The sequence below is a fragment of the Brevundimonas nasdae genome (assembly GCF_016654005.1).
Lineage (GTDB): Bacteria > Pseudomonadota > Alphaproteobacteria > Caulobacterales > Caulobacteraceae > Brevundimonas > Brevundimonas nasdae.
Genome location: NZ_JAEPWN010000004.1, coordinates 115,344 through 321,346, shown reverse-complemented (window position 1 = coordinate 321,346; position 206,003 = coordinate 115,344). Strand labels below are relative to the sequence as shown.

Below are 206,003 nucleotides of genomic sequence, written 5' to 3'. Positions count from 1 at the left end.
TCTGCTCTTCCGTGAATCTCGCTCGTTTCATTCCGTCCGTCCTTTCAAGGGCCGGACTCTAGCTCCGCGTGGAGGAAATTCTCAGGGGCACGTCACGCTTATTTGTCAAGAATTTCGAGGATGACATCGAAGATTGGCTTGATCTCGACTTCTCCGGCATGCCCCACGATAGCAGCCGTCCCTAGCCGAAAGCGGACACTTCCGAAATCCGCTTCGAGTCGAGGCCGTGTAAAAACGCACCAAGCTCGCTCGCCACCTATTTGCTCATTCCGGAGGCGTTTTCAAACAGCGTAAGTCAGTTGCAGTCATTAGAAGAGGGTATCGAGAGACAGAAATTCTAGTCAGCGACAGCAGCCGCACGGAGTTGAGCCAGCCTCGCCTTGCAGACGTCATCCGTTCGCGCGCGAAGCACATCCATCCGCGCTGACAGCCAAGCCAGTTCCTCACTGGTGATTTTGTAATGCTCAGAATAACGCGCCTTCACATACGCTTCGCGAAGTAGTTCGAAACAACGGCGTTCGAACTTGGTCTCGCGGGGCCAAGCCTCGGCGAGACGGGGACTTATGGCCTCGGCCTTCTTGCGAAGGAAGGCGAGGTTGTGGGCCTTGCCGCTGTAGAGCGTCACGACCAGCAGAAGGCAGTGATAGAGATGTTCTGCCGTCTGATGGAAGTTGAACGCGGCCAAGTTCGGCTCATTCTCGGCGATGCAGAATGCCGCCACCTTCCGGAAACTTGCGGCGCTCGCCGTCCATTGCTCGTAATGGCGCTCCGCCTCCGCCAGCGCCACGCGCGCCTTCAGGTCCGCCGGTGTGTGCAGCTTCGATCCCGGCGTGTCGTAGAGTAACACGCCCTCGCGCACGATGCCGGCGAAGAAATAGCGACCGCGATCCAGCTGCTCGTTCACGTCGTCGAGCGAATGGACGATCAGGCTGACCGGGGTGCGGATATCCGGACCGATCGGCATGGTCCGGTTTTCGGCCTCATGCCAGAATTCCCCGTCGGTCAGGTCTTCATGATCGACGATGATCAGCAGATCGAAATCCGAGAAGTAGCGCCCGACGGGGTCGTGCACCCAGTCGCCGCGCGCATAGCTTCCGTAGAGGATGATCTTGAGAATCTTGCCGTCTTTTAACCGCGCGGCGCGGCGAGTCGAGGTCGCCTCTTCGAAGGCCGCACGAACGGTCTCCACCACCTGACGGAGTTCAGCCTGCTTGCGCAGCGGCAGATGATCGAGGGTCTTCTTCATCGTCTCAGAGTCTCCCTGATGAGGCGTCAGACTGCAAGCGTCTAGGGCCTCGACCGGTCGCTCATCGGCCCCGGCCCTCGCGGCGCCAGGTTTCAGGCTCGGTGAAGCGCCCGGCCCAGACGCCCGCGCGGTCGCGCTTCGCGGCGGCCTCCTCGACCACATAGGCGCTTCCGGCGTAGCGGGCGTACCGGACCGCCTGACCCTGCCGGACCATCCAAGCGCCGATGTCCTTATCGCCGACTTGGCAGCGCGCAACCGATCGCCCATAGCGGTCGATGTCCTCCTCGAAACACGAGACGGGGCGGCCCTGGATATGCTGGTCGAGCCGGTTGGCCGACATGCGACCGCAGGCGTAGGGCTTCCCTTGCGCGTCATCGCAGGACTGCCGACCCTCGGGCGCGTCTACCCCCCAGAGCCGGATGCGCTGGTCGTGGATTTCGAGAGTGTCGCCATCGATGACCGAGGCGCGGCCGACCACCGTGGGCGGCTCAGGCGCGCAAGCCGCGAGGCAGACCAGAACGGGAATCAAGACACGCATGCTCAACCTGCATACCGCAAAGCTGGGTGAGGAGGGTCCCGGTTTTTGCGCGAGCGGCGACGAAGGCGGCGCGAGCGCCCGACCGCGCGCATCCGTACGGGCAGACCGAACAGACTGCGCGCCCGCAAGGGAGCGCAGTCTGTTCCAGCCGCTCACTCCGCTGCGAACGAATAGGCTTCGTCGTTGCCCGTCGGGGCGGGCGCCTCGCCCTCCCCGGCTCCTTCGATCTCCACGTCCCCGGACGCGTCCAGCGTCACCGCTGGCTTCGTCCGCAACAGCGGCGGCAGCCACCCCTTGCCCGCGACCAGCAACTCCGCCGCATCCCCCATATCCGCCTTCTTGAACCCGGCGATCCGCTCTGCGTCCGGCTTGCCGACCGCTTCCTCCACGGCCTCCAGCATTCGCGCCTTGGCGACGCGGGAGAAGTAGCTGGCGGTGGTGGCGATCCAGGTGGTGGTCATGTCGAGTGAGACCGCCGTAGCCAACACTTCGGCCTGAGCCCAAGCCCCGACACGCCGGTCGTGCGGATCGCGCACGGCGCTGACTGCCAGCGAGGCGCAATGAGCCATCAGGTCCAGCAGGTCCGATCCGGGAAGATCGAGCAAGGCCGACCACAGCTCCTGCACCTTGGCGGGCAAACGCGCCCGCCACTGCTCGCCCCGCTCATTGATGCGCAGACCCGCCGGGCTCTCGCTCACCCCCGGCGCCAGCCGCTCCAGCCCCAAGAAGCCGAGGCGAAGCGACATCGGCGAGGTTTGGTCATAGCCGGGATAGAAGGTTTGAAGCGCCATGGCGTGAACCACGACGGTGAGGGTCAGGGTCGCGTCGTGCGCCAGCGCATCGCGCAACCCCGCCGTCCGGTGGGCCGTCAAGTCGATGACCAGGCGCTCCGACAGGGGCGCCAGACCCTCGTCGGCCTCCGGCTCGTCGCCACCGGTTTCTTCTCCCCGCACCGCCTCGCCGCCGCCAGCGCCGCTGTCCGCGCCCGGCTCCTCTCCGGACGTCTCGTCCTGCGGCTCGACCACCACGTCCTCTGGCCGGACCAGGCCGCGCTCGAAGCGAGCGAGACCGTCATAGCCGAGGGTGACGATGACGCCGGATCGGGCCAGATCGTCCGCCGTAAAGGCGAAGTCCGGGCCGTAGGCCTGAAGGGCCGCGTCGATCTCCTCCAGCCGGGCGTCCCGCTCGGGCGAGGGCTCCTCGGCGTCCTCGATCTCGACGACCAGTTGGTCGTACTCTTCCGACAAGGCGATGATGGCGTTCGCCGCCTCCTCCGAACGCTCGACGGCTCGCGCATAGACCCGGCTGTAGGTCTCGCCATAAGGGAAGTCGAAATGGGCTGAGGCCCATTTCCAGCCCTCCCGCTCGCGGGCCTCCTCGGCCAGCCCGTCCAGCTTGTCCTGAACCAGCCGGTCCAGAAGACCGATATCGTCCAGCCAGCCCGCGCCGTCCTCGGTGAAGAGGTCGCGCAGCACCACGCCGCCCGCCGCCTCATAGGCCTCTACTCCGACGAACCGGGCGCGCCGCTCGTCGAGTTCGACCTTGGCCTCGGTCATGTAGCGCCGGACGGCGTAGCCCGGCGTGTTCTGGGCGATGCGGTCGAACACCTGACGCTGGCGGTCGTGGTCCTCGCTGACGGCGAAGCCCATCAACTGGTCCATGGTCAGTCCACCCGCCCGATAGGTCTCGATCAACTCGGGCGCCACCGACGCCAGCCGCAGACGCTGGCGCACCACATGGGCCGACACTCCGAACCGGGCGCCGATCTCCTCGGGGCCGTAGCCCTTTTCGACGGCCAGCCGCTGGAAGGCCTCGAACTGGTCGGCGGGGTGCATGGCCTCCCGGGTCATATTCTCGTCAAGGCTGATCTCGTGGGCATCGTTCTCGGTGTCGAGGATGACGCGCACCGGATGCGTCTTCTTGATCTGCTTGCGCTTGGCCAGCAGCCGAAGCCCCTGCCGACGCCCTTCGCCGATGGTGACGAGATAGTTGCCGGTCGCGGTCCCGTCTTCCTTCCGCTCGATCTCGACCACAGGCGGTTGCAAGACCCCCTTGGCCTTGATCGAGGCCGCGAAGGCCTCGATGGTCGCCGTCGCATGCGGCGTCTTCCTCGCGTTCTTCGGCGAGGCCTTGAGCTTGTTCAGCGGCACGATGATCTCGGCGCCGTGCACAAGTTCGTTGTCCGCCACACGGGACATATCAAGGGGCGCCGCGCTCGCGGCGACCGTCGCTGTCGTTTCGATGGATTGAGCAGTCATGTCTCTGCCTCCTTTGGGCATGGGTTGCAGGCACGCGAACTGCGCGCCTGAAACCCTGCCCCTCGGCGAGAGCGGGGTAGCAAAGGCCAGGGCGGACCGGCCGGAGGGGATCGCCCGGCCTGCACAAGCCTGACGCCCATTCCAGTCATGACGACCCTCGCCGGCGCGGAAGGTCGGGGAGACCGGCCGGTCCGGCGGCGAAGCCGCTTCACCCTGGCCTGCGCGGGGGCAGAGCCCCTAGCGCTTCACGTTGCTGCCGTCGCAAAGTCAGGCGGCGACATTCCAGACCTCGTTGAGAACCTTGGCCGCCAAAGCCGCCTTGTCCTGTGGCAGGAAGCGCCCGTAGTGGTCTGCGACCGTCTTGGGCGTGTCCTGGATCGCATAGCTCGCCTGCTCGTAGGATCCGGTGACCTTCAGGACGTGGGTCGCCAGAACGTCGCGAACGCTGTGTGGCCCGTGCGGCAACAGACCCTCGATCGCCCCGCGGCCGGTCCAGGGATTGCGGATGCCGTATCGCTGAATCATCAGCCGCCACGCCTCGTAGAAGGTCGTCTGGTTGTAGGCCGCGTCCCGACTCTTGGCCTTGACCGTCTTGATGAAGAAGGTCCCCGGATCGTTCGCGTTCGCCAGCAGCAGGGCCCGGTGCCGTTCAAGATAGGCGTCGATCATGGCGTAGAGACCGCCGAGATCGGGCAGTACGAGCCGGAAGGGCTTCTTGGAAAAGTAGGCGGAGCCGGCGTTCTTGAACGCCGCGCAGGGTATGAAGACCTCCCACCCGCCGTCGCGGTCGCTCCACCGCAGTTCGCCACGCTTCAACTGCTCCAGTTCGCGTTCGCGCCTCGGGGTCTTGCCCTTTGGACAGACGAGCATCTGTCGAAGGTTCTTTTGCCGGACACCGAGGTGGAGCCCTAACCGCAGCATGAGGAACCCGCGCACCGTCTCGGCCGCCGCGCGAGGATGGCGACGGGCATCCGGCATGTACCGCAGCACCTCCTCGGCGATCTTGAGATATTCGCCCACCGGGCTCGCGGCCTCGAGAATGGGAAGCAGCGGCTCGAACGGATCGCGGTGGACACGCGCGACGCGCTGCACCTCTCGCGCCCGGGACAACGCATGCCGGTTCATCCGTTCGCAGGCCACGTCCCAGTCGGCCTGGACGGTTTCGATATCGGCTTGCGTCAGCACCCCGGGGATCGGCCGGAGCCGTTCGGCCAGCCACGGGCATTGGCGCAGCCAACCGAACTCCACCCGGGTCAGGGCCGCCGCGAGCAGGAGCATCTCCGACTCCCAGCCGGTGAAGAAGCCTCGCCTCTGCTCACGCCACTGGATGTACCAGTCCCAGACCGGCGGGCAGACCAACAGGGCAAGCGACAGATCTTCAGGCACGGCCCCCGCCCCTTTCACCTCGCCGTCCGAACTGGCGGCCAAGGCTCCGAACAACAAGGCGAGATGCTCGCCCCGCTGGGCGGCCGTCTCCGGTCCCCAGACCCCCGAACGCTGAAAGCCCAGGTCTGTAAGGGTCGCGGATTTGAACTGGATGAGCGACCGCATCTCGGCCTGCAACTGTGGAGGCGCGGCCAGATTCGCCGATCCCGTCTGGCGTCCCTCCCTTGTCGGCACGCTGGCTTCGTCGAAGCGGAAGGCGAACCGGTGGCGCGCAGCCTTGGAGTGATAGAGACTGTAGGCCGTGCCGCCTGTCAGAATCCGCTTGCGGACCCAGGCGAGGATTTCGGCTTGCTCCTTGGCCGATCGCTGTCGAAAATCGTCCGGCAGATGCCAGGCCAGTCGACGCGCCTCGGCCGTGCCGACGCCGGTCGGCGCCTGGCCCTTTGTCGCGCGATGGGGTTTGAGTTTGCCACGTAGCCGACCCGGCTCCAGCCGATAACGGAACTCGATCAGATCGATCACCTTGAGGCTGGCCGGGGTCTGCGGCGACTTCATGCCGCGCCGCCATTCCGACAGGGTCTTGCGATCCGTGAGCCCGTCCTGAGATTTGACCGCTCGATGCAGACTGTGAGCCGTGTCGCCGTGGCGTTTCATCTGACCAGCCAGGGCCTCATGAAAGTCCTCGGGATCGTCGTCATCCGGCCACTGCGGGTCGGGATGAAGAACCACCGGCAAGGGCGGACGTCCCCGTTTACGGGCGGACGGGTTGGACAGGTCAGGCGACGCGCAGGCAGACATAGGGGCTCCATCGACGACCGCACGGAATGGCGGCGGATGAAGAGACGCTCCGAGATTGCGAGGCCCCTCAATCGGATCCCCTCAAACCTGGGGATGCTTCCGAAAGCTGGCGCCGGCGGCGTCGGGGCGGAGCCGCCGACCCCATTCCCGAACGCCCGTGGAATTCTTCGCTGAGGTCGTAGGACCCGAATGATCGATAGGCTGCACATTTATCGATCACAATTTCCTACTATTTGATCGATAAATCTCGTAGATATCGATCATGATGTGGAATTGGCAACAGGACGCCTGGCCGGAATTTAGCTGGGATCGGCACAGGCTCACGCGCGCGGAAGCCCTCTTTGCCGAGGGCGCGGGCGTAGTGATCGGCGCCTCCAAACACCTGAGCGTCGAAGAACGCAACAGCCTCACCATCGAACTCATGAGCCACGAAGCCGTGGATACCTCAGCGATCGAAGGCGAGCCGCTGGACCGGGACAGCGTCCAATCGTCCATCCGCCGACATCTTGGCCTTCAGACCGACCATCGCCGGGCCTCGCCCGCGGAGGCAGGGATCGCCGAGATGATGGTCGATCTCTACGAGCGGTCCGCCGCACCCCTGACCGAAGGCGTTCTCTTCCACTGGCACCGGCTCATCGCCAACGGCCGAACCGATCTGAAGGACATCGGCCGTTACCGGACCCACGTCGATCCAATGCAGATCGTTTCCGGCCCCCTGCATGCGCCAAAGGTGCATTTCGAGGCTCCGCCTTCCGACGAAGTCGCAAATGAGATGGCGCGGTTCTGGCAATGGATGGAGCGAAGCGGACCCGCCGGCGACGCAGCCTTGCCAGCCGTCACCCGCGCGGGTTTGGCGCATCTATGGTTTGAAAGCATCCACCCGTTCGAGGACGGCAATGGCCGCGTCGGCAGGGCCGTCAGCGAGAAGATACTGGCCCAGAGCCTGAGCGCCCCTGCGATTACAGGCATGGCCAGCACCCTGTTGAAGCATCGGAAAGCCTATTACGCGGAACTCGAGCGCGCGCATCGCGAGTTGGAAATCACCGATTGGCTGCTGTGGTTCGCGGCCAAGGCCATCGAGGCCCAACAGCACACCTTGCGACAGGTCGAGTTCGTGCTGGAGAAGGCGCGCCTGCTGGATCGGATTGGCAGCCAACTGAATGAGCGTCAGGAGAGGGCCTTGTTGCGTCTCTTCGCGGCAGGGCCGGACGGCTTCCTGGGCGGGATGAGCGCGGCCAACTACATGAAAATCACCACCGCTCCGCCTGCAACGGCGACTCGCGACCTGGCAGCCCTCGTTGGCATGGGAGCGGTGCGGAGGACAGGCGAGAACAAATCCACGCGCTACCATCTGAACATCGCGGTCCTGCCGGCCATTTCCGTGAAGGTTGTCGACATCCTCTAGGCCAGCCGTTGGGCACTGACTTAGAGTCCAGCCCTCGTGAACGGGTCAGGGCGCTAGCACGCCGCGAGACACGTCACCTGGCACGATGAGGAATGCTCATGCCCCCCAGCAGGAACAAGCCGCGCGTCTCTCCGGTGGAAGAGTTACATCCGCTTTCAATGGGCCGTCTGTCTTCCGGCGATTGGGAGAAGATGGACCCGCTTGACCGGCGCGCCCTTCAAATCGAGAGCGCCTTCTACAGAGAGGCGGAAGCACGGGGTCATCACGCCGAACCCGGCTCCCTGCACGTCGACGGCCATGCCTTCACTCTTGAAATCTACGAGGCCGGTCGCGCCGTACGGGAGCGCTTGACCCGTAAGGACCCGGGCTACCGCAAGGACGCCGTTCAATGGCGGCAGGCGTGGGAGCCATCCGGCCTTCTGACCCTCATCATCCAGATGGAAGGTTGGGGCGGAAAGCGCCGCTGGACGGACAGACCCGGCAAGCTTCTGGAGACACAAGCCAGCCGTCTCATCCTGCATTTTGAACGCCTGGCCCGGGAAAAAGCGTCTCACGACGCCAGGTACGAGGCTTACCAGCGCGAAGCGGAGATAGCCCGACGACAGACAGCGCATCGCGTGTTCAAGGAACAGGAGCGGAAACGACGGCCAGTGGTGGTCCGAACCTTGGCTGCTCAGTGGGAGGAAGCGGCACGGCTGCGCGCATTTCTGGACGTTCTTGAACGTTGCTTCGACCCGCCGACCCCGGCCATGAAGGCGTGGCTGACCGCGGCGCGAGACGACATCGACAAGCTCGATCCCGTGTCACCTTCGCGTCTTCACGCGCTTGAGTTCCATGCCGACGCCGTGGCGCCAGCACCGGAAGATGATGGGCCACGACATCCTGACGAGGCCTATTGGTTTGATGAGGGAGCGATGGACGAGCTGGTCGATGAAATGTTCGGCGATGTGCGTCTGTGCATCGGAGGCCGCCTCACCAGCTAACGGATCTAGTATCGCGAGCGTGGGCATTGAACCCGGTCGCGCCACTGCGATAGGATCACCGGCGGCGGGCTCCGGGACGATAGGCGCCAATCCAGAGCCAGGGGGCGCCCAGTGCGTCGGTAGCGGTTGGCGGTGAAACGCCGGGCTTCTACACAGAAGTTCCTGGCCCGCCCCCTCCTCCCTGGAAGCATGATTGAACGGCGATCCTCATCGCTGTGGGCCGCCACTCCAGGTCTTTGCCACTCAGGCTGTCTCCAAAGCTTGTCTGAGCAATCTCTCTGACCGCACGGAGCCGAAATCCCTTGCAGCCTTCAACAGTCGTGCAGGGTTCATTTGACGGGCACGCGCCAAAGCGCGCGGGAGTATTTCCAGTCTGGGCTCACCAAGGCGATCGAGATTTTGAAGCAGGTCGACGAGTAGCACCTCTTGCGTCAACCGCCGGGGAACAGAAGGTTTCTTCCGAAAGTCGTAAGTCTGGCCACCAAGATCAAAGCGTCCGTGACGCTTGAGGTTGTAGACGACAGACTCGTTGTAGAGCTGGGTCGTGCCAACGCCGAGACCATTGTAGGCGCTGGGAGAAACCAGGAGGAACCGATCATCCTTCAGGAACCTCTCGACCAGCTTCTCAGGTTTGGCCGGAGCCTTGCCAAATCGGGTCTCGCGCGGCGCCAGGTAGAGGCCGCCGGACACCTTTTCCAGCCGCCCTTCGTCCTGGAGCTGGCGGAGGTGCCGATCTACGGCATTGGACCATCTCTCGAAATCCTGGCGCCGATAGACCTGGCCAGGTCGAAGCCGTTTTTTCACATCACTGAGCGCGGACATCATCCATTCCTTCGCGACCTAGACGGGAAGCCATAACGAAACATGGAAACGATTTTGATTCAAAATCCATGCACGAACTCAGCTTGCATCCGCTTGCGGATTGCTATTGCAGCCCGCAGAACTTCAACCGGGACTTGTCGGGGTACAAGATCGGATGTGAGATAACAGGCGCAGCAAGCTGGCCAACTGGCCGCCACGGGAAGCTCAGGTGCCCAAGAAGCCGAACACCAGGGATGAGGAAGAGATCATGGCTGATCTCGCCGTTCGCGCGGGTATCGTCGCCAAGCGCCTGCTGGCCGCGCGAGGGCTGATCTACCTCAACGACCTCAACCCCGACGAATGCCGCGAGGTGCTAAAAGCGGCTTGGCGCGAGGCGGCGACCGATCGCTTCCCGAACCACGACGTCACCGAACTGCATGCTGAGATTGACGCGATGGTCGAGAGCCTCATCGATTTCCCGCAGCCGGACATACCCTGCTCGGCGCTCAACTGAGCCTACCCACGTCAGGATGATGTCGCCTCAGGCCTTCGGCTTGCGCGCGCGTTTGGCCACCGGGGCCGCCTTCTTCTTCTGACGGCCGCCCTGCCCCAGGCCCATCGACTTGGCCAGGGCCGACCGCGCTGCGGCATAGTCTGGATGAACCATCGGGAAGTCTGTCGGCAGACCGAAGTGAATGCGGTAGCTCTCGGGCGTATAGCCGTGGGTCGTGATGTGGCGTTTCATCGACTTAAATGGCTTTTGGGTGATCAGGCTGATGATCCCGGCCGGCGTCACGAGCTTGCGGATCTGCGCAGCAGTCAGTCTCTCCGGCTGCTCCGCCTGTCCGGCTTCAAGAGGCGCGTTCAAATCGTGGAGGCTTCCATGCACAGTCTGGATCAGGGTCGGCAGTGCACCCGGATCGATGCGGTTCGCCGCGACATAGGTGCCGACGATGCCGACGGTCATCGCCAGAAGGCCGTCATTGCTTGAGTCCGACACGCAGCTCTCCGTTACTGAACCTTTGCTATAACCCGTCGGGAGGGGCAGCGCCAAGTTCGTCCGTCGGTCTGCGTATTCCGACTTTGCCATGACGGATAGGGCAGCCATACAAGCCACATGAACGACGCCGAACGTATTGAAGCCCTGCTCGATCTTGTTGAACCCGCGCGACGCGGTTCCGTGAACAGGGGACGGGAGTTGGCCGTCCTGGGCCTGGCGGAAGCCACCACCAAGGGCGGATATCGCCCGACCAATGCCGGCTGGGTCCTTATGGGCGACCTCGGACGATCCTTCCAGCCAAACTAGTTCTCAATCCGTAGGCTCACGGTTGCGAAGCTCCCTAGGCAAGGATGCGGATTTCGTCGTCGCCAGCTTTCGGATTCCCTTGAGTCGTATCCAAGGGAGTTTTTCCGATGGCCCAGGCGAACGAACCGCTGCTGAAGCGCACGATCAAGAAGAACCAACTCCGCCAGATCATCCCGCTGGCTGACAGCACGATTTGGGAGATGGAACAGCGGGGTCAGTTCCCCAGGCGGTTCCTGCTATCGCCTCGCTGCGTGGTCTGGGACTTGGGAGAAGTGGAGGCTTGGTTGGCCCTGCGCAGGGCCAAGCCGATCGCACGGGCCGCGCCGCCGGATGTTCGCAAACGCATCAGCCGCCCCGTCAAATCCTCGGATCGAAGCGAGGGCCGCTCGTTTCTGGAACCGTGAGGACCGGCGTGAACGGCCTCCCCGCCTCCCAGGCGTCGACGGCGTCCGACCACTGTTGGGCCATGTGTCGCCTTTGGTTCTCGAACTCCGCCTTGTTGTAAACGCCCCGCGAAGACCGCTCCTCGTGGGCGAGACATTTCTCGATCCAGTCGGAGTTGAAGCCCATCTCATGAAGAAGGGTCGAACCCGTGCGACGCAAGTCGTGGACGGTGAAGGGCTCCAATGGCAATCCGTTCTTCTCGGCTCGCTCGGCGATCGCCGTGGTCACGCGGTTAAAGGTGGCGCGAGACATGGGCGCGTCGGCGTCATAGCGGGACGGCAGGATGTAGTGGGAGTTTCCGGCGCAGGTCTTGAGCGCGATCAGGATGTCCAGCATCTGGGTCGAGAGGTAGACGTTGTGCGGTCGCGAGCGCTTCATCCGCTCCTTGGGGATCGACCAGACCGCATTCTCGAAATCGACCTCGTCCCAGACGCCGTCCTGGAGCTCGCTCTTACGAACCATGCTGAGCAGGATGAACTTCAGGCCAAGGCGGATCGTCGGCAGCGTGGCCACATCCCCCAAGAGGCCAAGCATGATGCGGACCTCCGACGGCGACAGAGCGCGGTCGCGGGGTCGGAAAGTAGCGATCGACGACGGCCCGACGTCATCGGCGGGATTGGCGATCTTCTCGCCATGCAGGATCGCGTAGCCGTAGATCTGTTTGACGATGTCTCGGACGTGAATGGCCGTCGCCGGCGCACCGCGCTCCACGATCGACAGACAGTGCGCGCGCAGGTCATTAGGCGTGATTTCATTCAGGAGCCTGTTCCGCCATTGGGGCAAGACCTCCCGAACAAAAATGGACCTGCGCATCTGACGGGTGCTGTCCGCCATCGGGGCGTGATCCATCCACCGGTTGGCCACCTGCTCAAAGCTCTGCGCCTCCTTTAGCCGGCGCTTCACGCGCTGCTTGTCCAGCGCCGGCGATACGCCCTCAGCGATCTGGCGCTTGGCGTCGATCAGCTTCTCGCGCGCCTTAGCGAGTGACAGACCCGCCGGTCCGTAGGTGCCGAAGGTGACCGTCTCGCGCCGCCCGTTGAAGCGGTAGTCGTACTTGAAAGCGATGCCTCCTGACGGTGTTACGAGCACGTACAAACCGTCCCTGTCGGTCTTTTTGTACTGTTTTGATTTTCCTCGCGTATTTCGTAGTTCAGTGTCGGTTAGCATGCCATTTTCACTCCAAAAGACCGTCAGGCGCTTTCGGGGTCTCTGGGCAGCTTTTTCTTCAACCAAATCCATAGCTTGGATCGCGAAAAAGACCGTCAGGACACCCTCAGCCCTATGACGGTATGAATCGAAGCCATCGAAGGCAATGGGCGCATGACCGTCTGGCAAGCCGACAATTGCGTTCGCTGCCCCTCGATAGGTACCGAGAGGCAGCGAAGACATTTATCTTGTAAGTCAATGATTTAATGGTAGATTCGGAAGTGGCGTCGAAAGATGCCGAAAGCCCTGAATCATTCCCACTCGATCGTGCCCGGCGGCTTGGACGTAACGTCATAGACGACGCGGTTCACGCCGCGGACTTCGTTAATGATGCGGGTGGCGGTTTTGGCCAGGACGTCCCAGGGGAACTGGTAGAAGTCGGCGGTCATGCCGTCGGTTGAGGTGACGGCGCGCAGGGCCAGGACTTTTTCGTAGGTGCGAGCGTCGCCCATGACGCCGACGGTCTTGACCGGCAGCAGGACGGCGAAGGCTTGCCAGATGTCGTCATAGAGGCCGGCCTTGCGGATTTCCTCCAGATAGATGGCGTCGGCGTCTTGCAGCGTGGCGACGGCGTCGGGGGTGATCTCGCCGGGAATGCGGATGGCCAGACCCGGTCCGGGGAACGGGTGGCGGCCCACGAAGGCGTCGGTCAGGCCCAGTTCACGGCCCAGGGCGCGGACCTCGTCCTTGAACAGCTCGCGCAGCGGCTCGACCAGCTTCAGCTTCATATAGTCCGGCAGGCCGCCGACATTGTGGTGGCTCTTGATGACATGGGCCTTGCCGCTGGACGAGGACACGCTCTCGATCACGTCGGGATACAGGGTGCCCTGGGCCAGGAACTCGGCGCCGTCGATCTTGGCGGACTCACGATCGAAGATCTCGATGAAGACGCGGCCGATGGTCTTGCGCTTGGTCTCGGGGTCCGACTGACCGGCCAGTTCGCCGAGGAATTCCTTCGACGCATCCACGTGGATCAGGGGGATGTTGTAGTGCTCGCGGAACAGGGTGGTGACCTGTTTGGCCTCGTCTTTACGCAGCAGGCCGGTGTCGACGAAGACGCAGGTCAGCTGGTCGCCGATGGCCTCATGGATCAGCACGGCGGCGACCGACGAATCCACGCCGCCCGACAGACCGCAGATCACCTTGGCGTCGCCGACCTGTTCGCGAATCTGGGCGATCTTTTCGTCGCGATAGGCCGCCATGGTCCAGTCGCCCTTCAGCCCGGCGATGCCGTGGGTGAAGTTCTTCAGCATCTGATGGCCGCGCGGGGTGTGCATCACCTCGGGGTGAAACTGCACGCCATAGAAACGACGGGCCTCATCGGCGATCACCGCATAGGGCGAACCCTGCGACGAGGCGACGACGTCGAAGCCTTCGGGAATGGCGACGATCTTGTCGCCGTGGCTCATCCAGACGGTTTCCTCTTCGCCGACCGGGGCCAGGTCCGCCAGCAGGGGCGAGGCCTTCTGGACCGTGATCTCGGCGCGACCGAACTCGCGGGTGTGGCCGCCTTCGACCTTTCCGCCCAGTTGTTCGCACATGGTCATCTCGCCGTAGCAGATGCCCAGCACCGGCACGCCCGCCTCGAACACGGACTGGGGCGCGCGGGGGCTGCCTTCCTCGTGGACGCTTTCGGGGCCGCCGGACAGGATGATGGCTGCCGGGTTCATGGCCGCCAGCGCGGCCTCGGCCTTCTGGAACGGATGGATTTCGCAATAGACGCTGGCCTCGCGCAGGCGACGCGCGATCAGCTGAGTCACCTGGCTGCCGAAATCGACGATGAGGACCTTTTGGTGGTCTTTGGGTGCGGTCATGACGTGATCGAATCCGGGGCGGGAAGTTGCGCGGGGTCTTGGCCGGGTAAGGCCGAAAGTTCAAGGGCGGCGAGGCCGTCGGCCTCAAGCACTTCGATCAGCCGGTCCAACGTGATGGCCAGATTCTGATCGACGTGATGCAGGGTGGAGGTCCAGTCCTCCAGAGCCTTCAGCTCGGCGCGACCGTCCGACACGCCGCGAAGGGCGATCAGAGGCACGCCGAACGTCTGGGCGGCGCGGACCAGGGCCCAGGTCTCCATGTCCACCATCTCGGCGTCGATGGCGTCATAGGCGGCGCCGGACACGACGTTCCCGCCGGTCGACAGGCGCGCGACCGGCACGCCGGGAATGGGGCACGGCAGTGGCAGGACCGCAGGCTGGTTCAGCAGCGGCGTCACCCCCTTGGGAAAGCCCAACGGGCTGGCGTCCATGTCGCGATAGGCCACGGAGGAGGCCTGATAGACCACGGCGTGCTCCAGCACCCGCGATCCACACGACCCCAGCGACACGATCAGGTCCGGCAGGTCCCCCACCGCCTCCAGCCGCGCCAGGGCGGCGCTCAGCACCACCGCTCCCTCGACCGGACCGATGCCAGTCATCAGGGGCTGGATGCGGGCGCGCAGGTCTTCGCCGTACTCAGCCGGGGCCGCCATGACGCACAGGACCGAGACGTCGCCGTATCGCTCCTGGCGCCCAGCACTCACGCCGTGCGCTCGTAAACGGCGGCGAAGAAGCCGTCGGTGTCAGCCGAAAGGGGCGACAGCCGCAGACGCGCGCCGTCGGTCAGTTCGTTGAACCTGGCCCGCGCCGCGTCGGTCAGTTGCCCCGCCGACAGAAGCTCAGCGACGGCGACAGGCCGGAAATCGCTGTTGGCGGCCTCGAACGCGTCCACGCTGGCCTCGTTCTCACGCGCCAGCATCGAGCAGGTGACATAGACCAGACGCCCGCCCGGCTTCACCAGCTTGGCGGCCTGACCCAGGATGCGGACCTGCAGGCCGTGCAGCTTCTCAACCTCTTCCGCCGTCAGACGCCAGGCGTCCTCGGGGCGGCGACGCCAGGTGCCGGAGCCCGAGCAGGGCGCATCGACGAAGACCAGATCGGCCTGACCGTTCAGGTCCTCCAGACCGCCGCCGTTCTGACCGATCAAAACCAGATCCGCCTCGACGCCTGCGCGTTGCAGACGGGGGCGGATGTTCTCCAGACGCTTGTTCACCACGTCAGACGCGACCAGCTTGCCTTGCGCGCCCATGGCCTGGGCCAGACCCAGGGTCTTGCCGCCGCCGCCCGCGCAGTAGTCCACCACCGTCGTGCCGGGTTCAGCGCCCGCCAGCCAGCAGACGACCTGACTGCCTTCGTCCTGAATCTCGAACTTGCCGGCCTTGAAACCTTCCAGCGCCTGGATGTTGGGCGGCGGCTCGGACGGCACGCGCAGGCCCCATTCGGACCAGGGCGTCCGCGAAACGTCCAGACCGGCCTCGCGCAGTTCGACCTCGACCTCCTCCACCGTGGCGACCGCGCCGTTGACGCGCAGGTCGATGGGCGCGCGCGGCGCCATCAGGGCGTGGGCTTCGTCGGCCCAGCGCTCGCCGAAGGTGGCCTTGAAATCCTCGACCACGAACTCGGGCAGACCGGCGGCGACCCAGCCGGGCAGTTCGCCCTGCCCTGCCGTGATGCGGCTGCGCTCCTGTTTCGACAGCGGACGCGGGCCATAGCCGTCGCCTGCGTGCAGGACTTCGATCTCCTCCAGCGGCAGGCCGTCGATGGCGTGCAGCGAACCGATGACCAGGGCGCGGCCATCCTCGCGTCCACCCATGATCCATGACAGGCGGCCGCGCGCGCGCAGCACTTTGTAAACGCGGTCGGCGATGGCGCGCCGGTCCTTGGACCCGGCGTAGCGGTTTGCGCCGCCCCAGGCTTTCAGGACGGCTTCAGCCGGTTGGCGACCCTGGGCGATGGAGTCCAGGATGGAGGCGGCGGCGGCGAGACGGGCGGCTGGGGTCACTCAGATCTTTCAGACGAACAGGGCCGCAATGACCATCACCAGTCCCGCAAGCGAGACCAGCCAGACCAGCGACCGGACATAGGGCACGCCAAGGGCGTAGAGCGGCACATAGACGACGCGCGCCCAGAAATAGAGGGCCGTCCCCCACGCGGTCAGAACGCCGTGCGCTCCGGCCACATGGGCGATCAGCACTGCGCCGATGAACAGCGGCAGGGTTTCATACAGGTTGGCCTGCGCGCGCTCGAGGCGACCCGTCAGCGGTTTCCTCGCCTCCGGCGTCGTATCTCGTGCGCCCGCATTCCATTTCGAACCAAACTCGACCGTCCGCGCCGCTGCGGGCAGCATCACCTGAACCAGCGCCAGAAGCAGCGTCAGAGTCAGATAGGTCAGTTCGGTCGTCATGGCCTTATCCCTGTCTGTAGTTCGGCGCCTCACGCGTGATCATCACGTCGTGGACGTGGCTTTCCCGCAGGCCCGCGCCGGTGATGCGCACGAAGCGCGCCCGGTTCTGGAAGTCGAGGATGTTGGCGCCGCCGACATAGCCCATCGAGGCGCGCAGCCCCCCGACCAACTGGTGCAGCACCGGCGCGATCGGTCCCTTGTAGGCGGTCTGGCCCTCGATGCCTTCCGGCACCAGCTTCTCGGACGAGACTTCCTTCTGGAAGTAGCGGTCTGCAGATCCGCGCGCCATGGCGCCGACCGAACCCATGCCGCGATACGACTTGTAGGACCGGCCCTGGTACAGGAAGACCTCGCCGGGGCTTTCGTCGGTTCCGGCGAACATCGAACCCATCATGGCCACCGAGGCACCCGCTGCGATGGCCTTGGCCAGATCGCCCGAGTATTTGATGCCGCCGTCGGCGATGACCGGCGCACCGCTGTCGCGGGCCGCGCGGGCGGCGTCCATCACGGCGGTCAGCTGCGGCACGCCCACGCCCGCGACGATGCGGGTGGTGCAGATGCTGCCCGGACCGATGCCCACCTTCACCGCATCGGCGCCCGCGTCGATCAGGGCGCGCGTCGCGTCATAGGTGGCCACATTGCCGGCGATGATCTGGATGCGGTTGCTTTCGCGCTTGATGCGCTCGACCACCGCCGCCACCGAGGCGGAGTGTCCGTGGGCGGTGTCGATCACCACCACGTCCGCGCCCGCTTCGGCCAGGGCCATGGCGCGCTCGAACCCGGCGTCGCCGACGGTCGATGCGGCGCCGACCAGCAGGCGGCCCTGCTCGTCCTTGGCGGCGTTCGGGAAGGCCTGGGCCTTCTCGATGTCCTTCATGGTGATCAGGCCGACCGCGCGGTAGTCCTCGTCGACCACGATGACGCGTTCGATCTTGCGGGTGCGCAGCAGTTCGCGCGCCTCTTCACGGCTGGCGCCTTCGCGCACAGTGATCAGGTCGCCCGTCGTCATCAGCGAGGCCGCCGTGACGTTCAGGTCGTTCTCAAACCGCATGTCGCGGTGGGTCAGCATGCCGACCAGTTTGCCGGTGTCGGGATCGACGACGGGGAAGCCGGTGATCTTCTTGGCGGCGACGATCTGGCGGACCTCGCCCAGGGTGGTCTTGGGCCCGACCGTAACCGGATTGACCACCATCCCGCTTTCATAGCGTTTGACGGCGCGGACCTGATCGGCCTGCTCCTCGATGGTCATGTTGCGGTGCAGAACGCCCAGGCCGCCGGACTGGGCCATGGCGATGGCCAGGCGGCTTTCCGTCACCGTGTCCATGGCGGACGACAGCAGTGGGATGTTCAGTTTGATGTCGCGCGTCAGCTGGGTCGAGACATCGACTTCGGCTGGCATGAACTCGGACGGACCGGGTTCGAGCAAAACATCGTCGAAGGTGAGTCCTTCGCGTATCTCCATGGGGGAGTCTCCGTTTTGCGGGCCGCGTATAACGGTCTGCGGGGGGCGACCGCAAGGGCTGGCGGGCCACATCTTCCACCTTTCGCGATCACGCTTGGCGACAGATTGCTGAAACCGCGCGGGCGTCGGCATGGTCGTGCCTGTTTCCGCCGCCAAACCTCAGCCTATGGCGCGGATAGAAAAATCCGGTTTGCAACTCATTCGCAGGACCACCATTCTAACGCCATGGTCGGCGTCATCCTCAACACCGCGCGCAAACTGGCTCTGAAGATCGCCAGCTACGGCGTCATGCATCTGGTCGTGGCGATCCTGGTGGCCTTCGCCATCACCCGCGACTGGCGCCTGGCCCTGGCGGTCGGCGTGGTTGAGCCGATCTTCCAGACCATCGCCTATTCGATCCACGACCGGGTCTGGCACCGGGTCGAGCGCCGCCGACTGGCCTCCGGCATCGAAGAGGCGACCGAGGCCTTCACCGCCCGCCTCGACGTCATGTCGCCCGCGGAGCAGCAGCGGTCCCATGACGCCCATCGCGGTCACAGCCACGCCCTGCCCCGCTCGCTCAAACAGGTGGCGCTGAAGACCGTCACCTATGGCGTCATGCATTTCGCCGTCGCGGTGACGGTGGCCTTCGCCCTGACGCGCGACATCACCACGGCCCTGGCCATCGGCATGATCGAGCCCTTGGTGCAGACCGTCTTCTTCACCCTGCACGACCGGATCTGGACCCGCATCGAGGCCCGCCGCGCCCGCGAACAGGCGGCCGCCGCCTGATCGTCCTATGGCGTGCCCCTTGACGACTGGCGAAAGAGGCCTGAAAACTGACAACTGTTCAATTCAGCGAGCCATTCATGCGCAACCTGTCGATCGCCGCCCTCGTCCTGCTGACCGCAGCCGCCTGCAGCCAGTCTCCTGCCGAAAGCGCGCCGGTTGACGCCCCCGCTGCGGCCGTCCCCATCGAAGCCGCCCCCGCGCCTGCCCCGGCTCAACCGACGCCAAAGGCCGCCGCAAAACGGGCGGAGCCGATCGCCGTGTTCGAACGGTCCCAGCCCACCCGCGCCAGCATGGACCTGATCAGCGAAGGGGAACTTCTGCGCGTCATCTTCCGCGCCGCGCCGCCTCGCAACAGCGCCCTGACGCCCGGCGATTGCGAACTGCAGGCGGTCGGGCCTCAGGACGCGGACGATGTCATCACCGCGCGTCTCGTGCCGTTCAACGGCGATCAGAACGTGCTGACCGCCGCCAATATCGGCCCCAATCCCCCGATCATTCAGGTTCGCGTGGGGCCGGAAGGCATTTTCGTCACCGACAGCGACGCAGCCTCGCGCTTCTGCGGTCTGGGCTCGGACATCGACGGCTTCTACCGTCGCACCGGCGACGACTACTGATGCGCCTGCCCCAGGCCTAAAGCCGCCACGCGATATCCGCACCGTGCGGCTGGCTGATCGCCAGCCGCCGGGTTGCGCCGCCCGGCCAGACAGTCAGGTCCAGCGCAGGCCTGCGGTCCACGCTGCCCGACGCCGCCTCGAAGCTCAGCCAGGCCAGCGGCGCATCCTGCGTCGCCCGCGCGCCGACCTTGGCCAGATGATCACGGATGCGCGCCTGCGCCTGTGGCGGGAAATATTGATAGGCGATGGTGTGCATCACCACCCGGCACACGCCCGGCTCAGGTTCGACCGCCAGCGCCGCCTCCAACCAGTCGGCGGCATCGGCCTGCGCGATCGGCGCCGGGTCAGCCGCCGCCAGCTGCAACGCCGCCTCCAGCCGCGCCAGCCGCTCTCGCTGATCGGCCCAGACATAGGCGCTCAGCCGTTCACGCGTCGCCGGGTCGCGCACGTCCAGCGGATTGCGATCCACCGCCGCGCGCCGCACCACCCGCACCTCGGTCTGCGGCGGGGAAGCTCCCGTCCACACGGGCGTCAGGCGCACGGGCGAACCTGCCACGCCCGCTTCCGTCTGGCCCAGCCTGAAGGAATACCGATCCAGCACCGTGTTCAGTCCGGCGCTGGCCCCCATCTCATAAATCGCGAATGGCAGGCGGAACTGATCCGCCAGCACCAGCAAACCCGCCATAAGGGCCGCCGACCGCCCGACCTCATTGGTCTGCGGCGGTCCGTCCAGCCACGGCGACAGGAACCCGGCCTGTTCGACCAACGCCCGCGCCACGACAGTCCAGACAGTCTCGTCATCCGGCGCATCTTGCGGCGGATAGATCGTCGTCAACTCCGGCGCCCGGCCCGACCGCGCCAGCGCATGCAGCCCGCCCATCAGCCTCAACGGCAGAGCGTCGTCCTGATGCGACGGCGCACCGGGCCAGTTCAGCACCCGCCGCCCGATCTCGCCCTCGTCCGTCAGACGTTCTCCGACCAAGCGACAGAGCCGCCCCGTAAACGGCGCCCCCGCTGTGGTGCAGATCACCGCCTGATCCAGAAACGCCTGTCGGACGACAGCCTCAGTCATCGTTTATTCAGCGCCACCAGGAAGACTTCGGCGCTGTTCTTACGGCTCGATTCCGGCTTGACGTATTTCACCGTCTCGAACTCGTCGCGCAACCGCGCCAGAACCCCGCCCGCGTCGCCGCCCTGGAAGTTCTTGGAGACGAAGTTTCCGCCCGGACGCAGGGTCCGAATGGCGAAGTCAGCCGCGATCTCGATCAGGGCGATGATCTTCAGGTGGTCCGTCTGGCGGTGGCCGACGGTGTTGTGCGCCATGTCCGACAGCACCAGATCAGGCGGACCGCCGATGGCGTCCAGCAGTTGCTGGTCCACGCCCGGATGGGTGAAATCAGCCTGGATCACCGTGGCGCCCGGCACCGGCTCGATCATCAGCAGGTCCACGCCCGCCACCGCCGCTGCGCCGCGATCGACCGCGACCTGCAGCCAACCGCCCGGCGCCGCGCCCAGGTCGATGACCCGTGAACCGCGCTTGATCAGGTGGAACCGGTCGTCGATCTCGATCAGCTTGAAGGCCGCGCGCGAACGCCAGCCCTCCGCCCGCGCCCGCTCTGACCACTTGTCCGAAAGCTGGCGTTTGATCCACTGCTGGCTCGACATCGACTTGGTGTCGGCCGTCTTCATTTTCGTGCCCATGCTGCGTCCGGCGGCGGTCCCACCCGTGGGCGGCCGCACCATCCGTCTGCGTTCTTGAGGCTTTTCGTCTTCACTCATCGTTCCCACATAGCCCCGACACGCGTTGCGGGCTATGTCCCGCCTCAAATCAACCCCCAAAAGGACGACCGAAATGGCCGAAACCCTGACCTTCACCCTGGACACCGGCGACGGCGAAGCCCGCGATGTGGTCATCAAGCTGCGCCCCGACCTGGCCCCCGGCCACGTCGAACGCATCACCGAACTGGCCAAGGAAGGCTTCTACGACGGCGTTGTCTTCCACCGCGTGATCCCGGGCTTCATGGCCCAGGGCGGCGACCCCACCGGCACCGGCACCTCGGGCTCCAAGAAGCCGAACCTGAAGCAGGAATTCTCGGCCGAGCCCCACGTCCGCGGCGTCTGCTCGATGGCCCGCACCTCCGATCCGAACAGCGCCAACTCGCAGTTCTTCATCTGCTTCGACGACGCCCGTTTCCTGGACAAGCAATACACCGTCTGGGGTCAGGTCGAGTCGGGCATGGAGCACATCGACGCCCTGCCCAAGGGTGAGCCGCCGCGCGCACCGGGCAAGATCGTCAAGGCGACCGTCGCCTAAACACAATCTTGACGCCCTTCGCCGTTTCCTTTCAGTTGCATGCTGTAGAGGTGCGTCGGGGGGCGTCATTTGCGCGTACTACTGGTCATCGAACCTTCCGGCGGCGGCTCTGGCCGCCACGTCATCGACCTGGCCCGGGCCTTGGTTCAGCGCGGACACGAAGTCTCCCTGATCTATTCGCCGACGCGCGCTGAGCCGCGCTTCGAGGCCGAGGTCGCCGCCCTCCCCCTTCATGCCCTCCACCGCCTGCCGATGCGCCGGGCGTGCGGCTTGTGGGACATTGGGGCCTTTCTCAAGCTCCGCAGCCTGATCCTCAAGATCGGGCCGTTCGACCTCATTCATGGCCACAGCTCGAAGGCAGGCGCTCTGGCGCGCCTCGCCGCCCCCTTCGGCGCCGCGCGGGTCTATACGCCGCACGCCCTGGTCACCCTGAACCGCGAAAAACGATTCCGTCGCCTGTTCGGTCTGATCGAAAGCCTGCTGGCCCGCACCTCCAGCGACGCCGTGATCACCGTCTCGGCGGAGGAAGCCGCCACGGCCCGACGCTGGAAGTTTCCCGATAACCGCCTCTACATGATACCCAATGGCGTCGATCTGCCTGACCCAGCCGACCGCCAGGCCGTCCGCGCCACCCTGAACCTGCCGGATGATGCGGTCGTCGCGGGCTTCATCGGCCGCTTCGTCGATCAGAAGAACCCGGTGCGCTTCGCCGCCGCCGTCCGCATCGCCGCCGGGCGCGATCCCCGTATCCGGGGCCTGATGATCGGCGGCGGACCGTTGCTGGATCAGGCGCGCGCGGCGGGCGGCGACGCGGTTCGGCTGCTGACCGATCATGACGCCCGCGCCCTGCTGCCCGCGCTGGACATGCTGGTGACGCCAAGCCGTTTCGAGGCCCTGCCCTATGTCGTGCTGGAGGCGGCCCTGTCAGGCCTGCCCCTGCTCAGCACCGCCTACGGCGGCGCGAATGCTGTTCTTGAGGCCGGCGCCCAGGGCCAGGCCCTGCCCCTCGACGCCTCTGCGGAACAGTTCGCCGACGCCATCATCGACTGGGCCGACCGCCCGCGACAGCCCGTCAGCCCCGCCTTCGTCCAGGCCTTCTCGATCGGGCGGATGGCGGACGAAACAATCGCCGTCTATCGCAAGGCCTTCACCGTGCGCCACCTTGCCGGGGCCTGAGACGGTCTATCTGAACGGGCGCTTCCTGGCCCAACCAGTCAGCGGCGTACAGCGCTATGGGCGTGAGATCGTGCGCGCCCTGGATCGCCGCCCGAACGCCGCCGACTATATGCTTCTGACGCCCGACGACGCCGCTCCGTTTGACCTGATGTCCATCCCCATACGCCGCCTGCCCGGCTCGGGGCACATCTGGGAACAGACTGTGCTCGCCCATGCCGCCCGGCGCGGCCCGCTGATCAGTCTCGGCGGCGCAGGCCCACTGCTTCACCCGCGCCAGACGGTGGTGATCCACGACGCCGCCGTCTTTCGCCACCCTGAGCATTTCCACCCCGGATACGCCCGCCTTCATCGCCTGCTGGGTCGTGCGTTGGCCCGGCGCGCGAGATTGGCGACAGTCTCTCATTTCTCTCGCGCCGAGTTGTCCGCCGTGCTGGGCACGCCAGCCGACGCCATCGCCCTGGCCTCCAATGGCGCGGACCATTTCGCCCGCCTAACGCCGGACCTGCAGGCTCCGGCGCGGCTCGGGCTCGAAGGCCATCGCTTCTTCGTGGCCCTGGGCAATCTGGCGCCCAACAAGAACATTCCGGTGATGACCTGCGCTCTGGACCGCCTGGCCGATCCGGACGTGCGGCTGGTTCTGGTCGGGGGCCAGGACGACAAGGTATTCCGCCGCCTTCACGCCGACGATCCCCGCATCATCTTCGCCGGTCGGCTGGACGACGCCGCCGTCGCCGGTCTGCTGCGACAGGCCCGCGCCCTGATCTTCCCCAGCCTGTACGAAGGTTTCGGCATTCCCCCGCTGGAGGCCTTCGCACAGGGATGCCCGGTCCTTGCTTCAGACATTCCCGCCGTGCGCGAAGTCTGCGCTGGCGCCGCCCTGTATTTCGCCCCGCACGACGACGCAGCCCTGGCCGCCCTGATGAGCGCCAGCATGGCGCTTCCCCCCGATCCGCAATGGCGCGCCATCGCCCGCCAACGCGTCGCCGCCTACAGTTGGGACGCGTCCGCCGCCGTTCTGGACGCCCTGGTCAGAACCTCGCGATAGAGGGCCAGATGCGCCTCAATCACCGCTGCCTCAGTCCACCGCGGCGGCGTGCGGCTGTTGATCATCGCGCCGAACCGCCAGTCCTCGCGTCCATCCAGCGCCCGCTGCATCGCCTCGGCCAGACCCGCCACATCGCCAGGGTCGACCTGCATCACAAACGGCGCATCCCCCGCCGCTTCCGGCAGGCCGCCGATGTGTGAGACGATCAGCCCCCGCCCCTGCGCCACGGCCTCAGCCGCCGTCCGCCCGAACGGTTCACCCCACTGGGCAGGCGTCACAACCACATCGACTGATCGGTAAAACCCCTCCGCCTCGACCTGCCCCAGCCAGTCGATGCGCGGTTCATCGAACCGCTGCTTCAGGTCCGCGACATAGGCCGCAGCGCCACGCCCTGCGATCTTCAGCCGCCAGCCGTGGCCCAGCCGCATCGCCGCCTGCAACAGAATCTCGACACCCTTCTCTGGCTCGATCCGCCCGATGAAGCCGAACACCAGTTCCGGCGCCTGATCGAACCCCGGACGGGGCGACGCCTTCACCGTCGTTACGGCATTGCCGATCACCCGGCCCGGCACGCCCTTGAAATAGGCTTGCGCCTCATGCGCCCCGGCCAGACTGGCGCTGACGGCGACCCAAGCCTGCGCGCGTTGCGACGCCCGTTTCTTGTTTGTCGTCAGCAGCACGCAGTCATCGCAACGCCGACCGCACCTGCGTCCCTGTCGGAACATCGCCGCCCGCGCGCACATCAGCGAATAGTCTCGCACCGTCTGCACCACGGGCCGGCCTGCGCTTCTGGCCGCCCGCGTCACAGAGGTTCCAAACCCTGTCGTCACCTGGGCATGGACCAGGTCAGGCTGGGCCTGCCGGATCACCTCGGCCACTGCGCCGTCCATCGTCCGCCCGAACGCCTCTATGGCGTGCCAGCCCCGCCGCAAAACCGCCGACCGCGCGGCGCCGTCATAGGGCCAGTACAGGTTCCGCATCGGCGCGCGCCACACCGTCTCGGCGCCCTTACGCTCTATGCCGGCCGTCCCGTCCGCCTTCAGCGCCAGCACCATCACATCAACGCCTGCGACCGCCAGTCCATGCGCCAGCTGCGCCACGCTGCGTTCGGCCCCGCCCTCGTTGTCCGGCGGATACAGGGTGTTGACCAGCAGCACCCTCATGGCGCGCGCCGCCGAAACGCCAGCGCCGCCGTCAGACAGGCGACGAAAATGAAACTGGCCCCCTGCGTCAGATCCTCGCTGCTCATCATGACCAGAACGAACACAGCCAGGGGCGCGAACACATCCAGCTTCAGCGCCGAGCGGACATGCAGCGCCAGCAGGGCCGCAGCCGCGACCACGCCCACCGTCCTGGCCATGAACAGATAGCCGTTATGGCTGACCGTCAGCCCGCGAAACGGCCCCAACTCCTGCGGCGAGGACCAGCCCACGCCCAGCGGATGGTTGGCGATGAACCCCAATGCCCGCACCCAGGTCTCAACCCGCCCGCCGATGTTCTCATCCAGGGTCGACGCATCGAACCGCGCTGCAAACCGCGCGATATCAACCACCCCGCCTATGACCTGATCGACCAAAGCGGCGCCCGCCAGCAGACAGGTCAGGATCAAAAACTCCAACGGATTTCGCCCGTCGGCCCGTCTCGCCCGGATCAAAACCCAGACCAGCATCGCCAGCGCCGCCGCCAGCGTCCCGCCCCGCGACAGGGTGCAGACAAAGCCCGCCAGCACCATGCCGGCGCCGACATAGGCCAGCAACCGCCGCTCCATCGTTGTCGCCGAAGCCGCCAGGCAGGCCGGAACCGCCAGACCGATAAGGGCCATCGCGGCGTTTGGATGTTCGGCCACCGTCGTGATCCGCACCTGCGCCGCCGCCGTCGTCAGGGCTGCGCGCGGCGACGCCAGCCCGATCGCCTCCAGCCCGCCGCGCCCCATGATCTCCAGCAACCCATAGGTCGCCAGATGACAGGCCGCGCCCGCCGTCATCGCCAGAAAGAACAACCGCCTGCGTCGTCGGTCCGCGACCACCGCATGGGCCGCCGCCGTCGCCGCCACAGCCGCCGCAATCCAGCGGGACCAGAAGACGACATCGGGCAGATTCGGCGTCTGGCCGATCCTCACCATCTGCAGCATGGGGGTCAGCAGCAAGACCACGACGGACGCCGCACAGAACCCCCTCAGCCCCCGTCCCAACCGTCGCCATCGCGCCACGATCATCGGCAAGGCGAACACCAGACCCAGGTCCGACAGACGCGGCGAACTGAGATGGCCGGGCGCCAGGAAGACCGGCAGGGTCACGCCAAATCCCAACAGCGCCAGCGCCGCCCGCTCGTGCAGTCTGGACAGTTCCTCCACCGTCACGGGCGGAGCCAAGGCGCGGAACCGACCCTTGCGCAGCACCCTCACCGCGCCTCGCAAAACTCGACCTCCGGATCGAAGCCCAAGCCGTCGATCACCCCCGCCAACAGCACCCCCGCCTTGCGCCATTGCCCCCGCACAGCCAGCCCCGCCGCCATTCGGACCCGCGATGCGGCATAGCGCGCCGCCGACGCTCGCCCCTCGTGCCGCCGCTTGGTCAGGATCACATTGCGGGTCAGCAGGCGATGCAGCCTGATCCGCCCCGGCTCAGTCTCATGCGCAAGGCTCAGCGCCCCCGGCGCCGCCCGCACATGCACGGCCCGGCTGTCGCCCACGACAAACCCCGGCCGATCCTTCGACAGCCGCAACGTATATTCCGTGTCGTCGCCCCAGATGAACATGGGCGCCAGCGGCAGGCCATGCGCCAGCACCTGATCGCGCGACGCCAGCAACGACACGAACGTCGCCTGCCGCGTCGCCATCAGCCCCAGATCCAGATGCTCGCCCCAGGCCGCATACCCCAGATCATTCAGCCGCCCATCCACCTCGGCCACATTGGTCAGGGCTCCCTGCGGCGTCCGCACCGTCGAACACACGAAGGCCGCCTCGACGCCCCGCGCCGCCAACGCCTGCTCCGCCGCCAACAACCGCTCCAATGCCTGCGGATCGGGCAGGACATCGTCGTCCATCAGCCAGATCCGGTCCGCCCCGCCCTCCACCGCCGCGCGGACGCCCGCGCTGAAACCGCCCGCCCCGCCGGTGTTCCGATCCAGCCTCAGCACCGTGATCCGGGCGCCCCATGCGGCCAGCCGTTCGGCCGTTCCGTCGTCACTGGCGTTGTCCACCACCAGCACCCGGTCACAGGCCCGCGTCTGCGCCATCAAGGCCTGCAGACACTGTTCCAGCAGCAGCCGCCGGTTCCACGTCACGACAACGGCCCAAATCCCGCCGGTCATGCCGCCGTCCGTTCCAGCGCCGGAGCCAGCTCCTTGTCCACCAGGCTCATCGCCCGCCCGACCGCCTGATCCATGTTGTAATACCGATAATCGGCCAGCCTTCCGGCGAACCAGACTCGCCCCGCCAGCGCCTGCGCCATCTGCCTGTATGTCGCCGCCAGCACCCGGCTGTCTGGTGAGGGCACGGGGTAATAGGGCTCCGTCACGCCCGGCTGGTGCGCCATCGGATATTCGGTCAGCAGCGCGGTTGTCGCCGCCCGTTCGCCGCTCAGATGGCGGAAGTCGGTGATGCGGGTGAAGTCGAACTCGTTGGGATAGTTGACCGTCCCGACCGGGCGCCCATCCGCCGCCTCAACGACCTGATGCTCGAAACGCAGGCTTCGGTAGGGCAAGGCGCCCGCCGACGATCCGAAATACTCATCCAGCGGCCCGCAATAGATCATGCGTTCGAACCGCGCCGCCTCGACATCCGTGTGCTCGGTCTGCAGCGACACATGGATGTTCGGATGATCGACCATCCGCTGGAACAGGGCCGCATAGCCGTCGCGCGGCATGGCCTGATAGCGGTCGGCGAAATAGCGGTCGTCGCGGCTGACCACCACCGGCACCCGCGCGGTGACCGAGGCGTCCAGCGCGTCCGGCCCCACGCCCCACTGTTTTGTGGTGTAGTTAACGAACACCCGGTCATGGACATAGTCCGCCAGGAACTTCAGATCGGCGTCGTCCGCCTCATGTCGCAGCGTGTCGATGCTGGGCCGCGCGCCGAACCCGTACCGCTGGATCAGCTTCTCCGACAGCCGCTCGGCCATTCGCGCCGGGAAAAGGGCCGCCATCGAATCCAGATTGAACGGCACGGGAACCAGACGCCCGTCCACATGGGCCAGCACGCGGTGGAAGTACGGTCGCCACTCGGTGAACCGGCTCAAGAAGGCGAAGATGCGCGCACTGTTGGTGTGGAAGATGTGCGGCCCATAGGCGTGGACCAGATGGCCGCCCTCGTCGCGCCGGTCCCAGGCGTTGCCGCCCAGATGACTGCGCTGGTCGATCACCAGCACGGTCTGGCCGAAATCCTCCGCCAGACGCCGCGCCGCCGTCGCCCCGGTGAAGCCCGCGCCCACGATCAACCAGTCATACCGCTGCGGCATCATTCCCCCGCAGCCCAGGCTTCAGATGCGTCCAGTGCGCCCGCAGGCAGAGGATGCAGGCCGCGACCACCGCCGCCTCGCCGATCACCCGCGCCCAGGCCATGCCCATCGCGCCGGTTGTCGGCGCCAGCACGGCGGCGGCGATCAGGGTGACCCCGCACCCGATCCCGACCACTATGGCGAAGGCCCGATCCATTCGCAGCGGCGTCATCAACTGCGGCCCCAGCACCTGACTGACGGCGACCAACGGCAGGATCAGCGCCAGCACCCTCAACACCTCCGCCGCCGGGGCGAAGGCGACGCCGAACAGCAGACGGACCGCCAACGGCGCGCACAGGATGACGACCAAGACCCCCGCTCCCGCCACGCCCGGCGTCAGGATCAGACTCCATCGTGTGGTGCGATAGGCGGCGTCGGGATCATCGCGCATCAGGCCGCTGATCCTCGGCCCGACCAGTCCCGCCAAGGGCCGCAGGAAGGAGGTCGCCGCCAACACCAGACGGTCCGCCACGCCATAAAGAGCCGCCTGAGCCGCTCCCGCCAGCGCCGCCACCACATAGGCCGACGCCCCCGTATAGGCCACGATCAGCCCCCGGCTGACGAACAGGGCCAGATCGCCGCGCAGCACCACCACAACCTCTCGCCTCGTGGGCCAGACCGGGCGTGCCTGGCGGATCATCAGCACCGCCCCCGCCGCAATTCCGCCGCCCAGCCCCAGCGCCTGCACCCCCAGCGCCGCGCCGACCGACACGCCGGTCCAGCACAGGATCACCGCCATGGCCGCCCCCTGCCCCAGCATCTCCGCCGTCGCCGCCACGCCGGGCCTCCGCACGCCCTGGAAGAACCACAGCACGCTGGAACCCTGCGCCACGCCCAGCGCCAGCGCGCCAGCGATTGCGCCCGGATCGCCCCTCACCACCGGATTAATCAGGGCCAGCAGTCCGCCAAACAGCAGCCCGACCGGCGCCAGCCACAGCCGTGCGCCCAACACCCGACCGACCACGCGCCCGCAGTCAGTCACCTTCGCCTGCGCGATGTCGCGTGGTCCCGACAGGCCGAACCCGTATTCAACCACCGCCGAAACCATCAGGGCCAGCGACAGGCCCGCTGCATAATGGCCGAACCCCTCCAGCCCCAGCCGACGCGTCAGAACCGGGTATAGCAGCACGGGCGCGATCAGGCGAAAGACATGCGCGGCGTAAACCAGCGCCGCCTCCGTCAGCCCCCTCGCCGACAGCAGCCCATGCCGCCCGTCCCCCAACCTCGCCCCCACAAGATCAACCCAGGCGCGATGTTAAGCACGTTGGAATGGTCGCGAAAATAGCAAAGCTGGGAAGCCCAGGGTTGCGGACGATGACGATGGCGGTGAGCGCCCGTGCAAATTCTCACCCCCTGCAGCGCCTCAGGCGAACCGCCCCTCAGCCCAGCGTGCGGCGAAGTATCCGCCAGTCGCCGAAACAGCCGTCAGCACCGTGCCCCACGCCATGTCCACAAGCGTCAGCCTGGTGCTCCACGTCGCCAGCGTCGCCTGATTGGTCAGGTCGTAGGTCGCATAACAGACGAACCCCAGCACCGTCCCGGTGATGGCCGCCCGCGACCAGTTTCCATCCTTCAGCGCGGGCGCAATCGCCAGGAAGACCGTCCCCGCAATGGAGATCAGATAAAAGGCCGCCGCCGCCCCCATGTCCGGCTTGTCCGCCAGCATGGGCCCGATGATCGGGCGATAGAAGCGGTCGGTCATGGTGGTCAGCCACACCGCGTCCATCACCGCAAAGGTCAAGCCCGCGCCCAGATAGGCGGCGACATATTTGATCATGATGACCTCTCCCGACAGGCTGTGCGTCAAAAGACATACGGCCGAACGTCAGTTTCGGATGCATCGCAGTTGTCGCCATCAGCCCTTGCCCCTTAGATCGCTTCCAGACTAAGAGCGGTCCGACGCCGCAATATTCATCAGACGGTGAAAAGGGAGACCGATGGGAAAGATCTACGCTGACGTCACGTCCGCGCTCGAAGGAGTGACCTTCGACGGGATGATGGTCATGTCGGGGGGCTTCGGCCTGTGCGGCATTCCGGAGAACCTGATCGCGGGCCTGCGCGATTCCGGGGTGAAGGGCCTGACGGTCGTTTCGAACAATGCGGGCGTGGACGGTTTCGGCCTGGGCCAGCTGCTGGGCACCCGCCAGATCGCCAAGATGATCTCGTCCTACGTCGGCGAGAACAAGGAGTTCGAGCGCCAGTATCTGGCCGGCGAGCTGGAGCTGGAGTTCAACCCGCAGGGCACCCTGGCCGAGCGCATCCGCGCAGGCGGCGCAGGCATTCCGGCCTTCTTCACCGCCACCGGCGTCGGCACCCTGGTCGCCGAAGGCAAGGAAGTGCGCGAGTTCGACGGTCGCAAATACGTCATGGAGACCGGCTTGGTCGCCGACCTGTCGATCATCAAGGCCTGGAAGGCTGACGAGCGCGGCAATCTGGTCTTCCGCAAAACCGCCCGCAACTTCAACCCGATGATGGCCACGGCCGGCAAGGTCACCATCGTCGAGGTCGAGGAGATCGTCCCCGTTGGCTCCATCGACCCGGACCAGATCCATACGCCGGGCGTCTATGTCGACCGTCTGATCCAGACCGTATCTGAGAAGCGCATCGAACAGCGCACTGTCCGTCAGCGGGAGGCTTAATCTAATGGCTCGTACTCGCGAACAACTGGCTGAACGCGCCGCCAAGGAGCTTCAGGACGGCTTCTATGTGAACCTGGGCATCGGCATCCCGACCCTGGTGGCCAACTACATCCCGCAGGGCATGACCGTCACCCTGCAGTCGGAAAACGGCATGCTGGGCATGGGCCCCTTCCCCTATGAGGGCGAGGAAGACCCCGACCTGATCAACGCCGGCAAGCAGACGATCACGGAAATCCCTGAGTCGTCCTACTTCAGCAGCGCCGACAGCTTCGCCATGATCCGCGGCGGGCACATCAACCTGTCGATCCTGGGTGCGATGGAGGTGGCCGAAAACGGCGACATCGCCAACTGGATGATCCCCGGCAAGCTGGTGAAAGGCATGGGCGGCGCCATGGATCTGGTCGCGGGCGTCAAGCGCGTGGTCGTGGTCATGGAGCACGCCAACAAGCACGGCCAGTCCAAGGTGCTGAAATCCTGCAGCCTGCCGCTGACCGGCACGGGCGTCGTCAGCCGCATCATCACCGATCTGGCGACGTTTGACGTCAAGCCGGACGGCGGCGGTCTGGAGCTGATCGAACTGGCCGAAGGCGTCACCTTGGACGAGGTCGCGGCCAAGACCGAGGCGACCTATTCGGTGGCCGCCGGACTGCAATAGTCCGCACAGAAAATCGTCCCCTCAAGCCTGGCCTGAGGGGACGAAACTGTTCCGCCTATTTCGCCGACTGGATCGTCCAGTCGGCGATTTGCGTATTGATGTCCCGCGTCGCCACATCGAAGGCGTCGACGATGGCCGAGACGCGGTTCTCGGCGGCGGGTTGCGTCACGGTGAAGACCCGCTCGATGGTGCGTCCCTGCCCCTGCGTCGACCGCAGCAGGCCGCGCGCCGAGATCACCACGTCAGGCGCCGCGCCGGGCGCCGGATAGCGCGCCTCGAACGTCGAAATTGACACCTGCAGCACCAGAGGCGACGCCCCCGGCTCGCGGCGGTCCAGCACGCGGATGCGGTCCGCGCGCGTGGCGAAGGCCGCCTTCAGGCTTTCATCGAACAGGGTCGCGGCGGGCGACACCCAGCGCGCGCCGCCGATGTAGGCTGTCTCCGTGCCCGTCACGCCCAGGATGCGGTCGCTGCCGCTGGCCGTCGGGAACTCGATGCGACGGATAGCGACCGTGGTCGTGGACGGGTTGTCGCCCACGGCGGGCAGCTCCGCCGGCAGGCCGAAGCGATAGGTCTGGACCGGCGGCGGCGTCTTCAGCACCTGACACCCGGCCAGCGCCCCGACCACGCCGACGACGGCGCCCAGTTGAAGGATACGACGATGGATCACGGCTGTACCTCCAGCTCTTTGGATTGCGGGCGTCCGATGAAGTCACGCGGACTGGTGCGGACGTCGTCGATCAGCGACTGCAGCGAACGCGTCGCGTCCTGCAATTCCTCGATGGTGCCGCGCAGTTGCGGCAGGGTCGAGGTCGAGAAGTCGCCCAGCGGTTGCTCCAGACCCGAAATGGTCCTGTTGGCCGAGGCGATGGCGGTGCGCGCCTCGCCCGTCGCCTGATTGATGTTGGCGATGGCTTGCCGTCCGTCGGTGTTGATGATCTGGCGCGTATCGACCGCCAGGCCCTGATACTCCTTGACCGCGGCATTGGCGTTGGTCACCGCCTCTTCCAGTTGCTGGAAGATGGCCTTGCGGGCTTCAAGCTCGGTGGTCAGGGCCTCGACGTTCTTCACGCTGGTCGAGAAGCTGCGGATATTGTCGTCCGACATGACCCGGTTGATACGGTTCAGCGCATCCACCGTCTGGGCCAGCACCGTGCCCGACCCGCTCAGCAGTTCGGCGATCGGCGACGGCTGGCTTTGCAGCACCGGCACCACATTGTCCGGATACTGGTCTTTCAGCAGGGCGCTGTCGGGCGCGCCGGCGGTGATCTGGATGTAGTTCAGGCCCGTGATGCCCTGCGGCTCCAGTTGCGCGCGCGAGGTCACGCGCACCGGCGTCGTGGCGTCGACCCGCACGCGGGCCACCACCTGGTCGCCGCGCTTGGTGTCGATATGCAGGTCGGTGACCTCGCCGACGCGGATGCCGTTGAAATGCACCTCGCCGCCTTCGGACAGGCCGTTCACCGGCCCGTAGAAGACGATGTCATACAGGTCGTAGTCGCTGTTGAACTGCAGCCGGGCCAGCCAGATGGTGAACACCGCCAGCGCCGCCAACAGGGCGATGGTGGCGATGCCGACCGCCGCGTAATGTGCGTCTCGTTCCATAATCGGCTCTCCTCAGGCCGCCGTCTTGGTGGCTGCGCGACCGCGCGGCCCCAGGAAGTATTCCTTGATCCATGGGTGGTCAGAGCGTTCCAGCTCCTGCACCGTGGCCTTGGCCACGACCTTCTTGTCCGCCAGAACCGCCACCTTGTCGCAGATGGCGTACAGCGTATCGAGGTCGTGGGTGATCATGAACACCGACAGGCCCAGATCGTTCGCCAACTGACGGATCAGATCGTCGAACGCCGCAGCCCCGATGGGGTCCAGCCCCGCCGTCGGTTCATCCAGAAAGACCAGTTCCGGGTCCAGCGCCAGCGCCCGCGCCAGTCCTGCCCGCTTCTTCATCCCGCCCGACAGTTCGGCGGGTTTCAGGTGGTGGTGCTCAGGCTTCAGCCCCACCATGGCGATCTTCAGCTCAGCCAGTTCGTAAATGACCGACTTGGGCAGTTTGGTGTGCTCGACCAGCGGCGACGCCACATTCTCCAGCACGCTCAGCGACGAGAACAGGGCGCCCTGCTGGAACAGGATGCCGGTGCGCCGCTCGATGTCGGCCGCCTGTACGTCGGTCAGGGTCGCGCGGTCATAGCCCAGCACCTTGACCGTGCCGCCCTCGGGTTCTTTCAGGCCGATGATGGTGTTCAGCAGCACGGTCTTGCCCGCGCCCGAACCGCCCACCACGCCCAGCACCTCGCCCCGCACCAGGTCCAGGTCCAGGTTTTCGTGGATCACCCGCTCGCCGAATTGGCTCAGCAGGCCGCGCACCTCGATCAGGGTCTCGCGCTTGTCGGTCGAAGCCGCCGACATCTTGGTCACGTCGGTCATATGTTCAGCTCCAGGAAGATCAGGGCGAAGATGGCGTCCAGCAGGATGATGGCGAAGATCGCCTGCACCACCGCCGCCGTCACCCGCCGCCCCAGGCTTTCGACATCGCCCGCGACCGACATGCCCTGACGACAGCCGATGGCGGCGATCACCAGGGCGAACACCGGCGCCTTCACCAGCCCGACCATCATGTGCTGCGACATGCCGCCGACCTCGACCAGCCGCTGGAAGAAGAAGGCCGGACCCAGGTTCAGCGTGGACCAGCAGACGACCAGACCGCCCATCAGACCCCCGATCATGCCCAGGAAGGTCAGCAGCGGCAGCATCACCACCAGGGCCGCCAGACGCGGCACCACCAGCGCCTGGAACGGATTGACGCCCATCACCTGCATGGCGTCGACCTCCTGGTTCATCCGCATGGAGCCGATCTCTGCTGCAAAAGCGGAAGCCGACCGCCCCGCCAGCAGGACCGAGGCGATCACCACCGCGAATTCTCGGAACATGGCCACGCCGATCAACTGAACCGCAAACACCTGGGCGCCGAAGTCGGCCAGCAGGTCCACGCCGATGAAGGCCACAACAGCGCCGATGAAGAAGTTCGTCACCATGACGATGGGAATGGCGTCCAGCCCCGCCCGCTCGCCCTGACTGAACCAGGCCGGCCAGCGGATTGCGCCGGGGTGTTTGGCGGCCTCGACCACCGCCGTCATCAGCCGCCCCAGGAAGGCCAGCGACAGCATGGCCTCGGCGCCGAAATCATAGACCCCGCGTCCGACCTTGGCGAAGCCGCGGGTGAAGGCGTTGGGGCGCTGGGGCGCAGGCGCGCTCTTGCGTTCCAGCACCTCGATCATCTCATAGATGCGTCCGGCCTCGGGCCGTTCCTTCCAGACGCCCTTGGGCAGCCGCCCGCTGGACGCCTGCACCAGCGCCAGGGCGCCCGCCGTGTCGAACCGGCCCAGTTCGCTGGTGTCGATGCTCTTGATCGTGCGGCCGTCCAGATCGCGTCCCAGGTCGCGCGGCAGCTTGCCCAACGCCGTCGTGGTCCAGTCGCCCGTCAGACGCAGCTTCGCCCCGCCGTCGGCCGCATCCACGATTTCATATTGAGCCTGACTCATTTGGCCCCGGACGGCAGAACAACAGAAATATGGCTGGCCATAGCCGCCCCCCACGGACCGTAAGAAATTTCAGACGACAGTCCTGCGGCGCTAATGCGCATGCGCACAAGCTTAGTCAACGCGCGATGACATTCGCGTGGCGCTTTCACCGGAAACTGTGTCGGGACAACGCCCCTCATGCCGACCTCATACCGCCACGCTGGCGCTGAGCACAAACGCGGTCGGACGAATTTCGTTCTCTCATCAACCCATTCGACGTCGCACAGCCGTCAGGTCCTCAACGAAAATCCGTCGCGCCTCCGCTTTCGCCGCCTCATCCGGCAACCGCAGAAGATAGGACGGATGGACGGTCAGAACGGCCGTCGATTCATCGTCCAAAGCTATCGGCGCACCCCGCTCCTGCATCACAGCAGGTTTTCGCCCCAGCACGGCCAGACCCGCCGTCGCGCCCAGCGCCAGCACCACACGCGGCCGCACCAGCCGCCGCTCGGCGTCCAGCCACCAGCGGCAGGCCTGAACCTCGCCCGCGTTGGGCGTCTTGTGCAGCCGCAGCTTGCCGCGCGGCTCATGTTTGAAATGCTTCACTGCATTGGTCAGATAGACGTCGGCCCGGTCGATGCCCGCCTCCTCCAACGCCGCATCCAGCACCTGTCCCGCCGGGCCGACGAAGGGTCGTCCCGCCAGGTCCTCATGATCACCCGGCTGTTCGCCCACGATCATCAGCCGCGCCGCCCTCGGCCCCTCACCGCACACGCCCTGGGTGGCATCCCGGTGCAGCGGACAGCGGCGGCACGCCTGCACACCGCGCGCGACCGCCTCCAGGCTGTCAGGCGTGACATCGCCGGGTCGATCCAAATGCAGGTCGGGCGCAACGGCCTTTGCAAACCGCGCATTCGGCTGGGGCGCAGGCGCCGCCACCATCGCCTCGGTCCGCGCCCGCGACGCCGCCACCAGTTCGGGGATCAGCGCCGCCTCGGGCAGGTTCTTCCAGTAGGACTTGGCCATTTCCCCCTGCATCGTCTTCACGCTCAGACGCGCCGGGTTGAAGGTGGAGGCGTAATAGGTCTTCCAGAATTCCTCGATCTCGTCCTCGCGCGGCGCCATGTCGCGCGTCGCGGGCGGCCCGAACCGCAGATGCTCGCCGTCCCAGAAGACGCTGCCGTCCGGCGTCAGGATCGACCAGCGCATGGTTGTAAACCGCCGCTGGAAGAAGCCCGCCGTTTTCTCCACCACTCGGTGCGCCGGTTCGAACCAGGCCGCCCACGCCTCGCCCCGATCATCGTGAACCTGACGAAAGCGGACGAAGGCCTTCATCTTGTGCGCGGCCCGACTGACGTTCTTGGCCCGCTCCATCGCGTCGGCCACGTCCCGGTCCGAGATCACCTTCAGCAGGTCCGGCTCATCGCCCAGCCGCCACAGCAGCCGATACAGGAGGTCGAACCGGTCGGTCGAGCGATGCAGGATCACCTCCTTCGCCAAATCGACAAACGCCGCGGGAACGCGAAACTCGGCCTGCCTGCCCGTCCGCTGGCTGCGCGGTTCAGACTTCGCGGGCTCAGCTCGATCAAACAGCCCGCCCTGCGCCGCCGACGTCGCCCCCTGAACCACAAACCGCGCCGTCCCCGGCGCCACGCCCGCCAGCCGAAAGTCCCGCGCGGCCTTTCTCCACCCGTCGAAATCCGTCTCTGACGCCAGAACTGTGACCGCCATCAGAACAGACTCAACTGTTCCGGCGTGCGGCTGGTCACACGCGCCCGCAGGTCCGCTGCATCGGTCAGTCCGCCGGGCGTCCAGTCCAGCGTGGTGATGAAGGGCCGCACCTTGGCCACCGACCGCGTCAGCCGCCCCACGTCCTCCAATCGCAGCGTCCGATACCGCCTGACCGACACGATCCGGTCCACCGCCTTCACCCCCAGGCCAGGAACCCGCAGCAGCATCTCGCGCGGCGCCCGGTTCACATCGACGGGGAATTGCTCGCGCTTGTTCAACGCCCAAGCCAGTTTCGGATCGACCGCCAGATCCAGCATCCCGCCCGACGCCCCCTCGCCGATCTCCGGCGCGGAAAATCCATAGAACCGCATCAGCCAGTCGGCCTGATACAGCCGGTGCTCGCGCATCAACGGCGGCTTGGACAACGGCAAGATCGAGCTGGAATCCGGGATCGGGCTGAACGCTGAATAATAGACCCGTCGCAAGCCGTAACCGCCGTACAGGGACGCGCTGCGATCCAGGATTTCAGTGTCCGGCGCCCCATCGGCGCCCACGATCAACTGGGTGCTCTGGCCGCCCGGCGCGAACTTCGGCGGCTTGATCCTGTCGCGCCTGGCGGGCCTGGCCGCCTCGACGCCCAGCCGCACCTGGCCCATCGCCTTCTTGATGACCCCGACGTCCTTCTGCGGGGCCAGTCGGGCCAGCGCCTCGTCGCGCGGCAGTTCGATATTGGCAGACAGCCGGTCCGCATAAAGACCCGCCATCTCCACCAGTTTCGGGTCCGCCTCGGGGATCAGCTTCAGGTGAATATAGCCCCGGAAATCATGGACTTCGCGCAGGGTTTTGGCCACCAGGACCAGTTGCTCCATCGTATAGTCGCCCGACCGAATGATGCCGGAGGACAGGAACAACCCCTCGATATAGTTGCGTTTGTAAAAGTTCAGGGTCAGGTCCACGACCTCGTCCACATCGAACCGCGCCCGCTCCACATTCGACGACGCCCGGTTGATGCAGTAGGCGCAGTCGTAGATGCAGAAGTTGGTCAGCAGCACCTTCAACAGGCTGATGCACCGACCATCCGGCGTATAGGCGTGGCAGATGCCCATGCCCTCGGTCGAGCCGATGCCCTTGCCCCCGACCGAGTCCCGCTTAGACGTGCCCGACGACGAGCAGGAGGCGTCGTATTTCGCCGCATCGGCCAGAACAGACAGCTTGTGACGAAGATCGAGACGGGCCATTCGTTCACTATATGTTCTTAGCGCATCGCCCGTCCAGCGTAGCCGTAACGCCAGAGATCGGTGCTTAGCGCAGCAGGTCCAGCAGCGAGGTGTTGCGCAGCGAGTTCACCACCTGGGCCGAAGCCTGAATGGCGACCTGCGCCATCTGCAGATCGGTGATGGCCTGCGCCGGATCATAGCCCGACTTGTCCTGCATCAGCTTCTTCAGCGAGATTTCCTGGGCCTCGTGCGCATCCAGCGCCGCCTCGACGTGGTTCTGCATCAGGCCGTTCTTGGCGGTCTGGTTGGTCACGCCGATATTGGCCGCATCCAATTCCCTCATCGCCGCCTGCAGGAAGGCCTCAACCTCTCCGCTTGGCTTGCCCGCGATCGAACCGGCCCCGGCGGGGGTGTAGGTCACCCCGTTCATCGTGACGGGATCGCCGTTCTGATAGGCCTGGATGTTGCGGAACACGTCCGCCAGCGGTCCGCCCAGATCACTGGCCAAAAAGCCCGTCTCGATGGTGGTCGTTTCGTTGATGCGCGACTTCTGCTTCAGCGTGTCATTGGCGAAGGTCGCGGCGGACGAGGGCGCCGCCGCCAGATCCGCCATCGTCCTGGCTGTCGCGGGCGGCGCATCGCCCTGCCCGCCGCCGAACAGATAGGTCCCCTGATGCTGGGCGTTCAACCCGCCCTGCACCGTCTGATACTGCAGGCTGAGCTCCGCCATCAGATTGTCCACACTGCCCGCCGCCAGGCTGTTGGCGATGGCGTCGCGCGCGCCCTTGCCGCCATCGGCGATGCGGGTCATGGCCAGGTCCTGCGCGTCCAGCCGCGCCGACGCCGCCTTGCCCGCCGTGATGAAGCCAGTCAGCCGCTCCTGCGTCGAGGTCAGGCTGGTCAGAGACTCGGCGCCCCGGCCATAGCCGGACATGTCGGTGGCGATCTTCTCGCTGGCGATCCGCTCCTGCGCTTGCTGCGCACGGTTCTGGGCGCTCATCAGGTTCAGAAGCGCCGACTGATAGTTTCCGAAGGTTGCGACGCGGGTCATCTCAGGATTCCGATCAGAACATCATACATGTCCTTGCTCGCCTGAATCAGGCGGGCGGAGGCGTTATAGGCTTGCTGGAAGGTGGTCATATTGACCAGTTCCTCGTCCATGTTCACCCCTTCGGAGGCGTTGCGACGGCTGGTCGCCTCCTTGGACAGGGCGCTGGCGGTTTCGGCGCGGCTCTTGGCGGCGGACGCCCGCCCGCCGATGTCGCCTGCAAAGTCGGCGGCATAGGCCGACAGCGTCTTGCCCCCGCCGCCATTTCCGCCTGCGGCGCCAAAGTTCACATTGGTCTTACCCGCATCGGCCAGCAGCAGGCCGCCGCGACCGTCGCTCTTGCTCAGGGCGGGGGTTCCCGCCGCCGCTGACAGGTTCAACTGCGCCAGCGCCAGCTTATTGGGGTCCTGCTGAATGTCGCTGCGCACCGAATAGCCGGCCGCGCGCGTCGCCCCTGTCCCGCCCAGGCCGAACAGCTGCGACATCGACAGACCCGACGGGCTCTGGATCGTCCCGTCCTGCACCACGCTCATTGTCTGGGCGCCGGGGTTGTAGGGTTTGAAGGCCAGCGTCCCGCTCGCATCCAGGCTGAAGGCGCCATAACGGCCCACGCCATTGATCGGGTCGTTCAGCGCCGTCAGCATCTCGGCCATCGTGCCCGCGCCCGTCGGCACGGCGACGGTTACGTCGCGCAGGCGCGATCCGTTGTCGTCATTGAAGCGGAAGGTCAGGTTCTGGCCCGGCGTGAACCCGTGCTGAGAACTCAGCGTCAGCCCCGTCTCATAGAAGCTGGGCGCCGCCGACGTGACCAGATCATTCAGCCCGAACCAGTGCGAGAAGCCGCGCCCGCCCTTGTTGCTGGGCGCGCTGGCGTCATCGGCGATGGCGACGCCGTTGCCGCCCGCCCCTTGCAGCCGCAGCGCGCCGTCGGCGAAGCTGGCCGTGCCCGTCCCGCCCAGTTGGGCGTTCAGAACATTGAGGAAGGTCGTCGGGTCCGCCGCCTGACCATTGATCGTCATGGTCCCGCCCGAAAAGACGATCTCGGCCGAGGCCTGGACCACCCCCGCGCTGTCCACGGTCGAGATGGTGGTCCGTCCGGTGAAGCCCGCCAGCGCATTCTCCAGCGACTGGCCGGTGTTGCGCCCCGACAGGATGGCGGGCGCGGGCACGCTGGTGTTGGCGTTGTGCGCGCGGTTCAACTCGTCCGCCAGTTTCGCCGTCAACTCGCCCAGCCGGGCCGCCGCCGCTGGCGCGTCCTTGTCCCGCAACTCCACCAGACCGCGCAGTTCACCCGAGGTTACGCCGTCCAGCACCGGCCAGCGCGTGCCGCTGGGTTCGGTGATCATGATGTCGGAGAAGGCCGTGGTGGCGTCCACCGTGCCGGCCGCCTGATAGGACAGGGTCGCATAACCCTCTCCCACCAGCGTCATGCCCGTGCCGGTCCGCAGGGTCACGCCCCCGTTCGACCGCTGCTCGATCTTCACGTCCATATATTTGGACAGTTCGTTGATCAGGCTCTGCTGGGCGTTCTGGGCGCCGGTCACGTCCTGGTTGGTCACCGATCCGGCGGCGATGGTCTTGTTCAGCTTGTCGATCTGCTCCAGCAGCGGATTAATCGTCTCGACCACCGACTGGATGCGGCTGTCCGCCTCCTGCCGCGTCGCCTGGATCTGGCGGGCGATGTTGGCGGCGTCATCGAACATCGCCTGGGTTTTGTAGATCGTGTCCTGGCGCGCGGCGGAGGAGGTCGGGCTTTCCGCCAGATTGGCGTAGCTGGCGAACAGCTTGTCGATCTGGGCGAAGAAGTTGGTGTTGCTGCTGGGATCGCCGAACTGGTTCTGGATCTGGTTGAACAACTCCGAACGCACCCCGTGGCGCGCGGCGTCGGCGTTGGCGCTGAAGCTGGCCGCCTGCAGGAAGCGGTCGGTCGCCAGCCGCATCCGCGTGATGTCGACGCCGTCGCCATAGCCCTTGGTCACCGACGCGCTCTGGTCGGCGATCTTGCGGACGTATCCGACCGTGTTGACGTTGGCGATGTTGTCGGAAGTGACGCGCAACTGGGCCTGCGCGGTCTGCAGGCCGGACGTCGCGATGTTCATAATCGAATTCAGCGACATTGACGCACTTCCTCCTGCCGACCCGGCAAGCCCTGCCCTGCTGCGCGCATTTCTTGCCCGGCCACGCGCCATCCCCGCTCGGCTTGAGCGTTGAATTCAAACAAGATCGCTGAATGGACAGCTGTCATGACCGGATAGGCGCGCAAGCCTCGCGCCAAACTGGCGCCGCTGTCGTTCAAACGGTTTCGACCGGCGCCGGGCGAGACCGGGCAAAAAACGGCGAATGCGCGGCAATAAACGACCGTCAGATTCAGAACCCAGCGTAAAAGCCGACATCTTTTCATTGTTTTCATTGTTTTCATTGATCTATTCGGCATGGCCCAAGGCTTGCGAGGCTCGCGTCGAATAGTCAGGCGCAGCAGGCGCCGCCCCATTTTTGAAAAGCAGCCTGCACTTAAATGCCGACCGCCTCCGCCATGCTTGTCCCTGTCGCTCCGGCCTCCGCCGGTGTCGGCTCGGCCGCGCCCGGCGGCCAGGCTGAGGACGCGAGCCTGTTTTCCTCCAAGATCGCCGACATCCTGCAAGCGCCCGGCGTCGACGGTCGCGCGGCCCGGGTGATCAACGCCCCCATGCAGGCCTTGGCGCAGGTGCAGATGGCGGATGCCGACGCCGCCACACAGCCGCCCGCCATCCCCCTCCCTGAGGCGCCGCACGACCGTCTGGATGATGGCCAGAACGACGCCCCGACCGAACGCGTCGCCGCCGCCCCCCCCGTCGAAACCGACGCGCAGCCCTTCATCTTCATGGCGGCGGCGCCGATTCAACTGATCGCCACGCCTGCTCAAGTCCAGGCCGAGGCCGCTGCGAGGACCGCTGGTGCGCCGCCGACCCCGCAGCAGATCGCGGCCATCACCAGCGACGCCGCCAACGACATCCAGCCGACCGCCGAAAAAGCGCCCGCCGCTCTGGCCCTGCCCGCCGACCTTCTGGCCGCCTCTGCGGATCAGGCCGAAATCGCGCCGCCCGCCATCGCCAAGGCCTTGAAGGCGACCCAGGAGGCGACGACGGATCAGACTTCGGCGACCGACGACGAGGCCTCGTCCAGCGACCGGACAACCGCCGACACCCTGGCCGCCGCCCTCAAGGGCGAGCCTGCCCCGCCCCGTCCCTTGCGCCACAACGACGCCTCCGCCCCGCGCAACGCGGCTGTTTCTGACGCCTCCGCTTCGGCGAAGGACGACAGCCCCAACATCCAGAAGACGACGCTGGCCGACGCCGCGCCTGCGTCTTCCGGCGCCCGTGCGCCCGCTGTCGACAGCGCCCAACCGGCCGCCCCCGCCCAGACCGCCGCCGCTTCGGCTCAGCCCGCGGCGCCCGCCGCGCCCGACGCCCAACCGATGCAGCAGGCCGCCGCCGTCGAACGCAGCCTGTCCTTCTCGCGCCTGTCGCAGGCGACGATCGAAACGACGGCCCATCTCGCGGCCCAGATCGCCCGCAGCCTGGACGGCAAGTCGACCCGTTTCGACATGGTGCTGACGCCGGAAGACCTGGGCCGGGTCGATGTCAGTCTTGAAATCGGCGACGACGGCCAGTTGGCCGCCCGTCTGGCCTTCGACAATCCGGCCGCCGCCGCCGAACTGCGCGGCCGCGCCGACGAACTGCGCAGACAGCTGCAGGACGCCGGTTTCCAGCTGGCAGGCGACGCCTTGGACTTCAGTCACCGCGATCAGCCCCAGGGCGGCGACGCCTTTGAGCGCCAGCAACAGCGCAACGCCCTGTTCGGCGGCGGCTCACGCCTGGCTCTGGCCGCCGACGCCTCCTCCATCCTGACGCCCGACGTCTGGACCAATCTTTCACTGACGCCTGACCGCGTCGATATGAAGGTCTGACCCATGGTCACCGCCGTATCCGCCGACAACGCCGCCGGCCGCATCAACGGCAGCAACAAGATGCTGGCCTCGAACTTCGAGACCTTCCTCACGCTGCTGACCACCCAGATGAAGAACCAGGACCCGCTGTCGCCGCTGGATTCCAATCAGTTCACGGCCCAGCTGACCCAGATGGCCGGCGTCGAGCAGCAGCTGCTGACCAACGACCTGCTGACCAGTCTGCTGAAGGCCCAGGCTGCGGGCGGCCTGGACAACGCCTCCAACTATATCGGCAAGGAGGTCACCGCCGCCTGGACCGCGACCGAGTTCCGCGAAGGCAAGGCCAGCTGGGCCTATGAACTGGGCGCCAGCGCCGACAAGGTCAATCTGCAGATCGTGGACAGCAAGGGCGCCGTGGTCTGGGAAGGCCAGGGCCCGGACAAGGGCGCGGGCATCCACGACTTCACCTGGAACGGCGACCTCAAGGGCGGCGGCAAGGCCGACGACGGCGGCGTCTATACGCTGAAGGTGTCCGCCACCAATGAAAGCGGCGCCAAGGTCGACGCCCAGGCCCTGATCCGCGGCCGCGTGACCGGCGTGGAAATGTACAACGGCGAGCCCTTCCTTGTGATCGGCGACTCCATCCTTCCGCTCTCGACCGTGATCTCGCTGAACGAGATCAAGGCCAAGGCAGAGAACAAACCCGACGAACCGGAGAATCCGAACGTCCCAGACGAGGAGGCGGCCGCATGATGCGCTCCGCCGCCTTCCCGATGATATCTTTTTAAGGAGCGTTTCTCATGAGCCTCAACAGCGCCATGCTGGCCGGTGTGTCCGGCCTCGCCGCCAACTCTGCGGCCCTCGCCTCGATCTCGCAGAACATCGCCAATGTGAACACGGTCGGCTACAAGCGCACGGCCAGCGAGTTCCAGACCCTGGTCAACAGCCAGAGCGGCACCAGCGGCAGCTATTCGGCTGGCGGCGTGACCACCAACACCCGCCACTTCATCAGCCAGGAAGGCCAGCTTCAGCGCACGAACGAGAACACCGACCTGGCCATCGCCGGTCAGGGCTTTTTCGTGGTCACGGACAAGGCCGAGGGCGTCGCCTCCACCGACACCCATCTGTTCACCCGCGCCGGCGCCTTCCGCGTCGACAAGCAGGGCTATCTGAAAAACAGCGCCGGTCTGTACCTGCAGGGCTGGCCTGTCGACGCCAATGGCGAGATCTCTTCGGACCCGTCCGACCTGTCGCGCCTGCGCTCGATCAACATCGGCTCGGTCGGCGGCACCGCTGAGCCAACGACCCGCGTCCAGATCAACGCCAACCTGCGCTCCAGCCAGGAGCCTTCGGCGGCGGCCAGCGCCCAGCCGTACAAGAGCGTCGCCGACACGGCTGTGCCGCCAGGCAGCCATGACCTGTCGGTCCGCTACACCCGCACGGGCGCCGACGCCTATGATGTCGAGCTCAAGTCCGGCACGCAGCGGATCAACGCCCAGGCGACCTATGATCCCGCCACCGGCGCCCTGACCGGCCTGACCGTCAACGGTCAGAACTCGGGCTCCGCCGCCGTTCTGGGCGCGCCGCCCAGCCAGATCCAGTTCACCCCCGCCTCGGGCGCGCCCTACACCGTCAACCTGGCCGACATCGGCCTGTCGACCAATATCGCCGCCAAGTCCAAGTACGACCCGTCCGTCAACTCGATGGCCATGTACAACGCCGACGCCAACAACCCGGCGGGCGTCAAACCCGACTTCAAGATGAACATCCCGGTTTCGGACTCCAAGGGCGGCCAGCGCAATCTGGAGATCCGCTTCCTGAAGAGCGACGAGCCGAACATCTGGTACGCCGAAATCGTCTCGGTTCCGGCGGATGACGTCATCACCGGCGATCCCTACGCCAACGGCCAGATCAAGACGGGCAAGATCGCCTTCACGCCATCCGGCCGTCTGGACATCGACACCATGAAGAACTGGCCCGCCGGAACCGGCCTGTTCGACGACCCCAGCCAGGCGACGCTGGACTTCGGCAAGTCAGACCCCAACAACCTGTCGATGGCCCCCGGCCAGGTGGCCTGGGCCGACGGTCTGGGCATCGCCGCCCAAACGGTCACCCTGGACCTTAACACCTCGGCAGGCGGCCTCAGCCAGCTGAACACCGCCTCCGTGGTGCAGTCGACCATCACCAACGGCACGGCCTTCGGCAATCTGAGCGAAATCCGCATCGACGACAGCGGCTTCGTCACCGCCATCTTCGACAACGGCGTCATGCGCCGCATCGCCCAGGTCGCGGTCGCCACCTTCCCCAGCCCCGACAGCCTGCGCGAGGTTTCCGGCAACGCCTATGCTGTCAGCCTGCAGAGCGGCACCTTCAATCTGAAGAGCGCGGGCACCGGCGGCGCGGGCTCCATCGCCTCCCAGCAGCTGGAGTCTTCGACCGTTGATCTGTCAGCGGAATTCACCGGCCTGATCACCACCCAGCGGGCCTATTCCGCCTCGTCCAAAATCATCACCACGGCCGACGAAATGCTGGCCGAGCTCATCAACATCAAACGCTGATCCGCCAGTAACTAGTCGTTAGAGTCAATGAATCCCCACGTAAGCAAGGTTTACAGAGTCGTACGGGCGGGAACCGATTTTAGTCGTTCCTTCACCACGACCCTTAAATGGACCTTAGCCGGGCCGTTCTATCTTCGTGACAGTACGGTGTTGGTGAAAGAGGCATAAGCCCATGTTGCAAGAGCGACGCCTTAATAGCAAAGGCGAACAATACGTGGTCGGGCCGACGGGAACCCCCCTGACGCTTAAGGATCTGCCTCCGTCCAACACGGACCGGTGGGTGATCCGTCGCAAGGCCGAGGTCGTCGCCGCTGTCCGTGGCGGCCTGCTCAGCCTGGATGACGCCCTGGCGACCTATCGTTTGACGGCTGAAGAATTCCTGGCCTGGCAGAAGGCCATTGATAAATGGGGCATGCAGGGACTGCGCACGACGCGCATCCAGACCTACCGCTCCTGACCGCTTCTCCCCGAAGACCGATAAGGGCCGCACCTGGAAACGGGTGCGGCCCTTGTCATTTCCGGCATCGAATATGGTTCAGGCCTCGAAATCGCGCGGGTTCCACCCTAAATGGCGGCGATGACGCTCGTTGAAGACTTCTGCCCCGTTCCAGACATCGCCCGCACCGACATGGATGCGGCGATCGAGAGCGCGCGTGCGGCGGTTGGTTTGCCGCTGGGTTCGCGCGTGGTCGCGGCCATGTCGGGGGGGGTGGACTCCACCGTGGTCGCCGCCCTGTTGCACAAGGCGGGCTATGACGTGGTCGGCGTCACGCTTCAACTCTATGACCACGGTGCGGCGTTGAAGAAGAAGGGCGCCTGCTGCGCGGGTCAGGACATTCACGACGCGCGTCTGGCCGCCGACATGATCGGCATTCCTCACTATGTGCTGGATTACGAAAGCCGCTTCCGGGACGCCGTGATCGACCAGTTCGCCGACAGCTACCTTAAAGGTCAGACGCCGGTCCCCTGCATCCGCTGCAATCAGACGGTCAAGTTCCGCGACCTGCTGGATGTCGCCCGCGATCTGGGCGCCGAGGCGATGGCGACGGGCCACTATGTCCGCCGCGCCGAAATCGACGGGCGCAGCCAGATGCGCAAGGCCATCGACCATTCGCGCGATCAGTCCTACTTCCTATTCGCCACCACGCGCGACCAGCTGGACTACCTGCGCTTCCCACTGGCCGATCTGGAGAAGCCCCAGGTGCGCGGCGTCGCCGCCGAACTGGGCCTCAAGATCGCCGCGAAGCCGGACAGCCAGGACATCTGTTTTGTCCCCTCGGGCGACTATCGCACCCTGATCGACCGTCTGCGCCCGCAAGGCCGCGAGGCGGGCGAGATCGTGCATATGGACGGTCGCGTTCTGGGCAAGCACTCCGGCATCACCGACTACACCATCGGCCAACGCCGGGGCCTGAACGTCGCCGTGGGCGAGCCCCTGTTCGTCACCAAGCTTGAGCCTGAAACCCGCCGCGTCATCGTCGGCCCGCGCGAAGCTCTGCTGACCGCCTCACTGACGCTGGAAGAGCTGAACTGGCTGGGCGACCACGACACCATCCACGCCGCCGCCGAAGCGGGCGCGCCGGTGCTGGCCCGTGTGCGGTCGACGCGCCAGCCCTCCCCTGCCCGTCTGGCCCTGATCGACGGCGATGTCGCGGTCGTCTTCGATGAAGGCGAAGAAGGCGTAGCCCCCGGCCAGGCCTGCGCCCTCTATGATCCGATCGACACCGAGCGGGTTCTGGGCGGCGGCTTCATCCGCGACACGACGGCCGTCGCCGCCTGATCCGGCCCGCCGACTTGGACATTTTGTCCCAAGTCCGCATTTGCACGGCCAAATCCGTCCGACGGTAAGCAGACCATAACCATGCCGCGTCTAGGGCCATCCCCTCAGTTGGAGTGGAAATCGGATGTCGCGCGAAGATATCGAACGCCGTACAGGGTTCATGGACCTGGGCCCCCGTTCGCCCGGTTACGCCGCGCAGGAGCCTCTGCTGCGCATGGCCTTGCCCGACGCTCTCAACGCCTTCTACGACCGCATCCGCGCCACGCCGGAGACACGGAAATTCTTCCGGGACGAGGCCCATATCGGCGCGGCCAAGTCGGCGCAGGTCAGCCACTGGGACGCCATCGTCGAAGGCCGCGCCGACGAGGCCTATGGCCAGTCCGTCCGCGTCATCGGCAATGTCCACGCCCGCATCGGGCTGGAGCCGCGCTGGTACATCGGCGGCTACAGCCTGATCCTGAGCAAGCTTCTGACGGCCGTCACCACCCGCAAACGCAGGCTGTTCGACAAGCACCATGACCGCCGCACGGCCGAGGCGGCAGGCGAACTCAGCCGCCGCGTCATGCTGGACATGGATCTGGCCATCTCGACCTATCTTGAGGCGCTTCAGGCCGAACGCGACCGCGCCGAAGCCGCCAAGGCCGAGGCCGACGCCCAGCAGGCCCAGATCGTCTCCGTCCTCAGCCACGCCTTGAAGGGTCTGGCGGCAGGCGACCTGGGATCGACCATCACCATCCCGGTCGCGGATGACTATGTCGGGCTGAAGGACGACTTCAACGCCGCGGTCATCGCCCTGCGCGACGCCTTCACCGCCGTGACCGAAAGCGCCGCCTCCGTCAGCAGCGGCGCCACCGAACTGGCCAGCGCCTCCGACGACCTGGCCATGCGCACCGAGCGTCAGGCCGCCAGCGTCGAACGCACCTCGGCCAACACCGAACAGGTGGTGGATTCCGTCGAACAGACCGCCGTCGCCGCCAAACAGAGCGTCGAGGCCGTCGGCGCCGTCCGCCGCGATGTCGAAAGCGGCATCGCCGTCGTCGCCGAGGCCGCCCAGGCCATGTCGGCCATCAGCGAGTCCTCCAGCAATGTCGGCGGCTTCGTCACCCTGATCGACGAAATCGCCTTCCAGACCAATCTTCTGGCCCTGAACGCCGGGGTCGAGGCGGCGCGTGCGGGCGATTCCGGCCGCGGCTTCGCCGTCGTCGCCTCCGAGGTCCGCGCCCTGGCCCAGCGTTCCGCCGCCGCCGCAGGTGAAATCCGCGCCGTCATCCTCCAGTCGTCCGAAGAAGTCTCACGCGGGGTGGATCTGGTTCAGCGCACGGGCGCCGCCCTGACCCGCATCGGCGAGCGGGTCGCCGACGTCGATGCTCTGGCGGGCGGCATGGCCGTCTCGGCCCGCGAGCAGGCCGACCGCCTGTCCGACGTCAAGCGCGCCATCAGCCAGATCGACGAGATCACCCAGCAGAACGCCGCCATGACCGAAGAAGCCACCGCCGCCAGCCGCCAACTGGCGACCGAAGCCGACACCCTGATGCGCAGCGTGCGTCAGTTCCAGATCGCAGCATCGGCCGCGCGTTCAGGCCGCATCGCGGCCTGAACCTCAATCCGGAATAATCAGCGGGCGTTCTGCGTCTCTCCCGCGCGCCACAGGCGATAGCGCACCTCCACGTCCTGCGGCGCATAGACCACCAACGGCAGGCGGCTGTTGTAGCGGACCAGCGGCTGTTCCGGCGCGGCGACGAACAGCTCGCGCTCGCTGTTGGCCGGGCACCCCATCAGCGTCCCCGCCATCGCGCCCAGCGCGGGCAGGACATAATAGTCATAGCCCCAGCCTTCCGCCGTGCGCGTCTCGATCCGCCCGCCGAAGAAATGGTTGTTGCAGTCCACGCGGGCCGTCTTGCCCACGATAATCTCCACCTTCAGCCCATCCTCATTCGCCTGTTGCGGCAGACGGATGACGTGGCGCGTCTGGCCCGCCGTCGCCGCCGGGAAGGCTTTCAGATCGTCCGCGCCTTGCGGTCCGACGCCTGGCCCCACTTGAGCAGAAGTTGTGCCGCAGGCGGCCAGGGTCATGGCGGCGGCGCAGCTTAGGATGGTCAGCGGATATTTCATGACGGGCCTTTCAGACGTTGAAGCTTCACCATTCAAACGCGCCTTCCCGGCTCGCGTTCCTCACGCCAGAGCGAACACGCACAGCCGATGCCCGTCCGGGTCGTGCGCGACGAAGCCCCGCCCCTGCGCCATGTCCTCGGGCGGCGTCACGATCCGCGCCCCGCGATCCCACCAGTCGATGTGCAGATCATCCACCGCCGCCGCGCCCTCCAGTCGGAACCCGACCTGAACCGCCGCACCGGCCTGTCCATCCATCCGCCGCCACAGGCTCAGCCGCCGCCCTGACGCCAGCACGAACAGCGCCCGGTCCGCGCTGGCCTGCACTGGGCGGCTGGCCAGCAGCCGTTCATAGAACCGCGCGCTGACCTCGGGGTCCGCCACGTCCAGCAGAATGTCATCCGTCTCGGTCATCAGCCCCTCCCGTCATTTCGACAGGAACAAAACTAGACCACGCTGCTGCCAGTTTCCGTCAGCATCGTTCAGCCGCCCGCCGCTTTTCCAGGTCTTCGTGATAGGTCTTCATCAGCGCCTGACGCCGCGCGGGATAGCGGTCCTGCCCCACCTGCGCCTCGACGATCCGGTCCGTGCGGAAACTGCGGAAATCCTGTCGCAGCTCGCACCAGGCCAGCAGCAGCCGCACCCGGTCAAAGAAGGCCAGCGCGAACGGCCAGACCACCCGCTCCGACGCCGCCCCCGCCTCGTCGCGGTAACACAGGGTCAGCCGCCGCTCGGTGCGGATCGCTTTCCTCAGCAGGGCCGGATCGACCGTATCCGTCGGGAACGGCGCGCCCGGCACGACATACAGGGACGAACTGTCCATCTCGTCCTTCAGGTCCGGCGGCAGCACCGCCCCGATCCGCGCCACCGCGCTCAGCGCCGCCTCCTTCAGCCGCCCGTCGGCTCGCTCCGCCACCCAGCGCGAGCCCAGCACCAGGGCCTCGATCTCCTCGGGCGTGAACATCAGCGGCGGCAGCATGAAACCGGGCCGCAGCACATAGCCCACCCCCGGCTCGCCCTCGATCGTCGCCCCCTGCGCCTGCAGACTGGCGATGTCGCGATACAGGGTCCGCAGACTGACCCCCATCTCGTCCGCCAGCGCCCGCCCGCTGACCGGCCGCCTATGCCGCCGCAGGGCGTTCAACAGATCAAAAAGGCGCTCGGACCGGGACACATGGCGACATTAACAGACCTGCTGTCAGAAAGCGGCAGCAGCGCACCACCGCCCTTGCCTATCGCGCAAAGGTTGCGCCATCATCGCGCAAACGGAGGCTTGCCAATGTCGAAATTCGCAATCGTACCAGCCGTTCTGGCTTTGGCCGCCTGCGCTCATGCGCCATCCCCCCAGCCATGCCCACCGCCGCCCGTGCCCCCTTGCGAGGGGTATATCGCCCTCTATTTCCAACAAGAAGCTGAGACCTTCGCACGTCCGTTCACCGGCGGATTCGCCTGGCTGGCGCAGGTCGCAGATCGCTGCGATTTCACCTACATCGCCATTACGGGCCTGCCCGATCCCGCCAATCCTAGCGACGCTCCGCCCCTCGCCGTAAAACGCGCCGAACGTGTTCGTGACTTCCTGACCGCATTCGGCATCCCCATCACCGAGTTCGAATACGGCGACGCAGAACAACGAGCCAAGCCCGGCATCTCATACCACGGCCAACGCGCGCCAGGTCGCTAGCCCCCAATCGGCATCTCTGGGGTTGCCCTGCCGCGGCATATGGGTGTATCCGCCCGCCTCCGAAGACGATTAGAGACCCATGTTCACCCACTCTGTCACCATGAATGCGCCCAAGTGCTTGGACCGGCTGTCGGCCCAGGGCGAGGTCGTGTGCGTGGAGGGCGTGTAGGGAACAGTCGGTCAAACGACTTCGGTTTTCCAGCAACCCCTCCCGCCACCGGCCGGAGGGGTTTCTGGTATCTGCAAGCGACGCCTCCCCTGCCGGTCCGTGAGGATCAGAAACAGAAAAGGAGACGTCGGCCATGTCTGGCTATGACGTGATCGAAACCCCGGACCATGTGCCCATCAAGGCCTGGACCCGAGGCGTGCCCATCGAGGATGCGGCGCTGAAACAGCTGAAGAACGTGGCCTCGCTGCCGTTCATCCATAAACATGTCGCGGTCATGCCCGACGTGCACTGGGGCATGGGGGCGACGGTGGGTTCCGTGATCCCGACCGTGGGGGCGATCATTCCCGCCGCCGTGGGCGTGGACATCGGCTGCGGCATGATGGCGGTGCGGACCTCGATCCGGGCCGAGCACCTGCCTGACGACCTGTCGGCCATCCGCTCCGCCATCGAGGCCGCCGTTCCGCACGGCCGCACCGACAACGGCGGGCGCAACGACAAGGGCGCCTGGGCGGCGGAGCCTCCGGCTTCGGCGGTCACCCGCTGGGCTGACCTTAAGGCGGGCTATGACGCCGTGGTGGAGCGCCACCCCAAGGCGGCGCATCCGCGCGGCTTCGGCCATCTGGGCACCCTGGGCACCGGCAACCACTTCATCGAGCTGTGCCTTGATGAGGCGGGCGATGTCTGGGTGATGCTGCACTCCGGTTCGCGCGGTGTCGGCAATCGCTTCGGCACCTATTTCATCGAACGGGCCAAGCACGAGATGCGCCGCTGGCACATCAACCTGCCGGATCAGGACCTGGCCTATTTCCCGGAAGGGACGGACGGCTTCATCGACTATGTCCGGGCGGTGTCGTGGGCGCAGAAATATGCGCGCGCCAACCGCGAGGTGATGATGGATCAGGTGCTTGGGGTGCTGAAGGCCGTCTGGCCGGATCTGGAGACGACGCAGGAAGCGGTGAACTGCCACCACAACTACGTCTCGAAGGAAAAGCATTTCGGCAAGGATGTCTTCCTGACCCGAAAAGGCGCGGTGTCGGCCAAGGACGGCGAACTGGGCATCATCCCCGGCTCGATGGGGGCGAAGTCCTTCATCGTGCGCGGCAAGGGCAATGCGGAAAGCTTCTGCACCTGCTCGCACGGCGCCGGCCGGACCATGAGCCGGACCGAGGCCAAGCGCCGCTTCACGGTCGAGGACCACGTCCGCGCCACCGCTGGCGTCGAATGCCGCAAGGACGCCGAAGTGATCGACGAAACCCCGATGGCCTATAAGGACATCGACGCGGTCATCGCGGCCCAGACCGACCTGATCGAGGTCGTGCACACCCTGCGTCAGGTGGTGTGCGTCAAGGGATGACGGGAGCCGGTTGCGTGCAGACGCGGCCGGCTTTCGTCGTTTCAACTCGCGGCGTAAACGCCGTCTCCTGCCGCACAATACCGATAGGTGATGTCAAACAACGGTCCGTCCGGGCGGCACGGATAGCAAACGCCTGCACTGCTCCTACGCACCTCGACATCGGTTTCTGGATTGATCGAAGACTGCACGATCTGACAGTCACGTTCCCTCTTGAGAGTCCATGCTCCGGCGATTGCCCCAACGACTACGGCCGTTCCGATCAGCGCCCTCACGAACAAGCGGTTCACACCAAGAATCTCGCCCTGCTAAGCCGCTTCCTTCGGCATCACATCGCCCACCGTCGGGCGGTTCTCGGCTCTTGTCAGCTTGATGTCGCGGGGTTTGACGATTTCGCCGCAGCAGCCGCAGGCGATACGGGGTGTCAGGGTCTGGCCGCAGGTCTTGTGGACCATGTCGATGCCGCTGTCGGCCTCGCCATAGACGTGCTTGTTGCCCCACCCGTGCAGGGTCACCAGCACCCCGTACAGGTCCTTGCCCTTGGCGGTCAGGACGTATTCGTTGCGCGGCGGGCGTTCGGAATAGAGATGCGGCTCCAGCACCCCGTGCTGCACCAGGCTTTTCAGACGCGCGGCCAGAACGTTGCGCGCCACGCCCAGATTGTCCTGCCACTGTTCGAACCGGGTCACGCCGTTGAAGGCGTCGCGGATGACCAGCAACGTCCACGGGTCGCCGATCACCTCTAGCGTTGCGGCGATAGAGCAGCTCTGGCGGCTATAGTCTGCGGTGCGTCCCATAGGGGTGAAAGTGACCCCGCGTCAGGGTTTTTGCAAGGGTTGCCAATCTGAACCCAGTCAGTCAGTCTTGTTTGGCAACGGACGTAGACTCTCCCAGCACGGCGTCCTTGTTCCTTTGACTGGCGGAGGGTGCGGGTTCAAACCGCTCCTTCCGTTTTTTGTATTTGCCCGCTGTTTGCCTTGCCTGCTCAGGACTGCGCGATGACGCCTCCCCAATCCCTCGACGCCATTCTGGCCTTCCAGACCCTTGAAGACGGCGCCCTGTCAGTCGCCGTGCCCGGCCATTTCTCCAACGGCCCGAACAGCCTGCCGCCGGAAAAGGGCTTTCCCTTCGGCGGATTGCTGGCGGCCCTGTGCGCGCAGGGGATGCGTGAGGGGCTGTCGCTGACAGCGCCCTTGCGGTCTCTGTCGGTCCAATACCTGTCGGCGGCCAGGTTCGGAGAGCCCGTCGCCTTTCGTCCCCGTCTGCTGCGCGGCGGCCGCAACGTCCTCTATGCCGCCATTGAGGCGGATCAGGACGGCCGCATGACCCATCACGCGACCGGCACCTATGGTCTGGACAGCGCGCCGCCGCCTGCGTCGCCGCTGCACCGTGTCCCGCCTGCGCTGGACAGCCTGAACCCCGAGGCCCGCATCCACGGCCCGATGGCGCCCCACTTCTCCAGCCAGGTCGAATATCGCTTCGACGGCGGCCCCAACATTCTGGGTGGCAATGAGGGCAAGCCGGCGATCGAGCGCACCTGGATGCGGATGGCGGACGGCCGCGCCCTGGACGAGGCGGCCCTTTGCTTCCTGCTGGACGCCGTCTATCCGCCCGCCTGGACCATAACCCGCACGCCCGCGATGATGACTACGGTGGATTTCCGCATCGACATCCTGACCGATCCGACGCCCGAAAACGCACCCGACGGCTGGGCCTTCTTCGAGTTCAGCATGATCGATCTGGGTCTTGGCTGGACCGTCGATGACGTCGTCGCCTGGGGCGCCGACGGCACGCCTCTGGCCGTCGCCCGACAGCGCCGCAAGCTGCTGCCGCAACGCAGCGCCTAAGGTCAGCCTCCATTCACCATTAGGGTCCATCGTCACGGCTTCCAGCGGAGAACCGGAATGATCGACCGTCTCATCGTGCGTTCCGCCGTGCTCGGCGTGGTCCTGGGTGCAGGCCTGTTGCTTCAGGGCTGCGTCGTCGGGGCGGTTGTCGGCGGAACCGCCGCCGTCGTGGGCGGCGCGGCCAAGGCCACAGGCGCGGTGGTCGGCGCAGGCGTCGACGCCGTCACCACCTCGGACGAGGAAACCCGCGCCCGCCGTGAGCGCGAACAGCGCGACTACGAGCGCGAGCAACGCCGCTGCGAACAGCGTCAGCGTCAGGGAAAGACGTGCTAGGCTGACCGCCATGACACCTCTTGTCCTGATCCCCGGCCTGGCCTGCACCGCGGAATTGTTCGCCCCTCAGGTCGCGGCGTTCAGCCCGCACAGGCCGGTCACCGTGGCCTCGACTCTGGAAGGCGACAGCATGGCCCAGATGGCCGCCGTCATCCTGCGCGACGCCCCGCCCCGTTTTGCGTTGGGCGGCATTTCGATGGGCGGATACATCGCCTTCGAGATCATGCGGCAGGCGCCGGAACGTGTGGAGCGGCTGACGCTGCTGGACACCACGGCCCGTCCCGATGCGCCCGAACAGACCCAGCAGCGGCAGGCCCTGATCAAACGGGTTGCGGACGGCCAGCTTGAGACCGTCATGCGCGAGATATCGCCCCGCCTGCTGCACCCGCAGCACGAGAACAATCAGGCCCTTATCGACATTCAGGTCCGCATGGGCCTGCAGATCGGCGCTGAAGGCTTCGTGCGCCAGCAAAAGGCGATCATCGGCCGAGCGGATTCACGCCCCGATCTGCCTGGGATCCGCGTGCCCACACTGGTTCTGGTCGGGGACCGTGATCCCCTGACCCCGCCGATCCGTGCGCGAGAGATCGCCTCGGCCCTGCCGGGCGCGCATCTGGTCATCATCCCCGAATGCGGTCACGCCTCGACGCTGGAACAGCCGGAAGCCGTCAATACGGCGCTGGAGAAATGGCTCTCTCTGCCGCCGTTTTCTTAGGCCTTGCGCCTTGCCCTAAACGTCATTCCGGGGCTGAGCAAAGCGAGGAACCCGGAACCCGGGACCGCAACCAACCTGCGCACGCATTCGACGTCGGCACGAGCCTCCTAGGTTCCGGGTTCGTCCTTCGGACGCCCCGGAATGACGAACTCAAGCGCCTAAAGGCTCAGCACGCACCGCTCGTTGATCGTCGGGCGCGCCACCTGGATGCGGCACAGACCCGGCCATTCGGGCTTCAACTGCGCCACGAACCACAGGCACAGGTTCTCCAGGCTGGGCAGCTCCAGCCCTGGATGTTCGTTCAGCATCCCGTGGTCCAGCGTGTCCGCCGCCGCCTTCAGCGCCCTGTCCAGCGCGCCCAGGTCGGCTACCCAGCCATGCTCGACGTCCAGCACCTCTGAGCGCACCGTCGCCTCGACCGTGAAGGAATGGCCGTGGACGCGGCGATAGATGCTGCCCTCGGGTTCGTTGGGGAAGTGGTGGGCGGCGTCGAACGTCGCCTGTTTGGTGATCTCGAAGACGGGCATTAGCGGACGCCGATGTATTTGTGGGTCTGGACGCTCAGGCGCCATTGGGGATGGGTCAGGCAGTATTCGATGGCGGCGGCGGTGTGGGCGACCTGATCCGGCCCGTCCATCGGCTGCAGCCAGAAACGTTCGAAATCCAGATGCTCGAACCGGTCGGGCATGGCCTTGTCCTGCGGAAAGACCAGTTTCAGCTCCTGCCCGCGCGTCTGGACCACGGGCGCATCCGCCTTGGGACTGACGCAGATCCAGTCGATGCCGTCGGGCGCCGCCAGGGTGCCGTTCGACTCGATCGCAATCTCAAATCTGCGCGCGTGCAGGGCCGCGATCAACGGCGGGTCCAACTGCAGCAGCGGCTCGCCTCCGGTGCAGACCACCAGCTTGGGATCGCCCTCGCGCCCCCGCCACAGCGACGCGACATGATCGGCCAGCAGGTCAGGCGTCGTGAACTTGCCGCCCCCGCCGCCGTCCGTGCCGACGAAATCAGTGTCGCAGAAGGTGCAGACGGCGTTGGCCCGGTCCTGCTCGCGTCCGCTCCACAGATTGCACCCGGCGAAGCGCAGGAAGACTGCGGGCCGACCTGCCTGCCCGCCCTCGCCCTGCACCGTCAGGAAGACTTCCTTGGCCGAATAGGTCATCGCCCCGACGCCCATTCATCATATCCCGCCGCCCGCAGTTCGCACGCCGGGCATTCGCCGCAGCCATAGCCCCAGGCGTGCCGGTGCGTCCGGTCGCCCTGATAGCAGGTGTGGCTGTCCTCGATGATCAGTTCGACCAGGGCCGCCCCGCCGATCTGCTGGGCCAACTCCCAGGTCTGGGCTTTCGTCAGCCACATCAGCGGCGTTTCGATCACCACCGGCTTGTCCAGCCCCAGCGACAGCGCCCGCGCCATCGCCACCATCGTGTCGTGGCGGCAGTCGGGATAGCCGGAATAGTCCGTCTCGCACATGCCGCCGACCAGAACCTCCAGCCCGCGCCGGTCCGCCAGCGCCGCCGCCGCGACCAGGAAGATCAGGTTGCGTCCCGGCACGAAGGTCGTCGGCAGGCCGCGCGCGTCCATCTCGATCTTGCGGTCGGCGGTCAGGGCGCTCTCGGCGATCCGGCCATATCCGGTCAGGTCCACCACATGATCGTCGCCCAGACGGTCGGCGTACTGCGGCAGGGCCTTCGCCATGCTGTCGCGCACGGTCTGGCGCGCCTGCATCTCGACCGCATGGCGCTGGCCATAGTCGAAGCCCACTGTCTCGACCCGTTCGAACCGCTCCAACGCCCAGGCCAGGCAGGTCGCGCTGTCCTGCCCGCCGGAGAACAGGACCAAAGCCGCCGTCTGGAGCTGTTCGCGGGCCGTTTCGGGGGTCTTTTCCAGGGTGACGCTCATGACAAACCTGCGGTCGGCCGGTCGGCCGCGCGCATGCACAAAGGGATGAAGACCCTAGATGGGTCGGGCGGGCCTAATACACCACCCCTGTCCGGGGCGCAAAACACGCATTTTCCCTTATTGTCACCGGTAGTCATCGGGCCCAATTTTCAAACCAGCTTAACCAATCAGCAAATGGTTCAGCTCCACTATTCAGTCGAGTATGGAGTTCTGAGGCAGTATGCCCACCATCGAGACCCTTGCTGAGCGCCCTGAACCGGTCGCGCCGACGATCTACGGATCGGAGGTTCTTGCGCGTTTTGAGCGCGAGCCCGACACGCTTGTGATCCCTGTTCTCGAAGACGGCGTCCCCGTCGGTCTGGTCGAGCGCAGCGCCTTCCTTGAAAAAATGGCCAGCCGTCTGGGCCACGCCCTGTATGACGCCCGCCCCATCAGCAACGCCATGGACCCCGAGCCGGCGGTGGTCGAAGCCGACGTGCGGATCGAAACCTTCTGCGACGTCATGCTCAAGGGCGGCCCCTCCGCCCTGCTGCGCGGCTTCCTGATCACAAAGAACGGCCGCTACCACGGCGTCGGCACCGCCGCCTCGCTGCTGCAGGCCGTCAACAACCGTCAGCGCGAGCAGAACCGCGAACTGGCCGCCCAGGCCGCCGTTCTCAGCGACACCAAGACCCAGGCCCTGTCCGCCGCCCGCGCCAAGAGCCAGTTCCTGGGCATCATGAGCCACGAACTGCGCACGCCGATGAACGGCGTCCTGGCCGTCGCCGAACTGCTGCGCCGCCAGCCCCTGACCGAGACGGCCCAGGCCCATCTGCAGACCATTGTCGATTCCTCCGAAACCCTGCTGCGCATACTTCAGGACGCGCTGGACCTGTCCAAGGCCGAGGCGGGCGAACTGGAGCTGCAATCCGCCCCCACGCCGCTGCGCGCCCTCATGGACGACATCCAGTCGATGTGGGAGCCGCGCGCCTCTCAGGACGGCGTGACCCTGCTGGTCGGCTATGAGGGCGACACCGAGCTGGTCGCCAATATCGACGGCGTCCGCCTGAAGCAGGTTTTCGCCAACCTGGTCGGCAACGCGCTGAAATTCGCCCGCAACGGCGTGGTCGAGGCCCGCCTCAAGGCCTGGGTCGAAGGCAATCAGGTCCACATGGAGGCCCGCGTGCGCGACGACGGCCCCGGCGTCGACATGGACCGCGTCGACACCCTGTTCGAGCCCTTCGTCCACGGCTCCGGCCCCGACGGCGCGGGCCTGGGCCTGTCGATCTGCCGTCAGGTGATCGAGCGCATGAACGGCCGCATCTGGGCCGAGAACAACCAAGGTCGCGGCGCCACCTTCGCCTTCGACCTCAGCGCCGAACGCGCCTTTGTCGAGACGGAGGAGGAATCCAACGTCGCCGCCCTGTCCGATCTGCAACTGCAGTCGGCGCCGCACATCCTGATCGTGGACGACAACGCCACCAACCGCGTCGTGGCTCAGGCCCTGTGCGAAATGTTCGGCTGCAGCTCCGAACTGGCCGAGGACGGTCTCGAAGCCCTCGAAATGGTCCAGAAGCGCGCGTTCGACATGGTCCTGATGGACATCAAGATGCCGCGCATGGACGGCGTCCAGGCGACCCAGGCCATCCGCGCCCTGCCCGGCAAGCTGGGCCGCCTGCCCATCGTCGCCCTGACCGCCAACGCCGACCCCGACGACGCCAAACACTATCTGTCCATCGGCATGGCCGCCGTGGTCGAAAAGCCGATCAAGCCGGAACGCCTGCGCATGGCCATGAACGCAGCCCTGACCAGCACCGCCTCGTCGGAAGAGGATGGTGAAGCCGCAGACCCGGAAGACGCCTTACGAAGCGGCCGTCGCTTCGCCTGATCCTTGGGCCGGGCCTGAAACCGCCTCGTCGTCCTCATCGTCATAACCGACCAGACGCAGCGCCCGCGCCTTCTGGCCATTGATCTCGGCCCATCTCAGCAGACCTTCCTCGCGTCCGTGAGTGATCCAGACCTCGTCGGGCTTCAGTTCGGTGAAGGTGTCGGTCAGTTCAGTCCAGTCGGCATGGTCCGATATCACCAGCGGCAGTTCCACGCCCCTCTGCCGCGCCCTGGCCCGAACCCCCATCCAGCCCGAGGCGAAGGCCGTCACCGGGTCGGCGAACCGTCGCGCCCAACGGTCCTGAATGGCCGACGGGGGCGCAATCGCCACCTCTCCGCCCAGAGAGCCTTTGGGCAGGTCGCGCGTCGTCCGCAACGGCCCCAGGTCCACCCCTTCGCGCTCATACAGCGCGTTCAGCCGCTCCATCGCCCCATGCACATAGATGGGTCGATCCCATCCCGCCTCTCGCAATAACTTAATGACCCGCTGCGCCTTGCCCAGCGCATAGGCGCCGACCAGATGCGCCCGCTCAGGGAACTGGCCCAGCGACCGCACCAGCCGCGCCACCTCCTCCTCTGCGGGCGGGTGGTTGAACACCGGCAGGCCGAACGTCGCCTCCGATATGAAGACATGGCACGGGATCGGCTCGAACAGGGCGCAGGTCGGGTCGCGACGGCGCTTGTAGTCACCCGACACCACCATGGTCAGGCCCTTCCAACGCACCTCGATCTGGGCCGAGCCCAGCACATGGCCCGCGGGCGCCAGCCGCAGATCAACGCCATTCAAAGACGTCCGTTCACCGTACTCGACCGCCTGCTCCCGCGCAGTGAAGTCGACGCCATAGCGTTCGGCCATGATCGCCAGGGTCTGCCGGGTCGCCAGCACCGCCCCATGCCCCGCCCGCGCATGGTCCGAATGGCCGTGGGTCACGACCGCCCGATCCACCGGCCGCACCGGGTCGATGTAGAAGTCGCCCGGCGGACAATACAGGCCGGCAGGCGTGGGATGCAGCAGGTCTTCCGGGCGGATCATGACGAACCTAACGCTCTCGACGCCGTCTGGTCGCCCCTTCATACAGGAACAACCCAGGATCAGGCTGCATGAGTTGTTTCACCGTATGACCGAGACCTTCTCCACCACCATCCTGCCGCAACTGGCGTCAGGCGCGGCCCACACCCAGGCACTGGGCTTCCAGTTCGACGGCCTGCACGGCGGCGAGCCCCGCATCCATGTGCCGTGGCGCGAGGATCTGGTCGGCGATCCCGACACCGGCGTCCTGGCGAGCGGCCTGGTCACCACCATGCTCGACCATGTCGGCGGCCTCGCCGTCTGGGCCGTGATGGACGAGTTCCAGCCCATCGCCACACTGGACCTGCGCATCGACTATATGCGCGCCGCACGCCCGCGTGAGGATCTGAAGGCGCAGGGGCTCTGCTACCGCCTGACCCCCACCATCGCCTTCGTCCGCGCCTGGGCGTTCGAGACGGATCCTGCCGACCCGGTCGCCGCGGCCCAGGCCGCCTACGTGTTGAACAAGCCCCGTCCGCGTTCGGAGACCAAGGCATGACCTACATTTTGGATCACCTGCCCTACGCCCGGTTCCTGAACCTGCAGACCCATATCAGCGGCGACGAGCTGACCGTGGTCATGCCCTTTGCGGACAAGCTAATCGGCAACCCCATGCTGCCGGCCCTGCACGGCGGCTCCACCGCCGCCCTGCTAGAGATGACCGCCATGGCCCAGGTGGCGCTGGCCTTCCCCGGCGCCCGCCTGCCGCGTCAGATCAACGGCACGGTCGCCTATCTGCGCACCGGTCGCCCTCTGGACGTCTTCGCACGCGCCAGCATCAGCCGTGCCGGACGTCGAATCGCCCATGTCCAGGCCGAGGCCTGGCAGGAGCAGCGCGGTCAGCCGATCGCCAGCCTGACCGCCCACTTCCTGCTGGACAACAACTCTTAGATGAAATCGGCGCAGCGTCACCACCAAGGATACGCGTCTACATTCCTATACAGCCTGCAGAGTGTGCCATTTTGAGAAACGTGGCGTTTAGATTCGCTGCGGCCCAAAAGGTTAACAAGTCACTACCAGACAAGGTTAATAGATGGTAAAGCTTCACTCGTTGTAAACCTTACGGGGCCCCTCTCATGGACCGGACTGAAGTCGTCGCCAGCGTCGCCAGTGACCTGCACGCGACCGAGCATGCCATCGACGCCGCCATCACCCAGGCGACGACGCTGATTCAATCCTTCATCGGCGCCCGCACGGCGCTGTCGCTTTCGCCCGTCGCCGCCACGGCGTCGCAGGCCAAGGCCATGGAAACCATCGCGGCCCTCGCAGCCGCCCGCGAGTCGATCGTGGCCTGCCACGCTGAGCTTCAAAAAGACCACCGCCGTATGGGCTACGGCACCTATAATGTCGGGCCGGGCGGCAAGCCCGACGACTGGCTTGATCCAAAGCCCCGTGAAACCAAGGCTGAGCTCACGCACCTGCGCTCTGTCGCATGAAATTAATGTAAGGTTGCCGTTTTCTATTTCGGCTTAACCGACCACAGTTCATGGTCGCCCCCGCGATGATCACGGGGGCGACTATCCATGCTTAATATGCTGTATGCTCAGGTCGGTGCGGTTTTCGTCGTACTGATATGTGCGTTCGCCCTTCTTAAGGGGGACGAGCCTGAACGATTTGGGGCTGGCGCCTACTGCCTGCTTTGGATCGCTACTATTCTGATCCAGACCTACCTCGACGCAAACTGGACCAACTATGGCGTGTTCGCGCTGGACGTCCTATTTCTTTGCCTGCTGTGTAGTCTGGCTTGGAAAGCTCGACGCTCTTGGCCGGTGTGGGCGGCAGGGTTGCAACTCTTGTCGGTCATGAGCCACCTTTTGCTGCTGGTGGATGCGCGAATGCCATCCGCATCACTCTATACTGTTCTGAATTTAACAGGTTACGGCGTCCTAATCTGCCTCGCCGTCGGCACCTTCTGGGCGTGGCAGGAGCGTAAGGCTTCGCGCGGCATTGAATAGGGATATTTTCCTAACTATCCTGTCGGCGTCGCAATCGCGGAATCGCCGATGCCCCTGTCTCACGCCAAACTCTGGAAGGCCGTCGACGCCCTTGCTCGTCGCGAGGGTCTGACGCCGTCAGCTCTGGCCAGACGCGCTGGTCTGGACGCCACCAGCTTCAACCCCTCCAAACGCTTCAATGCGGGCGATCCCCCTCGCCCCCGCTGGCCGTCGACCGAGAGCGTGACCCTGATCCTGCAGGCGACCGGCGTGTCCCTGGCCGAGTTTGCGGAACTGGCTGAGGACGCTGTACCCGTTCCCGCGACCATTCCCCTGCTGGGTTTGGCCAAGGCCGGTCAGGATGGCTTCTTCGACGATGCAGGCCTGCCCGTCGGCGACGGCCGGGACCAGACTGAACTCCCGCGCCCGCGCGACACCCTGTTCAGCCTCAAGATCACCGGCGATTCCATGTCACCCCTCTACCGCGAGGGCGACCGCGTCATCGTGGACCAGCAGGAGACGCGCGTGCGCCGCGGCGACCGGGTCGCGGTCCGCCTGACCACCGGCGAGACTGTGGCCAAGGAGTTGACCGGCCTGACGTCGCGCGCCGTCACCCTGTCCTCGATCAACCCCGACTATCCGCCCCGCATCGTGCCCCGCAGCGATATCGAATGGATGGCCCGCATCCTGTGGGTCAGCCAGTAAAAACCCCGCCCGGCGAACCGGACGGGGCTTTTGTGCTCAAACGGCGAACCGTGAGCTGTGGCCGCCCGCGCGTTCGAAGCTGGAGGGGCAGGAAAGCCCGACCGCGCCGACAGCCGCCACTTTTGACCTTAGTTGGCCGTGACGTAGTGGGCGTTCACCCACCCGCCGCCAGCGATCTGAACCCACTCGCCCTGCGAGCCCACAACGGTGAAGGGTTGACCGGCCGACAGGCTGCCGGCCTGACGATAGTTGGCGCCGGGGCCGCTGCGGATGCGCAGATTGGAGGTGGCGCGGTACTGGCCGCCCTGCGAGGCGTTGGCCGCCGCGCGGGTGCGTTGCTGGTTGCAGCCGATGTAGGAACCGGCCGCTGCGCCGGCGCCGGCGCCGACCACTGTGCCGGCGGTGCGTTCATTGCGCGCCAGGTTGGAGCCGACCACGCCGCCGACCACCGCGCCGATCAGCGCTCCTGCCGTCTGACGACCGCCGGGGGCGTCGCAGTTGGTGATGCCGTTGGCCTGGGCCTGAGCCGCCATCGGAGCGGCGGTGACCAGGGCGGCCAGGGCGGCAGCCGTGGCCAGACCCGTATTCAGAAACTTGTTCGACATGGCTGTCTCCTGTCATCGCGTTGTCGATGAAGGTCACAATGCACAGCCCAACCTGAAGGCTCCCCCAGCCTCGCCGTTATTTTCGGTTCATGTTTGTTGAGACGGCAGCGAAGGGCGGCATGACGCCGCCCTTCTCAATCCTATTTCGCCAGCTCGCCGTTCGCGCCTGCCTCGATCAGCGCAATCGTCTGCGACAGGCCATAGATGGCGGCGAACGAACCGAAGCGCGGCCCCTGCGACGCGCCCAGCAGCACTTCGTACAGCGCCCCGAACCAGGCCCGCAGCGGCTCAAAGGCGTGTTCCTTGCCCACCGCATAGACCTCGTTCTGGATCAACTCGCCATCCGTCGTATCGGCGGGCAGAGCCTTCAGACGCGCCGCCAGATCCAGCAGCGCCGCCTTCTCCTTGTCGTCCGGCAGGCGGTACGACTTGGAGGGCTTCACGAAGTCCTCGTAGTAGTTCAGCGCGTGGTCCATCAGCCGGTCCAGCAGCGGCTCGTTCTCAGGCGTCGCATTCGGCAGATATTTGGCGAAATAGGCCCACAGCTGCGCCTTGTCCGACGCATTGGCCACGCCCACCAGGTTCAGCAGCAGGGCGAACGACACCGGCGAGGTGTGGGTCGGCGGATCGCCTGCATGGATCGACCATACGGCGTTGTCGATCCGCTTGGCCGACTCCTGCGTCTTGTAGCTTTCGATGAAGGCCAGATAGTCGTCGATCGCGCGCGGAATGACGTTGAAGTGCAACGACTTGGCCGACTTGGGCGACTGGAACATGTACCACGACAGGCTCTCGGGCGTGCCGTAGCGCAGCCATTCGTCCATCGTCAGGCCGTTGCCCTTGGACTTCGAGATCTTCTTGCCCTCGATATCCAGGAACAGTTCGTAGTTGAAGCCTTCCGGCGGCGTGCCGCCCAGGGCGCGGCAGACCTTGGAGCTTTCACGCACGCTCTCGATCAGGTCCTTGCCCGACATCTCATAGTCGATGTCCAGCGCGACCCAGCGCATGGCCCAATCAGGCTTCCACTGCAGCTTCACATGGCCGCCGGTGACCGGAACCTCGGTGCGGTTGCCCGGTTCGCCTGCAGGGTCTTCGAAGGTGATCGTCCCCTTCTCGACGTTGCGGTCCAGCGTCGGCACCTGCAGCACATGGCCGGTGATGGGGCTGACCGGCAGGAAGGGCGAATAGGTCGCGCGCCGCTCCTCGCCCAGCGTCGGCAGCATGATGGCCTGAACCGCGTCGAACCGCTCCAGCAGGGTCAGCAGGGTCGCGTCGAACCGCCCGGACCTGTAGGTTTCGGTCGAGGACATGAACTCATAGTCGAACCCGAAACTGTCCAGGAACGCCCGCAGACGCGCATTGTTGTGCGCCCCGAAACTGTCATGCGTGCCGAACGGGTCGCGCACCACGGTCAGGGGCTTGTGCAGGTCTTCGGTCAGGATTTCGGGGTTCGGCACGCCTTCCGGCACCTTGCGCAGGCCGTCCATGTCGTCGCTGAACGCGATCAGGCGCGTCTTCCAGTGATCGCCGGTCAGGGCGCGGAAGGCGTTGCGCACCATGGTCGTGCGCGCCACTTCGCCGAACGTGCCCATGTGCGGCAGGCCGGACGGGCCGTAACCCGTCTCCAGGATCACCGGGCGGCGCAGGGCCTCGAACTTGGCCAGGGCCTCGTCGGCCTTGCCCGCGTCGATCAGGGCCTTCGCCTCGGCGCGCTCGGCCTCCGCCAGCCGTTTCTTCAGCACATGGGCCAGAAGATTGCGGGCTTGCTCAAACGGCCAGGACTTGGCCTCGCGGGCGAGAGTTTCGAGGTTCTGTAGCATGGGCGGCGGTTTGCAGGCTGCAAACCGCGCGGTCAACCGTCTGCCGCCCATTGCTGGCGGGCTTTCAGCCCTTTGCGGCGGTGACGATGATCTCGACCAGATACTCCGGCGCCGCCAGCCTGCTTTCCCCCGTCGCGCGGGCGGGCGGATTGGCGGTGTCGACCCAGGCGTCCCAGACGCTGTTCATCGCCTCGAAATCAGCGATGTCGGCCAGCCAGATCTGGGCCATCAGGATCTTCGACTTGTCGCTGCCCGCCTCGGCCAGCAGGGCTTCGATCTCGGCCAGGGCGGTCTTGGTCTGGGCGATCACGTCATCGCCCGGTTCGCCCACCTGTCCCGACAGATAGATGGTGTCGCCATGGATCACCGCCTCGCTCATGCGGGCGCCGGGCTGGATGCGGGTGATCATGGAACAACTCCTGTCAGATGGTCGCCGCACTATCGGCATGGGCAGCCGCGTGTCTAGGACCGCCTTCCCTTGCGTGAAACCTACCGCCGCCCGCGCAGCGCCATCGCCACCACCGCCGCGCCTGCCGCCACGACAAAGGCGTCCTCAATCAGCCCGCTTCGGGTCTGGCCGATCCGCGCCATCGCCCGCTTGCGTCCCGCCAGCGTCAGATAGGCCAGCGGCACGGCGGTCCCGACCGCCAGTCCCGCGCCCAGCCGTTCGCGCCCGCGCGGCGCCAGGGCCGCTCCGGCGATGCCTGCGCTCATCACCCGCGCCAGCAGCCCCAAAAACACGGTGCGGTCCGGGGCCGACTTCATTTTGTCGCCCAGCAGTTCGCCCACGCCCATGAACAAGGCGCCGACCTTGAACAGCGGATGATCCAGCAGCACCAGCCGTCCCGGCGTGCCCTGATGCGCCAAGCGCGCCGCCGCAATCGCCGCCATGGGCGTCATGGATCGGGCGCTGGCCACGGCGCCGATAAGGACTGAAGGCAGCAGGCTGAGGCTTTTCATCACACCTCAACCCCGTCGCGGGAAAGAGGTTCAGCCCCCCGCCGCCAGCACGTTGCGGATCGCCAGGCTGGAATGGATGCGCGACACGCCGGGCAGGCGCGACAGCACGTCTTTGTGGATCACCTCATAGGCGGCGATGTCGGGCGCCACGGCCCGCACGATATAGTCCGCCTCCCCCGCCATCAGATAACAGTCGCGGATTTCCGGGTGGTTCCTGACCGCCGCCTCGAAGCGACGCATATGGTCGTCGGTCTGTTTCTCCAGCGTGATCTCGACATAGGCCACCACCCCGTCGTCGGCATCATTGGCCAGGACGGCGGCATAGCCCCGGATCACGCCCCGCTCCTCCAGCCGACGCACCCGCCGCAGACAGGCGGACGGCGACAGCCCGACCGCAGACGCCAGGTCCGCATTGCTGATCCGCCCGTCCGCGCGCAGGCGCTGCAGGATGCGTTGATCGACAGGATCGAGCAGGGTCACAATTTTTCACCTTCTGACCGCAGATAATTGCTTAAACCCTCTATCAGTCGCCGATCATTGCGCAAACAGGCAGGATCATCGAACGACGCAAGGGTAACTTCGGCCCAAGACTAACTTGGAAGCGTCACATGCGGGTTCTGGTGCTTGGTTCAGGCGTCATCGGCGTCACCACCGCCTGGTATCTCAATCAGGCCGGGCATGAGGTGGTCGTGGTCGACCGCGAAAGCGGCCCGGCGCTGGAGACCAGCTTCGCCAATGCGGGCCAGGTCTCGCCCGGCTATTCCGCGCCGTGGGCCGCCCCCTCGATCCCGGTCAAGGCGATGAAATGGTTGCTGATGCGCCACGCGCCCCTGATCATCCGCCCGCAACTGGACATGGCCATGATCCGCTGGACCCTGGCCATGCTGCGCAACTGCACCCACGCCCGCTATGCGCTGAACAAGGGCCGGATGGTGCGTCTGGCCGAATACAGCCGCGACCAGCTGGACCTGCTGCGTCGCCAGACCAGCATCGCCTATGACGGACGAGAGCAAGGCACGCTGCAGTTGTTCCGCACCGAAAAACAGCTGGCCGACGTGCATAAGGACGTCGATGTCCTGCGCGCCCAGGGCGTGCCATGCGAGGTTCTGGACCCCGCAGGATGTATCGCCGCAGAGCCGGGTCTGGCTGCGTCAGACGTCCCCTTCGTCGGCGGCCTGCGCCTGCCGAACGACGAGACGGGCGACTGTTTCCTGTTCACCAACGCCTTGGCGAAACTGGCGGCGGAACAGGGCGTGGTCTTCCACAACGGCGTCCAGATTCACGGCCTGACCGAAACCAACGGCCGCGTCGTGGGCGCCCGCACCAGCATCGGCACGCTTCTGGCCGACGCCGTCGTGGTGGCGCTGGGTTCCTATTCCCCGCAGATGGTCGCGCCGCTGGGCCTGAAACTGCCGGTCTATCCGGTGAAGGGCTATTCGATCACGGCTCGGATCACCGACGCCGCCCGCGCGCCCGTCTCGACCGTCATGGACGAAAGCTACAAGGTCGCCATCACGCGCCTGGGCGACCGCATCCGCGTCGGCGGCATGGCCGAACTGTCCGGTTATAACAACAGCCTGCCCCACCTGCGCCGCGAGACGCTGGAACAGTCGGTCGGCAGCCTGTTCCCCGGCGGCGGCGACCTGAAGGGCGCCAGCTACTGGTCCGGCCTGCGCCCCATGACCCCCGACGGCACGCCCGTCATCGGCGCCACTGCGCTTCCCGGCCTGTATCTGAATACCGGCCACGGCACCCTGGGCTGGACCATGGCCTGCGGCTCCGCCCGCGTTCTGGCCGACACCCTGGGCGGCGCCAAGCCCGAGATCGAGACCCACGACCTGTCCCTGAACCGCTATGGATCATGGGCTGGCGCATTCGCCCCCGGGTTCGGATGAAGGGCTGACATCCAGCGTCTGCTCCATGGGTCAGCCGCAATATCTCTTCTCGACCCATTGCGGACGTTAGGCCGAGGGATAAAGATGACGCATGGCAAGCAAGGCGAAGATAGAACTGGTGGTGGCGGCTGATGAGCCCACCCTGTTTTATTCATCAGTTCAGCAAGCCGAAACGCACCTTGAAGCCATCGATGTGCGGAATGGCGTCTATCCCGTAGCCTACGGCCCCGCCGGTCAAGTCTTCAAGCTGGAAGCCATAGGAGACCGGGTGCGCATTGCGCAGGTGGAGGGGCTATCACCCAAGCCCGACGATCTTCGCGCCCTGCTACTTCTCTACCTGTCCGCCACTGGCGTCTATGACGTCGGGGAGGCGGAGACGCTTGTGAGCTTGCTGGCGCGGTGCGAGGCGGCAGTGAACTAGGTCAGCTTCCCACCCCGAGCGGCGGTTCAGTTGGTCTGCTTTCAGCCCTACGATCGATGTCTGGTTCCGGGCCTGACGCCAATGTCGTGCTCCGACCCGTTGCGGTTATTTACAGAGTCAGTCAATCTATGTCGTTCAACGGCACATCGGCTCAGCCATCAGCACAAAGATCCAATATGCTGAGTGCTTTAGAGGGAGCGTGGGGTGCGAAATATTCTGCTCGTCGTTGGCCTCCTAGTGTCTGGTTGTGCGTCAGCGGAGTTTGAGAAGCCGCTTACAGAAAAGGAGCGCTCTGAGCTTCTCGCGGCCCTGCCCGCGAAAGACCGGGAGGCGTTCGAGACGCTGATCTGGGCCCGGGAGGTCGATCAGCGGCCGATCATGGCAGACTTCAACACTTGCATAGAGCGAGAGGTGGGACAGGGTGACCCAACTTTACCTCACTCGGCGGTAGCGATTGCAGTCGCGGACAGTTGTTTCCCGATCGTCAAACGCCTCGCTCGGGGCATCGCAATGCGGTTGCCAGCGCTGATGACGGGGGCAACCGGTGATGATCTGAACAACTGGGCCGACGATCAGGCAGCGGAGCAGAAAGCTGAACTCATTAGCGCGGTGGCGACGCGCGTCGAGGAGGCGCGTCTAAGCGCCTCGTCTGCAACAACCGAGCTTCCTTCGCCGTTTCCGACCTCCATGCCTCCCTCTGAAACGAGGCACTGAAGGGCTGTCACTGGAAAGCCTCTGGTCTGCTACCCACCCCTAGCTGAAATTCACCACGCCCGCTTTCCGCCCCCCTCACCCAAATCATGGCGCACCCCGCCCGACGCTCGTATAGAGCGCCCGATGAAGACTGCTGATTTCGATTTCGACCTGCCCGAGGACCGCATCGCCCTGCGTCCGGCTGATCCGCGCGATTCCGCCCGCCTGCTGGTGGTCGATGGGAATGCGCTTCAGGACCAGATCATCCGCGACCTGCCTGACTTCCTGCGCCCGGGCGACGCCCTGGTGTTCAACGACACCCGCGTGATCCCCGCCCGCCTGTCGGGCGTGCGCCAGCGTCCGAACCCCGCGGTCGACGGGCCGGACGGCGACACCCTGACGGTCGAGGTCGAGGCCACCCTGCACCACCGCGACGCCCCCGACGTCTGGTCCGCCTTCATGAAGCCGGGCAAGCGCATCAAGCCCGGCGACAGAATCAGGTTCGGCGCGCACGGCGATGCCGCCTGCGATCTGGGCCGTCTGGACGCCACCGTCACGGCCAAGGGCGACGACGGCCTGATCACGCTGAAGTTCGACCTGTCCGGCCCGGTGCTGGACGACGCCATCCGCGATGTCGGGGTCATGCCCCTGCCGCCCTATATCGCCGCCAAACGGCCCGAGGACGACCGCGACCGCTCGGACTATCAGACCGTCTATGCCCAGCATGACGGATCGGTCGCCGCCCCTACGGCGGGCCTGCACTTCACCCCCGCCCTGCTTGACGCCATCCGGGCGCGCGGCGTCTCGACCCACGCCGTGACCCTGCACGTCGGCGCCGGCACCTTCCTGCCGGTCAAGGCCGACGACCTGTCCGACCACAAGATGCACAGCGAATGGGGCGAGGTCTCAGGCGAAACCGCCGCCGCCCTGAACGCCGTCCACGCCTCTGGCGGCCGCATCATCTGCGTCGGCACCACCAGTTTGCGCCTGCTGGAAAGCGCCACAGCCGAGGACGGCGAGATCAAACCCTTCCACGGCGATACGGCCATCTTCATCACGCCGGGCTATCGGTTCCGCGCGGTCGACGTCCTGATGACCAACTTCCACCTGCCCAAATCCACCCTGTTCATGCTGGTCAGCGCCTTCGCCGGTCAGGCCGTGATGAAGGCCGCCTATGCGCACGCGATCGCGGACGGATATCGGTTCTATTCGTACGGCGACGGGTCGTTGCTGTTCCGGGCGTAATCCGCAGGAAGCGCGGAGCGAACGGCTGTGCCTGTGGCCAATCGCGCCTCAAACCCCTAAATCCCGTCTTCTGATGGAAACCCAGACGCCCGAACCTTACGACGACCTGCCCTCAAACCTGCGCGGCGGCCTGATCGCCATCGGCGAGGCCGCGCGTGATCTGCGCGATCCCTGGTGGATTTTCGGCGGCGCCGCGATGGCGCTTTACGGCCTGACCGATCTGCATGTCCCCGACATCGACGTCATGTGCAGCCCGCGCGACGCCCGCATCCTGCTGGCCGCACTGGGCGGTGATGTGGTGGTCGATCCGGGCGAGGGTCTGTTCCGCTCCGCCGTCTTCGGCCGCGCCCCGGACCAGTTGATCATGATCGAGGTCATGGCCGATCTGGAGGTGCGCGACGGCGCCGAATGGCGGCCCGCAGGCTTTACTTCGCGGCGTCAGGTCTTCATCGACGACACCCCCCTGTTCATCCCGGACGTCCGGGATCACATCGCCCTGTACCGCCTGTTCGGCCGCCCCAAGGATCTGGTGCGGGTCGAGCAGCTTGAACGACTGATCGCCTGAAATGCCCTTCCCCTTCGCTATCTCCGCCACTGAGGGCCGCGCCCGCACAGGCGTCCTGAAAACCGCGCGCGGCGACATCCGCACGCCCGCCTTCATGCCGGTCGGCACCGCCGCCACGGTGAAGGCGATGACGCTGGATCAGGTCAAGGCGACGGGCGCCGACATCCTGTTGGGCAACACCTATCACCTGATGCTGCGCCCCGGTCCCGAGCGGATGGAGCGCCTTGGCGGGCTGCATAGGTTCATGGGTTGGGACAAGCCGATCCTGACCGACAGCGGCGGTTTCCAGGTGATGTCCCTGGCCGGGATTTCCAAGGTCAAGGAAGAGGCCGTCACCTTCTCCAGCCATATCGACGGCTCCAAACACGTCCTGACGCCGGAACGCTCTATCGAGATTCAGGCCGACCGCATCGGCGCCGACATCTCGATGCAGTTGGACCAGTGCGTGTCGTGGCCCGCCGAAAAACCCGCCGCGCAAAAGGCGATGGAGCTGTCGATCCGCTGGGGCGCCCGCTCCAAGGCCCGCTTCGGCGAGCGCGAGCATCAGGCCCTGTTCGGCATCCAGCAGGGCTCGACCTTCGAAGACCTGCGTCGCCAGTCGTCGGAACAGCTTCAGGAGATCGGCTTCGACGGCTACGCCATCGGCGGCCTGGCCGTGGGCGAGGGCCATCAGGCCATGTGCGAGGTGCTGGATTACGCGCCCGAGTTCCTGCCCAAGGACCGCCCCCGCTATCTGATGGGCGTCGGCAAACCGGTCGATCTTGTCGAGGCGGTGTATCGCGGCGTGGACATGTTCGACTGCGTCCTGCCGACGCGCGCCGGGCGCCACGGTCAAGCCTGGACCTGGGACGGCCCGCTGAACCTGAAGAACGCCCGCTTCGCCGAGGATCAGGCCCCGCTGGACCCGACCATCGACGGCCCGTCGTCGCAATATTCAAAAGCCTATTTGCACCACCTGATCCGCGCCGACGAAATCCTCGGCAAGGTGCTGCTCAGCTGGCACAACATCGCCTTCTATCAGGCCCTGACGGCGGCCATGCGGGCGGCGATTTCCGAGGGTCGTTTCGAACAGTTCCGCCGCGACTTCCACGCGCGGCATACGTCGAACGGGTAGGTTCAATCGACGTTCAGTCGCCCGAAATCTCAGATCGTCATTCCGGGGCGGAGCGAAGCGAAGAACCCGGAACCCGGGGCCCCAGCGCCTACTTCTTCGGTCGGAACCAGCTGGGCGATGCAGGCGGGTTGCAGTTGCGCTGCATGCCGATGCCTTTCAGGAAGGCGCGGCGCATCCGTCCGGCCTGAATGGCGGACTGGACGTGGCGGCTGTGCTGTTCGGCGCCGCTCAGGCGGCGGACCCAGCTGCGGCCCGGAATGAAGTCGGTCGTCGTGCCGCGAATGGCGTCCAGCGTGGCCTTGGCCGCCGCATCCGCCGCCTGTTCGCTGCGGTAGGAGCCGTCCTGACTGGGCGGCTCGTCCGTATCGGGGCCCAGGGCCTCGTCCAGCCGTCCCACCTCGGCGGCGATAGTGGTGCAATGGGTCAGATTGCGCAGGTCATAGGGATTCGACTCCGCCTGCAGCAGCACCATCGGTATCGGCTGGGCGCGCAGGTTCAGGTCATCGAGAGGCGCCGTCACCGCCGCACCGAAACCGGCGCCGACCTGTTCGGCCCCGCCCATCGCGGACCGCCCAGCGTTGCAGCCGGCCAGGGTCGCAGCCGTCGCGACAAGAATTAGAATACGCTTCATGCGGCGCTTAAACCACGCCGTGAACGGCGATCAAAGCAGTTCAATAAGTCCCGCCGCAGCCACCGCCCAGGCAACCAGGCTGAAGATCAGGCCGATGGCCAGACCTATCGCCAGGCGAGATGCGCGGGGAGTTTCCTGCCGTGCCATGAACGTCCTTGATTCGCTTTTGCGTCCTTGCCGATGAGACTGCGATCTGCAGAGTTTTCCACAAGCGGAAAAACGCCGTGCCGCCGCATATTCGTCTCGAAACGGTAACGCAGAAAGAACCGCGTCGTTCCAGACGGGCTCAGGCTTTCAGATCACGCGCCATCAGCATGGCGCCTTCCAGCCCGGCGTTCTCCAAAGACGCCGCGGCCAGATAAGGGCCGTCGCCCATGATCACGGCCGAGCCATAGTTCGCCACCGACCGCCGCGCCGCCGCCTCGACCTGCGCCAGCATGCCCGGCGTGGACATGACGCCGCCGCCGAAAACAATGCGGTCCGGCGCCCAGGCGAACACCAGAGACGCGACCAACTGGCCCAGATAATCGGCGACATGGCCCATCACCTCAGGCGCATCCTCCAGTCGCCGCCCTTGCAGACGCGCCTGCACCGCCGGGCCCGCCGCCATTCCCTCGATGCAGTCGCCGTGGAAGGGACACAGGCCGGGCTGGGCGTCGCCCGCGACCCGACGCACGAACAGATGCCCGATCTCGGGATGCAGCGCGCCTTTGAGGGTACGCCCCTCGACATAAAGACCGCCGCCGATTCCGGTGCCGACGGTGACATAGGCGACAGCCCGCGCGCCCCTGCCCGCCCCCAGCCGCGCCTCTGCGACGGCGGCGGCGTTGACGTCCGTATCCACGGCGAAAGGCGCATTCAGATACTGGGCCAGCGCCTTCGCCAGATTGAAGCCCGTCCAGCCCGGCTTGGGCGTCGCCAGCATCAGTCCGTAGCCTGGCGAGCCAGGATCGACCACCAGCGGACCGAACCCCGCAATGGCGAACGCGGCGATCCCGCGCCCCGCGACAACCGCCGTCAGGCCCTGGACCACATCTTCGGGCTTTCCACTGGGAAAACGGCCTTCGTCCAGCACGGCGCCGTCCGAATCCTCAATCCGCCAGACGATCTTCGTCCCGCCCGTCTCAACCGCAAGGAAGGCTGACGGGCTCATGGCGGCTCCATGAAAAAGGAGGAATGGTACGTCCTCTCGGGCTCGAACCGAGGACCCTCTGATTAAAAGTCAGATGCTCTAACCAACTGAGCTAAGGACGCACCGCACGTCGTCCGGGACCGGCCCGAAACGTCGAAGGGCGCCTTCTGTTGCAATCCGCTCTTCCGGTCAAGCCCGCTCAAAGATACTCCTTGGGGATGAAACCACTTAATGGCCTGCGCATCCTCGAATTCGACGGTTTAGGCCCCGTGACCTTCGCCGGAATGATGCTGGCGGACCTGGGGGCGGAGGTGCTGCGGCTGACGCGTTCGGAATCAGCCGGGGCCGCTGTCTTTGATCAGGTCGGCGGGGCGGTGCTGCATCGCGGGCGGGCCGCTGCGCCGGTCGATCTGAAGTCGCCGCAGGATCGCGAGCACATCCTGCAACTGGTCGACCACGCCGATGCGGTGATCGAGGGTTTCCGTCCGGGCGTCATGGAGCGGCTGGGCTATGGACCGGACGTGCTGGCCGCCCGCAATCCACGCCTGGTCTTCGGACGGGTGACGGGCTGGGGTCAGGATGGGCCGCTGGCCAATGAAGTCGGCCATGACCTGAACTACATCGGGCTCAGCGGCGTGCTGCACGCCATGGGCGACGCGGACCGCCCGCCCAGCCCGCCGCTCAATCTGGTCGGCGACTATGGCGGCGGCGCCATGCTGCTGGTCACGGGCCTGCTGGCGGCCCTGATCGAGACAAAGACCACCGGGCGCGGACGGGTCGTCGACGCCGCGATGACCGACGGATCGGCCCTGCTGGGCGGCCTGTTCCAGGCCCTGCGCGGCCAGGGCATGTGGAGCGACCGGCGTGGCGCAAACCTGCTGGACGGGGGCGCGCCCTTCTATCGCTGCTACACCTGCCGGGACGGCGGCTTTGTCGCCGTGGCGGCGCTGGAACCGCGCTTCTATGCGGCCCTGCTGGCGGGACTTGAAATCGATCCGACCCAGGCCCCGCAGTATGACGTCTCCGGCTGGCCGGCCCAGCATGAGCGTTTCGCGGCCCTGTTCGCCGCAAGGGATCGCGACGAGTGGGTCGCTCATTTCGCCCCGACCGAGGCCTGCGTGACACCGGTGCTCAGCCTGTCGGAAGCCCCCGCCCATCCGCACAATATGGCGCGGCAGACCTTCATCGACGGCCTGCCCGCCACGGCTCCACGCTTCGACGGGGAACGGCTCGAACCCGGCGGGTCGGCGAATCGCATCGATATTCAGACGGCTGTCGCCAACTGGAGATGACCAGACGCCTTTTCGTCGCTATGGAACAGCTATGACGTGGGGGCGTTGAACAAGGTCATGACCTTGGGGAGTCTTTATCGATGAGACGCATGACTATCGTTCTGGCCGTCGCGGCGCTGGGTGCGTCGGGACTTGCGAGCTGTGACGATTACCAGACGCGCTCAGACGACCGCGCAGAGGCGCCTGTGGTCGAAGAAGAGGTCCACGCCCCCGCAGCCGAAGAATCAGCCGCGCCTGTCGCCGCCCCGCACGTCGTCGATCCCACACCGACGCCCGCGCCGGAAACCCTGCCGCCAGCTGAGAAATCATCCGCCCAATCCGTCCAGCCGGACAGCGAAACCCTCTTCTACTGAGGCCGCCGACGCGACGCCCCTGATCAGGGCGGCGCATCATCGGCATGACTAGCGCGAAGCGCTGATGACCAAGGTTCAAGCTTGACGTTCAGACCCTCCCTGTTCCTCGTCGCCCTGGCCGCAGGGTCGGCGTGCGCCCTGCCTGCCTTCGCCGACCAGCAACGCGCCCAGATCCGCGGCGACATGGAGACCGAACTGCGTCGGGCGCTGGAGCGCGCGGTCGGAGAGGTGGACGACGCGCCGGACAGCCGGTTCGAGGCCCGCCGTCGGGCGCGCCGCGCCAGCGAATCCGCCACCGCCCTGCTTCGCTCGGAAGGCTATTATCAGTCCACGGTCGAGGATGTGGTCGAGGGTGACGACACCCCCGTGGCCATCGTCTCGGTCCAGCCCGGCCGCCGTTTCCTGCTGACCGATCCGACCATCACCTGGACGGACCCCGCGCCGGACGCGGAGTCCGCCGCCGACGCCAAGAACGCCATCGGCCTGAAGGCCGGTGATCCCGGTCGCGCGGTCGATGTCATCGCGGGCGAGGGCCGGCTGGTCGCCGCCCTCACCCGCGACGGCTATGCCGACGCCGTGGCCCAGCCGCGCCGCGTCGTGGTCGATCACGCGAGCTTCACCGTCGCGCCGGAATACCGCATCGATTCCGGCAAGCTGGTGCTGCTGAACGGCGTGCGGGTCGAATCGCGCGGGCGCACCAATCCGCAGTGGGCCGCCAATCTGGCGCCCTGGACCGAGGGCCAGCGCTACGACCCCGAACTGGTCGCCGAGCTTGAGCGCCGCCTGCTGGACACCGGCGTCTATGACGGCGTCAATGTCGGCCTGTCGCCGCTGGATCAGGTGACCGCCGAGGGCCTGCGCCCCGTCATCGTCAGCCTGCAGGACCGCCCCCGCCGCATTCTGGAGGCGGGCGCCACCTGGTCGACCGCCGAGGGCGTCGGCGTCGATGTCATCCAGACCCGCTACAACCGTTTCGGCCGCGCCGACACCCTGCGCCTCGAAGCGCGCCTGGCCGACATCAACAGCCGGATCGGCGCTGACCTGTCCCTGCCCCACTGGCGCAAGCCGGGCCGCACCCTGACACTCGGCGCGGGCGTGGTGAACGAAGACACCGACGCCTATCGCCGCGCCGCCCTGGTCCTGAACGCCGACCTGCGCCAGCGCATCGGCAAGACGTCCTTCTTCAGCTACGGCATCGGTCTGGACGCGGGCCACTATAACGAGAACCGCTACGACTATACGTCCCTGCCGCCCCAGCGGGTCTCTTTCGACCGCAATCTGGCGATCGTAACCGTGCGCACCAGCGCCTATCTGGACAACTCCAACGACCCGCTGAACCCGACCAAGGGCTGGCGTCTGGCCGCCTCGATCCAACCGACCGCCGTGGCGGGCGAGGATACGGTGCTATTCATGCGCAGCGAAGGTCAGGCCACGGCCTATTACCCGGTTCAGAATGACGGCCGCACCGTGCTGGCCGGACGCCTGCGCGTCGGCTCCATCATCGGCGGCAACGAACTCAGCGTGCCTTCCGACCGTCTGTTCTACTCGGGCGGCGGCGGCTCGGTGCGCGGCTATCAGTATCAGGGGGTCAACCCGCAACTGCCCGACGGCACGCCGCGCGGGGGCATGTCGCTGTTCGAAACCTCGTTCGAGGTGCGCCGCGACGTGGGCGCCAGCTTCCAGGCCGTGGCCTTCCTCGACGCCGGCGCCATCGGCTTCCAGGAGACGCCGAACCTGAGCAACATGCGTTACGGCGCGGGTCTGGGCGTGCGCTACAAGCTGCCGTTCGGCCCCGTGCGCGGCGACATCGCCCTGCCGCTGAACAAGCGCGACGGCGATCCTGACTTCCAGGTCTACATCAGCATCGGACAGGCGTTTTGACCGAGATCCCGCCCTCCGAGACTGCGCCGGTGCAGGACGAAACGCCCACGCCTTCCGCCACGCCGCCGAAGAAGCCTGCCCGCAAGCGCGGCTGGCCGCTTAAGAAGATCGGCGTCATCGCCGCCTGCGTTCTGGCGGGTCTGGTCGTCCTGCTGGGCGTCGCCCTGGTCGGCGTCCGCCATTACGTCGCCACCGACGGCGGGCGCGAACACGTGTCTGGTCTGGTGCAGAATCTGAAGCTCAGCCGCTTCGGACGCCTGCACGTCTATGGGCTGAAGGGCGATGTGCTCAAGGACTTCTCGGTCGACCGTATCACGGTGACCGACAGCGAAGGCGTCTGGCTGGACGCCCGCAATCTGCGCATGAAATGGTCCTACACGGCCCTTCTCGGCCGTCGCCTGCACGCCCATAACATCCAGGCGGATGTGATCCAGGTGATCCGCCGCCCCGTGCTGGAAGAGGCCAAGGACGAGCCGCCGGGCGGCCCTATGCCGATCTCGATCAAGATCGACAAATTCGCGACCAAGCTCGACCTGATGGAGGGCTTCTCCAAGGAATACGGCCGCTGGAGCCTGGCGGGCGACGCCAGCGTGCCGCGCACGGGCGCCAAGGTTGTAAACCTGAACGCCGACAGCCTGAACCGTCCCGGCGACTATCTGCGCCTGGCCGCCTCCATCGGCGGCAAGCTCAGCGAGATGCGGGTCAACCTGCGCGCCAACGAGGCCCAGGGCGGACCGCTGGCGGGGGCGTTGGGCTATTCGCCCGACCAGCCCTTCTCGGCTGTCGCCGTGCTGAACGCCGACGTGGTCCACGCCAAGGTCCAGACCGGCCAGTTCACCCCTCTGATCGTCGATGGCCAGTTCACCGACAAGAAGGGCGCGCGCGTTTCCGGTTTCGCCGACTTCAGCGGCTCGGATCTGCTCGAACCCTTCATTGCAAGAGTGGGCCGCACGGCCCGCTTCGGCTTCGCCATGGTCCCGACCGCAGACAAGGACCTGCAGGGCGTGGGCTGGCGTCTGATCTCGGACAACGTCAACTCGCACGCCAGCGGCGTCATCCGCACCAAGGACAACACCTCGCCCACCGGCATCAAGCTGGATATCGAGATCGCGTCGCTCAGCCGCATGATCGGAGCCAATATCGCGGGTCCAACCGCCTATTCCGGCGTGTTCAAGGGCGGCGCCGACGCCTGGAGCCTGACCGGAACGGCCACGGTTCTGAACGCCGATCTGGCCTCCTACCGCGCCACCCGCATATCCGGTCCGCTGAACCTTCAGGCCAAGGACGGGCGCTATGATCTGGACGGCGACGTCCGCGTCACCGGCGGCGCAGCGGAAGGCATCATCGGCGGCCTGCTGGGCGCGGCCCCGCGTCTGCAGATGCAGGCCGCCCGCATGAAAGACGGCGCCCTGCTGCTGAAAAAGGTCGATCTGCAGGGCCAAGGCCTGACCCTGACCGGCTCGGGTTCACGCAACCTGTTGGGCGGCATGAGCTTCAACGGCGACGCCCAACTGACCGACGCCGCCCGCGTCATGGCCGAGGCGCACGGCGCCTTCGGCGGTCCGATCCGCGCCTCATCCTCAGGCAAGGCCAAGGCCCCTTGGGTGCTCAGCTTCGATGGCCGCGGCCGCAATCTGACACTGGGCATGGAAGAGCTGGACCGTCTGCTGGGCAAGACCCCGCGTCTGGAACTGGCGGGCAAGCTGAACGGCAACCGCATTGAGGTCGATCGTGGCGAACTGACCGGCGCACAGGGCCGCGCCGGGGCCAAGGGCCTGATCGAAACGACCGGCCAGCTGCGTCTGGCGCTGGACTGGAATGCACGCGGTCCCTTCAACGCCGGTCCGGTCGAGATCGCGGGCGACATGAAGGGCAATGGCGCTCTGACGGGCACCCTGTCCCAGCCCCGCGCCGACCTGACCGCCGGCTTCGAGAAGATCACGGCGGGCGACCTGATCCTGACCAATGCCGATCTGATCCTCAGCTTCCGCAAGGGCGCCGACGCCTCCGACGGCCGCATCACCGTGACCAGCGGCTCCAACTATGGTCCCGCCCGCGCCGCCGGGAACTTCTTCCTGGGCGGCAAGCGCATCCGCCTGACCGACGTGGACGTGAACGCAGGCGGCGTGACGGCCCAGGGCGCCATCGCCCTGTCCGACAACATCCCCTCCAGCGCCGACATGACCTTCTCCGCCCGCGCCGGGGCCTTCCTGGCCTCGGGCGAAGCCAACGGCCGGGTGCGCCTGACCGAAGGCGGCGGGTCCGACAGCGCCATTCTGGACGTTACCGGACGCAATGTGCGTCTGGCCGGTCAGTCGTGGATGGTCCGCACCCTGGACCTGAAGGGACGCGGCACTCTGGACAACCTGCCCTTCACCCTGGCGCTGGACGTGGGTGGCGACAATCCGGCCCAGTTCAACGGCACGGGCGTCTATTCTCGCCAGAACACGGCCCATTCGCTCAGCCTGCGCGGCGGCGGACGGGTGCGTGACGTGGCCTTCACCACCCGCAGCCCGGCTTCGGTCACCCTGAACGGGGCGGAAAAGACGGCGCACCTGGACCTGGGCGTCGGCGGCGGCATCCTTCTGGCCGACCTGCGCCAGGACGCCCGCACGGCCTCCATCCAGGCCAATCTGACCAGCGTCGAACTGGGCTCCATCGCCCCCGACCTGCGCGGCACGGCGACGGGTCAGGTCAATGTGCGGGGCGCAGGCAATGACCTGTCCGGCACGGCCAACATCGCCCTGCAGAACGTGCGCAGCATCGACGCCCCGCGCGGTCTGGCGGTCAATGGCCGCGTGGACGCCACGCTTGCGGGCGACAGCCTCAGCATCAAGGCCTCCGCCGTGGATGAAGGCGCGGTCCAGGCCTCCGCCGACATCACCCTGCCGGTCGAAGCCTCCGCCGCACCCCTGCGGCTGGCCATCGCCAATACGCGCGAAATGTCGGGCCGGGTTTCGATCAACGGCCAGATCCAGCCCATCTGGGATCTGTTCCTGGGCGGCGACCGCAGTCTGGCGGGTCAGGTCAACGGTCAGGCGACCATCGCCGGCACCCTGAAGGCCCCGCGCCTGAACGGACGGTTCGATCTGTCGCAGGGCAGCTATCGCGAGAACGCCATCGGCCTGCGTCTGGGCGACCTGACGCTGCGCACCAGCTTTGACGACACCACCGCCCAGATCCAGACCTTCACCGCCAATGACGGATCCGGCGGCACGGTTTCGGGCCAGGGCCGCATCGGTCTGCGCGAGGGTTCCGGCTCCAACGCTCAACTGACGCTGACCCGGTTCCGCGTCATCGACAACGACATCGCCCAGGCCCGCGCCTCGGGTCCGATCACGATCGTCCGCGGCGCTGACGGCAACATCCAGCTGGGCGGTCAGATCAATGTCGACGAGGCCAAGATCGAACCGGAAGTTCCCGGCTCCACCGGCATCGTCGCCATGGACGTGGTCGAGATCAACCGCCCCGGCGGCGATCCGGTCGAGAAGGAAGCGCGCGAGCGCGGCCCCCAGATCGGCATGGACATCGCCCTGCGCTCCACCGGCGGCAAGGTGCGGGTCAGCGGGCGCGGCCTGAACGTCATCCTCGACGTCAACGCCCGTGTTCGCGGCACCATCGCCCAGCCGCAGCTGACAGGCACGGCCAATGTGGTGCGCGGCGACTATGAGTTCGCGGGTAAGCGTTTCGTCTTCGACGACGACGGACGCGTCACCCTGTCGACCGATCCCAAGCAGATCCGCCTGAACCTGAAGGCGGTGCGCGAGGACCCGGCCCTGACCGCCACGATCGACGTCACCGGTACGGCGGCGGAGCCGAAGATCGCCCTGACCTCCAGCCCCGCCCTGCCCCAGGACGAAATCCTGTCGCAGGTGCTGTTCGGCCGCTCGGCCTCGCAGCTGTCGCCCTTCGAGGCGGCGCAGTTGGCGGCGGGCGTGGCGTCTCTGGCGGGCGGCGGCGGGTTCGATGTGATCGGCAACCTGCGCGAACTGGCGGGTCTGGACCGCCTGTCCTTCGGCGGCGAGGCCTCGGCCGTCACCGTCTCGGGCGGTCGCTACATCACCGACAACGTCTACCTGGAGGTGATCGGCGGCGGCGAAGGCGGGGCTGCGGTCAAGGTCGAATGGCAGCCGCGCCGCAACATCGCCGTGGCGTCCAAGTTCGGCGGTCAGGGCGATACCAGCCTGTCGATCCGCTGGCGTCGCGAAAGCCGTGAGGCCGGTCAGCGCAACGATCGCCGACCGAACCGTCACTGATCGGGATTAAAGGACGTCGAGCACCCGCTCGACGGGCCTGCCGATCACGGCGCCCTTGGCCGTCTCGGCGATAGGGCGTTCGATCAGGATGGGCTGGGCGATGGCGGCGGCGATGATCGCCTCATCGTCCGCGCCTGCGTCCAACAGGGCCTTGGCGTCCGCCTCCTTTTTCCGAAGCAGGCCCGCCATCCCGACGCCGGTTCTGGCCGCCAGCCGCTCCAGCGTGGCGCGATCCCAGCCGGTCTTCAGATATTCGACGACCGTCGGCTCGACGCCCTTCTCACGCAGCAGGGCGATGGCGTTGCGCGAGGTGCTGCATTTGGGATTGTGGAAGACGGTGACGCTCACTCAAGGCTCCTGTTTCAGGCGTGTCACGGCGACATACACCACCGCGCAGCCGACTTGCACCACTACGCCACGCCTTAAAAATATTGGCCCAGAGCCGCCGATTTCAGCATGATATGATCCATTCCCACGTCAAACTGACGTGCATTCTTCCACTGTCCATCACCCGTGGCCTTCACCTTTGCCCGCCCCGCGTCTAGGGTCCGACCGATGCGGATTCTGATTTCTGACCAGGCCGTCCTCGATCACGTCGCCGCGCGGCGCGAGGCCATCATCGCCCGCACCATCGACTGGGCGAACATCAACTCCGGCAGCCGCAACGCCGCCGGGCTGAACGCCATGCTGGATGTGCTGGAGGCCGAGGCCCGCCTTCTGCCGGCAACGGTCCAGCGCATACCGACCCAGGGCTCGACCACCGTCGCCGACGACGGTTCGGTACGCGAGGAAGCCCCCGCCGACGCCCTGAAGATCACCGCTCGCCCCCAGGCGCCGATCCAGGTCGTGCTGACCGGCCACTACGACACCGTCTTTCCCGCCGACAGCCGGTTCCAGACCGTGACCACCCGTGCGGACGGCGCTCTGAACGGTCCCGGCGTCGCCGACATGAAGGGCGGGATCAGCGTGCTTCTGGCCGCGCTTGAGGCCTTCGAAACCCATCCCGAACGTCACGGCGTCGGCTGGACCGTGCTGCTCAGCCCCGATGAAGAGATCGGCTCGCCCGCCTCGGCGCCCCTGCTGGCGGAACTGGGCGCGCGCGGCCATGTCGGCCTGACCTATGAGCCCGCATTGGCGGACGGCACCCTGGCGGGCGCTCGCAAGGGCAGCGGCAACTATCATCTGATCGTCACCGGCCGCGCCGCCCATGCGGGCCGCGCCTTCGACGAGGGCCGCAATGCGGTGGCGGGCGCCGCCATCATCGCCGCAGCCCTGCATGGCCTGAACGGCCAGCATGAAGGCGTCACCGTCAATGTGGCCAAGATCGCGGGCGGCGGCGCCCTGAACGTCGTCGCCGACAACGCCGTGGTCCGCTTCAACGTGCGTGTGCCGGACAAGGCCGCCGCTGACTGGATCGACGCCCAGGTCCGCGCCCTCGCCGCCGCGCCGCCGTTCGAGGGGCTGACGCTGGACCTGCACGGCGGCTTCACCCGCGCGCCCAAGCCGATGGACGCCGCCCAGACCGCCCTGTTCGAAGCCGTCAAGGAAGCGGGCGCCCTGCTGGGCCAGCCCATCGCCTGGAAACCGTCGGGCGGCGTCTGCGAGGGCAACAACCTGCACGCTGCAGGCCTGCCCAATATCGACACCCTGGGCGTCCGGGGCGGAGAGATTCACTCGGACCAGGAGTTCGCCTGGCCTGACAGCTTCGTCGAACGCGCCCAGCTCAGCGCCCTGATTCTGTGCAAGATCGCCTCGGGCGAGATCGACGCGGCCAAATTGAAATCCCTGCGGATGGAAACCCTCTGAATGCTTGTCGTCCGCCCCGCCGGTCCCGCTGATCTCGACCACCTGCTGGAGCTGGCCATCCTGTCTGGCCCCGGCTTCACCAGCCTGACCGAAGACCCTGACGCCCTGTCCGAACGGCTGGAGCTCAGCCAGGCCAGCTTCCGCGGCCAGGTCGCGCCTCAAGAGGCCTGGTACACATTGATGCTGGAGGACGGCGACACCGGCGACATCGACGGCGTCGGCTCGGTCAAGGCGACGGTGGGTCTGAAACGCCCCTTCTTCTCGTTCCGCGTGGTGAACAATACGGCGTCTTCGCCGTCCATCGGGGTCAAGCTGGATCACCAGACCCTGGTGCTGGTCAATGAATGCACCGGCTGGACCGAGGTAGGATCGCTGTTCCTGAAGGCCGACCGACGCAAGGGGGGCGCGGGGCGTCTGCTCAGCCAGTCGCGCTACATGCTGATCGGCGCCCAACCCGAACTGTTCGCCGAGAATGTGCTGGCCGAACTGCGCGGCGTCTTCACCCCCGACGGCGCCTGCCCCTTCTGGGATCATGTGGCGCACAAATTCTTCCCGATGGAGTTCGACGACGCCGACCGGATGACCGGCTCCACAGACAAGCAGTTCATCCTCGACCTGGCCCCGCGCCATCCGATCTACACCGAACTTCTGCCTGAACCGGCCCGCGCTGTGATCGGCAAGGTCCATCCGCAGGGCGTGCCCGCGATGGCCCTGCTGGAAAGCGAAGGCTTCCGGCCCAACGGTCTGGTGGACATTTTCGACGCCGGTCCCACGGTCTCTTGCGGCCGCGACAACATCCGCACCGTGCGCGATGCGCGCCAGCTGCGGCTGGAGATCGCCGACCATGTCGAGGCCGAACTGCCCGCGCTGATCTCGACCGACAGCATCGCCGCCTTCCGCGCCGTGCGCGCCAAATGCGACATCGACGGCGAGATCGCCCGCCTGACCGCCGAAACCGCCGCCGCGCTGAAGATCAGGAACGGCGCAACGATCCGTGTGAAATCATGACCGCTTTCAAATCCATCGACCCGACGACCGAAGCCGTGAACTGGGAGGGTCAGGCCGCCAGCCCGGCTCAGGTCCAGTCCGCCGTCGACGCCGCCCGCGCCGCCTTCCCCGACTGGGCCGACCGTCCGCGCGGCGATCGGATCGACGCCGTCAAACGTTATCAGACCGTGCTCAAAGAACGCGCCCCCCAGATCGCCGAAGCCATAAGCCGCGAGACCGGCAAGCCCCTGTGGGAGACGAAAACCGAAGCCGCCGCCATGATCGGCAAGGTGGACATCTCGATCCGCGCCTATGACGAACGCACCGGCGAGCGCACCAGCGACACGGGCTTTGGCCGCGCCACCCTGCGCCACCGCCCGCATGGCGTGGCGGCGGTGCTTGGCCCGTTCAACTTCCCCGGCCATCTGCCCAACGGCCATATCGTCCCGGCTCTGCTGGCGGGCGACACGGTGGTTTTCAAACCCTCGGAAGAGACGCCCCTGGTCGGTCAGGTGATGGCCGAGGCCTTCGCCGCCGCCGACCTGCCGACCGGCGTGGTCAATGTGGTTCAGGGCGGGCGTGAGACGGGCGCGGCCCTGCTGGACGCCGGCATCGACGCCCTGATGTTCACCGGCTCGGGCGCGGCGGGCGCGCATTTCCGCAGGAAGTTCGCCGACGATCCCCACGTCATCCTGGCGCTGGAGCTGGGCGGCAACAATCCGCTGGTCGTCTGGGATGCGGCGGACGCCGAGGCCGTGGCGGGCATCGCCGTTCAGTCCGCCTTCATCACCACCGGCCAGCGCTGCTCCTGCGCGCGCCGACTGATCGTGCCGGAAGGCGCACAGGGCGATGCGATCATCGAGGCCGTCGCCGCCCTGTCCGACCGCCTGAACTTCGCCCCGTGGGACAGCGATCCCGAACCCTACGCCGGGCCGCTGATCTCCGCCCGCGCGGCGGAGGCGGCCCTGAAGGCGCTTCAAGAGCGCATCGACATGGGCGCCAAGGTCATCCGCGCCTCCGGCCCCGTCGCGAATCTGCCCGGCGCCTTCGTCAAACCCGCCATCATCGACGTGACCGGCGTCGACGTGCCGGACGAAGAAATCTTCGCCCCCTTCCTGTCGGTCATCCGCGTCCCGACGTTCGAGGCCGCCATCACCGCCGCCAACGCCACCCGTTACGGCCTGTCCGCCGGTCTGGTCAGCGATGATCCGAAGACCTGGGACCACTTCATCCGCCGCATCCGTGCGGGCGTAGTCAACTTCAACCGTCCGACCACGGGCGCTGCAGGCGACATGCCCTTCGGCGGTCTGGGCGCCAGCGGCAACCACCGCCCCAGCGCCTACTACGCCGCCGACTACTGCGCCTATCCGGTCGCCAGTTTCGAAGCCGATGCGGTCGCCAACATCGAAGGCGAGATCAAGGGGCTGCGATGAACACCGCTGTCGAAGCCAATGCCGACGGTCTGATCGGGCCGACCCACTCCTACGCGGGCCTGTCGCCGGGCAATCTGGCCTCCAGCCTGAACAAGGGCGAGGCGTCGAACCCGCGCGCGGCGGTGTTGCAGGGCCTCGACAAGATGAAGCTGCTGGCCGACCTGGGCCTGCCCCAGTTCGTCCTGCCCCCGCATGAACGGCCCAACATCCCCTTCCTGCGTTCGCTGGGCTTCTCCGGCACGGATGGACAGGTGCTGGAGCGGGCTTGGAGGACCGCGCCGTCCTTCGCCGCCGCCGCCTGTTCCGCCTCGCCCATGTGGGCCGCCAACGCCGCGACCGTGACGCCGTCCAGCGACGCCGCTGACGGACGGGTGCATTTCACACCCGCCAACCTGCACACCAATCTGCACCGCAGTCTGGAGCATCAGCAGACGAAGCAGGCGCTGGACGCCCTGTTCCCGGACGCGACCCGGTTCGCCGTCCACGACGCCCTGCCCGCCGTCGCCCATCTGGCCGACGAGGGCGCCGCCAACCACGTCCGCCTGTGCGCCACGCACGGCGGTCGCGGCGTCAATCTGCTGGTCTGGGGTCGCGACGCCTTCGAGGCCTGGGACGGTCCCTTCCCCGCGCGCCAGACGCGTGAAGCCTCCGAAGCCATCGTCCGCCGCCATGAGGCCGGACGCCCCGTTCTGGCTCAGCAGTCGCGCACGGCCATCGCAGGCGGAACCTTCCACAACGACGTGGTCTGCGTCGGGGCGCTGGACACCCTGTTCTTCCACGAGCTGGCGTTTGAGGACACGAACGCGACCAAGGCCGCCATCCGCCGCGCCGCCGACGGCCTGTTCGAACCCCAATTCGTCGAGGTCTCGAACGCCGATCTGCCGCTGGCCGATGCGATCAGCAGCTATCTGTTCAACTCCATGCTGATCCAGGTTCCGGGCGAGGACCGCCTGACCCTGATCTGCCCGACTGAAACCCGCGACAACGCGCGAAGCCATGCCGTCGCCGAACGGATCGCCGGGTCCAACGGCCCCATCGGCCGCGTCCAGTATGTCGATGTGCGCCAGTCGATGCGGAACGGCGGCGGCCCTGCCTGCCTGCGTCTGCGCGTCGTGCTGAACGAGGCGGAACTGGCGGCGACCAACCCCGCCATGCGCCTGACCGACGCCCTGCACGCGCGCCTGTCGGATTGGGCGAACCACTGGTATCGCGACGAACTGCGCCCCGCCGATCTGGCCGATCCCAAGCTGCTGGATGAAAGCCGAGGCGCGCTGGACGAACTGACCGGCGTTCTGGACCTGGGCGCTGGCTTCTATCCGTTCCAGCGCCCCTGACGGTCAGGCGGCGAACCGCCCGCCGTTTTCGGCATAGGCCTGGGTGCCGTGGGTGATGACGCTGTCGGTCGGCAGGATGGTTTCGATGGCCAGATCGTCCTGCCCCTTCAACGCGGCATAGACGGGACCAAAGTCCTTCAGCGTCACTTCCTTCAGCGCCTCAATGCTGTCGATGACGAAATAGACCTGCTGGAAGTCGTCGATCCGGTACAGGGTCCGCATCACCCGCTCCAGATCAAAGCCCAGGCGGTTCGGCGATGCGTCATCCAGCGCAAACACGCTTTCCGTCGCCGACGACACGATGCCCGCGCCATAGATGCGAAGGCCGTCCGCCTCCTTCATCAGGCCGAACTCGACCGTGTACCAGTACAGGCGCGCCAGATTCGGCAGCATGCCCAGCGACGCCGCCCGCTGCCCGCCCTTGCCATAGGCTTCCATGTAGGCGGCGAAGTCGGGGTCGGTCAGCATCGGCACATGGCCAAAGACATCGTGGAAAATGTCCGGCTCCTGCAGGTAATCCAGCTGATCCGGCTTCCTGATGAACTGACCCGACACGAAGCGGCGGTTGGCCAGATGATCAAAGAACACCTCGTCCGGCACCAGTCCGGGCACGCAGACAACGGTCCAGCCGGTCAGGGCCTGGAGCTTGGGATTGATGACGTCGAAGTCGGGTATCCCGCCCGCGTTCAGGTCCAGCGCCTCCAGCCCCCGCAGAAAGGCCTGGCTGGCGCGGCCCGGCAGGATTTTCATCTGGCGGGCGTACAGGGTATCCCAGGTCTGGTGCTCGACCTCGGTATAGGCGGCCCAGTTCTGCGGAATGGTCCAGTCGGCGGCGGCACCTTCCGGGGGTTTTTCGAAGACGTGCTCGAAATCAGACATGGAGAGCGGTTCCTCTTTTGAGGGCATATAGCCATCCACCCCACCCGGTTCCAAGGGTCAGTGCAGCCGCATGTCCAGCGGCGCGTGGTGACCCTCGGCGTCAATGGTGAACCACCGCTGTTCGGCGGCGACGGTCAGTTGATCGGCGTCGTCCTCCAGCACGGCCTCGGCGGCATAGGCGACGAAACCGCCTGCGTCGCCTATGGCGAAGACGCGGTAGAAGGGCTGTTCCGGCGAGACGTCGCCCGTTTCGCCGACCGCCCCCGCATAGCCCGCATCAACGTCGATCACGACGCCGCGAAAGGCGTCGTCGCGGTGCCGAACGACCTGGCCGAGGCTGAAGCGCGTGGTGTGAATCTGGGTCATGATGACCTTCATACGCTCCGTGGGCTGAAGCGGACGCCCACAGGCCCGTTCATCTTCCTGACAGATTGGCTTGGCGCGGACGATTGCCTCGGGTTAGGTTCGACCCGACGGGCGCCGCTTTGGACCGCCCACATTGGATACGGCCCATGCCGGAGACCCACGGCGCGCCACGACGGCGCGACGAGCGGTCCCAGCCATCCCGCAATCGGGATGCGTCGGGTCGGGATGCGCCGCTCTTTGGCGCGCTCGATCTGGGGACCAACAATTGCAGACTGCTGATCGCGCGCCCGTTGCGTGAGGGCTTCCGCGTCGTCGACAGCTTCAGCCGCATCGTGCGGCTGGGCGAAGGCCTGTCCCTGACGGGGCGGCTGGACGACCGCGCGATGGACCGGGCCTATGACGCCCTGGCCCTGTGCGCCGAGCGGGTGGCGCGAAAGGGCGTCGATCCCTCCCGTCTCAGCGCCGTCGCCACCCAGGCCTGCCGCGCCGCCGCCAACGGGGCCGAGTTCATCGAACGCGTGCGCCTGGGCACCGGCCTGAAACTTCGCATCATCGACCCGGCGGAAGAGGCACGGCTGGCGGTCGAGGGCTGTCTGAACCTGATCGACCCCAAGGCGCAGGCGGCGCTGGTCATCGACGTGGGCGGTGGATCGACCGAACTGGCCTGGCTGCTGCGCGAGGGCGAAGGCTTCACGACCACCGCATGGATGTCGGCGCCTCTGGGCGTGGTCACCCTGGCCGAGCGTCACCCCGAGCCCGCAAACGCCGGTGAAGACTGGTACGAGGCCATGGTCGCCGACATGGGCCTGGCTATTGCGGCGGGCGGGATCGACCAGCCGGAAATACGCGACCTGTTCGCCCGCAACCGGGGCCATCTGGTCGGCACGTCGGGCGCGATCACCAGCCTGGCGGGCATTCACCTGAAACTGCCGCGCTACAACCGTGACCGGGTCGACGGCCTGTGGATGACGCGCGCCGATTGCGAGGCGGCGGCTGACCGGCTGAAGGCCCTGGGCCCAGAAGGCCGCGCCAGGGAGGCCTGCATCGGTCCCGATCGCGCCGATCTGGTGCTGGCGGGCGCGGCGATCCTTGAGGCCATTCAACGCGCCTGGCCGTCAGAACGCGTGCGCGTCGCCGACCGGGGCCTGCGCGAAGGCCTGCTGCTGCAGCAGATGCGCGAAGCCAGCAAACCCGCCCGCCCCTCACGCCGTCGTCGGCGCAGACGGGGTCGCGGCGGCAAGGGCGCAGCGGCGACCGCCTAAGCGGCGGGCGCCGTCGTCGGCGAGGTCACGCGCACGGGCAGTTCAATATCGCAGATGGAGAAGTCCGCGCCCTTGGCCTGACGCGCGTGCTCCACGATGGCGGCGAAGGTCGCCGAGGTCGTGTTCAGCACCGCCGCCGATGGACGCGCCGTCACGGGCAGGTCCGACGCAACCCGCACCTGCGTCATCCGGTCCGGTCCTTCGACCATGCCGTCAGGATTGGGGCTGGATTTCAGCGCCCGCACCACATCCAGACCCGACACTACGCGCCCCCAGACGGTGTAACGCTTGTCCAGCGAAGGATAGGCCTGACGCATCAGGAAGAACTGGCTGTTGGCGCTGTCATTGGCCTCGTCACGCGCCATGCCCGCGACGCCGGGGCAATAGAGGCCCCAGCCATGCACCTTGCGATCCGGCGTTCCCGCCATGGCCGCATCCGGCTGGGTCTCAACCGGCACGGAATCGACAAAGCCCAGAACCGATCCCATCGGGGTCGCAACCGGCGCGAACGGCATGTCCGGCCCGCGCCGGAAGGTGAACTCGGCCTTCAGGTCCGGGTAGTAGCTCTGGCCGTCGCCGGTGCCCAGCGGATCGCCCGTCTGAGCCATGAACCAGTCGATGACCCGGTGCCAGGTCAGATTGTCGTAGAAGCCGCGCGACGCCAGCAGGCGGATACGCTCCACATGACCCGGCGCGATCTGGGGGGCCAGTTCGACCAGGATCTGGCCCTTGGTCGTTTCGATGACCAACAGGTTCTGCGGCGGGATCGTGCGCCATTCCGTCGGCACGGGCGGCGGCGGCGGGAACACCGGTTCGGCCTGCTGCGCCTCAACCGGCCGCGCCTGGGCCGCGCCGCTCAGCAGGGCCAGCACGGCCCCCGCCAACAGAATCCGTTTCATGCCCATGCCCCCGCCTTCATCGTGTTGATCAGCCCCCGCTGACTTCAGCCACGGGCTGAACGTCGCAGATGTTGAAGCTGGAGCCCTTGGCCGTGCGCGTCTCTTCGATGTGCTGGGCGAAGGCGACGCTGGCAGTGTTCTGCACCCGCACGGTCGGACGCTGGGCTGCCGGGATGGCCGAGGCCATGCGCACATGGGTCATGGTGTCCGGGTCGGTCACCTTTCCGTCCTGGGCCTCCGAGCCCGCCTTCAGACTGCGGACCACATCCAGGCCGGACACGATGCGGCCGAAGGCGGTGTAGATGCCGTTCAGGTTCGTGTTGGCGCCGGTCATCAGATAAAACTGGCTGTTGGCGCTGTCGGGCGAACTGGCGCGGGCCATGCCGAACACGCCGGGGCAGAACAGGCCGTTGGCGTCGACCTTGAAGTCCGATGTGATCATCATCTGGGCGTTCGGCTGGGTCTGGACCGGCAGGGTTCCCACCAGACCGACGATGCCCTGGCCCGCGTTCTCGACCTGGGTGAATCCCGCGTCGCGACCCCGGCGGAAGCTGAACTCGCCCTTCAGGTCCGGCAATTCGCTGCCGCCCTCGCCGGTGCCCTTGGGGTCGCCGGTCTGGGCCATGAAGTTCGGGATCACCCGGTGGAACTTCAGTCCGTCATAAAAGCCCTGATTGGCCAGGGTGCGGATGCGCTCCACATGGTTCGGCGCCGCCAGCGGCGACAGCTCCACCAGAACCCGGCCCTTGTTGGTGTCTATGACCAGCAGATTATCGGGATCGACCGTGCGCCAGTCGGCAGCCGAGGCCCCCGTCTGCACCCCCGTCTGAGCCAGGACCGGAGCCGACGCCACGCCGGACGCGAGAAGAGCGGCGGCGGCCGCCGCGATTACACCAAGACGCATTCCAGAGCTCATCCCTTGTTCTTGACCTTGGCCCGCACGCGTTCGGCGATGGCAGGGCTGACGAAACTGTCGATCGCGCCGTCCAGACGGGCGATTTCCTTGACCAGCCGTGAAGCAATGGCCTGATGCCGCGGATCAGCCATCAGGAACACCGTCTCGATGTCCTGATTGAGGCGCTGGTTCATGGCCGTCATCTGGAACTCGTATTCGAAATCGGCGACCGCGCGCAAACCCCGAATGATGACGCTGGCGTCCAGTTCCTCTGCGAAATGCATCAGCAGGGTCGAAAAGGGCTGGACCACGATGTCGCCGCCAAGCGGCGCAACCTCGGCCCGCAGCATCTCGACGCGCTCGGCGGTGGAGAAAAGCGGCCCCTTCTCATCATTCTGGGCCACGCCGATGACCAGCCGGTCCACCAGCTTCAGCGCCCGTTTGATGATGTCGGTATGGCCGTTCGTCACCGGATCGAAGGTGCCCGGATATAGACCGATACGCATGCGTTTCTCCCCAGCCTGTCGCCCGCTGTTGACCGCCACTTAGCAGGTGCGAAATGAGCGGCCTAGATCGTCTGACACGGGTTTGATCGCCAGAGGTCATTCAATCGGACGATCAGGGCGTCGGATGTGCTGAAGGAATGATCATCAATCGCCGCCACCGCACAGGACGGTGTGGCGCTGTTGCAGATGAAGGCGGCGTCGAAATCGGCCAGTTCACTTAAGTGGATCGGACGTGTCGCGCTGCTCCAGCCGGCCTCTGCGGCGCCGCGTTGGAGCAGTCCCTGCCCCGTTCCCACCAGCATAGGCGCCTCAGGCCAGACCAGAGCGTCACCCCGAATGAAGCCGATATTCCAGATGCTGCCTTCGGATATCCGCCCGTCCGCATCAACAAACAGGGCGTCGTCGAAACCGGCCTGCGCCGCCAGACGCCGCGCGCGGGTAAGGCCCAGGGTCGCGGCGTGTTTCAGGTGCGGGACTTCGCGCGAATAGACCTGCGTCTTCAGCCGCAAGGGCTTGGTCAGGGCCGATGCAGGCGGCGAAAGCGTGGTCAGTACACGCGGCTGAACCATCGCATCGGGCGACCGCAGGCTGATCGCCTCTGAAAACAGATTGATCCGCAGGCTGAACCGGCCCGGACGACCGTCCAACGCCTGTCGCATTCGCTGACGCAGCAAGGCCTCCGGCACGGCGACGCCGAACAACTCCACCGCTTCGGCCTCCAGACGCGCCAGATGCAGGTCCAGGCCCCGCACGCCCCCGTCCTCGACCCGCATCGAGGTGAAGGCGCCATAGTTGGACAGAACAAAATGGCTGAGGTCGCCGACACTAGCTGAGCAGCCGTCGATCAGGATTTCCGGCAACACGCTCGCTCCCCCTTTCCTGTCCTTCTCCCGTCGGGAGAAGGTGGCCCGCAGGGCCGGATGAGGGTTTTGCGTTGAGCCATCTCGCTTCAACGCCCCTCACCCTTTCGCGCCAGAACGACGACTACGCCGCCGTGCGCTCAAGCCCTCTCCCGGCGGGAGAGGGTTAGGCCTTAAGCTTCGCCGCCCTCTTCGCCCACAGCATCGGCTTCATCATCACCGCCGCTTTCGGGCAGGCGTTCGACCGAGACGACTTTCTCGTCCTTGCCGGTGCGGAAGATGGTGACGCCCTGGCTGGAACGGCCGACGATGCGGACCTGATCGATGCGGGTGCGGATCATCTGACCGCCCGAGGTGACTAGCAGCAGGTCGTCGGTCTCCTCGACCGGGAAGGCGGCCGCCAGGCGCGTGCCTGCGCGTCCGCCCAGACCGTGCGCCGTCAGACCCTGACCGCCGCGACCCGTGCGACGATATTCATAGGCCGAAGACCGCTTGCCGAAGCCGGAGTCCGTGACCGTCAGGATGAACTGCTCAGCCGCGCCCAGTTCCGCGATCCGCTCAACCGACAGGACGGCGTCAGCGACGTCATCCTCGGCCTCGACCGGCGCCGCATCATCATCCGCGTCCGCGCCAGCCAGCGCCTTGCGCATGGCGTTGGCGTGTTTGACGTAGGCCGAGCGTTCTTCCGGCGTCGCGTCCACGCGGCCCAGAATGGCCATGGAGATGACCTCGTCGCCGTCCTGCAAACGCACGCCCCGAACGCCGGTGGAATCACGGCCCTTGAACACGCGCACGTCGTCGGCCTTGAAGCGGATCGCGCGGCCCAGCGCCGTGGTCAGCAACACGTCGTCGTCCGCCGTGCACAGGCCCACGCCGACCATGCGGTCCTCGCCTTCCAGCTTCATGGCGATCTTGCCCGCACGGTTCACCGTGGCGAAGTCCGACAGCTTGTTGCGGCGCACGTCGCCCGTCGAAGTGGCGAACATGATGTCGTAGTCGCCCCAGGTCGCTTCATCCTCAGGCAGGGGCAGCACGTTCATGATGCTGTCGCCCGGCTCGATGGGCAGCAGGTTCACAAAGGCCTTGCCGCGCGACTGCGGATTGCCCAGCGGCAGACGCCAGGTCTTCAGCTTGTAGGCCTTGCCGTTGGTGGCGAAGAACAGGACCGGCGTGTGGGTCGAGGCGCTGAAGACGCTGGTGATCGCGTCCTCATCCTTCATCGACATGCCGCTGCGGCCCTTGCCGCCGCGATGCTGGGTCCGATAGGCGTTCAGGGCGACGCGTTTGACATAGCCGCTGTGGGTGACGGTGATGACCATGTCCTCGCGCGGGATCAGGTCTTCGTCCTCCATCTCGCCGTCGCCTTCACCGATCAGGGTGCGGCGCGGCACGGCGAACTTGTCCTTCACGTCGATCAGGTCGTCGCGAATGATGGCCAGGACGTTCTTGCGGTCCGACAGGATGGTCAGATGGCCCTGGATCGTATCGGCCAGACCATGCGCCTCGCCGAAGATGTCATCGCGACCCAGGCCGGTCAGGCGCGACAGGGTCAGGGCCAGGATGGCGCGGGCCTGTTCGTCGGTCAGGCGGATCTTGTCACCCTCGACGATGACTGTGCGGGGGTCGGCGATCAGCTCGACCAGAGCCATCATGTCGCCCACCGGCCAGGCCTTGGCCTGCAGACGCTCGCGCGCCTCGCTGGGGTCGGCCGACGAGCGGATGATGTGGATCACTTCGTCGATATTGGCGACGGCGACGGCCAGACCGACCAGCACATGGCCGCGGTCGCGGGCCTTGTTCAGCTCGAACTTGACGCGGCGGACCACCACCTCCTCACGGAAGTCGAGGAAGATCTGCAGCAGGTCGCGCAGGCCCATCTGTTCGGGGCGGCCGTGGTTCAGCGCCAGCATGTTGACGCCGAACGACGACTGCATGGCGGTGTAGCGCCACAGCTGGTTCAGGATCACATCGCCCGAAGCGTCGCGCTTCAGCTCGATGACGATCCGCATCCCCTGACGGTCGGATTCGTCGCGAACATCGGAAATGCCTTCCAGACGCTTCTCGCGCACCATTTCGGCGATACGCTCGATCAGGGTCTGTTTGTTGACCTGGAACGGCAGTTCCGTGACCACGATGGCTTCGCGGTCCTTGCGGATTTCCTCGACCGAGGCGCGACCGCGCACGATGACCGAGCCGCGACCGTCGCGCAGGGCGTTGCGCGGCGCCGTGCGGCCCATGATCTCGCCGCCCGTTGGGAAGTCGGGACCGGGCACGATGTCCAGCAGGGCGTCGTCGGAAACGTTGGGATCGTCCAGCAGGGCCAGGGCCGCATCCACGACCTCGCCCAGGTTATGCGGCGGGATGTTGGTCGCCATGCCAACGGCGATGCCGCCCGCGCCATTTACCAGCAGGTTCGGAATCCGGCTCGGCAGAACGACCGGCTCCAGTTCCTTCTCGTCGTAGTTCGGCTGGAAATCGACGGTGTCCTTGTCGATGTCGGCCATCAGGGCCACAGCCGCCGGGGCCATCTTGGCCTCGGTGTAACGCATCGAGGCGGGCATATCGCCGTCGACCGAGCCGAAGTTGCCCTGGCCGTCGACCAGCATCAGACCCATCGAGAAGGGCTGCGCCATCCGCACCAGGGCCATATAGACCGAGGCGTCGCCGTGGGGGTGGAACCGGCCCAGCACGTCACCGACCACGCGGGCGCATTTCGAATAGCTGCGCTCCGGCGTCATGTTCAGATCGTGCATCGAATACAGGATGCGACGGTGAACCGGTTTCAGGCCGTCACGGGCGTCAGGAAGCGCCCGCGAGACGATCACGCTCATGGCGTAGTCGAGATACGAACGCTTCAGTTCGTCCTCGATCGTGATCGTGGAAATGTCGGAGCCGCCGCCTCCGCTGTTAATCGGGGTCGCGGCGTTTTCGTAGCTGTCGTCGGTCAATGAAGCGTGGCTTTATGCGGCCGGAATCGGAACGTGATCCGTTGTGACGATTTCTAGCATTCAAGGGGCTCGGTGGCAAAGCGACGTCGCCGTGAAAGCCCGTCTCTGAAAGGACTTTCCATATGCGTCTGCCCATGCTCGCCGCCGCCCTGGCCCTGACCGTGCCGATGGCCCCGCTCGCCGCCTGCGCCTCGACCGCCGACAGCCCTCATACCCACGCCGAACGCGCGCCTGTCGGCACGACGGGTCAGGCCGTTCTGGTCAACGCCCAGGGCGCTAACATCGGCCATGTCGAACTGCGCCAGGGATCGACCGGCCTGCTGATCAAGATCGAGGCCTCGGGCCTGACGCCCGGCTGGCACGGCATCCACATCCACGCCACCGCCGCCTGCGAAGCGCCCTTCACCTCGTCCGGCGCCCACATCAATCATGGCGATCCCAAACAGCCCCACGGGCTTCTGAACCCTGCAGGCCCTGACGACGGCGATCTGCCCAACGTCTTCGCAGGCGCGGATGGCAAGGTGAACGCCGAGGTCTTCACCACCCGCGCACGGATTTCGACGGAAGGCCCCGGCCAATGGCTGTGGGACGCGGACGGTTCGGCCATCATCATCCACGCCAACCCTGACGATCACAGCAGCCAGCCCATCGGCGGCGCGGGCGACCGCGTGGCGTGCGCGGCGCTGACAGCCAGCTAAAACACCCTTTCTTGAAGGCGAGCGCGCCCGCTGGACTTCGGTTCAGCGGGCGTTTCTGTCTTGCAGCAGCCGCTGGATCAGTTCGGTCTGTTCCTGCTGACGCGCGGCCAGATGCTCGACCTTCTCCAGCAGGGCCATGATCTCGATCTCGGCCTTCAGGTTGACCTGATAGTCGTTGCCCGCGTCCAGCCGATCCTTCGACGCCTGCCGGTTCTGGCTCATCATGATGACCGGCGCCTGCACCGCCGCCAGCATCGACAGCACCAGATTCAGGAAGATGAAGGGATAGGGGTCGAACGCATCCTTGCGCAGGACGATGTTCAGCGCCGTCCAGACCAGCAGGAAGACGCCGAACGCGATGATGAAGGGCCAGGACCCGCCGAACGAGGCCACGCGGTCCGCCAGACGATCGCCGAAGCTCTGCTCCTGATCGAAGGTCTCATTGATGTCTTCGGTGATGGGGCGTCGCTCGGCAGCGCGGCGCACGACGCTGGCTTCGTTGGCCTGCAGGTCTTTTGACGACTTTCCCAACCAGCGCCGGGATACGTGGTCGGGGTCCACAGGGATGTGTGACATGACAGCTCCTGATCTGCTCAGGAGACAGATCAAGCCTTGGCCGCCCCCGCGCGCAAGCCCCGTTCGGCCAGGGCCACCAGCACGACCCCGCCCATGGCGATGGCCGCGCCGGTCAGAATCTGCGGCGTCAGCACATCGTTCATCAGCGTCCATCCGATCAGGATCGACACCACGGGCGTCGCCAGCAGATAGGGCGTCACCCGCCCCGCCTCGCGTCGCTGAACCAGCCAGAACAACAGTGTCGTGGCCAGAACCGACGACACCACCCCGGCCCAGATCAAGGACACCCAGACCATCGGCGGCGCCGCGCGGATGGCGTCAATCTGATCATGCTCGAACACCAAGGAGCCGAACGCCAGCACCGGCAGGGTTCCCACCGCCAGCAGTCCCTGCATCTTCAGCGGCGGGATGGAGGTCGTGCGCCGCGCCACCACCGTCGCCAGCGCCCAGGCCGCGCCTGCGGAAATCCCCACCAGAATCGCGCGCCAGTCCTGCAGCGCGTGGGCGTCCAGCGTCATCCAGGCCACCCCGACAAAGGCGATGCCCATGCCGACCAGCGCGCCCCGGCTCAGCCGCTCGCCCAAAATCAGGAAGGCGAACAGGGATGTGAAGGGAATCCACAACTGGTTGGCCACGGTCACCGGGCTGATGTCCTGCGCCAGCCAATAGGCCGTATAGACCAGCCCATACTGGATCGGCCCGCCCACCAGCACGATGATCAGAAGGCTTTTCCAGTCGGGGAACGGCGGCCGCACAAAGGCGAACAGACAGGCGCTGGCGATGCCGAACCGGATTGCCCCGACCAGCAGCGGGCTTAGATGCTCGGTCGCCAGTTTGGCGCCCGCATTGTTCACCCCCCACACCACGATGATCGCCACAATGGCGGCGATCTCCAGGCCGGTCAGGGCATGGGGCTTTGCAGGCGTCGGCTTCGGTGCGGGCTGGGCGGCGGTCATGTCGAACCGAATGCCACAGACGGCGCCCGGCCGCGCCTCACGTTCAATGAGCATTCCTTTCGCTGACCACCCTGCCCTTTGGGACCCGCAATGCTATGTCGCCGCATTCCTGAATCGAGAGGCCGCCTGATGAAGCCGTCATTCACCGCCGCTGCGAGCCTTCTGGCGCTGAGCCTTCTGTCCACCCCCGCCCTGGCCCAGACTCAGGCCCAGCCCCAGGTGGCGCAGGGCCTGCTGCTGGTGACCTCGCCCCAGCCCCTGCCCATCGACAACCGGCGTCCGCGCGTCTTTCTGGGCGGCAGCATCGACATGGGCGGCGCGCCGGACTGGCAGGCCGCCATGACGGCGGCCCTGTCCGACATGGATGTCGTCATCCTGAATCCGCGCCGTCCCGACTGGAACCCCGCCTGGCGACCCGACGCCGACGAACCCGAGTTCCGTCGCCAGGTCGAGTGGGAGCTGAACGCGCTTGAGGCCGCCGACGTCATCGTCATGTATTTCGCGCCCGGCACGCAAAGCCCCGTCAGCCTGCTGGAGATGGGCCTGCACGCGCGGGGCGGAAAGCTGATCGTCCTGGCCCCTGACGGGTTCTGGCGAAAGGGCAATGTCGACATCACCGCAGCCGCCTATGGCGTGCGTCAGGCGGCGACGATGGACGAACTGACCGTCGCCGTCCGCGAAGCGCTGGCCGCAGCGGGCGCCCGCAGCCGTTTCAACGCCCGGCCCTAGAACTCCGGCTTGGCCACCATCAGCCAATAGATGGCCAGCACACCAGCAAAGGCCGGCCAGCCCAGACCGAACCACCAGCGGAAAAGACGGTGATAGGCGGGCGGCAGCGGCGCGCCCTGCCCCGCCGCCCGCTCGGCCAGCTTCATCATCCGATACTGGATCCAAACCACCGGCAGCCAGCACACGCCGATCAGGACATACAGGCCATAGGCCGCCAGCAGCCATGGACTGGTCGGCGACCAGCCCTGCAGATGGATCAGGCCCAAACCGCTGATCGGCTGGACCACCACCGCGCTGGCGGTGAAGACGAAATCGGCCAGGACCACGATCTTGCCGACGTCCGCCACCGTCTTCGCATCCTTGGTCGCATGGGCGCGCAGCATGAAGAAGGCGATGCCCGCGCCGGTGCCGAACAGCACCGCCCCAGACAGGATGTGGATGATCTTCAGCAGGACATAGAGGCTCATCGGCGGGCGTCCGTGGCGGCGACGAACAGGCACAGGGCCATCATCGGCAAGACCTTCAGCCACGGCCCCAGCGGGTCAATCCAATAATGCGGCAGGCTCAGCGTCCCGGCGATCAGATAGCCGACCGTGGCCAGACACATGAAGACGGCCACCCGCGCCGTCCAGGGCCGCACGAACAGGGCCAGGCCCAGCACCACATCCAGCAGCGCGCCCCACCAGGCGACCGGCCCGGACCAGCCGCCATAACCGCCCTCATGCAGTATGGCGACGGCGCCGTTCCAGCCGGGGCCGAAACTGATCAGGCCGGTCACCAGCCAGAACAGCCCCAGGGTGACAATAGCGACCGGACGAACGAACCACAGCCGCGCGTGCCAGACATCCTGGACCGAGGCCGGGGTCTCGGCTAGAAACCGCGAAAACCCGCGCGAGGCCACTCCCAACCGTTCGGCCCAACCGCTGTCATGGCCGGACACGTCGTGATCCATCTGTTTGATCGCCGTGGTGCGGATCGGCGACGACCAGCCCAGCCGCCCCAGCAGCTCGCCGATCGCCAGTGCAGGCGCCGCCAATGCGCGCGGGACACGCACGACCGGCGCAGGCTTCATCCCCATCCAGCCGCGATACAGACGCACCGTCTGGGTCATGGTCACCGCCTCCGGCCCCGGCATGTCCAGCGTCTCGCGTGAGACGGCGCCGAGCTTCAGGGCCGCCACGACGGCGGCGCTGAGGTCGCCCAGAGGGATCGGTCGGAAGCTCTGATCGCCCCCCACCACCGGGATGATCAACGGAAAGGCCGCCAGCGCCCGGATCAGGCCCGTGCCGCCGAACGCCGCCCGATCCACCACCAGCGACGGCCGCAGGATCAGCCAGTCCAGGCTGCTGGCCTGAACCAGACGCTCCGTCTCGGCCTTGGTCCGCGCGTAATCGGTGCCTGCCGCATCGTCGGCGCCCACGGCGGAAATATGGATCAGGCGCGACACGCCCACAGCCTCGCACGCCGCGATCAGGGCGCGGGGGCCGTCCACATGGGCGGCGCGGGTGCTGTCGCCGCCGCCGTCCTGCAGCACGCCGACGCAGTTCACCACCGCAGAGACGCCCGCCAGCAACGGCGTCCAGGCCTCAGCCGTCGTCAGCCGGGAAAAGTCCGCCGCCACCCAGTCGAAGCCCGGCGCCCGTCGCGCCGGTTCAGCGATGCGGCGCGCGCCCGCTCGCACGCTCCAGCCGTCAGCCGACAGGGCCGCCGCCAGATGCGAGCCAATGAAGCCGTTGGCGCCCAGCACCAGAACCCGCCCGCTCATCCCAGCACCCGATCTGCCAAGTCACGTCCCGCCGTTGCGCCCGTCTCAGGCATGGCGCACCAGGCCTGACCGGGAAACCGGCGGCGACGGCGGGCGATGAAGTCATATAAGAAATCGCGGATGAACCGCGGCACGATCCGTCCCACGACCGCCATCTTTAACGGCATCGGCAGTTGGGCGGCGATGGCCAGAACGGCGTCGGTGCGCTCATGCGCGCGCCCGTCCTGAACCAGCAGCATGGTGTAGGGATCGTCAGGGTCCACGCCATAGTGGACCAACAGCGCTCGCCCCAGCTCAGACTGGGTCGGGGCCAGCCGGAAGACGCCATCCCGATCCGCCTTCAGGATCTTGCGCGCCGAGCCGGAGCACAGCGCGCAATCCCCATCGAACAAAACCAGAGGCCGGTCGTCCGGAAACGCCGGAACGGCGGCGTCGTCGCGGTAACTGTACGCCGATCGCCCCACCGCCTGAGGCGCCTTAGAACGGAATGTCGTCGTTCAGGTCGTAGCTTTCCTTGGGACCGCTGGGCTTGTTGGCGCCGCCGGTCGAGAAGCCCGACGAATAGTCGTCGTCGCCGCGACCACCGCCGCCGCCGTAACCGCCGCCCGACGAACCGCCTTCCGAACGGCCGCCCAACATGGTCAGTTCACCCTTGAAGCGGCTGACCACGATCTCGGTCGAATATTTCTCGACGCCCTGCTGGTCGGTCCATTTGCGGGTCTGAAGCGCGCCCTCGATATAGACGGTCGAGCCCTTCTTCACATAGTTCTCAACGACCTTGACGATGTTGTCGTTGAAGATGACGACGCGGTGCCATTCGGTCTTTTCCTTGCGCTCGCCCGAGGACTTGTCGCGCCAGGTTTCCGAGGTCGCAATCGACAGGTTGGCGATGCGGTCGCCGTTCGGCATGGAGCGGATTTCCGGGTCGCGGCCCAGATTACCGACCAGAATGACCTTGTTGACTGATCCAGCCATGACTTCTTCCTTCTCGTGCGGGAGGCCGACCAGGTCGTGCGTCCCTTAATTCAGCCGGATGTCTTAGAGGCGCGGCGGATCACCGCCAGCCGCTTTCGTCACCAAGCCCGCCAAATCGGTGGATTAACCAAATGTTCCACCTTTGTTCACGCTACGCAAGTCCCTGCTCGCAACGTCGTTATGGCGCGACGGGCTCGGCCGCGACCGCCACGGGGCGGCCGGTCTCATCACGCTGGATCGCGCCCGGGATCGCCAGACGCCCGTCGCCCGTGCGCGCCATTGAGAAGAAGCGGCTGCCGGTCAGGGTCTTGGCGATCTTCACGCCCTCGCGGTCGATGAAGATGAAGCGCCCCTGATAGGCGCCGGTCACCTCATTGTTCGATCCGCCCATGCGCAGGAAGCGCAGACGCATCTCCTCCAGGCGCGCGGCGCACAGCTCCAGCTGGGCCTGACCGTCCGCCAGCTTCTGCAGCTTGGGCGTCTTCGAGGTCGGTTCGGCGACATAATAGCAGACGCCCGGCTCGAACTTGAACTTGGGCTGGTTGCTGCACGCCCCCAGAAGGGCCGCGCCGGCGATGGCGGTGGCTGCAAGCGCGCGCATCAGTTCATCCCCGTGAATTGGCAGTTGCGGTCCTGTTCGGCCAGGGTGCGGAAACGGGTGTTGTCGTTCGACTGTTCGACCCGGCGCGGCACCAGACGCAGGGTGGTGTCGCCCCAGCGGCCGTATTGGGCCTCGCCCGGACGGACGCAGGTTCCGGCGTACAGGGCCTGAACACAGGCGTTCAGGCTCATGCCCGTCGACAGGACGCGCCAGTCGTCGCCGGTATGGCGCAGGCATTGGGTTCCACCGGAAGACGGCGCCGTCACTGGCTTCACCGGGCGATCCGGCGTCGGCAGGACTGCAGTGGGATCAGGATCAACCGTCAGAACCGGCGGCGCCTCGGGCGGCGGGGCAAAGGATGCCGTCGGGGCGGCGGCCAGGGCGCCCGTGGCGTCCAGCCCCACATCCAGCGCATCCGTGGCCAGGCCATTCTTCTGGGCGCAGGCCGCCAGCGTCGCCAGGCCCACGAACTGGCCATTGACGAAGCAGCGCAGCTCGCGCGTCGGCTCCAGCGACGGAGCCTCGGCCAGATCGACGGTCAGGCCGCCACGCGATGCAGGCGGCGCCTCGGGCGTCTTGTCGCCCCCGCCCGTAAAGATCAGGGCCAGCACAACGGCGGCGATAATGACCAGCGCCGCGCCGATGGCGATGATGACGCGGTTGTCTTTCGGAAGGGCCATAGGGGGCTTTCGCGGTTGGGGCGTTCAATAACCCCGAGGGGGCGCCAGGCGTCAACCGCCAACGGGCGGCGTGAACCGGCTTTAGGCCAGCAGACGGTTCAACGCCGCCTGATAACTGGCCTGCTGCGCCTGCTGGTAGGCGGTGGAGGAGCCTTTGCCCGTTATGGTGTTGCTGGTGGATGTCTGCGGCCCCAGCGACCTGTAGGCCGAACGCACGATAGTCATGGCGGACGCCAGACTGTCGATGGCCGCCTTGATGCTGGCCGGATCATTCAGGTTCAGGGTGTTGGACAGGTTTAGGCCATAGGTCTTGGCCGACTTGTCACCCGTCTTGCCGACGAAGCCGGGCGTCAGGCCCAGCGCCGCCAGCGCGTCCTTGCCCGCCGCCCCCGCCGAGATCACCGCCCCCTCCTTGTTGTCCGCCGCAACGATCTGCAGCCGCTGCACCGGCGGGTTCACCTTGGAATCGGTGATGACTGTGACCTTCAGCTGGCGGTTCGACGCGTTGGTGATCTTCTTGGCCAGGGTGTCCAGCGTGTCCTTGTCGTCGATGGTCACCGTCACCGCCCGGCCGCCGCCCGCTGGCGTGATGGTGAACTGATCCCCGGCCCGCGCCGAGGTCGCGACGGTCAGCAGCTTGGATTCGGACTGCATGACCTCGCCCTGCGGCAGGCCCAGCCGATCCAGAACGCTGGCGCCGCCGGATACAATGCTGATGGTGCTGGGCGTCGCCTGATCATTGTCGCCGCGCCAGGTCTGATTGTACTCGACCGCACCCGTCTCCAGATCCAGCCGCGCCAGATAGGCCCTGGTCGGATCGGTCTTGCCCGCGCCTGCGTCGCGGTGGGCGCCGGTGATCCAGATCTTGCCGTCCTTGACCACCACATCCGCAGCGGTGTCGTTTCCGTCACTGCCGAAATAGGTCAGCCGGTCGTCGCCAGAGGCCTGAAGGTCCAGCGACAGCGTGGCGACAAAGACGTCCGTGCCGCCTGCATGGGCGTTGGTGACCGTGCCGATGTCCAGCGCCGGGTTGTCCGTCTGCCCCGCCAGAACCACCTTGCCGTTCTCGACGGCGATGCCCGAGATCTGACCGTTGGCCCGTCCCAGGTCGCGTGTGGCGGCCAGCGTCGGCACGCCTGCGGCGTCCAGTGTGAACTGACGCACGACAATACGCCCGCTCTCAACCCCGGCGGTGTAGATGTTGGAGCCTGACGTGGTCATGGCCTGGACGGAATCATCGCCCGTCGAACCGAACTGCAGCGTCGACAGGCTGACGCCCGTAACCGGCCCGATGACCGAGGTCTTCTGTTCCTTGAAGGTCTGGAGATAGGAGTCCCACCCCCCGATCGCCGTCGTCCCCGGCATGGCCGACTGCGACCGACCGGCGACATAGACCACGCCGTCAGGGCCGAAACTGACCTGGCTCGCTTCGTCGGCGGCCTTGGCCCCGCGTCGCTGGGTCCACATCTCCTTGCCGGTGCTGTCGAACACAGTGACGAAACTGTCGGCGGTCTTGGCCGAATCCCCGCTCTTGCCCGGCTCCAGCGCGCCAATGACGGATCCCGCCACCGCCACACGCCCATCGTCCGCCACGGCGATGGAATAGCCGTTGGCCGAGGACGCCGCCCCCAGCAGACTGGTCTGCAGCAGGTTTCCCGCCGAATCGAACTTCATCAGGGCCACGTCTCGGGCGCCCTTGATCGGCTGGTTGGTTCCGCCGGACGTCAGGTCCGCCACCACCCACAACGACCCGTCCGGACCGACCGCACTGGCGCGAATGGCGTCGACGCCTGCGGGAAGATTGGTCTGCCCTACCCGTCCATCGACCCAGAACGAGCCGTTGACGCCCGGCTGGGCCGCAGGCGCAGCGCCGCCGTCCACCTGGAACTTCAGAAGTTGGGCGGTTTTATTCGTGCCGACGCCCTGGGTCACATAGACGGCGTCGGACGTGTCCACGGCCTGAAAACTGACCGTCTCGCCCGTGCCGCCCCGCACCTTCAGCGCCCATTGATCCGGCCCCGCCGGAAGGGTGATGCTCTTGTCGCCCGCCTTGATGACCTTGGGCTGGGCTGGGATCAGTTCGCGCGCCATGCGGGTCTGGACCCCGGCGTCGCTCAGTTGGGTGTTGATGTAATCGACAACATTTTCCATCGTCCGGGGCGTGTCGCCCATCTCGGACAGGTCGATGGCGATGGTCTTGGTGCTTGAGCCGGACTTCACGCCGATCGCGAACCGCACGTCCCCCTCAAACGCCTTTACCGGATCGCTCAGGGCGCCGTCATGGATGGGCTGGGTCACATAGGTGGTGGGGTCTTTTTCGATCGCGGCCCCGGTCTTCACCGTCGTCTGCGAGATGCCCTGGACCAGACGCACGTCCGAGAACGCCGCCGTCGACATATAGGTCGAAAGCTCGGCCAGGCCTTCGGAAAAGCGGCGGGAAAGCTGGTCGGCCTCCAGATTGGTCAGGCCCTTGGCGCCGGCTCGGTCGGCCAGGGCGCTGAGGCTGTTCAGGCCCTGATAGAGGGCGAACAGCTTGCGGTAATCCGCCGATGCGCCCGCCATATCCAGGCTGACGGCGGATTCGTTGATCAGACGACGCCCGGCCAGGGCGGCGCGCACCATCTCGCTGGGCTTTGTCGTCGCAGCCGACGACGCCCACGGCGCGGTCGGCTGCGTCTTGGGTTTGGGCAGAGCGGGTCCGCCGGACGAATAGGGATTCGTCGCGCCATACAGACCCAGCAGATAGCTGTTGTTGATCATCACACGGCTCCGCTTTTCTACAGTGCCGCAGTCCGCGATAACGAACCCTTAAGCCGCGTCCTCAGCCCTTGAAGAGCGACAGTATGATCTGCGGCGCCTGGTTGGCGATCGACAGGGCCTGAACGCCCAGCTGCTGCTGGACCTGCAGGGCCTGCAAACGCGCGCTTTCCTTGGGCAGGTCCGCGTCCACCAGATTGCCGATGCCGACTTCCAGCGCGTCGGACAGCTTGCTGACATAGGTGGTGTGGCGTTCGATCTGCTTGGCCTGCGCGCCCAGCTCCGCCAGATTGGCCGAGCTCGTGGCGATCGCCGTGTTGATCGCCGTCAGGGCCGCATCGGCCTTGGCCTTGTCCAGCAGATCAGGGCCCGGCGTTCCGCCCAGGCCCAGGCCGGTCAGGCTCATGTCCTGACGCTTCATGGCGATGGTCTCGGCTCCATCCGCGCTGGCCAGGAAGTTGATCGGATCGGTTTCGACGCCGTTGAGGATGTTGACGCCATCAAACACGGCGTTGTCCGCAAACGACTTGATCGACTTCAACAGCGCCTGGAACTCATCATTGTAGGACGTGCGCATCGCCAGGGTCGCGCTTTCGTCCGCAGCGGCCGTGGCCTTCTGCTTCAGCTCGATCAGCAGATCCGAAATCTGCTCCCCGGCGGCCAGGGATACGTCCGCAATCGAAGTGGCGCGTTTCAGGCTGGTAGTGACCGCCTCCAGCGAGCCCCTGTCCGCCCGCTGACCCTGGGCGACGGCCCAGACAGCGGCGTTGTCCTTGGCGCCCTGCACCTTCAGGCCGGTGTTCACACGGCTTTGGGTGGCGGCCAACTGGTCGTTGGTGCGGTTCAGGTTCTGCAGCGCGATCAGCGCCGAGGTGTTGGTGTGGACGCTGGTGGTCATGGCTTCGAGCCCCGGACTTCTGTTAGCGTCAGCATTAACCATGAGTCGTGATCAGATGGTTAACGCCCCGGAAACCATGATTGCGCCCCCGGCAAGCCGGCGGCGTTGATAAGACTCATAAACGGATCGCCTCAGCCTGCGGTCTAGGCCCTGGTGTCGACCAACTCGCCCCTGCGATAGACGGGGTCGCTGATCAGTTTTTCGACTTCCTCACGCGGCAACTGCCGGATCACCTCGCCCGTCACACGGTCCAGGACCTTGTAAACGAACCGATTACCCCCGACGGCCTCAATGGTCAGACGGTAGCGGCCCGCGTCGCTATTGTCGTTGCGCGCCTGCGTCGGCTGATTGGCCGGTTGGGCCGGAACGGGCGGCGTGGTGATGGGCGGTACGCTCGTTACACTTGCGGCATTGTCTGTCATGGCTCCCGGCGCGGACGAATCCACGCCCCTCTACATGGCCGGAACGAACGACTGGGACGGCCACGCGGACCGCCCCAGTCTTTCATCTTAGCGGAACAGGCCGAGCAGAATCTGGCTCGACGAGTTGGCGATCGACAACGCCTGCACACCCAGCTGCTGCTTGGTTTGCAGAGCAGTCAGGCGAGCGCTTTCCTTGGCCAGATCGGCGTCGACCAGGTTGCCGATGCCGGTTTCCAGCGAGTCCTGCAGCTTGTTGACGAAGGTCATCTGACGATCCAGCGACTTCGACTTAGTGCCGAGATCGGCAAGCGTCGATGCGAAGCTGTTGATGGCCTTATCGACATTGGCCGCAGTACGGTCGGTCAGGGTGGCGAAATCATAAGCTCCCGCGCCCGTCGCCTTGGTGGGATCGGTTGCAGTTGCAGTGATCGCCTTCAGGTCGAACTTGCCGCCCGACGTGTTCGTCGTCACCTGGATCGCCGCCGCGTTGGCGTTAAACAGGTTGACGCCGTCGAACTTCGCGCCGCCCAGAGCCGAGCCGATTTCCTTAACAATGGAGTCGAAGTCGGCGTTCAGCTTGTTGGCCGTATCGCTGCCCGCAGCCGCATCCTGAATGGCGACTGCGAGGCCCTTCAGTTCGTTCAACGCGCTGGTCACCGTGTCGCCGGCCGCCAAGGCGACGTCGACGATGGATTGACCGCGTTGCAGCGACTGACGCACCGCGTCCTGGGCGCCCATTTCTGCACGCTGAGACGTGGCGATGGCGAAGATCGCGCCATTGTCCTTGGCCGAAGAGACCTTCAGGCCGGTGTTGACCCGGTTCTGCGTGGTCTCCAGCGCCTTGTTGGTGGCGTTCAGAGTTTGCAGGGCGACAAGGGCCCCGCCGTTCGTATTGATGCTGTTAGCCATTTTGGCTGTCCTTTTTCACTTCGTGAGGGCCGACGGCGTTTTGCCGAAGGGAGCATTTTGCTCAGGAAAGGTGATCGGACGGGGTTTTCACCCCGCCCACGGCGTTAACGGAACAGGCCGAGCAGGATTGAGCTCGACGAGTTGGCGATCGACAACGCCTGCACACCCAGCTGCTGCTTGGTCTGCAATGCGGTCAGGCGCGCGCTTTCCTTAGCCAGATCGGCGTCAACCAGGTTGCCGATGCCGGTTTCCAGCGAGTCCTGCAGCTTGCTGACGAAGGTCGCCTGACGATCCAGCGACTTGGACTTGGTGCCCAGGTCGGCCAGGGTCGAAGCGAAGCTGTTGATGGCCGTATCGACGTTGGCCGCCGTATAGGCGGTCTTCTTGGCGGCGTCGGTCGCTGCTGCCGACCAGACGTCATTGGCAGCCGTTCCGCCCAGAAGCAGGCTGGCGCCAGTCGCCGCACCGGCTGCAGCCTTCAGGTCGAATTTGCCACCGGAGGTGTTGGTCGTGACCTGGATCGCGTTCGTGTTCGCGGCGAACAGGTTGACGCCATCGAACTTCGCTCCGCCCAGCGCAGAGTGAACTTCCTTCATGATGGATTCAAAGTCCGCGACCAGCTTCTTGCCGTTTTCGCTGAAGCCGCCCGCGCCGTCACCGGCGTCGTCCTGAATGCTGACGGCAAGGCCCTTCAACTCTTTCAGGGCGCTGGTCACCGTGTCGCCGGCCGCCAAGGCGACGTCGACGATGGATTGACCGCGTTGCAGCGACTGACGCACCGCGTCCTGGGCGCCCATTTCTGCACGCTGAGACGTGGCGATGGCGAAGATCGCGCCATTGTCCTTGGCCGAAGAGACCTTCAGGCCGGTGTTGACCCGGTTCTGCGTGGTCTCCAGCGCCTTGTTGGTGGCGTTCAGAGTTTGCAGGGCGACAAGGGCCCCGCCGTTCGTATTGATGCTGTTAGCCATTTTGGCTGTCCTTTTTCACTTCGTGAGGGCCGACGGCGTTTTGCCGAAGGGAGCATTTTGCTCAGGTGGGTCGGAAGAATATTCCGAGCCGTAAACCTGGACCTTAAGCGTGTCCAAATCGTTGTTCTGCGTGGTTAATCGTCGATGAACCTCCTTTGCGGGCCGGCGGAATCCGCCGACCCGTTGCCGCAAGCGATAGATTTTCAAAAAGAACTCGGCAGATTTGACCCAGTGGTCAGCTGCGGAACAGGCTCAGCAGAATCTGGCTGGACGAGTTGGCGATAGACAGGGCCTGCACGCCCAGTTGCTGCTTGGTCTGCAGGGCGGTCAGGCGCGCGCTTTCCTTGGCCAGATCGGCGTCGACCAGGTTGCCGATGCCGGTCTCCATCGAGTCCTGCAGCTTGTTGACGAAGGTCAGTTGACGATCCAGCGACTTCGACTTGGTGCCCAAATCCGCCAACGTGGACGAGAAGGAGGTGATCGCAGCCTCGACATTGGCCACCGAATAGTCAGTCAGCGCCGAGGGCGCTGTGCCGGTCGTTGCGTTCGCCTTGGCCGCCCAGGCGCCGGTGGCCTGATTGAAGGTTCCCGCCGCGCCGGCGGTTCCTGCAGCCGCGCCGAAGGCCAGACCGTCAGCCCCGGCATCGTCCGTAGCCAGCTTCAGGGTGAAGGTGTTGTTGGCCGCACCCGTATTGGTCGTGACCTTCAGGTCGGTCGTCTGCTTCTTGAAGACATTGCCCCCATCGAAGTTGGCGTTGGCCAGGGCCGAGTGGATTTCCTTCACGATGGCCTCGAAGTCCGCCACCAGCTTCTTGCCGCTGTCGCCCAACCCCGTGACATTACCCGTCGCGTCATAGGTCTTGGGGGCGTCGGCCAGGGCGACCGCGATCCCCTTCAGTTCATTCAGCGCAGCCGTCACCGTATCGCCCGCCGCCAGACCGACGTCGAGGATGGATTGACCGCGTTGCATGGACTGGCGCACCGCATCCTGAGCACCCATTTCGGCGCGCTGGGCAGTGGCGATGGCGAAGATGGCGCCGTTATCTTTGGCCGAGGAAACCTTCAGGCCGGTATTGACGCGCGTTTGTGTGACCTCGAGCGCCTTGTTGGTGGCGTTCAGGTTCTGCAAGGCGATGAGAGCGCCAGCGTTCACGTTGATGCTGTTAGCCATTTTGGCTGTCTTTTTTCACTTCTGTGTTTTTTCGACGCCGTTTTGGCGGTCGAGAGCATTTTGCTCCGCATCCACTGGAGCAAGGACGAGGCCAGTCTGACGCGTGCCTTGCTCACGACATCATCACTGATTTTGTTGATTATTTCTCAGAACCTCAGCGTCCAGCTCGGCATTTCCCGCCCGGCATGGGGCAGAAAATGCCGAGTCGTTTTTGCCGCTAAGCTTGGCCTGCCGGATCAGGGCTTCTTCGCGCGCACCGCATTCGCGTTTCGCTCGGCCTCCAGCGTCTCCACCGCCAGACGACGCGCGCCGTCGCAGGCGACAATCTGGGCGCCGCGCTCGACATAGACTGCCTCCAGATCGCCCAGGGTGGGGTCAGGCGGCAGCACCGCCAGGGCGCAGGGCCGCATCGCCGCCTCCGGCAGGACCAGCCGCACCGGCGCAACCGTCGAGATCGGGGGCGAGGCGGCACAGCTCGCGATCATGGCCGCGCAGACGCTCAGCGCGGCGGGCGTCCAGAGGGGTTTGTACATCATCGGCGCTCCTGGCCTGTTCGACGGCGATGGCGGTCGTCCGCGCCGTCGCCGTCTGTTGTTGGTGAAACTGATCGAGGCGGCGGGTCTGTTGGACTGCAGCGGCGGTTTCCAATCTGCGCGCCGCCGCCTCCAGACGACCGTGCTCGGCCTCAGCCTGCGCCGCCTCCAGCCGCCGCTGGGAGTGATTGAACGGATCCCAGCGGAACCCCACCCCGCCCAGCAACAGCAGCCCGACCCCGAGAACGCCCGCCGCCCCGCCGCCGACGCACACCGCCTCAACCCAACGCGCCCAGGCGGGCGGGACATAGCTGCCGTTTGCCGTGAAGACGGTCGTTTCGCGCCGCGTCGCGCCCTGGTCGAAGTCCACGCGCCCGGTCGCGCGATCCACGGCGAAGGCCCGCGTCCATGTCCCGCCATCCGCGCTGACCTTCAGGCTGAAGTCATCATCTCCGACCAGGCCCAGTTCCGCCCGTCCGCCCCAGCCGCTCTGGAACAGAAGTGACAACACGTCCGCCGCGCCCTGTTTGTTCAGGGTCATTCGCAGATCGCCGTCGCCGCCCGCCTCGACCTCCAGCGCGGTGAACAGCATCTTGCCCGCCTTGACCGCGACCGGATTGCCCGCATCCGCAGTGGTGCCGACGCCCAGACGCGACAGGTTCTGCACCTCGCCCAGCAGGCCGCCCAGCGGACGCCACTCGCCGGGCGCGCGCACCAAGACCGACTGGGTGTCCAGAACCACCGCGACCAGACCGACGGGCGCGGCGACCTGCGCCCAGCCCCCCGCCTCGAACCGCATCAGCGCCCCGGCTGCGCGCCCGGCCCACGCGGCGCCCGTCGCACCCGCAGGCAGGATGTAGAGCGCCCCGTCCGCCGCATCAGACGGCTGGGCCGCTGTCGTGGCGCTGACCACCGCTGTCGCCGTCAGCGCGTCCAGCCGCGTCAGGGCCTCATTCAGGGTCACATGTTTCTGCATCTGCCCCGCCGCCAGATAAGGCAGGGCCAGACGCGCGCTGAAGTCGTCGCTCATTGGCTGATCTCCGTTGTCGTTGGAGATCAGTCTGCGTCCAGGCCGGACTCAGGCGCGCAGATTGCCCGATGCGCCATTCAGGCCATTGTTTTACATGGAAATCGTTCGACCAGATGCGCGCGCAGCCCCGCGCTTTCGCACCTATTTCAGTCGTGCAGATAGACGATGCGGCGCAGCTTCTTGTCCGCCTGGACTGTCTCCAGATGCCTGGCGTGATCGCCGCTGGCCTTGGCGTTGGCCTCAGAATCCTCGACCCAGTGGGTGGACTCGATATGTTTCTGCAAGGCTCCTGCGGCCAGCAACTGGCCGGGGAAGAAGGTGTCCACCACGTCGCCTGCGATCGGCACGGTTCCGGTCGCAGCATCCACCGCCATATAGGCCGCCATCCGCGCCAGGGTCGCAGGCGTCGCCTTGGCGCGCAGGCCCTGCCACATCAGCCACCCGCCGGTGCCGACCGTATAGACGGTGCCCACGATCGGCACCCAGGTCAGCAGGCCGTCCATGCCGACGCCGAACGGTCCAAAACCGATCACGCGGTCCGACAACTTCTTGATCCCCTCGACATTGGACCAGATGTTCTCGATATCCCTGATCGTGCACTTGGCCATGTCGCGTCCCTAACGCCGCATTCGGATCAGCGTTCACAACGAAAGGCAATCCTTGATGTCCTTGCTGAAACTGGCGGCCAATCTGGCTGCGAGTGCGATCCTTGTGGGCCTGTCCGGGTTCGGCGTCGCCGCCCTGTCCGGCATCGGCCATCGTTGGGTGGACATTCTGGCCCAGTTCACGGCGCCGGTGCTGGTCGCCGCTGCCGTCTTCACCCTGATCTGCCTGATCGTGCGCCTGTGGCCGGCCGCCGCCCTCGGGGTTCTGTCGTCGCTGGTGCTGCTGGTCGCCGTCTGGCCGCAGTTGACGCCGACCAGGGGCGCGCCCCAGCCCGGCCAGCCCGTGATCCGGCTCTATTCCGCCAATCTGTGGGTCGAGAATACCAATGTTCAGGCCATGCGCCGATCCATCGCCGCGGCCGATCCCGACATCATCGTGCTGGTCGAGTTCGGCGCGGCGCCGTCCGCCCATGTCGAGGAACTGCTGGCCGGTTACCCGCACCGCGCCATCAACGGCCGCCTGGACCCGACCACCGGCGCCTCGCGTTCAGTGATCGCTTCGCGTTTCCCCATCACCCAGAAGCTGCCGTCCCGGCAGGACGGGCTTCAGGCCGTCGGCGCCGAGGTCGAAACCCCGCTTGGCCCGCTCAATGTCTTCGGCGTCCACCTGACCCGCCCCTGGCCCTATCAATATCAGTGGGGCCAGATCACACAGGTCATGGCCCTGACCGAGCGTCGCCTCGCCGCGCCCGATCATCCGGTCATCGTCGCAGGCGATTTCAACAGCGTCTCCAGCGCCCGCATCGGCAAACAGATTCAGGCGGACATGGGCCTGATCCCCGCGCCCGGCTGGCCCGGCACCTGGCCCAGCCAGGCCCCCGCCTTCATCAACATCAACATCGACCAGGTCTACCGCTCGCCCGACCTGGCCCTGCTCAGCCGCCGGATCGGCCAGCCGACGGGCTCGGATCACCGCCCGGTCATCACCGAGTTCACCCGCGCGGCGCGATAGGACGCTTAGACCTAATCAAAATTCAGCCTCGAACCGTCATTCCGGGACGTCCGAAGGACGAACCCGGAAGCCAGGAGGCGTGCGTCCAGCGTCCAACGCCTTCAGCAAAGCGACTACGCCCCTGGGTTCCGGGTTCTTCGCTCCGCTCAGCCCCGGAATGACGAATTAGGAGGTCGGCATACTGAAAATGTCGATAGAATGCTTAATTCGCGACCAACCCCCGCAGGCGGTCCTCATGGCCGTCCTCGGGGAAGTCGTCGGCGATCCAGCCCGCCTCAAACGCCTTGAGGATGCGCCCCGTCTCCGGCCCCGGCTTCACGCCCATCTTCGCCAGCTCGCGCCCGCCGACCGGCATCCTGGGCGCGGACCAGGCCTCGGCAAACTGCCGCAAGGCCTCGCCGTCGCCGCCCGTGGCGGCTTGCGCCAAACGCAGCCGATCCTGAAACGCGCGCTGGCCCAGTCGATAGATCGCCGCCCGCGCCGCGACCTCGCCCATGTCCGGTGAAACCGTCGGTCCGTCCGCGACAATGGCCGCCAGCCTGTCGCGCACAGCATTCGACAGGCGCAAAGCCCCCGCGATCCGCACCACCGCCGCCTCATCCGTCGGCAGCAGGGCCGACAGCCGCAGGACCGGATCATCGCTCAGCCCGCACAGGGCCTCGAACACCGCCAGCGGCTGCACGTCCGGCAGCACCTGCGCCAGGACCCCGCTGTCCTGCATCGCCCGGACGGACGGGCGCGGATCAGGCGCGGCCAGCAGCTTCAGCAACTCCCTGGACACCCGCTCGGCGGACAACTGGCCCATGCCGTCCTTCAGCGCCCCGCAGGCCGCCAGCCCGACCGCGTCCGGCGCACCCTGCCCGTACCAGGCGTAAAACCGGAAGAACCGCAGGATCCGCAGATAGTCTTCGCGAATGCGCGTCTCGGCCTCACCGACGAAGACGATCCGCCCCGCCGCCGCGTCCTCCAGCCCGCCGCCGGTCGGGTCGAACACCGTCCCATCGGCGTCGGCGTATAGGGCGTTCAGCCGGAAATCCCGACGCGCCGCATCTTCGGCCCAATCCTCGGTGAAGGCCACCACCGCGCGCCGTCCATCGGTCTCCACGTCGCGCCGCAGGGTCGTGATCTCATAGGGTTGGCGTTCCGACACGCCGGTCACCGTGCCATGCTCGACCCCGGTCGGCACGGCCTTCAGGCCCGCCGCCTTCAGGGCCGCAATCGTCTGTTCGGGCCGCAACCGCGTGGCGATGTCGATGTCGTCGACGCCCTGCCCCATCAGGCTGTTTCGCACGCAGCCACCGACAAAACGCGCGCAGCCGGGACCGCCCGCCCCCTCCAGCGCCTTCATCACGGCCCGCGTCGCCGCCGCCGTCAGCCACGGCTGATCCGCCATCGAAACCGTCACGCCGCGTCCTCGTCCGCCGCGGCGTCCGGTTCGGCTTCGTCGCCGTACAGCCGCGCGTGCAGACCTTTCAGGATGCTGGCTGTCACGCCCCAGATGTAGCGTTCGCCCCACGGCATGGCCCAGAACCAGCGTCTGAGCCCGGCGTCCATGTCGTAAAAGTCGCGGCGATGGTTGGCGGCGTCCATCAGAAAGTCCCAGGGCGTTTCAAACACCTCGGCGACCTCGTCCGGCGACGGGGTCACCACCGGCGGTTCGCGCAGCCAGCCGATCACCGGCGTCACCAGAAATCCGGTCCCCGTCTCATAGGTGTCGGACAGGCCCAGAACCTCGACCGCGTCGCGTTTCAGCGCGACCTCTTCATCGGCCTCGCGCAGGGCGGCGTGAACCGCATTCTCTCCGGGGTCCAGACGACCGCCCGGAAATGCGATCTGGCCCGTATGGCTGGCCAGGGTGTCGGCCCGTCGGGTCAGCAGCACAGTCGCCCCCTCGGGCCGCGCCACGATGGGGATCAGGACAGCCGCGGGACGCAAAGTCTTCACCGGCCGCTCGACCATCGGGTTCAGGTCGAAATCCGACCGCACGCCCTTGGCGTCGGGCCGCCACGTCTCAACCGGCGCCAGACGCTCGACCAACCGCTCTCTCAGGGTGTCCAGACTCACGACAGCGCCCCCAGATCAAAGGCCTGACCGCCGGAGCGCACCACCAGCCGTCCATCGACCTCATCGGCCGTCTCGACCAGATCATAGAAGACAGACCGCGCGATCCGCGCCCAGAGGTCGCGCCGAACATGCACGCGCGGCGCGGGTTCGCCGGTCGCCGCGTCGGTCTCGACCACGATGGGATCATCCGGCCCCGCCCGCACCTGATCACCGACATCGGTGGTGAAGACCAGACTGTCGCCGTCTCGCTGCATCGACACCGCACGGAACGGCAGGTCCTCGACCTCGATCCGCATCTTCTCGACCGGCGTGACCAGATGATAGCCGTCGGGGTCTTTTCTCAGCACGGTCGAGAACAGCCGCACCAGCGCCTCACGTCCGATGGGCGATCCCTCGTGCATCCACACCCCGTCCGCACGGATCAGGATGTCGATGTCGCCGCAATGCTGCGGGTTCCACAGATGAACGGGCGGCAGTCCGCGTCCCGGCGCCTGTTTCGCCGCCTCCGCAACGGCCTCCAATCCGGTTTTCTCAGTCATGCCCTATGACTTAGGCGCGCCGGAGCGTTTCGTCACCGCCGCTCACGAGGATCAGATGGGAAACCGATATCCATACCGCTCCAGCGTCGCCTTGTGCTCGATCCAGGCGAAGCGGTTGTCCAGCACCCAATCGCCGTCGATGACCAGCACGGCATGGGGCGCGCCTTTTTCATTGATGACCCGAAGCACCGCCATCCGCTCACCCGGAAACCCCGCCTGAAACAGGCGCGCCAGCTTGGTGAAAACATAGTCGTCACAGTCGCCGCGCTTCGATGACGGCTCGACCGCAATAACATCGCGGCCATATTGCTCATCATCCGACTGGAAGCTGATTTCACGATTCACGGCCTGATTGACGCGCTCTATCAGGCGCTGTTCAGAACCGGTCGCCGCCAGTACGCTGCAGACAAGGGCCATCCAGATCGCGATCGAAAACACGAACGCTCCCAGAATCCCAGCACCTCGCCGCCGCAACATCACGACCTCCATTCAGGGGATGCATCGTGCGGTGGCGCTTCGGGGACGGGTATCATCCATCCGGGTTAGGGATGGCGGTTAATCTGGGGGAGACTGGCTTCAGAAGGCGATGGAGACGGCGCCCCGCACGGCCTCGACCTGAACGCCCAGCCACAGCAGGCGGCGCCGATCGACCGGTCCCGACAGAACGGCCTCCGGCGCGGGCGCAAAGCCGAACCGTCCGAAATACGGAGGATCTCCGACCAGAAGAATGCCGCCGATGCCCGCTGTCCGGGCATAGTCCACACAGGCCTGCACCAGTTCAGCGCCCAGGCCGTCGCTGCGGCTGGCGGCGTCAACCGCGATCGGCCCCAGGAACAGCGCGTGGGTTTCCCCCACCATCACCGGCCACAGACGCACCGAGCCGATAATCCGCCCGCTCTCGCGAACAACGAACCCCGCTGCCGCACGCGAGCCTTCGCGCAGGCGCTCCGCCGTCTTGGCGAAACGGCCCGGCCCGAAGGCGGCCATGACCAGCGCCTCCACGCCTTCGGCGTCAGCCGCAGTCTCGGCTTCAATGCGGCTGCGGGCCGCCGACAGGGCAAGGGCGTGCGACATCTGCGCTCCGGTGTGGGCGCGCGCACCTAGGACCAAAGCAGCGCCAAATCAAGGCGCGACCGCGATCAGCCCAGCTTGGAGAAGTCCGGCGCCCGCTTCTGGGTGAAGGCGGTGAAGGCCTCCATCGCCTCGGGGCTCTTCATCTGCGAGCCAAAGGCTTCGCCCTCGCGCTGCATCAGAACCCACAGGGCCTCGGCGTCGCGCATCAGGCGTTTGGTCTTGCGGATCGAGTTCGGCGCGCGCGCCGCCACCTTGGCCGCCAGTTCCGCCGCCGCCGCATCGACATCGCCCGCCGGAACCGCGCGGTTGGCCAATCCCCACGAAAGCGCCGTCTTGCCGTCGATCACCTCGCCCAGGGCGAACAGTTCAAACGCGCGCTGATGACCGATGGCCGCCGGAAGCAGCAGGCTGGACGCCGCCTCGGGCGCCAGGGCCAGATTGACGAACGGAACCGACAGCAGGGCGTCATCGGCCACCACCACCAGATCGCAATGCAGCAGCATGGTCAGGCCGATGCCGACCGCCCGCCCCTTCACCGCCGCCACCAGCGGCTTGTCCAGATCAGCCAGCGACTTCAGGTACCGGAACACCGACATATCGAACGGCTTTTCGGTCTGTGAACCGATGGCGATGAAGTCGCCGATATCATTGCCGGCCGAGAAGCTGTCGCCCTCGGCGCGCAGCAGCACCGCGCGAATGGCGTCATCGGCCTTGGCCCGCTCCATCGCGTCCGACAGGGCGGCGTACATCGCCTGGGTGATGGCGTTCTTCTTGTCGGCCCGGCTCAGGGTGACGCTCAGCACGCCATCCGACAGTTCAGTGCGGATATGTTCGCTCATGTCGTTTCCTCGTTCTTGTCCGTCGCCGACCACCAGTCGACGCCGTTTTCATCGCGCGTGCGCCGCGCGCGGCCCCGCCGTTCCAGATAGTTCAGATGCGCCTGGGCCTCGCCCGTAGCCATGCCCAGCACCGCATCCCCGATGGTGCGACCGAACACCGCCGGGAAGGCGTCAATGACCCTAGCCGGTTTCCCCAAGGTCCGATCAAGCCGTTTCAACGCCGTCTCATGTCCACGCTTCAGGGCGTCCAGCCGCGGGTGAACGCCATAGAACGGCTCGCCATGCGCAGGCAGGATGAAGGCGCCTTCCGGCAGCAGAGCGCGCAGTTTCTCGATCGAGTCCATCCAGTCGCCTAGCGGATCGGCATCCGCTTCGGTCGGCCAGACCGATACATTGGACGAGATGCGCGGCAGAATCTGATCCCCGGCGATGAAGACATCATCTGATTTGCGCCACAGACAGACGTGCTCAGGGCTGTGGCCGGACCCGACCACCACCGTCCATTCGTCGGCGCCGATGGTCAGGACGTCGCCCTCGCTCAGGCGCTGATAGCCGCGCGGGATCGGCGAAACACCCTTGGCGAATCCCCCATACTCCGCCCGCCATTTGGCGATCTGCTCCTCGCTCCATCCGGCGGCGCGATAGAAGACCTCGCCCTCGGCAGGCGCGTCGCCCCCCTCCTCCGCCGCCAGCATGCGTCCGGTCAGATACTCGATCTGGGACATCAGCAGCGGCGCGCCCGTGCGTTCGCACAACCAACCCGCCAGGCCGATGTGATCGGGATGCATGTGGGTGCAGATGATCCGCGTGACTGGCCGTCCGCCCAAAGGCCCCGCCAGCGCCTCGGACCAGGCCTTGATCGACACTCCGGTCTTCAGTCCGGTGTCGATGATCACCCAGCCCGCGCCATCCGCCACGGCATAGACGTTGACGTGATCCAGCTGGAACGGCAGCGGCAGGCGCATCCACAGGACGCCAGGCGCAACCTCTGTCACCGCCCCCGGAACGGGAACCTCCAGAACCGGATAGTTCGGGCCGCGTCGTTCACCAGCCATTTCGTGTTTCTGGGCGCCGTCGGGCAAGTCCGTCTCCAATCGCAACTAACGAACTCTATGCCGGATGTCGTGGCCACGTCCACCCACGCCTTGACCCCGAACCAATAGGTCGGCACACGAAAGTTTCGAAGACACAGCCCCCAAGGTGTTTCCTATGAAACTACGCATCGCAGCCGTGCTGCTCGCACTGGCCTTCAGCGCCGCGTCCGTCGCCCCTGTCGCAGCACAAACCCAGCCGGATGGAACCCGCGAAGCAACCCGAGCCCCCGCCAGCGGCCGTGCAGGACGCGACCGCGGCCGCGCGCCGCAGATGACGCCTGAACAGATCCAGGCCGCCGCTCAGGAACAGGCCACTCTGGCCAACACCGGCTGCCAGGTGACTGAAGCCAAGCTTCTGGGCACGACGGCGGAACGGACGTCGGTGTACGAAATGGCCTGCGCCGCCGGTCCGGGATACATCATCGAAACGAAGACCCCGCCCAATGTGACCGACTGCGTCGTCCTGGCCCATTCCGCCGCCACCCTGCGCGCGTCGAACCCGGCGGCGGATGTCGGGCCGCAGTGCACGATCGCCGCCAACCTGGACACCCAGCGTTTCCTGCGTGAATACGCCCAGCAAGCGGGCGTGCCCTGCACGGTTGATGACGCCAGCGTCATCGGCAAGTCCAACGAAGGCGCCATCGTCTATGAGATCGGCTGCTCTGGCGAACAGGGCTACTGGATCAAGAAGATCGACAACGCCTGGCAGAAGACCGAATGCATTCAGGTTCTGGCCGAGCGCGGAACCTGCCGCCTGACGACGGCGGGCGAGATCGCCGCCTCGGTCAAGAAGTGGCTGGCAGGCTCTGACGCCGCCGCCTGCGACGTCACTGAAGCCCGCCTGATGGGCCAGAACGCCAACGGCATGTTCTATGAAGCCAAGTGCGCGGCTGGCGACGGCTTCATCGCCCGCACCAACGCCGAACGCGTCGTACAGCAGGTCTATCCCTGCGCCACCGCCCAGCAGATCGGCGGCGGCTGCACCCTGACGCCTGCCCCGGCCGCTGCTCCGGCGGGCGGCCGTCCGTAAGGGCAGCAGCTCCAAATCACTGCATGAAGGGCCGTCGGAGCGATCCGGCGGCCCTTTTTGTGTCACGGCCTCTTTTCCCGAACCGTGACGCAGCCTAGCCTCGCCGTCATGCGCATCGCCACTTGGAACGTGAACTCCGTCAACGCCCGCCTGCCCACCGTGCTGGCGTGGCTGGAACAGGCAAAGCCCGACGTGGCCTGTTTCCAGGAGATCAAATGCGTCGATGAAAAGTTCCCGCGCGAGGCCTTCGAGAGCCTGGGCTACAACGTCGAGACCCATGGCCAGAAGAGCTATAACGGCGTGGCCCTGCTGTCGAAGCACCCGCTGTCGGACGTGCGGCGCGGCCTGCCGGGCGATGAAGCCGACGAACAGGCCCGCTATCTGGAAGCCGTGGTCGAAGGCCCCCGCCCCATCCGCGTGGCGGCCATCTATCTGCCGAACGGCAATCCGCTGGGCACGGAGAAATTCGCCTACAAGCTGGCCTGGTTCGACCGGCTGAACGCCCATGCCCGCGAACTTCTGAAGTTCGAAGAGCCGCTGGCCCTGTGCGGCGACTATAATGTCATCCCCGAGGCCGTGGACGCCAAGAACCCGTCCGCATGGACCGGCGACGCCCTGTTCCAGCCCGAAAGCCGCCAGGCCTTCCGCGCGCTGAAGAATCTTGGCCTGGCCGATTCCCACGCACTGGGCGACGAACCGGCGGGGACCTACACCTTCTGGGACTATCAGGCGGGCGCCTGGCAGCGCGACCATGGCATCCGCATCGACTTCGCCCTGCTGTCTCCGCAGGCCGCAGACCGTTTCCGCAGCATCGAGACCCACCGCGACGCGCGCGACATGGACAAGCCCAGCGACCACGTGCCGGTGGTGGTTGATCTCGATCTGGAGGCCTGACGGACATGGCGGATGCGCTGCGTGTCGTGTTGCTGGTCGCCCTGGCGGCCGCCCTGCTGACGACCGTGGCCCTGGCCTTTTCGTGGTGGATGGAGCCGCCGCGTCGTCTGCACCGCGCCCTTCTGAAAGCCATAGGCGGCGCACCCGAAGTCGAAACCATGTCGCCCGGCGAAGGCAAGGCTTGCGCCCTGAACTTTGACGAAGAACAGGTGGTCATACTCTGGGCCAACGGCGCCCACGGACTGGCCTATCTGTTTGACGAGGTGGACGGCGGAGAGATCATTGTCGACGGCCATGTGGTCGCACGGGTGCGTCGGGGCGAGGTGCGCAAGTCGCTGGATGTCCTGGCGCCCGACGCCGAACAGGTGGTGCTGCGGCTGATGTTCGCCGACGCGCGCAACCCCGAGTTTGAACTGGCGTTATGGGATGCGACGTTCGCGGGTCAGGTCGGATCGCCTGGCGAGGCCTTGAGATTGGGACGGCGCTGGCTGTCGCATCTGGAAGCCTTGCTCAAGGGCTAAAATCCCCAACCGGGCACGGCCGACGCCCGTTCGGTTTCATCGGCGACAATCCCCTCTTTCGATTGTCACGATGGGACGTTAGAAGCGCCAGTTCATTGTACTATACGCCTTTTTATTTGGGAGGCCGCCTTGGCCCGCCTTTTCGACGCCTATGTCGTCGCCGACTGGACCGCTGCTGAAAACAAGAAGCTGGGCGATACGTCCCTGTGGATCGGCGTGGCCAAACGCGATGTGCGTTTCCGTCTCTACACCGAGACGCACAACGTCGCGACGCGCGCGGAAGGCGAGGCCCTGCTGGCCAGCATTCTGGCCGAACATCGCAAGCGCGGCGACCGGGTTCTAGTCGGGCTGGACTTCAACTTCGGATACCCCAAAGGCACGGCCCAGCGGCTGAAGCTGGAGGGCGCGCCGTGGCAGGCGATGTGGAAATTCATCGCGTCCAACATCGTGGACAAGGCCGACAACACCAACAACCGCTATCAGGTCGCGGCCAAGATGAACCGTCTGATGACGGACGAGGCCTGGCCCCTGTGGGGGGCGCCTGCCAAACAGGCCCAGCGTTGGCTGACCACGACCAAGCCCCCGGCGGGCGCGGGCGCAGACATCCCAGAGTTCCGCGCCACCGAGGACGCCGCCCGCAAGGGACGGCTCCAGCCCAAGAGCGTCTGGCAGATGCACGGCGCGGGCGCTGTGGGCGGACAGACCCTGGTCGGCATTCCGGCTGTGCGCCGCCTGTTGGAAAGCCTCGGCCCGTCCGGCGCCGTCTGGCCGTTCGGCACCGGCTGGCGCGCCCTGACCCCGGATGACGTCGAGCCGCTGTCGGCCCTGGTGGTCGAGGTCTGGCCCTCGATGTTCAACGCCAAGCCGAATGACGGCGAATACAAGGATCAGGCCCAGGTCCGCACGACCGCCGAGGCCCTCGCCCTGCTGGACGAAGCGGGCGATCTGGCGGGCAAGTTCGCGCCGCCCGCATCGGCGACGCCGGAACTGATCGAACAGGTCGAGCAGGAAGAAGGCTGGATTCTGGGCGTCTGACGCCGGGTTTGTCCAAACCCGGCGGTCGGAGTATCTGCTCGCGCCATGTCCTCCCTTCCCGACCACCAGACCATGCCGACGACGCAGGGCGACATCCGCGTCGCCGCCCTTTATCGGTTCAGCCCCATCACCGACCGCGAGGCAGTGCGCGACGCCCTGTTCGCCGCCTGCGAGGCGGGCGGGGTGCGCGGCACGCTGCTGGTCGCGCATGAGGGTCTGAACGGCACCATCGCGGGGCCGCAAGCGGGCATCGAGGCCGTTCTGGCTGCCATTCGCGCCCTGCCCGGTTTCGCCGATCTGGATGTCAAATACGCCTGGACCGGCGACATGCCCTTCCTGCGGCTGAAGGTCCGCGTGAAGGCCGAGATCGTCACCATGGGCCAGCCCGATCTGGACCCGGCGCGTCAGGCGGGGGTCTATGTCTCGCCGACCGACTGGAACGCCCTGATCGCCGATCCGGACACCCTGATCATCGACACCCGCAATGATTACGAAGGCGAGATCGGCGCCTTCGAGGGCGCGGTTCAGCCCAATACGAAAAGCTTCCGCGACTTCCCCGACTGGTTCCGCACCGAGGGCCGCGCCCTGATGGAGCAGACCCAGCCCAAGCGGGTCGCCATGTACTGCACCGGCGGCATCCGCTGTGAGAAGTCCACCGCCTTCCTGAAGGCCGAGGGGGTCGAGAACGTCCATCATCTGGAGGGCGGCATCCTGCGCTATCTGGAAGAGGTTGATCAGGCCGACAGCCTGTGGCGCGGCGATTGTTTCGTCTTCGACGAGCGGGTGTCCGTGGGACACGGTCTGGTTCAGGGTCCGCACAGCCTATGCCGCGCCTGCCGCCTGCCGGTCGATGAGGCGGGCCGCGCCTCTCCCCACTTCATCGAGGGCGTCTGCTGCGAACGCTGCCGTGACACGCGCGATGACGAACAGCGGCTGCGCTATGCCGAACGCCAGCGCCAGATCGAGATCGCCCGTACGCGCGGCGTCGACCATCTGGGCGCCGCCAAGGGAACATAGGGGCGGCTGCGCGCCCTGGCCGCCTGTGATAGATTGCCGCCATGTCGATCCTGACCGGCGCATCTGATCAAAAGCCGATGGCGCTGGGGCTCAGCGTCCGGTCCTACGGCGCCGATCACGGCGAGCACCGGCACGATTTCGGCCAACTGGTCCTGCCGCTGTCGGGGTTTCTGGAGATCGACGTGAACGGACGCCAGGCCCCCTTGATGCCGGGACGCGCCGCCTTTGTCGGCGTGGGCGAGCGCCATTCCCAGGAAGGCCGCCAGCCCAATATGTCTCTGATCCTGGATCTGGACCTGTCGTCGGCGTCGCCCCAGGCCAGCGACGCTCTCGCGGCGGGGGCTTTCCTGACCCTGAACCCGCTGGCGGGCAAACTGGTCGACTATATGGGCCTGATGACCGCGTCCGGCGCGGCGCCGTCAGCCCAGGCATTGAGCCACTGGACGCCCCTGCTGCTGGACGCCCTGACCACGGGCTCGCCCTCGGCCACCTCGCGGCTGGACGGCCTGCTGGCGCGGATGGAGGCCGAGCCGGGCGCTGACTGGACGGTCGAGCGCATGGCTGAACGCGTCGGGGTCAGCGCCAGCCGCCTGCACGCTCTGTTCCGTGAACGACTTCGGACCACGCCCGCTGCGGCCCTGGCCGACATCCGCCTGAAACAGGCCGCGCGCTGGCTGGCGCAGACAGAACTGCCGATCTCCGAACTGGCCTATCGCGCGGGCTATTCGGATCAAAGCGCCCTGACCCGGGCCATGCGTAAAAGCATGGACGTCACCCCCGCCGCCTATCGCCGCCTGTCGCGCCTGACCACGGGCTGACCAGACAGGAGCCCCGGTCTAAAGATCAGCAGCCTGGATCAAGATCGCGGGCCAAGGAGCGGATATTGGGCGTCTCCGAAACGGAGCGTCATCAATGCCATCGACCAACAGGATCATTCTGGGCCTTCTCTGCGGCATGGCGGCGGGGGCCCTGTGGGGCGTGGTCTTTGTCGCCCCGGAACTGGCGCGGCCGTTCAACGGAATGCAGCTCGCGGCGGGCCGCTTCCTGGCCTATGGCGTCATCGCCGCCGCCCTGATCGCCCCGCAGTGGAAGCGGCTGTCGGCCCTGATCGGCGCGAAGGAATGGCGGGCGCTGATCGTGCTCAGCCTTTTGGGCAACATCATCTATTATATCTTCCTGGCCAGCGCGGTTCAGTTCGGCGGGGTGGCCATGACCTCGCTGGTGATCGGCTTCCTGCCGGTGGCGGTGACCATCATCGGCAGCCGCGACAAGGGCGCCGTCCCCTTCGCCAGACTGGCCCCATCGCTGTTGATGTCGGCGGCGGGCGTGGGTCTGGTCGGCTGGCAGTCGCTGGGCGGAACGGCGCCGGGCGAGATGAAGGGGCAGTTGATCGGTCTGGCCTGCGCCTTTGCGGCCCTCGGCTCATGGACCGCCTATGCCGTCAGCAACAGTCGCTGGCTGGCGCGCCTGCCCCATGTCACCGGCCAGGACTGGAGCCTGCTGACCGGCGTGGTCACCGGCGCGCTGGCCCTGGTGATCGCCATTCCGGCCTTCCTGATCCGCCCCGGCCATTTCGCGGCCGATGAATGGATGCGCTTCATCGCCGTCGTCAGCGGCATGGCCCTGCTGGCCTCCATCGTCGGCAACGCCCTGTGGAATAAGATGAGCCGCCTTCTGCCGCTGACGCTGGTGGGGCAGATGATCCTGTTCGAGACCCTGTTCGCCCTGCTCTACGGCTTCCTGTGGGAGCAGCGCCTGCCGACCGCGCTGGAATATGGCGCGATGGTTCTGGTCGTGGGCAGCGTCATCACCTGCATCTGGGCGCACCGTCCACCCACGGAACGCGTAATCGCCTCGAAAACGTCATGACCGGCGACATTCGATGCGGCAACCGGCTGCGGCGCGTCACCGCAGTGCGCCATTGAAACAAACCGGGCACGAGTTTGTTAGCGATCCTGTCATCACCGTGCTATGAGCCGCGCCCTTTATAGGCGGCGGCGATGTCGCCAGAGTTTTCACACTTCGGGAGAAGCCACACATGAGCAGGGTGCTGGTTATCGGCGCAGGCGGCGTCAGTTCGGTCGCCGTCCACAAGATGGCGATGAATACGGATGTGTTCTCGCACATCACCCTGGCGAGCCGCACCAAGTCCAAGTGCGACGCCATCGCCGAATCCGTGAAGACGCGCTTTGGCGTTTCCATCGACACTGCGGCCATCGATGCCGATGACGTGGCGGCGACCACGGCCCTGATCCAGTCGGTCAAGCCTGCGCTGGTCGTGAACCTGGCCCTGCCCTATCAGGACCTGTCGATCATGGACGCCTGCCTGGCCGCCGGCGTGAACTATCTCGACACCGCCAACTACGAGCCGCGCGACGAGGCCAAGTTCGAATACAAGTGGCAGTGGGCCTACCAGGACCGCTTCAAGGAAGCCGGTCTGATGGCGCTGCTGGGTTCGGGCTTCGACCCCGGCGTGACCTCGGTCTTCGCCACCTACACCAAGAAGCACCTGCTGGACCGGATCGACACCCTCGACATCCTGGACTGCAACGGCGGCGACACGGGCCTGCCCTTCGCCACCAACTTCAACCCGGAAATCAACCTGCGTGAAGTGACCGCCAACTCGCGTCACTGGGAAAACGGCCAGTGGGTCGAAGGCCCGGCCCTGAGCCATAAGCAGGAGTTCAACTTCGAAGGCGTCGGCCCCAAGAACATGTACCTCATGTACCATGAGGAACTGGAGTCGCTGGCCAAGTTCTACCCGGAAATCAAACGCATCCGCTTCTGGATGACCTTCGGCGACAGCTACCTCAAGCACCTGGAAGTGCTGGAGAACGTTGGCATGACCTCGATCGAGCCGATGCAGTTCCAGGGCCGCGAGATCATCCCGATCGAGTTCCTGAAGGCCCTGCTGCCGGAACCGGCTTCGTTGGGCCCGATCACCAAGGGCAAGACGAACATCGGCACCATCGCCACCGGCCAGAAGGACGGCGTTCAGAAGACCTTCTACGTCAAGAACATCTGCGACCACGAAGAAGCCTATGCCGAAACCGGCAACCAGGCCGTCAGCTACACCACGGGCGTCCCCGCCATGATCGGCGCGGCCCTGATGCTGACCGGCCAGTGGAAGGGCGAAGGCGTCTTCAACATCGAGCAGCTGAACCCCGATCCGTTCATGGACATGCTGAACAAGCACGGCCTGCCCTGGACGGTTGAGGAGCTGGACGCTCCGCTGGCCTTCTGATCGGAAGAACGGAATGCAAACCCAGGCCGGAGATCCGGGCGCGTTCGCGCATTTTGACCTGAACCGTGTCGCCTCGCCCGCCTTCGTGGTGGATGAGGCGGCCGTCAGGCGTAATCTGTCCGTGCTCAAGGATGTGCGCGACCAGTCGGGCGCCCGCGTCCTGCTGGCGCTCAAGGCGTTTTCGATGTGGTCGCTGGCCGATGTGGTCGGCGAATACCTCGACGGCGTCTGCGCCTCCGGCCTGTGGGAGGCCCGTCTGGCCCGCCAGTTCTACAAGGGCGAACTGACCACCTATTCCCCCGCCTACCGCGCCGAGGATCTGCCCGAGATCCTGCGCCTGTCGGACCATGTCATCTTCAACAACCCCGCCCAGGTCGCCCGTTTCGCCGACCTGATCGCCCAGGCCCGCGCCGAGGGTCAGGTGTTCGAGATCGGCCTGCGTCTGAACCCGGAACATTCCGAGGGCGAGGTCGCCAAATACGACCCGGCGCAGCCCTGCTCCCGCCTTGGCTTCCCCGTTTCGCAGCTGAAGCCCGAACATCTGATTGGCGTGGACGGCCTGCATATCCATGCCCTGTGCGAACAGGACTTCAACCCTCTGGCCCGCATCTGGGCGGCGGTGGAGCCGAAGCTGGCGCCCCTGCTGGGCGGGATCAAATGGGTCAATTTGGGGGGCGGCCACCACGTGACCCGCGCCGACTATCAGACCGACGATCTGGTCGCCTTCGTGCGCCGCCTGTCGCAGACGCACGGCGTCCAGGTCTATCTGGAGCCGGGCGAGGCCGTGGCGCTGGACGCCGGCATCCTGATCGGCGAGGTTCTGGACGTCTTCGACAACGGCATGCCCGTCGGCATCACCGACATCTCGGCGACCTGCCACATGCCCGACGTGATCGAGGCGCCCTACCGCCCCGCCATGCTGGGCGAGCTTGAGGACGGCGTCGCCGTCCGCCTGGGCGGCCCGTCCTGCCTGGCGGGCGACATCATCGGCGACTACGTCTTTGCCGAACGCCCGGTCGTCGGCACGCGCATCGCCTTCCTGGATCAGGCCCATTATTCGATGGTGAAGACCAACACCTTCAACGGCGTGCCCCTGCCCTCCATCCATCTGTGGAACAGCGCCACGGATGAACTGAAGCCGATCAAGGCCTTCGACTGGACCGAGTTCCGCGACCGCCTGTCCTGAGACAGATCAGCCGATCAGGGCGCGGGCTGCGGCGCGGGCCTCGTCGGTGATTTCCGCCCCCGACAGCATCCGCGCGATCTCTTCCTGGCGGCGGGCGTCGTCCAGAGCCACGACCGTGGTGGTGGTCATGCCGTCACGATCGGCCTTCATCACCTTCCAATGGGCGTGACCGCGCGAGGCGACCTGCGGGCTGTGAGTCACGACCAGAACCTGGGCGCCGTTCGACAGGCGTTTCAGGCGCGACCCCACCGCCTCGGCCACGGCGCCGCCGACGCCCTGATCCACCTCGTCAAAGATCATGACGGGCTGGTGCATGTCCTCGCGGCTGGCCAGCGCCGCCTTCATGGCGAGGGCGAAACGCGCCAGTTCGCCGCCAGAGGCAATAGCGTCTAGCGGGCCGAAATCGGTCCCGGCGTTGGTGGCGATCTGGAAGCGGATGGTCTCGACGCCGTCCGGCCCGCGACGCCCCTCAATCGGCTCCAGCGCCACGCGGAAACGCGCCCGCTCCAGCTTCAACGGCCCCAGTTCGCCCATCACGGCGGCGGTCAGGCGATCAGCCGCCGCCTCGCGCGCCGAGGTCAGGAAGGTGGCGGCCAGATCGTAGGATTCTGCAGCCTCGGCCGCTTCGCGCCCGGCGTTGGTCAGAGCCTCCTCGCCGTCCTCGATCAGCCGCAGTTGCTCGCGCAGGCGGATGCGAAGGCTGGGCAGGGAGTCGACCGTGGTGTTCAGCTTGCGGGCGGCGGCGCGCAGGGCGAACAGGCGCTCCTCCGCCTTGTCCAGACGGCCCGGCTCATAGTCGAAGGCGTCGGCGGCGGCGTCCACGGCGGCGACGGCCTCTGCGGCCTCGACCATGGTGCGGTCGATGGCCTCGACGGCGGCGGACAGTTTAAGGATGACGGGGTGATCGCCCTCGGCGCCCGCCTGCCCCGCCCTCTGGCGGGCGTGTTCGACGGCGCGCAGAGCGGCGCCCAGCTTCTGGCTCAGCTTGTCGCCGCCCAGTTGGGTGCGGGCGTCCGCCAGATCGGCGATGGCCTTTTCCGCCGCGCCCAGCAGGGCGCGTTCGCCCGCCAGTTCGGTTTCCTCGTCCGCGCGCGGGTCCAGCGCATCCAGTTCGGACAGGTTCAGGCTGATTTCTTCAAGACGCGCGGCGGCGTCTGCGGCCTGGGCCTTCAGTTCGGCCAGTCGCGCCTCAGCCGCCTTCAGCTTGGTCGAGGCGGCGGCGACGGCGGAAAGCTGCGGCTGCAGACCGCCATAGGCGTCCAGCAGGCCCCGATGATTGCGCCAATCCAGCAGGCCCACCGTCTCATGCTGGCCATGCACCTCGACCAGTGCCGCGCCGATCTCGCGCAGGGCGGTGACGCCTGCGGGCTGGTCATTCACATAGGCGCGGCTGCGGCCGTCGGCGGACAGGACGCGGCGCAGGATCAGCTCTTCGCCCGGCTGGACCTCGAATCCCTTGTCCGCGATCAGGGCCAGAAGATCGGGATCATCGGGGGCGCTGAAGACGGCGGTGGCGACGGCCTGTTTGGCGCCGGACCGCACCAGGCCCGCATCCCCGCGCCCGCCCAGCGCCAGACCCAGGGCGTCGAGAATGATCGACTTGCCCGCCCCCGTCTCGCCGGTCAGCACGGTCAGGCCGCTGTCGACGTCGAGGTCGAGCACGTCAACCAGAACGACATCGCGGATGGAAAGGGCGGTCAGCATGAGGTCAGCAGCCGGCGGAACGAATCAGGATCACGACCGGCAGAATCGAGAGATGCGCGGGGATGCACAAGGGTGTTCCCCGCAACACGCTCGACCAAATTCAAACTCAGCCCGGAATGAGACGGCGCAGCCAGCTCTCGCGCTTGCCTTCCGGCGCCTTGTCCGGCGACTGGCCGTTTTCGGTCAGCAGGGCGTAGGCCTCAGCGTACCAGGGACTCCCCGGATAGTTGTAGCCCAGGACGGCGCCATTACGGGTCGCCTCTTCCTTCAGACCCAGCATCAGATTGACCTCGACCAGGCGGTAGAGGGCTTCCGGGGTGTGCGAGGTGCGCTGGAAATCAGGGTTGGCGATGACGGCCTTGTAGCGGTTCAGCGCCGCCAACGGCTGATTGTTGCGCTGGTAATAGCGGCCGATGTTCATTTCCTTGCCGGCCAGCTGATCGTTGACCATGTCGATCTTGATCGCAGCGTCGCTGGCGAAAGGCGTGCCGGGATAGCGGCGGGCCACATCACGCAGACCGGCCAGAGCTGCGTTGGCGTAGCCCTGGTCCCGGCCCACGTCCGTGATCTGCTCGAAGTTGCAGACGGCCTTCATGTAGAAGGCGTAGGCGGCCGACGGGTTGCCGGGGAACAGGGCGATGAAACGGTCAGCCGCGGCAATGGCGTCGGCGTAGTTGTTGTTCTGATAATAGGCGTACACCTGCATCAGGATCGAACGGCGCGCCCAGTCCGAATAGGGGTGCTGACGCTCCACTTCCTGGAAGTAGTCGACGGCGTCGGACCAGCGGTGCTGCTGCAGGCGTTGATAGCCGGTGTTGTACAGCGCCTCGACCGGGCGCTCTTCATAGGCCAGACGCGGCTTGGCCTTGCCTGCGCAACCGGAAATCGTCATCGCGGCGACGGCGACGGCCAGCAGGACCATGCCGGAACGGAACTTGGATGCGAACAAGGACGACCCCATAGACGTGCAGACAAGGTGCGGACGCACCTGTTGAAAGACTGATCCGGCGTTCTCTAGCATCCGCTTTCAGGCTGCGCCATGCCGAGGAAATGTCGTTCCGCAGCTTGCCCCGCCCGTAGTCGCTGCTAAAGAGCGCGCCAACCGACGTCCGTTCATGGGGGTCGGATGACGGCGAAAGGATGACCGGCCCATGAAGCTGCTCTCAGGCAACTCTAACCGCGCACTGTCCCAGGCCATCGCCGACCACCTGGATATGCCGCTGACCAAGGCCCAGGTGAAGCGGTTCGCCGACAACGAGGTCTTCACCGTCATCGAGGAGAACGTCCGCGGCGAGGACGTCTTCATCCTTCAGTCGACCAGCTATCCGGCCAACGACAATCTGATGGAGCTGCTGATCATCACCGACGCCCTGGTGCGCGCGTCGGCCAGGCGGATCACGGCTGTCGTCCCCTATTTCGGCTATGCCCGTCAGGACCGTAAAACCGGCGGCCGCACGCCCATCTCGGCCAAGCTGGTCGCCAACATGATCACCCGCGCCGGCGCCGACCGGGTCCTGACGATGGATCTGCACGCGGGCCAGATCCAGGGCTTCTTCGACATCCCGACCGACAATCTGGTGGCGACGCCGGTTCTGGCCCAAGACATCAAAGACAACTACCAGCGCGGCAATCTGATGATTGTCTCGCCCGATGTCGGCGGCGTGGTCCGCGCCCGCTCGCTGGCCAGCCGCCTGGACGTGGATCTGGCCATCGTCGACAAGCGTCGTCCCAAGGCGGGCGAGAGCGAGGTCATGAACATCATCGGTGACGTGGCTGGCCGTCACTGCATCCTGTTCGACGACATCGTCGATTCGGGCGGCACCCTGGTGAATGCGGCCAAGGCGCTGATCGAACAGGGTGCGACCGAGGTGTCGGCCTACATCAGCCACGGCGTCCTGTCGGGTCCGGCGGTGCAGCGCATCACCGATGGTCCGCTGAAAGAGTTGGTGATCACCGACTCCATCGAGCAACCCCACGAAGTTTTGAACTGCCCGAAAATCCGCACGGTTTCAGTGGCTCCGCTGATTGGCGAGGCTATCCGACGGATCGCGAACGAAGAATCCGTCTCCAAGCTGTTCGATTAACCTTCGGATAACCACTTTTCGTTCGTTATATGCGCCTTTCCGTATCGGCGCTGCCCCCGGCGCCTCGAGTTCTGGGACGCGCCTCCATGCCCAAGGCCTTCATGACCCGCGGCCTCACGGTCGCCGCTATCGCCGCCGCCGCCTTACTGGCCAGCTGCTCCACTGACAGCTCCAAGAACAAGGGCGTCGCCCCGCCGCCTCCGCCGCCGCCGCCGGTGACGCTGAACCAGAGTGTCGCGGACGCGGCCTCCATCTATGTCGCCTTCCTGCGTCAGGCCCAGACCATCCAGCCCGGCGGCTTCTCCAGCGCAGAATCCATCCAGGCCGAAATCCGCAAGGGCGCTTCGTATGAGCCGGAAGAACTGTCGCGCGGCCTGATCGCCTATGGCTCGATCATCGCCCTGCAGTCGCCCGAGTTCGTCGCAGGCGTGCGTCAGTTCGCCGTCGATCCTGTCCAGCGCCAGCAAGTGATCGCCCAGATCGTCGCCGACCCCGCCTATGCCGCCAGCCTGCCCGGCGCCGATGCCGCGGCCGGCCTGATCACTGCCGCAATCAACAATGACGCCGTGGCCATGCGCACAATCGCCGACGGCATCGAGCAGGACGCCTATACGATCCAGGAACGCCGCGACCCGCGCCGCCGCTGGGCCACCACGCCCATCGCCAACCGCGAAGTGCGTCTGGAAGGGGCCAAGACCCTGTCCGCAGTCGACATGCTGCCTTCCGCCAATGAAGCCGCCAGCCTGTTCACCGCCGCAAACACCGGAACGGGCCTGACGGTGGAGCCTTCGCGCAAGGCGCCGCCCTACACCCCTGCCCTGACCCGCTCGCTGGCCATCGCCGCCTTGGCCGCCCTGGGCGCTGCGGGCGACGAAGCCAAGGCCAACACCGACGCCCTGGTGATCGAGCCGAACAGCGAGTTCTGCCTGAACATGTCCAAGCTGATGCTGTTCCAGTGCCTGGCCGCCTCGCGCCCCAGCTATGAGGACATGTTCTGCCTGGGCCGCCACGTCGCCCGCGACCTGTCCAGTTGCGCCACCCAGGCCGTTTATGCACCGATCATCACCGTCGGTGATCCGACGGCGACCCGGACACCTGCGCCTAGCAACTAAGCCGCTAACCGAAGCGATCTACATTCACTTTTGGATCGTCATTCCGGGGCGTCCGAAGGACGAACCCGGAATGACGGCTCCGAGTTGAAATCAGACATGACAAGGCCCGCCCCGAGCGATCGGAGCGGGCCTTTTCTTTTCCGCAATCAGACTATTCGTAGCCGTGGGCGGCTTCGTTGATCACCTGCGACGGCATGGACGAGAAGTCCACGGCGACGGGCGTGGCGGTCTTGGCCTGATAGGTGCGAAGCACATGCGTCAGACGACGGCGCACTTCACGTTCCGCCTCAGAGCCGCCTTCCAGCACCAGGGGCGCCAGGCAGAAGTCGATGATCGATTCAGTACGGGTCAGCGGTTCCATTGCGGTTCCTTTCCTGATTAAGCCGCGGTGGTGAACTGGGCGGTCTCGGTCGAGTCCTTCAGCGCCGTCGTCGAGGACGTGCCGTTGGAGATGACCGTGGCGACCTGGTCGAAATAGCCGGTGCCGACTTCGCGCTGGTGACGCGTGGCGGTGTAGCCGCTGGATTCATTGGCGAACTCGCGCTGCTGCAGCTCGGAGTAGGCCGCCATGCCACGGTCGCGATAACCGTCGGCCAGCTCGAACATCGAGTTGTTCAGCGCGTGGAAGCCCGCCAGGGTCACGAACTGGAACTTGTAGCCCATGGCGCCCAGCTCACGCTGGAACTTGGCGATGGTGGCGTCGTCTAGCTTGGCCTTCCAGTTGAAGGACGGCGAGCAGTTGTAGGCCATCAGCTTGCCCGGATGCTTCTTCTGGATCGCCTCGGCGAACTTCTTGGCGTCGTCCAGATCGGGGTGAGACGTCTCCCACCACAGCAGGTCGGCGATGTTGGCGTAGGACAGGCCGCGCGCAATGCAATGGTCCAGGCCCGTGCCTTCCTTCAGGCGGAAGAAGCCCTCGGGCGTGCGGTTCTCGCGGTCGATGAATGGCTGGTCGCGCTCATCGATGTCCGAGGTGATCAGCTGTGCCGATTCGGCGTCCGTGCGGGCGACCGTGATGGTCGGCGTGCCCATGACGTCGGCGGCCAGACGCGCGGCGACCAGATTGCGCTCATGCGCCTGCGTCGGGATCAGGACCTTGCCGCCCAGGTGTCCGCACTTCTTCTCCGACGCCAGCTGGTCCTCGAAGTGAACGCCAGCCGCGCCCGCCTCGATGAAGGCCTTCATGATCTCAAAGCTGTTCAGCGGACCGCCGAAACCGGCTTCGGCGTCGGCGACGATGGGAGCGAACCAGTCGCGCTTGGCGCCGCCCTCGGCATGTTCGATCTGGTCGGCGCGCTGCAGGGTGCGGTTGATGCGGCGGCACAGTTCCGGCGCGGCGTTGGCCGGGTACAGCGACTGGTCCGGGTACATGGCGCTGGCCGTGTTGGCGTCAGCGGCGACCTGCCAGCCCGACAGATAGATGGCCTTCAGGCCCGCACGGACCATCTGCATCGCCTGATTGCCGGTGACGGCGCCCAGGGCGTTGATGAAGGGCTCGGTGTGCAGCAGCTCCCACAGGCGGTTCGCGCCGCGTTCCGCCAGTGTGTGGGTGATCGGCACCGATCCGCGCAGACGCAGGACATCTTCCGGCGTGTACGGGCGCTCGATGCCGTCGAAACGGCCAGCGGGCGAAGGAACCAGGTCGGCGAAGGTGGTCATGGTCGAACTCGTCTCTGCGAAGGGCGCGGCCTAGGCCGCCGTCTCGGAGACAAGAACACGCCGAAGTCACGAATGACACAGCGAGGACGCTCAGATAGAAGTCACTTTGTCATATCGTGACTTTGCTTTTCGAGTCACATTATGACATCCTGCCGTTATGGAGACAGCCGCCGACCGCAAACTCTTCCTCGGCGCCCGGTTGAAGCGGCTGCGGCGCGATCTGTCGCTGACCCAGACGGCGATGGCGGCGGACCTCGGCGTTTCACCCAGCTATCTCAACCACATAGAACGCAACCAGCGTCCGGTTTCAGCCCAGCTTCTGCTGCGTCTGGCAGACACCTACGACGTCGATCTGCGCACCCTCAACCAGGGCAGCGCGGCGGATGAGGCCCGCCTGACCGAAATCCTGGCCGACCCGCTATTCAAGGGGTTGTCCGCCCCGCGTCACGAACTGGTGCAGTTGCTGGAAGAGGCGCCCGGCGTCGCCGACGCCATGTTGCGCCTGTATCAGGCCTTTGACGACGGACGGGCCAAGGCGCGCGCGGCTGCAGAGAACGGCGAAGGCCTGATCGAAACCAGTCCCGCCGAATGGGTGCGCGAATATATCCAGTCGCGCGGCAATCATTTCGCCGAACTGGATCAGATGGGCGAGGCGCTGGCGGACGCTCTGGCGGCGGACGCGCCTGCGCACGGCGACGGGTTCGAGCCCGCCGCCCGGCAACGACTGGCGGCGAAACACGCTCTGGGCGTCCGCACCCTGCCCGCCGATGTCATGGTGGAATGGACGCGTCGCTATGACCTGCATCGCCGTCGGCTGCTGCTGTCAGAGACGCTGGGGCCGTCGTCGCGCGCCTTCGCCATCGCCTATCAGCTAGCCCTGGTCGAGCATGGCCCGGCCCTGCACGCGATGGTCGAGGCGTCGGGCGCGCCTGATGCGGCGACGCGATCTCTGTTGAAGGTGGCCCTGACCAACACCCTGGCCGCAGCCATACTGATGCCCTACGCCGCCTTTCAGCGCACGGCGGAGGACACCGGCTATGATCTGGCCCGCCTGCAGGCGCGCTTCGGCGTCAGCTATGAACAGGCCGCGCACCGCCTGACCACCCTGTCGCGCCCCACCGCGCGGGGCGTGCCGTTCTTCTTGATGCGGGTCGATCAGGCGGGCAATATCTCCAAGCGGTATGCGGCAGGGGCGTTTCCCTTCTCCCGTTTCGGCGGCGCCTGCCCGCGCTGGCGGCTGCACTCGGCCTTCCGCACCCCAGGACGGATCATCACCCAGATCATCGAGACGCCAGATGGAGGGCGCTGGTTCACCTTCGCCCGCACGGTCGAGCGGCAGGGACAGGACGGGTTCGGCGAAAGCCATGACCTGGCCGTCGGCCTGGGCTGTGAACTGCGCCACGCACACCGATTGGTCTATGCCCACGGCCTTGATCTGGACCGGCCGGAGGTGACCCCCATCGGCCCCTCTTGTCGGCTGTGCCACCGCCACCCCTGCGCCGAACGCGCCGCCGCCCCCATCGACCGCCCTCTGGCTGTCGATGACTGGTCCAAGTCCGTCAGCCCTTACCCATTCGGCGCCGCCTGACGCCTCACGTCAGAACCACCTGCCCGTCGACCATGCGGAAGGCCACGCCGGTGCGCTCGAACAGGCGGGCGATGACGGCGGACGGGTTGGCCGCCCCCTGATCCAGCAGCCGTTCGATGTCCAGACGCAAGGTCGGGTCCCCCGACACCCGCGTCAGCGCAGACAGCCATTCCTCGCGCGTCAGCACCCCGTCGGCCCGATTGGCGTCGATAAGGCCGCGCAGGAAGTCGAACCAGTCGCCGCCCGTCCGCTTCTTCTGCGCGCCCTCAGCCGCCATCGCGAAGATGGCGCCACAGGCGTAATAGGCACGGTGCTCCCCGCGCTGAGAGGCATCGGCAGCCCCTCTATTCACGGTCAGGGCGGCGCAGTCCTTGACCTCATTCTGCAGTTCGGCCCGGACATCGAAACCGAGATCGAACTGCTGCAACGCCCGCACCGCCATCAGGTCGGCGCCGCCCTCGGTGATCCACATATCCCGCGCCGTTTCATAGCGCACGGCCTGCCCCAGCCAGAAATGCGCGCTCTCATGGCCGATGAACCAGCGCGACCGCTCCTGCACCTGTTTGCTGGGCTGGACCACGCCAACACCCTCAAACCGCATGACGATCAGGGACGAAAGGGCGCTGCCGGCCATGCTGGTCATGCGTTCGGTCGGGCCGTTCCAACCGACCATGACAACCGGGATTTCGTCCCCATCGCCTGACGGGCCGAGGCGGCGCTTGTAATAGTCGCCGACACGCGGGGCGAAGCTGCGGATCTCCTCGCCGATCCAGGACGGCAGGCTTGGGTCCATGACGGTGGTCAGCCCATCTCCGCGCGTCACTGTCGCCTGCCCCATCAGCACATAGCTCTGATCGGTCGTCGTGGTCAGGTTCGCGCGGCGTTCGCCCTTATAAAGAACCGGGCCGGAGGCATCGCGCCAGGTGACGGGTGAAGGACCGCCGTCCACATCCACACCGTTCAGATCATCGGGCGTCGCCGCCGCCTCCGCCACGGAACGCACAGCGAAGACATCGAATTGGCGCGTCGGCAGGGCCACCGCCCCATCCGAGAAGGTTATGGTGCGATAGGCCGCCTCCAGATCGACGGACCTGGGCCGGATGATGAAGCGGACATGGCGCGGCACGGGCCCGCCGTCTAGGCTTCGGATGGTGTCATAGGCGCCGTGCCGCTCCATGACGACGCCGGGCGTTTCGACCGTCCACTGCGTCGGCCGCCACGGTTGGCGCGAGCCGGTCATCAGGGCCGATTCCGTAAAGGCCCAGACCGGCGCATCGCGGGTGAAGACATAGTCCGCCGTCAGGATGTCGCCGTTGCGCGTCACCGTCACGGACGGGGCTGACCGCGCCTGCACCTGCGGGACCGCCATGCTCGAAACGGATGAAGTCGCCGCACAGGCCGCCAGCAGAGCGGTGGATGAGCAAAGAGTGACGGCGGCGATCAACGTCAGGCGCAAAGGGTCGTCTCCGAATTGTTCAGCAAGCTGCCAGCATAGATCGGCAAGCCCCGGTGTCAGCTTACCTTTCTGTCACGCTCAGGCCTGTTGCAGAGCGCGCCCCGCCGCCGCCAGTTCCTCGGCCATGACGGCTTTCAGTCGATCCGGCGACAGGATCACCGCCTGCTGGCCCCATGTAAACAGATGCCAGGCCAGTTCGCGCATCCCCGACGCGCGGAACCGCACGATGACGGCGCCGTCAGCCTGATCCTCCAACGTCTGGGTCGGGTGCCAGCGCCAGCCCCGCGCCTCGTCCGCACCTTCTGGGGCGATGCGGATGGCGACATCCTCGATCTCGTCCTGATAGATGCCGAAGGACTGGCTGGCGAAGACGCCCAGATCGAAATCGGCGGGCGGTACGGCGACGCCGTCCTGCGGCGCGACGCTGCTCATCCGGTCCAGTCGGAAGGTCTGGATGCGGCCCGTCTCGCGGTCGGCGGCGACCAGATAGTTGGCGCGCCCGAACATGACGCCACACGGGGCCACGGATCGCCTGCGCGGCTCTGCGCCCGGTCGGGAATAGGTGAAGCCCAGCGGCTGCTGCGCCAGAACCGCCCCACGAATGGCGGTCAGCATGGCTTCGTCAGCATGGGGACGCGGCCCGGCCTGCACGGCGATGGTCTCGGCGCGGACCAGAGCCTCCAGGTCCGGCGCCATCCGGTTCAGCGTCGTGGACCGCATCGCCGCCTTCAGCTTGCGCTCCAGCCCCTCCAGCGCCGCCGCGCGCGCCGGTTCGCCCGCCGCGCGCAGGGCCGACGCCGACTTGGTCAGTTCCAGCATTTCGGTCGCGGTCGGCACCTGTTCAAAGGCGGACAGCCCCCCGCGGATGCGCCACCGCTTGGACGGCGGATCCGACACCTCCTCCACCTGCGGGAACAGCATCAGCACAGCGTCACGCATCCGTTCGGCGGTGCGGCGGCCCACGCTCATATCCCGCGCCATCTCGTCCAGGGTCAGGCCCTCAGCGCTGGCGGCCATGCGCCGCGCCAGTTCGATCACCATGGCCGCCTTGTCGTGTCTCACTGCCGCTCCCGCTCGATACGTCCGTTTCTGGCGCAATGCTGTCTCATAACACCATCATCGACAAGAGGCGAACCGCTTCAGGAGATCAACACATGGCCCGCTTCCAACCCGCCCACGCTATCAACGCCAGCCGCTATCTGATCGTCCCGTGCGAGGCCGATGGATCGTCCGATCTGGCGGTCATCTGGGATCGTCTGGAGGAGCAGGTGGTGGACGTCATCTCCGCCGCCGCCAGCAGCCGCTATTCGGACGAGGACGCCCTATGGGACGAAGGGCGCGCGCTGCCGGTCGAGACCGAATGGCGGATGGCGGCCTGACGTCAGGCCGTCTTCGGCTTGGTCCAGCGGTCGATCATCCGCTGGGCTGGTTGCTCGACCAGTCGATGCGCGAACACCGCCACCACGACGATGAAGCCGAACATGGCGATGGCGAACAGGTCGTTCAGCCAGACCGAGCCGAAATCAATCCGGCGCTCTGGCACCCAGTTCAGTTTTCTGGCCACGATCATCATGACGGTCAGAATGAACATATGGACCATGTAGATGGCGAACGACCACCGTCCCAGGGTGACCAGCGCCGGATGATCCAACAGGCGTGACAGGGCCCCGTCCTCGCCGGAAAAGACCCAGACCAGGGCCACGAACACCAGGGTCACCGCCACCGTAACCGGTCCCTGCGCATAGCCGATGAAGACACAGGCGGCGACGACAGCGGCGATCTCCAGTCCGGTCGCGGCCATCCCCTTCAGCCGCGAAATCTTGGTCAAAATCCCCTGCAGCAGACAGCCCAGGAAGAAGCCATAAACCGCCCTTGGCACAGCGAAGTCGTAGGTCGTGTTCATGAATCGCTTGGCGCACGTCAGGACCAGCACCCCGCCTATGATCGCCAGCACCAGCCCGATCCAGCGGAACCGCTTGGGCGCCGCCAGCACCAGGGCCGCGAAGATCAGATAGCAGGCGACCTCGGCGCTCAGGGTCCAGGCCGGACCATTCCAGGTCAGATACGGATGCACATGCCAGGCCTGGATAAGCAGCAGATTGGTGAAGATCGCCTCCACCGACCGATCACGTGTGAAGGCCGAGGCGGAATCCACGTGGAAAAACAGTCGCGCCAGCTCCAACGCGATGAAGGCGCCCAGCATCAGCACGTGCAGCGGCCATACCCGACCCAGACGCCGCACCATGAACCGCCCGGCGTCGCGCCCCGTCTTCAGCCGCCCGGCATAGGCATGGGCGATGACGAAGCCCGACAGGACAAAGAAATAGTCGACGAACAGATACGAGTGCTGGATGAAACCCCAGTCTCGCCAATGGCTGGCCACCGGCATGTGGAACATCACCACCAGAATGGCGCAGACGCCCCGTAGGGAGTCCAAGGCTTCAAATCGGCGCGGCGCTGCTGTGTTCACAGACACGTGATAACGGGTCTGAAAGCCCTGCGATAGGGGTCTTTAGGGCGTGGGCGAAACGGCGTCGGCGCGCGCCTGCAAGATCCGCCACTGGCCGTCGCGGAAATGGAATCGGGCGCCGCCCCGCCAGGGAACTTGAGACAGAGGATGGGTCGTCATCCCGCCGCCTGTGACCTCATAGACGCCGTCCGCCCGCAGAGGCGTTGCAGCAGACTTGACCGTGAACCCGGCGGGCGTCTCGCCATAGACGATCCGGGTCAACCTCACGCACCGCGGCCCTTCCGCCGCGATGGACCAGAGGGGCGTGTAGGCGTCGCCCGACTTCTCATAGACGGCCAGATCACGCACGCAGGCGCGCCGCCCTTGGTCGAAGGTCACTTCCGGCCGGTCCAACCCGCCCGATACGGTCAGGTTCAGCATGGCCGAACAGGCGGACAGGGACAGAACGCCGGTCAGGGCGGCGGCGCCTGTCCAATCTCGCATCACAGCGACTTCACGATCCCTTCGACCATCTTCTTGGCGTCGGCGAACAGCATCATGGTGTTGTCGCGGAAGAACAGTTCGTTCTCCACGCCCGCATAGCCCGAGCCCATGCCGCGCTTGATGAACAGGACGGTGCCGGCCTTTTCGACATCCAGGATCGGCATGCCGTAGATGGCGCTGGTCGGGTCGGTCTTGGCCGCCGGATTGGTGACGTCATTGGCGCCGATGACGAAGGCGACGTCGGCGGTGGCGAACTCGGCGTTGATGTCCTCCAGCTCGAACACCTCGTCATAGGGGACGTTGGCCTCGGCCAGCAGGACGTTCATGTGCCCCGGCATCCGGCCCGCGACGGGGTGGATGGCGTATTTCACCTCGACGCCCTCTTCCTTCAGCTTGTCGGCCATTTCACGAAGCGCGTGCTGGGCCTGGGCCACCGCCATGCCGTAGCCCGGCACGATGATGACCTTGGAGGCGTTCTTCATGATGAAGGCTGCGTCCTCGGCCGAGCCCTGTTTGACCGGGCGCGTCTCCTTGGCCCCACCGGGACCGGCGGCCGCATCGCCGCCGCCGAACCCGCCCAGGATGACCGAGATGAAGCTGCGGTTCATGCCCTTGCACATGATGTAGCTGAGGATGGCGCCCGACGATCCGACCAACGCGCCGGTAATGATCAAGGCGATGTTCTCCAGCGTGAAGCCCAGGGCCGCCGCCGCCCAGCCCGAGTAGGAGTTCAGCATCGACACCACGACGGGCATGTCGGCGCCGCCAATGGGGATGATCAGGGTCGCGCCCAGGATCAGGGCGATCAGAAAGACGCCCCAGAAGGCCCAGGTCGCCGCGCCGTTTGTGCCGATCAGAATGCCGATCAGGAAGACCAGCCCCAGCGCCAGACCGATGTTGATCAGATGGCGGGCAGGCAGCAGGATCGGCGCGCCGCTCATGTTGCCGTTCAGCTTGGCGAAGGCGATCACCGAGCCGGTGAAGGTGATGGCGCCGATGGCCACGCCCAGGCTCAGTTCGATAATCGACAGGGTCTTGATCCCCGCGCCGTCCGCCGACAGGATTCCAAAGGCCTCAGGTGCATAGATGGCGCCGATGGCGACCAGACAGGCGGCCATGCCGACCAGACTGTGGAAGGCGGCGACCAGTTGCGGCATGTCGGTCATGGCGACCCGCTTGGCGATCAGCGCCCCCGCCCCGCCGCCAACGATGACACCGCCCGCGATCAGGCCCAGCGTCACGGGATCCAGCGCGCCGGTCGCACCCAGCGTCAGCAGGGTCACGCCGATGGCCAGGGCCATGCCGATCATGCCAAAGGTGTTGCCCTGACGGCTGGTCTCGGGGCTGGACAGCCCCCGCAGCGACAAGATGAACAAAACCCCGGAAACCAGATAGGCCAGTGCGGCCAAAGATGCGTTCATCACGCCCCTCCCCCTAAGACGTGCGCGCCAGCCGCCACAGGGCGGCGGCGATGAACAAGGGCCCGATGAAGAACAGGGCCCATTCGAAAACTCCCAGCGGTCGGTCCTGCGTGACCACGCGGACCAGAATGGCCGAGAAGACCAGTGCGATGCCGCAGTCATGCAGCCGCTGGCGTTTCAGCGGGATCTGCGTCCCGAACCAGCCGTAAAGCCACAGGCCGAAACCGATGCCTGTGCCGACCCACGAGCCGACGATGGCGATCTGGGCGGCGTCCGTCACGTTGTGACCTTGGGCGCGGCGGGCCGCTCCTTCTTCTTGTACATGGCCAGCATCCGCCGCGTGACCATGAAGCCGCCGAAGATGTTGACGCTGGCCAGGGTCACGGCGACCACGCCCGCCCCCTTGGCGATCCAGGCGCTGGGGCCGGACACATCACCCGAAACGGCGGCGGCGGCGATCAGACCGCCGACGATGATGACGCTGGAAATCGCATTGGTCACCGCCATCAGCGGCGTGTGCAGCGCAGGCGTCACTGACCAGACGACATAATAACCGACGAAGATGGCCAAGACGAAGATGGCCAGGCGGAAGACGGTGGGATCGACGTGTTCCATGGTCAGACTTTCTCTCCCTGAAGCCGCTCATCAATACTCAGCAACACCAACAGAACACCGCCTTGCACGATCGTGCTGGCGAAGGTCGCGAATGTCGAAATCCAGAACTGGCCTGATGATCCTACAAGGGTGAAGTCCGACCTCACAAACAGTTCATAGACGCTGACGACCGACGAAAGAGGACCGAACAGCATCAGGATCACGGCCGCCCATCGAAGGGCTTTGCGCAGGATAGGACCGATCATCCTCTCACTCCCTCACGCATCACGCCGCCATCGTCGCCCGGCGAGTTTGCGCCTTCCGCAGACGAGGTTTGGCTTTCCAGTTGTTCAACACGCCTAGTCAGTTTGAGGGTGATGCGTGCAAGGGCCGCCAGGATCAGGAACGGCGTCAGAAGCAGAACCGACTGCGCCTCTATGCCAGGGCGCCAGACCACCATTGCGGCGACGACCAGCGTCATGGCCAAGCTGAGCCCGAAGTAAGCCTTAAGCTCGGTGGCCGTCCTCATTCGCTCCACCTTCATCCCCTGACGCCCTCATGCACTACGGCCCCGCCGTGGGTGACAACCGACGCCTTGAGGATTTCGTCCTCCAGATCGACACTCAGCGCCCCGTCCTTGATCAACAGACCAATGAAGGCGAACAGGTTGCGGGCGTAGAGGGCGCTGGCGTCGGCGGCGATGCGGCCCGGCAGATTGGCCCAGCCGACGATGCTGACGCCGTTCGGGGTGACGACGACCTCGTTCAGTTTCGAGCCTTCGACATTGCCGCCCGCCTCGACCGCCAGATCGACGATGACGGAGCCGGGCTTCATCGAGGCGACGTGTTCGGCGGTCAGCAGGATGGGCGCGGCCCGGCCGGGGATCAGGGCCGTCGTGATGACGATGTCCTGTTTGACGATGTGGCTTGCGGTCAGTTCGGCCTGCAGGGCGCGGTATTCCGCCGACATCTCCTTGGCGTAGCCGCCTGCCGTCTGGGCGTTCTTGAACTCTTCGTTCTCGACGGCCAGGAATTTGGCGCCCAGGGATTCCACCTGCTCCTTGGTGGCGGGGCGCACGTCGGTGGCGGTGACAACCGCGCCCAGACGCCGCGCCGTGGCGATGGCCTGAAGGCCCGCGACGCCGACGCCCATGATGAAGGTCTTGGCGGCGGCGACGGTGCCGGCCGCCGTCATCATCATCGGGAAGCCCTTGCCATAGGCGTAGGCCGCCTCGATCACCGCGCGATAACCGGCCAGGTTGGCCTGTGACGACAGCACATCCATGACCTGGGCACGGGTGATGCGGGGCACGAACTCCATCGCAAAGGCCGTGGCGCCCGCGCCGCGCAGGGCCTCGACCGTATCCTTCTCGCGATAGGCGTCCAGCATGGCCAGAACGATGGCGCCAGGTTTCAGGGCGCTGGTTTCCTGGGCCGTGGGACCGCGCACCTTCAGAACGATGTCGGCGCCGTCCAGCACCGCGCGGGTGTCCGGCTTCACCACCGCGCCAGCGGCGACGTATTCGGCGTCAGGAATGGAGGAGCCCAGCCCCGTCCCGGCCTCGACCGTCACGGTCGCACCGAGGCCGATCAGCTTTTTGACGGTTTCAGGCGTGACGGCGCAGCGCGTCTCACCTTCACGGCGTTCCCGGGTAACGGCGATAGCGACAGCCAAGCGAATCCCCTCGTTCTTATCCTTGAACGAAGGTTAGGCCGTCAGAGCCCGCGCCGTCAAAGCACGGTTATGCCAAAGCTTTGGGAGATCAGCAGATTCCCGACCCTGGTTTCACAGGATCAGGGCAATCAGTGAGCAGCGCCGGGCTTGGACTTCAGGGCGAAGAAGCCGGCGACCGCCAGAACCGCCGCGCCGATGAAGGCAGCGCCGAAGCTGCCGCCCGGATGGAACCACAGGGTCAGCGCCAGGATCAGCACTGCGATCGACAGTGAGCCCCACTTGGCCAGAACGATGAACAGGTCGAAAGTCGACGCCTGTTCCGTGATCTGCATCGATCCCCTTTGATAGTCGTGCGCGTCGGCGTGGGCTTCGGCGGCGGGGGTGTGCGAGTCGGCCATGGATCTTCCCTAGTCGGTCTTTCAGCGACTTATACCGAGGCACACGGTTCGCTCAAGCCCGGGAATGTGAACACGCGGTCGCGGTCCGTCCTCCAGCCCCCATTATCACCCTACCCGTCATCCTCGGGCTTGACCCGAGGATCGGAGGAGCCGCCGCATTGCGTCTCTCTCGAAAGCACAAACCGCTGAACGCCTGATCCTCGGGTCAAGCCCGAGGATGACGGAAATAGGACGGCAAAGATTACGTCAGTTGCTCAAACTGATCGACCAGACGCTCCAGCCGCTTGCAGCCTACGCTCCAGAAGGCCGGGTCGCGCGGATTGAGGCCGAACGGCTTCAGCGCCTCGACATAGGTCCGCGCCCCGCCGCCCGCGAGCAGTTCGCGGTACAGGGGCGTAAAGCCCGTCGGATCGGCCCGGCGCGCCTCCATCAGGGCCGCGACCAGCAGGTCCCCGAACGCATAGGCATAGACGTAGAAGGGCGAATGGACGAAGTGGCTGACATAGCTCCACCAGTGCTCATAGCCGGGGTTCAGCGCGACAGACGGCCCCAGCGAGGCGCCCATCTCCTCCAGCCAGATTTCGTTGATCCGCTGCTGCGGCACTTCGCCCTTCAGCCGCTCGTCGTGGAAGCGGGTCTCGAAACGGTGGAAGGCGATCTGGCGCACCACGGTGTTCAGCCCGTCCTCGATCCGCCCGGCCAGCAGACCACGCTGCTCCGACTTGGGCGCCGTGGCCAGCAGACGGTCGAAGGTCAGCCCCTCGGCGAAGATCGAGGCGGTTTCGGCCAGGGTCAGAGGCGTGTCGGCCAGCAGGGTGCCCTGGTCCGCCGCCAAGGTCTGGTGGACGCCGTGGCCCAGTTCATGCGCCAGCGTCAGGACATCGCGGCGCTCGCCCATCCAGTTCAGGAAGACGTAAGGGTGGCGGTCCGCCGTCACCGGGTGGGCGTAGGCGCCGGACTGCTTGCCCGCCCGCGCCCGGCCATCGATCCACGGCTTGTCAAAGAAGCCTGAGGCGCGCTGGGCGAAGTCGCCGCCCAGGTCGGAGAAGCTGTCCAGCACGATTTCGCGGCCTTGCAGCCAGGTGAAGGCGCGCGGGGCGGTGGTTTCGATGGGGGCGTTGCGGTCCCAGTGGTCCAGTCGGGTCTTGCCCATCGCCTTGGCCTTCAGGGCGTAATAGCGATGCGACAGACGCGGATAGGCCTCGGCGACCGCATCGGCCATGGCGTCCACGGCCTCGCCGTCCACTTCATTGGCCAGATGGCGGCTGTCGGCGGGACGTTTGAAGCCGCGCCAGCGGTCCTCCATCGCCTTGTCCGCGGCGACGGTGTTCAGCACCAGGGCCAGGGTCGGGGCGCGGGCGGCCAGGGCGTCGGACAGGCCTTCGGCGGCGGCGCGTCGACGGGCGGGCTTGGCGTCCGACAGACGGTTCAGGGACTCAGCCAGGGTCAGGCTTTCGGCGCCCGCCCCGCGTCTGCCGACCTGAGCGCGCAGGGCGGCCAGCTGCTCGTCGAACAGGCGCGGCCATTGGGCGGTGATCGGCCCGCGTTCGGCGATATAGGTTTCAAGCTCGGTCGACAGTTCGTGCGGCTTCATCGCCCGTACCCGCCGCAGCCAGGGCCGCCAGCGCGACGCGGCAACGTCAGCGGTCAGGGCCGCCTCCAGCTCGGCGTCGTCGATGGCGTTGATCTCCAGCGTCAGCCAGACGGTGGGGGTGGCGATGGCGGTGATCTTCTCACGCACATCCGCCTCGAACCCCTGTGCGCCCGCATCATCGCGCGCCGTCGAGGCCGACAGGAAGGCGTAGGCGCCCAGCGCGCCCAGAACATCCGACGACTGTTCATACAGACGGATCGCCCGGTCTAGCAGCCCGCCCAGAGCCTGAGCATCGGCACGCGCGGCGACGAGCTTGCCCTGCAGGCTGTTCAACTCGTCCACCAGTCCGCGCGCCTTCGTCAGATCAACGCCGATCTTGGCGTCGTCGCGCGAGGCGTAGAGGTCGGTCAGGTCCCAGAGGGGGGCGTCTGTCGGCTTGAAGTGTGCATTCATGGGGCGTGTTGTGGGCAAGCCGATCCGATGGCGCAACCTTCGCCCGTCCTTTCCAGCACCTATTGTCCATGCAATCCTTGCTGCAACCGCAAGGAGACGCCCGGTGACCGAGACGACGCAGGACACGGCTCATGACACCGGACGCGCCGGATTAAGGGGCGAGAACCGCCTGTTTGCAGCACGTGTCGGGATCGGCCTGATCCAGGGTCTTCTGCTCTATGGGCTGTATCGCGCAGCGGACGGCAAGGTCTGGCCATCCACCGACCCGGCCTTGTTCGGCGGGCTGGCGCTGGCCATCGGCTTTGCCCCCGTGGCGGCCCTGGCGGGCGTGGGGCGGTTGAGATGGCCGGTGCTGGCGATCTGGATCGGCGTGGCGGCGCTGACGCTGTTCCTGCTGGGCTGTCACGACGTCGCGCGCAGGGTGCTGGCCCCTTACGATCAGGCGCCCTTCCTGAAGTTCCCGGTCATGGCCTTTTCCGCCGCCGCCCTGTTCATCGCCCATCACCTGCTGACGCCTGCGGTGCGCGCCCGGCGCTGGGTGGTCGATTATCATCAGTATTTCGACGTCGCCTGGAAGGCGGGCGTGCAGTTGGCCCTGTCACTGGGCTTCACCGGCGCCTTCTGGATCCTGCTGCAACTCGGCGAGGCCCTGTTTGATCTGATCGGGTTGAAGTTTCTGACCGAACTGGTGCGCTCGGCCTGGTTCGCCCTGCCCGTCACCTGCACCGCCTTCGCGATTGCGGTTCAATTGACCGATGTGCGCGACGGTCTGATCAGAGGCGTGCGGACCGTGGCCCTGATGCTGTTGTCCTGGCTGCTGCTGGTCATCACGGTGTTGACGGCTGGCTTTCTGGCCGCCCTGCCCTTCACAGGTCTGGAGCCCCTGTGGGCGACACGCAGCGCCACGGCGATGATCCTGGCGGCGGCGGCGGCCCTGATCATCCTGATCAACACGGCCTATCAGGATGGAGAGGCGGACAATCTGCCGCCGCTGGTTCTGCGGATCGCGACGCGGGTCGCGTCGGTTCTGGTCGCGCCGCTGGTGGTTCTGGCCATCTGGGGTCTGAGCCTGCGGATCGGCCAGCACGGCCTGACGCCGGACCGGATCATCGCCGCCGCCTGCGCCCTGGTCGGCGTGGTCTATGCGGGCGGCTATCTGTTCGCCGCCGTACGGCCCGGCGCCTGGATGAAGCCGCTGGAGCGCACCAATGTCGCCGCCGCCGTCCTGTCGGTTCTGGTCATCCTGGCCCTGTTCAGCCCCCTTCTGGACCCGACGCGCCTGTCGGTGGCGGATCAGGTGGCGCGGCTGGAGCGCGGCAAGGTCAAGGCCGCCGACTTCGACTACAGCTTCCTGCGCTTCGACAGCGGCAAGGCGGGACGGGCGGCTCTGGACGGATTGATCAGCTCGAAGGATGCGGAAACAGCGCGTCTTGCGCGAGAGACCAAGGCGTCGGATGTCCGACCCGCCTATTCCCCTGACGAAAAGCGGGACATGGCCCGGCAGGTTAAGATCGAGCCGGTCGCAGGCCAGACCCTGCCGCCCAACTTCATGGCCCAGATCAAAGGCGAGCCTGATCTTGCATTCAACTGCCACAACGACGAGGCCTGCGTCCTGCGCATGACCGATTTGAACGGCGATGGTCGTCAGGATGTTCTGCTGGCCAGCAGGACGGCGATCCTGGCCTTTACGGCAGGCGAGGACGGAAGGTGGAATCTGCAGGCCCGATACAATGCGACCTGCGGCAATACGGCATCCACCGACCTGAGGGCGGCATTGCGGACGGGCGTCGAAACCGCGCCCGTGCCCCTGCCCGATCTGATCGTCAACGGCCGAAGACTGCAACTCTGGCAAGAGGTGCGCTGCGACACGAAGGGCGCGCGTTAACGGGTCGCACACCACGCCGGACAACGCGATTTTCACCTCGACGCCCTAGAAATCGTCCCGAAACGGGCCATCCGCCAAGGCTGGCCGCAAGGATGATGAAGGGCTGAACATGGCCAAGACCGTTCTGGTCGTCGATGACGATCCGACCCAGCGCCGACTGCTGCAGGCCGTGCTGGAGCGGGACGGCTATGCCGTGGTGCACGCCGTCAACGGCGGCGAGGCCATCGACCGCATGACCAAGGGCGGCGGCGCCGACGTCATCCTGCTGGACATGATCATGCCGGAGATGTCGGGCATGGAGTGTCTGGCCGAAATGCGCAGCGCAGGCGTCACCACGCCGGTCATCGTGCTGACCGCCAACGGCGGCATCGACACCGTGGTCAAGGCCATGCAGGCGGGCGCCCAGGACTTCTTCGTCAAGCCGGTCAGCCCGGAACGGCTTCTGATCGGGGTGCGCAACGCCCTGCAGCTGACGCAGCTGACGGCCGAGGTCGGACGCCTGACCAAGCGCGCCCTGGGCCGGGCCAGTTTCGATGACATCGTCGGCGACGGCCCCGCCATGCGGATGGTCAAGGCGCTGGGTGCGCGGGCGGCCAAGTCCTCCATCCCCGTCCTGATCACCGGCGAAAGCGGCGTGGGCAAGGAAGTCATCGCCCGCGCCCTGCACGGCGCCAGCGACCGCGCCGGCAAGCCGTTCGTTGCGGTCAACTGCGGCGCCCTGCCCGCTAACCTGGCCGAGTCGATTCTGTTCGGTCATGAGAAGGGCGCCTTCACCGGGGCGCACGAAAAAACCTTGGGCAAGTTCCGCGAGGCGGACGGCGGCACCCTGTTCCTGGACGAGATTGGCGAACTGCCGCTGGACCTTCAGGTCAAGCTGCTGCGCGCCCTGCAGGAAAGCGAGATCGACCCCGTCGGCGGCAAGCGTCCGGTCAAGATCGACGTCCGCATCGTCTCGGCGACTAATCGCGATCCCGGCCAGCAGGTAAAGGACGGCGCCTTCCGCGAAGACCTGTTCTATCGCCTGAACGTGTTTCCCATCGAGGCCCCGTCCCTGCGTGAGCGGCGCGAGGACATTCCGGCCCTGATCGACCATTTCATCGCCCGCTTCAATGCCGAGGAAGGCAAGCGCATCGTCGGCTGCGCGCCAGAAACCCTGGCCATGCTGCAGGCCCACGACTGGCCCGGCAATGTGCGCCAGCTTGAGAACGCCGTGTTCCGCGCCATCGTCCTGGCTGACGCGCCCTTCCTGCAGCCGCACGACTTCCCCGCTATCTCCGGCGTCGCCGCCCCGATGCCGGACAGCGCGCCGTCGGCGGCGGCGGTCGCGTCTGTGGCCCACAGCGACCTGGCCGCCCTGCCCGACCAGCCGATCCGCATTCTGGACGACCGCGGCCACCTGCGCACGCTGGAGGAGATCGAACGCGACCTGATCCAGCACGCCATCGAGGTCTATGCCGGCCATATGAGCGAGATCGCCCGCCGCCTCGGCATCGGCCGCTCGACCCTGTACCGCAAGGTCCGCGAACAGGGGCTGGAGGAGCAGTTGAAGGAAGCGGGCTAGGCCTATCCGCCTTCGCCCAGCCGCTTCAGGAAAACTGCCACACTTCCTTCCCCGTCATCCGCGGGCTTGACCCGAGGATCAGGCGCCCAGCCGCACAAATGAGGATAGAGGTCCGCCCAGTTTGGGTTCATACGTTCGATCAGTTCGAGCTTCCAAACGCGATTCCAGCGCTTCAACGCCTTCTCCCGACGGATCGCCGTCGTGACGTATTCGTGCTGCTCATACCAAACCAACAGGCCACAACCGTATCGGCCGGCGAATCCCTCGAGAGCGCCTGTTCGATGCTGGCCGACGCGTTCGTACAGGTTTGCGGTCATTCCCACGTAAAGCACGCCATGCGGACGACTGGCCTGGATATAGGTGGCGATGAAAGGTCTGCGCTCACTCATCAACGCTGAGTTGCGGACGATCCGATCCTCGGGTCAAGCCCGAGGATGACGGATGTTTATGCGTCCTTCGGCTTTCGCCCCCACCGGCGTTTGGGTTCCTCGCCGTTGGCCTTGGCGGTGATTTCCTTCAGTTTACGGCCCTGCATGGCCGACAGGGCCTGACCGGGGGCGCCCTTTTCGGGGTCAGCGAAGGCGCGGCCGTGGGTTTTGACGCGGTCGCTGACGGAATCGAGGAACTCGCCCTCCCATTCAGACAGCGAAACGCCCGCCTTCTCTGCCGAGCGGCGGGCGCGTTTCAGGGCGTTGAGGGCGGCGCGTTTGGCGGCCTCACGCTGTTGTTCGAACGAGCTAGGCAAGGGTTTCTTGCTGGCGCTGCCGCCCTTCGGGCTACTTGAGCGCGGCTTGGTTACGCCGTCGCCTTTAGGGCTGCCTGACCGTGACAGCCCGCCGCTTGGCTTGAAGGGCGTGCGCTTCAAGCCGGGTCAGCCTCAGATCTCGCCGAGGGCCGACATATACAGATCCAGAATGGCGTCTTCTTCCTGCCGCTTGGCCTTGTCCTGCTTGCGGATGCGCAGGACCTTGCGAAGGATCTTGACGTCATAGCCCTCGCCCTTGGCCTCGGCGAAGACCTCCTTCATGTCGGTCATGACGGCCTGCTTGTCTTCTTCGAGGCGCTCCAGGCGCTCGATGATGCTGCGCAGGCGACCCTGGGCCGTGGAGGTGAGAACGTCGGGACCACCGTCGAACGAGGCGTCGTCAGCCATGGGATATACTCCAGTAATCAGGCGCGGACGCTAACCATGACCGGGCGCATGGCTCAACCGCGAACACGAAAAAGGCCGCGGACAAAATCCGCAGCCTGTGGATCGTCAGCAAGACGCTGTGCGCGCACGCCGCCGAAGCGGCGCGCAGGCGAGACAGCTTAGCCTTGCTTCGCCTTGAAGCGCGGGTCGGTCTTGTTGATGACGAAGACGACGCCCTTGCGACGCACGACTTTGCAATCGCGGTGGCGGGTCTTCAGCGACTTGAGCGAGCTACGGACCTTCATGGTCGGACGTCCTGAGAGAAACCAATAGAAAAGCCGCTGACCCGGGCGGATCGCGGCGGAGGCGGTCGTATAGATAGACGAGTCGGATGCGTCAACCCAAACCGCCCTGTCCCGCCCGGTTTTTCAGGCGCAGCGGGCTTTTTCGGGCCGCACGGGGGCGAAACCCGGCCGCACTGGCGATGCGTTGTCCGTCGGGCGGCCTCGCCGCGCCGCACGAAAAAGTCTGGAGGCCTGACCTCCGAGTCGAACGGAGGGTTTACGGGGTTGCACCCCCGTCGCGTCGCCACTCCGCCATCAGGCCGTCAGAGCTTAAGCTGCGCCATTACGCCGCAGCCTGTTAACACAGTCCAAACACAGGCCCGAAACCTTACAATAGCCGTTGAAGGAAGGGATCGGACAGCAACGGTTCCGGCCCTTGCGCGCTTTAGGGCCATCACGGTGATCGCCGCGGGACATTCGCCGCCCATTCGCGGTGTTGTCATTTCACGTTTCCAGTCGAGGGCTTTACCCTGAATCTCATGCGTTTTTCCTTCCGCCTTCTTCTGATTGGTTCGGTCGCCGCCTGCGCCCCGATGCTGCCTGAGCCGCCCCTGCCCTCGATGCCGACAGGACCGCAGCCCAGCGCGACCCAGCCTGCGTCGCCGACGCCGCCGCCCGCGACGCCCGCCCCCCAGACCCCGCCGCTGACGGCCTATGACCAGCAGGGTTTCGACGGCTGGAAACAGGGCTTTCTGGCGCGCAAGGGCGGCGCCCGCCAGGCGGCCTATGCACGGGAGCTGGAGGGACTGACGCCGGATGCGACGGTGATCCGCCTGGACCGCAACCAGCCTGAGTTCTCGCGCCCCGCCGGCGCCTATATCCAGAATGCGGTGACGCCCGTGCGCATCGCCCAGGCCCGCCAGCGCATCGACCGCGTGCCGTGGCCGGTGGTTCAGCGCTTCGGCGTGCCAAGCGAGATTCTGGTCGGGGTCTGGGCGCAGGAAAGCGCCTTTGGTCAGGTCCAGGGCAATTATGACGTGATCCGCTCGCTGGCGACCCTGGCTTATGATGGGCGCCGTCGCGACTGGGCCGAGACGCAGCTGAAACATGCGCTGGACATCGTCATCGAGGGCAAGCGCACGCGCGAAGGCCTGAAGGGCAGCTGGGCCGGGGCCATGGGCCAGACCCAGTTCATGCCCGACAACTATCTGCGCCTGGGCGTGGATCAGGACGGCGACGGCAAGGTCGACATCTGGGGCAATGACGGCGACGCCCTGGCCTCCGCCGCCAATCTTCTGGCCCAGGCCGGATGGAAGCGCGGACAGGGCTGGGGCTACGAGGTCGTGCTGCCCGCCGGGTTCAACTATGCCGACGCCGAAGGGCCCAAGCACGACTGGGCCTACTGGTCGGCGCGCGGCGTGCGCCTGGCGCAAGGCGGCACGCCGAACGGCGCCGAGGCGCAGGAGCAGGCCACGATCCTGCTGCCGCAAGGCGCCAACGGCCCCGCCTTCCTGGCCCTGCCGAACCACTATGTGATCCGCGCCTACAACAACTCGGTCTCCTACGCCCTGGCCATCGGCCTGACGGCGGACGGGATCATGGGCAAGCCGGGACTGAGCAAGGCCTGGCCCAACGACCCAGCCATGACGCGCGACCAGCGCATCGGCGCCCAGACCGCCCTAACGCGCCTGGGCTATGACACGCAAGGGGTCGACGGCGTGATCGGATCGAACACGCGTGCGGCCCTGCGCCGCTGGCAACTGGCCAACAACCGCACGGCGGACGGTTACCTAACCGCGCCGCTGGCTGACGAGCTGATCCGCAAGGCGAACTGAAAACCGCACGGCGGGCATGGGTTCAGGGAGAGCTAGGCGGGGCGTCACCTCCCCATGAAATGGGGAGGAGAAGCATGGCGGAAGAAAGCGTCAGCCCTTCATGCGCCAGGTGGCGCCGTCGGGGCCGTCCATGACGACGACGTTCAGTTCGTTCAGGCGGTCGCGGATGCGGTCGGCCTCGGGCCAGTCCTTGGCGGCGCGGGCGGCGGCGCGTTGTTCCAGAAGGGAGTCGACCTCGACGCGCAGATCGTCGGACACATCGCCTTCCAGCCAGGCGGCGGGATCGGCCTGAAGCACGCCCAGGATGGAGGCGCAGGCGATCAGGCGGCCGCGCGCCTGGGCCACCGCGTCCAGATCGCCGGCCGTCATGCCGCGCTCGATCTCGCTGGACAGGGCGAACAGCGACGCCATGGCGCCGGGGGTGTTCAGGTCGTCCTCGATGGATTTCAGGAAGTCCGCGGGCGGATCCAGATCCAGCGCCGCAATGCCCGACGAACGATGCAGGGCGCCGTACAGGCGATCCAGCGACTTCTTGGACTGATCCAGCAGCGACTGATTCCAGTCCAGCGGCTGACGATAATGCGCCGACAGAAGCGCCCAACGGACAACCTCGCCCGGCATGGCCTGGACCAGATCGTGCAGCAGAAGGACGTTGCCGATGGATTTCGACATCTTCTCGGCGTCCACGGTAAGGAAGCCGTTGTGCATCCAGTAGCGGGCGTATTCGTCATGCGCCTGGTCGCCGTGGGCGTGGCCGTGGGCGCAGACGCCCTGGGCGATCTCGTTCTCGTGGTGGGGGAAGACCAGGTCGATGCCGCCGCCGTGGATGTCGATGGGCAGGCCCAGCGTCTGTTCGATCATGGCCGAGCATTCGATGTGCCAGCCGGGACGCCCCTCGCCCCAGGGCGAAGGCCAGGACGGCTCATCCGCCTTGGACGGCTTCCACAGGACGAAGTCGTGCGGGTTCTTCTTGTACGGGGCCACCTCGACGCGAGCGCCGGCGATCATGTCGTCCAGGTTCCGGCCGGAAAGCGCGCCATAGTTCTTGTAGGACGAGACGTCGAACAGGACGTGGCCTTCGGCGGCATAGGCGCAGCCCGCGTCGATGATGGCCTGAATCTGATCGACGATGGCGGGGATATAGTCGGTGACGTGGGGAGCGATGTCGGGCCGCGACACGTTCAGCAGGGCCATGTCGGCCAGATAGGCGGCCTCATAGCGGGCGGTGACCTCGCTGATCGGCACGCCTTCGCGGGCGGCCTTCTGGTTGATCTTGTCATCCACGTCGGTGACGTTGCGGGCGTAGATCACATGGTCTGCGCCGTAGGTCCGGCGCAGCAGCCGCACCAGCACGTCGAACACCACCGGCGGGCGCGCATTGCCGATATGGGCGTAGTCATAGACCGTCGGCCCGCAGACATAGAGGCTGACCCGGCTTGCGTCGCGCGGCGTGAACAGGCGCTTTTCACGGCGCAGGGTGTCGTGGATGTGCAGCGGCATGGATCAGTCTTCAGCGGGTTTTCTTGCAGGACGGAGGCTCCGTCCCATATAGCGGCCTGATATACAGTCCTGATGGATTGTAGAAGGTAAACCCCGAGCGGCTCTCCCCGCCCCGGCCGGAAATCGAGTCCCCATGAGCGCCACGCCCGTCACGCCCGTCCTCGTCGCCAACGAAGCGACCTCCAAGCGTCCCAGCCGCGAACAGGCGCTGGAGGCGGTGCGGACCCTGATCGCCTGGGCCGGCGATGACCCCGAACGTCCCGGCCTGATCGACACGCCCAAGCGGGTGGTCGACGCCTATGGCGAATGGTTCGACGGCTATGAGGCCGATGCGGCCAGGGAGCTTAGCCGCACCTTCGAGGACGTGACCGGATACGACGACATGGTCATCCTGCGCGACATCGAGGTGGAGAGCCACTGCGAGCACCATATGGCCCCCTTCCTGGGCAAGGCCTATGTCGCCTACCTGCCCGGCGAGAAGGTGGTGGGCATCTCCAAGCTGGCGCGGGTGGTCGAAATCTTCGCGCGGCGCCTGCAGAATCAGGAAACCCTGACCAACGACATCATCGACGCCATCGAATCGCACCTGCAGCCGCGCGGCGTGGCGGTGATGCTGGACGCCGAACACCAGTGCATGACCACCCGCGGGGTGCATCACCGGCACGTTTCGACCATCACGACCCGCTTCACCGGCGCCTTCAAGGACGATCCTGCCCTGATGGACCGTTTTTTGAAGCTGGCGAAGGCGTAACCGCTGCGCTTCCTGCGTGTAATTGACGTTCGGGAACGGCAGATCGTTTAGAACCGCTTTACAAGCGCGCATCGGGACGCCAAGAACCCTTCAAGCCTTCGGGCGATCCATAGGGAAATGTCGGCGCGGAATGCGTCAGGCGAGTAACGGAGACGATGCATGGCTGCCAAGCTCGGTGGTTCCGGCGGGGACAAGCACACGATCGAACAGACGGCGGATATCAACATCACGCCGTTCATCGACATTCTGCTGGTCCTCATGATCATCTTCATGGTCGCCGCGCCTATGGCGACCGTGTCGATCCGTCTGGACCTGCCGCCGGCGACCCCGCCTGACGCCTCGGCCGAAAAGCCGAAGGACCCGGTGTACATCACCATCCAGGAATCCGGTTCGCTGTTCATCGCTGACAAGCAGACCGACATCGAGAAGCTGGCCGCCGACGTCTGCACCGCCGTGGGCAACCCGACCGGCCAAGGCTGTGAAGAAGAGCGCGTCTTCGTCCGCGCCCAGCCGGAAGTGAAATACTCGCAGTTCATGGAAGTCATGAACGAGATGCAGAAGAACGGCTTCTTCAAGGTCGGCCTGCTGAACGAAGACATCACCTGAGTTCAGACTCAGCCAAAACGATCAGGGCCGCGTTCCGACAGGGACGCGGCCTTTTTCTTTGGGCGATGACGGGATTAGGGTGCGCGCAAGCTTAATCCCGCTGGAGGCGATGGGTGACCCACGACGAACTGCGCGCCCTGCTGTTCAGTTTTCCCGGCGTCGAGGACGGGGTTTCCTATGGCGAGCCGTCGTTCAAGGTCGCGGGCAAGTTCCTGACCTGGATCAGACCGCAGCTGGACGACAGCATCGTGGTGCATCTGGATAATCTGGATGAGCGCGATCTGCTGATCGAGATGGACCCGGCGACCTTTCACTTCACCGACCATTACCGCGACCACGCCCTGGTGCTGGCGCGCATCGCCACGGTCGATCCGGTCTGGCTGAAGGCCATGCTGGAGAGGCGCTGGCGCAATGTGGCGCCCAAGCGGCTGGTGAAAAGCTTCGACGGCGCTTGACCTGACGCGGGGGAAATCAGCCATGGTCCGTATTCTATAAAAACGGACAAAGGGGCGTTCCGTGGGTGTCAGGGTTGAAGACCGGATCATCAAGGCCAGCGACGGCTGGCCGCTGGAGGCGACGCTGTTTCGCCCGACGGACGCGCGGATGGCGGTGCTGGTTTCAGCCGGGACCGGCTTTCCACGCGGCTTCTATGGCCGGTTCGCGCGCTGGATGGCCGAGCGCGGGGCCGTGGTCCTGACCTATGACTATCGCGGCATCGGCGGATCGCGGTCGGATGATCTGGCGGGGATGCAAATGGATTATCCCGACTGGGGGCGGCTGGACATGCCCGCCGCCCTGAAGGCGCTGAAGGTCGCGGCGCCGGGCCTGCCGGTCTTTCATGTCGGCCACAGCGTCGGCGGCCATTTCGTCGGCTTCATGCCGAACCAGAGCGGGTTTGAGAAACACGCTTTCGTCTCGGTCGGCACCGGCTGGTGGGGCGGGCATCACCGGACCTACAACCCGTTCGAGCTGTTCTTCTGGCTGGGGCTGGGCCCCAGTGAAATCCGCAAGCACGGCTATGTGCCCAGCGGCAAACTGTGGCGGGGGACCGACCTGCCGCGCGGGGTTTTCGAGACCTGGAAGCGATGGTGCCTGAAGCCGGACTATTTCTTGAAGGAACTGGCCGACGGCGCGCTGGACCCGCAACAGTTCGACAAGGTGATCGCCCCGATCCGGTCATGGATTTTCAGCGATGATCCCATCGCAACGCCCGGCACAGGCGCGCGCCTGCTGTCCGCCTATCCTGCCGCGCCCGTCAAAATCCTGTCACGCAGACCCCACGATTACGGGGTCAAACGCATTGGGCACGAGGGCGCGTTCAGGAAGGGGATGGAGCCGCTGTGGGAAGAAATTCTGCAATGGTTTGATGAGGACCTTTCGGCGGAGGCGTCGGGCGCCTAACTGTTCCGCTCTCCCCTGACGTGAAGGACCGTCCCATGGCTTATGGCGATCAACCCACAATTACCGTCGACGACATCGAAATCCCGCTGCTGGGTTTCGGGACGTGGCAGCTGGAGCCGGACGACGCGCGGCGCATGGTCGCCGAGGCGCTGCGGATCGGATACCGCCACATCGACACCGCCTGGATCTACAAGAACGAGAAGGCGGTCGGCGAAGGCATCCGCGATTCCGGCGTGGCGCGCGAAGACTTCTTCCTGACGACCAAGATCTGGGTCGACCACTTCGACCACGACGGCCTGCTGCGTCAGGCGCAGGAATCGGTCGACAGCCTGGGCACGGTTCCGGACCTGCTGCTGCTGCACTGGCCCAAGGCCGAGCCGTCGTTCGAAGAGACGCTGGGCGCCCTGAACGCCGCCAAGGAAGCCGGCCTTACCAAGTCGATCGGCCTGTCCAACTTCCCGTCCAAGGAGTTCCGCCAAGCGCAGGGTCTGTCCAAGGCCAAGCTGATCACCAACCAGGTCGAGCACCACCCCTATCTGGGCATTGACCAGCTGGTCGCCACCGCCGCCGAGCTGGGATCGTCGATCACCGCCTGGTCGCCGCTGGCCCAAGGCAAGATCGCTGACGACGCCACCATTTCCGAAATCGCCAAGGCCCACGGCAAAACCAACGGCCAGGTGACGCTGCGCTGGCTGATCCAGAACAAGATCATCGCCATCCCGCGCACGACCAAGGAAAGCCGCGCGCGCGAAAACTTCGACATCTTCGATTTCGAACTGTCGGCGGAAGAGGTTCAGCGCCTGAACGCGCTGGATCGCGCCGAACGCATCGGCGACTGGCTGGACCCCGCCTTCAATTGGGACAAGACTGAAGCCTGATCGACGACGGGAGGGCGTCCATGCTGCGTGCGCGTGATCGACCACGACTGTGGCAGGGCGCCTTCGCCGTTGTCGGCTGGGCGGCGCTGGGGCTTCAGTATCTGCTGATGATCGGCCCGGCGGAGGTCGAGGCCATGCCCGGCCTGACCGTCAACTTCTTCAGCTATTTCACAATCCTGACCAATCTTCTGGCGGCGCTGGCCCTGACAGCACCGCTGGTTCGGGCCGACAGCCGACTGGGACGCTGGGGCGCCAATGTCCACGTCCGGGCGGCGCTGGCCATGTATATCGCGGTGGTGGGGCTGACCTATCACCTGCTGCTGGCGAATGTCTGGGCGCCGCAGGGGCTGGCGTGGCTGGCCAACAGCCTGCTGCATTATGTGATGCCCGCGGCCTTTGTGCTGGACTGGCTGATGTTCACGCCCAAGGGCCATCTGCGCTGGATCGATGCAGTCCGGTGGCTGGCGTTTCCGCTGATCTATGTGATGTGGACGGTGCTTCACGGCTTCACCTCGGGCTGGTGGCCCTATTGGTTCGTGAATGTGGAGCAGTTGGGCTGGGGCAGGACCGGCTTCTGGGCGGCGGCCATGCTGGGCCTGTTCCTGGCGGTCGGACTGGCGGTAGTCGGGCTGGATCGCCTGATGGGCCGCGCGGGGCGTGACACAGGCGCGCGACCCGCCTGAGCCTGATCGGTTGAGATGGAATCGCTGCGCGATTCCATCGATGCCGTGAATCAGGCTCCAGATTAAAGCGAGAGCATGATTCACGCTTCTGTCGGAACCGCTTCGCGGTTCCACCTGAAACGATCATGCTCTAAGCCACGCTTCATGGCCTACAAATCCCTTCGCGACTTCATCGAGCAACTGGAAGCCGACGGCGAACTGGTGCGGGTGTCCGAGCCGGTCTCGACCGTGCTGGAGATGACCGAGATCCAGACCCGGCTGCTGAGGAACGGCGGCCCGGCGGTCCTGTTCGAAAAGCCGGTGATGCCGGACGGAACCATCAGCCCCATCCCCTGCCTGGCCAATCTGTTCGGCACGGTGAAGCGGGTGGCCATGGGGGTGACGCTGGAGGGCAAGGCGCGCACCACCACGGCGGAGCTGCGCGAGGTCGGCGAACTGCTGGCCTTCCTGAGAAATCCCACCCCGCCGCGCGGACTGGGCGATGCGATGGAGATGCTGCCGCTGGCGCAGACCGTCATGTCGATGCGGCCCAAGACGGTCAAGAAGGCGCCGGTGCAAGAGGTGGTGCTGAAGGGCGACCAGATCGACCTGACCGCCCTGCCCGTCCAGTCGTGCTGGCCCGGCGAGCCTGCGCCCCTGATCACCTGGGGTCTGGTCGTGACCAAGGGGCCGTCGGACGACCGCGAGGACGACTTCAACCTGGGCATCTATCGGATGCAGGTCCTGGGCAAGGACAAGGCCATCATGCGCTGGCTGGCCCACCGGGGCGGGGCCCAGCACTATGCCCGGCACAAGAAGGCCGGAAAGCGCGAGCCCCTGCCCTGCGCCGTGGTTCTGGGGGCCGATCCGGGCACGATCCTGGCGGCGGTGACGCCGGTGCCGGACACATTGTCGGAATATCAGTTCGCGGGCCTGATGCGGGGCGCCAAGGCCGAACTGGTCCCCTGCAAGACCGTGCCGCTGATGGTGCCTGCCCAGGCCGAGATCGTGCTGGAAGGCCATGTCCTGCTGGACGAGTTCGAGGACGAAGGCCCGTACGGCGACCACACCGGCTATTACAACTCGGTCGAGAAGTTCCCGGTCTTCCAGGTCAGCGCCGTCACCATGCGCCGCGACCCCATCTATCTGACCACCTTCACCGGTCGTCCGCCGGACGAGCCCAGCGTGCTGGGCGAGGCGCTGAACGAGGTGTTCATTCCCCTGTTGCGCCAGCAGTTCCCCGAGATCGTCGACTTCTGGCTGCCGCCCGAGGGGTGCAGCTACCGGATCGCGGTGGTGTCGATGAAGAAGGCCTATCCGGGCCACGCCAAGCGGGTGATGCTGGGCGTCTGGAGCTATCTGCGCCAGTTCATGTACACCAAATGGGTCATCGTCGTGGACGACGACATCGACGCCCGCGACTGGAAGGACGTCATGTGGGCCATCTCGACCAAGATGGACCCGGCGCGCGACATCACCCTGATCGAATCCACCCCCATCGACTATCTGGACTTCGCCTCACCCGAGAGCGGGCTGGGCTCCAAGATCGGTCTGGACGCCACCGACAAGTGGGAGCCCGAGACCAAGCGGGAATGGGGCGAGGAGATCCGCATGGATCAGGACGTGGTCGAGCGGGTTTCCGACATGTGGGACCGGCTGGGCCTGCCGGGCGACGGCAAACCGATCTGGAAGTGACGACTTATCAGAGACTTGCGATTTAATCGCAACGAACATTGGTTTTTGGAGAACCCGGGCTTTGCCGTGGCGTTCCGTCTCCCGGACTGCGGCGAAGCTGTCTCTTCGCCGGTCGAGGAAGGGAAAATCCATATGAAATCTCGGACAGCTGTCAGCGCCATGGCCTTGGTCTGCGCGATGACGATGGGGCTTGCGGCCTGCGGACAGGGCGACGCCAAGGGCGGCGCCGAAGGGCGGCCCCAATCGATCACGGCCGCCGCCGGAAACGAATCGACGCAGCAGAAAATGGGCCTCTATTCCGAGGCGTTCAATAAGCTGATCGACAACAACTGGGGCGTATCCGAGAACTTCGAACGCTATCAGAAGACGGATATTCCGAACGCCGCTGCGTCCAGCACCATCAACTTCCCCGAGAACATCACCACGCTGGAAACGGCGATCGCCAAGCTGAAGGAAGGCAAGGCCCTGTCGGGCGGCGGCCAGAGCCAGCGGACCGACGCGGCGGTGGACAAGCTGCTGCCGCACCTTGAGGCGCTGCTGGCCCAGTGGAAGACGCTGGACCCCTATTATGAATCCCGCGCCTATCGCGAAGACAATCTGGCCCAGGGCAAGGCCGCGCACGCGGCCCTGATCTCGGCCTACGAAAACTCGATCGCGGGCATCAACGAGTTCGATGCGGCCCTGACCGAGTATCAGCGCGCCGCCAATGCGGCCAAGATGGCGGCCCTGGTCAAGGCGGGCCACACCGCCGAGGCCAGCATGATGGACGCCATGCAGAAGGCCGATCACTTCACCACCGCCGTGATCGACGACAACACGGCCGAGGCCGACCGCCTGCTGCCCGAGTTCGTCGCCGCCACCGGTAAGCTGCGCGAGGCCCAGGCGGGTCTGGCCGCAGACGCCGCCAACAAGTCCGAGCTCAGCTCCATCGCCGGAAACCTGGATTCGATCATCGGCTCGTGGCGCGACTACAAGCAGGACAAGAATGACCGCCACCGCGAGAGCATCGTCAGCGACTACAATCGCGCCATCGGCACGGTGAACCGCGTCGAAATGCCGATCTGACCATGACCGCCGCCTCCGCCGCCTGATCGCGGCGGAGGCGATGCCTGCACAAGACGCCGACTGGCGGCGGCCCCGGATACGGTTTAGCTCTGTCGTTCTCAGTCCGGGGGATGGCGTTTGAGTTCGTTCGAGTTCTTTTTCAGTTTCTATGGCCTGTTGCTGGGCTTGTCCGTCGCCGAACTGGTCGGCGGGTTTGCGCGGGTCCTGCATGAGAAGGACCGCATCCGGTTCGGCCTGCTGACGCCCCTGCTGGCGATGTTCGTGGCCATCGAGATCGGCACCTTCTGGAACCAGGCCTGGGTGATATTCCGCGGCGCGCCGTTCAACACCTCCGTGCTGCTGATCGCCCTGATTATCGCCGCCACCTTCTATGTCGCCGCCAGCATCACCTTCCCGCGGGTTTCAGCTGAAGGCGGCGAGGACAGGATTGATCTGGACGATCATTTCTGGGCGCGGCGGCGGCTGGTCTTCTCGTGCATTCTGGCGGCCAACCTGATCGTGGCGATGGTGCTGCTCGTGTTGGCCCAACTGGATCCCGGGTTCGCCAAACTGGCCAGTTCGGTCAGGTTGTGGGTCGGAACCGGCATATTCGTGATCTGCACGGCCACAGCCGCCTTTACGCCGTGGCGTCGTGCGGTGGTCGCCGCCCTGGTGATCGTGCTGCTCTACAGCCTGTGGGGCGTGCTGAACGCGGCCTCGGCGCTGATTGCAGCCGGAGGCTGGGCGCCGGCGCTGGGCGCGGGGGGATGAGCTTGTCAGGCGGGGGCAATCGGCCCACGAAAGCCTTCATGCATCCCTATCTTGCAGTTCCGGCCGTTCTGGCCGCCCTAACCTGCTGGGTGACCCCCGTCATGTCTCAAACGCCTTCGTCCGTTCCCAACGCCGCCCCGTGGGATCAAGCCTTCCTGCCGCCAGCGCCCGCGTGGAACGGCGCGTCAAAGGCCCTGTTGAGGGGCGTATCCGATCCGTGGGTCACGGCGTTCGAGGCGGATCCCGCCCATGATTTCAGCCCCGACTATGCCGACACCCGCGCCTGGTTCGACCGGCTGGATGCGGCGTCGGACCTGATCCGCATCGAACAGTTCGGCACGTCGCCCGAGGGGCGGCCCATCTATGCGGTGATCGCGTCCAAGGACGGCGCTGCGTTTGATCCGGCCAAGCCGGTGCTGATGATCCAGGCGGGCATCCACCCCGGCGAGATCGACGGCAAGGACGCGGGCATGATGCTGCTGCGCGACATCGCCTTCTACGGCAAGGACGCCCTGCTGGACCGGGTGAACCTGATCCTGATCCCGATCCTGAGCGTGGACGGGCATGAACGGGCGTCGGCCTATTCCCGGCCCAACCAGCGCGGGCCACGCATTCAGGGCTGGCGCAACACGGCGAGCAACCAGAACCTGAACCGCGACTATCTGAAGCTGGACCAGCCCGAGATGCGGGCCGTGCGCGGTCTGATCCTGAAATACCGACCCGACCTCTATGTCGACGTCCACGTCACCGACGGTCTGGACTACCAGTATGACGTGACCTTCGGCTTCAATGGCGAGGACGGTTCGTTCAGCCGCTCGCCGCACGGATCGCAGTGGCTGGATTCCGTGTTCAAGCCCGCCATGAATGCGGCGCTGGAGCGTGAAGGCCACATCCCCGGCGAGCTGGTGTTCGGGGTCGATGACGATGAACCTAAGAAGGGCCTGTCGGACGGCGGGCTGGGCGAACGCTATTCCAACGGCTGGGGTGCGGCGGCCCACGTCCCGACGATCCTGATCGAGAACCACAGCCTGAAGCCGCACGAGCAGCGGGTGTTGGGCACCTACGTATTCATCGAAGAGGCGCTGAGGCTGCTGGCGGACAAGGGTTCGGCGCTGAGGGCGGCGACCGAACAGGACCGCGCCCTGCGCCCGGCGGAGATCCTGGCCAATTTCGAGCAGGACGAGGCCCCTTCCTCCACCCGTCCGTTCAAGGGCGTGCTGTTCGACACCTATTTCAGTCCGGCGTCGGGCCGCAACGAAATCCGCTGGTCGGGCCAGCCTGACCCCGTGCTGTGGCAGATGCCCTTCTATGGGTCCAAGCCGACCCTGACCCTGCAACGGCCGACGGCCTACTGGATTCCCAGCTACCGCACCGACATCATCGAGCGGCTGAAGGCGCACGGGGTGCAGATGGAGACGGTCGCGGCGCCGCGCGTGGTCAACGTCGACATGCTGCGTCTGGTGTCGCCCAAACTGGCCGCCAGCCCCAATGAGGGCCACGTCCAGACCTCGGTCGAGACGGTCAATGTGGAGCGCCGCGACTGGACCTTCCCCACTGGATCGGTGCGGGTTCCGACCGATCAGCCGCTGGGCGATGTGGCCATCCTGCTGCTGGAGCCGCAGTCGAACGAGAGCTTCTTCGCCTGGGGCCTGTTCCCCGAGGTGATGAGCCGGGTCGAATATATCGAGGCCTACGCCATTGCGCCCCTGGCCGAGAAGATGCTGGCGGCGGACCCGGCGCTCAAGGCCGAGTTCGAGGCGAAACTGGCGGCGGATGCGGCCTTCGCCGCCGATCCGCAGGCCCGGCTGGCCTGGTTCTATGAGCGGACGCCCTTCTATGACGACCGCTACCTGCTGTACCCGATCGCGCGCGAGAACTGAGCCATGACGCCTCATCTGATGCTGGCTCTGCAGGCGGCGGGCCTGTGGAGCGGCCTGCTGATACTGTTGCTGCTGGTGCTGTCCGGCGTGGTGTCCAGCGGTCGCAGGCGGCATCTGGTCTCGTTCGGCGACGGGGGGAACCCTGAGCTTCAGTCCGCCACCCGCGCCTTTGGCAACTGCGTCGAATACGCCGCGCCCGGCATGGCGGCGATGGGGCTGCTGGCGGTGCTGGGGGCTGAGCCGTGGATGGTTCATGCGGTGGGCGGGACGCTGTTTGCGGGGCGGATCATCCATGCGCTGGGCCTGCTGTTCCAGACCGGGCCATCGCTGGGGCGGGTGCTGGGCATGGGTCTGACGTGGATTTCCCTGCTGGCGGCGGCGGTGGGCCTGATCGCCTACGCCATCGTGTGAGACTGTTCGGCGGCGCCATGTTGCGGTGCGGGGGCGCGTCCGCCATATCGGGGCATGACTGAAACCACGACCGCGTCCGTCTCCACCGATCTTCTCAATGACATCGTCCAGGCGGCCCTGAAGGCCGGGGCCGACGCCGCCGAGGCCGTCAGCGCCGACCGCCAGTCGCTGTCGGTCGGAGTCCGCAACGGCAGGCTTGAGGATGTGGAGCGCGAGGAATCGCGCGATCTGGGCCTGCGGGTCTTCGTCGGCCAGCGTCAGGCCTCGGTGTCCGCCTCAGATCTGTCGGAGGCCACCCGCACCCGTCTGGTTGAACGCGCCGTGGCCATGGCCCGTCTGGCGCCGGAAGACCCCCACGCCGGTTTCGCACCCGAAGACCGTCTGGCGCGCGGCCCCTATGCCGATCTGGACCTGTATGACGCCAGCGAACGCACGGCGGAGGAACTGGAGCGCGCATCAGCCCAGGCCGAGGCTGCCGCACTGGCTGTCCCCGGCGTGGCGAAATCCGAAGGCGGCCATGCCTCCTGGTCGTCCAGCCGCTGGCGCCTGGCGACCTCGCACGGTTTCGACGGCGACTATCGCGGCACGGCCTTCTCGCTGGGCGTCGGCGTCATCGCCGAGAAGGACGGGGCCATGGAGCGCGGCGGCGAAAGCCGCACCACCCGCCACCTGTCTGACCTGCCCAGCGCCCAGTCCATCGGCGTCTATGCCGGTGAAAAGGCCGTGTCGCGCACCGGGCCGCGCAAGATCGCCTCGACCACCGCGCCGGTCATCTTCGAGAACCGCGTCGCGGGCCAGATCGTGTCGCCCGCGGTCGGCGCCATCGCTGGGCCGTCCATCGCGCGCGGCACCTCCTTCCTGAAAGACAAACTGGGCCAGAAGGTCTTCGCCGAGGGCGTCAGCCTGATCGACGACCCGTTCCGTAAGCGCGGCCTGGGGTCGACCCCGTTCGATGACGAAGGCGTCGCGGTCGAGCGTCGCGCCCTGTTCGACGACGGCGTGCTGACCACCTGGCTGCTGAACACCGCCTCGGCGCGTCAGTTGGGGATGCAGGCGACGGGCCATGCGTCGCGCGGGTTGGCCGGGCCGTCGGGCGTCTCGACCCACAACCTGCATATGGAGCCGGGCGAGCGCGATTTGGCGGGCCTGATGGGCGACGCCGGGAGCGGCCTGCTGGTCACCTCGATGTTCGGCCCTTCGCTGAACGGCAACACCGGCGACTGGTCCGCCGGGGTGTCTGGCTTCTGGTTCGAGAACGGCGAGATCGCCTATCCGGTCAGCGAAGTAACCGTGGCGGGCAAGCTGCCCGAGCTTTATCTGCGCCTACAGCGGGGATCGGATCTGGAGTTCCGGGGTTCCTTCAACGTGCCCAGCCTGATGTTCGACGCGGTGGCCATCGCCGGAAAATGACCAACCTGAACGACGACCTTGAACTGATCCGCCAGGCGGCGCTGGACGCAGGCGCCCTGGCGCTGGCCGAACGCGAGGCCGGGCTGAAGATCACGTCCAAGGTCGGCGGATCGCCCGTCACCAGCGGCGACCTGAAGGTGGACGCCATGCTGAAGGACCGGCTGCTGGCGGCCCGCCCCGACTATGGCTGGCTGTCGGAGGAGACGGCGGATTCCAGCGTCCGGCTGTCGAAGAAACGCATCTTCATCGTCGATCCGATCGACGGCACGGTCGCCTATATGAAGCGGACGCCGTGGTGGTGCGTGCCGATCGCGGTGGTCGAGGACGGCGAAGTCGTCGCCGCCGTCATCCATGCGCCCGAAGTGGACGAGACCTATGTGGCGACACGCGGCGGCGGGGCGCTGCGCAACAGCCGGTCCATCCGGGCCTCGGACGCCGACACGCTGGAGGACGCCTCGGTGCTGGGCGACGCGCGGCTGATTGAAGCGCCCTATTTCGACGAGCCGTGGCCGCCGATGCGGTTCGAGAAGCGCAACGCCCTGGCCTATCGCATGGCCCTGGTGGCGGCGGGGGCGTTCGATGCGGCCCTGGCCCTGACGCCGAAATGGGACTGGGACGTCGCGGCGGGCTGCCTGATCGCGCAGGAGGCGGGCGCCGTGGTCAGCGATCACCACGGGCGTCCGTGGCGGTTCAACCGGCCCGACCCACGTCAGGCCAGCCTGGTCTGCGCCGCCCCTGCGCTGCAGCCGATGATAATCCGGCGCTGTAAAAACGTGCCGCTTTCGACCTAAGGCGAGGGTGAAAACACCCCGCGCACATTGATCCTTGGCCATTCTGGGCCTATGCCGCGCGGAAACCTCCCCCTCTGCGCCACAGGACTCCGATGACTGAGCCAAACAATGTTCCGCCTCAACTGCTTCACCTGGTGATCGGCGGCGAGCTGCGCCACCTGGGCGAGCCGGTGTTCCGCGATCTGTCGCAGGTCGAGTTCGTCGGCGCCTTCGGCACCTATGAAGACGCCAAGAAGGCCTGGAAGGCCCGCGCACAGGCCACCGTCGACAACGCCCACATGCGCTACTTCATCCTGCACGCGCACAAGCTGATCGACCCGCGCGGCGACGCCGCCTGAGGTCATGCGACATCAGGGAGCGGAACCCGCTCCCTGATCCACCCGCTGGAACTGGACGAACGAGGAAAGCCGTGAACCTGGAACCGCAACAGACTTTTCAAATCATCAGCATGCTGGCCGTGCTGGCGCTGTTCTGTTTTTCGCTGCGCGACAAGATCAACTACGCGCGCTGGTTCAAACAGTGGGAAGCCGACCGCAAGGCCCGCCGCGACGCCGAACTGGCCGCCGAGGCCCGCGCAAACGGCGATGAGCCCAAGACTGAGTCGAAGACCGGCCCCTGGAGCTGAGGCGCCGTCCCGTGCGGAATCGTCATTCCGGGGCTGAGCGCAGCGAAGAACCCGGAACCCAGGGGGACATTCTCAACGCCTGAAACGGTTGATGCAGCAACCGCATCCCTGGGTTCCGGGTTCGTCCTGCGGACGCCCCGGAATGACGAAAGATAGAAGCCCCCTACTCCCGCCGCAGCAGTTTGTCGGTCAGAAGCGTGCCCCACCAGCCGGCCTTGAACTCGGCGCGGATGGCCTTGGGGTCGTAGTCGGGGCTGTCGACCCAGTCGATGAAGCTGATCCCCCGGGGCTCGACCTCGTTGACGTATTTCTCCAGCGTATAGTCCAACACGCCCGTCAGCCCCTCGCGTGAGTGCAGGTATTTCTTGGACAGTTGGTTCATCGCGACCGAGATCGGCTCGCCCAGATGGAAGTGGCGATAGAAGACCGCCATCATCCCCGCCCGGTCCGCGCCTGACTTGCAGTGGATCAACACCGGATATTCGATGGTCTTGAACAGGTCGCGGGCGCGGTGGATGCGATCCGTCTGGGGAGGATCACGCGAATCCAGCGGCGCGCTGATCAGGGTCAGGCCCAGACGCTCGCAGGCCTCCTTCTCCAGCCAGTAATAGCCCTCGTCGCGTTCGCCGCGCAGGTTGATGACGGTCTTAATCCCCCTGGCCTTCCACCCGGCCAGTTGGCGCGGCGACGGCTGGTTGGTGCGCACCAGATCGGGTCCAAGCCAGTGGGCGTTGGAGAAGGCCGCGCGCAGAAACGCATGATCCGCCCAGAAATAGTGCCAATGGGCCTTGAAGCGGCCCATCGCAGTTGTGAGATCAAAGCGTGACATTGACCGTCAGATAGCGACCCGACGCCCCCGCGTCATCCCACGCCTGCGGACCATGTGTCTCAGGGACAGGGCTGGGCAGCGGCGATCCGCGCCTGGGCCGAGCGGTTCTCGCCCCAGAAGATGAAGACCGACGCCCCCACGATCAGCGCTGCGCCCGGCCAGAACCAGACGGACGGCGCCTGCCCCAGGGTGATCCAGCCGATCAGGCCCGCCAGAGGCACCTTGAGGTCCGCAAACGGCTGCAGATAGACCGCATCCGCCGTCTTGTAGGCCGAGGCCAGCAGATATTGCGCCGCCGCCGTCGCCCCGCCCAGCGCCAGCAGAAGCAGCAGCCCCTCGCCGTGCGGCAGGGCGAAGGGGAAGCCGTTCGCCACGCCCGGCGGCATCATGAAGGCCAGGGCGTTGACCAGCAGCAGAATGGCCAGATGGTTGGGCGCGATCAGCACCAGCAGCGAGACCGTCAGGGTCTCTGGCGTCTCTTCGCGAGCCAGATATTTGGTCAGGACGTCGGTCGCCGCCCACAGGGCCGCCGCCGCGATGGGCGTAAGAGCACGCCAGTCCAGATGCTCGGTCCCGACGCCCGAAACGACCACCGCCCCGACGAACCCGGCCAGGGCCGCGCCCAGACGTGCGCCCGAAACCCGCTCGCCCAGAAACAGGGTTGAGCCGATGATGATGAACAGCGGACCGGTGGCCAGCAGGGTCACCATCTGCCAGATCGGCACGCCCGTCGCGAAACCATAGACGAAGACATGGACGCCCAGCGCCGAGGCCAGGGCGCGGACTTCATGGATCAGCGGACGACGGGTGCGAAACTTGTTCAGGCCGATCCGCATCACGATCGGCGCCATCAGCACCGAGGCGATCAGATATTGCCAGAAGGCCATGCCGGTGGAGCTCATGCCATAGCGCCACGGCAGGACGGATTGCAGGGTGTTGCCCGCCGCGAAGGCCAGGCTGGCGCAGACCATAAGCAGCGCGCCATGCGAAGCAGCGCGTTGGTATGGCGAGGAAATCTGGTTCAAGCGTCGTCCTTTCCGTAACCAGTTTTCCTCAGGGTTACGGGCGACGACGCGCCGGCGCCCCGCCCGGCGAAAGGCGACGCGCGCCGACGTGGCGCGTGATCCCGTTCTCTTTCATCCGGACTATACCGTCGGCCCCGGATTCACACCGGATCTGCTGACCTCCCCAACCAGGGGAGCGCTCGCGGGCTTGGCGTCGCCGCCTTACCGCCGGTGGGGAATTGCACCCCGCCCTGAGAACAACGCGGGCGAACCCGCAGCCCCTAGCTAGTGAAGCCATGCGCCGGGTTCAAGCGCCCCTTGCGCAACGCCACACAAGCCTTGACTTGAAGGCCTGCTCGGACGACCGAAGGCCGATGACCACAACTGCCGCCGAGACCATGCCCCTGCGCGCCCTTCTGGCGCGGATCTGGCGCGACTACCTGTCCCGGCACAAGGGGTCGCTGGTGCTGTCGATCCTGCTGGCGGCGGTGACAGGTCTGCTGACGGCGGCCCTGTTGAAGCTGCTGGAGCCGGCGGTGAACGGCCTGTTCCTGGGCGGGACGGCGCCGATCAGCCTGTTCGGTCTGGTCGAGTTTCCGGCGTCGAAGGCCATTCTGTGGATACCCGCAGCCATCCTGGCCGTCGCCGTGGCGCGGACCCTGGCGGCCATCGGACAGGCGGCGCTGGTCAACCGGCTGGGACACACCATCGTCGGCGACATTCAGGTGCGTCTGTTCGGGGCCATGATCCGGGCCGATCTTGCGCGGCTGCGCAGCCAGCATTCGGGCGGCTTCGTCTCGTCGGTGCTGTTCGACGCCAATCTGGTGCGCGAGGCCTTCACCTCGGGCGTGGTGACCTACACCCAGAACCTGCTGACCCTGATCGCCGTGCTGATCTACATGGGCTTCATCGACTGGCAGCTGACCATGGTGGTGCTGCTGGGCGTGCCGATGGTGGCGCTGGTGCTGCGCCGGTTCGGCAGAAAAACCCGCAAGGCCGCGCGGGGGGCCATGACCGAGACGGAGAACCTGTCCACCGCCCTGATGGAGAATCTGGACGGGGTCCGACTGATCAAGATCGAGAACCGCGAGGCGGCCGAAGAGGCCCGCGTCGGCGAGGTCGTCGCCCGCCGCCAGCGCCACGTCATCAAAGGCGCCAACGCCCGCGCCTTCGCCGGACCGTCCAGCGATCTGGTGGCCTATATCGTCGTCGCCGCCGTCATGGCCTATGCCGGATGGCGGGCGCAGTCGGGCGAGATGACCGTGGGCGGGTTCGCCGCTTTCATCGGCATGCTGCTGGCCGCAGGACAAGCCCTGCGTCAGGTGACCAATCTGGCGACGGTGATGGCCGAGGGCTTCACCGCCGCGCGCCGCCTGTTCGGCGCCCTGGACATCGAACCGGAAATCCGTGAGGCGCCCGACGCCGCGCCCCTGGCCGCCGGGCCGGTCGAGGTGGTGCTGGACCGCGTATCCTTCGCCTACGCCCCCGCCGCCGACGGCGGAGCGCCGACGCTGGATCAGGTGTCGCTGCGTGTCGCGCCGGGCGAGACGGTGGCCCTGGTCGGACCGTCGGGCGGAGGCAAGAGCACGATCCTGAGCCTGCTGCCGCGTTTCTATGACGTGACTGGCGGGGCGGTGACGCTGAATGGGCGCGACCTGCGCGACCTGCGTCTGCATGACCTGCGCGAACATATCGCCCTGGTGACGCAGGAGCCCTTCCTGTTCGACGACACCATCGCCAACAACATCGCCTATGGCCGCCCCGGCGCGACGCAGGATCAGATCGAGGCCGCCGCCCGATCCGCCGCCGCCCACGACTTCATCACCGCCCTGCCCCAAGGCTACGACACCCGCGCAGGCGAAGCGGGACTGCGCCTGTCGGGCGGCCAGCGCCAGCGCATCGCCATCGCCCGCGCCTTCGTCAAGGACGCGCCGATCCTGCTGCTGGACGAGGCGACCAGCGCGCTGGACACCGAGAGCGAGGCGCTGGTTCAGGCGGCGCTGGAGCGGCTGATGCAGGGTCGCGCGACCCTGATGATCGCCCACCGCCTGTCGACCGTGAAGAACGCCAACCGCATCTATGTGATCGAGGCCGGACGTGTGGTCGAGGAGGGATCGCACGACGCCCTGGTGGCCAAGGGCGGCCTGTACGCCCGGCTGGCCCGTCAGCAGTCGCTGGATGGAGCCCCCGTCAACGTCGAGACGGTCGCGTGAGACCCCTGCGCATACCCGCCGTCCAGGCGACCCTGTCGTTCATTCTGGCGCGCTGGATGCAGTTCTGTTTCGCCACCATCCGCTGGACCCATGAGAACCAGTCGGTCGCCGAAGAGGTCTGGGACAAGGGAGGCGGCGTGCTGTGCGCCTTCTGGCATTCGCGCATCAGTCTGGCGCCCGCCAGCTGGCCGCTGGATCGGGCGCAGCCGGCCAAGGCGCTGATCTCGCTGTCCGCCGACGGCCAGTTCATCGCCAAGGCCGTGGCCCTGCAGGGCTTTCCCGCCATCCGGGGCTCGTCGTCGAACAAGGACAAGGCCGACCGCGACAAGGGCGGCGCGCAGGCCCTGCGGGCGGGGCTGCGTCAACTGAAGGAAGGCGCCCTGGCCATCACGCCGGACGGCCCGCGCGGCCCGGCGCGACAGATGGCCGAGGGCCTGCCGATGATGGCCAAGATCTCCAGGGCGCCGACCCTGTTCATCGGCATGTCGTGCAATCCGGCGATCCGGCTGAACAGCTGGGACCGGGCCCTCATCCCCCTGCCCTTCGGCAAGGGCGCGATCGTTTGGGACGTGGCGCACTATCCCCGCGGCGAGGACCTGGACGCCGTGCGGCTGGACTGGGCCGACCGGCTGAGCACCGTCGAGGCGCGGGCCGACGAGATCACGGGACTGGAACCATGAGGGTTCAGCCGTGACGCCCCTGCCGCTGATCGCCTATCGCCTGCTGACCCGCGCGCTGGAGCCGCTGGCCCCGCGCCTGCTGGATGCGCGCGCGCAAAAGGGCAAGGAAGACCCGGTGAGGGTCGATGAGCGGCTGGGCTACACCCGCGCTGAACGGCCCGACGGCGATCTGGTCTGGCTGCACGGGGTCAGCGTGGGCGAGACCCTGTCGCTGCTGCCGCTGGTCGAGCGGTTTGTGAAGACGCGGCCCGACCTGACGGTGCTGGTCACGTCTGGCACGGTGACCTCGGCGCAGATTCTGGCCGAACGCCTGCCCGACGGCGTGATCCATCAGTACTCGCCGGTCGATGGGCCAGGCGTGGTCGAGCGGTTCCTGGATCACTGGCGGCCCGCGCTGGCGATCTTCGTCGAGAGCGAACTGTGGCCCAATATGCTGCTGGAGGCGCATCGGCGCGGGGTGAAGCTGGCCCTGGTCAGCGCGCGGATCACCGAAAAGACCGTGGATGGCTGGGGTCGTTTCCCGAAATCCAGCCGCGCCCTGATGAACACATTCGATCGGGTCCTGCCGCAGGATCAGGTTTCGGCCGAGCGGCTGAAACGACTGGGCGCCCACGTCGATGAACTGATCAACCTGAAGCTGGCGGGCGAGCCCCTGCCGCATGACGCCGCCGCCTTCAGCCGCATCAGCGAAGCCATCGGCGATCGGCCCGTGGTGGTGGCGGCCAGCACCCATGAGGGCGAGGAGATCGCCATCATCCGTGCGCTGGACAAGCTGCCTGACCGCGCCTGTCTGATCCTGTTGCCGCGCCACCCGGATCGGGCGCCCGCCATCGCCGCCGCGCTTCAGGCCGAGGGTTTCGCCTTCGCCATGCGGTCGCGCGGTGAGAACATCGGGCGCGACACGGACATCTACCTGGCCGACACCCTGAACGAGATGGGCCTGTTCCTGCGTCTGGCCGACGTGGTGGTGATGGGCGGGTCGTTCGCGCCTGCCCTGGGCCTTGAGCCGGTCGGGGGGCATAATCCGCTGGAGCCTGCGCGGCTGGCCCGGCCAACGATCAGCGGGCCGGACGCCTCCAACTGGGCCACCGTGACCTCGTCGCTGGCCGAGGCGGGCGGGCTGATCCTGGTGCAGGGCCCACATGAACTGGCTGGGGTCGTCGCGCCCCTGCTGGCCGACCCGGCGGCGGCCAAGGCCATGGGCGAACGGGCCAAGCGCGCGGCGGCGGAGGCAGGCGGCGGGCTGGACCGGCTGTGGTCGCTGCTGACGCCCTTGATCCCGCCGACGCCAGCCAAGGGGATGTGGCGATGAAGCTGAACACCCCGCGATGGTGGTACATCCGCGACAGCAGCCACGCGCGTGTGACGCGCACGGTGCTGAAGCCGCTGGGCTGGATCTGGGCCGGGGTGACAGCCAGCAAGATCGCCAAGGCCACGCCGGTCGATCCCGGCTGCGCGGTCATATCGGTCGGCAATCTGACGGTGGGCGGATCGGGCAAGACGCCGGTTGCGCGCGAGACGCTGCGGCTGCTGCACGCTGCGGGCGTTGAGGCGCATGGGTTGTCACGCGGCTATGGCGGGCGGCTGGAGGGGCCGGTGCAGGTCGATCCGGCTACGCATACGGCGGCGGACGTGGGCGATGAGCCGCTGATGCTGGCGCAAGACGCGCCGGTATGGATTTCACGCGACCGGATCGAGGGCGCCAGGGCGGCGGTCGCGGACGGGGCGCAGGCTGTGGTGCTGGACGACGGGCATCAGAACCCCGCGCTGAAAAAGACCGTCAGCCTGATCGTCGTGGACGGCGAGACGCGCGGCGACGAATGGCCGTTCGGGGATGGGTCGGTGTTTCCGTCCGGCCCGATGCGCGAGCCGCTGAAGGCCGGACTAGCGCGCGCCGATGCGGTGGTGGTGATGCTGCCGACCGATGTGGACGCCGCTGACCCGGGACTGCTTGAAATGTTCGGCGACCTGCCCGTCTTCATCGCGCGGCTGACCCCGGAGGGGCCTCCGCCGTCCGGCCCGCAGGTCGGATTCGCAGGCATCGCCAAGCCGTGGAAGGTCGAACGGTCGCTGAAGGCGGCGGGGTGCGATCTGGCGGACTTCGTCCCCTTCCCCGACCATGCGGCCTATAGCGCCGAGAACATGAAGTTCCTGGAGGACCGGGCGGCGGTTTACGGCGCCGGTCTGGTCACGACCGAAAAGGACTGGGTCAGGCTGACGCCCGACCAGCGCACGCGCGTGGCGGCCTGGCCGGTCGTCGCCCGGTTCGATGATCAGGCGGCTTTCGCCGCCTTCCTAACCGGCAGGATTCAGTCGGCGCGGTAAACCACGCCGTTGCGCATCACGAACTTCACGCGCTCCAGTTCGGTCACGTCCGTCAGAGGATCACCTGCGACAGCGACGATGTCGGCGGCGCGGCCGACGGCGATCTTGCCCGCCTCATCCGCGATTTTCAGGTGTTCGGCGGCGCCGACGGTGGCGGCCTGAATGGCCTCCAACGGGGTCAGACCGGCGCGGACCAGAAGCGCGAACTCCTGAGCATTGTCGCCGTGGGCCGAGACGCCCGAGTCGGTGCCAAAGGCGATCTTGACCCCGGCGTTGTGCGCGCGACGGGCCATATCCAGCATCTTGGGTCCGGCTTCCAGCGCCTTGGCCGTCTGGGCGGGCGTGAAGAAATTGTCCGGGCCGGAAGCCACGCGAGCCACGAAGTCACCCGCCAGCAGGGTCGGCACCAGCCAAGCGTTGTTCTGCTTGAACAGACGGATCGACTGATCGTCCAGATAGGTGCCGTGTTCGATGGAATCGCCGCCTGCGCGCAGGAAGGCGTTGATGCCGTCGACGCCGTGGGCGTGAGCCGTGACCTGACGGCCCATGCGGTGGCCGCTTTCGACGATGGCGGCCAGTTCTCCATCAGTGAACTGCTGGGCCAGACCCGCCGCCGTGTTCGACAGAACGCCGCCCGTCGCCGTGATCTTGATGATGTCAGCCCCGGCGCGAACCTGGGTGCGAACGGCGCGCATGCAGTCCTCTGCGCCCGAACAGACGCTTTCTGGCGACATCACATGCAGGATGTCCTCGCGATAGCCGTTGGCGTCGCCGTGCCCTCCGTGAATCGACACCGAACTGCCCGAGGCGATGATGCGCGGCCCCGGCACGTCGCCGTTTCTGACCGCATTGCGCAGCGCGAAGATCGCCTGATTGCTGGCCCCCAGATCAGCCACGGTGGTGAAGCCCGCCAAAAGTGTCCGATGCGCATAACGCGCGCCGACCATCGCCTGATCAGCCTCGGACAGGGTGATGCGGTCGATGCGCGTATTTGGGCCTTGCTGGCTGGTCAGATGAACGTGGCTGTCGATCAGACCGGGCAGGACGAAGGCGTCGCGCAGATTCACAACAGCGCCTTGCGAAGCGTCGCCGACGAAGCCGTCACGCACTTCTACGACTTGGTTCCCTCTGATCACGAGAGTTTTACCACGTTGCACAACGCCGTTGGACGGATCCGCCAGCAGACGCCCTGCCTCAACGAACACTGTCGGCTGTGAAGCCGCTGTTCCAGTGGCAGCCGGGGTTTGCTGCGCAAACACCCCTGTGGCCGACGCCAACAGCGCCGCCAGCGCCAAACTCATTTTTTTCATTGTTCCCTCCCAACGGCATCCCTGCCGCAAAATAGCCCCACAAGGCTCAGGTTGCCTGAGCCGTAACCTTTTGAAACAAACCAGCCTCAAGAACAAACCGCAACGAGGGCGTCGCATGCGGCTATCGAGACGAGGCATGATTCTGGGTGGTTCGGCCCTGCTGACCGGTTGCGCGAGCGCAAGCGCGAAGGCGCCGATCACGACACTGGCGCAAGCCGCACCAATCGCTTCGCCTAGCGTGGAGCTGCCGGTGATTCAGACGGGCGTTCTGCCGCCGCCTCCGCTCGATCCCCGCCGTCACGTCCGCAAGGAGCTGATGGACCGCGCCATGGCGGCGCTGGACACCCACCACCGAAAACTGCCGCTGCGCGATCGGATGTATCTGGTCGACTTCAAGAAATTCTCGGGCGAGGAGCGGCTGTACGAGGTCGACCTGATCAGCGGCGAAGTGAAGGTGCTGCGCACCTGCCACGGACGCGGGTCGGACCCCAGCCATTCGGGCTACGCCCAGCGGTTCTCGAACACGCCGGATTCGAACATGTCCTCGGTCGGGGCCTACGCCACCGCTGGGGCCAGCTGGGGCCGCCAGCAGGGGCCGAACGTACTGCTGGACGGGCTGGAATACACCAACGACAAGGCCCGCGAGCGCGCCATCATCATCCACGGCGCGGACTATGCGGACCCGCAGTTCCTGGCCCGCGAAGGCAAGCTGGGCCGCAGCTACGGCTGTTTCTCGGTGGCCCACACGGACTTGCCGGACCTGCGCGAACGGATGGGCGAAGGCCGCCTGCTGTACGCGGCCGCCTGAGGGGGCTCCAGGTTCGATCCGCATCCAAGAGCGTCATTCCGGGGCGAGCGGAGCGAAGAACCCGCAACCCAGGGCCACAGCCGCACCGCTGGACACATTCGACACCAGATATGAGCCTCCTGGCTTCCGGGTTCGTCCTGCGGACGCCCCGGAATGACGGTCTAGCCTGATCTCGACCAGACCTAACCGAACCAGCCCGCGACCATGATCCGCAGGGGATTGGCCGGGTCGGACAGCAGCTTGGCCACCATGCCCAGCGAGATCACCACCAGCAGCGGGCGGATCAGGCGCGGGCCGAAGCGCATCGCCGAATGGGCGCCCAGACGCCCGCCGATGATCTGGCCCACGGCCATCGATCCGCCCAGCAGCCACAGCACATGGCCGCCCGCCGCCAGAACCACCACGGAGATGACATTGCTCATCAGGTTCAGGGCCTTGGTGTGCGCCGTCGCGCGCGTCAGACCCATGCCCATCAGGGTGACGAGGCTGAGCGCGAAAAAGGAGCCGGTGCCGGGGCCGAAGAAGCCGTCGTAGAAGCCGATGCCTCCGGCGACCGCGCTATAGGCCAGGGGCGTCAAGCGGGCGTGGGCGTCCTCGTCGCTGGCCTTGGGTCCGAACAGGAAATACAGGGCGATGGCGATCAGCAGGACCGGCAGCAGCACCATCAGCCAACGGGTGTCGACCACCGTGACGGCGAAGGCGCCCAGCCCGGCCCCAACGAGAGTCGCCGCCAGCGGCCATTTCAGGATGCCGAAGTCGATCCGGCCCGCCCGCCAATAGCTCCAGGTCGCCGAGGCCGTGCCGAAACTGGCCTGAACCTTGTTGGTGGCGATGGCGGCGACCGGCGGAACGCCCGCCGCCAGCAGGGCCGGAACCGTGATCAGACCGCCACCGCCTGCGATGGCGTCGACAAACCCCGCCGCCACAGCCGCAAGGCACAACAGGGCGATGATCTCGGGGGCCAGTTCAACCATGCGATACTCTCACTCGGCCGGTGTTCGGCCTATTCGCGGTCCAGCGCGCGCCAGCCTATGTCGGTGCGGTTGAAGCCGCCCGGCCAGTCGATCTTGGCGATGGCCTCATAGGCGCGTTCGCGGGCCTGGGCGATGTCGTCGCCCTCGGCGCAGACGTTCAGCACGCGCCCGCCCGCAGCGGTCAGGGCGCCGTCGTCGCGACGCTTGGTCCCGGCATGGAAAACCTGGACATGAGGGCCGAAATCCTGATCGGCGCCGCGGATGGTCGAACCTTCCAGCGGGCTGTCAGGATAGCCCTTGGCCGCCATGACCACGCAGATCACCGTCTGGGGCTTGAAGGCCGCAGGCGGCAGGCCCGAGACGTCGCCGCGCGCGCAGGCCAGCAGATAGGGCACGATGTCGCCGGCGAAGCGCATCATCAGCACCTGGCATTCCGGGTCGCCGAAGCGGGCGTTGAACTCGACCACCTTGGGACCGTCCTCGGTCGCCATCAGACCGGCGTACAGAACGCCGCGATAGGGCGCGCCCTCTTCGGCCATCTTCTGAATGGTGGGCTGGACGATCAGGTCGTTGGCCTGCTGCACCAGATCGGCGGTGAAGACGGGCGCGGGCGAATAGGCGCCCATGCCGCCGGTGTTGGGGCCAAGGTCGCCGTCAAAGGCGCGCTTGTGGTCCTGGGCGCCGCCGAACAGCACCGCCTGTTTGCCGTCGCACAGGGCGAAGAGCGAGCCCTCCTCCCCGTCCATGAACTCTTCAATGACGACGCGGGCGCCCGCCGCGCCGAAACGACCGCCCAGCATCCGCTCGATCTCGGCCTCGGCGTCCTGACGATCCGGGCTGATGGCCACGCCCTTGCCCGCCGCCAGACCATCGGCCTTGATGACATAGGGGGCGGCGAACCGGTCCAGCGCGCCCTTGGCGTCAGCGACCGTCTCATAGACGCCGTAACCGGCGGTGGGGATGGCGTGACGCTCCAGAAAGGCCTTGGAGAAGGCCTTGGAGGTCTCCAGTTGGGCCGCCTGAGCCGTGGGGCCGAAACAGGGAATGCCCGCCGCCGCCAGACGGTCGGCCAGACCCGCCGCCAGCGCCAGTTCCGGCCCGACAACCACCAGATCAGCCCTGATCTCCTGCGCCAGGGCGGCCAGGCCCTCTGCATCGTCGGCCTTGACCGGGCAAAGCTCGCACAGCTTCTCGATGCCGGGATTGCCGGGGGCGGCGACAAGCCGCGTGACCAGCGGCGACTGGGCGATCTTCCAGGCCAGGGCGTGTTCGCGCCCGCCCGATCCGACGAGAAGAATGTTCATGAGACCGGGCAATGACGGCGTCGCTGCGGTCGGTCAAGCGCCGGGCGGGCTTATTCCGGCAAAGGCGGCGCGATATCGGGGCTGTAGGCGGGCAGAGCCTGCAGTTGGGCGGCGGTCAGACTGGTCATCAGATCCTTGTTCGCGCCGTTCTGGATCGGCGCCAGATCGGCGATCGGCACCATGACGTTCAACGCGCCGGGGCCCTGCAGTTCGACCACCACATGGGTCAGACGCCGCTGCGGATCCAGCACCAGCTTGGTCACCCCGCCCAGATCCGTGTTGTCGCGCGACAGAAGGTTTGCGCCCTCCAGCTGATCACGGGTCATGTTAAAGGCCAGCACCGTATCGCCGCTGACCGCGTCAGCCTGGGCCTCAGTCGCCGGAACAGGCGGGGCGTTGGGGGCCGACTGTTCGACGACGGCGTCGTCATCATTCTGGTTGGAGCAGGCGACGAGGCCCAGCCCCAGCAAAGCCACGGTCAGGACAGTCAGACGCTTCATCGGGTTGGCCCAGGGTTCAAAGGATCGCCGACAGCACATAGACGACGAAACCCAGCAGAATTATGCTCAGAATAATCAGCCACGGGCTCATGGCGCCGCCCGCGCCGCTGCGCCGCTGCAGGCCCCGCTCACGCGGGTCGCGGTCGTCCGGGTCTGTTCCTCTGGGATCAGCGGGCATGAGACAGGAACGACGAGAGGCCCCTGCCGTTCCCGGTCATCAGCCCAAACCCAGGGCCTGCGTCCTTATGGCGCCCAGGCGGGCAGCGCCTTGACCTGATCCAGCGTCAGGCCGGTGACCACGACATGATCGTCGCCCAAGGTCTTCACCGTCAGTCCGGCCAGCGGCAGGCGCACCCAGCGTTCGCCCACGCCGGTCGGGGCGACGATCAGGCCGGTCGCCTTGCCGTCGCTGCCCACATCGACCTTTTGCACATCCCCGACATCCGTGCCGTCGGTGGACAACAGATTGGCGCCTTCCAGCTGGGCGCTTCTCAGACCCAGAACCAGAGGTTCGCCCTGCGTCATGGCGGCGGCGTCGGGCTGGGCCGTCATGGCAGGGCCGACGGCGGGGGCCGTGTCGGCTGGCGCGGCGGCGGGCGGGGTCTCCTTCTGCTGGGAGCAGGCCGCGAGCAAAGCTGCTGCTGCGGCGGCGATCATCAGACTGCGGGTCATCGAACCTATCCTGGTCAAGAGGCATGGCGTCGATCAGCAAGGACCAAGGACCGGCGGACGGATCGCAGGAGGGGCGCTGTGGGGAGGCGCTCGGCTGATCACCCTTCGGGGGTCTGGATGGCGGTTGCCCGGCTCCATGAGCGACAAACGCATGCTGTCATCGACCGTTCCGCGCCCATTCCCGCATTCGGCGGCGCACGGTAAGGTGGCCGCATGAGTGACGACTCCTACGTTTTTGAAGGCCCGGCGGAACAGCCGACGCCGCGCGACAACAACCCGCCCCTGTCCATCTCGGAGCTGTCCTTCGCGCTGAAGCGGACGCTGGAGGAACGGTTCGGCCATGTGCGGCTGCGGGGCGAAATCTCCAAGGTGAACCGCCATGCCTCGGGCCACGTCTATCTGACGCTGAAGGACGACAAGTCCGCCATTGACGGGGTCATCTGGAAGGGGGCGGTGCGGGGTCTGGGCGTCCAGCCGCAGGCGGGGCTGGAGGTCATCGTCACCGGCAAGATCACCTCCTATCCGGCGCGGTCGTCTTACCAGATCGTGATCGAGAGCATGGAGGCGGCGGGCGCGGGCGCCCTGCTGGCCCAACTGGAGCGGCTGAAGCTGCGCCTGCGCGAAGAGGGCCTGTTCGAGCCGGGGCGCAAGAAGTCCCTGCCCCAGTTCCCACGCACCATCGGCGTCATCACCAGCCCGACCGGCGCCGTCATCCGCGACGTGCTGCACCGGATCGCCGAACGCTGGCCGTGTAGGGTCATCGTCTGGCCTGTGGTGGTGCAGGGCGATGCGGCGGCGGGTCAGGTGGCCAACGCCATTCGCGGGTTTGACGGTATTACGCCCGGCGGGCCGATTCCGCGCCCCGACCTGCTGATCGTCGCGCGCGGCGGCGGGTCGGTCGAGGATCTGTGGTGCTTCAACGATGAAGCCCTGGCCCGGACGGTGGCGGCGGCGCGCATCCCGATCATCTCGGCCGTGGGGCACGAGACGGACACCACCCTGATCGACTTCGTCTCGGACCGGCGCGCGCCGACGCCGACGGGCGCCGCCGAAATGGCGACGCCCGTGCTGGCGGACCTGCGCTACGCCGTTGCGGACATGGATCGGCGCCTGGTCCAGGCGGGCGGGCGGCTGATCGAGGATCGCCGCACCAGGCTGCGGGCCGTGGCGCGCGGCCTGCCTGCGCGGCCCGAAGACCTGCTGGCGCTGGCGCAGCAGCGGCTGGATCACGCCTCCAGCCGCCTGGCGTCGGGCCTGCACCGCAATGTGGCCCTGCATGAGCGGCATCTGGCCGTGGCGGCGGGCAAGCTGACGCCTGCCCTGCTGCGCGCCCGTCTGGACCGCAGCGACGACCGGCTGGGCAACGTCGCGGGACGTCTGGGCGCGGCCTTGCAGTCCAATGTGGCGCGCCATGAGCGGCGGCTGCTGCAGGCCGCCGGGCGGCTGTCGCCCGATCCGATCCATCGGCGGCTGGATCAGCGCCAGAACAGGCTGGAGGCCGTGGCCCTGCGTCTAGACGGCTGGGCGCCGCGTCGGCTGGAGCGGGACGCCGACCGGCTGTCCGCCCTGTCGCGCGCCCTGACCAGTCTGGACCCTGCCCGTCCCAAGCCCGGCTTCGCCCGCGTCGAGGGCGAGGACGGCGTCTGGATCACCGCCGCCGCCAGCTTGAACCCGGGTCAGTCGGTGCAACTGGTGTTCGGCGACGGCGCACGCGGGGCGGTGATCGAGGGCGGCGAGCCGCGCGTCGGATCGCCTGCCGCAGCGCCTAAGCCTGCGCCCAAGCCAAAGGCGCCGCCACCCGGACAGGGGGATTTGTTCTGACCCCCACGCAACGCAACCTCCATTGGCGGGGGCTGCGCTTCCTGCTAATCGCGCCCTTCCTGTTCGTCCCGCTGAAAGCGACGCATGAAGATTCCCCGCATCGCCCTGGCCGCCTATGGCATGGCCATCGTCGTCGTCCTGCTGGACCAGATCAGCAAGGCCTGGATCATCAGCGGCCTGCAACTGCAGGAGATCGGGCGCGTCCCGGTGATCCGTCCGATCCTGAACTTCAGCTGGGTCGAGAACACCGGCGTCAGCTTCGGCCTGTTCAGCGGCGGCGAGGCCCGTTGGGGGCTGAGCATCTTTTCGATCATCGTCTCGATCGCCCTGGGCTGGTGGGCGCTGAAGTCGCAGCGGCGTCTGCTGATCGCGGCCATCGGCCTGGTCATGGGCGGCGCCATCGGCAACGCCATCGACCGCGTGCGTTTCGGCTATGTCGTCGACTTCATCGACTTTTCCGGCACGGGCGTGTTTCCCTGGGTGTTCAATGTCGCCGACAGCGCCATCACCATCGGGGTCGTCCTGCTGATTCTGGACACTCTTCTGTCCGAACGCGCCGCCAAGGTTGGCCCCGCCGCCGAAAAGTCGTAATCCACCGTCTTCACTATGCGGTCTTCGCTCCGGGGGAGCACCCGCATTAAGCCGAACAGAGCCTGAAACCATGCGTATTCGCAGTGTCGCCGTCCTGACCCTCGCCGCCTCCGCCGCGCTCGCCGTGTCGGCTTGCGGCACCATCAAGCAAGGCGTCGGCCTGACCAAGGTCGTGCCGGACGAGTTCGTCACCGTCTCGACCGCGCCCCTGACCGTGCCGCCGGAATACGGCCTGCGTCCGCCTGCACCCGGCCAGCCGCGCCCGCAGGAACTGGCCCCTGAAAGCGCCGCCCGTCAGATTCTGCTGGGCCAACGCCAAGGCGTCACCCGCACGGCGGGCGAGCAGGCTCTGGTCACGCAGGCCGGCGCCGACCAGGCCGATCCGCTGGCGATCTATGTCGTCGACGACGAGTTCGGCAACATCGCCCGTAAGGACGAAAGCTTCGCCAACCGCCTGATGTTCTGGCGCAAGAACGATTCGGCCAGCCAGGCCGCGACCACGCGTCAGACCGCCGACGGCGCCGTGACCATCGACGCCACGACCGAGGCCGCCCGCGCCCAGGCCCTGACCGGCGGTCGTCCCATCACCATCGTTCCGCGTCGCAACAGCGGCTTCAAGCTGCCGGGCCTGTAAGACCCGCCTTTCCATACGGAACCAAGACTTTTGACGGACGCTTGCCTTGGCAGCGTCCGTCTTTATTGTAAACGGACCCCATCGCGCAGGATCCGTACCCATGACCGACGCCATCGACTTGTCCGTACTGTCCGGCGTGGAGCAGTTGCGGCTGGGCGCAAAGGCCGGTTTCACCGCCCCCATCGCCCGCACCGTCGGCTTCGACATGACCGAGATCGAGGAAGGCCGGGTGGTGTTCGAGGGCATTCCGACCGAAGCCGTCTATAATCCGCTGGGCACGGTGCACGGCGGCTGGATCGCCACCCTGCTGGATTCAGCCTGCGGCTGCGTGGTCCATTCCATGCTCAAGCCCGGCCAGACCTATACGACGCTTGAGCTGAAGACCGTCTTTCACAAGGCGCTGACGGCAGGCACGCCGGTGCGGGCCGAAGGGCGGATCGTGCAGATCGGCCGCCGCGCCGGTTTCGCCGAGGCGGATTTGCGGGGTCTGGACGGCAAACTGTACGCCACCGCCACCTCGACCTGCCTGGTGATGAGCGTCTGAGACGCAACTGAACGCCCAGTTCGAAAGCGAAGGTTTGCCGCGCCTCGCTTTAGCCGCTATCAGCGGCGAGCGTTCTATGATCGGCCGCCGATCGTCGCGCGCGCCCTTTCGCTGTCGGAAATATATGCTGATGCGTCGCGTCCTAACCGCCCTCGCCGCCATTTCGATCGCGGCGTCTGTCCTGCCAGTCGCCGTCCAGGCTCAGAGCGGCCGTCAACGCGGCGGTGGTCAGCAACAGGCCGCTGGTCAGGACGAAGCGCCGCGCCGGGCGATTCGCATCGCCCCGCTGTCGCGTCGCGCGAACGCAGGCCCCTGCCCCTATGTGAAGATTCTTTACGACGCCGCCCGCTATGTCGAGTTCGAGGGTGAACGCGCCGCCATCGCCAACGTCGGCTATACGGGCGAGATCGAGAACCTGGCGTCCGACTGCCAGTATCGCGGCGACGAGCCCATCCGTCTGGACATGCGCGTGCTGTTCCAGTTCGGCCGTGGTCCGCAGGCGGCCAGCGACCAGCGCACCTATCGCTATTGGATCGCGGTGACCGAGCGCAACAGCGCCATCCTGACCAAGGAATATTTCGACATCCCGGTGAACTTCGCCGGTCAGCGCACCGCCGCCGTGACCGAAGACCGCACCATCACCATCCCGCGCGCCGAGGCCACCACTAACGGCTCGAACTTTGAAGTGCTGGTCGGTTTCGACGTGACGCCCGAGATGGCCGAGTTCAACCGTTCGGGCAGCCGCTTCCGCGTCAACGCCGGAACGACCCCCGCGCCTGCCGCGGCCGCCCCCACGAGCGAATAAAATGGCTGATCTGAAGACCGTCCTCAGCGAAGCGGTCGCCGCCGCCTTCGCCGCCGAAGGCGTGGATGCGGCGCTGGCCCGCGTCACCCCGTCCGACCGTCCCGACCTGGCCGACTTCCAGTCGAACGGCGCCCTGGCCGCCGCCAAGGCCCTGAAGGCCAATCCGCGCGAACTGGCGGGCAAGATCGCCGAACGCCTGGGCGCCGATCCGCGCTTTTCCTCGGTCGAGGTGGCCGGTCCCGGCTTCATCAACCTGAAAATCGCCGACGCGACCCTGGCCGTGCGCGCCGCGGAAGTCGCCGCCGACGCCGATCACGCGGGCGCCGCGACGGTCGCCGATCCGCGCAAGGTGGTCATCGACTACGGCGGCCCGAACGTGGCCAAGCCGATGCACGTCGGCCATCTGCGCAGCGCCATCATCGGCGAGAGCCTGAAACGCCTGTTCCGCTTCCGCGGTGATGAAGTGACCGGCGACGCCCACTTCGGCGACTGGGGCTTCCAGATGGGTCTGCTGATCGTCGCCTGCGGCGATGAAGGCCTGGCCGACGCCTTCATGGTCGAGGGCGACGGTCCCTTCCCGGCCGAGACGCCCGTCACCCTGGCCGACCTCGACCGACTGTATCCCCTGGCCGCCGGCAAGGCCAGGGAAGACCCCGCCTTCCGCGACCGCGCCCGCAAGGCGACGGCGGAGCTGCAGAACGGCCGCCCCGGATACCGCGCTCTTTGGCGGCATTTCGTGGCCGTCAGCCGCGAGGCGCTGAAGCGCGAATACGGCGACCTGTCGGTCGATTTCGACCTGTGGAACGGCGAGAGCGACGCCGATCCCCTGATGCCGGAAATGCTGGCCCATCTTATGGACACGGGCCTGCTGGTCGAGGACGACGGCGCCCAGGTGGTTCACGTCGCCAAGCCCGGCGAGACGCGCAAGAAGAAGCTGGCTGACGGATCGGTGATCGAGGCCCCTTCCCCCCCGCCCCTGCTGGTCATCAGCTCGGAAGGGTCGGCCATGTATGGCACGACCGACCTGGCCACGATCCTGGACCGCAAGAAGGCGATCGGCCCGGACCTGATCCTGTACGTCGTCGACGAACGCCAGGCCGAGCATTTCGAACAGGTGTTCCGCGCCGCCTATCTGGCCGGATACGCGCCCGATAAGTCGCTGGAGCATCTGGGCTTCGGCACCATGAACGGTCAGGACGGCAAGCCGTTCAAGACCCGCGCGGGCGGCGTGCTGAAACTGCGGGACCTGATCGATCAGGCGACGGAAAAGGCGCGCGAGCGTCTGCATGAGGCCAAGCTGGGCGACGACCTGTCGCCGGACGAGTTCGAGGCCATCGCGCACAAGGTGGCCATCGCCGCCCTGAAATTCGCCGACCTGTCGAACGCGCGCACCACCTCTTACGTCTTTGACCTCGACCGCTTCATGAGCTTTGAGGGCAAGACCGGGCCTTACCTGCTGTATCAGGCGGTCCGCATCAAATCCCTGCTGAGGAAGGCCGCCAAACAGGGCGTGTCGGCTGGTCCCATCGTCATCGCCGAACAGGCGGAACGGGATCTGGCCCTGACGCTGGACGCCTTCAGCGCTGCTGCGTCGGACGCCTATGACAAGCGGATGCCGCACCTGGTGGCGGAACACGCCTATCGCGTGGCGCAGTCGTTCTCGAAATTCTACGCCGCCTGCCCTGTGCTGGTCGCACCGGACGAGGACACGAAACGTTCGCGCCTCGCCCTGTCGGCGGCGGCCCTGCGTCAGCTGGAGACGGCGCTGGGCCTGCTCGGCATCGAAACGCCGGATCGCATGTAGGGATCAGTCCGTCTTCTTCTTGTCGGAGAAGGCGGCGTCCACCTCGTCTTCGGTGATCCGCTTGGACGGATCGCCCTTCTGGCCCAGGTTCTGTTCCTCGGTGCCGTCGCCCAGAACGCCGGGCGTGGTGTTGATCTTGACCGGCTTGTCTTGTTTGTCCGTCATTGGGGTGCTCCTTGACTGCAGCCCCCCAACGCTTCGCCGTTCGGCGTCGTTCCAGCTTCACAGGAGGTCTTGATGGCCCAGTCTTCGCCCCTCGACGCCTATATCGCCGGTCTGCCCAAGGCCGAGCTGCATCTGCACATCGAAGGCAGTCTGGAGCCCGAACTGATGTTCGAACTGGCCCAGCGCAATAATGTCGCCATCCCCTATGACAGCGTCCAGGCGGTGCGGGCCGCCTATGACTTCTCGAACCTGCAGGACTTTCTGGACATCTATTACGCGGGGGCGGCGGTGCTGCTGACGCGCCAGGATTTCGAGTATCTGGCCTTCGCCTATTTCCAGCGGGCGGCGGCGGACAATGTGCGCCACGCCGAAATCTTCTTCGATCCGCAGACGCACACGGATCGCGGCGTGCCGTTCGGCGTGGTGGTCGAGGGGCTGATCGCGGGCATCGACCGAGCCAAGGCGGAGTTGGGCGTAAGCTCGGGTCTGATCCTGAGCTTCCTGCGCCACCTGACCGAGGATGAGGCCTTTGCGACGCTTGAGGCGGCCAAGCCCTATCTGCATCATTTCATCGGCGTGGGGCTGGATTCGTCGGAGGTCGGCCATCCGCCGTCCAAGTTCCAGCGCGTCTTCGCCGCCGCCCGCGACCTGGGCCTGAAGCTGTGCGCCCACGCGGGCGAGGAAGGCCCGCCCGCCTATGTGCATGAGGCGCTGGACCTGCTGCACATCGACCGGATCGATCACGGCAACCGCTCGATGGAGGACGAGAGCCTGATCGCGCGTCTGGCCGCCGAACAGATGACCCTGACGGTGTGCCCGCTGTCGAACCTGAAACTGTGCGTGGTCAAGGACCTGAAGGACCACCCCGTGCCGGAGATGCTGCGCCGGGGCCTGCACGTCACGCTGAACTCCGACGATCCGTCCTACTTCGGCGGATACGTGAACGAGAACTACAGCCAGTTGGCGCAGGCGGTCGGCCTGACGCGGGAACAGGTGACGCAGCTGGCGAAGAACAGTTTTGAGGGCAGCTTCTTGTCAACAGAAGAGAAAGCTACCCTTATTTCGGAGGTTGAATCTTACGCTGCGAAAGGCTGACGCCTGAATGATATGGTATGTCCTGTACGTGCTGGCGCCGATCCATCTGGTGACGATGGTGTCAGCGCATGGCGCTCAGTTCTGGGCAGATCATCTGCGTACAAGTGGTGTTATACCCAAGAACACACCGCCCTTGATGCGGGCTTTTGACCTGTTCGGGCAGCACTTCATTTCAGGCTTCTATTCGGATCGCCATAACCTGTACGGCAGCCGTTTCATAACGCGCTGTGTCAAGGTCGCTCGCATCGCTGCGCCCTTGGACTTAGCCGCCTTTGTCGTCTTGTTGGTTGCGATCTTTGGTTTTGGTCTAAAATAATTCCCTATTTTATTATCTTCCCGACTTGGTAGCTGAACCCAAGAATGACGAAAGGTCGGTGCGAGACGCTTCCGACCACCTTACGTTCCTGATATGTTCACGCCATGGATCAGGCGAACCCACAGCAGGACGACGGCGCGAACCTGCGATGGCTGTTCATCGACCTGAACGCCTTTTTCGCCAGCGTCGAGCAGCAGATGAACCCCGAGTGGCGGGGCAAGCCGCTGATCGTTCGCCCGGCTGAGAGCGAATACACCGGCGCCATCGCCGCCAGCTATGAAAGCCGCCCCTATGGCATCCGCACCGGCACGCGGGTGTCCGAGGCGCGCCAGATGTGTCCCGACCTGATCGTCGCCGAGGCGCGGCCCGACATCTATGTCGAGGTCCACAAGCAGATCATGGCCGAGATCGACCGCCATGTGCCGGTGTGGAAGGTCGGCTCCATCGACGAATGCTCATGCGAACTGATCGGGCCAGAGCGGCAGGAGGCGAACGCGGTCGCGCTGGCGCGGCGCATCCAGGCGGGCATCCGCAGGAATGTGGGCGAGTGCCTGCGGTCGTCCATCGGCCTGGCGCCGTCACGGTTCCTGGCCAAGACCGCCTGCGGGATGAAGAAGCCGGACGGGCTGACGATCCTGCGGGCCAATGAACTGCCCGGCTCCATCCTGCACCTGCCGCTGTCGACCTATCCGGGCATAGGATCGCGGATGCGCGAGCGGCTGGCCGCGGCGGGCGTGACGGACACGGCGGGCCTGTGGGACATGGGCGCCAAACAGGCCCGCGCCGTCTGGAACAGCATCGAGGGCGAGCGCATCTGGCGCGGCCTGCATGGTCTGGACAGCGAACCGACTCCGGAAAAGCCCCCCGCCTCCATCAGCCACAGCCATGTTCTGGCGGCGCAGATGCGGACGCCGGAAAAGGCGCGCGCGGTCGCCCGGCGTCTGCTGGTCAAATGCGGGGCGCGGCTGCGGCGGATGGGGCTGACGGGGGCGGTGGTCAGCCTGCATCTGGACATGGGGCCAAAGGGCGCCAGACGCGGCTGGGACACCACGGGCCTGAACTGCGCCGTCGTGCCGACCCAGGACACCTTCGCTCTTCTGGCCGCGCTGGACAGTTTGTGGCGCAGGGTCGAGCCCGAGCTTGAGGCCGGGCGGCTGAGCTATGTCGGGGTTGGGGTTCACAAGCTGAAGGCCAGCGGCGCCTTCGAGACCGACCTGTTCGATTCCGGCCCCGACCAGGGGGGCACGGCGCGGTCGCTGAAACTGTCGCAGGCGCTGGACGCGCTGAACCGCCGCTATGGCAAGGACACGGTCAGCATCGGCCCGAACGCGGGCCTGCCGGACTATATCGGCGCGAAGATCGCCTTTACGCGCATCCCCGATGCGGAGGATTTCTGGGAGTGAGGGCCTTCTCTTTCGTTCGTCATTCCGGGCGGAGACGCGGAAGCGTCGAAGACCCGGAACCCAGCGGCGCGCGAAAGCGCGAACCTGTCAGGAGACAGCCTGTCGTTCCTATAGCGGCTTAAACATCGCCTTCGGCGCCGCTGGGTTCCGGGTCTTCGCTACGCTGCGCCCGGAATGACGAAAGGGGGTTAAGCGAGCAGCGCCGCCGCCTTGATCTCCGTCACGCCCCGCGCCCGGAAGCTGTCGTACGCCGCCGCTTCAGTATCCGGCGCAATGGCGCGGCTGGCGTCGGTGATGACGACGGCCTCAAAACCTTCGCGGACGGCGTCTTCGGCGGTGAAGCGGACGCAGTAGTCCAGGGCCAGGCCTGCCAGAAAGACCCTTTGCACACCCAGATCACGCAGCAGGCCCGCAAGGCCCGTCCGGGTCCGGCGGTCGTTCTCGAAGAAACCGGAATAGCTGTCGACCGCCGGATTATAACCCTTGCGGATCACGGCCAGGGCGCGGTCGATGGCCGGCTTCACATCGGGGTGGAAGTCGGCCCCGGCTGAGCCCTGAAGACAATGATCGGGCCAAAGCATCTGGCGCCCATAGGCGACCTCGATCTCGGTGAAGGGCGCTGCGCCGGGGTGGTTGGAGGCGAAGGATATCTGATCCGACGTATGCCAGTCCTGCGTCGCGATCACCTTGTCGAACCGTTCCGCCAACTGGTTGATCAGCGGCATGATCCACGCCCCGCCCGCGACCGCCAGCGCGCCGCCCTCGCAGAAGTCGTTCTGCGGGTCGATGACCAGAAGGGCGTCGGCGCGACTGATGTTCATAACTCAGGCTCCGGTTCAGGCGCTCGCGAAGGCGTCGATTTCGTTGGCCGAGCCCAGGGCGACGGGAATGCGCTGGTGCAGCCCCGTCGGCTGGACATCGAGAATGGGCTGGACGCCGTCGGTGGTCGCCTTGCCGCCCGCCTGTTCGACCAGGAAGGCCATCGGATTGCCTTCGTACATCAGGCGCAGCTTGCCCGGCTTGTTCGGCTCGCGCTTGTCCCACGGATAGAGGAAGACCCCGCCGCGCATCAGGATACGGTGGACATCGGCGACCATGGCCGCGACCCAGCGCATGTTGAAGTTCTTGCCGCGCGGCCCCTCCGCCCCCTGCAGCAGGCCGTCCAGATAGCGCTGGACCGGCTCGGCCCAGTGACGCTGGTTGGAGACGTTGATCGCGAACTCCTTGGTGTCCGGCGAAATGGTGATGGCGTCGTGGGTCAGCAGCCACTGGCCGTCGTTGGACAGGGTGAAGCCCTTCACACCGTCGCCCGTCGTCAGCACCAGCATGGTCTGGGGGCCATAGACAGCATAGACGGCAGCGACCTGATGGCGGCCCGTCTGCAGGAAGTCGGCCTCCACCGGCGTCGGGGTCGCGGACTTCAGCACCGAGACGATGGTGCCGACCGGCGCATTGATGTCGATGTTGGACGAACCGTCCAGCGGGTCGAACAGGGCCAGATATTCACCGGCCGGATTGGAGGCGGGCTCGACCTGATCCTTTTCCTCCGACGCGACGCCGGCGATGGCGGGACAGGCCAGCAGCGCCTGGGTCAGCATGTCGTCGGTGATGACGTCCAGCTTCTTCTGCTCTTCGTCCTGGACGTTGATCTGGCCCGATGCGCCCAGCGCGCCGACCAGGGCGCCGCCCGCCACCACGTCGCTGATCCGGGCGCAGGTTGCAGCGATAACGGTCAGGACAGTCTTCAGTCCCTGCGGCGCCTCCAGCGCGGCGATGTGGTCGTCGAGATGAAGGCGGTCGGCGGACATGGAGGCTTTCCCGTAGGTTGTTGGGCGTCGCGCACTCATGGCCGCACAGGACGCGCGGGGCAAGCTCTGTCAGACCTCTGATGCACTGGCGACGCTTGACTTGAGGCCAGAGTCGATGGCTTAGGTCGGTCGCTCTCGCGGGAGAGTTCGGGGCTGGGAAATCAGGCTCGACGCCGAAGGCGCAACCGCCCCGGAAACGCTCAGGCAAACGGACCGCGACAGCATACGGACGCTGGAAAGCCGCTCTTCTACGGGCGCGCCGACGGAGCAAGGCGGAAACGCCGGAATCTCTCAGGCTTCAGGACAGCGGGGGCGCGAGGACGGCGGCGAAGCTCCGCCACAACACGCGACCGCGAAAGTCTGAACCATGACCGACCAAGCTCTCAAGACCACGCCGCTGAACGCCGCGCACCGGCGCTTAGGCGCCCGCATGGTGGGTTTCAGCGGCTATGACATGCCGGTCCAGTATGAAGGGGTTCTGGCCGAACACCGCTGGACCCGCGAACACGTCGGCCTGTTCGACGTGTCGCACATGGGCCAGTGCAAAATCACCGGCGCGGACGCCACGGCGCAGTTCCAGCGCTTCGTCCCCGGCGACTATGAGATTCTGAAGGCGGGCAAGCAGAAATACACCCTGCTGCTGAACAAGGACGGCGGCATCATCGACGACCTGATGGCGGGCCGCCCCGACCATGACGGCCTGTTCGTCGTCGTCAACGCCGGCAACAAGGACGAGGACTTCGCCTTCTGGAACGCCAATCTGGAAGGCGACGCCAAGCTGACGGTTCTGGACCGCGCCCTGATCGCCATCCAGGGCCCTGAGGCCGCAGAGCTGATGTCGGCCCATGAGCCGGTGCTGGCCGAGATGGGCTTCATGGAGACGGCCCGCCTGATGCTGTTCGGCGTCGACGCTTACATCTCTCGCTCGGGCTACACCGGCGAGGACGGCTATGAGATTTCGGTCCCAGCGGACCAGGCCGAGCGCATCTGGAACACCCTGCTGGAAGACGCCCGCGTCAAGCCGATCGGCCTGGGCGCCCGCGACAGCCTTCGTCTCGAATCCGGCCTGCCGCTGCATGGCCACGACATCGACGCCGCGACCACGCCGGTCGAAGGCGCCCTGACCTTCGCCCTGTCCAAGTCGCGCAAGGAACGCGCCGACTTCAACGGCGCCGACATCATCCTGAAGCAGTTGGCCGAGGGTCCGTCGCGCGTCCGCGTCGGCCTGCAGGTCAAGGAAGGCGCCCCGGCCCGCGAAGGCGCCGAGATCGCCGACGCCGACGGAAACATCATCGGCAAGGTCACCTCGGGCGGCCCCTCCCCCAGCCTGGGCAAGAACATCGCCATGGGCTTCGTGCCCCCCGCCTTCGCGGAACTGGGCACGGAACTGAAGGTTCTGGTTCGCGGCAAGCCCGCCGCCGCCGAAGTCATCGCCATGCCGTTCGTGGCGCAACGATATTACCGCAAGCCGAAGGCGTAACCCTCTCTGTCCGTCACCCTCGGGCTTGACCCGAGGGCCGGGCGATCAACCGCTCGTGCGAAGACATCGGCGCACGGACAGCACAACATCCGATCCTCGGGTCAGGCCCGAGGATGACGGCTTTAGGAGAAGCAAGATGCATTTCACCAAGGATCACGAGTGGGTCAGCGTCGACGGCGACATCGCCACCGTCGGCATTTCCAAGCACGCGGCTGAGGCCCTGGGCGACGTGGTGTTCGTCGAGGTGCCGGAAGTCGGCAAGACCTTCGCCAAGGGCGACAGCTTCGCCGTGGTCGAAAGCGTCAAGGCGGCGTCGGACGTCTATGCCCCCGTCTCGGGCGAAGTGGTCGAGGCCAACGACGTGCTGTCGACCGCCCCGGAAACCGTCAACGCCGCCCCGGAAGCCGATGGCTGGTTCGCCAAGATCAAGATCTCGGACGCCTCGCAGCTGGACGGCCTGATGGACCAGGCCGCCTACGACGCCTTCCTGGCGACGCTTTAAGCCGTGTTTACGGTCTGCTTCACCCACGCGACCACAACGCCTTCCCAACCTGGCCTGAGCCAGTTGGTCGAGGCGGCGCTGGCCGACTGCGGGGCGGAGCGGACCGGGCTGGAGGCTGAAGTCCGGCTGACCGACGGCGCGCTCATCTATCTCTTCGGTGAAGATGCGCCGGACGGCATGCTGGCGGAATACCCCGTTCTGACCCCCGAGATAGCAACGGCGCTTCTTGCCATCCTGCGACGCACCAGCAGTTTCATGCTGGACGGCCCCGGGGGGCGTCTGTTCGCTCGGGCAGCAGGCAATGTGGGCGAGCCCCGCACGCCCCTGATGTACGAAGTCGAACTTCTGGAGGTCGAGGACGCCGCGGCGCTCACCGACCTGTTGAAGGGGCTTCAAAGCAACCGAGGCGACACCACGCGCCGTTCTCAATCCTCGCCTTCACGCACCCCAGCCAGAGCCAAGCCGGGTTTTTCAATCACTGACTTCCTTTTCGGAAAAGCTGTCTAGATGCGCTACCTCCCCCTGACGCCCGACGACCGCACGGCGATGCTCGCCGCCATCGGCGCGAAATCCATCGACGACCTGTTTGTCGACGTGCCCGAGAGCGCGCGTCTGGACGGGCCTGTGGACCTGCCCCGCGTCGCGGGCGAACTGGAGGTCGAGCGCGCCTTGTCCGCCATGGCCGCCAAGAATGCGACCGCCGGCGCCGTGCCCTTCTTCTGCGGCGCAGGGGCCTACAAGCACCACGTCCCGGCCACGGTCGATCACGTGATCCAGCGGTCGGAGTTCCTGACCAGCTACACCCCCTATCAGCCGGAAATCGCGCAGGGCACGCTGCAGTACCTGTACGAGTTCCAGACCCAGGTCGCGAACCTGACCGGGATGCCGGTCGCCAACGCATCCCTCTATGACGGCTCGACCGCCATGGCCGAGGGCGTGCTGATGGCGACGCGCGTGACCCGCCGCAACAAGGCGGTGATCTCGGGCGGCGTCCACCCCCACTACGTCAAGGCGACCGAGACCGTGGTTCATGCCGTGGGCGTGGAAACGCAGGTGTTGGCCCCGGCGTTCGACGCCGAAGCCGCCGTCATCGACCAGATCGGTCCGGACACCGCCTGCGTCGTCGTCCAGACCCCCAACGTCTTCGGCACCGCCACCGACGTGACCAAGATCGCCGAGGCCGCCCACGCCGCGGGCGCCCTGCTGATCGTCGTGGTGACCGAAGCCGTGTCGATGGGTCTGCTGAAGTCGCCCGGTGAAATGGGCGCCGACATCGTCGCGGCCGAAGGCCAGTCGATCGGCAACGCCCTGAACTTCGGCGGTCCCTATGTCGGCCTGTTCGCCACGCGCGAGAAGCTGATCCGCCAGATGCCGGGCCGCCTGACCGGCGAGACCGTGGACGCCGACGGCGAGCGGGGGTTCGTCCTGACTCTGTCGACGCGCGAACAGCACATCCGCCGCGACAAGGCCACGTCGAACATCTGCACCAACTCGGGCCTCTGCACCCTGGCCTTCACCATCCACATGAGCCTGCTGGGCGAGACGGGCCTGCGCAAGCTGGCCCTGCTGAACCACGAGAAGGCCGTCGCCACCCGCGACGCCCTGGCCGCCATTCCCGGCGTGGAGGTGCTGACCCCGCGCTTCTTCAACGAGTTCGCCATCCGTCTGCCCAAGGGCAAGAAGGCCGCCGAGGTGGTGGATACCTTAGCCGGGCATCATGTGCTGGCGGGCGTCCCCTACAGCCGTCTGGCGCCCGACGCGGGGCTGGACGATGTCCTGCTGGTCGCCGCGACCGAGACCACCCTGGATCATGACATCAAGTTCCTGGCGAAAGCACTCGCCACGGTGCTGGCGGCCTGAGCGGAGACAGAACAATGAGCACGATGAACACTGTCGGCCGCCCGACCGCCCCGAACCAGGTCGATTCCAAGCCCGCCACCCTGACCGGCGGTCGCGGCCTGTTGCAGAACGAAGCCCTGATCTTTGAGGGCGACGGCTGGGGCAAGACCGGCGTCGATCTGCCGGAACCCAAGACCGATGCGTCGGACCTGGGCGACCTGGTCCGCAAGGATCCGATCGGCCTGCCCGGCCTGTCCGAGCCCGAGGCCATGCGCCACTACGTGCGCCTGAGCCAGAAGAACCACGCCATCGACCTGGCCATCTATCCGCTGGGGTCGTGCACGATGAAGCACAACCCGCGCCTGAACGAGAAGATGGCGCGTCTGGCCGGTTTCTCGGACATCCACCCCCTGCAGCCGATTTCGACGGTTCAGGGCGCGCTGGAGCTGATGGACACGCTGGCCCACTGGCTGAAGACCCTGACCGGAATGCCCGCGGTCGCCCTGTCGCCCAAGGCGGGCGCGCATGGCGAACTGTGCGGCCTGATGGCCATCCGCGCCGCCCATGAGGCCAAGGGCGAGCATGAACAGCGCCGCAAGGTTCTGGTCCCGACATCCGCCCACGGCACCAACCCGGCCACCGCCGCCTTCGTCGGCTATTCCGTCGTCGAGGTCGCCCAGACCGAGGACGGCCGCGTGGACGTCGCCGATCTGGCTTCCAAGCTGGGTCCTGACGTCGCCGCCATCATGGTGACCAACCCCAACACCTGCGGCCTGTTCGAGCGTGACATCATCGAGATCGCGCGCCTGACGCATGAGGCGGGCGCCTATTTCTACTGCGACGGCGCAAACTTCAACGCCATCGTCGGCCGGGTCCGCCCCGGCGACCTGGGCGTCGACGCCATGCACATCAACCTGCACAAGACCTTCTCGACGCCGCACGGCGGCGGCGGTCCCGGCGCGGGTCCGGTGGTGCTGTCAGAGGCCCTGGCCGCCTTCGCCCCTGCCCCCTGGGTGGTGCATGACGACAACGGCTATCGTCTGATCGAGCGCGAGGAAGACGAGGCGGAACAGGCCTTTGGCCGCCTGTGCGCCTTCCAGGGTCAGATGGGCATGTATGTGCGCGCCCTGTCCTACATGATGTCGCACGGCTCTGACGGCCTGCGTCAGGTGGCTGAGGACGCCGTACTGAACGCCAACTACATCAAGGCCCGCCTGCAGGACCTGATGAGCCCGGCCTTCCCCGACGGCCCGTGCATGCACGAGGCCCTGTTCGACGACGAATGGCTGAAGGGCACGGACATCACCACGCTCGACTTCGCCAAGGCGATGATCGACGAGGGCTTCCACCCGATGACCATGTATTTCCCGCTGGTCGTCCACGGCGCCATGCTGATCGAGCCGACGGAGACCGAGTCCAAGGCCGAACTGGACCGCTTCATCCACGTCATGCGCCTGCTGGCTGAGGCGGCGAAAGCCGGGGACGTAGACCGCTTCAAGGGCGCGCCCTTCCATGCGCCGCTGAAGCGCCTGGACGAAACCCGCGCCGCCCGCTCGCCGGTGCTGCGCTGGTCGGCCCCGGAAGGCTCCAACCAGGCGGCCTGACGGCCTGAAAGGTCTGAACGGCATGAAGCGGCGCTCGTCCTCTCGCCGGGGCGGGCGCTGTTTTCGTTTGTGCGACGCTTTTCGTCGTTTCGGGTCTAGGTTACCCCATGACCAACTGGACCACCCACGACATTCCCGATCAGACGGGCAAGCTAGCCATCATCACCGGCGCGACCGGCGGTCTGGGGCTGGAGACGGCGCTGGTGCTGGCGGGCAAGGGCGCAGAGGTCGTGCTGGCGGCGCGAAATCCCGCAAAGGGCGCCGAGGCCGAGCGCTTGATCCGTGAGCGCCACGCCGGGGCCAATGTCCGTTTCGACCTGCTGGACCTGGGCAATCTGTCCTCGGTCGAGGCCTTTGCAGGCCGTCATCTGGCGGATGGTCGGCCCATCGACATCCTGATCAACAACGCCGGGATCATGGCCCTGCCGAAGCGCCAGACGACGGCCGATGGGTTGGAGATGCAGTTGGGAACCAACTATCTGTCGCACTTCGCCCTGACCGGACGTCTGCTGCCGCTGCTGAGCGCGGCCAGGGCGCGGGTGGTGCAGCTATCCAGCATCGCGCACCGGGGCGGCCGCATCCGACTTGACGACCTGAACTACCAGAACGGATACGGCGCCTGGCCCGTCTATCAGCAGTCCAAGCTGGCCATGCTGATGTTCGCGCTGGAGCTGCAACGCCGCAGCGACGTCCAGGGCTGGGGCCTGACCAGCGTCGCGGCCCATCCGGGGTTCGCCCGCACCGACCTGATCGCCAATGGCCATGGCGACAGCCGCCCCAGCCTGTTCGCCCGGGGCGCACGGTTGATCGGGGGCGTGCTGAGCCATTCGGCCGCCGACGGCGCCCTGCCCATCCTGATGGCGGCGACCCTGCCGGATGCGACGCCGGGCGCCTATTACGGGCCGCTGGGGTTTCAGGAGATGAAGGGGCCGCCCGGTCGCGCCGTCATCAAGCCCCAAGCCCGCGACGCCGATGTCGCCCGACGTCTCTGGACGGAATCCGAGCGGCTGGCAGGCGTGTGCTACGGCTGAGGCGTTCCGCCGCGGCTTTCATGACCAAGACTTCATCCTGGCGCCTTGGATCGGCCATTCGCCCGCGTTGTTAAGGACTTGTGGCAACCCCGCCACGGTGCGCCTTTCCTTTCCCGACGAGGGATCGCGCGGCCGTGGCGGTCGTTGTCATACGGCCTTCTCCTCCCCATCTGGCGCACCTGTGACCTACGCACCCGCTCTCATCCACCCGCAGACCGCAACACGCAGCCGCACACTGCGCGTCGTGAAGCGCTGGGCGCTGATGGTGGGCGGGCTGTTTGTGGTACTGCTGGGCATCCTGATCGCGCCCCTGCCCGGCCCCGGCGGCATCCCCGTCATCGCGGTCGGCCTGATGCTGATCCTGAAGTCGTCCTATTGGGCCAAGCGGCAGTTCATCCGCGCCCAGTACGCCAGGCCGAAATGGGTCTATCCCTTCCGTCGTCTGATGCGGAAGAAGCCGGAGATCGCGCCGGTCTTCTGGCAACAGGCGCTGCGGGCCGAGAAGGTGGTGCTGAAACGCCCGCGTCGTCGTCTGATGCGCGCGCGTAAGGGCCTGCGTCGGTATTTCCGTAAGCTGTTCCGCTAGTTACCTCGACATCTCGCAGTTGCGTTGCTGCAACCGCTAACCACAAGAACGTGAACGCGGGGCCTCCCAACCCGGCGTATCCTGTGCGCGCGTTATCAGTGAACCGAAACATGCGTTGGGAGGCGCGAAGGTCATGATGTCACGCGTAAAAAAAGGCCTGATCGCGGGCGTCGTCGCGACCATCGCCGTATCCTTGCTTGAGATCCCGAACATGTTCCTCAACTGGTTTGATCCCTTCCAGGGGGTCATCGCCAGCATGATCGGCATGCCGGGCAACCTGGCCGTCGGCTGGGCCATCCACGTCTTCAGCGGCATCTTCATCCTGGGTCCGCTGTTCGGGGTGCTGTGCCCCCGTCTGCCGACGGACACGCCCGAAACCAAGGGCATCGTCTTCGCCGTCGGCGCCTGGGTTCTGATGATGCTGGGCGTGATGATGTTCGGCGACTACCGCACCTTCACCGCGGGATCAGGGTTCGGCACCATCGCCTGGCTGCTGATCACCCATGCGGTGTTCGGGATCGTGCTGGGCAATGTCTATGCCCGGCTCGTCGCGCGTGAAAAGCGCGGCGCCACGGTCATCGGCGGCGCACACGCCCACTGACCTGATCCGTCAGACATAAGAAAAGGGCCCCGACAGCGACGCCGGGGCCCTTTTTTTTCGTTCGATGCTTGCGCGTCGCGATCAGTTCAGGCGGTCGCCGATCTGAGCGATGGCGGCGTCCAGCAGCGGGTCCTTGGACTGACCCGACAAACGGGCGGCCAGAATCTGTTCCGCAGCCTTGGCGGACAGATCGACAGCAGCGGCCTTCACTTCAGCAGCAGCCTGGGCTTCTGCCTGGGCGATGCGGGTCTCGGCCATCTTCTGACGACGGGCCAGGGTCTCTTCCAGCTTGGCCTTGGCCTCGACTTCCAGACGGCGGGCGTCGGCTTCGGCGGCGGCCATCATGTCGGCGGCCTGGGCTTCAGCCTCGACCTTCTCCTTGCGGATCTGGGCCAGCAGGGCTTCGGCTTCGGCGCGCAGGCGGGCGGCTTCGTCCAGGTCGTCCTGGATCTTGGCGGCCTTGGCGTCCAGTTGACTGCCGACCAGCTTGGGCACGCCGGCTGCAATCAGGATGCCGAAGAAGATCAGCAGGCCGATGCCGACCCAGATCTCCGGGTTGGCGAAGCTCCAGATGCCGGGTTCGAAGATCAGGTTCATCAGGCGGCTCCCTTGGCGGCGGTCAGTTCAGCAGCCGTTGCGGTCTTGCCGGTCAGACGCTCGACGATGGCGGCGGTGGTGTCCGCAGCGATGGTCGAGACATTGGCCATGGCGGCGTCGCGCGTCTTGCCGATCGAGGCTTCCGCCTCGGCTATGCGGGCGTTGACGACGGCTTCTTCCGCCGCCTGACGGGCGTTGGCTTCTTCCGTGACGCGCGCCTTGGCGGCGGCGGCGGTGGCGCGGGCGTCGGCGCGGGCCTTGTCGACCTCGGCCTTGGCCGCAGCAGCCTGTTCGGCGGCTTCGGTCTGGACCTGGCGGGCCGTGGCGACGGCGCTGGAAATCGTATCGCGGCGCTCGTCCATCACGCGACGCAGGCGCGGGCCGAAGACCTTGGCGATCAGGATATAGAGGACGAAGAACAGGACCAGCAGATAGCCGATCTGACCGGCCCAGTGCTCAGTCTGGAACTGGGGCAGACCGCCGCTGCCGTGGCCTTCAGCCTCGGTCGTGGCGTGCGTGTCGTGAGGATTGGGAGCGGCCATGGTGTCCGTTCGTTCGTAAATGCAGAAAGGCGGCGGCGACCTCAGCGAGAGACCGCCGCCGCCCTGAATCCTAAATGGATTAGGAGTTCAGGATCAGGATGCCGAGCACGAAGGCCAGGATGCCCAGAGCTTCGGCCAGAGCCGCGCCCACGAACAGGTTGCCGACTTGCGAGCCAGCGGCCGACGGGTTGCGCAGGGCGCCGTTCAGGAAGTTGGCGAAGATGTTGCCCACGCCGATGGCCGAACCGATCATGCCGAGGGTGGCCAGGCCGGCGCCGATGTACTTGGCGGCTTCAGCTTCCATGGTGAGTATCCTTGTTTAAGTCAGGTTGGTTGAAAACAGAGAGTTCGGACTGAGGTCCGGCCTTAGTGGCCTTCACCCAGGTTGACCACATCATTGAGGTAGATGCTGGCCAGAACGGCGAACACGAACGCCTGCAGGAAGGCGACGAGGAATTCGAGAGCGGTGATGGCCACGACGCCGACCATCGACAGGGCGGCGACCGGCAGGCCCCAGATGCCCAGGCCCTCGCCGACGAAGGCGCCAGCGCCCAGGGCGACGACGAAGCCGGCGAAGATCTTCAGCGCCACGTGGCCGCCCAGCATGTTGCCGAACAGACGAAGGGCCAGGGTGACCGGACGCAGCAGGAAGGACAGGAACTCGATAGCGCCGACGACCGGACGCAGGATCAGAGGCGCGCTCATCGGCCAGAACAGCTTGAAGAAGCCCAGGCCGTTCTTGATGAAGCCCACGCCGATGACCAGCAGGATGGTCAGGGCCGCGAAGGTGACCGTGACGGCCAGCTGCGACGTCGGGGTGAAGCTGAGGAACATCCCCAGCAGGTTCATCGCCAGCACCAGCAGGAACAGGGTGAAGACGAACGGGAAATACTTGCGGCCGTCATGACCGATGATCGAATCGGTCACGCCGTCGATCATGTCGAACAGGCTTTCACCCGCCGTCTGCAGACGCCCCGGCACCACCTTGGCGCCCGACGTCACGAACTGCAGGAACAGGACAATGGCCACAAAGGCAGCCGTCATCGCGATGTGCGAGTTCGTGATCGCCAGTTCGGTATGACCGAACACGGGCAGATTCACGGCGCCGAGGTCGACGACCTTTTGAATCTGAAACTGATGAATCGGATCGGCCATAAGCCTATCGGTCCTCGTCTTCCTCGTCGTCGAATGGGATCGATTTCTCTTCGAGCCCGCTCGCCTTCGCTTGCGCCATCAGCCGGTTGGCCGTGCGGCGCGCCATGTAAATCGACAATGCGAAGCCCAGAAGGACACCGCTGATCAGCCCCCACGGATTGGTCCCGAACAGTCGGTCCGCTCCGAAACCCAGCCCCAAGCCCAGAAAGACGCCGCCGAGCAATTCGGCGATGATCTTATAGGCCTGACTGGAAACCGCCTGGGCCGAGAGGGCTTCAGACGTCTTCGTAGCCGTGGCCTCCGCCAAGTCGGATGCACGTTTGTTGAGGCGTTTGATCGCCTCTTCACGCGATTCCGTCGGGGTGGTCATGGGTTTGTTGCTCAGCGTCCCGGCTGAGCCGCGACGGGGTCTGAATTCGGCGCGGAAACTAATCGTGAGCGGCTGCTAGGTCAAGGCGTCGTGAACATCACCTAAACCTTTGTAGAAGTTCGACTTTCGTCGACTGTGGACAAGCCGTGACGATGCGCCGCTCTTTCAGGCGGTAGAATCTGTTGTGCGCAAGCCCTTGTCCAGATGGCGATAACGACCACGAACGACTAGGTTCCGGGCATGAACGCCCACGTCCCTCCCCCAGCTTCGCCGTTGCGCCCCATTTCCGTCCGTCTGGCGACGCCGCGCGGCTTTTGCGCCGGGGTGGATCGGGCGATCCAGATCGTTGAGCGGGCGATCGAGAGATTCGGCGCTCCGGTCTATGTGCGCCATGAGATCGTGCACAATCGCCACGTCGTCGAGCGGCTGAAGGCGATGGGCGCGGTCTTCGTCAAGGAGCTGGACGAATGCCCCGACGACCGCCCGGTCGTGTTTTCGGCCCACGGCGTGCCCAAGTCCGTGCCCGCCAACGCCCGCGCGCGCGAACTGCTGTTCCTAGACGCCACCTGCCCGCTGGTGTCGAAAGTCCACGTCGAGGCCGAGCGCCACCATAATGCGGGCCGCCACATCATCCTGATCGGCCACGCGGGCCACCCTGAAGTGATCGGCACCATGGGCCAGTTGCCCGAAGGCGCCATCAGCCTGGTCGAGACCGAGGCCGACGCCGAAGCCTTTGAACGTCCCGGCGACGCGCCGCTGGCCTATGCGACCCAGACCACCCTGTCGGTGGACGACACGGCGGGCATTCTGAAGGTTCTGAAACGCCGCTTCCCCGAACTGCCCGATCCGCACAAGGAAGACATCTGCTACGCCACCACCAATCGGCAGGAGGCGGTGAAGACCCTGGGCGAAGGGTGCCAGCTGGTGCTAGTGGTCGGATCCAAGAACTCGTCCAACTCGGCCCGGCTGGTCGAGGTGGCGGTGCGCGCGGGCGCCCACGCCGCCTATCTGGTCGATGACGCCTCTCAGGTGGATTGGAGCTGGTTCGACGGGGTTCAGACGGTCGGGGTCACCGCAGGGGCATCGGCCCCCGAACCGCTGATCGAGGCCCTGGTTGACGCCATCCGCGCCCGCTTCGACGCCACGGTCACCGAAGACGGCGGCGCGCGCGAGACGGTGACCTTCAAACTGCCGCGTCTGTTGACGGCCTGACCGTCACGGGCTGAAGGGGCAGGATCACGCGGAAAAGGCTGCCCTGCCCCGGCGTGCTGGTCACCTCGATCCGACCGCCCATCAGGGCCGCCAGACCGTGGGCGGCGGTCAGGCCCAGGCCAAGACCGTCGGCGCTGCGGGTGTTGCTGTCGTCGCCCTGGGTGAAAGCTTCGAACAGGCGTTCGACCTCTGCGGCGGCCATGCCAGGCCCCGTGTCCTGAACCTCCAGCACCAGACCGTCGCCGCCGATCGCCCGCAGCGTCACGCCGCCCTTGCTGGTGAAGCGGATGGCGTTGTCGGTCAGGGCCGCCAGCAGTTTCTCGACATGGATGGCGTCGCCCATCCATTCGCCCTTGGCCGCCTCGATCTTCAGCTTGAGCCCCTTGGCGCCCGCCGCCCCGCGATAGTCGGAAGCCAGACGACGCAGCAGGTTTTCCGGCCGGAAAGGCCGCGTCTCCAGCGTCACCGCCCCGTCGCGCAGGCGCACCACGTCCAGCAACTCCTCGATCAGGCGCAACTGCTGCTGGCCCGACGCCTTCAGGATATCCAGCCGGTCGCGCTGTTGCGGGGTGACCAGATCGGCGCCGATCACCTCGGCCATGCCCAGAACCCCGTTCAGGGGCGTGCGCAGTTCGTGGCTGATGTTGGACAGGAAGCGCGTCTTGGCCGCATTGGCCGCCTCGGCCCGCTCCAGCGCCGCCGACAGCGCCGCCTCTGACGCCCGCAGACGCCGCACGTCGCTGACCATCCGCCCCAACAGCACCGCGCCGCCGACGATCATCACCGCCAGCAGCAACAGCATCAGCGATCCAGCCTGGGTCAGGATCTGGTAGCCCGGACGCTCCGGCTTCCAGATCACCTTGCCCAACAACTGGCCCTGTCCGTCGCGCACCTCAACCCCGGCCATGCCGTGCGGCGTCGGGGCGTCGCCGGGCTGGAACTGCACGTCCTCCAGCGAGAATCGCGTCTTCAGCGGCGCGATTTCGGCGGGGAAGGCCTTGAACGACGCCACCACGGGATCAGCGGCGGGAACCGGCCCGTCCGCCGTGTGGCGCACCACGGTCGAGACGCCCAGCAGATAGACCGTCCCGTCGATCCGCACGAAGGCCGACTTCAGCCGGACCGCGCCCATGGCCACTGTCGAGGCGTCACGCCCTGCCGCGTCCGCACGAACCTGATCGACCAGCGGGCGTGCGGCGCGGGCGAAGGGGTCATCGCTGCTGGCGCCCGCAGGGGCCCCGTCCTTGCTGATGCGGAAAAGGCGGCCCGCGCTGTCGTAGCCCAGGGTCGCCAGATGGCTGTGCTGGGCCTCATAGAAGGCGCCGAGGAAGCGATCGAACCAGACGTCGTCGCCCACGGCCATATGGTCCACGGCCTCGTTCCAGGTTGAGGCGGTCGTCAGGTCTTCGCCGATGATCTCCAGCGCCCGTCCCAGACGCAGCTTGACCAGGTTCTCTTCCTTGACGCGCTGATGGGCGTCGATGCCCTGACTGACCACGCCCAGAATGGCGACCATGCCGATCGCGGTCGATACAATCAGGATCACCGCGATCCTGAAGGCGCCCCACGCGCGCCCGCTCGACTTTACTGAAACCCTGCCCATTGTCGGACGCCCCTAGCCGATGTCCGATAAGACAAGATGAACGGCGGGCGTTTCAGCGGTCTTCGGCGACAAAATCCTGGGCGAACTCGGGCGTGTCGTCTTCCAGAGGCAGGCTGCCGTCCTCGTCGTCGGCCTCGGAGGCTCTGGTGGGGTCGGGAACTTCGAACCCGACCGGCAGGGACAGGTCCAGCAGGCCCGCCGCCTTCATCTCCTGCACGCCCGGCAGATCATACAGGGTGGCCAGGCCGAAATGCTCCAGGAAGCGATCCGTCGTCGCATAGGTGACCGGGCGGCCCGGCGTGCGCCTGCGTCCCCGCAGCCGCACGAAGCCCATCTCCAGCAACAGATCCAGCGTGCCCTTGGAGATGGTGACGCCGCGCACGCTCTCGATCTCGGCGCGGGTGACGGGCTGGTGGTAGGCGATGATGGCCAGGGTCTCCAGGGCGGCCTTGGACAGACGACGGGGCTCCTCGCGCTCCTGCGTCATCATGAAGGCCAGGTCCGGCGCGGTGCGGAACCGCCAGCGGTCGGCGACGCACTCCAGTTCCACCCCGCGCCCCTCGTATCGGGCGCGAAGACCGGCGATGGCGCGGGCGACGTTGCAGTCGTGAGGCAGGCGGGCGGCGATCTCGGCGGCGGTCAGGGGGCCGGCGGCGGCGAACAACAGGGCCTCGACCCGGCGTTCGATCTCGGCCTCGTCGGGTTGGAAGGACAGGTCGCTCACGGCGTCAGCTCCAGCGGCTGGCCGTTTCCACGTCGTTTCAGAAACAGCTCGGCGAAGGCCTGCGCCTGGCGAATGTCCATGGCCCCCTCCTTCACCAGCTCCAGACTGGCCGACAGCGTGGAGGCGGTATAGCTGGCCTGACTGGGTCCGTCCTCATCCTCTCGGACCGGAGCGACGCGCTCCAGCGGGGTCCAGTCGGCCAGTTTGGGCATGATCTCGCGCAGCCAGTCGCGCGCGGCCTCCAGCTGGAAGGCCTCCACCCGCTGGCCGGGCGCGTAGCGGCGCGCCTCTTCACGGCGGCGCTGAACCACATAGGCGCTCATCAACTCATACAGGCTGGCGTCGATGCGGTCGGACGGCACGATCACCGTCGCCTCGGGATCGCCGCGCGTGAAGACGTCGCGCTTCAGCTGGGGCCGAGCCATCAGCTGTTCGACCGCGCGGCGCATGGCCTCCAGCTTCTGCAAGCGGAAGGCCAGGGCGGCGGCCATTTCTTCGGCAGGCGGCTCCTCGCCCTTGGTCTTTTCGGTGCGGGGCAGCAGCAGGCGTGATTTCAGGTAGGCCAGCCACGAAGCCATCACCAGATAGTCCGCCGCCAGGGCGAAGTTGCGACGCCGCGCCTCATGCACGAAGGCCAGATACTGTTCCGCCAGCTGGGTGA

General features: G+C 66.3%; 217 protein-coding genes, 2 tRNA genes and 3 riboswitches (1 of these 222 only partly in view). Of the genes, 101 read left to right on the top strand and 118 right to left on the bottom strand.

Annotated elements, in window-relative coordinates; genetic code table 11:
- Window positions 1–337: 337 nt before the first annotated feature.
- The 4 genes from JKF87_RS08880 to JKF87_RS18290 all read right to left on the bottom strand — a co-directional run bounded on the left by JKF87_RS08880 (window position 338) and on the right by JKF87_RS18290 (window position 6,157).
- A complete protein-coding gene (locus JKF87_RS08880; RefSeq protein ID WP_201099492.1) occupies window positions 338–1,246 on the bottom strand; it encodes a HEPN domain-containing protein in 909 nt (302 codons plus the stop codon).
- A 61-nt stretch (window positions 1,247–1,307) separates the two neighbouring features.
- The gene (locus tag JKF87_RS08875) at window positions 1,308–1,784 is read right to left on the bottom strand and encodes a thermonuclease family protein (protein WP_201099491.1); all 477 of its coding nucleotides are present in this window, start codon (window positions 1,782–1,784) and stop codon (window positions 1,308–1,310) included.
- A gap of 152 nt (window positions 1,785–1,936) precedes the next feature.
- Window positions 1,937–4,042 carry a ParB/RepB/Spo0J family partition protein gene (locus JKF87_RS08870; RefSeq protein WP_201099490.1) on the bottom strand — a complete coding sequence of 702 codons (2,106 nt, stop codon included), beginning with the start codon at window positions 4,040–4,042 and terminating at the stop codon, window positions 1,937–1,939.
- A gap of 267 nt (window positions 4,043–4,309) precedes the next feature.
- A complete protein-coding gene (locus JKF87_RS18290) occupies window positions 4,310–6,157 on the bottom strand; it encodes a hypothetical protein (protein WP_370874320.1) in 1,848 nt (615 codons plus the stop codon).
- A 331-nt stretch (window positions 6,158–6,488) separates the two neighbouring features.
- Between JKF87_RS18290 and JKF87_RS08860 the strand changes: the two genes are divergently transcribed.
- A complete protein-coding gene (locus tag JKF87_RS08860; protein ID WP_201099489.1) occupies window positions 6,489–7,631 on the top strand; it encodes a Fic family protein in 1,143 nt (380 codons plus the stop codon).
- A gap of 158 nt (window positions 7,632–7,789) precedes the next feature.
- Window positions 7,790–8,614 (top strand): hypothetical protein, encoded by an 825-nt coding sequence (locus JKF87_RS08855; protein ID WP_201099488.1) that lies wholly within the window; start codon window positions 7,790–7,792, stop codon window positions 8,612–8,614.
- Window positions 8,615–8,857: 243 nt separating this feature from the next.
- Here JKF87_RS08855 and JKF87_RS08850 read toward each other — a convergent pair whose 3' ends face one another.
- A complete protein-coding gene (locus JKF87_RS08850) occupies window positions 8,858–9,439 on the bottom strand; it encodes a hypothetical protein (protein WP_236261220.1) in 582 nt (193 codons plus the stop codon).
- A 244-nt stretch (window positions 9,440–9,683) separates the two neighbouring features.
- On the opposite strand from JKF87_RS08850, the gene JKF87_RS08845 reads away from it, so the two are divergent.
- A complete protein-coding gene (locus JKF87_RS08845; protein WP_201099487.1) occupies window positions 9,684–9,929 on the top strand; it encodes a hypothetical protein in 246 nt (81 codons plus the stop codon).
- Between the two features lie 27 nt (window positions 9,930–9,956).
- Here the strand turns inward: JKF87_RS08845 and JKF87_RS08840 are convergent, their stop codons facing one another.
- Window positions 9,957–10,415 carry a MucR family transcriptional regulator gene (locus tag JKF87_RS08840; protein WP_201099486.1) on the bottom strand — a complete coding sequence of 153 codons (459 nt, stop codon included), beginning with the start codon at window positions 10,413–10,415 and terminating at the stop codon, window positions 9,957–9,959.
- Window positions 10,416–10,532: 117 nt separating this feature from the next.
- Here JKF87_RS08840 and JKF87_RS08835 point away from each other — a divergent pair, with 117 nt between their 5' ends.
- Together JKF87_RS08835 and JKF87_RS08830 are read left to right on the top strand one after the other, a co-directional pair.
- Window positions 10,533–10,721 (top strand): hypothetical protein, encoded by a 189-nt coding sequence (locus JKF87_RS08835; protein ID WP_201099485.1) that lies wholly within the window; start codon window positions 10,533–10,535, stop codon window positions 10,719–10,721.
- A gap of 107 nt (window positions 10,722–10,828) precedes the next feature.
- Complete coding sequence (locus JKF87_RS08830; RefSeq protein ID WP_201099484.1) at window positions 10,829–11,125, top strand: helix-turn-helix transcriptional regulator; 297 nt, start codon at window positions 10,829–10,831, stop codon at window positions 11,123–11,125.
- Here JKF87_RS08830 and JKF87_RS08825 read toward each other — a convergent pair.
- The 6 genes from JKF87_RS08825 to guaB form a co-directional block, all read right to left on the bottom strand.
- Window positions 11,079–12,554, bottom strand: coding sequence for a tyrosine-type recombinase/integrase (locus tag JKF87_RS08825; RefSeq protein ID WP_442320016.1), 1,476 nt, complete (start codon window positions 12,552–12,554; stop codon window positions 11,079–11,081). The two genes, JKF87_RS08830 and JKF87_RS08825, sit on opposite strands and share 47 nt — an antisense overlap.
- Before the next feature lie 68 nt (window positions 12,555–12,622).
- Window positions 12,623–14,185, bottom strand: a complete 1,563-nt coding sequence (guaA, locus tag JKF87_RS08820; protein WP_201099483.1) for a glutamine-hydrolyzing GMP synthase — start codon at window positions 14,183–14,185, stop codon at window positions 12,623–12,625.
- Window positions 14,182–14,889: a 5'-methylthioadenosine/S-adenosylhomocysteine nucleosidase gene (locus tag JKF87_RS08815; RefSeq protein ID WP_307417629.1), complete on the bottom strand. Its 708-nt coding sequence runs from the start codon at window positions 14,887–14,889 to the stop codon at window positions 14,182–14,184. Before JKF87_RS08815 ends, guaA begins: the two co-directional genes overlap by 4 nt.
- Window positions 14,886–16,187 (bottom strand): RsmB/NOP family class I SAM-dependent RNA methyltransferase, encoded by a 1,302-nt coding sequence (locus JKF87_RS08810; RefSeq protein WP_201099482.1) that lies wholly within the window; start codon window positions 16,185–16,187, stop codon window positions 14,886–14,888. Before JKF87_RS08810 ends, JKF87_RS08815 begins: the two co-directional genes overlap by 4 nt.
- A 9-nt stretch (window positions 16,188–16,196) precedes the next feature.
- Window positions 16,197–16,589, bottom strand: a complete 393-nt coding sequence (locus JKF87_RS08805) for an MAPEG family protein (RefSeq protein ID WP_201099481.1) — start codon at window positions 16,587–16,589, stop codon at window positions 16,197–16,199.
- A gap of 4 nt (window positions 16,590–16,593) precedes the next feature.
- Entirely contained in the window at window positions 16,594–18,051 is a 1,458-nt protein-coding gene (gene guaB / locus JKF87_RS08800) for an IMP dehydrogenase (protein WP_201099480.1), read from the bottom strand.
- 225 nt (window positions 18,052–18,276) lie between these two features.
- On the opposite strand from guaB, the gene JKF87_RS08795 reads away from it, so the two are divergent.
- The gene (locus JKF87_RS08795) at window positions 18,277–18,822 is read left to right on the top strand and encodes a DUF2061 domain-containing protein (RefSeq protein WP_201099479.1); all 546 of its coding nucleotides are present in this window, start codon (window positions 18,277–18,279) and stop codon (window positions 18,820–18,822) included.
- A gap of 77 nt (window positions 18,823–18,899) precedes the next feature.
- Window positions 18,900–19,436: a hypothetical protein gene (locus JKF87_RS08790; protein ID WP_201099478.1), complete on the top strand. Its 537-nt coding sequence runs from the start codon at window positions 18,900–18,902 to the stop codon at window positions 19,434–19,436.
- 16 nt (window positions 19,437–19,452) lie between these two features.
- Here the strand turns inward: JKF87_RS08790 and JKF87_RS08785 are convergent, their stop codons facing one another.
- Window positions 19,453–20,508 (bottom strand): DUF2332 domain-containing protein, encoded by a 1,056-nt coding sequence (locus tag JKF87_RS08785; protein WP_201099477.1) that lies wholly within the window; start codon window positions 20,506–20,508, stop codon window positions 19,453–19,455.
- Complete coding sequence (locus JKF87_RS08780) at window positions 20,505–21,215, bottom strand: RlmE family RNA methyltransferase (protein WP_201099476.1); 711 nt, start codon at window positions 21,213–21,215, stop codon at window positions 20,505–20,507. The genes JKF87_RS08785 and JKF87_RS08780 overlap by 4 nt, the downstream gene beginning before the upstream one ends.
- 73 nt (window positions 21,216–21,288) lie before the next feature.
- Here JKF87_RS08780 and JKF87_RS08775 point away from each other — a divergent pair, with 73 nt between their 5' ends.
- From JKF87_RS08775 to JKF87_RS08765, 3 genes are all read left to right on the top strand, one after another.
- Complete coding sequence (locus JKF87_RS08775) at window positions 21,289–21,750, top strand: peptidylprolyl isomerase (RefSeq protein WP_370874314.1); 462 nt, start codon at window positions 21,289–21,291, stop codon at window positions 21,748–21,750.
- A 69-nt stretch (window positions 21,751–21,819) separates the two neighbouring features.
- Complete coding sequence (locus JKF87_RS08770) at window positions 21,820–22,926, top strand: glycosyltransferase family 4 protein (protein ID WP_201099474.1); 1,107 nt, start codon at window positions 21,820–21,822, stop codon at window positions 22,924–22,926.
- Window positions 22,913–23,971, top strand: coding sequence for a glycosyltransferase family 4 protein (locus JKF87_RS08765; protein WP_201099473.1), 1,059 nt, complete (start codon window positions 22,913–22,915; stop codon window positions 23,969–23,971). The genes JKF87_RS08770 and JKF87_RS08765 overlap by 14 nt, the downstream gene beginning before the upstream one ends.
- Here the strand turns inward: JKF87_RS08765 and JKF87_RS08760 are convergent.
- From JKF87_RS08760 to JKF87_RS08735, 6 genes are all read right to left on the bottom strand, one after another.
- Window positions 23,914–25,134, bottom strand: a complete 1,221-nt coding sequence (locus tag JKF87_RS08760) for a glycosyltransferase (protein ID WP_201099472.1) — start codon at window positions 25,132–25,134, stop codon at window positions 23,914–23,916. The genes JKF87_RS08765 and JKF87_RS08760 overlap by 58 nt on opposite strands.
- Entirely contained in the window at window positions 25,131–26,369 is a 1,239-nt protein-coding gene (locus tag JKF87_RS08755) for an O-antigen ligase family protein (RefSeq protein ID WP_201099471.1), read from the bottom strand. Before JKF87_RS08755 ends, JKF87_RS08760 begins: the two co-directional genes overlap by 4 nt.
- A 2-nt stretch (window positions 26,370–26,371) precedes the next feature.
- Window positions 26,372–27,283, bottom strand: coding sequence for a glycosyltransferase (locus JKF87_RS08750; RefSeq protein WP_201099470.1), 912 nt, complete (start codon window positions 27,281–27,283; stop codon window positions 26,372–26,374).
- Entirely contained in the window at window positions 27,280–28,428 is a 1,149-nt protein-coding gene (gene glf / locus JKF87_RS08745; protein ID WP_201099469.1) for a UDP-galactopyranose mutase, read from the bottom strand. Before glf ends, JKF87_RS08750 begins: the two co-directional genes overlap by 4 nt.
- A complete protein-coding gene (locus tag JKF87_RS08740) occupies window positions 28,412–29,689 on the bottom strand; it encodes a lipopolysaccharide biosynthesis protein (protein ID WP_201099468.1) in 1,278 nt (425 codons plus the stop codon). Before JKF87_RS08740 ends, glf begins: the two co-directional genes overlap by 17 nt.
- A 141-nt stretch (window positions 29,690–29,830) precedes the next feature.
- Entirely contained in the window at window positions 29,831–30,244 is a 414-nt protein-coding gene (locus JKF87_RS08735; protein ID WP_201099467.1) for a DUF2177 family protein, read from the bottom strand.
- Between the two features lie 160 nt (window positions 30,245–30,404).
- On the opposite strand from JKF87_RS08735, the gene JKF87_RS08730 reads away from it, so the two are divergent.
- A complete protein-coding gene (locus JKF87_RS08730; protein WP_201099466.1) occupies window positions 30,405–31,106 on the top strand; it encodes a CoA transferase subunit A in 702 nt (233 codons plus the stop codon).
- Window positions 31,107–31,110: 4 nt separating this feature from the next.
- Window positions 31,111–31,761, top strand: a complete 651-nt coding sequence (locus JKF87_RS08725; RefSeq protein ID WP_201099465.1) for a 3-oxoacid CoA-transferase subunit B — start codon at window positions 31,111–31,113, stop codon at window positions 31,759–31,761.
- Window positions 31,762–31,816: 55 nt separating this feature from the next.
- On the opposite strand, the gene JKF87_RS08720 is transcribed toward JKF87_RS08725, so the two are convergent.
- The 9 genes from JKF87_RS08720 to JKF87_RS08680 form a co-directional block, all read right to left on the bottom strand.
- Entirely contained in the window at window positions 31,817–32,431 is a 615-nt protein-coding gene (locus JKF87_RS08720) for an ABC-type transport auxiliary lipoprotein family protein (protein WP_307417637.1), read from the bottom strand.
- Window positions 32,428–33,366: an MlaD family protein gene (locus tag JKF87_RS08715; RefSeq protein ID WP_201099464.1), complete on the bottom strand. Its 939-nt coding sequence runs from the start codon at window positions 33,364–33,366 to the stop codon at window positions 32,428–32,430. The genes JKF87_RS08720 and JKF87_RS08715 overlap by 4 nt, the downstream gene beginning before the upstream one ends.
- Before the next feature lie 12 nt (window positions 33,367–33,378).
- Window positions 33,379–34,185 (bottom strand): ABC transporter ATP-binding protein, encoded by an 807-nt coding sequence (locus tag JKF87_RS08710; protein WP_201099463.1) that lies wholly within the window; start codon window positions 34,183–34,185, stop codon window positions 33,379–33,381.
- A complete protein-coding gene (locus JKF87_RS08705; protein WP_201099462.1) occupies window positions 34,182–35,300 on the bottom strand; it encodes an MlaE family ABC transporter permease in 1,119 nt (372 codons plus the stop codon). The genes JKF87_RS08710 and JKF87_RS08705 overlap by 4 nt, the downstream gene beginning before the upstream one ends.
- A gap of 243 nt (window positions 35,301–35,543) precedes the next feature.
- Window positions 35,544–37,010, bottom strand: coding sequence for a UdgX family uracil-DNA binding protein (locus JKF87_RS08700; RefSeq protein WP_201099461.1), 1,467 nt, complete (start codon window positions 37,008–37,010; stop codon window positions 35,544–35,546).
- Complete coding sequence (locus tag JKF87_RS08695) at window positions 37,010–38,248, bottom strand: putative DNA modification/repair radical SAM protein (RefSeq protein ID WP_201099460.1); 1,239 nt, start codon at window positions 38,246–38,248, stop codon at window positions 37,010–37,012. The genes JKF87_RS08700 and JKF87_RS08695 overlap by 1 nt, the downstream gene beginning before the upstream one ends.
- A 64-nt stretch (window positions 38,249–38,312) precedes the next feature.
- Entirely contained in the window at window positions 38,313–39,278 is a 966-nt protein-coding gene (locus JKF87_RS08690) for a flagellin (RefSeq protein ID WP_201099459.1), read from the bottom strand.
- A complete protein-coding gene (gene flgK, locus JKF87_RS08685; protein WP_236261219.1) occupies window positions 39,275–41,374 on the bottom strand; it encodes a flagellar hook-associated protein FlgK in 2,100 nt (699 codons plus the stop codon). Before flgK ends, JKF87_RS08690 begins: the two co-directional genes overlap by 4 nt.
- Window positions 41,375–41,382: 8 nt before the next feature.
- On the bottom strand, window positions 41,383–41,694 hold the full coding sequence (locus JKF87_RS08680; protein WP_201099457.1) for a hypothetical protein: 312 nt from the start codon (window positions 41,692–41,694) through the stop codon (window positions 41,383–41,385).
- Between the two features lie 96 nt (window positions 41,695–41,790).
- Here JKF87_RS08680 and JKF87_RS18285 point away from each other — a divergent pair, with 96 nt between their 5' ends.
- From JKF87_RS18285 to JKF87_RS08650, 6 genes are all read left to right on the top strand, one after another.
- Window positions 41,791–43,221: a flagellar hook-length control protein FliK gene (locus tag JKF87_RS18285; RefSeq protein WP_236261218.1), complete on the top strand. Its 1,431-nt coding sequence runs from the start codon at window positions 41,791–41,793 to the stop codon at window positions 43,219–43,221.
- A 3-nt stretch (window positions 43,222–43,224) separates the two neighbouring features.
- Window positions 43,225–43,953, top strand: a complete 729-nt coding sequence (locus JKF87_RS08670) for a flagellar hook assembly protein FlgD (RefSeq protein ID WP_201099456.1) — start codon at window positions 43,225–43,227, stop codon at window positions 43,951–43,953.
- Between the two features lie 47 nt (window positions 43,954–44,000).
- Window positions 44,001–45,758 carry a flagellar hook protein FlgE gene (gene flgE, locus JKF87_RS08665; protein WP_201099455.1) on the top strand — a complete coding sequence of 586 codons (1,758 nt, stop codon included), beginning with the start codon at window positions 44,001–44,003 and terminating at the stop codon, window positions 45,756–45,758.
- 172 nt (window positions 45,759–45,930) lie between these two features.
- The gene (sciP, locus tag JKF87_RS08660; RefSeq protein WP_201099454.1) at window positions 45,931–46,215 is read left to right on the top strand and encodes a CtrA inhibitor SciP; all 285 of its coding nucleotides are present in this window, start codon (window positions 45,931–45,933) and stop codon (window positions 46,213–46,215) included.
- Between the two features lie 111 nt (window positions 46,216–46,326).
- Entirely contained in the window at window positions 46,327–47,538 is a 1,212-nt protein-coding gene (gene mnmA, locus JKF87_RS08655) for a tRNA 2-thiouridine(34) synthase MnmA (protein ID WP_201099453.1), read from the top strand.
- A gap of 124 nt (window positions 47,539–47,662) precedes the next feature.
- On the top strand, window positions 47,663–49,135 hold the full coding sequence (locus JKF87_RS08650; protein WP_201099452.1) for a globin-coupled sensor protein: 1,473 nt from the start codon (window positions 47,663–47,665) through the stop codon (window positions 49,133–49,135).
- A 17-nt stretch (window positions 49,136–49,152) separates the two neighbouring features.
- Here JKF87_RS08650 and eco read toward each other — a convergent pair whose 3' ends face one another.
- From eco to JKF87_RS08635, 3 genes are read right to left on the bottom strand one after another with little or no spacing between them, the layout of a single operon-like run.
- Window positions 49,153–49,650, bottom strand: a complete 498-nt coding sequence (gene eco, locus JKF87_RS08645) for a serine protease inhibitor ecotin (protein ID WP_201099451.1) — start codon at window positions 49,648–49,650, stop codon at window positions 49,153–49,155.
- Between the two features lie 60 nt (window positions 49,651–49,710).
- A complete protein-coding gene (locus JKF87_RS08640; protein ID WP_201099450.1) occupies window positions 49,711–50,061 on the bottom strand; it encodes a VOC family protein in 351 nt (116 codons plus the stop codon).
- 58 nt (window positions 50,062–50,119) lie between these two features.
- The gene (locus JKF87_RS08635) at window positions 50,120–50,821 is read right to left on the bottom strand and encodes a helix-turn-helix transcriptional regulator (protein WP_201099449.1); all 702 of its coding nucleotides are present in this window, start codon (window positions 50,819–50,821) and stop codon (window positions 50,120–50,122) included.
- Window positions 50,822–51,013: 192 nt separating this feature from the next.
- Between JKF87_RS08635 and JKF87_RS08630 the strand changes: the two genes are divergently transcribed.
- Complete coding sequence (locus JKF87_RS08630) at window positions 51,014–51,328, top strand: hypothetical protein (RefSeq protein ID WP_201099448.1); 315 nt, start codon at window positions 51,014–51,016, stop codon at window positions 51,326–51,328.
- Window positions 51,329–51,630: 302 nt separating this feature from the next.
- The gene (locus JKF87_RS08625) at window positions 51,631–52,851 is read left to right on the top strand and encodes an RtcB family protein (RefSeq protein WP_201099447.1); all 1,221 of its coding nucleotides are present in this window, start codon (window positions 51,631–51,633) and stop codon (window positions 52,849–52,851) included.
- Between the two features lie 305 nt (window positions 52,852–53,156).
- Here JKF87_RS08625 and JKF87_RS08620 read toward each other — a convergent pair whose 3' ends face one another.
- Complete coding sequence (locus JKF87_RS08620; RefSeq protein WP_201099446.1) at window positions 53,157–53,645, bottom strand: winged helix-turn-helix transcriptional regulator; 489 nt, start codon at window positions 53,643–53,645, stop codon at window positions 53,157–53,159.
- A 201-nt stretch (window positions 53,646–53,846) separates the two neighbouring features.
- Between JKF87_RS08620 and JKF87_RS08615 the strand changes: the two genes are divergently transcribed.
- Genes JKF87_RS08615 through JKF87_RS08605 form a run of 3 tightly spaced genes read left to right on the top strand, consistent with a single transcriptional unit; the run spans window position 53,847 to window position 55,743 of the window.
- Window positions 53,847–54,695, top strand: coding sequence for a thioesterase family protein (locus tag JKF87_RS08615; protein ID WP_201099445.1), 849 nt, complete (start codon window positions 53,847–53,849; stop codon window positions 54,693–54,695).
- A gap of 57 nt (window positions 54,696–54,752) precedes the next feature.
- Complete coding sequence (locus tag JKF87_RS08610) at window positions 54,753–55,028, top strand: hypothetical protein (protein WP_201099444.1); 276 nt, start codon at window positions 54,753–54,755, stop codon at window positions 55,026–55,028.
- Between the two features lie 10 nt (window positions 55,029–55,038).
- The gene (locus JKF87_RS08605) at window positions 55,039–55,743 is read left to right on the top strand and encodes an alpha/beta fold hydrolase (protein ID WP_201099443.1); all 705 of its coding nucleotides are present in this window, start codon (window positions 55,039–55,041) and stop codon (window positions 55,741–55,743) included.
- A 158-nt stretch (window positions 55,744–55,901) separates the two neighbouring features.
- On the opposite strand, the gene JKF87_RS08600 is transcribed toward JKF87_RS08605, so the two are convergent.
- From JKF87_RS08600 to queC, 3 genes are read right to left on the bottom strand one after another with little or no spacing between them, the layout of a single operon-like run.
- On the bottom strand, window positions 55,902–56,270 hold the full coding sequence (locus JKF87_RS08600) for a 6-pyruvoyl trahydropterin synthase family protein (protein WP_236261217.1): 369 nt from the start codon (window positions 56,268–56,270) through the stop codon (window positions 55,902–55,904).
- Window positions 56,270–56,905 (bottom strand): 7-carboxy-7-deazaguanine synthase, encoded by a 636-nt coding sequence (queE, locus tag JKF87_RS08595; RefSeq protein ID WP_201099516.1) that lies wholly within the window; start codon window positions 56,903–56,905, stop codon window positions 56,270–56,272. The genes JKF87_RS08600 and queE overlap by 1 nt, the downstream gene beginning before the upstream one ends.
- Window positions 56,902–57,645 (bottom strand): 7-cyano-7-deazaguanine synthase QueC, encoded by a 744-nt coding sequence (gene queC, locus JKF87_RS08590; protein WP_201099441.1) that lies wholly within the window; start codon window positions 57,643–57,645, stop codon window positions 56,902–56,904. The genes queE and queC overlap by 4 nt, the downstream gene beginning before the upstream one ends.
- 220 nt (window positions 57,646–57,865) lie before the next feature.
- Between queC and JKF87_RS08585 the strand changes: the two genes are divergently transcribed.
- Complete coding sequence (locus JKF87_RS08585; protein ID WP_201099440.1) at window positions 57,866–59,512, top strand: response regulator; 1,647 nt, start codon at window positions 57,866–57,868, stop codon at window positions 59,510–59,512.
- On the opposite strand, the gene JKF87_RS08580 is transcribed toward JKF87_RS08585, so the two are convergent.
- A complete protein-coding gene (locus JKF87_RS08580) occupies window positions 59,486–60,544 on the bottom strand; it encodes a ligase-associated DNA damage response exonuclease (protein ID WP_201099512.1) in 1,059 nt (352 codons plus the stop codon). The two genes, JKF87_RS08585 and JKF87_RS08580, sit on opposite strands and share 27 nt — an antisense overlap.
- Window positions 60,545–60,629: 85 nt before the next feature.
- On the opposite strand from JKF87_RS08580, the gene JKF87_RS08575 reads away from it, so the two are divergent.
- The 5 genes from JKF87_RS08575 (at window position 60,630) to JKF87_RS08555 (ending at window position 63,219) form a co-directional block, all read left to right on the top strand.
- Window positions 60,630–61,079 carry a PaaI family thioesterase gene (locus JKF87_RS08575; protein ID WP_201099439.1) on the top strand — a complete coding sequence of 150 codons (450 nt, stop codon included), beginning with the start codon at window positions 60,630–60,632 and terminating at the stop codon, window positions 61,077–61,079.
- Window positions 61,076–61,471, top strand: a complete 396-nt coding sequence (locus JKF87_RS08570) for a PaaI family thioesterase (RefSeq protein WP_201099438.1) — start codon at window positions 61,076–61,078, stop codon at window positions 61,469–61,471. Before JKF87_RS08575 ends, JKF87_RS08570 begins: the two co-directional genes overlap by 4 nt.
- 185 nt (window positions 61,472–61,656) lie before the next feature.
- Window positions 61,657–62,016, top strand: coding sequence for a hypothetical protein (locus JKF87_RS08565; RefSeq protein ID WP_201099437.1), 360 nt, complete (start codon window positions 61,657–61,659; stop codon window positions 62,014–62,016).
- A gap of 87 nt (window positions 62,017–62,103) precedes the next feature.
- Window positions 62,104–62,535, top strand: a complete 432-nt coding sequence (locus JKF87_RS08560) for a hypothetical protein (RefSeq protein WP_201099436.1) — start codon at window positions 62,104–62,106, stop codon at window positions 62,533–62,535.
- A gap of 48 nt (window positions 62,536–62,583) precedes the next feature.
- Entirely contained in the window at window positions 62,584–63,219 is a 636-nt protein-coding gene (locus tag JKF87_RS08555; protein ID WP_201099435.1) for a S24 family peptidase, read from the top strand.
- A 128-nt stretch (window positions 63,220–63,347) separates the two neighbouring features.
- On the opposite strand, the gene JKF87_RS08550 is transcribed toward JKF87_RS08555, so the two are convergent.
- The 5 genes from JKF87_RS08550 to JKF87_RS08530 all read right to left on the bottom strand — a co-directional run bounded on the left by JKF87_RS08550 (window position 63,348) and on the right by JKF87_RS08530 (window position 67,084).
- Entirely contained in the window at window positions 63,348–63,824 is a 477-nt protein-coding gene (locus JKF87_RS08550) for an SH3 domain-containing protein (protein ID WP_201099434.1), read from the bottom strand.
- Window positions 63,825–63,964: 140 nt separating this feature from the next.
- Window positions 63,965–65,644, bottom strand: coding sequence for a lysine--tRNA ligase (locus tag JKF87_RS08545; protein ID WP_201099433.1), 1,680 nt, complete (start codon window positions 65,642–65,644; stop codon window positions 63,965–63,967).
- A 64-nt stretch (window positions 65,645–65,708) separates the two neighbouring features.
- Entirely contained in the window at window positions 65,709–66,053 is a 345-nt protein-coding gene (locus JKF87_RS08540) for a RidA family protein (RefSeq protein ID WP_201099432.1), read from the bottom strand.
- A gap of 80 nt (window positions 66,054–66,133) precedes the next feature.
- Entirely contained in the window at window positions 66,134–66,604 is a 471-nt protein-coding gene (locus tag JKF87_RS08535) for a hypothetical protein (RefSeq protein WP_201099431.1), read from the bottom strand.
- 30 nt (window positions 66,605–66,634) lie between these two features.
- Window positions 66,635–67,084, bottom strand: coding sequence for an Lrp/AsnC family transcriptional regulator (locus tag JKF87_RS08530; protein WP_201099430.1), 450 nt, complete (start codon window positions 67,082–67,084; stop codon window positions 66,635–66,637).
- 128 nt (window positions 67,085–67,212) lie between these two features.
- Here JKF87_RS08530 and JKF87_RS08525 point away from each other — a divergent pair, with 128 nt between their 5' ends.
- The 6 genes from JKF87_RS08525 (at window position 67,213) to tgt (ending at window position 72,537) form a co-directional block, all read left to right on the top strand.
- Complete coding sequence (locus JKF87_RS08525; protein WP_201099429.1) at window positions 67,213–68,499, top strand: D-amino acid dehydrogenase; 1,287 nt, start codon at window positions 67,213–67,215, stop codon at window positions 68,497–68,499.
- Window positions 68,500–68,590: 91 nt separating this feature from the next.
- Window positions 68,591–68,920 (top strand): hypothetical protein, encoded by a 330-nt coding sequence (locus JKF87_RS08520; RefSeq protein ID WP_201099428.1) that lies wholly within the window; start codon window positions 68,591–68,593, stop codon window positions 68,918–68,920.
- A 204-nt stretch (window positions 68,921–69,124) separates the two neighbouring features.
- The gene (locus tag JKF87_RS08515; protein WP_201099427.1) at window positions 69,125–69,634 is read left to right on the top strand and encodes a hypothetical protein; all 510 of its coding nucleotides are present in this window, start codon (window positions 69,125–69,127) and stop codon (window positions 69,632–69,634) included.
- Between the two features lie 123 nt (window positions 69,635–69,757).
- The gene (gene queA, locus JKF87_RS08510; protein ID WP_201099426.1) at window positions 69,758–70,858 is read left to right on the top strand and encodes a tRNA preQ1(34) S-adenosylmethionine ribosyltransferase-isomerase QueA; all 1,101 of its coding nucleotides are present in this window, start codon (window positions 69,758–69,760) and stop codon (window positions 70,856–70,858) included.
- A 73-nt stretch (window positions 70,859–70,931) separates the two neighbouring features.
- On the top strand, window positions 70,932–71,423 hold the full coding sequence (locus tag JKF87_RS08505; RefSeq protein ID WP_236261216.1) for a hypothetical protein: 492 nt from the start codon (window positions 70,932–70,934) through the stop codon (window positions 71,421–71,423).
- Between the two features lies 1 nt (window position 71,424).
- Window positions 71,425–72,537, top strand: a complete 1,113-nt coding sequence (tgt, locus tag JKF87_RS08500; protein ID WP_201099424.1) for a tRNA guanosine(34) transglycosylase Tgt — start codon at window positions 71,425–71,427, stop codon at window positions 72,535–72,537.
- A gap of 88 nt (window positions 72,538–72,625) precedes the next feature.
- Here tgt and JKF87_RS08495 read toward each other — a convergent pair whose 3' ends face one another.
- From JKF87_RS08495 to JKF87_RS08485, 3 genes are all read right to left on the bottom strand, one after another.
- Window positions 72,626–73,168 carry a hypothetical protein gene (locus tag JKF87_RS08495; protein WP_201099416.1) on the bottom strand — a complete coding sequence of 181 codons (543 nt, stop codon included), beginning with the start codon at window positions 73,166–73,168 and terminating at the stop codon, window positions 72,626–72,628.
- 286 nt (window positions 73,169–73,454) lie between these two features.
- Complete coding sequence (locus JKF87_RS08490) at window positions 73,455–74,321, bottom strand: ROK family protein (protein ID WP_201099414.1); 867 nt, start codon at window positions 74,319–74,321, stop codon at window positions 73,455–73,457.
- A gap of 24 nt (window positions 74,322–74,345) precedes the next feature.
- Window positions 74,346–74,422: transfer RNA gene (locus tag JKF87_RS08485), tRNA-Lys, on the bottom strand.
- Window positions 74,423–74,518: 96 nt separating this feature from the next.
- Between JKF87_RS08485 and JKF87_RS08480 the strand changes: the two genes are divergently transcribed.
- The 4 genes from JKF87_RS08480 (at window position 74,519) to JKF87_RS08465 (ending at window position 82,082) form a co-directional block, all read left to right on the top strand.
- Entirely contained in the window at window positions 74,519–75,592 is a 1,074-nt protein-coding gene (locus tag JKF87_RS08480; protein WP_236261215.1) for a CaiB/BaiF CoA transferase family protein, read from the top strand.
- Window positions 75,593–75,681: 89 nt separating this feature from the next.
- Window positions 75,682–75,945, top strand: a complete 264-nt coding sequence (locus tag JKF87_RS08475) for a hypothetical protein (protein WP_236261214.1) — start codon at window positions 75,682–75,684, stop codon at window positions 75,943–75,945.
- Between the two features lie 81 nt (window positions 75,946–76,026).
- Entirely contained in the window at window positions 76,027–77,826 is a 1,800-nt protein-coding gene (locus tag JKF87_RS08470; protein ID WP_201099409.1) for an autotransporter assembly complex protein TamA, read from the top strand.
- Complete coding sequence (locus JKF87_RS08465; protein ID WP_236261213.1) at window positions 77,823–82,082, top strand: translocation/assembly module TamB domain-containing protein; 4,260 nt, start codon at window positions 77,823–77,825, stop codon at window positions 82,080–82,082. The genes JKF87_RS08470 and JKF87_RS08465 overlap by 4 nt, the downstream gene beginning before the upstream one ends.
- A 6-nt stretch (window positions 82,083–82,088) precedes the next feature.
- Here JKF87_RS08465 and arsC read toward each other — a convergent pair whose 3' ends face one another.
- Entirely contained in the window at window positions 82,089–82,430 is a 342-nt protein-coding gene (arsC, locus tag JKF87_RS08460; RefSeq protein WP_201099407.1) for an arsenate reductase (glutaredoxin), read from the bottom strand.
- 207 nt (window positions 82,431–82,637) lie between these two features.
- On the opposite strand from arsC, the gene JKF87_RS08455 reads away from it, so the two are divergent.
- The 4 genes from JKF87_RS08455 to astB are packed head-to-tail and all read left to right on the top strand — an operon-like array spanning window position 82,638 to window position 87,642.
- On the top strand, window positions 82,638–83,888 hold the full coding sequence (locus JKF87_RS08455; RefSeq protein WP_201099405.1) for a hydrolase: 1,251 nt from the start codon (window positions 82,638–82,640) through the stop codon (window positions 83,886–83,888).
- Window positions 83,889–84,896 (top strand): arginine N-succinyltransferase, encoded by a 1,008-nt coding sequence (locus JKF87_RS08450; RefSeq protein WP_201099403.1) that lies wholly within the window; start codon window positions 83,889–83,891, stop codon window positions 84,894–84,896.
- On the top strand, window positions 84,893–86,308 hold the full coding sequence (gene astD / locus JKF87_RS08445; RefSeq protein ID WP_201099401.1) for a succinylglutamate-semialdehyde dehydrogenase: 1,416 nt from the start codon (window positions 84,893–84,895) through the stop codon (window positions 86,306–86,308). The genes JKF87_RS08450 and astD overlap by 4 nt, the downstream gene beginning before the upstream one ends.
- A complete protein-coding gene (gene astB, locus JKF87_RS08440; protein ID WP_201099400.1) occupies window positions 86,305–87,642 on the top strand; it encodes an N-succinylarginine dihydrolase in 1,338 nt (445 codons plus the stop codon). The genes astD and astB overlap by 4 nt, the downstream gene beginning before the upstream one ends.
- 3 nt (window positions 87,643–87,645) lie before the next feature.
- Here the strand turns inward: astB and phhA are convergent, their stop codons facing one another.
- Entirely contained in the window at window positions 87,646–88,521 is an 876-nt protein-coding gene (gene phhA, locus JKF87_RS08435) for a phenylalanine 4-monooxygenase (RefSeq protein ID WP_201099398.1), read from the bottom strand.
- A gap of 57 nt (window positions 88,522–88,578) precedes the next feature.
- On the bottom strand, window positions 88,579–88,887 hold the full coding sequence (gene hspQ, locus JKF87_RS08430) for a heat shock protein HspQ (protein WP_201099396.1): 309 nt from the start codon (window positions 88,885–88,887) through the stop codon (window positions 88,579–88,581).
- A 146-nt stretch (window positions 88,888–89,033) separates the two neighbouring features.
- Here hspQ and JKF87_RS08425 point away from each other — a divergent pair, with 146 nt between their 5' ends.
- Window positions 89,034–90,149 (top strand): Ppx/GppA phosphatase family protein, encoded by a 1,116-nt coding sequence (locus tag JKF87_RS08425; RefSeq protein ID WP_201099387.1) that lies wholly within the window; start codon window positions 89,034–89,036, stop codon window positions 90,147–90,149.
- Here JKF87_RS08425 and JKF87_RS08420 read toward each other — a convergent pair.
- The 5 genes from JKF87_RS08420 to gyrA all read right to left on the bottom strand — a co-directional run bounded on the left by JKF87_RS08420 (window position 90,146) and on the right by gyrA (window position 96,257).
- Window positions 90,146–91,054, bottom strand: coding sequence for a peptidylprolyl isomerase (locus JKF87_RS08420; RefSeq protein WP_201099385.1), 909 nt, complete (start codon window positions 91,052–91,054; stop codon window positions 90,146–90,148). The two genes, JKF87_RS08425 and JKF87_RS08420, sit on opposite strands and share 4 nt — an antisense overlap.
- A gap of 22 nt (window positions 91,055–91,076) precedes the next feature.
- Window positions 91,077–91,952 carry a peptidylprolyl isomerase gene (locus JKF87_RS08415; RefSeq protein ID WP_201099383.1) on the bottom strand — a complete coding sequence of 292 codons (876 nt, stop codon included), beginning with the start codon at window positions 91,950–91,952 and terminating at the stop codon, window positions 91,077–91,079.
- An 8-nt stretch (window positions 91,953–91,960) separates the two neighbouring features.
- Window positions 91,961–92,449, bottom strand: a complete 489-nt coding sequence (coaD, locus tag JKF87_RS08410; protein WP_201099381.1) for a pantetheine-phosphate adenylyltransferase — start codon at window positions 92,447–92,449, stop codon at window positions 91,961–91,963.
- A 62-nt stretch (window positions 92,450–92,511) separates the two neighbouring features.
- Complete coding sequence (locus tag JKF87_RS08405) at window positions 92,512–93,312, bottom strand: aminotransferase class IV family protein (protein WP_307417658.1); 801 nt, start codon at window positions 93,310–93,312, stop codon at window positions 92,512–92,514.
- A gap of 170 nt (window positions 93,313–93,482) precedes the next feature.
- Complete coding sequence (gene gyrA / locus JKF87_RS08400) at window positions 93,483–96,257, bottom strand: DNA gyrase subunit A (RefSeq protein ID WP_201099378.1); 2,775 nt, start codon at window positions 96,255–96,257, stop codon at window positions 93,483–93,485.
- 122 nt (window positions 96,258–96,379) lie between these two features.
- On the opposite strand from gyrA, the gene JKF87_RS08395 reads away from it, so the two are divergent.
- Complete coding sequence (locus JKF87_RS08395; protein ID WP_201099376.1) at window positions 96,380–96,955, top strand: superoxide dismutase family protein; 576 nt, start codon at window positions 96,380–96,382, stop codon at window positions 96,953–96,955.
- A gap of 42 nt (window positions 96,956–96,997) precedes the next feature.
- Here JKF87_RS08395 and JKF87_RS08390 read toward each other — a convergent pair whose 3' ends face one another.
- Window positions 96,998–97,531 carry a DUF1003 domain-containing protein gene (locus JKF87_RS08390; protein WP_201099373.1) on the bottom strand — a complete coding sequence of 178 codons (534 nt, stop codon included), beginning with the start codon at window positions 97,529–97,531 and terminating at the stop codon, window positions 96,998–97,000.
- 29 nt (window positions 97,532–97,560) lie between these two features.
- A complete protein-coding gene (locus JKF87_RS08385; protein ID WP_201099507.1) occupies window positions 97,561–98,487 on the bottom strand; it encodes a DMT family transporter in 927 nt (308 codons plus the stop codon).
- A 129-nt stretch (window positions 98,488–98,616) separates the two neighbouring features.
- On the opposite strand from JKF87_RS08385, the gene JKF87_RS08380 reads away from it, so the two are divergent.
- Window positions 98,617–99,216, top strand: a complete 600-nt coding sequence (locus JKF87_RS08380; RefSeq protein WP_201099371.1) for a nucleoside 2-deoxyribosyltransferase domain-containing protein — start codon at window positions 98,617–98,619, stop codon at window positions 99,214–99,216.
- On the opposite strand, the gene JKF87_RS08375 is transcribed toward JKF87_RS08380, so the two are convergent.
- The 15 genes from JKF87_RS08375 to JKF87_RS08300 form a co-directional block, all read right to left on the bottom strand.
- On the bottom strand, window positions 99,213–99,683 hold the full coding sequence (locus JKF87_RS08375; protein WP_201099369.1) for a DUF2269 family protein: 471 nt from the start codon (window positions 99,681–99,683) through the stop codon (window positions 99,213–99,215). The two genes, JKF87_RS08380 and JKF87_RS08375, sit on opposite strands and share 4 nt — an antisense overlap.
- On the bottom strand, window positions 99,680–100,981 hold the full coding sequence (locus JKF87_RS08370; RefSeq protein ID WP_201099367.1) for an SDR family oxidoreductase: 1,302 nt from the start codon (window positions 100,979–100,981) through the stop codon (window positions 99,680–99,682). Before JKF87_RS08370 ends, JKF87_RS08375 begins: the two co-directional genes overlap by 4 nt.
- Window positions 100,978–101,445 carry a thiol-disulfide oxidoreductase DCC family protein gene (locus tag JKF87_RS08365; RefSeq protein WP_201099364.1) on the bottom strand — a complete coding sequence of 156 codons (468 nt, stop codon included), beginning with the start codon at window positions 101,443–101,445 and terminating at the stop codon, window positions 100,978–100,980. Before JKF87_RS08365 ends, JKF87_RS08370 begins: the two co-directional genes overlap by 4 nt.
- A 13-nt stretch (window positions 101,446–101,458) precedes the next feature.
- Window positions 101,459–101,956, bottom strand: coding sequence for a single-stranded DNA-binding protein (gene ssb / locus JKF87_RS08360; RefSeq protein ID WP_017504124.1), 498 nt, complete (start codon window positions 101,954–101,956; stop codon window positions 101,459–101,461).
- Window positions 101,957–102,134: 178 nt separating this feature from the next.
- Window positions 102,135–102,557: a hypothetical protein gene (locus JKF87_RS08355; protein WP_201099362.1), complete on the bottom strand. Its 423-nt coding sequence runs from the start codon at window positions 102,555–102,557 to the stop codon at window positions 102,135–102,137.
- Complete coding sequence (locus JKF87_RS08350) at window positions 102,557–103,237, bottom strand: hypothetical protein (RefSeq protein WP_201099360.1); 681 nt, start codon at window positions 103,235–103,237, stop codon at window positions 102,557–102,559. The genes JKF87_RS08355 and JKF87_RS08350 overlap by 1 nt, the downstream gene beginning before the upstream one ends.
- An 81-nt stretch (window positions 103,238–103,318) precedes the next feature.
- Window positions 103,319–105,997 (bottom strand): NHL repeat-containing protein, encoded by a 2,679-nt coding sequence (locus JKF87_RS08345; protein WP_201099358.1) that lies wholly within the window; start codon window positions 105,995–105,997, stop codon window positions 103,319–103,321.
- Between the two features lie 61 nt (window positions 105,998–106,058).
- Complete coding sequence (locus tag JKF87_RS08340) at window positions 106,059–106,892, bottom strand: flagellin (RefSeq protein ID WP_201099356.1); 834 nt, start codon at window positions 106,890–106,892, stop codon at window positions 106,059–106,061.
- A 143-nt stretch (window positions 106,893–107,035) separates the two neighbouring features.
- On the bottom strand, window positions 107,036–107,314 hold the full coding sequence (locus tag JKF87_RS08335; protein WP_201099354.1) for a flagellar protein FlaG: 279 nt from the start codon (window positions 107,312–107,314) through the stop codon (window positions 107,036–107,038).
- 87 nt (window positions 107,315–107,401) lie between these two features.
- A complete protein-coding gene (locus tag JKF87_RS08330) occupies window positions 107,402–108,223 on the bottom strand; it encodes a flagellin N-terminal helical domain-containing protein (protein ID WP_201099352.1) in 822 nt (273 codons plus the stop codon).
- A gap of 104 nt (window positions 108,224–108,327) precedes the next feature.
- On the bottom strand, window positions 108,328–109,191 hold the full coding sequence (locus tag JKF87_RS08325; protein WP_201099350.1) for a flagellin N-terminal helical domain-containing protein: 864 nt from the start codon (window positions 109,189–109,191) through the stop codon (window positions 108,328–108,330).
- 235 nt (window positions 109,192–109,426) lie between these two features.
- Window positions 109,427–110,362: a flagellin gene (locus JKF87_RS08320; RefSeq protein ID WP_201099348.1), complete on the bottom strand. Its 936-nt coding sequence runs from the start codon at window positions 110,360–110,362 to the stop codon at window positions 109,427–109,429.
- A 236-nt stretch (window positions 110,363–110,598) separates the two neighbouring features.
- Window positions 110,599–110,772 carry a hypothetical protein gene (locus tag JKF87_RS08315; RefSeq protein WP_201099345.1) on the bottom strand — a complete coding sequence of 58 codons (174 nt, stop codon included), beginning with the start codon at window positions 110,770–110,772 and terminating at the stop codon, window positions 110,599–110,601.
- A complete protein-coding gene (locus JKF87_RS18280) occupies window positions 110,738–111,925 on the bottom strand; it encodes a DUF2793 domain-containing protein (protein WP_236261212.1) in 1,188 nt (395 codons plus the stop codon). Before JKF87_RS18280 ends, JKF87_RS08315 begins: the two co-directional genes overlap by 35 nt.
- A 146-nt stretch (window positions 111,926–112,071) precedes the next feature.
- Window positions 112,072–112,533, bottom strand: a complete 462-nt coding sequence (locus JKF87_RS08300) for a DUF4112 domain-containing protein (RefSeq protein WP_201099343.1) — start codon at window positions 112,531–112,533, stop codon at window positions 112,072–112,074.
- A 55-nt stretch (window positions 112,534–112,588) separates the two neighbouring features.
- Here JKF87_RS08300 and JKF87_RS08295 point away from each other — a divergent pair, with 55 nt between their 5' ends.
- Complete coding sequence (locus tag JKF87_RS08295; protein WP_201099341.1) at window positions 112,589–113,542, top strand: endonuclease/exonuclease/phosphatase family protein; 954 nt, start codon at window positions 112,589–112,591, stop codon at window positions 113,540–113,542.
- Between the two features lie 202 nt (window positions 113,543–113,744).
- Here JKF87_RS08295 and JKF87_RS08290 read toward each other — a convergent pair whose 3' ends face one another.
- From JKF87_RS08290 to JKF87_RS08260, 7 genes are all read right to left on the bottom strand, one after another.
- Window positions 113,745–114,947: a CCA tRNA nucleotidyltransferase gene (locus JKF87_RS08290; protein WP_370874315.1), complete on the bottom strand. Its 1,203-nt coding sequence runs from the start codon at window positions 114,945–114,947 to the stop codon at window positions 113,745–113,747.
- Window positions 114,944–115,606: a CoA pyrophosphatase gene (locus JKF87_RS08285; RefSeq protein WP_201099333.1), complete on the bottom strand. Its 663-nt coding sequence runs from the start codon at window positions 115,604–115,606 to the stop codon at window positions 114,944–114,946. Before JKF87_RS08285 ends, JKF87_RS08290 begins: the two co-directional genes overlap by 4 nt.
- Complete coding sequence (locus JKF87_RS08280; protein WP_201099332.1) at window positions 115,603–116,145, bottom strand: DUF1285 domain-containing protein; 543 nt, start codon at window positions 116,143–116,145, stop codon at window positions 115,603–115,605. The genes JKF87_RS08285 and JKF87_RS08280 overlap by 4 nt, the downstream gene beginning before the upstream one ends.
- 51 nt (window positions 116,146–116,196) lie before the next feature.
- On the bottom strand, window positions 116,197–116,634 hold the full coding sequence (locus JKF87_RS08275) for a transglutaminase-like cysteine peptidase (protein WP_201099322.1): 438 nt from the start codon (window positions 116,632–116,634) through the stop codon (window positions 116,197–116,199).
- A gap of 87 nt (window positions 116,635–116,721) precedes the next feature.
- A complete protein-coding gene (locus tag JKF87_RS08270) occupies window positions 116,722–117,219 on the bottom strand; it encodes a GNAT family N-acetyltransferase (protein WP_201099320.1) in 498 nt (165 codons plus the stop codon).
- A 65-nt stretch (window positions 117,220–117,284) separates the two neighbouring features.
- On the bottom strand, window positions 117,285–118,058 hold the full coding sequence (locus JKF87_RS08265) for an enoyl-CoA hydratase (protein ID WP_201099318.1): 774 nt from the start codon (window positions 118,056–118,058) through the stop codon (window positions 117,285–117,287).
- Window positions 118,055–119,140 carry an MBL fold metallo-hydrolase gene (locus JKF87_RS08260; RefSeq protein WP_236261211.1) on the bottom strand — a complete coding sequence of 362 codons (1,086 nt, stop codon included), beginning with the start codon at window positions 119,138–119,140 and terminating at the stop codon, window positions 118,055–118,057. Before JKF87_RS08260 ends, JKF87_RS08265 begins: the two co-directional genes overlap by 4 nt.
- A 127-nt stretch (window positions 119,141–119,267) precedes the next feature.
- On the opposite strand from JKF87_RS08260, the gene JKF87_RS08255 reads away from it, so the two are divergent.
- The 9 genes from JKF87_RS08255 to JKF87_RS08215 all read left to right on the top strand — a co-directional run bounded on the left by JKF87_RS08255 (window position 119,268) and on the right by JKF87_RS08215 (window position 128,079).
- Window positions 119,268–120,182: a hypothetical protein gene (locus JKF87_RS08255; protein WP_201099316.1), complete on the top strand. Its 915-nt coding sequence runs from the start codon at window positions 119,268–119,270 to the stop codon at window positions 120,180–120,182.
- A gap of 108 nt (window positions 120,183–120,290) precedes the next feature.
- Window positions 120,291–121,076: an exodeoxyribonuclease III gene (xth, locus tag JKF87_RS08250; protein ID WP_201099314.1), complete on the top strand. Its 786-nt coding sequence runs from the start codon at window positions 120,291–120,293 to the stop codon at window positions 121,074–121,076.
- Between the two features lie 5 nt (window positions 121,077–121,081).
- Window positions 121,082–121,597 (top strand): hypothetical protein, encoded by a 516-nt coding sequence (locus tag JKF87_RS08245; RefSeq protein ID WP_201099312.1) that lies wholly within the window; start codon window positions 121,082–121,084, stop codon window positions 121,595–121,597.
- A gap of 129 nt (window positions 121,598–121,726) precedes the next feature.
- Window positions 121,727–122,632 (top strand): cobalamin biosynthesis protein CbiG, encoded by a 906-nt coding sequence (locus JKF87_RS08240; RefSeq protein WP_201099310.1) that lies wholly within the window; start codon window positions 121,727–121,729, stop codon window positions 122,630–122,632.
- Window positions 122,633–122,677: 45 nt separating this feature from the next.
- A complete protein-coding gene (gene trhO / locus JKF87_RS08235; protein WP_236261210.1) occupies window positions 122,678–123,649 on the top strand; it encodes an oxygen-dependent tRNA uridine(34) hydroxylase TrhO in 972 nt (323 codons plus the stop codon).
- Window positions 123,650–123,690: 41 nt separating this feature from the next.
- Window positions 123,691–124,467 (top strand): helix-turn-helix transcriptional regulator, encoded by a 777-nt coding sequence (locus JKF87_RS08230; protein WP_201099309.1) that lies wholly within the window; start codon window positions 123,691–123,693, stop codon window positions 124,465–124,467.
- Window positions 124,468–124,561: 94 nt separating this feature from the next.
- On the top strand, window positions 124,562–125,518 hold the full coding sequence (locus JKF87_RS08225; protein WP_201099307.1) for a DMT family transporter: 957 nt from the start codon (window positions 124,562–124,564) through the stop codon (window positions 125,516–125,518).
- A gap of 169 nt (window positions 125,519–125,687) precedes the next feature.
- Window positions 125,688–126,893: a saccharopine dehydrogenase family protein gene (locus JKF87_RS08220; RefSeq protein ID WP_201099305.1), complete on the top strand. Its 1,206-nt coding sequence runs from the start codon at window positions 125,688–125,690 to the stop codon at window positions 126,891–126,893.
- A gap of 13 nt (window positions 126,894–126,906) precedes the next feature.
- On the top strand, window positions 126,907–128,079 hold the full coding sequence (locus tag JKF87_RS08215) for a carboxynorspermidine decarboxylase (RefSeq protein WP_201099303.1): 1,173 nt from the start codon (window positions 126,907–126,909) through the stop codon (window positions 128,077–128,079).
- A gap of 6 nt (window positions 128,080–128,085) precedes the next feature.
- Here JKF87_RS08215 and recN read toward each other — a convergent pair whose 3' ends face one another.
- Window positions 128,086–129,783, bottom strand: a complete 1,698-nt coding sequence (gene recN / locus JKF87_RS08210) for a DNA repair protein RecN (protein WP_201099301.1) — start codon at window positions 129,781–129,783, stop codon at window positions 128,086–128,088.
- Window positions 129,784–129,889: 106 nt separating this feature from the next.
- Window positions 129,890–130,744 carry an outer membrane protein assembly factor BamD gene (locus JKF87_RS08205; protein WP_201099502.1) on the bottom strand — a complete coding sequence of 285 codons (855 nt, stop codon included), beginning with the start codon at window positions 130,742–130,744 and terminating at the stop codon, window positions 129,890–129,892.
- A gap of 190 nt (window positions 130,745–130,934) precedes the next feature.
- On the opposite strand from JKF87_RS08205, the gene JKF87_RS08200 reads away from it, so the two are divergent.
- Both JKF87_RS08200 and JKF87_RS08195 read left to right on the top strand, forming a co-directional pair.
- Window positions 130,935–131,867, top strand: coding sequence for a ribose-phosphate pyrophosphokinase (locus JKF87_RS08200; RefSeq protein ID WP_201099299.1), 933 nt, complete (start codon window positions 130,935–130,937; stop codon window positions 131,865–131,867).
- 86 nt (window positions 131,868–131,953) lie between these two features.
- The gene (locus JKF87_RS08195; protein WP_201099297.1) at window positions 131,954–132,979 is read left to right on the top strand and encodes a hypothetical protein; all 1,026 of its coding nucleotides are present in this window, start codon (window positions 131,954–131,956) and stop codon (window positions 132,977–132,979) included.
- Between the two features lie 151 nt (window positions 132,980–133,130).
- Here JKF87_RS08195 and JKF87_RS08190 read toward each other — a convergent pair whose 3' ends face one another.
- Both JKF87_RS08190 and aceA read right to left on the bottom strand, forming a co-directional pair.
- Window positions 133,131–133,340: a hypothetical protein gene (locus JKF87_RS08190; protein ID WP_201099295.1), complete on the bottom strand. Its 210-nt coding sequence runs from the start codon at window positions 133,338–133,340 to the stop codon at window positions 133,131–133,133.
- Between the two features lie 17 nt (window positions 133,341–133,357).
- Entirely contained in the window at window positions 133,358–134,638 is a 1,281-nt protein-coding gene (gene aceA / locus JKF87_RS08185; RefSeq protein ID WP_201099293.1) for an isocitrate lyase, read from the bottom strand.
- A gap of 157 nt (window positions 134,639–134,795) precedes the next feature.
- Between aceA and JKF87_RS08180 the strand changes: the two genes are divergently transcribed.
- Window positions 134,796–136,226 carry a helix-turn-helix domain-containing protein gene (locus JKF87_RS08180; RefSeq protein ID WP_201099291.1) on the top strand — a complete coding sequence of 477 codons (1,431 nt, stop codon included), beginning with the start codon at window positions 134,796–134,798 and terminating at the stop codon, window positions 136,224–136,226.
- Between the two features lie 4 nt (window positions 136,227–136,230).
- Here JKF87_RS08180 and JKF87_RS08175 read toward each other — a convergent pair whose 3' ends face one another.
- Window positions 136,231–137,682: a gluzincin family metallopeptidase gene (locus tag JKF87_RS08175; RefSeq protein WP_201099289.1), complete on the bottom strand. Its 1,452-nt coding sequence runs from the start codon at window positions 137,680–137,682 to the stop codon at window positions 136,231–136,233.
- 78 nt (window positions 137,683–137,760) lie between these two features.
- Complete coding sequence (locus JKF87_RS08170) at window positions 137,761–138,744, bottom strand: helix-turn-helix transcriptional regulator (RefSeq protein ID WP_307417668.1); 984 nt, start codon at window positions 138,742–138,744, stop codon at window positions 137,761–137,763.
- A gap of 92 nt (window positions 138,745–138,836) precedes the next feature.
- Between JKF87_RS08170 and JKF87_RS08165 the strand changes: the two genes are divergently transcribed.
- Window positions 138,837–139,061, top strand: coding sequence for a hypothetical protein (locus JKF87_RS08165; protein ID WP_201099288.1), 225 nt, complete (start codon window positions 138,837–138,839; stop codon window positions 139,059–139,061).
- 2 nt (window positions 139,062–139,063) lie between these two features.
- Here the strand turns inward: JKF87_RS08165 and JKF87_RS08160 are convergent, their stop codons facing one another.
- The 10 genes from JKF87_RS08160 to JKF87_RS08115 form a co-directional block, all read right to left on the bottom strand.
- Complete coding sequence (locus tag JKF87_RS08160) at window positions 139,064–140,119, bottom strand: acyltransferase family protein (protein WP_236261209.1); 1,056 nt, start codon at window positions 140,117–140,119, stop codon at window positions 139,064–139,066.
- A gap of 75 nt (window positions 140,120–140,194) precedes the next feature.
- A complete protein-coding gene (locus tag JKF87_RS08155; protein WP_201099283.1) occupies window positions 140,195–140,635 on the bottom strand; it encodes a hypothetical protein in 441 nt (146 codons plus the stop codon).
- A complete protein-coding gene (locus JKF87_RS08150) occupies window positions 140,635–142,056 on the bottom strand; it encodes an NAD(P)(+) transhydrogenase (Re/Si-specific) subunit beta (RefSeq protein ID WP_201099281.1) in 1,422 nt (473 codons plus the stop codon). The genes JKF87_RS08155 and JKF87_RS08150 overlap by 1 nt, the downstream gene beginning before the upstream one ends.
- Before the next feature lie 13 nt (window positions 142,057–142,069).
- Window positions 142,070–142,336 (bottom strand): hypothetical protein, encoded by a 267-nt coding sequence (locus JKF87_RS08145; RefSeq protein WP_201099279.1) that lies wholly within the window; start codon window positions 142,334–142,336, stop codon window positions 142,070–142,072.
- Window positions 142,333–142,671, bottom strand: a complete 339-nt coding sequence (locus JKF87_RS08140) for an NAD(P) transhydrogenase subunit alpha (RefSeq protein WP_201099277.1) — start codon at window positions 142,669–142,671, stop codon at window positions 142,333–142,335. Before JKF87_RS08140 ends, JKF87_RS08145 begins: the two co-directional genes overlap by 4 nt.
- A gap of 2 nt (window positions 142,672–142,673) precedes the next feature.
- Complete coding sequence (locus JKF87_RS08135; RefSeq protein WP_201099275.1) at window positions 142,674–142,916, bottom strand: hypothetical protein; 243 nt, start codon at window positions 142,914–142,916, stop codon at window positions 142,674–142,676.
- Window positions 142,913–143,179, bottom strand: a complete 267-nt coding sequence (locus JKF87_RS08130; protein WP_201099273.1) for a hypothetical protein — start codon at window positions 143,177–143,179, stop codon at window positions 142,913–142,915. Before JKF87_RS08130 ends, JKF87_RS08135 begins: the two co-directional genes overlap by 4 nt.
- Window positions 143,180–143,190: 11 nt before the next feature.
- Window positions 143,191–144,324 (bottom strand): Re/Si-specific NAD(P)(+) transhydrogenase subunit alpha, encoded by a 1,134-nt coding sequence (locus JKF87_RS08125; protein ID WP_201099271.1) that lies wholly within the window; start codon window positions 144,322–144,324, stop codon window positions 143,191–143,193.
- Between the two features lie 128 nt (window positions 144,325–144,452).
- Window positions 144,453–144,722: an aa3-type cytochrome c oxidase subunit IV gene (locus JKF87_RS08120; protein WP_201099262.1), complete on the bottom strand. Its 270-nt coding sequence runs from the start codon at window positions 144,720–144,722 to the stop codon at window positions 144,453–144,455.
- A gap of 241 nt (window positions 144,723–144,963) precedes the next feature.
- Window positions 144,964–146,769, bottom strand: a complete 1,806-nt coding sequence (locus tag JKF87_RS08115; protein ID WP_201099260.1) for a M3 family oligoendopeptidase — start codon at window positions 146,767–146,769, stop codon at window positions 144,964–144,966.
- 103 nt (window positions 146,770–146,872) lie between these two features.
- Here JKF87_RS08115 and JKF87_RS08110 point away from each other — a divergent pair, with 103 nt between their 5' ends.
- Window positions 146,873–148,654 (top strand): DUF4153 domain-containing protein, encoded by a 1,782-nt coding sequence (locus JKF87_RS08110; protein WP_307417673.1) that lies wholly within the window; start codon window positions 146,873–146,875, stop codon window positions 148,652–148,654.
- Between the two features lie 109 nt (window positions 148,655–148,763).
- Window positions 148,764–150,215 carry a sigma-54-dependent transcriptional regulator gene (locus JKF87_RS08105; protein ID WP_201099256.1) on the top strand — a complete coding sequence of 484 codons (1,452 nt, stop codon included), beginning with the start codon at window positions 148,764–148,766 and terminating at the stop codon, window positions 150,213–150,215.
- Window positions 150,216–150,217: 2 nt separating this feature from the next.
- Here the strand turns inward: JKF87_RS08105 and JKF87_RS08100 are convergent, their stop codons facing one another.
- The 5 genes from JKF87_RS08100 to JKF87_RS08080 all read right to left on the bottom strand — a co-directional run bounded on the left by JKF87_RS08100 (window position 150,218) and on the right by JKF87_RS08080 (window position 151,953).
- A complete protein-coding gene (locus JKF87_RS08100; RefSeq protein ID WP_201099254.1) occupies window positions 150,218–150,604 on the bottom strand; it encodes a GIY-YIG nuclease family protein in 387 nt (128 codons plus the stop codon).
- A 56-nt stretch (window positions 150,605–150,660) separates the two neighbouring features.
- The gene (locus tag JKF87_RS08095) at window positions 150,661–150,960 is read right to left on the bottom strand and encodes a hypothetical protein (RefSeq protein ID WP_201099252.1); all 300 of its coding nucleotides are present in this window, start codon (window positions 150,958–150,960) and stop codon (window positions 150,661–150,663) included.
- 132 nt (window positions 150,961–151,092) lie between these two features.
- Window positions 151,093–151,368, bottom strand: a complete 276-nt coding sequence (locus tag JKF87_RS08090) for a DUF2312 domain-containing protein (RefSeq protein ID WP_201099250.1) — start codon at window positions 151,366–151,368, stop codon at window positions 151,093–151,095.
- A gap of 158 nt (window positions 151,369–151,526) precedes the next feature.
- Complete coding sequence (gene ykgO, locus JKF87_RS08085) at window positions 151,527–151,652, bottom strand: type B 50S ribosomal protein L36 (protein ID WP_008263184.1); 126 nt, start codon at window positions 151,650–151,652, stop codon at window positions 151,527–151,529.
- 224 nt (window positions 151,653–151,876) lie between these two features.
- Window positions 151,877–151,953 (bottom strand) — tRNA-Cys (locus tag JKF87_RS08080).
- Between the two features lie 217 nt (window positions 151,954–152,170).
- On the opposite strand from JKF87_RS08080, the gene JKF87_RS08075 reads away from it, so the two are divergent.
- Window positions 152,171–153,466, top strand: a complete 1,296-nt coding sequence (locus tag JKF87_RS08075; protein ID WP_201099248.1) for a lytic murein transglycosylase — start codon at window positions 152,171–152,173, stop codon at window positions 153,464–153,466.
- Window positions 153,467–153,556: 90 nt separating this feature from the next.
- Here JKF87_RS08075 and cysS read toward each other — a convergent pair whose 3' ends face one another.
- Window positions 153,557–154,966: a cysteine--tRNA ligase gene (gene cysS / locus JKF87_RS08070; RefSeq protein WP_201099246.1), complete on the bottom strand. Its 1,410-nt coding sequence runs from the start codon at window positions 154,964–154,966 to the stop codon at window positions 153,557–153,559.
- A gap of 133 nt (window positions 154,967–155,099) precedes the next feature.
- Here cysS and folE point away from each other — a divergent pair, with 133 nt between their 5' ends.
- The 15 genes from folE to JKF87_RS07995 all read left to right on the top strand — a co-directional run bounded on the left by folE (window position 155,100) and on the right by JKF87_RS07995 (window position 167,891).
- Window positions 155,100–155,717, top strand: a complete 618-nt coding sequence (gene folE / locus JKF87_RS08065) for a GTP cyclohydrolase I FolE (RefSeq protein WP_201099244.1) — start codon at window positions 155,100–155,102, stop codon at window positions 155,715–155,717.
- 159 nt (window positions 155,718–155,876) lie between these two features.
- Window positions 155,877–156,323, top strand: a complete 447-nt coding sequence (locus JKF87_RS08060; protein ID WP_201099242.1) for a biopolymer transporter ExbD — start codon at window positions 155,877–155,879, stop codon at window positions 156,321–156,323.
- Window positions 156,324–156,436: 113 nt separating this feature from the next.
- A complete protein-coding gene (locus JKF87_RS08055) occupies window positions 156,437–156,778 on the top strand; it encodes an MmcQ/YjbR family DNA-binding protein (RefSeq protein WP_201099240.1) in 342 nt (113 codons plus the stop codon).
- Window positions 156,779–156,839: 61 nt separating this feature from the next.
- Window positions 156,840–157,724 (top strand): alpha/beta hydrolase family protein, encoded by an 885-nt coding sequence (locus tag JKF87_RS08050; RefSeq protein WP_307417675.1) that lies wholly within the window; start codon window positions 156,840–156,842, stop codon window positions 157,722–157,724.
- A gap of 35 nt (window positions 157,725–157,759) precedes the next feature.
- Window positions 157,760–158,602 (top strand): aldo/keto reductase, encoded by an 843-nt coding sequence (locus JKF87_RS08045; RefSeq protein ID WP_201099238.1) that lies wholly within the window; start codon window positions 157,760–157,762, stop codon window positions 158,600–158,602.
- Window positions 158,603–158,622: 20 nt separating this feature from the next.
- Window positions 158,623–159,285: a Pr6Pr family membrane protein gene (locus JKF87_RS08040; RefSeq protein WP_201099236.1), complete on the top strand. Its 663-nt coding sequence runs from the start codon at window positions 158,623–158,625 to the stop codon at window positions 159,283–159,285.
- Between the two features lie 144 nt (window positions 159,286–159,429).
- Window positions 159,430–160,959 (top strand): UbiD family decarboxylase, encoded by a 1,530-nt coding sequence (locus JKF87_RS08035; protein WP_201099234.1) that lies wholly within the window; start codon window positions 159,430–159,432, stop codon window positions 160,957–160,959.
- 132 nt (window positions 160,960–161,091) lie between these two features.
- Complete coding sequence (locus JKF87_RS08030) at window positions 161,092–162,024, top strand: DUF3829 domain-containing protein (RefSeq protein ID WP_201099232.1); 933 nt, start codon at window positions 161,092–161,094, stop codon at window positions 162,022–162,024.
- A 117-nt stretch (window positions 162,025–162,141) separates the two neighbouring features.
- Window positions 162,142–162,774, top strand: coding sequence for a hypothetical protein (locus JKF87_RS08025; RefSeq protein WP_201099230.1), 633 nt, complete (start codon window positions 162,142–162,144; stop codon window positions 162,772–162,774).
- Between the two features lie 101 nt (window positions 162,775–162,875).
- A complete protein-coding gene (locus JKF87_RS08020) occupies window positions 162,876–164,654 on the top strand; it encodes a M14 family metallopeptidase (RefSeq protein ID WP_201099228.1) in 1,779 nt (592 codons plus the stop codon).
- Between the two features lie 3 nt (window positions 164,655–164,657).
- Complete coding sequence (locus tag JKF87_RS08015; protein ID WP_201099226.1) at window positions 164,658–165,065, top strand: MAPEG family protein; 408 nt, start codon at window positions 164,658–164,660, stop codon at window positions 165,063–165,065.
- Window positions 165,066–165,119: 54 nt separating this feature from the next.
- Window positions 165,120–166,475, top strand: a complete 1,356-nt coding sequence (locus JKF87_RS08010) for a TldD/PmbA family protein (RefSeq protein WP_201099224.1) — start codon at window positions 165,120–165,122, stop codon at window positions 166,473–166,475.
- Complete coding sequence (locus JKF87_RS08005; protein WP_201099222.1) at window positions 166,472–167,266, top strand: 3'(2'),5'-bisphosphate nucleotidase CysQ; 795 nt, start codon at window positions 166,472–166,474, stop codon at window positions 167,264–167,266. The genes JKF87_RS08010 and JKF87_RS08005 overlap by 4 nt, the downstream gene beginning before the upstream one ends.
- Window positions 167,267–167,358: 92 nt before the next feature.
- Complete coding sequence (locus tag JKF87_RS08000; protein WP_201099220.1) at window positions 167,359–167,604, top strand: DUF4170 domain-containing protein; 246 nt, start codon at window positions 167,359–167,361, stop codon at window positions 167,602–167,604.
- 110 nt (window positions 167,605–167,714) lie between these two features.
- Entirely contained in the window at window positions 167,715–167,891 is a 177-nt protein-coding gene (locus JKF87_RS07995) for a hypothetical protein (protein ID WP_201099218.1), read from the top strand.
- 163 nt (window positions 167,892–168,054) lie between these two features.
- Here the strand turns inward: JKF87_RS07995 and JKF87_RS07990 are convergent, their stop codons facing one another.
- Window positions 168,055–168,720 carry a fused DSP-PTPase phosphatase/NAD kinase-like protein gene (locus JKF87_RS07990; RefSeq protein ID WP_201099216.1) on the bottom strand — a complete coding sequence of 222 codons (666 nt, stop codon included), beginning with the start codon at window positions 168,718–168,720 and terminating at the stop codon, window positions 168,055–168,057.
- Between the two features lie 59 nt (window positions 168,721–168,779).
- Window positions 168,780–169,745 (bottom strand): DMT family transporter, encoded by a 966-nt coding sequence (locus JKF87_RS07985; RefSeq protein WP_201099208.1) that lies wholly within the window; start codon window positions 169,743–169,745, stop codon window positions 168,780–168,782.
- Between the two features lie 99 nt (window positions 169,746–169,844).
- Window positions 169,845–169,987: riboswitch (FMN riboswitch) on the bottom strand.
- A gap of 111 nt (window positions 169,988–170,098) precedes the next feature.
- On the opposite strand from JKF87_RS07985, the gene JKF87_RS07980 reads away from it, so the two are divergent.
- Genes JKF87_RS07980 through lpxK form a run of 4 tightly spaced genes read left to right on the top strand, consistent with a single transcriptional unit; the run spans window position 170,099 to window position 174,942 of the window.
- The gene (locus tag JKF87_RS07980) at window positions 170,099–171,937 is read left to right on the top strand and encodes an ABC transporter ATP-binding protein (protein WP_201099206.1); all 1,839 of its coding nucleotides are present in this window, start codon (window positions 170,099–170,101) and stop codon (window positions 171,935–171,937) included.
- Complete coding sequence (locus JKF87_RS07975; protein ID WP_201099204.1) at window positions 171,934–172,617, top strand: lysophospholipid acyltransferase family protein; 684 nt, start codon at window positions 171,934–171,936, stop codon at window positions 172,615–172,617. The genes JKF87_RS07980 and JKF87_RS07975 overlap by 4 nt, the downstream gene beginning before the upstream one ends.
- Window positions 172,618–172,627: 10 nt before the next feature.
- A complete protein-coding gene (locus JKF87_RS07970) occupies window positions 172,628–173,929 on the top strand; it encodes a 3-deoxy-D-manno-octulosonic acid transferase (protein ID WP_201099202.1) in 1,302 nt (433 codons plus the stop codon).
- Window positions 173,926–174,942, top strand: coding sequence for a tetraacyldisaccharide 4'-kinase (lpxK, locus tag JKF87_RS07965; protein ID WP_201099499.1), 1,017 nt, complete (start codon window positions 173,926–173,928; stop codon window positions 174,940–174,942). The genes JKF87_RS07970 and lpxK overlap by 4 nt, the downstream gene beginning before the upstream one ends.
- On the opposite strand, the gene JKF87_RS07960 is transcribed toward lpxK, so the two are convergent.
- The gene (locus JKF87_RS07960) at window positions 174,927–176,252 is read right to left on the bottom strand and encodes a metal-dependent hydrolase family protein (protein ID WP_201099200.1); all 1,326 of its coding nucleotides are present in this window, start codon (window positions 176,250–176,252) and stop codon (window positions 174,927–174,929) included. The genes lpxK and JKF87_RS07960 overlap by 16 nt on opposite strands.
- Window positions 176,253–176,502: 250 nt before the next feature.
- Between JKF87_RS07960 and JKF87_RS07955 the strand changes: the two genes are divergently transcribed.
- The gene (locus tag JKF87_RS07955; protein ID WP_307417682.1) at window positions 176,503–177,060 is read left to right on the top strand and encodes a murein L,D-transpeptidase catalytic domain-containing protein; all 558 of its coding nucleotides are present in this window, start codon (window positions 176,503–176,505) and stop codon (window positions 177,058–177,060) included.
- A 182-nt stretch (window positions 177,061–177,242) separates the two neighbouring features.
- On the opposite strand, the gene JKF87_RS07950 is transcribed toward JKF87_RS07955, so the two are convergent.
- From JKF87_RS07950 to JKF87_RS07930, 5 genes are all read right to left on the bottom strand, one after another.
- Window positions 177,243–178,034, bottom strand: coding sequence for a TSUP family transporter (locus JKF87_RS07950; RefSeq protein ID WP_201099191.1), 792 nt, complete (start codon window positions 178,032–178,034; stop codon window positions 177,243–177,245).
- A gap of 29 nt (window positions 178,035–178,063) precedes the next feature.
- Window positions 178,064–179,338, bottom strand: coding sequence for a phosphoribosylamine--glycine ligase (gene purD, locus JKF87_RS07945; RefSeq protein WP_201099188.1), 1,275 nt, complete (start codon window positions 179,336–179,338; stop codon window positions 178,064–178,066).
- 50 nt (window positions 179,339–179,388) lie between these two features.
- The gene (locus JKF87_RS07940; RefSeq protein ID WP_201099186.1) at window positions 179,389–179,838 is read right to left on the bottom strand and encodes a hypothetical protein; all 450 of its coding nucleotides are present in this window, start codon (window positions 179,836–179,838) and stop codon (window positions 179,389–179,391) included.
- Between the two features lie 16 nt (window positions 179,839–179,854).
- The gene (locus tag JKF87_RS07935) at window positions 179,855–180,016 is read right to left on the bottom strand and encodes a hypothetical protein (protein WP_201099184.1); all 162 of its coding nucleotides are present in this window, start codon (window positions 180,014–180,016) and stop codon (window positions 179,855–179,857) included.
- A 65-nt stretch (window positions 180,017–180,081) separates the two neighbouring features.
- Window positions 180,082–180,510, bottom strand: a complete 429-nt coding sequence (locus JKF87_RS07930) for a PRC-barrel domain-containing protein (protein WP_201099182.1) — start codon at window positions 180,508–180,510, stop codon at window positions 180,082–180,084.
- 213 nt (window positions 180,511–180,723) lie between these two features.
- Here JKF87_RS07930 and xseA point away from each other — a divergent pair, with 213 nt between their 5' ends.
- The 6 genes from xseA to argS all read left to right on the top strand — a co-directional run bounded on the left by xseA (window position 180,724) and on the right by argS (window position 186,709).
- Window positions 180,724–182,331 carry an exodeoxyribonuclease VII large subunit gene (gene xseA, locus JKF87_RS07925; RefSeq protein WP_201099180.1) on the top strand — a complete coding sequence of 536 codons (1,608 nt, stop codon included), beginning with the start codon at window positions 180,724–180,726 and terminating at the stop codon, window positions 182,329–182,331.
- 84 nt (window positions 182,332–182,415) lie between these two features.
- Window positions 182,416–182,922: a signal peptidase II gene (gene lspA, locus JKF87_RS07920; RefSeq protein ID WP_201099178.1), complete on the top strand. Its 507-nt coding sequence runs from the start codon at window positions 182,416–182,418 to the stop codon at window positions 182,920–182,922.
- Between the two features lie 70 nt (window positions 182,923–182,992).
- A complete protein-coding gene (locus JKF87_RS07915) occupies window positions 182,993–183,556 on the top strand; it encodes a DUF3035 domain-containing protein (RefSeq protein ID WP_201099170.1) in 564 nt (187 codons plus the stop codon).
- 100 nt (window positions 183,557–183,656) lie between these two features.
- Complete coding sequence (locus JKF87_RS07910; protein ID WP_201099168.1) at window positions 183,657–184,100, top strand: PaaI family thioesterase; 444 nt, start codon at window positions 183,657–183,659, stop codon at window positions 184,098–184,100.
- A 130-nt stretch (window positions 184,101–184,230) separates the two neighbouring features.
- On the top strand, window positions 184,231–184,905 hold the full coding sequence (locus JKF87_RS07905) for a Tat pathway signal sequence domain protein (RefSeq protein WP_201099166.1): 675 nt from the start codon (window positions 184,231–184,233) through the stop codon (window positions 184,903–184,905).
- 1 nt (window position 184,906) lies between these two features.
- On the top strand, window positions 184,907–186,709 hold the full coding sequence (argS, locus tag JKF87_RS07900; protein ID WP_201099165.1) for an arginine--tRNA ligase: 1,803 nt from the start codon (window positions 184,907–184,909) through the stop codon (window positions 186,707–186,709).
- A 3-nt stretch (window positions 186,710–186,712) separates the two neighbouring features.
- On the opposite strand, the gene JKF87_RS07895 is transcribed toward argS, so the two are convergent.
- Window positions 186,713–186,874: a hypothetical protein gene (locus JKF87_RS07895; protein WP_201099163.1), complete on the bottom strand. Its 162-nt coding sequence runs from the start codon at window positions 186,872–186,874 to the stop codon at window positions 186,713–186,715.
- A 72-nt stretch (window positions 186,875–186,946) separates the two neighbouring features.
- Between JKF87_RS07895 and JKF87_RS07890 the strand changes: the two genes are divergently transcribed.
- The 3 genes from JKF87_RS07890 (at window position 186,947) to JKF87_RS07880 (ending at window position 189,688) form a co-directional block, all read left to right on the top strand.
- On the top strand, window positions 186,947–187,969 hold the full coding sequence (locus JKF87_RS07890; protein WP_201099160.1) for an adenosine deaminase: 1,023 nt from the start codon (window positions 186,947–186,949) through the stop codon (window positions 187,967–187,969).
- 7 nt (window positions 187,970–187,976) lie between these two features.
- The gene (locus JKF87_RS07885; protein ID WP_201099158.1) at window positions 187,977–188,285 is read left to right on the top strand and encodes a hypothetical protein; all 309 of its coding nucleotides are present in this window, start codon (window positions 187,977–187,979) and stop codon (window positions 188,283–188,285) included.
- 104 nt (window positions 188,286–188,389) lie between these two features.
- Window positions 188,390–189,688 (top strand): Y-family DNA polymerase, encoded by a 1,299-nt coding sequence (locus JKF87_RS07880; RefSeq protein ID WP_201099156.1) that lies wholly within the window; start codon window positions 188,390–188,392, stop codon window positions 189,686–189,688.
- A gap of 188 nt (window positions 189,689–189,876) precedes the next feature.
- Here the strand turns inward: JKF87_RS07880 and pncA are convergent, their stop codons facing one another.
- Together pncA and JKF87_RS07870 are read right to left on the bottom strand one after the other, a co-directional pair.
- Window positions 189,877–190,509: a bifunctional nicotinamidase/pyrazinamidase gene (gene pncA / locus JKF87_RS07875; RefSeq protein WP_201099154.1), complete on the bottom strand. Its 633-nt coding sequence runs from the start codon at window positions 190,507–190,509 to the stop codon at window positions 189,877–189,879.
- 15 nt (window positions 190,510–190,524) lie between these two features.
- Entirely contained in the window at window positions 190,525–191,496 is a 972-nt protein-coding gene (locus tag JKF87_RS07870) for a class 1 fructose-bisphosphatase (RefSeq protein WP_201099152.1), read from the bottom strand.
- Window positions 191,497–191,624: 128 nt separating this feature from the next.
- Window positions 191,625–191,722, top strand: a riboswitch (glycine riboswitch).
- 4 nt (window positions 191,723–191,726) lie between these two features.
- A riboswitch (glycine riboswitch) is annotated at window positions 191,727–191,805 on the top strand.
- Window positions 191,806–191,863: 58 nt separating this feature from the next.
- On the opposite strand from JKF87_RS07870, the gene gcvT reads away from it, so the two are divergent.
- The 8 genes from gcvT to JKF87_RS07830 all read left to right on the top strand — a co-directional run bounded on the left by gcvT (window position 191,864) and on the right by JKF87_RS07830 (window position 199,139).
- Window positions 191,864–192,976, top strand: coding sequence for a glycine cleavage system aminomethyltransferase GcvT (gcvT, locus tag JKF87_RS07865; protein WP_201099150.1), 1,113 nt, complete (start codon window positions 191,864–191,866; stop codon window positions 192,974–192,976).
- A 136-nt stretch (window positions 192,977–193,112) separates the two neighbouring features.
- Window positions 193,113–193,478, top strand: a complete 366-nt coding sequence (gene gcvH / locus JKF87_RS07860) for a glycine cleavage system protein GcvH (RefSeq protein WP_201099148.1) — start codon at window positions 193,113–193,115, stop codon at window positions 193,476–193,478.
- 63 nt (window positions 193,479–193,541) lie between these two features.
- The gene (locus tag JKF87_RS07855) at window positions 193,542–193,985 is read left to right on the top strand and encodes a hypothetical protein (protein WP_201099146.1); all 444 of its coding nucleotides are present in this window, start codon (window positions 193,542–193,544) and stop codon (window positions 193,983–193,985) included.
- Window positions 193,986–195,338 (top strand): aminomethyl-transferring glycine dehydrogenase subunit GcvPA, encoded by a 1,353-nt coding sequence (gcvPA, locus tag JKF87_RS07850; protein WP_201099144.1) that lies wholly within the window; start codon window positions 193,986–193,988, stop codon window positions 195,336–195,338.
- A 14-nt stretch (window positions 195,339–195,352) separates the two neighbouring features.
- Window positions 195,353–196,921, top strand: a complete 1,569-nt coding sequence (gene gcvPB / locus JKF87_RS07845; RefSeq protein ID WP_201099142.1) for an aminomethyl-transferring glycine dehydrogenase subunit GcvPB — start codon at window positions 195,353–195,355, stop codon at window positions 196,919–196,921.
- A gap of 107 nt (window positions 196,922–197,028) precedes the next feature.
- Entirely contained in the window at window positions 197,029–197,952 is a 924-nt protein-coding gene (locus JKF87_RS07840) for an SDR family oxidoreductase (protein ID WP_201099140.1), read from the top strand.
- A 181-nt stretch (window positions 197,953–198,133) separates the two neighbouring features.
- Entirely contained in the window at window positions 198,134–198,538 is a 405-nt protein-coding gene (locus tag JKF87_RS07835; RefSeq protein WP_307417691.1) for a PGPGW domain-containing protein, read from the top strand.
- Between the two features lie 133 nt (window positions 198,539–198,671).
- Entirely contained in the window at window positions 198,672–199,139 is a 468-nt protein-coding gene (locus JKF87_RS07830; RefSeq protein ID WP_201099138.1) for a DUF6789 family protein, read from the top strand.
- Between the two features lie 81 nt (window positions 199,140–199,220).
- Here the strand turns inward: JKF87_RS07830 and JKF87_RS07825 are convergent, their stop codons facing one another.
- The 5 genes from JKF87_RS07825 to JKF87_RS07805 all read right to left on the bottom strand — a co-directional run bounded on the left by JKF87_RS07825 (window position 199,221) and on the right by JKF87_RS07805 (window position 201,803).
- Window positions 199,221–199,736: a F0F1 ATP synthase subunit B gene (locus JKF87_RS07825; protein WP_201099136.1), complete on the bottom strand. Its 516-nt coding sequence runs from the start codon at window positions 199,734–199,736 to the stop codon at window positions 199,221–199,223.
- Window positions 199,736–200,278, bottom strand: coding sequence for a F0F1 ATP synthase subunit B family protein (locus tag JKF87_RS07820; RefSeq protein ID WP_201099134.1), 543 nt, complete (start codon window positions 200,276–200,278; stop codon window positions 199,736–199,738). Before JKF87_RS07820 ends, JKF87_RS07825 begins: the two co-directional genes overlap by 1 nt.
- Before the next feature lie 79 nt (window positions 200,279–200,357).
- The gene (locus tag JKF87_RS07815; protein WP_201099132.1) at window positions 200,358–200,582 is read right to left on the bottom strand and encodes a F0F1 ATP synthase subunit C; all 225 of its coding nucleotides are present in this window, start codon (window positions 200,580–200,582) and stop codon (window positions 200,358–200,360) included.
- Window positions 200,583–200,644: 62 nt separating this feature from the next.
- On the bottom strand, window positions 200,645–201,433 hold the full coding sequence (locus JKF87_RS07810) for a F0F1 ATP synthase subunit A (RefSeq protein WP_201099130.1): 789 nt from the start codon (window positions 201,431–201,433) through the stop codon (window positions 200,645–200,647).
- A gap of 4 nt (window positions 201,434–201,437) precedes the next feature.
- On the bottom strand, window positions 201,438–201,803 hold the full coding sequence (locus JKF87_RS07805; protein ID WP_201099128.1) for an AtpZ/AtpI family protein: 366 nt from the start codon (window positions 201,801–201,803) through the stop codon (window positions 201,438–201,440).
- Window positions 201,804–202,043: 240 nt separating this feature from the next.
- Here JKF87_RS07805 and ispH point away from each other — a divergent pair, with 240 nt between their 5' ends.
- Window positions 202,044–203,015 carry a 4-hydroxy-3-methylbut-2-enyl diphosphate reductase gene (gene ispH, locus JKF87_RS07800; protein ID WP_201099126.1) on the top strand — a complete coding sequence of 324 codons (972 nt, stop codon included), beginning with the start codon at window positions 202,044–202,046 and terminating at the stop codon, window positions 203,013–203,015.
- Here ispH and JKF87_RS07795 read toward each other — a convergent pair.
- From JKF87_RS07795 to JKF87_RS07785, 3 genes are all read right to left on the bottom strand, one after another.
- Window positions 202,987–204,561, bottom strand: a complete 1,575-nt coding sequence (locus tag JKF87_RS07795) for a sensor histidine kinase (protein ID WP_201099124.1) — start codon at window positions 204,559–204,561, stop codon at window positions 202,987–202,989. The genes ispH and JKF87_RS07795 overlap by 29 nt on opposite strands.
- A 109-nt stretch (window positions 204,562–204,670) precedes the next feature.
- Complete coding sequence (gene scpB / locus JKF87_RS07790; protein ID WP_201099122.1) at window positions 204,671–205,342, bottom strand: SMC-Scp complex subunit ScpB; 672 nt, start codon at window positions 205,340–205,342, stop codon at window positions 204,671–204,673.
- Window positions 205,339–206,003 carry the 3' portion of a segregation and condensation protein A gene (locus JKF87_RS07785; RefSeq protein WP_201099113.1) on the bottom strand. 154 nt of this gene lie beyond the right edge of the window, so only the last 665 of its 819 coding nucleotides appear in the window; its start codon lies beyond the right edge, outside the window; it ends in the stop codon at window positions 205,339–205,341. The genes scpB and JKF87_RS07785 overlap by 4 nt, the downstream gene beginning before the upstream one ends.

Excerpts from the sequence above, each read along its gene's own strand:
- JKF87_RS08880 (WP_201099492.1), bottom strand. The coding sequence starts at position 1,246 with ATGAAGAAGACCCTCGATCATCTGCCGCTGCGCAAGCAGGCTGAACTC.
- JKF87_RS08875 (WP_201099491.1), bottom strand. The coding sequence starts at position 1,784 with ATGCGTGTCTTGATTCCCGTTCTGGTCTGCCTCGCGGCTTGCGCGCCT.
- JKF87_RS08870 (WP_201099490.1), bottom strand. The coding sequence starts at position 4,042 with ATGACTGCTCAATCCATCGAAACGACAGCGACGGTCGCCGCGAGCGCG.
- JKF87_RS08860 (WP_201099489.1), top strand. The coding sequence starts at position 6,489 with ATGATGTGGAATTGGCAACAGGACGCCTGGCCGGAATTTAGCTGGGAT.
- JKF87_RS08855 (WP_201099488.1), top strand. The coding sequence starts at position 7,790 with ATGGGCCGTCTGTCTTCCGGCGATTGGGAGAAGATGGACCCGCTTGAC.
- JKF87_RS08850 (WP_236261220.1), bottom strand. The coding sequence starts at position 9,439 with ATGATGTCCGCGCTCAGTGATGTGAAAAAACGGCTTCGACCTGGCCAG.
- JKF87_RS08845 (WP_201099487.1), top strand. The coding sequence starts at position 9,684 with ATGGCTGATCTCGCCGTTCGCGCGGGTATCGTCGCCAAGCGCCTGCTG.
- JKF87_RS08835 (WP_201099485.1), top strand. The coding sequence starts at position 10,533 with ATGAACGACGCCGAACGTATTGAAGCCCTGCTCGATCTTGTTGAACCC.
- JKF87_RS08830 (WP_201099484.1), top strand. The coding sequence starts at position 10,829 with ATGGCCCAGGCGAACGAACCGCTGCTGAAGCGCACGATCAAGAAGAAC.
- JKF87_RS08825 (WP_442320016.1), bottom strand. The coding sequence starts at position 12,554 with ATGTCTTCGCTGCCTCTCGGTACCTATCGAGGGGCAGCGAACGCAATT.
- guaA (WP_201099483.1), bottom strand. The coding sequence starts at position 14,185 with ATGACCGCACCCAAAGACCACCAAAAGGTCCTCATCGTCGATTTCGGC.
- JKF87_RS08805 (WP_201099481.1), bottom strand. The coding sequence starts at position 16,589 with ATGACGACCGAACTGACCTATCTGACTCTGACGCTGCTTCTGGCGCTG.
- guaB (WP_201099480.1), bottom strand. The coding sequence starts at position 18,051 with ATGGAGATACGCGAAGGACTCACCTTCGACGATGTTTTGCTCGAACCC.
- JKF87_RS08795 (WP_201099479.1), top strand. The coding sequence starts at position 18,277 with ATGGTCGGCGTCATCCTCAACACCGCGCGCAAACTGGCTCTGAAGATC.
- JKF87_RS08790 (WP_201099478.1), top strand. The coding sequence starts at position 18,900 with ATGCGCAACCTGTCGATCGCCGCCCTCGTCCTGCTGACCGCAGCCGCC.
- JKF87_RS08785 (WP_201099477.1), bottom strand. The coding sequence starts at position 20,508 with ATGACTGAGGCTGTCGTCCGACAGGCGTTTCTGGATCAGGCGGTGATC.
- JKF87_RS08780 (WP_201099476.1), bottom strand. The coding sequence starts at position 21,215 with ATGAGTGAAGACGAAAAGCCTCAAGAACGCAGACGGATGGTGCGGCCG.
- JKF87_RS08775 (WP_370874314.1), top strand. The coding sequence starts at position 21,289 with ATGGCCGAAACCCTGACCTTCACCCTGGACACCGGCGACGGCGAAGCC.
- JKF87_RS08760 (WP_201099472.1), bottom strand. The coding sequence starts at position 25,134 with ATGAGGGTGCTGCTGGTCAACACCCTGTATCCGCCGGACAACGAGGGC.
- JKF87_RS08750 (WP_201099470.1), bottom strand. The coding sequence starts at position 27,283 with ATGACCGGCGGGATTTGGGCCGTTGTCGTGACGTGGAACCGGCGGCTG.
- glf (WP_201099469.1), bottom strand. The coding sequence starts at position 28,428 with ATGCCGCAGCGGTATGACTGGTTGATCGTGGGCGCGGGCTTCACCGGG.
- JKF87_RS08735 (WP_201099467.1), bottom strand. The coding sequence starts at position 30,244 with ATGATCAAATATGTCGCCGCCTATCTGGGCGCGGGCTTGACCTTTGCG.
- JKF87_RS08730 (WP_201099466.1), top strand. The coding sequence starts at position 30,405 with ATGGGAAAGATCTACGCTGACGTCACGTCCGCGCTCGAAGGAGTGACC.
- JKF87_RS08725 (WP_201099465.1), top strand. The coding sequence starts at position 31,111 with ATGGCTCGTACTCGCGAACAACTGGCTGAACGCGCCGCCAAGGAGCTT.
- JKF87_RS08715 (WP_201099464.1), bottom strand. The coding sequence starts at position 33,366 with ATGGAACGAGACGCACATTACGCGGCGGTCGGCATCGCCACCATCGCC.
- JKF87_RS08710 (WP_201099463.1), bottom strand. The coding sequence starts at position 34,185 with ATGACCGACGTGACCAAGATGTCGGCGGCTTCGACCGACAAGCGCGAG.
- JKF87_RS08705 (WP_201099462.1), bottom strand. The coding sequence starts at position 35,300 with ATGAGTCAGGCTCAATATGAAATCGTGGATGCGGCCGACGGCGGGGCG.
- JKF87_RS08700 (WP_201099461.1), bottom strand. The coding sequence starts at position 37,010 with ATGGCGGTCACAGTTCTGGCGTCAGAGACGGATTTCGACGGGTGGAGA.
- JKF87_RS08695 (WP_201099460.1), bottom strand. The coding sequence starts at position 38,248 with ATGGCCCGTCTCGATCTTCGTCACAAGCTGTCTGTTCTGGCCGATGCG.
- JKF87_RS08690 (WP_201099459.1), bottom strand. The coding sequence starts at position 39,278 with ATGACCCGCGTCGCAACCTTCGGAAACTATCAGTCGGCGCTTCTGAAC.
- flgK (WP_236261219.1), bottom strand. The coding sequence starts at position 41,374 with ATGAACATCGCGACGTCCGGCCTGCAGACCGCGCAGGCCCAGTTGCGC.
- JKF87_RS08680 (WP_201099457.1), bottom strand. The coding sequence starts at position 41,694 with ATGAAAACAATGAAAACAATGAAAAGATGTCGGCTTTTACGCTGGGTT.
- JKF87_RS18285 (WP_236261218.1), top strand. The coding sequence starts at position 41,791 with ATGCCGACCGCCTCCGCCATGCTTGTCCCTGTCGCTCCGGCCTCCGCC.
- JKF87_RS08670 (WP_201099456.1), top strand. The coding sequence starts at position 43,225 with ATGGTCACCGCCGTATCCGCCGACAACGCCGCCGGCCGCATCAACGGC.
- flgE (WP_201099455.1), top strand. The coding sequence starts at position 44,001 with ATGAGCCTCAACAGCGCCATGCTGGCCGGTGTGTCCGGCCTCGCCGCC.
- sciP (WP_201099454.1), top strand. The coding sequence starts at position 45,931 with ATGTTGCAAGAGCGACGCCTTAATAGCAAAGGCGAACAATACGTGGTC.
- mnmA (WP_201099453.1), top strand. The coding sequence starts at position 46,327 with ATGGCGGCGATGACGCTCGTTGAAGACTTCTGCCCCGTTCCAGACATC.
- JKF87_RS08650 (WP_201099452.1), top strand. The coding sequence starts at position 47,663 with ATGTCGCGCGAAGATATCGAACGCCGTACAGGGTTCATGGACCTGGGC.
- eco (WP_201099451.1), bottom strand. The coding sequence starts at position 49,650 with ATGAAATATCCGCTGACCATCCTAAGCTGCGCCGCCGCCATGACCCTG.
- JKF87_RS08640 (WP_201099450.1), bottom strand. The coding sequence starts at position 50,061 with ATGACCGAGACGGATGACATTCTGCTGGACGTGGCGGACCCCGAGGTC.
- JKF87_RS08625 (WP_201099447.1), top strand. The coding sequence starts at position 51,631 with ATGTCTGGCTATGACGTGATCGAAACCCCGGACCATGTGCCCATCAAG.
- JKF87_RS08620 (WP_201099446.1), bottom strand. The coding sequence starts at position 53,645 with ATGGGACGCACCGCAGACTATAGCCGCCAGAGCTGCTCTATCGCCGCA.
- JKF87_RS08615 (WP_201099445.1), top strand. The coding sequence starts at position 53,847 with ATGACGCCTCCCCAATCCCTCGACGCCATTCTGGCCTTCCAGACCCTT.
- JKF87_RS08610 (WP_201099444.1), top strand. The coding sequence starts at position 54,753 with ATGATCGACCGTCTCATCGTGCGTTCCGCCGTGCTCGGCGTGGTCCTG.
- JKF87_RS08605 (WP_201099443.1), top strand. The coding sequence starts at position 55,039 with ATGACACCTCTTGTCCTGATCCCCGGCCTGGCCTGCACCGCGGAATTG.
- JKF87_RS08600 (WP_236261217.1), bottom strand. The coding sequence starts at position 56,270 with ATGCCCGTCTTCGAGATCACCAAACAGGCGACGTTCGACGCCGCCCAC.
- queE (WP_201099516.1), bottom strand. The coding sequence starts at position 56,905 with ATGACCTATTCGGCCAAGGAAGTCTTCCTGACGGTGCAGGGCGAGGGC.
- queC (WP_201099441.1), bottom strand. The coding sequence starts at position 57,645 with ATGAGCGTCACCCTGGAAAAGACCCCCGAAACGGCCCGCGAACAGCTC.
- JKF87_RS08585 (WP_201099440.1), top strand. The coding sequence starts at position 57,866 with ATGCCCACCATCGAGACCCTTGCTGAGCGCCCTGAACCGGTCGCGCCG.
- JKF87_RS08580 (WP_201099512.1), bottom strand. The coding sequence starts at position 60,544 with ATGATCCGCCCGGAAGACCTGCTGCATCCCACGCCTGCCGGCCTGTAT.
- JKF87_RS08575 (WP_201099439.1), top strand. The coding sequence starts at position 60,630 with ATGACCGAGACCTTCTCCACCACCATCCTGCCGCAACTGGCGTCAGGC.
- JKF87_RS08570 (WP_201099438.1), top strand. The coding sequence starts at position 61,076 with ATGACCTACATTTTGGATCACCTGCCCTACGCCCGGTTCCTGAACCTG.
- JKF87_RS08565 (WP_201099437.1), top strand. The coding sequence starts at position 61,657 with ATGGACCGGACTGAAGTCGTCGCCAGCGTCGCCAGTGACCTGCACGCG.
- JKF87_RS08560 (WP_201099436.1), top strand. The coding sequence starts at position 62,104 with ATGCTTAATATGCTGTATGCTCAGGTCGGTGCGGTTTTCGTCGTACTG.
- JKF87_RS08555 (WP_201099435.1), top strand. The coding sequence starts at position 62,584 with ATGCCCCTGTCTCACGCCAAACTCTGGAAGGCCGTCGACGCCCTTGCT.
- JKF87_RS08550 (WP_201099434.1), bottom strand. The coding sequence starts at position 63,824 with ATGTCGAACAAGTTTCTGAATACGGGTCTGGCCACGGCTGCCGCCCTG.
- JKF87_RS08545 (WP_201099433.1), bottom strand. The coding sequence starts at position 65,644 with ATGCTACAGAACCTCGAAACTCTCGCCCGCGAGGCCAAGTCCTGGCCG.
- JKF87_RS08540 (WP_201099432.1), bottom strand. The coding sequence starts at position 66,053 with ATGATCACCCGCATCCAGCCCGGCGCCCGCATGAGCGAGGCGGTGATC.
- JKF87_RS08535 (WP_201099431.1), bottom strand. The coding sequence starts at position 66,604 with ATGAAAAGCCTCAGCCTGCTGCCTTCAGTCCTTATCGGCGCCGTGGCC.
- JKF87_RS08525 (WP_201099429.1), top strand. The coding sequence starts at position 67,213 with ATGCGGGTTCTGGTGCTTGGTTCAGGCGTCATCGGCGTCACCACCGCC.
- JKF87_RS08520 (WP_201099428.1), top strand. The coding sequence starts at position 68,591 with ATGGCAAGCAAGGCGAAGATAGAACTGGTGGTGGCGGCTGATGAGCCC.
- queA (WP_201099426.1), top strand. The coding sequence starts at position 69,758 with ATGAAGACTGCTGATTTCGATTTCGACCTGCCCGAGGACCGCATCGCC.
- JKF87_RS08505 (WP_236261216.1), top strand. The coding sequence starts at position 70,932 with ATGGAAACCCAGACGCCCGAACCTTACGACGACCTGCCCTCAAACCTG.
- tgt (WP_201099424.1), top strand. The coding sequence starts at position 71,425 with ATGCCCTTCCCCTTCGCTATCTCCGCCACTGAGGGCCGCGCCCGCACA.
- JKF87_RS08495 (WP_201099416.1), bottom strand. The coding sequence starts at position 73,168 with ATGAAGCGTATTCTAATTCTTGTCGCGACGGCTGCGACCCTGGCCGGC.
- JKF87_RS08490 (WP_201099414.1), bottom strand. The coding sequence starts at position 74,321 with ATGAGCCCGTCAGCCTTCCTTGCGGTTGAGACGGGCGGGACGAAGATC.
- JKF87_RS08480 (WP_236261215.1), top strand. The coding sequence starts at position 74,519 with ATGAAACCACTTAATGGCCTGCGCATCCTCGAATTCGACGGTTTAGGC.
- JKF87_RS08475 (WP_236261214.1), top strand. The coding sequence starts at position 75,682 with ATGACTATCGTTCTGGCCGTCGCGGCGCTGGGTGCGTCGGGACTTGCG.
- JKF87_RS08455 (WP_201099405.1), top strand. The coding sequence starts at position 82,638 with ATGCGGATTCTGATTTCTGACCAGGCCGTCCTCGATCACGTCGCCGCG.
- JKF87_RS08450 (WP_201099403.1), top strand. The coding sequence starts at position 83,889 with ATGCTTGTCGTCCGCCCCGCCGGTCCCGCTGATCTCGACCACCTGCTG.
- astD (WP_201099401.1), top strand. The coding sequence starts at position 84,893 with ATGACCGCTTTCAAATCCATCGACCCGACGACCGAAGCCGTGAACTGG.
- astB (WP_201099400.1), top strand. The coding sequence starts at position 86,305 with ATGAACACCGCTGTCGAAGCCAATGCCGACGGTCTGATCGGGCCGACC.
- phhA (WP_201099398.1), bottom strand. The coding sequence starts at position 88,521 with ATGTCTGATTTCGAGCACGTCTTCGAAAAACCCCCGGAAGGTGCCGCC.
- hspQ (WP_201099396.1), bottom strand. The coding sequence starts at position 88,887 with ATGACCCAGATTCACACCACGCGCTTCAGCCTCGGCCAGGTCGTTCGG.
- JKF87_RS08425 (WP_201099387.1), top strand. The coding sequence starts at position 89,034 with ATGCCGGAGACCCACGGCGCGCCACGACGGCGCGACGAGCGGTCCCAG.
- JKF87_RS08420 (WP_201099385.1), bottom strand. The coding sequence starts at position 91,054 with ATGGGCATGAAACGGATTCTGTTGGCGGGGGCCGTGCTGGCCCTGCTG.
- JKF87_RS08415 (WP_201099383.1), bottom strand. The coding sequence starts at position 91,952 with ATGCGTCTTGGTGTAATCGCGGCGGCCGCCGCCGCTCTTCTCGCGTCC.
- coaD (WP_201099381.1), bottom strand. The coding sequence starts at position 92,449 with ATGCGTATCGGTCTATATCCGGGCACCTTCGATCCGGTGACGAACGGC.
- JKF87_RS08395 (WP_201099376.1), top strand. The coding sequence starts at position 96,380 with ATGCGTCTGCCCATGCTCGCCGCCGCCCTGGCCCTGACCGTGCCGATG.
- JKF87_RS08390 (WP_201099373.1), bottom strand. The coding sequence starts at position 97,531 with ATGTCACACATCCCTGTGGACCCCGACCACGTATCCCGGCGCTGGTTG.
- JKF87_RS08385 (WP_201099507.1), bottom strand. The coding sequence starts at position 98,487 with ATGACCGCCGCCCAGCCCGCACCGAAGCCGACGCCTGCAAAGCCCCAT.
- JKF87_RS08380 (WP_201099371.1), top strand. The coding sequence starts at position 98,617 with ATGAAGCCGTCATTCACCGCCGCTGCGAGCCTTCTGGCGCTGAGCCTT.
- JKF87_RS08375 (WP_201099369.1), bottom strand. The coding sequence starts at position 99,683 with ATGAGCCTCTATGTCCTGCTGAAGATCATCCACATCCTGTCTGGGGCG.
- JKF87_RS08370 (WP_201099367.1), bottom strand. The coding sequence starts at position 100,981 with ATGAGCGGGCGGGTTCTGGTGCTGGGCGCCAACGGCTTCATTGGCTCG.
- ssb (WP_017504124.1), bottom strand. The coding sequence starts at position 101,956 with ATGGCTGGATCAGTCAACAAGGTCATTCTGGTCGGTAATCTGGGCCGC.
- JKF87_RS08355 (WP_201099362.1), bottom strand. The coding sequence starts at position 102,557 with ATGCGCGCGCTTGCAGCCACCGCCATCGCCGGCGCGGCCCTTCTGGGG.
- JKF87_RS08350 (WP_201099360.1), bottom strand. The coding sequence starts at position 103,237 with ATGGCCCTTCCGAAAGACAACCGCGTCATCATCGCCATCGGCGCGGCG.
- JKF87_RS08345 (WP_201099358.1), bottom strand. The coding sequence starts at position 105,997 with ATGATCAACAACAGCTATCTGCTGGGTCTGTATGGCGCGACGAATCCC.
- JKF87_RS08340 (WP_201099356.1), bottom strand. The coding sequence starts at position 106,892 with ATGACCACCAGCGTCCACACCAACACCTCGGCGCTGATCGCGCTGCAG.
- JKF87_RS08335 (WP_201099354.1), bottom strand. The coding sequence starts at position 107,314 with ATGACAGACAATGCCGCAAGTGTAACGAGCGTACCGCCCATCACCACG.
- JKF87_RS08330 (WP_201099352.1), bottom strand. The coding sequence starts at position 108,223 with ATGGCTAACAGCATCAATACGAACGGCGGGGCCCTTGTCGCCCTGCAA.
- JKF87_RS08325 (WP_201099350.1), bottom strand. The coding sequence starts at position 109,191 with ATGGCTAACAGCATCAATACGAACGGCGGGGCCCTTGTCGCCCTGCAA.
- JKF87_RS08320 (WP_201099348.1), bottom strand. The coding sequence starts at position 110,362 with ATGGCTAACAGCATCAACGTGAACGCTGGCGCTCTCATCGCCTTGCAG.
- JKF87_RS08315 (WP_201099345.1), bottom strand. The coding sequence starts at position 110,772 with ATGCGGCCCTGCGCCCTGGCGGTGCTGCCGCCTGACCCCACCCTGGGC.
- JKF87_RS18280 (WP_236261212.1), bottom strand. The coding sequence starts at position 111,925 with ATGAGCGACGACTTCAGCGCGCGTCTGGCCCTGCCTTATCTGGCGGCG.
- JKF87_RS08300 (WP_201099343.1), bottom strand. The coding sequence starts at position 112,533 with ATGGCCAAGTGCACGATCAGGGATATCGAGAACATCTGGTCCAATGTC.
- JKF87_RS08295 (WP_201099341.1), top strand. The coding sequence starts at position 112,589 with ATGTCCTTGCTGAAACTGGCGGCCAATCTGGCTGCGAGTGCGATCCTT.
- JKF87_RS08280 (WP_201099332.1), bottom strand. The coding sequence starts at position 116,145 with ATGACTGAGAAAACCGGATTGGAGGCCGTTGCGGAGGCGGCGAAACAG.
- JKF87_RS08275 (WP_201099322.1), bottom strand. The coding sequence starts at position 116,634 with ATGGAGGTCGTGATGTTGCGGCGGCGAGGTGCTGGGATTCTGGGAGCG.
- JKF87_RS08270 (WP_201099320.1), bottom strand. The coding sequence starts at position 117,219 with ATGTCGCACGCCCTTGCCCTGTCGGCGGCCCGCAGCCGCATTGAAGCC.
- JKF87_RS08265 (WP_201099318.1), bottom strand. The coding sequence starts at position 118,058 with ATGAGCGAACATATCCGCACTGAACTGTCGGATGGCGTGCTGAGCGTC.
- JKF87_RS08255 (WP_201099316.1), top strand. The coding sequence starts at position 119,268 with ATGAAACTACGCATCGCAGCCGTGCTGCTCGCACTGGCCTTCAGCGCC.
- xth (WP_201099314.1), top strand. The coding sequence starts at position 120,291 with ATGCGCATCGCCACTTGGAACGTGAACTCCGTCAACGCCCGCCTGCCC.
- JKF87_RS08245 (WP_201099312.1), top strand. The coding sequence starts at position 121,082 with ATGGCGGATGCGCTGCGTGTCGTGTTGCTGGTCGCCCTGGCGGCCGCC.
- trhO (WP_236261210.1), top strand. The coding sequence starts at position 122,678 with ATGTCCTCCCTTCCCGACCACCAGACCATGCCGACGACGCAGGGCGAC.
- JKF87_RS08230 (WP_201099309.1), top strand. The coding sequence starts at position 123,691 with ATGTCGATCCTGACCGGCGCATCTGATCAAAAGCCGATGGCGCTGGGG.
- JKF87_RS08225 (WP_201099307.1), top strand. The coding sequence starts at position 124,562 with ATGCCATCGACCAACAGGATCATTCTGGGCCTTCTCTGCGGCATGGCG.
- JKF87_RS08220 (WP_201099305.1), top strand. The coding sequence starts at position 125,688 with ATGAGCAGGGTGCTGGTTATCGGCGCAGGCGGCGTCAGTTCGGTCGCC.
- JKF87_RS08215 (WP_201099303.1), top strand. The coding sequence starts at position 126,907 with ATGCAAACCCAGGCCGGAGATCCGGGCGCGTTCGCGCATTTTGACCTG.
- recN (WP_201099301.1), bottom strand. The coding sequence starts at position 129,783 with ATGCTGACCGCCCTTTCCATCCGCGATGTCGTTCTGGTTGACGTGCTC.
- JKF87_RS08205 (WP_201099502.1), bottom strand. The coding sequence starts at position 130,744 with ATGGGGTCGTCCTTGTTCGCATCCAAGTTCCGTTCCGGCATGGTCCTG.
- JKF87_RS08200 (WP_201099299.1), top strand. The coding sequence starts at position 130,935 with ATGAAGCTGCTCTCAGGCAACTCTAACCGCGCACTGTCCCAGGCCATC.
- JKF87_RS08195 (WP_201099297.1), top strand. The coding sequence starts at position 131,954 with ATGCCCAAGGCCTTCATGACCCGCGGCCTCACGGTCGCCGCTATCGCC.
- JKF87_RS08190 (WP_201099295.1), bottom strand. The coding sequence starts at position 133,340 with ATGGAACCGCTGACCCGTACTGAATCGATCATCGACTTCTGCCTGGCG.
- aceA (WP_201099293.1), bottom strand. The coding sequence starts at position 134,638 with ATGACCACCTTCGCCGACCTGGTTCCTTCGCCCGCTGGCCGTTTCGAC.
- JKF87_RS08180 (WP_201099291.1), top strand. The coding sequence starts at position 134,796 with ATGGAGACAGCCGCCGACCGCAAACTCTTCCTCGGCGCCCGGTTGAAG.
- JKF87_RS08165 (WP_201099288.1), top strand. The coding sequence starts at position 138,837 with ATGGCCCGCTTCCAACCCGCCCACGCTATCAACGCCAGCCGCTATCTG.
- JKF87_RS08155 (WP_201099283.1), bottom strand. The coding sequence starts at position 140,635 with ATGCGAGATTGGACAGGCGCCGCCGCCCTGACCGGCGTTCTGTCCCTG.
- JKF87_RS08150 (WP_201099281.1), bottom strand. The coding sequence starts at position 142,056 with ATGAACGCATCTTTGGCCGCACTGGCCTATCTGGTTTCCGGGGTTTTG.
- JKF87_RS08140 (WP_201099277.1), bottom strand. The coding sequence starts at position 142,671 with ATGGAACACGTCGATCCCACCGTCTTCCGCCTGGCCATCTTCGTCTTG.
- JKF87_RS08135 (WP_201099275.1), bottom strand. The coding sequence starts at position 142,916 with ATGATCGGTCCTATCCTGCGCAAAGCCCTTCGATGGGCGGCCGTGATC.
- JKF87_RS08130 (WP_201099273.1), bottom strand. The coding sequence starts at position 143,179 with ATGAGGACGGCCACCGAGCTTAAGGCTTACTTCGGGCTCAGCTTGGCC.
- JKF87_RS08120 (WP_201099262.1), bottom strand. The coding sequence starts at position 144,722 with ATGGCCGACTCGCACACCCCCGCCGCCGAAGCCCACGCCGACGCGCAC.
- JKF87_RS08115 (WP_201099260.1), bottom strand. The coding sequence starts at position 146,769 with ATGAATGCACACTTCAAGCCGACAGACGCCCCCCTCTGGGACCTGACC.
- JKF87_RS08105 (WP_201099256.1), top strand. The coding sequence starts at position 148,764 with ATGGCCAAGACCGTTCTGGTCGTCGATGACGATCCGACCCAGCGCCGA.
- JKF87_RS08100 (WP_201099254.1), bottom strand. The coding sequence starts at position 150,604 with ATGAGTGAGCGCAGACCTTTCATCGCCACCTATATCCAGGCCAGTCGT.
- JKF87_RS08090 (WP_201099250.1), bottom strand. The coding sequence starts at position 151,368 with ATGGCTGACGACGCCTCGTTCGACGGTGGTCCCGACGTTCTCACCTCC.
- ykgO (WP_008263184.1), bottom strand. The coding sequence starts at position 151,652 with ATGAAGGTCCGTAGCTCGCTCAAGTCGCTGAAGACCCGCCACCGCGAT.
- JKF87_RS08075 (WP_201099248.1), top strand. The coding sequence starts at position 152,171 with ATGCGTTTTTCCTTCCGCCTTCTTCTGATTGGTTCGGTCGCCGCCTGC.
- cysS (WP_201099246.1), bottom strand. The coding sequence starts at position 154,966 with ATGCCGCTGCACATCCACGACACCCTGCGCCGTGAAAAGCGCCTGTTC.
- folE (WP_201099244.1), top strand. The coding sequence starts at position 155,100 with ATGAGCGCCACGCCCGTCACGCCCGTCCTCGTCGCCAACGAAGCGACC.
- JKF87_RS08060 (WP_201099242.1), top strand. The coding sequence starts at position 155,877 with ATGGCTGCCAAGCTCGGTGGTTCCGGCGGGGACAAGCACACGATCGAA.
- JKF87_RS08045 (WP_201099238.1), top strand. The coding sequence starts at position 157,760 with ATGGCTTATGGCGATCAACCCACAATTACCGTCGACGACATCGAAATC.
- JKF87_RS08040 (WP_201099236.1), top strand. The coding sequence starts at position 158,623 with ATGCTGCGTGCGCGTGATCGACCACGACTGTGGCAGGGCGCCTTCGCC.
- JKF87_RS08035 (WP_201099234.1), top strand. The coding sequence starts at position 159,430 with ATGGCCTACAAATCCCTTCGCGACTTCATCGAGCAACTGGAAGCCGAC.
- JKF87_RS08030 (WP_201099232.1), top strand. The coding sequence starts at position 161,092 with ATGAAATCTCGGACAGCTGTCAGCGCCATGGCCTTGGTCTGCGCGATG.
- JKF87_RS08020 (WP_201099228.1), top strand. The coding sequence starts at position 162,876 with ATGTCTCAAACGCCTTCGTCCGTTCCCAACGCCGCCCCGTGGGATCAA.
- JKF87_RS08015 (WP_201099226.1), top strand. The coding sequence starts at position 164,658 with ATGACGCCTCATCTGATGCTGGCTCTGCAGGCGGCGGGCCTGTGGAGC.
- JKF87_RS08010 (WP_201099224.1), top strand. The coding sequence starts at position 165,120 with ATGACTGAAACCACGACCGCGTCCGTCTCCACCGATCTTCTCAATGAC.
- JKF87_RS08005 (WP_201099222.1), top strand. The coding sequence starts at position 166,472 with ATGACCAACCTGAACGACGACCTTGAACTGATCCGCCAGGCGGCGCTG.
- JKF87_RS08000 (WP_201099220.1), top strand. The coding sequence starts at position 167,359 with ATGACTGAGCCAAACAATGTTCCGCCTCAACTGCTTCACCTGGTGATC.
- JKF87_RS07995 (WP_201099218.1), top strand. The coding sequence starts at position 167,715 with ATGCTGGCCGTGCTGGCGCTGTTCTGTTTTTCGCTGCGCGACAAGATC.
- JKF87_RS07990 (WP_201099216.1), bottom strand. The coding sequence starts at position 168,720 with ATGTCACGCTTTGATCTCACAACTGCGATGGGCCGCTTCAAGGCCCAT.
- JKF87_RS07980 (WP_201099206.1), top strand. The coding sequence starts at position 170,099 with ATGACCACAACTGCCGCCGAGACCATGCCCCTGCGCGCCCTTCTGGCG.
- lpxK (WP_201099499.1), top strand. The coding sequence starts at position 173,926 with ATGAAGCTGAACACCCCGCGATGGTGGTACATCCGCGACAGCAGCCAC.
- JKF87_RS07960 (WP_201099200.1), bottom strand. The coding sequence starts at position 176,252 with ATGAAAAAAATGAGTTTGGCGCTGGCGGCGCTGTTGGCGTCGGCCACA.
- JKF87_RS07950 (WP_201099191.1), bottom strand. The coding sequence starts at position 178,034 with ATGGTTGAACTGGCCCCCGAGATCATCGCCCTGTTGTGCCTTGCGGCT.
- purD (WP_201099188.1), bottom strand. The coding sequence starts at position 179,338 with ATGAACATTCTTCTCGTCGGATCGGGCGGGCGCGAACACGCCCTGGCC.
- JKF87_RS07940 (WP_201099186.1), bottom strand. The coding sequence starts at position 179,838 with ATGAAGCGTCTGACTGTCCTGACCGTGGCTTTGCTGGGGCTGGGCCTC.
- JKF87_RS07935 (WP_201099184.1), bottom strand. The coding sequence starts at position 180,016 with ATGCCCGCTGATCCCAGAGGAACAGACCCGGACGACCGCGACCCGCGT.
- JKF87_RS07930 (WP_201099182.1), bottom strand. The coding sequence starts at position 180,510 with ATGACCCGCAGTCTGATGATCGCCGCCGCAGCAGCAGCTTTGCTCGCG.
- xseA (WP_201099180.1), top strand. The coding sequence starts at position 180,724 with ATGAGTGACGACTCCTACGTTTTTGAAGGCCCGGCGGAACAGCCGACG.
- lspA (WP_201099178.1), top strand. The coding sequence starts at position 182,416 with ATGAAGATTCCCCGCATCGCCCTGGCCGCCTATGGCATGGCCATCGTC.
- JKF87_RS07915 (WP_201099170.1), top strand. The coding sequence starts at position 182,993 with ATGCGTATTCGCAGTGTCGCCGTCCTGACCCTCGCCGCCTCCGCCGCG.
- JKF87_RS07910 (WP_201099168.1), top strand. The coding sequence starts at position 183,657 with ATGACCGACGCCATCGACTTGTCCGTACTGTCCGGCGTGGAGCAGTTG.
- JKF87_RS07905 (WP_201099166.1), top strand. The coding sequence starts at position 184,231 with ATGCGTCGCGTCCTAACCGCCCTCGCCGCCATTTCGATCGCGGCGTCT.
- argS (WP_201099165.1), top strand. The coding sequence starts at position 184,907 with ATGGCTGATCTGAAGACCGTCCTCAGCGAAGCGGTCGCCGCCGCCTTC.
- JKF87_RS07895 (WP_201099163.1), bottom strand. The coding sequence starts at position 186,874 with ATGACGGACAAACAAGACAAGCCGGTCAAGATCAACACCACGCCCGGC.
- JKF87_RS07890 (WP_201099160.1), top strand. The coding sequence starts at position 186,947 with ATGGCCCAGTCTTCGCCCCTCGACGCCTATATCGCCGGTCTGCCCAAG.
- JKF87_RS07885 (WP_201099158.1), top strand. The coding sequence starts at position 187,977 with ATGATATGGTATGTCCTGTACGTGCTGGCGCCGATCCATCTGGTGACG.
- JKF87_RS07880 (WP_201099156.1), top strand. The coding sequence starts at position 188,390 with ATGGATCAGGCGAACCCACAGCAGGACGACGGCGCGAACCTGCGATGG.
- pncA (WP_201099154.1), bottom strand. The coding sequence starts at position 190,509 with ATGAACATCAGTCGCGCCGACGCCCTTCTGGTCATCGACCCGCAGAAC.
- JKF87_RS07870 (WP_201099152.1), bottom strand. The coding sequence starts at position 191,496 with ATGTCCGCCGACCGCCTTCATCTCGACGACCACATCGCCGCGCTGGAG.
- gcvT (WP_201099150.1), top strand. The coding sequence starts at position 191,864 with ATGACCGACCAAGCTCTCAAGACCACGCCGCTGAACGCCGCGCACCGG.
- gcvH (WP_201099148.1), top strand. The coding sequence starts at position 193,113 with ATGCATTTCACCAAGGATCACGAGTGGGTCAGCGTCGACGGCGACATC.
- gcvPA (WP_201099144.1), top strand. The coding sequence starts at position 193,986 with ATGCGCTACCTCCCCCTGACGCCCGACGACCGCACGGCGATGCTCGCC.
- gcvPB (WP_201099142.1), top strand. The coding sequence starts at position 195,353 with ATGAGCACGATGAACACTGTCGGCCGCCCGACCGCCCCGAACCAGGTC.
- JKF87_RS07840 (WP_201099140.1), top strand. The coding sequence starts at position 197,029 with ATGACCAACTGGACCACCCACGACATTCCCGATCAGACGGGCAAGCTA.
- JKF87_RS07830 (WP_201099138.1), top strand. The coding sequence starts at position 198,672 with ATGATGTCACGCGTAAAAAAAGGCCTGATCGCGGGCGTCGTCGCGACC.
- JKF87_RS07825 (WP_201099136.1), bottom strand. The coding sequence starts at position 199,736 with ATGAACCTGATCTTCGAACCCGGCATCTGGAGCTTCGCCAACCCGGAG.
- JKF87_RS07820 (WP_201099134.1), bottom strand. The coding sequence starts at position 200,278 with ATGGCCGCTCCCAATCCTCACGACACGCACGCCACGACCGAGGCTGAA.
- JKF87_RS07815 (WP_201099132.1), bottom strand. The coding sequence starts at position 200,582 with ATGGAAGCTGAAGCCGCCAAGTACATCGGCGCCGGCCTGGCCACCCTC.
- JKF87_RS07810 (WP_201099130.1), bottom strand. The coding sequence starts at position 201,433 with ATGGCCGATCCGATTCATCAGTTTCAGATTCAAAAGGTCGTCGACCTC.
- JKF87_RS07805 (WP_201099128.1), bottom strand. The coding sequence starts at position 201,803 with ATGACCACCCCGACGGAATCGCGTGAAGAGGCGATCAAACGCCTCAAC.
- ispH (WP_201099126.1), top strand. The coding sequence starts at position 202,044 with ATGAACGCCCACGTCCCTCCCCCAGCTTCGCCGTTGCGCCCCATTTCC.